The organism is Lentzea sp. NPDC059081, from assembly GCF_042738015.1.
In the GTDB taxonomy this organism is placed as follows: domain Bacteria; phylum Actinomycetota; class Actinomycetes; order Mycobacteriales; family Pseudonocardiaceae; genus Lentzea.
In genome coordinates, this window is the sequence record NZ_JBHYGW010000002.1 from 276303 (window position 1) to 500776 (window position 224474).

The 224474-nt window shown below is 70.9% G+C and carries 224 protein-coding genes and 1 pseudogene (2 of these 225 cut by a window edge); 123 read left to right on the forward strand and 102 right to left on the reverse strand.

The window, feature by feature from the left end; all coding sequences use genetic code 11:
- From ACFWV3_RS05840 to ACFWV3_RS05850, 3 genes are all read right to left on the reverse strand, one after another.
- Positions 1–250 carry the beginning of an ATP-binding protein gene (locus ACFWV3_RS05840; protein WP_382408717.1) on the reverse strand. 1067 nt of this gene lie to the left of the window's left edge, so 250 of the gene's 1317 nt are visible here — the first part of the coding sequence; the start codon lies at positions 248–250; its stop codon lies off the left edge, out of view.
- On the reverse strand, positions 247–918 hold the full coding sequence (locus ACFWV3_RS05845; protein ID WP_382408719.1) for a response regulator transcription factor: 672 nt from the start codon (positions 916–918) through the stop codon (positions 247–249). The genes ACFWV3_RS05840 and ACFWV3_RS05845 overlap by 4 nt, the downstream gene beginning before the upstream one ends.
- A gap of 82 nt (positions 919–1000) precedes the next feature.
- Entirely contained in the window at positions 1001–2167 is a 1167-nt protein-coding gene (locus ACFWV3_RS05850; RefSeq protein ID WP_382408721.1) for a beta-1,3-glucanase family protein, read from the reverse strand.
- Positions 2168–2252: 85 nt separating this feature from the next.
- On the opposite strand from ACFWV3_RS05850, the gene ACFWV3_RS05855 reads away from it, so the two are divergent.
- The gene (locus ACFWV3_RS05855; protein ID WP_382408723.1) at positions 2253–3224 is read left to right on the forward strand and encodes an alcohol dehydrogenase catalytic domain-containing protein; all 972 of its coding nucleotides are present in this window, start codon (positions 2253–2255) and stop codon (positions 3222–3224) included.
- A gap of 43 nt (positions 3225–3267) precedes the next feature.
- On the opposite strand, the gene ACFWV3_RS05860 is transcribed toward ACFWV3_RS05855, so the two are convergent.
- The 4 genes from ACFWV3_RS05860 to ACFWV3_RS05875 are packed head-to-tail and all read right to left on the reverse strand — an operon-like array spanning position 3268 to position 7236.
- Positions 3268–5604 (reverse strand): glycoside hydrolase family 65 protein, encoded by a 2337-nt coding sequence (locus ACFWV3_RS05860; protein ID WP_382408725.1) that lies wholly within the window; start codon positions 5602–5604, stop codon positions 3268–3270.
- Positions 5601–6278, reverse strand: coding sequence for an HAD family hydrolase (locus ACFWV3_RS05865; RefSeq protein WP_382408727.1), 678 nt, complete (start codon positions 6276–6278; stop codon positions 5601–5603). The genes ACFWV3_RS05860 and ACFWV3_RS05865 overlap by 4 nt, the downstream gene beginning before the upstream one ends.
- A 7-nt stretch (positions 6279–6285) precedes the next feature.
- Positions 6286–6510 (reverse strand): hypothetical protein, encoded by a 225-nt coding sequence (locus ACFWV3_RS05870; RefSeq protein ID WP_382408729.1) that lies wholly within the window; start codon positions 6508–6510, stop codon positions 6286–6288.
- A gap of 24 nt (positions 6511–6534) precedes the next feature.
- Entirely contained in the window at positions 6535–7236 is a 702-nt protein-coding gene (locus ACFWV3_RS05875; protein ID WP_382408731.1) for a VIT family protein, read from the reverse strand.
- A 162-nt stretch (positions 7237–7398) separates the two neighbouring features.
- Between ACFWV3_RS05875 and ACFWV3_RS05880 the strand changes: the two genes are divergently transcribed.
- Both ACFWV3_RS05880 and ACFWV3_RS05885 read left to right on the forward strand, forming a co-directional pair.
- Positions 7399–8043: a hypothetical protein gene (locus tag ACFWV3_RS05880; protein WP_382408733.1), complete on the forward strand. Its 645-nt coding sequence runs from the start codon at positions 7399–7401 to the stop codon at positions 8041–8043.
- A gap of 344 nt (positions 8044–8387) precedes the next feature.
- Positions 8388–8690 (forward strand): iron-sulfur cluster biosynthesis protein, encoded by a 303-nt coding sequence (locus ACFWV3_RS05885; protein WP_382408735.1) that lies wholly within the window; start codon positions 8388–8390, stop codon positions 8688–8690.
- A gap of 64 nt (positions 8691–8754) precedes the next feature.
- Here the strand turns inward: ACFWV3_RS05885 and ACFWV3_RS05890 are convergent, their stop codons facing one another.
- The 5 genes from ACFWV3_RS05890 to ACFWV3_RS05910 all read right to left on the reverse strand — a co-directional run bounded on the left by ACFWV3_RS05890 (position 8755) and on the right by ACFWV3_RS05910 (position 12400).
- Positions 8755–9321, reverse strand: coding sequence for a LysM peptidoglycan-binding domain-containing protein (locus ACFWV3_RS05890; protein WP_382408737.1), 567 nt, complete (start codon positions 9319–9321; stop codon positions 8755–8757).
- A 157-nt stretch (positions 9322–9478) separates the two neighbouring features.
- Positions 9479–10423: a C40 family peptidase gene (locus ACFWV3_RS05895; protein ID WP_382408739.1), complete on the reverse strand. Its 945-nt coding sequence runs from the start codon at positions 10421–10423 to the stop codon at positions 9479–9481.
- Positions 10424–10685: 262 nt separating this feature from the next.
- Positions 10686–11657, reverse strand: coding sequence for a C40 family peptidase (locus tag ACFWV3_RS05900; RefSeq protein ID WP_382408741.1), 972 nt, complete (start codon positions 11655–11657; stop codon positions 10686–10688).
- Between the two features lie 65 nt (positions 11658–11722).
- Complete coding sequence (locus tag ACFWV3_RS05905; protein WP_382408743.1) at positions 11723–11974, reverse strand: hypothetical protein; 252 nt, start codon at positions 11972–11974, stop codon at positions 11723–11725.
- A 108-nt stretch (positions 11975–12082) separates the two neighbouring features.
- Positions 12083–12400, reverse strand: a complete 318-nt coding sequence (locus ACFWV3_RS05910; RefSeq protein WP_382408745.1) for a hypothetical protein — start codon at positions 12398–12400, stop codon at positions 12083–12085.
- A gap of 197 nt (positions 12401–12597) precedes the next feature.
- Between ACFWV3_RS05910 and ACFWV3_RS05915 the strand changes: the two genes are divergently transcribed.
- Genes ACFWV3_RS05915 through ACFWV3_RS05935 form a run of 5 tightly spaced genes read left to right on the forward strand, consistent with a single transcriptional unit; the run spans position 12598 to position 16724 of the window.
- A complete protein-coding gene (locus ACFWV3_RS05915; RefSeq protein ID WP_382408747.1) occupies positions 12598–13593 on the forward strand; it encodes an ABC transporter substrate-binding protein in 996 nt (331 codons plus the stop codon).
- Between the two features lie 5 nt (positions 13594–13598).
- Complete coding sequence (locus ACFWV3_RS05920; RefSeq protein ID WP_382408749.1) at positions 13599–14798, forward strand: MFS transporter; 1200 nt, start codon at positions 13599–13601, stop codon at positions 14796–14798.
- Between the two features lie 12 nt (positions 14799–14810).
- The gene (locus ACFWV3_RS05925; RefSeq protein ID WP_382408751.1) at positions 14811–15368 is read left to right on the forward strand and encodes a hypothetical protein; all 558 of its coding nucleotides are present in this window, start codon (positions 14811–14813) and stop codon (positions 15366–15368) included.
- A gap of 37 nt (positions 15369–15405) precedes the next feature.
- Entirely contained in the window at positions 15406–16323 is a 918-nt protein-coding gene (pip, locus tag ACFWV3_RS05930; protein ID WP_382408753.1) for a prolyl aminopeptidase, read from the forward strand.
- Entirely contained in the window at positions 16320–16724 is a 405-nt protein-coding gene (locus tag ACFWV3_RS05935) for a DUF1992 domain-containing protein (protein WP_382408755.1), read from the forward strand. The genes pip and ACFWV3_RS05935 overlap by 4 nt, the downstream gene beginning before the upstream one ends.
- A gap of 6 nt (positions 16725–16730) precedes the next feature.
- On the opposite strand, the gene ACFWV3_RS05940 is transcribed toward ACFWV3_RS05935, so the two are convergent.
- Complete coding sequence (locus ACFWV3_RS05940; RefSeq protein WP_382408757.1) at positions 16731–17246, reverse strand: lytic polysaccharide monooxygenase auxiliary activity family 9 protein; 516 nt, start codon at positions 17244–17246, stop codon at positions 16731–16733.
- A gap of 932 nt (positions 17247–18178) precedes the next feature.
- A complete protein-coding gene (locus ACFWV3_RS05945) occupies positions 18179–18826 on the reverse strand; it encodes a DedA family protein (RefSeq protein ID WP_382408759.1) in 648 nt (215 codons plus the stop codon).
- A gap of 23 nt (positions 18827–18849) precedes the next feature.
- Between ACFWV3_RS05945 and ACFWV3_RS05950 the strand changes: the two genes are divergently transcribed.
- The 5 genes from ACFWV3_RS05950 to ACFWV3_RS05970 all read left to right on the forward strand — a co-directional run bounded on the left by ACFWV3_RS05950 (position 18850) and on the right by ACFWV3_RS05970 (position 22142).
- The gene (locus ACFWV3_RS05950) at positions 18850–19641 is read left to right on the forward strand and encodes a cytochrome c biogenesis CcdA family protein (protein WP_382408761.1); all 792 of its coding nucleotides are present in this window, start codon (positions 18850–18852) and stop codon (positions 19639–19641) included.
- A gap of 8 nt (positions 19642–19649) precedes the next feature.
- On the forward strand, positions 19650–20123 hold the full coding sequence (locus ACFWV3_RS05955) for a redoxin domain-containing protein (protein WP_382408763.1): 474 nt from the start codon (positions 19650–19652) through the stop codon (positions 20121–20123).
- Between the two features lie 130 nt (positions 20124–20253).
- Complete coding sequence (locus tag ACFWV3_RS05960) at positions 20254–20541, forward strand: HPF/RaiA family ribosome-associated protein (protein ID WP_382409369.1); 288 nt, start codon at positions 20254–20256, stop codon at positions 20539–20541.
- A 105-nt stretch (positions 20542–20646) separates the two neighbouring features.
- Positions 20647–20997 carry a YciI family protein gene (locus ACFWV3_RS05965; protein ID WP_382408765.1) on the forward strand — a complete coding sequence of 117 codons (351 nt, stop codon included), beginning with the start codon at positions 20647–20649 and terminating at the stop codon, positions 20995–20997.
- On the forward strand, positions 20994–22142 hold the full coding sequence (locus tag ACFWV3_RS05970; protein WP_382408767.1) for an RNA polymerase sigma factor: 1149 nt from the start codon (positions 20994–20996) through the stop codon (positions 22140–22142). Before ACFWV3_RS05965 ends, ACFWV3_RS05970 begins: the two co-directional genes overlap by 4 nt.
- On the opposite strand, the gene ACFWV3_RS05975 is transcribed toward ACFWV3_RS05970, so the two are convergent.
- Together ACFWV3_RS05975 and ACFWV3_RS05980 are read right to left on the reverse strand one after the other, a co-directional pair.
- On the reverse strand, positions 22139–22687 hold the full coding sequence (locus tag ACFWV3_RS05975) for a copper resistance protein CopC (protein ID WP_382408769.1): 549 nt from the start codon (positions 22685–22687) through the stop codon (positions 22139–22141). The two genes, ACFWV3_RS05970 and ACFWV3_RS05975, sit on opposite strands and share 4 nt — an antisense overlap.
- A 43-nt stretch (positions 22688–22730) precedes the next feature.
- Positions 22731–23900, reverse strand: a complete 1170-nt coding sequence (locus ACFWV3_RS05980) for an MFS transporter (protein ID WP_382408771.1) — start codon at positions 23898–23900, stop codon at positions 22731–22733.
- Between the two features lie 130 nt (positions 23901–24030).
- Here ACFWV3_RS05980 and ACFWV3_RS05985 point away from each other — a divergent pair, with 130 nt between their 5' ends.
- Together ACFWV3_RS05985 and ACFWV3_RS05990 are read left to right on the forward strand one after the other, a co-directional pair.
- Positions 24031–24426 (forward strand): ATP-binding protein, encoded by a 396-nt coding sequence (locus tag ACFWV3_RS05985; RefSeq protein WP_382408773.1) that lies wholly within the window; start codon positions 24031–24033, stop codon positions 24424–24426.
- Positions 24427–24508: 82 nt separating this feature from the next.
- Positions 24509–24910, forward strand: coding sequence for an ATP-binding protein (locus ACFWV3_RS05990; RefSeq protein WP_382408775.1), 402 nt, complete (start codon positions 24509–24511; stop codon positions 24908–24910).
- Here ACFWV3_RS05990 and bla read toward each other — a convergent pair.
- Positions 24903–25817: a class A beta-lactamase gene (bla, locus tag ACFWV3_RS05995; protein WP_382408777.1), complete on the reverse strand. Its 915-nt coding sequence runs from the start codon at positions 25815–25817 to the stop codon at positions 24903–24905. The genes ACFWV3_RS05990 and bla overlap by 8 nt on opposite strands.
- Before the next feature lie 89 nt (positions 25818–25906).
- On the opposite strand from bla, the gene ACFWV3_RS06000 reads away from it, so the two are divergent.
- The 10 genes from ACFWV3_RS06000 (at position 25907) to ACFWV3_RS06045 (ending at position 36482) form a co-directional block, all read left to right on the forward strand.
- Entirely contained in the window at positions 25907–27286 is a 1380-nt protein-coding gene (locus ACFWV3_RS06000) for an extracellular solute-binding protein (RefSeq protein WP_382408779.1), read from the forward strand.
- Complete coding sequence (locus ACFWV3_RS06005; protein WP_382408781.1) at positions 27279–28160, forward strand: carbohydrate ABC transporter permease; 882 nt, start codon at positions 27279–27281, stop codon at positions 28158–28160. Before ACFWV3_RS06000 ends, ACFWV3_RS06005 begins: the two co-directional genes overlap by 8 nt.
- On the forward strand, positions 28157–28978 hold the full coding sequence (locus ACFWV3_RS06010) for a carbohydrate ABC transporter permease (protein ID WP_382408783.1): 822 nt from the start codon (positions 28157–28159) through the stop codon (positions 28976–28978). Before ACFWV3_RS06005 ends, ACFWV3_RS06010 begins: the two co-directional genes overlap by 4 nt.
- A complete protein-coding gene (locus ACFWV3_RS06015) occupies positions 28978–29961 on the forward strand; it encodes an ABC transporter ATP-binding protein (protein WP_382408785.1) in 984 nt (327 codons plus the stop codon). The genes ACFWV3_RS06010 and ACFWV3_RS06015 overlap by 1 nt, the downstream gene beginning before the upstream one ends.
- A gap of 4 nt (positions 29962–29965) precedes the next feature.
- Entirely contained in the window at positions 29966–30652 is a 687-nt protein-coding gene (locus tag ACFWV3_RS06020) for a phytanoyl-CoA dioxygenase family protein (protein WP_382408787.1), read from the forward strand.
- Between the two features lie 135 nt (positions 30653–30787).
- Positions 30788–31609, forward strand: coding sequence for an ABC transporter permease (locus tag ACFWV3_RS06025; RefSeq protein ID WP_382408789.1), 822 nt, complete (start codon positions 30788–30790; stop codon positions 31607–31609).
- Positions 31606–32607, forward strand: a complete 1002-nt coding sequence (locus ACFWV3_RS06030) for an ABC transporter substrate-binding protein (protein ID WP_382408791.1) — start codon at positions 31606–31608, stop codon at positions 32605–32607. Before ACFWV3_RS06025 ends, ACFWV3_RS06030 begins: the two co-directional genes overlap by 4 nt.
- Before the next feature lie 23 nt (positions 32608–32630).
- Positions 32631–33410 carry an ABC transporter ATP-binding protein gene (locus ACFWV3_RS06035; protein WP_382408793.1) on the forward strand — a complete coding sequence of 260 codons (780 nt, stop codon included), beginning with the start codon at positions 32631–32633 and terminating at the stop codon, positions 33408–33410.
- Positions 33411–33519: 109 nt separating this feature from the next.
- A complete protein-coding gene (locus ACFWV3_RS06040; protein ID WP_382408795.1) occupies positions 33520–35568 on the forward strand; it encodes a PQQ-dependent sugar dehydrogenase in 2049 nt (682 codons plus the stop codon).
- Positions 35565–36482 (forward strand): hypothetical protein, encoded by a 918-nt coding sequence (locus ACFWV3_RS06045; protein WP_382408797.1) that lies wholly within the window; start codon positions 35565–35567, stop codon positions 36480–36482. The genes ACFWV3_RS06040 and ACFWV3_RS06045 overlap by 4 nt, the downstream gene beginning before the upstream one ends.
- Here the strand turns inward: ACFWV3_RS06045 and ACFWV3_RS06050 are convergent.
- Both ACFWV3_RS06050 and ACFWV3_RS06055 read right to left on the reverse strand, forming a co-directional pair.
- Positions 36476–37054 (reverse strand): DUF4232 domain-containing protein, encoded by a 579-nt coding sequence (locus ACFWV3_RS06050; RefSeq protein WP_382408799.1) that lies wholly within the window; start codon positions 37052–37054, stop codon positions 36476–36478. The genes ACFWV3_RS06045 and ACFWV3_RS06050 overlap by 7 nt on opposite strands.
- 97 nt (positions 37055–37151) lie before the next feature.
- On the reverse strand, positions 37152–38327 hold the full coding sequence (locus ACFWV3_RS06055; RefSeq protein ID WP_382408801.1) for an SGNH/GDSL hydrolase family protein: 1176 nt from the start codon (positions 38325–38327) through the stop codon (positions 37152–37154).
- A gap of 65 nt (positions 38328–38392) precedes the next feature.
- Between ACFWV3_RS06055 and ACFWV3_RS06060 the strand changes: the two genes are divergently transcribed.
- Both ACFWV3_RS06060 and ACFWV3_RS06065 read left to right on the forward strand, forming a co-directional pair.
- On the forward strand, positions 38393–38923 hold the full coding sequence (locus ACFWV3_RS06060) for a class I SAM-dependent methyltransferase (RefSeq protein WP_382408803.1): 531 nt from the start codon (positions 38393–38395) through the stop codon (positions 38921–38923).
- A gap of 70 nt (positions 38924–38993) precedes the next feature.
- On the forward strand, positions 38994–40688 hold the full coding sequence (locus tag ACFWV3_RS06065; protein ID WP_382408805.1) for a hypothetical protein: 1695 nt from the start codon (positions 38994–38996) through the stop codon (positions 40686–40688).
- On the opposite strand, the gene ACFWV3_RS06070 is transcribed toward ACFWV3_RS06065, so the two are convergent.
- Positions 40685–41503: a LysR substrate-binding domain-containing protein gene (locus ACFWV3_RS06070; protein WP_382408807.1), complete on the reverse strand. Its 819-nt coding sequence runs from the start codon at positions 41501–41503 to the stop codon at positions 40685–40687. The two genes, ACFWV3_RS06065 and ACFWV3_RS06070, sit on opposite strands and share 4 nt — an antisense overlap.
- An 82-nt stretch (positions 41504–41585) precedes the next feature.
- On the opposite strand from ACFWV3_RS06070, the gene ACFWV3_RS06075 reads away from it, so the two are divergent.
- Positions 41586–42476 (forward strand): MBL fold metallo-hydrolase, encoded by an 891-nt coding sequence (locus ACFWV3_RS06075; protein ID WP_382408809.1) that lies wholly within the window; start codon positions 41586–41588, stop codon positions 42474–42476.
- On the opposite strand, the gene ACFWV3_RS06080 is transcribed toward ACFWV3_RS06075, so the two are convergent.
- Genes ACFWV3_RS06080 through ACFWV3_RS06090 form a run of 3 tightly spaced genes read right to left on the reverse strand, consistent with a single transcriptional unit; the run spans position 42473 to position 43878 of the window.
- Positions 42473–42823 carry an MmcQ/YjbR family DNA-binding protein gene (locus ACFWV3_RS06080; protein ID WP_382408811.1) on the reverse strand — a complete coding sequence of 117 codons (351 nt, stop codon included), beginning with the start codon at positions 42821–42823 and terminating at the stop codon, positions 42473–42475. The two genes, ACFWV3_RS06075 and ACFWV3_RS06080, sit on opposite strands and share 4 nt — an antisense overlap.
- Positions 42823–43704: a serine hydrolase gene (locus tag ACFWV3_RS06085; RefSeq protein ID WP_382408813.1), complete on the reverse strand. Its 882-nt coding sequence runs from the start codon at positions 43702–43704 to the stop codon at positions 42823–42825. The genes ACFWV3_RS06080 and ACFWV3_RS06085 overlap by 1 nt, the downstream gene beginning before the upstream one ends.
- Positions 43705–43725: 21 nt before the next feature.
- On the reverse strand, positions 43726–43878 hold the full coding sequence (locus ACFWV3_RS06090; RefSeq protein ID WP_382408815.1) for a serine hydrolase: 153 nt from the start codon (positions 43876–43878) through the stop codon (positions 43726–43728).
- A gap of 255 nt (positions 43879–44133) precedes the next feature.
- On the opposite strand from ACFWV3_RS06090, the gene ACFWV3_RS06095 reads away from it, so the two are divergent.
- Together ACFWV3_RS06095 and ACFWV3_RS06100 are read left to right on the forward strand one after the other, a co-directional pair.
- Positions 44134–44868, forward strand: coding sequence for a carbonic anhydrase family protein (locus ACFWV3_RS06095; RefSeq protein WP_382408817.1), 735 nt, complete (start codon positions 44134–44136; stop codon positions 44866–44868).
- 208 nt (positions 44869–45076) lie between these two features.
- The gene (locus tag ACFWV3_RS06100; protein WP_382408819.1) at positions 45077–46303 is read left to right on the forward strand and encodes an MFS transporter; all 1227 of its coding nucleotides are present in this window, start codon (positions 45077–45079) and stop codon (positions 46301–46303) included.
- Here ACFWV3_RS06100 and ACFWV3_RS06105 read toward each other — a convergent pair.
- Both ACFWV3_RS06105 and ACFWV3_RS06110 read right to left on the reverse strand, forming a co-directional pair.
- Positions 46210–46803: a DedA family protein gene (locus ACFWV3_RS06105; RefSeq protein WP_382408821.1), complete on the reverse strand. Its 594-nt coding sequence runs from the start codon at positions 46801–46803 to the stop codon at positions 46210–46212. The genes ACFWV3_RS06100 and ACFWV3_RS06105 overlap by 94 nt on opposite strands.
- A gap of 47 nt (positions 46804–46850) precedes the next feature.
- Complete coding sequence (locus tag ACFWV3_RS06110; protein ID WP_382408823.1) at positions 46851–47459, reverse strand: NAD(P)-dependent oxidoreductase; 609 nt, start codon at positions 47457–47459, stop codon at positions 46851–46853.
- 107 nt (positions 47460–47566) lie between these two features.
- Here ACFWV3_RS06110 and ACFWV3_RS06115 point away from each other — a divergent pair, with 107 nt between their 5' ends.
- The 6 genes from ACFWV3_RS06115 to ACFWV3_RS06140 all read left to right on the forward strand — a co-directional run bounded on the left by ACFWV3_RS06115 (position 47567) and on the right by ACFWV3_RS06140 (position 53329).
- On the forward strand, positions 47567–48433 hold the full coding sequence (locus tag ACFWV3_RS06115) for a helix-turn-helix domain-containing protein (RefSeq protein WP_382408825.1): 867 nt from the start codon (positions 47567–47569) through the stop codon (positions 48431–48433).
- A 27-nt stretch (positions 48434–48460) separates the two neighbouring features.
- On the forward strand, positions 48461–49015 hold the full coding sequence (locus ACFWV3_RS06120) for a DUF1453 domain-containing protein (protein WP_382408827.1): 555 nt from the start codon (positions 48461–48463) through the stop codon (positions 49013–49015).
- Positions 49012–50049 (forward strand): sensor histidine kinase, encoded by a 1038-nt coding sequence (locus ACFWV3_RS06125; RefSeq protein WP_382408829.1) that lies wholly within the window; start codon positions 49012–49014, stop codon positions 50047–50049. Before ACFWV3_RS06120 ends, ACFWV3_RS06125 begins: the two co-directional genes overlap by 4 nt.
- Positions 50046–50669, forward strand: coding sequence for a response regulator (locus tag ACFWV3_RS06130; RefSeq protein ID WP_382408831.1), 624 nt, complete (start codon positions 50046–50048; stop codon positions 50667–50669). The genes ACFWV3_RS06125 and ACFWV3_RS06130 overlap by 4 nt, the downstream gene beginning before the upstream one ends.
- Positions 50670–50730: 61 nt before the next feature.
- The gene (locus tag ACFWV3_RS06135; RefSeq protein ID WP_382408833.1) at positions 50731–52083 is read left to right on the forward strand and encodes a gamma-glutamyltransferase; all 1353 of its coding nucleotides are present in this window, start codon (positions 50731–50733) and stop codon (positions 52081–52083) included.
- 64 nt (positions 52084–52147) lie between these two features.
- Entirely contained in the window at positions 52148–53329 is a 1182-nt protein-coding gene (locus ACFWV3_RS06140) for a sugar efflux transporter (RefSeq protein ID WP_382408835.1), read from the forward strand.
- Here ACFWV3_RS06140 and ACFWV3_RS06145 read toward each other — a convergent pair.
- Positions 53307–54476, reverse strand: a complete 1170-nt coding sequence (locus ACFWV3_RS06145; RefSeq protein ID WP_382408837.1) for a hypothetical protein — start codon at positions 54474–54476, stop codon at positions 53307–53309. The genes ACFWV3_RS06140 and ACFWV3_RS06145 overlap by 23 nt on opposite strands.
- Before the next feature lie 334 nt (positions 54477–54810).
- Between ACFWV3_RS06145 and ACFWV3_RS06150 the strand changes: the two genes are divergently transcribed.
- Entirely contained in the window at positions 54811–55704 is an 894-nt protein-coding gene (locus tag ACFWV3_RS06150; protein WP_382408839.1) for a hypothetical protein, read from the forward strand.
- Complete coding sequence (locus ACFWV3_RS06155) at positions 55701–56231, forward strand: histidine phosphatase family protein (protein WP_382408841.1); 531 nt, start codon at positions 55701–55703, stop codon at positions 56229–56231. Before ACFWV3_RS06150 ends, ACFWV3_RS06155 begins: the two co-directional genes overlap by 4 nt.
- Here ACFWV3_RS06155 and ACFWV3_RS06160 read toward each other — a convergent pair.
- Positions 56218–57372 (reverse strand): metallophosphoesterase, encoded by a 1155-nt coding sequence (locus ACFWV3_RS06160; protein WP_382408843.1) that lies wholly within the window; start codon positions 57370–57372, stop codon positions 56218–56220. The two genes, ACFWV3_RS06155 and ACFWV3_RS06160, sit on opposite strands and share 14 nt — an antisense overlap.
- A gap of 167 nt (positions 57373–57539) precedes the next feature.
- On the opposite strand from ACFWV3_RS06160, the gene ACFWV3_RS06165 reads away from it, so the two are divergent.
- From ACFWV3_RS06165 to ACFWV3_RS06175, 3 genes are all read left to right on the forward strand, one after another.
- Positions 57540–57929 (forward strand): hypothetical protein, encoded by a 390-nt coding sequence (locus ACFWV3_RS06165; RefSeq protein WP_382408845.1) that lies wholly within the window; start codon positions 57540–57542, stop codon positions 57927–57929.
- Between the two features lie 3 nt (positions 57930–57932).
- A complete protein-coding gene (locus tag ACFWV3_RS06170; RefSeq protein WP_382408847.1) occupies positions 57933–58835 on the forward strand; it encodes an AAA family ATPase in 903 nt (300 codons plus the stop codon).
- Between the two features lie 135 nt (positions 58836–58970).
- Positions 58971–61961 carry a DPP IV N-terminal domain-containing protein gene (locus tag ACFWV3_RS06175; RefSeq protein WP_382408849.1) on the forward strand — a complete coding sequence of 997 codons (2991 nt, stop codon included), beginning with the start codon at positions 58971–58973 and terminating at the stop codon, positions 61959–61961.
- Positions 61962–61968: 7 nt separating this feature from the next.
- Here ACFWV3_RS06175 and ACFWV3_RS06180 read toward each other — a convergent pair whose 3' ends face one another.
- Together ACFWV3_RS06180 and ACFWV3_RS06185 are read right to left on the reverse strand one after the other, a co-directional pair.
- Positions 61969–62406 carry an NUDIX domain-containing protein gene (locus ACFWV3_RS06180; protein ID WP_382408851.1) on the reverse strand — a complete coding sequence of 146 codons (438 nt, stop codon included), beginning with the start codon at positions 62404–62406 and terminating at the stop codon, positions 61969–61971.
- A 34-nt stretch (positions 62407–62440) separates the two neighbouring features.
- Positions 62441–62971 (reverse strand): TetR/AcrR family transcriptional regulator, encoded by a 531-nt coding sequence (locus tag ACFWV3_RS06185; protein WP_382408853.1) that lies wholly within the window; start codon positions 62969–62971, stop codon positions 62441–62443.
- A 54-nt stretch (positions 62972–63025) separates the two neighbouring features.
- Between ACFWV3_RS06185 and ACFWV3_RS06190 the strand changes: the two genes are divergently transcribed.
- Positions 63026–63460 (forward strand): nuclear transport factor 2 family protein, encoded by a 435-nt coding sequence (locus tag ACFWV3_RS06190; RefSeq protein ID WP_382408855.1) that lies wholly within the window; start codon positions 63026–63028, stop codon positions 63458–63460.
- Positions 63461–63472: 12 nt separating this feature from the next.
- Complete coding sequence (locus tag ACFWV3_RS06195; RefSeq protein ID WP_382408857.1) at positions 63473–64405, forward strand: phosphotransferase; 933 nt, start codon at positions 63473–63475, stop codon at positions 64403–64405.
- On the opposite strand, the gene ACFWV3_RS06200 is transcribed toward ACFWV3_RS06195, so the two are convergent.
- The 3 genes from ACFWV3_RS06200 to metH form a co-directional block, all read right to left on the reverse strand.
- The gene (locus ACFWV3_RS06200; protein WP_382408859.1) at positions 64396–66318 is read right to left on the reverse strand and encodes a putative bifunctional diguanylate cyclase/phosphodiesterase; all 1923 of its coding nucleotides are present in this window, start codon (positions 66316–66318) and stop codon (positions 64396–64398) included. The two genes, ACFWV3_RS06195 and ACFWV3_RS06200, sit on opposite strands and share 10 nt — an antisense overlap.
- Positions 66315–67349, reverse strand: coding sequence for a sugar ABC transporter substrate-binding protein (locus ACFWV3_RS06205; RefSeq protein ID WP_382408861.1), 1035 nt, complete (start codon positions 67347–67349; stop codon positions 66315–66317). The genes ACFWV3_RS06200 and ACFWV3_RS06205 overlap by 4 nt, the downstream gene beginning before the upstream one ends.
- A 121-nt stretch (positions 67350–67470) precedes the next feature.
- Entirely contained in the window at positions 67471–71043 is a 3573-nt protein-coding gene (gene metH / locus ACFWV3_RS06210) for a methionine synthase (RefSeq protein ID WP_382408863.1), read from the reverse strand.
- Between the two features lie 162 nt (positions 71044–71205).
- Between metH and ACFWV3_RS06215 the strand changes: the two genes are divergently transcribed.
- The gene (locus ACFWV3_RS06215; protein ID WP_382408865.1) at positions 71206–72036 is read left to right on the forward strand and encodes a patatin-like phospholipase family protein; all 831 of its coding nucleotides are present in this window, start codon (positions 71206–71208) and stop codon (positions 72034–72036) included.
- A gap of 105 nt (positions 72037–72141) precedes the next feature.
- Complete coding sequence (locus ACFWV3_RS06220; protein ID WP_382408867.1) at positions 72142–73764, forward strand: glycosyl hydrolase family 8; 1623 nt, start codon at positions 72142–72144, stop codon at positions 73762–73764.
- 6 nt (positions 73765–73770) lie between these two features.
- Here ACFWV3_RS06220 and ACFWV3_RS06225 read toward each other — a convergent pair whose 3' ends face one another.
- Entirely contained in the window at positions 73771–74079 is a 309-nt protein-coding gene (locus tag ACFWV3_RS06225; RefSeq protein WP_382408869.1) for a hypothetical protein, read from the reverse strand.
- A complete protein-coding gene (locus ACFWV3_RS06230; protein ID WP_382408871.1) occupies positions 74076–74657 on the reverse strand; it encodes a toll/interleukin-1 receptor domain-containing protein in 582 nt (193 codons plus the stop codon). Before ACFWV3_RS06230 ends, ACFWV3_RS06225 begins: the two co-directional genes overlap by 4 nt.
- A 105-nt stretch (positions 74658–74762) precedes the next feature.
- On the opposite strand from ACFWV3_RS06230, the gene ACFWV3_RS06235 reads away from it, so the two are divergent.
- Both ACFWV3_RS06235 and ACFWV3_RS06240 read left to right on the forward strand, forming a co-directional pair.
- A complete protein-coding gene (locus ACFWV3_RS06235; protein ID WP_382408873.1) occupies positions 74763–76055 on the forward strand; it encodes a serine hydrolase domain-containing protein in 1293 nt (430 codons plus the stop codon).
- A gap of 7 nt (positions 76056–76062) precedes the next feature.
- The gene (locus ACFWV3_RS06240) at positions 76063–76755 is read left to right on the forward strand and encodes a MerR family transcriptional regulator (RefSeq protein ID WP_382408875.1); all 693 of its coding nucleotides are present in this window, start codon (positions 76063–76065) and stop codon (positions 76753–76755) included.
- Here the strand turns inward: ACFWV3_RS06240 and ACFWV3_RS06245 are convergent.
- Entirely contained in the window at positions 76749–77807 is a 1059-nt protein-coding gene (locus tag ACFWV3_RS06245) for a class I SAM-dependent methyltransferase (protein WP_382408877.1), read from the reverse strand. The two genes, ACFWV3_RS06240 and ACFWV3_RS06245, sit on opposite strands and share 7 nt — an antisense overlap.
- A 58-nt stretch (positions 77808–77865) precedes the next feature.
- On the opposite strand from ACFWV3_RS06245, the gene ACFWV3_RS06250 reads away from it, so the two are divergent.
- Genes ACFWV3_RS06250 through ACFWV3_RS06260 form a run of 3 tightly spaced genes read left to right on the forward strand, consistent with a single transcriptional unit; the run spans position 77866 to position 82299 of the window.
- Positions 77866–78750 (forward strand): DUF5829 family protein, encoded by an 885-nt coding sequence (locus tag ACFWV3_RS06250; protein ID WP_382408879.1) that lies wholly within the window; start codon positions 77866–77868, stop codon positions 78748–78750.
- A gap of 14 nt (positions 78751–78764) precedes the next feature.
- The gene (locus ACFWV3_RS06255) at positions 78765–81281 is read left to right on the forward strand and encodes a LuxR C-terminal-related transcriptional regulator (protein WP_382408881.1); all 2517 of its coding nucleotides are present in this window, start codon (positions 78765–78767) and stop codon (positions 81279–81281) included.
- 40 nt (positions 81282–81321) lie between these two features.
- Entirely contained in the window at positions 81322–82299 is a 978-nt protein-coding gene (locus ACFWV3_RS06260) for an alpha/beta fold hydrolase (protein ID WP_382408883.1), read from the forward strand.
- Here ACFWV3_RS06260 and ACFWV3_RS06265 read toward each other — a convergent pair.
- Entirely contained in the window at positions 82296–83741 is a 1446-nt protein-coding gene (locus tag ACFWV3_RS06265; RefSeq protein WP_382408885.1) for an amidohydrolase family protein, read from the reverse strand. The two genes, ACFWV3_RS06260 and ACFWV3_RS06265, sit on opposite strands and share 4 nt — an antisense overlap.
- An 88-nt stretch (positions 83742–83829) precedes the next feature.
- Complete coding sequence (locus ACFWV3_RS06270; protein WP_382408887.1) at positions 83830–84831, reverse strand: sugar ABC transporter substrate-binding protein; 1002 nt, start codon at positions 84829–84831, stop codon at positions 83830–83832.
- A gap of 194 nt (positions 84832–85025) precedes the next feature.
- On the opposite strand from ACFWV3_RS06270, the gene ACFWV3_RS06275 reads away from it, so the two are divergent.
- Complete coding sequence (locus tag ACFWV3_RS06275; protein ID WP_382408889.1) at positions 85026–86987, forward strand: putative bifunctional diguanylate cyclase/phosphodiesterase; 1962 nt, start codon at positions 85026–85028, stop codon at positions 86985–86987.
- A 1-nt stretch (position 86988) separates the two neighbouring features.
- Here the strand turns inward: ACFWV3_RS06275 and ACFWV3_RS06280 are convergent, their stop codons facing one another.
- The 4 genes from ACFWV3_RS06280 to ACFWV3_RS06295 all read right to left on the reverse strand — a co-directional run bounded on the left by ACFWV3_RS06280 (position 86989) and on the right by ACFWV3_RS06295 (position 91414).
- Complete coding sequence (locus ACFWV3_RS06280) at positions 86989–88302, reverse strand: M28 family peptidase (RefSeq protein WP_382408891.1); 1314 nt, start codon at positions 88300–88302, stop codon at positions 86989–86991.
- A gap of 69 nt (positions 88303–88371) precedes the next feature.
- On the reverse strand, positions 88372–89382 hold the full coding sequence (locus ACFWV3_RS06285) for a YbaB/EbfC family nucleoid-associated protein (RefSeq protein WP_382408893.1): 1011 nt from the start codon (positions 89380–89382) through the stop codon (positions 88372–88374).
- Positions 89383–89550: 168 nt separating this feature from the next.
- On the reverse strand, positions 89551–90840 hold the full coding sequence (locus tag ACFWV3_RS06290) for a PepSY-associated TM helix domain-containing protein (RefSeq protein WP_382408895.1): 1290 nt from the start codon (positions 90838–90840) through the stop codon (positions 89551–89553).
- 64 nt (positions 90841–90904) lie between these two features.
- Positions 90905–91414 (reverse strand): hypothetical protein, encoded by a 510-nt coding sequence (locus tag ACFWV3_RS06295; protein ID WP_382408897.1) that lies wholly within the window; start codon positions 91412–91414, stop codon positions 90905–90907.
- A 72-nt stretch (positions 91415–91486) separates the two neighbouring features.
- Here ACFWV3_RS06295 and ACFWV3_RS06300 point away from each other — a divergent pair, with 72 nt between their 5' ends.
- Positions 91487–91885 carry a GNAT family N-acetyltransferase gene (locus tag ACFWV3_RS06300; protein ID WP_382408899.1) on the forward strand — a complete coding sequence of 133 codons (399 nt, stop codon included), beginning with the start codon at positions 91487–91489 and terminating at the stop codon, positions 91883–91885.
- On the opposite strand, the gene ACFWV3_RS06305 is transcribed toward ACFWV3_RS06300, so the two are convergent.
- Positions 91882–92190: a hypothetical protein gene (locus ACFWV3_RS06305; protein WP_319963899.1), complete on the reverse strand. Its 309-nt coding sequence runs from the start codon at positions 92188–92190 to the stop codon at positions 91882–91884. The two genes, ACFWV3_RS06300 and ACFWV3_RS06305, sit on opposite strands and share 4 nt — an antisense overlap.
- Before the next feature lie 15 nt (positions 92191–92205).
- Entirely contained in the window at positions 92206–92778 is a 573-nt protein-coding gene (locus ACFWV3_RS06310) for a PadR family transcriptional regulator (protein WP_382408902.1), read from the reverse strand.
- Positions 92779–92835: 57 nt separating this feature from the next.
- Here ACFWV3_RS06310 and ACFWV3_RS06315 point away from each other — a divergent pair, with 57 nt between their 5' ends.
- Positions 92836–93240: a nuclear transport factor 2 family protein gene (locus ACFWV3_RS06315; protein ID WP_382408904.1), complete on the forward strand. Its 405-nt coding sequence runs from the start codon at positions 92836–92838 to the stop codon at positions 93238–93240.
- Here the strand turns inward: ACFWV3_RS06315 and ACFWV3_RS06320 are convergent.
- Complete coding sequence (locus ACFWV3_RS06320; protein ID WP_382408906.1) at positions 93211–94950, reverse strand: hypothetical protein; 1740 nt, start codon at positions 94948–94950, stop codon at positions 93211–93213. The genes ACFWV3_RS06315 and ACFWV3_RS06320 overlap by 30 nt on opposite strands.
- 60 nt (positions 94951–95010) lie before the next feature.
- A complete protein-coding gene (locus ACFWV3_RS06325; RefSeq protein ID WP_382408908.1) occupies positions 95011–95733 on the reverse strand; it encodes a class I SAM-dependent DNA methyltransferase in 723 nt (240 codons plus the stop codon).
- Between the two features lie 40 nt (positions 95734–95773).
- On the opposite strand from ACFWV3_RS06325, the gene ACFWV3_RS06330 reads away from it, so the two are divergent.
- Positions 95774–96553: a DinB family protein gene (locus ACFWV3_RS06330; RefSeq protein WP_382408910.1), complete on the forward strand. Its 780-nt coding sequence runs from the start codon at positions 95774–95776 to the stop codon at positions 96551–96553.
- Here the strand turns inward: ACFWV3_RS06330 and ACFWV3_RS06335 are convergent.
- On the reverse strand, positions 96534–97112 hold the full coding sequence (locus ACFWV3_RS06335; RefSeq protein WP_382408912.1) for a nucleotidyltransferase domain-containing protein: 579 nt from the start codon (positions 97110–97112) through the stop codon (positions 96534–96536). The two genes, ACFWV3_RS06330 and ACFWV3_RS06335, sit on opposite strands and share 20 nt — an antisense overlap.
- 93 nt (positions 97113–97205) lie before the next feature.
- Between ACFWV3_RS06335 and ACFWV3_RS06340 the strand changes: the two genes are divergently transcribed.
- From ACFWV3_RS06340 to ACFWV3_RS06365, 6 genes are all read left to right on the forward strand, one after another.
- Positions 97206–97745: a hypothetical protein gene (locus ACFWV3_RS06340; protein ID WP_382409371.1), complete on the forward strand. Its 540-nt coding sequence runs from the start codon at positions 97206–97208 to the stop codon at positions 97743–97745.
- 147 nt (positions 97746–97892) lie between these two features.
- The gene (locus tag ACFWV3_RS06345; protein WP_382408914.1) at positions 97893–98762 is read left to right on the forward strand and encodes an SGNH/GDSL hydrolase family protein; all 870 of its coding nucleotides are present in this window, start codon (positions 97893–97895) and stop codon (positions 98760–98762) included.
- Positions 98763–98830: 68 nt separating this feature from the next.
- Positions 98831–99736, forward strand: a complete 906-nt coding sequence (locus tag ACFWV3_RS06350; RefSeq protein ID WP_382408916.1) for a helix-turn-helix transcriptional regulator — start codon at positions 98831–98833, stop codon at positions 99734–99736.
- Positions 99737–99835: 99 nt separating this feature from the next.
- Positions 99836–100204 carry an STAS domain-containing protein gene (locus ACFWV3_RS06355; RefSeq protein WP_382408918.1) on the forward strand — a complete coding sequence of 123 codons (369 nt, stop codon included), beginning with the start codon at positions 99836–99838 and terminating at the stop codon, positions 100202–100204.
- Between the two features lie 11 nt (positions 100205–100215).
- Positions 100216–101481: a tannase/feruloyl esterase family alpha/beta hydrolase gene (locus ACFWV3_RS06360; protein ID WP_382408920.1), complete on the forward strand. Its 1266-nt coding sequence runs from the start codon at positions 100216–100218 to the stop codon at positions 101479–101481.
- Positions 101482–102057: 576 nt separating this feature from the next.
- Positions 102058–102555: an O-acetyl-ADP-ribose deacetylase gene (locus ACFWV3_RS06365; protein WP_382408922.1), complete on the forward strand. Its 498-nt coding sequence runs from the start codon at positions 102058–102060 to the stop codon at positions 102553–102555.
- A gap of 16 nt (positions 102556–102571) precedes the next feature.
- On the opposite strand, the gene ACFWV3_RS06370 is transcribed toward ACFWV3_RS06365, so the two are convergent.
- Complete coding sequence (locus ACFWV3_RS06370) at positions 102572–103564, reverse strand: LacI family DNA-binding transcriptional regulator (protein ID WP_382409373.1); 993 nt, start codon at positions 103562–103564, stop codon at positions 102572–102574.
- Positions 103565–103686: 122 nt separating this feature from the next.
- Between ACFWV3_RS06370 and ACFWV3_RS06375 the strand changes: the two genes are divergently transcribed.
- The 6 genes from ACFWV3_RS06375 (at position 103687) to ACFWV3_RS06400 (ending at position 111483) form a co-directional block, all read left to right on the forward strand.
- Positions 103687–104727, forward strand: coding sequence for an ABC transporter substrate-binding protein (locus ACFWV3_RS06375; protein ID WP_382408924.1), 1041 nt, complete (start codon positions 103687–103689; stop codon positions 104725–104727).
- Positions 104717–106237: a sugar ABC transporter ATP-binding protein gene (locus ACFWV3_RS06380; RefSeq protein WP_382408926.1), complete on the forward strand. Its 1521-nt coding sequence runs from the start codon at positions 104717–104719 to the stop codon at positions 106235–106237. The genes ACFWV3_RS06375 and ACFWV3_RS06380 overlap by 11 nt, the downstream gene beginning before the upstream one ends.
- Positions 106194–107162 (forward strand): ABC transporter permease, encoded by a 969-nt coding sequence (locus ACFWV3_RS06385; RefSeq protein WP_382408928.1) that lies wholly within the window; start codon positions 106194–106196, stop codon positions 107160–107162. Before ACFWV3_RS06380 ends, ACFWV3_RS06385 begins: the two co-directional genes overlap by 44 nt.
- Positions 107159–108133 carry an ABC transporter permease gene (locus ACFWV3_RS06390; RefSeq protein ID WP_382408930.1) on the forward strand — a complete coding sequence of 325 codons (975 nt, stop codon included), beginning with the start codon at positions 107159–107161 and terminating at the stop codon, positions 108131–108133. Before ACFWV3_RS06385 ends, ACFWV3_RS06390 begins: the two co-directional genes overlap by 4 nt.
- Before the next feature lie 7 nt (positions 108134–108140).
- Entirely contained in the window at positions 108141–110864 is a 2724-nt protein-coding gene (locus ACFWV3_RS06395) for an AbfB domain-containing protein (RefSeq protein ID WP_382408932.1), read from the forward strand.
- 112 nt (positions 110865–110976) lie between these two features.
- Entirely contained in the window at positions 110977–111483 is a 507-nt protein-coding gene (locus tag ACFWV3_RS06400; protein WP_382408934.1) for an SRPBCC domain-containing protein, read from the forward strand.
- Here the strand turns inward: ACFWV3_RS06400 and ACFWV3_RS06405 are convergent.
- The gene (locus tag ACFWV3_RS06405) at positions 111480–112511 is read right to left on the reverse strand and encodes an FAD-dependent oxidoreductase (RefSeq protein ID WP_382408936.1); all 1032 of its coding nucleotides are present in this window, start codon (positions 112509–112511) and stop codon (positions 111480–111482) included. The genes ACFWV3_RS06400 and ACFWV3_RS06405 overlap by 4 nt on opposite strands.
- A gap of 52 nt (positions 112512–112563) precedes the next feature.
- The gene (locus tag ACFWV3_RS06410; RefSeq protein ID WP_382408938.1) at positions 112564–113205 is read right to left on the reverse strand and encodes a class I SAM-dependent DNA methyltransferase; all 642 of its coding nucleotides are present in this window, start codon (positions 113203–113205) and stop codon (positions 112564–112566) included.
- A gap of 76 nt (positions 113206–113281) precedes the next feature.
- Between ACFWV3_RS06410 and ACFWV3_RS06415 the strand changes: the two genes are divergently transcribed.
- Entirely contained in the window at positions 113282–113647 is a 366-nt protein-coding gene (locus ACFWV3_RS06415; RefSeq protein ID WP_382408940.1) for an SPW repeat protein, read from the forward strand.
- Positions 113648–113681: 34 nt separating this feature from the next.
- Here ACFWV3_RS06415 and ACFWV3_RS06420 read toward each other — a convergent pair whose 3' ends face one another.
- Positions 113682–114101: a hypothetical protein gene (locus ACFWV3_RS06420; RefSeq protein ID WP_382408942.1), complete on the reverse strand. Its 420-nt coding sequence runs from the start codon at positions 114099–114101 to the stop codon at positions 113682–113684.
- Between the two features lie 81 nt (positions 114102–114182).
- On the reverse strand, positions 114183–114572 hold the full coding sequence (locus ACFWV3_RS06425; RefSeq protein WP_382408944.1) for a RidA family protein: 390 nt from the start codon (positions 114570–114572) through the stop codon (positions 114183–114185).
- Between the two features lie 92 nt (positions 114573–114664).
- Here ACFWV3_RS06425 and ACFWV3_RS06430 point away from each other — a divergent pair, with 92 nt between their 5' ends.
- Positions 114665–115027 carry a winged helix-turn-helix transcriptional regulator gene (locus tag ACFWV3_RS06430; RefSeq protein WP_382408946.1) on the forward strand — a complete coding sequence of 121 codons (363 nt, stop codon included), beginning with the start codon at positions 114665–114667 and terminating at the stop codon, positions 115025–115027.
- 55 nt (positions 115028–115082) lie between these two features.
- On the forward strand, positions 115083–116018 hold the full coding sequence (locus tag ACFWV3_RS06435) for an NmrA/HSCARG family protein (RefSeq protein ID WP_382408948.1): 936 nt from the start codon (positions 115083–115085) through the stop codon (positions 116016–116018).
- Here ACFWV3_RS06435 and ACFWV3_RS06440 read toward each other — a convergent pair.
- The 11 genes from ACFWV3_RS06440 to ACFWV3_RS06490 all read right to left on the reverse strand — a co-directional run bounded on the left by ACFWV3_RS06440 (position 116002) and on the right by ACFWV3_RS06490 (position 125038).
- Complete coding sequence (locus ACFWV3_RS06440) at positions 116002–116415, reverse strand: MarR family winged helix-turn-helix transcriptional regulator (RefSeq protein WP_382408950.1); 414 nt, start codon at positions 116413–116415, stop codon at positions 116002–116004. The two genes, ACFWV3_RS06435 and ACFWV3_RS06440, sit on opposite strands and share 17 nt — an antisense overlap.
- 49 nt (positions 116416–116464) lie before the next feature.
- Complete coding sequence (locus tag ACFWV3_RS06445) at positions 116465–117115, reverse strand: DUF4328 domain-containing protein (RefSeq protein WP_382408952.1); 651 nt, start codon at positions 117113–117115, stop codon at positions 116465–116467.
- 98 nt (positions 117116–117213) lie between these two features.
- On the reverse strand, positions 117214–117549 hold the full coding sequence (locus ACFWV3_RS06450; protein ID WP_382408954.1) for a VOC family protein: 336 nt from the start codon (positions 117547–117549) through the stop codon (positions 117214–117216).
- A gap of 62 nt (positions 117550–117611) precedes the next feature.
- Positions 117612–118802, reverse strand: coding sequence for an RNA polymerase sigma factor (locus ACFWV3_RS06455; protein WP_382408956.1), 1191 nt, complete (start codon positions 118800–118802; stop codon positions 117612–117614).
- Entirely contained in the window at positions 118799–119170 is a 372-nt protein-coding gene (locus ACFWV3_RS06460; protein WP_382408958.1) for a YciI family protein, read from the reverse strand. The genes ACFWV3_RS06455 and ACFWV3_RS06460 overlap by 4 nt, the downstream gene beginning before the upstream one ends.
- Positions 119171–119243: 73 nt before the next feature.
- Complete coding sequence (locus tag ACFWV3_RS06465; protein WP_382408960.1) at positions 119244–120428, reverse strand: ABC transporter permease; 1185 nt, start codon at positions 120426–120428, stop codon at positions 119244–119246.
- On the reverse strand, positions 120425–121099 hold the full coding sequence (locus ACFWV3_RS06470) for an ABC transporter ATP-binding protein (protein ID WP_382408962.1): 675 nt from the start codon (positions 121097–121099) through the stop codon (positions 120425–120427). The genes ACFWV3_RS06465 and ACFWV3_RS06470 overlap by 4 nt, the downstream gene beginning before the upstream one ends.
- Positions 121096–122064 (reverse strand): peptidoglycan-binding protein, encoded by a 969-nt coding sequence (locus ACFWV3_RS06475; protein ID WP_382408965.1) that lies wholly within the window; start codon positions 122062–122064, stop codon positions 121096–121098. Before ACFWV3_RS06475 ends, ACFWV3_RS06470 begins: the two co-directional genes overlap by 4 nt.
- 50 nt (positions 122065–122114) lie before the next feature.
- A complete protein-coding gene (locus tag ACFWV3_RS06480; protein WP_382408967.1) occupies positions 122115–122645 on the reverse strand; it encodes a hypothetical protein in 531 nt (176 codons plus the stop codon).
- Positions 122646–122685: 40 nt separating this feature from the next.
- Positions 122686–124362, reverse strand: a complete 1677-nt coding sequence (locus ACFWV3_RS06485) for a sensor histidine kinase (protein ID WP_382408969.1) — start codon at positions 124360–124362, stop codon at positions 122686–122688.
- Positions 124355–125038 (reverse strand): response regulator transcription factor, encoded by a 684-nt coding sequence (locus tag ACFWV3_RS06490; protein ID WP_382409375.1) that lies wholly within the window; start codon positions 125036–125038, stop codon positions 124355–124357. Before ACFWV3_RS06490 ends, ACFWV3_RS06485 begins: the two co-directional genes overlap by 8 nt.
- A gap of 96 nt (positions 125039–125134) precedes the next feature.
- Between ACFWV3_RS06490 and ACFWV3_RS06495 the strand changes: the two genes are divergently transcribed.
- On the forward strand, positions 125135–126043 hold the full coding sequence (locus tag ACFWV3_RS06495) for a trypsin-like serine peptidase (RefSeq protein ID WP_382408971.1): 909 nt from the start codon (positions 125135–125137) through the stop codon (positions 126041–126043).
- Positions 126044–126106: 63 nt separating this feature from the next.
- On the opposite strand, the gene ACFWV3_RS06500 is transcribed toward ACFWV3_RS06495, so the two are convergent.
- Positions 126107–126400 (reverse strand): muconolactone Delta-isomerase, encoded by a 294-nt coding sequence (locus ACFWV3_RS06500; RefSeq protein WP_382408973.1) that lies wholly within the window; start codon positions 126398–126400, stop codon positions 126107–126109.
- A 98-nt stretch (positions 126401–126498) separates the two neighbouring features.
- Complete coding sequence (locus tag ACFWV3_RS06505; protein WP_382408975.1) at positions 126499–126999, reverse strand: DinB family protein; 501 nt, start codon at positions 126997–126999, stop codon at positions 126499–126501.
- Positions 127000–127067: 68 nt separating this feature from the next.
- Between ACFWV3_RS06505 and ACFWV3_RS06510 the strand changes: the two genes are divergently transcribed.
- A complete protein-coding gene (locus ACFWV3_RS06510; protein WP_382408977.1) occupies positions 127068–127931 on the forward strand; it encodes an RNA polymerase sigma-70 factor in 864 nt (287 codons plus the stop codon).
- Between the two features lie 80 nt (positions 127932–128011).
- Complete coding sequence (locus ACFWV3_RS06515; RefSeq protein ID WP_382408979.1) at positions 128012–128758, forward strand: SDR family oxidoreductase; 747 nt, start codon at positions 128012–128014, stop codon at positions 128756–128758.
- Here ACFWV3_RS06515 and ACFWV3_RS06520 read toward each other — a convergent pair.
- Positions 128755–131424 carry an AAA family ATPase gene (locus ACFWV3_RS06520; RefSeq protein ID WP_382408982.1) on the reverse strand — a complete coding sequence of 890 codons (2670 nt, stop codon included), beginning with the start codon at positions 131422–131424 and terminating at the stop codon, positions 128755–128757. The two genes, ACFWV3_RS06515 and ACFWV3_RS06520, sit on opposite strands and share 4 nt — an antisense overlap.
- 106 nt (positions 131425–131530) lie before the next feature.
- Between ACFWV3_RS06520 and ACFWV3_RS06525 the strand changes: the two genes are divergently transcribed.
- From ACFWV3_RS06525 to ACFWV3_RS06555, 7 genes are all read left to right on the forward strand, one after another.
- Positions 131531–131977, forward strand: a complete 447-nt coding sequence (locus ACFWV3_RS06525) for a VOC family protein (RefSeq protein WP_382408984.1) — start codon at positions 131531–131533, stop codon at positions 131975–131977.
- Positions 131977–132561, forward strand: coding sequence for a VOC family protein (locus ACFWV3_RS06530; RefSeq protein WP_382408986.1), 585 nt, complete (start codon positions 131977–131979; stop codon positions 132559–132561). Before ACFWV3_RS06525 ends, ACFWV3_RS06530 begins: the two co-directional genes overlap by 1 nt.
- 9 nt (positions 132562–132570) lie before the next feature.
- The gene (locus ACFWV3_RS06535; RefSeq protein ID WP_382408988.1) at positions 132571–134187 is read left to right on the forward strand and encodes a leucine-rich repeat domain-containing protein; all 1617 of its coding nucleotides are present in this window, start codon (positions 132571–132573) and stop codon (positions 134185–134187) included.
- A 52-nt stretch (positions 134188–134239) separates the two neighbouring features.
- A complete protein-coding gene (locus ACFWV3_RS06540; RefSeq protein ID WP_382408990.1) occupies positions 134240–135208 on the forward strand; it encodes an NAD(P)-dependent alcohol dehydrogenase in 969 nt (322 codons plus the stop codon).
- 48 nt (positions 135209–135256) lie between these two features.
- A complete protein-coding gene (locus tag ACFWV3_RS06545) occupies positions 135257–136705 on the forward strand; it encodes a carboxylesterase/lipase family protein (protein WP_382408992.1) in 1449 nt (482 codons plus the stop codon).
- A 42-nt stretch (positions 136706–136747) separates the two neighbouring features.
- Positions 136748–137164: a tetratricopeptide repeat protein gene (locus ACFWV3_RS06550; protein WP_382408994.1), complete on the forward strand. Its 417-nt coding sequence runs from the start codon at positions 136748–136750 to the stop codon at positions 137162–137164.
- Positions 137165–137310: 146 nt separating this feature from the next.
- On the forward strand, positions 137311–138552 hold the full coding sequence (locus ACFWV3_RS06555; RefSeq protein WP_382408996.1) for an acyltransferase family protein: 1242 nt from the start codon (positions 137311–137313) through the stop codon (positions 138550–138552).
- Here ACFWV3_RS06555 and ACFWV3_RS06560 read toward each other — a convergent pair.
- Genes ACFWV3_RS06560 through ACFWV3_RS06570 form a run of 3 tightly spaced genes read right to left on the reverse strand, consistent with a single transcriptional unit; the run spans position 138549 to position 141903 of the window.
- Positions 138549–140162: an SDR family oxidoreductase gene (locus ACFWV3_RS06560; protein WP_382408998.1), complete on the reverse strand. Its 1614-nt coding sequence runs from the start codon at positions 140160–140162 to the stop codon at positions 138549–138551. The genes ACFWV3_RS06555 and ACFWV3_RS06560 overlap by 4 nt on opposite strands.
- 2 nt (positions 140163–140164) lie before the next feature.
- Positions 140165–141046, reverse strand: a complete 882-nt coding sequence (locus ACFWV3_RS06565; protein ID WP_382409000.1) for a PDR/VanB family oxidoreductase — start codon at positions 141044–141046, stop codon at positions 140165–140167.
- The gene (locus tag ACFWV3_RS06570; RefSeq protein ID WP_382409002.1) at positions 141046–141903 is read right to left on the reverse strand and encodes a metal-dependent hydrolase; all 858 of its coding nucleotides are present in this window, start codon (positions 141901–141903) and stop codon (positions 141046–141048) included. The genes ACFWV3_RS06565 and ACFWV3_RS06570 overlap by 1 nt, the downstream gene beginning before the upstream one ends.
- 69 nt (positions 141904–141972) lie before the next feature.
- On the opposite strand from ACFWV3_RS06570, the gene ACFWV3_RS06575 reads away from it, so the two are divergent.
- Positions 141973–142611: a TetR/AcrR family transcriptional regulator gene (locus ACFWV3_RS06575; protein ID WP_382409004.1), complete on the forward strand. Its 639-nt coding sequence runs from the start codon at positions 141973–141975 to the stop codon at positions 142609–142611.
- Positions 142612–142635: 24 nt separating this feature from the next.
- On the opposite strand, the gene ACFWV3_RS06580 is transcribed toward ACFWV3_RS06575, so the two are convergent.
- The 5 genes from ACFWV3_RS06580 to ACFWV3_RS06600 form a co-directional block, all read right to left on the reverse strand.
- A complete protein-coding gene (locus ACFWV3_RS06580; RefSeq protein WP_382409006.1) occupies positions 142636–143586 on the reverse strand; it encodes a class I SAM-dependent methyltransferase in 951 nt (316 codons plus the stop codon).
- A 213-nt stretch (positions 143587–143799) separates the two neighbouring features.
- Positions 143800–144648 carry an SGNH/GDSL hydrolase family protein gene (locus ACFWV3_RS06585; RefSeq protein ID WP_382409008.1) on the reverse strand — a complete coding sequence of 283 codons (849 nt, stop codon included), beginning with the start codon at positions 144646–144648 and terminating at the stop codon, positions 143800–143802.
- Positions 144649–144719: 71 nt separating this feature from the next.
- Positions 144720–146906, reverse strand: coding sequence for a heavy metal translocating P-type ATPase (locus tag ACFWV3_RS06590; protein WP_382409010.1), 2187 nt, complete (start codon positions 146904–146906; stop codon positions 144720–144722).
- Positions 146896–147726, reverse strand: a complete 831-nt coding sequence (locus tag ACFWV3_RS06595; RefSeq protein ID WP_382409012.1) for a hypothetical protein — start codon at positions 147724–147726, stop codon at positions 146896–146898. The genes ACFWV3_RS06590 and ACFWV3_RS06595 overlap by 11 nt, the downstream gene beginning before the upstream one ends.
- 15 nt (positions 147727–147741) lie before the next feature.
- On the reverse strand, positions 147742–148023 hold the full coding sequence (locus ACFWV3_RS06600) for a metal-sensitive transcriptional regulator (protein ID WP_382409014.1): 282 nt from the start codon (positions 148021–148023) through the stop codon (positions 147742–147744).
- 241 nt (positions 148024–148264) lie between these two features.
- Between ACFWV3_RS06600 and ACFWV3_RS06605 the strand changes: the two genes are divergently transcribed.
- The 4 genes from ACFWV3_RS06605 (at position 148265) to ACFWV3_RS06620 (ending at position 153882) form a co-directional block, all read left to right on the forward strand.
- Complete coding sequence (locus tag ACFWV3_RS06605; RefSeq protein WP_382409016.1) at positions 148265–150199, forward strand: potassium transporter Kup; 1935 nt, start codon at positions 148265–148267, stop codon at positions 150197–150199.
- Positions 150200–150343: 144 nt separating this feature from the next.
- The gene (locus ACFWV3_RS06610; RefSeq protein ID WP_382409018.1) at positions 150344–151222 is read left to right on the forward strand and encodes an alpha/beta hydrolase family esterase; all 879 of its coding nucleotides are present in this window, start codon (positions 150344–150346) and stop codon (positions 151220–151222) included.
- 51 nt (positions 151223–151273) lie between these two features.
- Entirely contained in the window at positions 151274–152026 is a 753-nt protein-coding gene (locus ACFWV3_RS06615; protein WP_382409020.1) for a DinB family protein, read from the forward strand.
- 137 nt (positions 152027–152163) lie between these two features.
- Positions 152164–153882 carry a diguanylate cyclase domain-containing protein gene (locus ACFWV3_RS06620; RefSeq protein WP_382409022.1) on the forward strand — a complete coding sequence of 573 codons (1719 nt, stop codon included), beginning with the start codon at positions 152164–152166 and terminating at the stop codon, positions 153880–153882.
- Positions 153883–153909: 27 nt separating this feature from the next.
- On the opposite strand, the gene ACFWV3_RS06625 is transcribed toward ACFWV3_RS06620, so the two are convergent.
- Positions 153910–155574: a glycosyltransferase family 4 protein gene (locus tag ACFWV3_RS06625; protein WP_382409025.1), complete on the reverse strand. Its 1665-nt coding sequence runs from the start codon at positions 155572–155574 to the stop codon at positions 153910–153912.
- Positions 155575–155781: 207 nt separating this feature from the next.
- On the opposite strand from ACFWV3_RS06625, the gene ACFWV3_RS06630 reads away from it, so the two are divergent.
- Positions 155782–157032: a nucleotide disphospho-sugar-binding domain-containing protein gene (locus ACFWV3_RS06630; RefSeq protein WP_382409027.1), complete on the forward strand. Its 1251-nt coding sequence runs from the start codon at positions 155782–155784 to the stop codon at positions 157030–157032.
- A gap of 107 nt (positions 157033–157139) precedes the next feature.
- On the opposite strand, the gene mycP is transcribed toward ACFWV3_RS06630, so the two are convergent.
- Together mycP and ACFWV3_RS06640 are read right to left on the reverse strand one after the other, a co-directional pair.
- Entirely contained in the window at positions 157140–158576 is a 1437-nt protein-coding gene (gene mycP / locus ACFWV3_RS06635; RefSeq protein ID WP_382409029.1) for a type VII secretion-associated serine protease mycosin, read from the reverse strand.
- A 120-nt stretch (positions 158577–158696) separates the two neighbouring features.
- Positions 158697–159371, reverse strand: a complete 675-nt coding sequence (locus tag ACFWV3_RS06640) for a TetR/AcrR family transcriptional regulator (protein ID WP_382409031.1) — start codon at positions 159369–159371, stop codon at positions 158697–158699.
- A 92-nt stretch (positions 159372–159463) separates the two neighbouring features.
- Here ACFWV3_RS06640 and ACFWV3_RS06645 point away from each other — a divergent pair, with 92 nt between their 5' ends.
- A complete protein-coding gene (locus ACFWV3_RS06645) occupies positions 159464–159949 on the forward strand; it encodes a YybH family protein (protein WP_382409033.1) in 486 nt (161 codons plus the stop codon).
- Between the two features lie 58 nt (positions 159950–160007).
- On the opposite strand, the gene ACFWV3_RS06650 is transcribed toward ACFWV3_RS06645, so the two are convergent.
- Genes ACFWV3_RS06650 through ACFWV3_RS06660 form a run of 3 tightly spaced genes read right to left on the reverse strand, consistent with a single transcriptional unit; the run spans position 160008 to position 162977 of the window.
- Positions 160008–160661 carry a response regulator gene (locus tag ACFWV3_RS06650; RefSeq protein ID WP_382409035.1) on the reverse strand — a complete coding sequence of 218 codons (654 nt, stop codon included), beginning with the start codon at positions 160659–160661 and terminating at the stop codon, positions 160008–160010.
- Positions 160649–161770: a histidine kinase gene (locus ACFWV3_RS06655; protein WP_382409037.1), complete on the reverse strand. Its 1122-nt coding sequence runs from the start codon at positions 161768–161770 to the stop codon at positions 160649–160651. The genes ACFWV3_RS06650 and ACFWV3_RS06655 overlap by 13 nt, the downstream gene beginning before the upstream one ends.
- Before the next feature lie 25 nt (positions 161771–161795).
- A complete protein-coding gene (locus ACFWV3_RS06660) occupies positions 161796–162977 on the reverse strand; it encodes a serine hydrolase domain-containing protein (RefSeq protein WP_382409039.1) in 1182 nt (393 codons plus the stop codon).
- A 201-nt stretch (positions 162978–163178) separates the two neighbouring features.
- Here ACFWV3_RS06660 and ACFWV3_RS06665 point away from each other — a divergent pair, with 201 nt between their 5' ends.
- Complete coding sequence (locus ACFWV3_RS06665) at positions 163179–164333, forward strand: ATP-binding protein (RefSeq protein ID WP_382409041.1); 1155 nt, start codon at positions 163179–163181, stop codon at positions 164331–164333.
- Here the strand turns inward: ACFWV3_RS06665 and ACFWV3_RS06670 are convergent.
- From ACFWV3_RS06670 to ACFWV3_RS06690, 5 genes are read right to left on the reverse strand one after another with little or no spacing between them, the layout of a single operon-like run.
- Complete coding sequence (locus tag ACFWV3_RS06670; RefSeq protein WP_382409043.1) at positions 164296–164679, reverse strand: response regulator; 384 nt, start codon at positions 164677–164679, stop codon at positions 164296–164298. The genes ACFWV3_RS06665 and ACFWV3_RS06670 overlap by 38 nt on opposite strands.
- Positions 164676–165380 (reverse strand): response regulator transcription factor, encoded by a 705-nt coding sequence (locus ACFWV3_RS06675; RefSeq protein WP_382409045.1) that lies wholly within the window; start codon positions 165378–165380, stop codon positions 164676–164678. Before ACFWV3_RS06675 ends, ACFWV3_RS06670 begins: the two co-directional genes overlap by 4 nt.
- A gap of 44 nt (positions 165381–165424) precedes the next feature.
- A complete protein-coding gene (locus ACFWV3_RS06680; protein ID WP_382409047.1) occupies positions 165425–165940 on the reverse strand; it encodes a signal peptidase I in 516 nt (171 codons plus the stop codon).
- Between the two features lie 11 nt (positions 165941–165951).
- A complete protein-coding gene (locus ACFWV3_RS06685) occupies positions 165952–166473 on the reverse strand; it encodes a hypothetical protein (RefSeq protein WP_382409049.1) in 522 nt (173 codons plus the stop codon).
- Positions 166474–166497: 24 nt separating this feature from the next.
- Entirely contained in the window at positions 166498–167169 is a 672-nt protein-coding gene (locus ACFWV3_RS06690) for a TasA family protein (protein WP_382409051.1), read from the reverse strand.
- Positions 167170–167331: 162 nt separating this feature from the next.
- Here ACFWV3_RS06690 and ACFWV3_RS06695 point away from each other — a divergent pair, with 162 nt between their 5' ends.
- The gene (locus ACFWV3_RS06695) at positions 167332–168180 is read left to right on the forward strand and encodes a phosphatase PAP2 family protein (RefSeq protein WP_382409053.1); all 849 of its coding nucleotides are present in this window, start codon (positions 167332–167334) and stop codon (positions 168178–168180) included.
- Here ACFWV3_RS06695 and ACFWV3_RS06700 read toward each other — a convergent pair.
- Both ACFWV3_RS06700 and ACFWV3_RS06705 read right to left on the reverse strand, forming a co-directional pair.
- Positions 168170–169375, reverse strand: coding sequence for a cytochrome P450 (locus tag ACFWV3_RS06700; protein ID WP_382409055.1), 1206 nt, complete (start codon positions 169373–169375; stop codon positions 168170–168172). The genes ACFWV3_RS06695 and ACFWV3_RS06700 overlap by 11 nt on opposite strands.
- Before the next feature lie 23 nt (positions 169376–169398).
- Positions 169399–170352 carry a ketopantoate reductase family protein gene (locus tag ACFWV3_RS06705; RefSeq protein WP_382409057.1) on the reverse strand — a complete coding sequence of 318 codons (954 nt, stop codon included), beginning with the start codon at positions 170350–170352 and terminating at the stop codon, positions 169399–169401.
- An 89-nt stretch (positions 170353–170441) separates the two neighbouring features.
- Between ACFWV3_RS06705 and ACFWV3_RS06710 the strand changes: the two genes are divergently transcribed.
- Positions 170442–171044, forward strand: a complete 603-nt coding sequence (locus tag ACFWV3_RS06710; RefSeq protein ID WP_382409059.1) for a TetR/AcrR family transcriptional regulator — start codon at positions 170442–170444, stop codon at positions 171042–171044.
- On the opposite strand, the gene ACFWV3_RS06715 is transcribed toward ACFWV3_RS06710, so the two are convergent.
- Positions 171041–172813: an FAD-binding dehydrogenase gene (locus ACFWV3_RS06715; RefSeq protein WP_382409061.1), complete on the reverse strand. Its 1773-nt coding sequence runs from the start codon at positions 172811–172813 to the stop codon at positions 171041–171043. The two genes, ACFWV3_RS06710 and ACFWV3_RS06715, sit on opposite strands and share 4 nt — an antisense overlap.
- A 153-nt stretch (positions 172814–172966) precedes the next feature.
- Here ACFWV3_RS06715 and ACFWV3_RS06720 point away from each other — a divergent pair, with 153 nt between their 5' ends.
- Positions 172967–174103, forward strand: a complete 1137-nt coding sequence (locus ACFWV3_RS06720; RefSeq protein ID WP_382409063.1) for a PucR family transcriptional regulator — start codon at positions 172967–172969, stop codon at positions 174101–174103.
- An 8-nt stretch (positions 174104–174111) separates the two neighbouring features.
- Here ACFWV3_RS06720 and ACFWV3_RS06725 read toward each other — a convergent pair whose 3' ends face one another.
- Positions 174112–174522 carry a ribonuclease domain-containing protein gene (locus ACFWV3_RS06725; RefSeq protein WP_382409065.1) on the reverse strand — a complete coding sequence of 137 codons (411 nt, stop codon included), beginning with the start codon at positions 174520–174522 and terminating at the stop codon, positions 174112–174114.
- A 232-nt stretch (positions 174523–174754) separates the two neighbouring features.
- Between ACFWV3_RS06725 and ACFWV3_RS06730 the strand changes: the two genes are divergently transcribed.
- Positions 174755–175558 (forward strand): cellulose binding domain-containing protein, encoded by an 804-nt coding sequence (locus ACFWV3_RS06730; protein ID WP_382409067.1) that lies wholly within the window; start codon positions 174755–174757, stop codon positions 175556–175558.
- 1352 nt (positions 175559–176910) lie between these two features.
- On the opposite strand, the pseudogene ACFWV3_RS06735 reads toward ACFWV3_RS06730, so the two are convergent.
- Positions 176911–177261 (reverse strand): annotated as a pseudogene (locus ACFWV3_RS06735) (toll/interleukin-1 receptor domain-containing protein); the annotation flags it as partial.
- Positions 177262–177415: 154 nt separating this feature from the next.
- Between ACFWV3_RS06735 and pcaH the strand changes: the two are divergent.
- The 10 genes from pcaH to ACFWV3_RS06785 all read left to right on the forward strand — a co-directional run bounded on the left by pcaH (position 177416) and on the right by ACFWV3_RS06785 (position 185996).
- Positions 177416–178153, forward strand: a complete 738-nt coding sequence (gene pcaH, locus ACFWV3_RS06740) for a protocatechuate 3,4-dioxygenase subunit beta (RefSeq protein ID WP_382409069.1) — start codon at positions 177416–177418, stop codon at positions 178151–178153.
- The gene (gene pcaG, locus ACFWV3_RS06745) at positions 178146–178640 is read left to right on the forward strand and encodes a protocatechuate 3,4-dioxygenase subunit alpha (RefSeq protein ID WP_382409071.1); all 495 of its coding nucleotides are present in this window, start codon (positions 178146–178148) and stop codon (positions 178638–178640) included. Before pcaH ends, pcaG begins: the two co-directional genes overlap by 8 nt.
- Positions 178637–179740, forward strand: a complete 1104-nt coding sequence (locus ACFWV3_RS06750; protein WP_382409073.1) for a lyase family protein — start codon at positions 178637–178639, stop codon at positions 179738–179740. The genes pcaG and ACFWV3_RS06750 overlap by 4 nt, the downstream gene beginning before the upstream one ends.
- Before the next feature lie 353 nt (positions 179741–180093).
- Positions 180094–180843: an alpha/beta fold hydrolase gene (locus ACFWV3_RS06755; protein ID WP_382409075.1), complete on the forward strand. Its 750-nt coding sequence runs from the start codon at positions 180094–180096 to the stop codon at positions 180841–180843.
- On the forward strand, positions 180840–181181 hold the full coding sequence (locus tag ACFWV3_RS06760) for a carboxymuconolactone decarboxylase family protein (RefSeq protein ID WP_382409377.1): 342 nt from the start codon (positions 180840–180842) through the stop codon (positions 181179–181181). The genes ACFWV3_RS06755 and ACFWV3_RS06760 overlap by 4 nt, the downstream gene beginning before the upstream one ends.
- Positions 181178–181834: a 3-oxoacid CoA-transferase subunit A gene (locus tag ACFWV3_RS06765; RefSeq protein ID WP_382409077.1), complete on the forward strand. Its 657-nt coding sequence runs from the start codon at positions 181178–181180 to the stop codon at positions 181832–181834. The genes ACFWV3_RS06760 and ACFWV3_RS06765 overlap by 4 nt, the downstream gene beginning before the upstream one ends.
- A complete protein-coding gene (locus ACFWV3_RS06770; protein ID WP_382409079.1) occupies positions 181822–182466 on the forward strand; it encodes a 3-oxoacid CoA-transferase subunit B in 645 nt (214 codons plus the stop codon). Before ACFWV3_RS06765 ends, ACFWV3_RS06770 begins: the two co-directional genes overlap by 13 nt.
- The gene (locus ACFWV3_RS06775) at positions 182463–183632 is read left to right on the forward strand and encodes a 4-hydroxybenzoate 3-monooxygenase (RefSeq protein WP_382409081.1); all 1170 of its coding nucleotides are present in this window, start codon (positions 182463–182465) and stop codon (positions 183630–183632) included. Before ACFWV3_RS06770 ends, ACFWV3_RS06775 begins: the two co-directional genes overlap by 4 nt.
- A 34-nt stretch (positions 183633–183666) precedes the next feature.
- The gene (locus tag ACFWV3_RS06780; protein WP_382409083.1) at positions 183667–184755 is read left to right on the forward strand and encodes a winged helix DNA-binding domain-containing protein; all 1089 of its coding nucleotides are present in this window, start codon (positions 183667–183669) and stop codon (positions 184753–184755) included.
- Positions 184756–184799: 44 nt separating this feature from the next.
- Positions 184800–185996: a hypothetical protein gene (locus tag ACFWV3_RS06785; RefSeq protein WP_382409085.1), complete on the forward strand. Its 1197-nt coding sequence runs from the start codon at positions 184800–184802 to the stop codon at positions 185994–185996.
- 2 nt (positions 185997–185998) lie between these two features.
- On the opposite strand, the gene ACFWV3_RS06790 is transcribed toward ACFWV3_RS06785, so the two are convergent.
- Positions 185999–187144 carry a molybdopterin molybdotransferase MoeA gene (locus ACFWV3_RS06790; RefSeq protein ID WP_382409087.1) on the reverse strand — a complete coding sequence of 382 codons (1146 nt, stop codon included), beginning with the start codon at positions 187142–187144 and terminating at the stop codon, positions 185999–186001.
- Between the two features lie 62 nt (positions 187145–187206).
- On the opposite strand from ACFWV3_RS06790, the gene ACFWV3_RS06795 reads away from it, so the two are divergent.
- The 6 genes from ACFWV3_RS06795 (at position 187207) to ACFWV3_RS06820 (ending at position 192626) form a co-directional block, all read left to right on the forward strand.
- Complete coding sequence (locus tag ACFWV3_RS06795) at positions 187207–188448, forward strand: MFS transporter (RefSeq protein WP_382409089.1); 1242 nt, start codon at positions 187207–187209, stop codon at positions 188446–188448.
- Entirely contained in the window at positions 188445–188984 is a 540-nt protein-coding gene (locus tag ACFWV3_RS06800) for a hypothetical protein (protein ID WP_382409091.1), read from the forward strand. Before ACFWV3_RS06795 ends, ACFWV3_RS06800 begins: the two co-directional genes overlap by 4 nt.
- A complete protein-coding gene (gene fdhD, locus ACFWV3_RS06805; RefSeq protein WP_382409093.1) occupies positions 188878–189678 on the forward strand; it encodes a formate dehydrogenase accessory sulfurtransferase FdhD in 801 nt (266 codons plus the stop codon). Before ACFWV3_RS06800 ends, fdhD begins: the two co-directional genes overlap by 107 nt.
- Positions 189679–189771: 93 nt before the next feature.
- Positions 189772–190641 (forward strand): ABC transporter ATP-binding protein, encoded by an 870-nt coding sequence (locus tag ACFWV3_RS06810; RefSeq protein WP_382409095.1) that lies wholly within the window; start codon positions 189772–189774, stop codon positions 190639–190641.
- Position 190642: 1 nt separating this feature from the next.
- Positions 190643–191710 (forward strand): ABC transporter permease, encoded by a 1068-nt coding sequence (locus ACFWV3_RS06815; RefSeq protein WP_382409097.1) that lies wholly within the window; start codon positions 190643–190645, stop codon positions 191708–191710.
- 4 nt (positions 191711–191714) lie between these two features.
- Positions 191715–192626: a Gfo/Idh/MocA family protein gene (locus ACFWV3_RS06820; protein WP_382409099.1), complete on the forward strand. Its 912-nt coding sequence runs from the start codon at positions 191715–191717 to the stop codon at positions 192624–192626.
- Between the two features lie 21 nt (positions 192627–192647).
- Here ACFWV3_RS06820 and ACFWV3_RS06825 read toward each other — a convergent pair whose 3' ends face one another.
- Positions 192648–193487, reverse strand: a complete 840-nt coding sequence (locus ACFWV3_RS06825) for an alpha/beta fold hydrolase (protein WP_382409101.1) — start codon at positions 193485–193487, stop codon at positions 192648–192650.
- Between the two features lie 108 nt (positions 193488–193595).
- On the opposite strand from ACFWV3_RS06825, the gene ACFWV3_RS06830 reads away from it, so the two are divergent.
- The gene (locus ACFWV3_RS06830) at positions 193596–194315 is read left to right on the forward strand and encodes an SDR family NAD(P)-dependent oxidoreductase (RefSeq protein WP_382409103.1); all 720 of its coding nucleotides are present in this window, start codon (positions 193596–193598) and stop codon (positions 194313–194315) included.
- On the opposite strand, the gene ACFWV3_RS06835 is transcribed toward ACFWV3_RS06830, so the two are convergent.
- The 3 genes from ACFWV3_RS06835 to sucC all read right to left on the reverse strand — a co-directional run bounded on the left by ACFWV3_RS06835 (position 194278) and on the right by sucC (position 196956).
- Positions 194278–194877, reverse strand: a complete 600-nt coding sequence (locus ACFWV3_RS06835) for a DedA family protein (protein WP_382409105.1) — start codon at positions 194875–194877, stop codon at positions 194278–194280. The two genes, ACFWV3_RS06830 and ACFWV3_RS06835, sit on opposite strands and share 38 nt — an antisense overlap.
- A 91-nt stretch (positions 194878–194968) precedes the next feature.
- Positions 194969–195850, reverse strand: coding sequence for a succinate--CoA ligase subunit alpha (sucD, locus tag ACFWV3_RS06840; RefSeq protein ID WP_382409107.1), 882 nt, complete (start codon positions 195848–195850; stop codon positions 194969–194971).
- Entirely contained in the window at positions 195850–196956 is a 1107-nt protein-coding gene (gene sucC, locus ACFWV3_RS06845; RefSeq protein WP_382409109.1) for an ADP-forming succinate--CoA ligase subunit beta, read from the reverse strand. Before sucC ends, sucD begins: the two co-directional genes overlap by 1 nt.
- Before the next feature lie 147 nt (positions 196957–197103).
- Here sucC and ACFWV3_RS06850 point away from each other — a divergent pair, with 147 nt between their 5' ends.
- The 6 genes from ACFWV3_RS06850 to ACFWV3_RS06875 all read left to right on the forward strand — a co-directional run bounded on the left by ACFWV3_RS06850 (position 197104) and on the right by ACFWV3_RS06875 (position 205340).
- Positions 197104–198792 (forward strand): thiamine pyrophosphate-binding protein, encoded by a 1689-nt coding sequence (locus ACFWV3_RS06850; protein ID WP_382409111.1) that lies wholly within the window; start codon positions 197104–197106, stop codon positions 198790–198792.
- Between the two features lie 9 nt (positions 198793–198801).
- Positions 198802–200031 (forward strand): formyl-CoA transferase, encoded by a 1230-nt coding sequence (gene frc / locus ACFWV3_RS06855; RefSeq protein ID WP_382409113.1) that lies wholly within the window; start codon positions 198802–198804, stop codon positions 200029–200031.
- Between the two features lie 20 nt (positions 200032–200051).
- Positions 200052–202199 carry an acetate--CoA ligase family protein gene (locus ACFWV3_RS06860; RefSeq protein WP_382409115.1) on the forward strand — a complete coding sequence of 716 codons (2148 nt, stop codon included), beginning with the start codon at positions 200052–200054 and terminating at the stop codon, positions 202197–202199.
- A gap of 151 nt (positions 202200–202350) precedes the next feature.
- Positions 202351–203856 (forward strand): Nramp family divalent metal transporter, encoded by a 1506-nt coding sequence (locus ACFWV3_RS06865; protein ID WP_382409117.1) that lies wholly within the window; start codon positions 202351–202353, stop codon positions 203854–203856.
- A 2-nt stretch (positions 203857–203858) separates the two neighbouring features.
- Complete coding sequence (locus tag ACFWV3_RS06870) at positions 203859–204296, forward strand: hypothetical protein (RefSeq protein WP_382409119.1); 438 nt, start codon at positions 203859–203861, stop codon at positions 204294–204296.
- Between the two features lie 30 nt (positions 204297–204326).
- Positions 204327–205340: a TerC family protein gene (locus ACFWV3_RS06875; protein ID WP_382409379.1), complete on the forward strand. Its 1014-nt coding sequence runs from the start codon at positions 204327–204329 to the stop codon at positions 205338–205340.
- Here ACFWV3_RS06875 and ACFWV3_RS06880 read toward each other — a convergent pair.
- A complete protein-coding gene (locus ACFWV3_RS06880; protein WP_382409121.1) occupies positions 205331–205522 on the reverse strand; it encodes a hypothetical protein in 192 nt (63 codons plus the stop codon). The two genes, ACFWV3_RS06875 and ACFWV3_RS06880, sit on opposite strands and share 10 nt — an antisense overlap.
- 266 nt (positions 205523–205788) lie before the next feature.
- Positions 205789–206502, reverse strand: coding sequence for a GntR family transcriptional regulator (locus ACFWV3_RS06885; RefSeq protein ID WP_382409123.1), 714 nt, complete (start codon positions 206500–206502; stop codon positions 205789–205791).
- Between the two features lie 107 nt (positions 206503–206609).
- Here ACFWV3_RS06885 and ACFWV3_RS06890 point away from each other — a divergent pair, with 107 nt between their 5' ends.
- From ACFWV3_RS06890 to ACFWV3_RS06900, 3 genes are read left to right on the forward strand one after another with little or no spacing between them, the layout of a single operon-like run.
- A complete protein-coding gene (locus ACFWV3_RS06890; protein ID WP_382409125.1) occupies positions 206610–207587 on the forward strand; it encodes a 2-dehydropantoate 2-reductase in 978 nt (325 codons plus the stop codon).
- A complete protein-coding gene (locus ACFWV3_RS06895; RefSeq protein ID WP_382409127.1) occupies positions 207588–208505 on the forward strand; it encodes a LysR family transcriptional regulator in 918 nt (305 codons plus the stop codon).
- A gap of 55 nt (positions 208506–208560) precedes the next feature.
- Complete coding sequence (locus ACFWV3_RS06900) at positions 208561–209718, forward strand: NAD-dependent formate dehydrogenase (RefSeq protein WP_382409129.1); 1158 nt, start codon at positions 208561–208563, stop codon at positions 209716–209718.
- Between the two features lie 36 nt (positions 209719–209754).
- Here the strand turns inward: ACFWV3_RS06900 and ACFWV3_RS06905 are convergent, their stop codons facing one another.
- On the reverse strand, positions 209755–210582 hold the full coding sequence (locus ACFWV3_RS06905; protein WP_382409131.1) for an alpha/beta fold hydrolase: 828 nt from the start codon (positions 210580–210582) through the stop codon (positions 209755–209757).
- 87 nt (positions 210583–210669) lie between these two features.
- Between ACFWV3_RS06905 and ACFWV3_RS06910 the strand changes: the two genes are divergently transcribed.
- Positions 210670–211245: a TetR/AcrR family transcriptional regulator gene (locus ACFWV3_RS06910; RefSeq protein WP_382409133.1), complete on the forward strand. Its 576-nt coding sequence runs from the start codon at positions 210670–210672 to the stop codon at positions 211243–211245.
- Here the strand turns inward: ACFWV3_RS06910 and ACFWV3_RS06915 are convergent.
- A complete protein-coding gene (locus tag ACFWV3_RS06915; protein WP_382409135.1) occupies positions 211242–211814 on the reverse strand; it encodes a hypothetical protein in 573 nt (190 codons plus the stop codon). The genes ACFWV3_RS06910 and ACFWV3_RS06915 overlap by 4 nt on opposite strands.
- Before the next feature lie 434 nt (positions 211815–212248).
- Between ACFWV3_RS06915 and ACFWV3_RS06920 the strand changes: the two genes are divergently transcribed.
- The 5 genes from ACFWV3_RS06920 to ACFWV3_RS06940 are packed head-to-tail and all read left to right on the forward strand — an operon-like array spanning position 212249 to position 219341.
- On the forward strand, positions 212249–214174 hold the full coding sequence (locus ACFWV3_RS06920; RefSeq protein WP_382409137.1) for a molybdopterin oxidoreductase family protein: 1926 nt from the start codon (positions 212249–212251) through the stop codon (positions 214172–214174).
- Complete coding sequence (locus tag ACFWV3_RS06925; RefSeq protein ID WP_382409139.1) at positions 214175–215944, forward strand: NAD(P)H-dependent oxidoreductase subunit E; 1770 nt, start codon at positions 214175–214177, stop codon at positions 215942–215944.
- Positions 215941–216798: a 2Fe-2S iron-sulfur cluster-binding protein gene (locus tag ACFWV3_RS06930; protein WP_382409141.1), complete on the forward strand. Its 858-nt coding sequence runs from the start codon at positions 215941–215943 to the stop codon at positions 216796–216798. The genes ACFWV3_RS06925 and ACFWV3_RS06930 overlap by 4 nt, the downstream gene beginning before the upstream one ends.
- An 18-nt stretch (positions 216799–216816) precedes the next feature.
- Positions 216817–218358, forward strand: a complete 1542-nt coding sequence (locus ACFWV3_RS06935; protein ID WP_382409143.1) for an aldehyde dehydrogenase family protein — start codon at positions 216817–216819, stop codon at positions 218356–218358.
- Positions 218355–219341, forward strand: a complete 987-nt coding sequence (locus ACFWV3_RS06940) for an acyl-CoA dehydrogenase family protein (RefSeq protein ID WP_382409144.1) — start codon at positions 218355–218357, stop codon at positions 219339–219341. The genes ACFWV3_RS06935 and ACFWV3_RS06940 overlap by 4 nt, the downstream gene beginning before the upstream one ends.
- Here the strand turns inward: ACFWV3_RS06940 and ACFWV3_RS06945 are convergent.
- The 4 genes in view from ACFWV3_RS06945 to ACFWV3_RS06960 are tightly spaced (at most 16 nt apart) and all read right to left on the reverse strand, a layout consistent with a single transcriptional unit that may run on beyond the window.
- A complete protein-coding gene (locus ACFWV3_RS06945) occupies positions 219327–220835 on the reverse strand; it encodes a thiopeptide-type bacteriocin biosynthesis protein (RefSeq protein ID WP_382409146.1) in 1509 nt (502 codons plus the stop codon). The two genes, ACFWV3_RS06940 and ACFWV3_RS06945, sit on opposite strands and share 15 nt — an antisense overlap.
- Before the next feature lie 16 nt (positions 220836–220851).
- Entirely contained in the window at positions 220852–222333 is a 1482-nt protein-coding gene (locus ACFWV3_RS06950) for a YcaO-like family protein (protein ID WP_382409148.1), read from the reverse strand.
- Positions 222330–223733, reverse strand: coding sequence for a hypothetical protein (locus ACFWV3_RS06955; RefSeq protein ID WP_382409150.1), 1404 nt, complete (start codon positions 223731–223733; stop codon positions 222330–222332). Before ACFWV3_RS06955 ends, ACFWV3_RS06950 begins: the two co-directional genes overlap by 4 nt.
- On the reverse strand, positions 223730–224474 hold the 3' portion of the coding sequence (locus ACFWV3_RS06960; RefSeq protein ID WP_382409152.1) for a hypothetical protein. 332 nt of this gene lie beyond the right edge of the window; the window shows 745 of its 1077 coding nt (coding positions 333–1077); its start codon lies off the right edge, out of view; it ends in the stop codon at positions 223730–223732. Before ACFWV3_RS06960 ends, ACFWV3_RS06955 begins: the two co-directional genes overlap by 4 nt.

Consider the following 224474-nt stretch of genomic DNA (forward strand, 5'->3'; position numbering starts at 1 on the left):
CCGGACCGGACGCCGTCAGCACCACGATCGCCGAGTCGGGCCCGGCCATCAGGTCGCCGAGCGCGGCGGCCGACGGCGACGGCCCGGCCAGCCGCGCGTTGAGCTCGGCCTGGCGCGTCGCGCTCGCCTCCCGCTGCCGCAGCAGATAGCCGGTGGCGAGGTTCCACGTCGCGAACGCCAGCACGCTCGTCACGACGAGCAGGCCGAGGCCGAACGAGAGGGTGACGCGGCGGCGCAGCGTGAGTCTCACGAGCCCATCCGGTAGCCCGCACCGCGCACGGTGAGCACGAGCGCCGGGTCGTCCGGGTTCGCCTCGACCTTGCGGCGCAGCCTTCTTATGTGCACGTCCAGCAGGCGGGTGTCACCAAAGTAGTCATATCCCCACACTTTCTGCAGGAGCTGTTCCCTGGTGACGATCCGGCCACCCGCTCCGGCGAGTTCCAGCAACAGTCGGAATTCCGTTCTGGTGAGGTGAACGCGTTCACCCGCACGGTGCACGACGCCTTCCTGCGGACGGATTTCCAGCTCGCCGACCCGAACCGCTCCACGCGCCGGTCCGCGCCTGCGCAACAACGCGCGGACACGGGCCGCGAGAACGTCGCCCATCAAAGGTTTCGTGACGTAGTCGTCCGCTCCCGCCTCCAGCCCGGCGATCATGTCACGGGCGTCCGCCCGCGCCGTGACGACGATGATGGGCAGGTCACCGCGTGAACGGAGGGTCCGCACGACGTCCAGCCCGTCGAGGCCGGGCAGCGTCAGGTCGACCAGCACCACGTCGAACGACTCGGTCTCGAGCCGCCGCAAAGCCACTTCTCCGGAACTCGCCTCGTCGACGGTGAAACCCTCGTCGGACAAGGCGAGGCTCAAAGCCTGCCGGATTCGCTCGTCGTCCTCGACCAGCAGGACCCGTACGCACACGAAAGACTCCACTGTGTGAGAGCCGCGGCGACGGCTCTCACACAGTGGAGCGAAAGTCGATCAAAATCAAGAACGCTTCGGATTAAAATGAGGTCAGCGTGATTTTGGCCGAACCCGGGTTCGGTTCGTGGACAAGTGACTCGAACCCGCCGACGTCGTCGAAGGCGAACCCGTAGGCCCGGCCGTCGCTCATGTTGGCGTGCACGATCCTGGAGAAGTGGTTCGTCGTCGCGCGGGTGTAGAACTCGCTCGCGTTGTAGGTCGGCTGGGTGTGGAGGAAGCCGAGCGTCGACCGGTTGAGCGCCGCGCACAGCGACCGCGAGATCGCGCCCAGCTCGTTGTTCGGCGCCGCGAGCCGGCCGTCGCAGTTCAGCACGTCGCGGGTCGACGGCTGCTGGAACTCCGCGACCTGCTGGCCGGAGGTGTTGGTGAACCGCATGACCCCACCGCTGACTCGGCCGGTGAACTTGCGGTTCGGCTCCGCCTGGTAGGGCACGACGGTGAGCGGGGTGCTCTGGTAGGTGGACCAGACGCTGCTGACGTAGCTCGCGAAGTACGAGCTGGAGAACAGGCCCGCGTCGAGGCCCTTGCTCGGGTTGAGCACGCGCAGTCTGGTGCCGTCGGAGCGGGAGTAGGCGAGCTTCGCCCAGTCACCGCCGAGCTGCTGGTGCTGGTCGAAGATCCGGTTGCGCCCGCCGGAGACCAGCTGGCCGGCCTTCTTCGTGGCGCCGCCCTGCGAGGTCACCTCGACCGCGTGCGGGACCGCGAACATGTCCACCTGCGAGCTGTTGAGCCACAGGCCGCCGCCGTCGTAGCTGAACTCGCTCCAGTCGAACAGGATGTCGCGGTTCGGGTCGCCGCCCGCCCACGGTGCCGGCTGCACCAGGCCGTCCGGGACGAGGCTGAACTTCAGCTTGTCGCGGAAGGACATGTAGATGCGGCCGCCCGCCAGGTTCAGCGGGATCCGCACGGTCTTGCTGGCGCCGTTGGCCGGGCCGGGGATCGAGAAGTCCGGTGCGGGCACGGGCGGGATCGCGCCGCCGGACCACGGCGTGAACTGGCCGTTGCCGTTCACGTAGCCGAGGCGGCCGTTGTAGATGCCGGTGATGTACAGGTGGACCGCGTCGCCGCGGCCCGAGTTGTTGGTGACGGTGAGCGGCAGCTGGCTGGGCGGAGCTGCCTGGACGGGCGCGGACATCGTTGTCAGCCCTAGAAGGGCCGATGTCGCGAGCAGCAGGAGCTTGCGCATCGGACTATCTCCTCACTGAAGACAGGGTTCGTGAGAGCGCTCTCATAGTCAGCGCGATCGTGTTGATCTGTCAAGAATGGTTCTCATGCGCGCGCTGACGGTGGATCTCGCACAGGCCGGGTCGTTGTCGTTGTCCGAGCTGCCCGACCCGGTGCCGGGACCGGACGAGCTGCTCGTCGAGGGGGTGGCGGTCGGCATCTGCGGGACCGACCGCGAGATCGTCCGCGGGGAGTTCGGGACGGGCGGGCGGCTGGTGATCGGGCACGAGTCGCTCGGGCGGGTGATCAGCGGGCCGGGGTTCGCGCCGGGGTCGCTGGTGGCGGGAGTGGTCCGCAGACCTGATCCGGTGCCATGCGTGGCCTGTGCGCGCGGCGAGTTCGACATGTGCCGCAACAACCAGTACACCGAACGCGGGATCACCGGGCTGGACGGGTACGCGTCGACGCTGTGGACCGTGCCCGCGTCCTACGCCGTGCAGGTCAGCTCCGCGACGGGCGTGCTGGTCGAGCCGACGTCGGTGGTGGTCAAGGCGTGGGAGCGGCTGGACCGGCTGGCGCTGTTCCCGTTCGAGAGCGTGCTGGTGACCGGTGCCGGGCCGATCGGGCTGCTGGCGGCGCTGGTCGGGGTGCAGCGCGGGCTGGACGTCCACGTGTTCGACCTGGCAGCGGACGGCCCGAAGCCCGCGCTGGTCGAGTCGCTGGGCGCGACCTACCACCGCGAGCTGCCCGACTGCCCGGTGGTGATCGAGGCGACCGGGGCGCCCTCGCTGGTGACGCGGCTGTTCGGGCGCGACTTGGTGTGCCTGACCGGCGTGCCGTCCCCCGAGGTCGTGCCGGCCGACGTCGGGCAGGTCAACCGCGACCTGGTGCTGCGCAACGGGATCGTGTTCGGCACGGTCAACTCCAACGTGCGGCACTACCGCGAGGCGTCGGCGGTGCTGGACCGCGCGGACGACGCCTGGCTGTCGGCGATGATCACTCGCCGGGTGCCGCTGGAGTCGTTCGCCGAGGCGTTCGAGCAGCGGCCGGACGACGTGAAGGTGGTGCTGGAGCTGTGATGGCGCCGGGGGAGGCCTGGTCGCGCACGACCAGGCCCCCCGGCTAACGCCTCCGAGGAGCCCGGCCGAACGGCTGCTGCGGCCGTTCGAGCTCGGGAGCCTCAGGGATCGGCATCGTCACCGGGCTGTCCGCCGTGATCGTGATCGGCTCGCCGTGGTGCCGCGTCGTGAGCTCCGTGCCGTCCACGATCCGGTAGGTCGCCTCGTCGCTACGCACCTCGACCGCAATCCTGGTGCCCTGGAAGGCCATCCGGAACGAGTACCCGGTCAGCGCGTCCGGGCGCTTCGGGGCGAACGTGAGCTCGCCGCCGTGGTCGCGCATGCCGCCGAACCCGGCCACCAGCGCCGTCCACGCGCCCGCCAGCGAGGCCATGTGCAGGCCGTTGGTGACGTTGTCGTGCAGGTCGTGGAGGTCGGTGAACGCCGCCTCGACCAGGTAGTCGAACGCCAGGCCGAGGTGCCCGACCTCCGCGGCCAGCACCGCCTGCGTGCCCGCCGACAACGACGAGTCGCGCACGGTGCGTGCCTCGTAGTAGGCGAAGTTGCGGGCCTTCTCCTCGTCGGTGAACGCGTCACCACGCACGTGCATCGCGAGGACCAGGTCCGCCTGCTTCACGACCTGGCGCCGGTACAGGTCGAAGTACGGGAAGTTCAGCAGCAGCGGGTACTTGTCCTCCGGCGTGTGCTCGAAGTCCCACTCCGCGTGCTTGGTGAAGTTGTCCGCCTGCGGGTGCACTTCGAGCATGTCGTCGTAGGGCATCGCCATCGCGTCGGCGGCCTGGCGCCACGCCGCGATCTCCTCCTCGGTCGCGTTCGCCTTGTCCGGGTTGCGCTCGGCGGCGTCGGCGGCGGCCCACAGGTTCTGCTGCGCGACCAGGTTGGTGTAGACGTTGTTGTCGACGATCGCCGAGTACTCGTCCGGTCCCGTCACACCGTCGATGCGGAACCCGTCGTGCCGGTCGTGGTGGCCGAGCGACATCCACAACCGGGCGGTCTCCACCAGGATCTCGGTGGCCTCGTCGCGGTCGAAGTCGTCGTCGTTCGTGGCGTGCAGGTACTGCTGGACGGCGTAGGCGACGTCGCCGGAGACGTGGAACGCCGCCGTGCCCGCCGGCCAGTACGCGCTGCACTCGGCGCCGTTGATCGAACGCCACGGGAACGCGGCGCCCTCGAGCCCCAGCACCTTCGCGCGGTCGCGCGCCTTGTCCAAAGTGGAGTGACGCCATCTCAGCGCGTCGCGGGCGGCGTCCGGCAGCGTGTAGGTGAGCACCGGGAGGACGAACATCTCGGTGTCCCAGAACGCGTGGCCGTCGTAACCGGGCCCGGTGAGCCCCTTGCCGGGGATCGCGCGGGTCTCGCCGCGGGCCCCCGCCTGGATGATGTGGAACAGGGCGAACCTGATCGCCTGCTGCAGCTCGTCGTCGCCCTCGATCTCGACGTCGGCCACTTCCCAGAAGTTGTCGAGGAACGCCTTCTGCTCCCGCAGCAGCCCGTCCCAGCCGGTCTGGCAGGCACCGGCGAGCGCGGCCTCGACCTGGGCCCGCAGCGCGGGCGTCGAGCGTTGCCCCGACCAGCCGTAGGCGAGGTACTTGGTGAGCTTGAGGGTGTTGCCCGCCTTGACGTCGACGGCCGCGGTGAACCGGGCCAGGTCGTCCTCTGCGCGGATCTCCGTGCGCGGCTCCGTGCCGTCGGCGGCGAGGGCGGTCACCTCGATCTCGTGGTCCATCGCGGCGGCCATCCGCAGGCCCGACACCTTGGTGTGGTGGCACAGCACGGCCCGCGACTTCTCCGCCATCGTGAAGTCGTTGACCAGCGGGGCGTCCAGGGCGAGGGCGACGCGCGGGTCGCTGCTGCGGCTCTTGGTCGGCTCGTTGGCGAGCAGGTCGGACTGCACGACGAGCTGCAGGTCCTCCTCCGGCTCGACCTCGTAGCGGATCGCCGCCACGGCGCGTTGCGTGAACGACACGAGCCTTTCGCTGCGCACGGTCACACGGCGGCCCGTCGGCGACTCCCAGACCGTGCGCCGCCGCAGCGTGCCGGTGCGGAAGTCGAGCGTGCGTTCGTGCTCGACCGCCTCGCCGTAGCGCATGTCCAGCGGCTCGTCCTCGACCAGCAGGCGGATGATCTTGCCGTCGGTGACGTTCACGACCGTCTGGCCGGCCTCGGGGTAGCCGTAGCCCGCCTCGCCGTACGGCAGCTGGTGCTGCTCGTAGAACCCGTTGAGGTAGGTGCCCGGCAGGCCGCGCGGCTCGCCCTCGTCGAGCGTGCCGCGCATGCCGATGTGACCGTTGGACAGCGCGAACGTCGACTCGGTCTGGTGCAGGTGGTCCACGGAGAGGCCCTGCCAGCTCAGCTGCCAGGGCTCGACGGCGTAGCTCATGACAGGAGCTCGTCGAGCTCGTCGACGACCACGTCGGCGCCGTGGGTCCTGAGGGCCTCCGCCTGGTGGCCCCGGTCGACCCCGACGACGAACCCGAACCCGCCGGCGTGACCGGCCTGCACGCCCGCCAGCGCGTCCTCGTAGACGGCGGCGTGCTCCGGTGCCGTCTTGAGCCTCCTGGCGCCCTCGATGAACGAGTCCGGCGCCGGTTTGCCCTTCAGGTTCGACGCGGTGATGACGTTGCCGTCGACCAGCGCGTCGACGTAGTCGAGCAGGTTGCCCGCCCGCAGCACGCGCATGGCGTTGGCCGACGACGTGACCACGCCGATCGGCAGGCCGGCCTCGCGCGCCGCCTGGAGGTAGCGCACCGAACCGTCGTACGGCGTGATGCCCTGCTCGTCGATGATCTGGTTCACCAGGTCGTTCTTCTGGTCGCCGATGCGGCGGACCTCGTCCTCGGACGGCGTGAGGCCGCGCGAGGTCAGGAAGCTGCGAACCCCGTCGTAGCGCGGTTTTCCGTCCACGTGCGCGAGGTAGTCCTGCTCGCTGAACGGCTGTCCCATGGCTTCGAACGTCTGCCGCCACGCCTGGCGGTGCAGCACGGCGGTGCTGGTGAGCACGCCGTCGAGGTCGAACAGCAACGCCGTGATCTTCTCCGGGATGCCGAGGCTCATGTGACGATCATGCACCCGTCTCGCCGACATCGCTGCGCTCTTCCGCGAGACGTTCGTCGAGCGGACGGGGGTGGGCCTGCTCGTACTCGGTCATCCCGTACTTCGTGGACTCGGCCCAGCCCTCCGGCGGGTCCATCGCCTCCTCCAGCGGGTCCTGCTGGAGGTTGTCCTCGTCCAGGCCCTCGAAGCCGTCGGTGTCCTGGGGGACGTACGCGCCGCGATCTTCACTCATGGAGGAGCTGTACCCCGTTCGGCGCTATCCGATGCTTTGCCCGACCAACGAGCCGATGGCGTAGGTGACGCCCATCGCGACCAGGCCGCCCGCGATGTTGCGGACGACGGCGCGCCTCGTGCCCGCCCCGCTGAGCCGCGCGCTGACGAAGCCGGTGAGCGCGAGGGACAGGACGGCGGCGACCACGGTGACCGGCACGCGCAGGCTCGTGGGCGTGAACGCGACCGCCGCGAGGGGGAGCAGCGCGCCGATCGTGAACGCGATGAAGCTCGCGATGGCGGCGCCCCACGGGTTGGTGAGCTCGTCGGGGTCGATGTGCAGCTCGGCGTCCGCGTGGGCGGCGAGGGCGTCGTGCTTCGTGAGCTGCCGCGCGACCTCCTCGGCCGTCTCCGGGGTGAGGCCCTTGTCCTCGTAGATCTCCTTGAGCTCCGCGAGCTCCTCCTCTGGCATGTCCCTGAGCTCCTCGCGCTCCTTGGTGAGGAGGGCGCGTTCGGCGTCGCGCTGGCTGCTGACCGACACGTACTCGCCGCTCGCCATCGACATCGCGCCGGCGAAGAGCCCGGCGAGGCCGGCGACGAGGATCTGAGCCCGGTCCGTGGTGGCACCGGCGACGCCGACCACGAGGCTGGCGGTCGACACGATGCCGTCGTTCGCGCCGAGCACCCCCGCCCGCAGCCAGTTCATCCGGTCGCCGGTGACCTCGTCGTGGGGCTCCGCGTGCGTCATGGGCGCAGAGTAGTGCTCCGCTTGGCGGTCCCCGCGCCGCCCTCACTGTGCTGATCGGGTGAGTTTTGCCTGGTCAAGTGGTGCAGGTGCGTTTTTTGTCAGACCCCCGTGGCAGCATGTCGAACAGGTGTTCGTGTGCGTGCTAGAAGGAGGTCAGTCCCGATGCAGATCGAACCCAGTCGCTGGCCGGGCCGTGTGGTCCCTTCCACCGACGCCGACGTGGACATCGCCGTCGAGTCGCTGTGCGTGCGGGCCTCGTGGCCGGACGCCGACCGCCGCTGGGTCCGCCGCCTGCTGGAGCCGTGGTTCAAGGCCGGCTGGAGCGTCGACGCGCTGCTGGTGGCCATCGACAAGAAGCCCGACGGCACCCGCCAGGGCCGCCCGCGCTCGAGGGCCCAGGTGGCCCACGAGTTCCTGCGCGCCCGCCTGCGCACCTGGACGGCCGACGGAGCGGGCCTGGCCCGCCCGCCGCTGACGGGTACGTCGCTGGGCGAGTGGTACCGCGTGAACCGCCGCAACACGGCCCTGCACGCCCCGCGCCGCCGGTCCGGCCTGACCTCCGACGGCGAGCGGGCACGGGCGGAGTCACGCGCCCTGGCCCACCGCCGCGACCCGGTGGAGCGCAGCCGCGAGAAGGGCCGCCGCCGCCAGGAGGTGCTGGACAGCCTGCTGACGCCGGGCCAGGACGTGCCGTCGTTCGCCGACTCGTGGCGGCTGGTGGCGGAGATCGTGCCGGTGCCGCGGGTGTGCTCGGCGTGCGGGCACGTGCGCAACGAGGTGGCCAGGCCGGCGCACCGGGTGGCGTAGGCCGGGCCGGGCGCGGCCTGGAGGCGCACGTGGTTCGTTCCGGCGGACGCGTCGACGGCGCGCCTTCCCGGCGTGGGTCCGGCTGCTTCGCCACGGGTCCGGCCCCACCGGTCCCGCTGCGAAGCCCGCCTGCGGGGAAGTGAGGCCCGTGTGAGTTCGAGCGGCGGTGGTCCACCCGCCGCGATCACGCCCTCAGCCCACCGCATCGCTTCCAGCTGCGAAAACTTGCGAAACGCCACCTGTTGTCGCGCGCATTTCGACGCCAATTCGTCGAGAGGTGGTTGAACCAGGCCCAGGTCGGGAACACCGGACGAGTTTCTTGTTTCCTGATGTGAGGGGCCGACATGCTCGAAGTGACGCCGATGGCCGCTGAGGTCATCAACGAGCTGACGTCGCAGACAGAGGCCACCAACGACGACGTCGGCCTGCGTTTCGCTCTCGCGGCCGACCACGACAGCCAGGCCGCGCTGGAGCTCTCGCTGAGCGAGGCGGTCGACGGGGACGAGGTGGTGGCGGCACCGGCGGGGGCCAAGGTCATCATGGAGCCCGCCGCGGCCCAGTACCTCGACGACAAGGTCCTCGACGTGCGTCAGGACGACGAGGGGAACCCGGCGTTCGCCATCGCGCGCCAAGACCTCGAGTCCTGAGCCAGGACGTGAGAACGGGCCGGACCCCTGCATCGAGGGGTCCGGCCCGTTCGCGTCGTGCGGGTCAGGGGATGGTCAGGACCTGGCCGGGGTGGATGAGGTCCGGGTTCGCGATGCCGTTGGCCGAGGCGATCTCGCCGTAGCGGTTGCCGTCGCCGTAGAAGCTCTCGGCGATGGCCCACAGCGAGTCGCCGGGCTGCACCTCGTGGGTCCGCGCGGCCGGGGCCGGGGGAGCCTCCTCGACGGCCGGCGCCGGAGCGGCGGGGGCCTCGGGGGCGGCGGGAGCGGACTGCGGGGTGTCGGTGTTGGTGCCGCTGGCCCACTTCGCGCTGCCGTCGCCGGCGAGCACCACGAGGTTGCGGTCGTCCTGCAGGACCAGGCGCGAGCCCTCGTTGCCCTGGGTGCCGGTGGCCCACACGGCGCTGTCGTCGCCGGCGTAGAGCACGAAGTTGCCGTCGTCCTGCAGCGTGGCGCGGACAGCGCCCTTGCCGTCGGTGCCGCTGGCCCACACCGTGCCGGTGTTCTCCGACAGCACCAGGTTGCCGTCGGACTGCAGCGTCAGCATGTAGCCGTTGGCGGTGGTGAGCTGCTGGCCGCGGGTCAGTTCCTGCCCGGCTTGCAAGGTGTCCAATGAACGCTCCACTTCACACTGTGGCACCCGGTGGTGCCCGGAGCGGAACCTAGTCAGCTCGCACACGGCCCGCCGGGTCAGCGGGACACGTGCACCCGAGGGAGTGAAAGCGAAACGCCCCCCGCCGGCGAGGCAGGGGGCGTTCCACGAGCAGAACTCAGCCTTCGATGCGGCGGATCACCGAGATCGGGCCGATCGAGTCGATGTCGGCGATCTTCACCGGCACGCCCTCGGTCGACGCGTGCACGGCACGGATGCCGTCCACCGCCATCGCCACGTGGGACTGGCTCGAGTAGTAGACGATGATGTCGCCGGCCTGGACCTGGCTGCGGCTCACCGAACGACCCGCTGCCGCCTGCGCGTAGCTGGTGCGGCCGATGGACACGCCCGCCGAGCGGTAGGCGGCCTGGATCAGCGACGAGCAGTCCCACGAGTCCGGGCCGTTGGAGCCGTAGACGTAGGGCTTGCCGCGCTGGGCGAGGGCGAACTGCAGGGCCTTGCCGGCGGTGCCGGCCGGGACCGAGATGTTCGACATGTCGCCGGAGGCGGCCAGCTGGTTGCGCACCGACGCGCTGAGCGACCGGTACTGGGCCTGCGCCTCGCCGAGCTGCTTGTCGAGGTCGGCCTTCTTCTGGTCCATCTCGGACAGCAGCTTCTTGGACGCCTCGGTGGCCTCGTTCGCGGACTTCGTCGCGGCGTCCGCCGCGTCGACCGCGTCCGTGAGCTTCTTCAGCGCCTCCGCGTTGTCGGCCGCGAGGATGTTGATGGCCGACATGCGGTTGAGGAAGTCCTGCTGCGAGTCGCTCACCAGCAGTGCGGAGATCTGGTTGAAGCGCGCGCCCGAGTAGGTGGCCTCGGTGAGGAGGTCGACCTGACCGCGGAGCGACTCCTCCGCCTTCTGGGCGTTGGCCAGGTCGCCCTTGGCCTTGTCCAGTTCAGCCTGCTTGGCAGCGAGGTCGCCCTGCGCCTTCAGGTGGTCCTGGTTGAGCTTGGAAGCCTGCTCCGACAGCTCGTTGTACTTGTTGAGCGCGTCGGTCGGCGAAGGCTGTGCGGTGGCCGGGGTCGTGGGGAGTGCCGCCGCGACGACTGCTGCCGTCGCCACGAACGCTCCACGCACGGTACGGCGCGAGGGGTGCGACACCACGTCGCGGGTCCTCCTTTTTCCTGGCAGCTGCCCCGCGAGAACTACTGCGCGTGAGGCGGCAACCTTGGCGTGTGCCCCGAGTGGGTTAACTGCTGGGCCGAAGGTCTCGGACAGGTTACGGAACGACCTGATGTTCGTCCAGCACCGGGTCCTCACCAGTTATCCGCCAGCACGCTCTCACAGTCGGTCACGTGGGTTTATCGCGGGGTGGAGAGACACGTCACCCGACGACGCGGCGGATCACCGAAATGGGTCCGATGGAGTCGATGTCCGCGATCTTGACCGGCACGCCCTCGGTGGACGCGTGCACCGCGCGGGTGCCGTCCACGACCATCGCCACGTGCGACTGTCCCGAGTAGTAGATGACGAGGTCGCCGGGCGCGACCTCGCTGCGGCTCACCCCGCGGCCGATCTTCGCCTGGTCGTAGGTGACGCGCGGGATCGAGACGCCCGCCGCCCGGTAGGACGCCTGCATCAGCGACGAGCAGTCCCACGAGTCGGGCCCGTTCGAGCCGAAGACGTAGGGCTTGCCGCGCTGGCTCAGCGCGAAGTTCAGCGCCACGCCCGCCGCGCCGGCCGGCACGGCCACCGACGAGGTGTCGCCCGCCGACTTCAGCGTCTGCTTCTGCGGGGCGGACAGCGACTGGTACTTCGCCCGCGCCGCCGCGACCTGCTGGTCCATGGCGGCCTTGCGGGTGGACACGTCCGCCGCGAGCTTCTCCGCCGCACTGGCGGCCGCGGTGGCGTCGGCCCGCGCCTTCTTGGCCGCGCTCAGCGTGGCGTCGAGCCGGGCCACGGCCTCGTTCTGGTCGGCGGCGATGATCGTCATCGCCTGCATCCGCTCCAGGAAGTCCTGCTGCGACGACGAGGTGAGCAGCGCCGAGATGTTGTTGAACCGCGCGCCCTCGAAGGTCGCCTCGGTCAGCACGTCGACCTGGCCGCGGAACTGCTGCGACTCGGCCAGCGCCTTCTTCTCCGCCTCGGTGGCGGTGCCCACGGTCGCGTTCGCCTGCGCGAGGTCGCCCTGCGCCTTGAGGTGGTCCTGGCTGAGCTTCTCGGCCTGCTGCGTCAGGTCGTTGTACACGTTCAGCGCGTCCGCGGCGGGTTGCGCGTGCGCCGATGGCATCGACACGACCGTCGCGGCGATCACGGCGGCGAGAGCGGTGGTCCGTGCAGCACGATGGCCGGGCACGCGGCCTCCTCAGGAGTCGGGAATCGGACTTCTGAGGAGGCGTACGGCCGGACGGCCGTCAGGGTTCAGCGCTTCGAGTGGTCGATCACGTTGCCGTTGGAGCAGTTGTTGACGTGGTCGCTGACGTAGTCGCCGAGGACGGGCACCACGGCGACCTCCTGGAGGCACACCGCGGCCGCGGTGAAGTTCCAGTTGATCGCGGCGTTCACCCCGCCGCCGAAGTTCGAGTCGTTGTCGGCGAGCGCGGGGGAGGCGGCGACGAGCGTGGCGCCCGCGGCCGCGAGGATCGTGGTGGCGATGCGTGATGAAGTGAACACGCCAGGCAACCTAACGGTCCTCAGTGGACGGTGCAGGCGCGGTCACCTCATCAGGTCGCCGATGTCGCCGGAACGGCTGGTGTCGCGTTTGAGCGGGCCCCGTCCTGGTCAGGCCGCCCGCCGAGCCGCGATCGAGGCGCGGCATGCCGCGATCAGCCGGGCGGTGGCGGCACTTCCGCCGCGTCCGCACCGGGGGCAGCACATCGCGACGTCGCCGGAGACCTCGTCGACCACCACCCCGAGCGCGGAGTCGCAGCCGCGGCACCAGCGGTGCCGGGTGACCGGGTTGACGTGCACCGGGGACGCCACGCACTGGTGGATCCACCGGCCGTGCACGTGACAGGTCAGGCGGTCGTCGGGCGCCAGCGCGCCGTCGTCCTCCGCGTGGTCCTCCTCGACCAGTGTGGCGATGAGCGTGGCGATCATGGCGACCCTCCGATCCGGAACCTGCCTTCTGCCGGTACGTCGAACGAGCGGCCCGCGAATCGACACGGCCGCCGGCTTCCTCGCCGAGCCACGCCCTGTCACCAGGCGATTCCACGTCGTGACACACCCACCTGCGTGCGCGATCGCCCAGCACCACTTGATAGGTTAGGTAAGCCTAAACTCAGGAGGTGGACAGAGTGCGCAGGACAGTCGCCGCGGTTCTGCTGCTCGGCTTGGTCGCCGGGTGCGGTGGGAACGCTCCCGCGGAGCAGCAGGGAACCGGTCAGTGGTCGTTCAAGGACGACCGCGGCAAGGAGGTCACCGCACCGGAGCGGCCGAAGCGCGTCGTCGCGCAGGTGTCCGCCGCCGGTGCGCTCAAGGACTTCGGCGTCAACGTGGTCGGCACGTTCGGCCCGCTCAAGCGCGCCGACGGCACCACCGACCCCGAGGCGGGCAGCATCGACCCGAGCCAGGTCACCGACATCACCGGTCCCGGCTACGGCGAGATCGACTTCGAGAAGTTCGCGGCGCTCGACGCCGACCTCGTGGTCGCGGGCTACTACCCGGAGGTCTCCGGGCTGTGGCACCTCACGGCCGAGTTCGAGGAGAAGGTGCTCAAGGTCGCCCCGACCGTCGGCATCGGACAGTCGAAGATCAAGCTGCCGGAGGGGATCAAGCGCTTCCAGGAGCTCGCGAAGTCGCTGGGCGGTGACACCGAGTCGGCCAAGGTCAAGTCTGACGAGGAGGCGTTCACCAAGGCCGCCGACCGGCTGAAGGCCATCGGCGCCAAGATGACGGCCGCGAACCAGAAGATCCAGGTCGTCGGTGGCGACCCCAAGCTCTTCTACGTCGCGGTGCCCGCCCGCAACCCGGACCTCGACTGGTACGTCAGCGAGCTCGGCCTGCCGTTGCTCACGCCCGAGAAGCCCGACACCGAGGGCGGCGGCTACTTCCAGTCGCTGTCGTGGGAGAACTCCGGCACGTACAAGGAACACGTGATCATGTGGGACACCCGCCAGCACGTGCTGAACCCGGAGAAGATGAAGGAGGGCCACCCGGTCTTCCAGGCCCTGCCCGCTGTGCAGGCGAACCGGCTCGTCGAGTGGAACGCGGTCGCGCCGCTGAGCTACTCCTCCTACGCCGCGATCATGAACAAATTGGCTGACCAGCTGGACCAGGCCTTGGCAAAGTAAGCCATGTGCTGACGCTGCTGAAGACGAACGGCCCGTTGCGCGTGCTCAGCACCGCACGGGTCGTTTCCGTCGTGGGGGACGCGCTCAGCCTCGTCACCCTGATGGTCCACGTGCAGTCGCTGCTCGGCAAAGCCGTCGCGGTGGCGGCGTTGCTGCTGGTGGGCGACTTCGCGCCCTCGTTGCTCAGCCCGCTCACCGGGGTCGTCAGCGACCGGTTCGACCGGCGCACCGTCATGATCGCCTGCGAGGTCGCGCAGGGCGTGCTGCTCGCGGTCATCGCGTTCACCCTGCCGCCGTTGCCGGTCCTGCTGGTCCTCGTGGGGCTGCGGGCGGTGCTCGGGCAGATCTTCGTCCCCGCCGCGCGGGCCGCCGTGCCGAGCCTCGTGGCGGAGGAGGACCTCGCGCAGGCCAACACCGCGCTGGGGCTGGGCAGCAACAGCGCCGACGTGCTGGGTCCGTTCCTCGCCGCGGTCCTGCTGACGTTCATGGACACCAGGGGCGTGCTGCTCGTGGACGCCGTCTCGTTCGTGCTGTCCGCGTTGTTGTTGCTGCGCCTGCCGAAGCTGGTCGTGCCGTCGGTGTCGGAGGACGGCGTGTTCGCCGACGCCAGGGCCGGGCTGGGGGAGATCTGGCGCAACCGGGCGCTGCGGATCGTGTTCCTGGGCTTCTGCGGAGTCGTGGCGTGCACGGCGATCGACGACGTCGCGGTGCTGCAGCTGACGATGGTGTCGTTCGGGCGGTCGGAGAGCGCCGCCGGGATCGTGCTCGGCGCGGTCGGGATCGGCCTGCTGCTCGGGTACGCGCTGCTGGCCAGGGGATCGGCGCGGTGGAGCATGGTGGCGCTGCTCGTCACCGGGTTCGTGATCAGCAGTGCGGGCAACACGCTCACCGGTCTCGCGTGGGGCGTCGCGTCGGCGTTCGCGCTGCAGGCCGTGCGGGGACTGGGCATCGCGGCGATGGACGTCGCGCACAGCACGCTGATCCAGCGGCTCGTGCCCGGTGACCGGACGGGCAGGGTGTTCGGCAACTTCTACGGCGGAATCGGTGTGGCGGCAGCGATGTCGTACATCGGCGGAGGTCTGCTGCTCGACGCCGTCGGCCCGGAGCTGACCTTCCTGATCAGCGGTGGGGCGGGCGTTTTGGTGGCCCTTTGGGTTGTTGTCGCGTCTCGGGCGCGAGGTGTTGAGTGGGAGGCAGCCTCCTGAGGGGAGCAGGCGATGTGGGGGAAACGCCTTGCTGCGCTGTGCTTTTCGGTGCTGCTGACCGGTTTCGGGGTCTCCGTCGCGCACGCCGGGACCGGGGTGGTGCCCGCGTCGACGTCGTGGACCTCCGCTGACCGCGGCTGGGTGCTCGGCCTCGACACCCTGTGCCAGATTGCGACCTGCCCGCAGCTCGTCCGCACGGTCGACGGCGGCACGACCTGGGCGCGCGTGCGGACCCCGGCGCTGACGGTGCCGGAGACCGACCGGCTGCGGGTGGTCTTCGCGAGCGACGCCGCGGGGATGGTGACCGACGGCGGGCAGCTGTTCGTCACGAGCGACGGCGGCACGCGCTGGGAGCCGTCCGGCCTGAAGGGAACCGTGGGAGCACTGGGGTTTGACGACGCCGGCTTCCTCGCGGTGATCTACGACGGCACAAGTGGGCCACGCCGCTCACGCTCGGCGGGCCTCCGTTCGAGGACCCGGCCTTCGCCGACGCACGCCACGCGACGCTGGTGCGCGGCGGGCCCGGCCAGGAGTTCGCCGAGGTCCACCGCTCGGCCGACGCCGGTCTGACCTGGCAGGTGGTCGGCGTCTGGGTACGCTGAAGATCGTGGAGCCCAACGAACACGGCCTGCTCGACGTCGGCGACGGCAACCAGGTCTACTGGGAGACCGTCGGCAACCCGGACGGCAAGCCCGCCGTGTTCGTCCACGGCGGCCCCGGCTCGCCGTCCCAGGGCGCGCGCAGGGCGTTGGACGCGGAGAAGTTCCGGCTGGTGATCTTCCACCAGCGCGGCTGCGGCCTCAGCACGCCGCACGCGAGCGACCCGGCGGCGGACATGGGCGTGAACACGACCGACCACCTGATCGCGGACATGGAGCGGCTCCGCGAGCACCTCGGCATCGAGAAGTGGCTGGTGTACGGCGGTTCCTGGGGCTCGACGCTCGGCATCGCCTACGCGCAGCGCCATCCCGGACGCGTCTCGGAGATGATCCTCGCCGCGATCACCCTGTCGTCCCCGCGCGAGGTGGACTGGCTCTACCGGGGCGTTTCCCGGTTCTTCCCGGAGGCCTGGGCCCGGTTCAGCGCGCACGCCGGCGACGCGCCGGACGTGGTGCGCGCCTACGCGGACCTGATGGAGAACCCGGACCGGGCCGTGCGCGAGGCGGCGGCGCTGGAATGGGTGCGGTGGGAGGACACCGTGCTGTCACTGGAGGACTACGGCAAGCCGGCCCTGTTCGCCGACCGCGCGTCCGACGAGCTGATAGCCCTCGTCCGGATCATCGCGCACTACTACGCGAACGCCGGCTTCGTCGACGACCTGGTGGAGCACACCGAAAAACTCGCCGGCATCCCGGCGGCGCTGGTCCACGGCCGGCGCGACCTGAGCTGCCCCGCCGACACCGCCTACGCGCTGGCACGGGCATGGCCGGACGCCGAGCTGACCCTCGTGGACGACAGCGGCCACAAGGGCAGCCCCGCGTTCGCGGAGGCGATGCGTTCCGCGGTCAGGAGGTTCTCCCCGTGACACAACGGAAACCGCCCGGAACGGGCTTCGAGTCGTGGATCGACAGGCAGATCCGCGAAGCCCAAGAACGCGGCGAGTTCGACGACCTCCCGAGCGCGGGCAAACCGTTGCCCGGCGCGGGAGAGCAGCTGGACGAGGACTGGTGGATCAAGCGGAAGGTCAGGGAGGAAGAGGGCACAGCAGGGTTGTCCCCTTCCCTGGTCCTGCGCAAGGAGGCCGAGACCGCCAGAGCACGCGCCCTGGCGGCCGGGACCGACGACGAGGCGCGCGCGATCATCGGGCAGATGAACGCGAAGATCCTCGAAGCCCTGCGGAAACCGTTGTCCGGTCCGCCGTTGACCCTGATGCCGTTCGACGTCGACGCGCTGGTGCGTGAGAGGAAGGGGACCTCACGCGCCTAGGGGGTTTCAGCTCGCGTTGACGTCGACGCAGGAGTAGAACGCGTTGGTCGTGTCCGCGATGTTCCACACGGCGAGGACCTTCTGCTTCCCCGAACCGGGCAGCGTCACCTGGTGCTGCACGGTGGCCGGGGGCTGCTGGTCGTTGCCGCTGATCGACGCGATCTTGCGACCGTTGACGTAGTAGTCGTAGTTGGTCGTCCTGTGCCGCGCGGTGAACGTCCAGTTGAAGATCACCGTGCGACCCGTGACGGTGGCCTTCCAGCCCTTGTTGTCGTCGCTGAGCTCGGAGAACCGCCCCACGTTGGCGTGGCAGTTCTGCAGGCCCTTGGGTCCCTCGACCGACTGCGGCTCGTACTTGACGTCACCGCAGGCAACGGTCTTGGCGGCGCACTGCGCCTGACGGCTGGGAGGGGAGGAGATGTAACCGTGCGCGAACGCGGTGCCGCTGGGGAGAGCCACGACGAGCAGCGGTGCTGCGAGAACGCCGGCCATGGAGGCCGCAACCCTGCGTCCAATCTTCATGGGACTTCCTTTGCCTTGATGTGCGTGTGTTCCGTGACATCGCGGCGGCGATTGAAGGTCTAGACCATACCGCGCGTAATCGTGGCGCCACAAGACGTGTCTGGGAGGTTGGGGCGTCGGCGTCGGGTTCGTGCGGTTCGTACAGGGGCGAAACGGGATGTGCTGGTGGGGGAAGTCGTTGGGTTTTGCGGGTTTTTCGGCGGATTTCGGTGTGGTGGTGTGGGTGTGAGGGCGGGCTTGGTCCAGACCGGGAAGGGGACCGGAAATGGCGGGGATGGTAGACGGAGGGTGATGGCGGCGCTCGCGGCCGCTGGGGGAGCAGCTCGTGGGGTAGCAGCGCGAGGGGGAGGAGACCGCTGGGGGGAGGAGGCCGCTGGGGAGGAGACGCGGGGAGAGGACGCCTAGGGAAGGCGGCACGAGGGAAGGCGGCGCGAGGGAAGGCGGCGCGTAGAAAGAGATCGCGGGGACGGGATCGAGCGGCTGGGGCACGCGGAGTCTTGCGGGTCGCGCTGGTGTCGCGCTTATGTCGCCATTTCGGGGTTACGCCCCGCCGTGCGCGCATGCACGACCTCGCGCGCATGCACTGCCGTGCGCAGCATGCACTGCCTCGCGCGCACGCACTGCCTCGCGCGCACGCACTGCCTCGCGCGCACGCACTGCCTCGCGCGCACGGCGCGTCGTGCGCGCGCCGAAGGTCGCTGTGTGCGGTGGCCCTCCTGGGTCACGCCGAGCCGCGCTTGCTCCGCACAGCCACATCCGCCTCACGCCTGGACCGCCGCGCCCTGACTTCCGCTCAGCCCGGCGCGGTCATCTGCCCAGGCCCGCGCTCCGCCTGTTCAGCCCGCACGGCCGCCACTCGGCCCGCACAGCCACCTGCCCAGGTCCCCGCAGTCACCTGCTCAGCCCCGCGGCCGCCGCCCCAGCGCAGCCACCTACGCGGCCGTCACCTCTTCCTCGTCCTGCCCCTCCAGCCGCTCCGCCGCCCGCGCGAGCCGCCGCTTCACCACGAACACGCCCACCACCCCGGCGACCACGGCGAGGGCCAGGCCCGCGTACGAGAAGCCCTTAAGCCACTTCTCGGCCACCACGCCGAGGTAGTAGACGGCCGCCGTCGTGCCGCCTGCCCATGCCACGCCGCCCAGGGCGTTGGCCACCAGGAACTTGCCGTAGTTCATGTGCAGCGAGCCGGCCAGCGGGCCGGCGAGAATGCGGAGAAGAGCCACGAAACGGCCGAAGAAGACAGCCCAGGCCCCGCGTTTCTGGAAGACGCGGCGGGCGTGCTCGATCTGCGTCTCGCCGAAGTGCTTGGGGAATTTGCGGCCCATCCACGCGAACAGGCGCGGGCCGCCCCTGCGGCCGATGAGATAGCCGAAGTTGTCGCCGATGATGGCGCCGGCGGTGGCCCACACGCCGATCCACAGCGGGCTCAGGGTGTCGTGCTGCGAGGCCAGCAGTGAGGCCGTGACCAGCACGATCTCGCCGGGGAGGGGGATTCCGAGCGACTCGAAGCCGATCACCACGCCGACGATCGCGTACACGAGCAGGGGTGGGATGGCTTCGAGCCACTGTTCGATCGGCACGCCGCAACTCTAGCCTCGGTGTCGTGAACGAGCTCGCACTCGCCGTCGTCGCGGGAATGGTCGCCACGGTCAACCCGTGCGGATTCGCGATGCTGCCCGCGTATTTGGCGCTGGTGGCGCGGGACAACCTCGCGAGAGCCTTCATGTCCGGTTTGGCGATGACGGCCGGGTTCGTCACGTTCTTCGGGCTGTTCGGTCTGCTGGTCACGCCGGTGGCGGCGACGCTCAAGAGCTACCTGCCGGTCGTGACGGTCGTGATCGGGGCCGCGATGATCGTGATCGGCGTGCTCCTGTTGCTCGGCAAGGACCTCTACGTGAGGCTTCCGAAGCTGCAAGCGGCACCGAAGAGCCTCTGGTCGATGTACGGCTACGGCGTCGCGTTCGCGATCGCCTCTCTCTCGTGCGCTATCGGGCCGTTTCTCGCCGTGGTGGGCACGTCGTTGCAGACCGGTGGAGTGGCGTTCCTCGCCTATGCGCTCGGTATGGGACTTGTCGTCACGGCACTGGCCGTGGCGGGGTCGGTGCTGGCGCCGTGGATCAGGAAGCTCCTGCCGTATGTGGGACGGATCGGCGGTGCGGTGCTTGTCGTCGTCGGTGCGTACGTCACGTACTACGGCGTCTACGAGCTGAGGCTCTTCCTCGCCAACGGCAGCGCCGTGGACCCGGTCGTGCAGGCGGCTGGCCGGTTCCAGTCGACGCTCGTGCAGATCTTGTCGGCTATCGGGCCGTGGCCGTTCATCGTGGCGCTCGTCGTTGCTGGCGGATGGTGGCTGAACCGGAGGAGGCGCAAGGCCGTAGGCCCTGGCAGGAGGTGAGGAGCCGAATGCGCGTCCTCGGACTGCTGTTGGGAGTCCTGCTGCTCGCCGGGTGCGCCGAGAAGGCGCCGGCCCCGGAGAAGTTCCAGTTCACGGCCACGACCCTGGACGGGGCGGAGTTCCGCGGCGACAAGCTCGTCGGCCAGCCCGCGGTGCTGTGGTTCTGGGCGCCCTGGTGCCCGTCCTGCAACGCCGAGGCCCCGACGATCGCGAAGATGGCCAAGAAGCACGACAAGGTCCAGTTCGTCGGTGTCGCGGCACGGGACCAGCTCGACGCGATGAAGAAGTTCGTCTCCGACCACGACATGGACGGGTTCCCGAGCCTCGCCGACCTCGACGGGTCGGTGTGGAAGCGGTTCGGGGTGAGCGCCCAGCCGACGCTCGCGTTCGTGCGGCCGGACGGCTCGGTCGAGCTGCTGGTCGGCTCGCCCACCGAGGAGCAGCTCGACACGAAGGTTTCCTCTTTGACCGCACAGGTTTGATCTTCCCCGGCGCCGGGAAGAAGGACCCTGTGCCGTCGGGACCAACGCCTGGTTCGGCACTGCGATCGGAAACGTAGTGTGGAACGGGCCGCGCGGCGCTGTCGCGTGGCCTTGAGGAGGCTAGGTGTCGATGGACTACATCCAGGTCTCGCTGGCGGAAGCGATTCCGGAGCAGGCTCGGGACTACGCGTCGGAGCGCATCGCCTCACTGGACCGCTACGCCCCCGGCAGAGTCGACTTCGCCTGGGTCAACCTCACGGTGGACAAGGCCGTGATCCACGCGCACGCCCGGTTCGACCTGAAGTGGGTCGAAGTCCAGGCCTACGCGGAGGCCGCCACCGTCACCGAGGTCGTCGACCTGCTCTGCGAACGCATGCGGCGCCAGCTCGTCTCGATGCAGCTGACCCCGGCGGGCTGATCCCCGCACCCCGAACACCCGGATCGCGGCCTCGGACGTGATCCGGGTCTTCGTGTTGTCGAAACGCGCCGGCCGTGTTCGTACTAGGGGGTGAAGGGAGACACCATGACGCAGAAGTACCTGCTCAGCATCTACCAGCCCGACGGCGAGACCCCTCCGCCCGAGGTCCTCGACCCGATCATGGCGGACCTGACCGCCCTGAACGAGGAGATGCAGGCGAAGGGGGCGTGGGTGTTCGCCGTCGGCCTGCACCCGGCGTCGACCGCGACCGTGCTCCGGGCGGTGGACGACGACGTGCTGATGACCGACGGTCCGTTCGCCGAGGGCAAGGAGCACATCGGCGGCTTCACGATCATCCAGGCCGCCGACCTCGACGAGGCGCTGGAGTGGGGGCGCCGGCTCGCGACCGTGCTCGGCACGCTGTCGGTCGAGGTCAGGCCGATCGCGTACGGATGATCGACGAGATCTTCCGCGCGGAGTACGGCCGCGCGGTCTCCGTCCTGACCCGGGTCCTCGGCGACCTCGACCTCGCCGAGGACGCGGTGCAGGACGCCTTCGCGACGGCCGCGCGACGGTGGCCCGTCCACGGGGTTCCGCCCTCGCCCGCCGGCTGGATCATCACCACCGCCCGCAACCGCGCGGTCGACAGGCTGCGCCGCGAGACCAAGGGCCGCGAGAAGCTCGCGCAGGCCGCGCTGCTGCACCACGAACCGGAGGAGGAGGTGCAGGACGTGCCCGACGACCGGCTGCGCCTGATCTTCACCTGCTGCCACCCGTCACTCGCGCCGCAGGCCCAGGTCGCGCTGACGCTGAAACTGCTCGGCGGTCTGTCGACGGGGGAGATCGCCAGGGCGTTCCTCGTGCCGGAAACCACCATGGCGCAACGGATCGTGCGCGCGAAGGGCAAGATCCGCGCCGCTCGCGTCCCGTACCGGGTGCCGCGCGACGCCGACCTGCCCGACCGGCTGAGGGCCGTGCTCGCCGTCGTCTACCTGATCTTCAACGAGGGCTGGCTCGACCGGCGCGAGCTCGGCGCCGAGGCGATCCGGCTGGGACGCGTGCTCGCCCGGCTCATGCCCGACGAGCCGGAGGTGTGGGGCCTGCTCGCGCTGATGCTGCTCGTCGAGTCACGCCGCGACGCCCGGCTGCGCGACGGCGAGATCGTCCTGCTCGCCGACCAGGACCGGGCGCGGTGGGACGCGGACCTCGTGGCGGAGGGCCAGGACCTCGTGCGCCGCTGCCTGCGCTGGAACCGGCCCGGCCCGTACCAGGTCCAGGCCGCGATCAACGCCGTGCACAGCGACCCGCCCACCGACTGGCACCAGGTCGTGGCGCTCTACGACCAGCTGCTGGCGCTGACGCCGAGTCCCGTCGTCGCCCTGCACCGGGCCGTCGCGCTGGCCGAGACGGAAGGCCCGCGCCGGGCGCTGGACGTGGTGGACGCGCTGGACCTCGACCGCTACCACCTGTTCCACGCCGTGCGCGCGGATCTCCTGCGACGCCTGGGGGAGGACCCGCGCGCAGCACTGGAGGCCGCGCTCGACCGGGCGGAGCACCCGGCCGAACGTGACCTCCTCGAAAGACGCCTGGGGCGGAGCTAGGACCGGGGACGGCGGCGGACCAGCAGGATCGCGCCGACCAGCACCACCAGCCCGACCAGGATCCACACCCAGAGCGGCACGCCACCGGAGTCCTGCGACGTGGTCGAGGTGGGAGCGTTCGACACCGGCGCGCTCATCGTCACCGACGACGGGGCGGCGGCCGACGACGTCGGCGCGGCGACGTTCAACGTGAACGTGAAGGTGCCCTGGATGGTGTCGCCGTCGTCCGACTTCGCCTTCCACGCCAGCGTGTGCGCGCCGGCCTTCGCCGCCGCGGTGTCGAACTCGGCGGTGATCACCTTGTCGACGGCGGCGGACTGGGCGAGCGGCCACTTCGCACCGTCCGGGCCCGTGATGGTGATCGCGTCGCCGTCGGGCAGGCTGATGACGTCGCTGAACGTCAGCTCGACCTGCGGGGGCGGGGCGTCGAGGGTCGCGCCGGACGCCGGGGTGCTGCTCTTGAGCTCGGCGTGGGCCTGCGCGGGGACGGCCACGGCCGTCGCGGCGAGCAGTGCCAGCACGAGCGCGCTGAAGATACGCCTCACGTGCGCAGAGTAGTGGCACGGGTGCGCTGCGAAACAGACCGCGTCAGACCGGGATCCGAACCCGCGACGGTCCGATCGGCAGCAGCGCCAGTCCGGTGGCGAGCGCCGCGGCCACTCCGGCGGCGATCACCGGTGCGTTCGGTTCGACGTCGTGGAGCAGGCCGCTCGCCATCGGCGCCACCACCACGGCGATTCCGGCCGTGGCGTTGACCAGCCCGGCGACCAGGCCCTGGTGCCGCGGCCCTGCGGCGAGCGTGGCGGCCGCCGCGAACCCGGTGACCGCGAGGCCGACGCCCAAGCCGACCACCAGGAACCCCAGCGCCACCAGCAGCACCGACGGCGCGACCGCCAGCACGGCGTACCCGGCCAGCGCGACCGGCGCGCCGATCTTCATCAGCCTGCCCGCCGGCCACCTCAGCAGCGGGACCAGCACGGCTTGGGCGCCGAGGAGCCCGACCGCGGCGACGATCGGCACCAGCCAGGTGGTGCCCGCCGAGATGTCGGTCTGCATGCGGTCCTTGACGAGCAGGATGACGACCACCTCCGCCAGCCCGAACGACAGGTGCAGCAGGAACCCGGCCCCGAACGCGGGCAGCACCTCCCACGGCTGGAACCGCGGCGGCTGCTCGACGGGCGGCACGGGCCGGACGACGACGAGCACCACCACCGCGACCACCAGGGCGATCACCGGCGCGAGGTAGAGCGGCACCATCAACGACACGACCGCGAGACCACCGCCGACCAACGGACCGAGGACGGCGGCGAGCCCCGACGCCGCACCGACCAGACCCACGGCACCGGTGCGCTGCGCTTCGTACGACGTGCCCGCGACGGCGAGCGCGGCCACCGGCAGCGAGGCGAGGCCGCCCCCCAGCACCAGGCTGCGGAACACCAGCATCGCCACGAACGCGAGGTCGGGCGTCAGCGTCTCACCGGATGCCAGCGTCACCGCGGCGGCGAACCCGGCCAGACCGGCCACGCACAGCGCGAGACCGGCGATCAGCACCGCCCGCAGCCCGAGGAAGTCGAGCGCCAGGCCCCACAGGGGACTCGACAGCGCGAGCGCGGCGGCGGAGATCGACAGCACCAGCCCGTACTGGCTCGCGGTGAGGTCGAGGTCGTGGGTCAGGACCGGGAAGAGCGGGGTGAGCAACTGCTGCGCGGTGAAGATCGCCAGTACGGCGAGCAACAACGGCGTCAACGTTCTGGGCACGCGTTTTCCCCCTGGAGTTGCGGCGGCGCGCAGAGGGTAACTCGCGATCGGCGCTGGTCAACCCCGTGGTTTGGGAACGGGTACGGCCGGGTAACCCGCGCCCGAACTGATCATCCGACCGAGGAGCGGTTTGGCGCGCGACCAGGCAGCGGAGATGGGAGAGGCGGCGGACCTGCCACTGGGCAGGCAACGGCCGTCCCTCGCGGCCGTCCGGCGCTGGGTGCGGCTGGAGCTCGTGGGTGAGGACACCGACGCCGTGGCGGACGTGTTGCTGGTGGTGAACGAGCTGGTCAGCAACGCGTACCGGTACACGTCGGAACCGTCGTTCCTGCGGGTGGCCGTGGAGCGGACCAAGATCCGCATCGAGATCACCCACGACGCCCGCGCGCATCCTCCGCTGCGCAAGGTGTCCCGGCCGCAGCGCGGCTACGGCCTGGTCCTGGTGGCCAGGCTGTCCGACCGCTGGGGCGTGGACAGGGCGCACGGCGGCACCGTCGTGTGGGCCGACCTGCCGAGGGTGACGTGACAGAAGTTCGCTGGGTTTCGAACGACGTGTTCCTGGGTATGGAACCTCCTGCCTTGAACCACCAGGGCGCCGGGAGATGCTGATGGGTATTGCAGGACGGTCCGGCGAACGATTGGACCTCGTCCTACCGGAAGGGCTGCTGCCGCTCGCCGACGTGCGGGCGGAGGTGCGGCGCCTTCTCCGAGGGATGCACGAGAACGTGGTGGTCGACGTGATGGTCGTCGCCACGGAGCTCGTGAGCAACGCGTACCACCACGCGGCGCCACCTCGCGGCGCCCGCATCCTGCACCTCCCGGAACGGGAGGTCGTGCGGGTCGAGGTCGACGACGGCACGCCCGGCCGGTTCCCGCAGCTGGGGCGGATGGGGTTCCGCGGCCGCCGGCAGCGCGGGTTGCTGCTGGTGAACGGTCTGGCGCAGGTCTGGGGGCACAACCGGTTCCCCGACCTCAAGACGGTGTGGGCGGACGTGTCGTCGGTCAGGTGAGGGTCTTGAGGACGTAGGCGGCGGCCTCGGCCACCAGTGCCTCGTCGTACTCGGCGTCTTCGGCGGCCTTGCTCGACATGATCGCCACCAGGAGCGGTTCGCCGGCCGGGGGCCACACGACCGCGATGTCGTTGACCGTGCCGTAGCTGCCGGTGCCGGTCTTGCTCGCGACCCTGCTGCCCTGCGGCACGCCCGCCCGGACGCGCTGGGAGCCGGTCGTCGACCGTTCCAGCAGGTCCGTGAGGAAGCCGCGCTTTTCCTGCTCGAGCGCGTCCCCGAGGACGAGCCGCCGGTAGTCCGTGCCGAGTGACCGCGGCGTGGCGGTGTCGCGCGGATCTCCCGGCGTGGCCGAGGTGATGTCCGGCTCGACGCGATCCATCCTGGTCTCGGTGTCGCCCAGTTCGCGCAGGTACCTCGTGAGCTCCGCCGGGCCGCCGACGTCGCGCAGCAGCAGGTTTCCCGCCGTGCCGTCGCTGTACCGGACCGCCGCGTCGCACAGGTCGCGCAGGGTCATGCCCGTCCGCACGTGCTGCCTCGTGATCGCCGAGCTCTTCATCAGGTCGGCCTCGGTGTAGGTGACGACGGTGTCCAGGTGCGTCATCGGGTTGCGGTGCAGCACGGCCGCGGCGGCCAGGCCCTTGAACGTCGAGCAGAACGCGAACCGCTCGTCCGCCCGGTGCTCGACCGTCCCGTGCGCACCCGCCGCGAAGACGCCGAGGCGCGCGTCGAACTTCTTCTCCAGCTCGAACAGCGCGTCGTGCCGCACGGGTGCGGCGCTGGTCGCCGCTGTGGTTGTCGCCGTGGTGGTGGCCGGTGCGGTGGTCGCCGGAGCCGACGGTCGTGCCGCGCAGCCGGCGAGCGGGAGCAGGGCGGCGGCTTTGAGCACGGTGCGTCGATCGGTCACCACTCCACGTTATTCGACCTTGTGGTGGGCGTGGACCAGTGCCAGGTTGGAGGTTGACGTACCGGCTGGTCCTCTGGGTGGGGAGATCACGGATGCGGCGAACAACGACGTTCGGGCTGGTGGCGGTGTGCGGTCTGCTCGCCGGCTGTCTGGGACAGACGCAGCAGGGCGATCAGGCGAGGAACGCCGACGCCAAGGAGATCACGCTCACGATCGTCGCCAACGCGGTGGCGGGCGGGAAGAACGCGCGCGGCGCCAACTGGCTGCAGAACTGGGTGATTCCCAGGTTCACCGAGCAGCAGAAGGCCAAGGGCGTCACCGCCACGGTCAAGTTCGAGCAGAACGGCGCCGGCGACGAGGACTTCAAGACCAAGGTCGCGCTCGACCTCAAGACCGGCGGTGGCGGCGACATCATCGAGATCGACGGCATCTGGCTCGGCGAGTTCGCGCAGGCCGGCCAGATCAAGCCGCTCGCGGACGTCGTGGGGAACACCGACTGGGACGGCTGGGACAAGATCCCCAAGGCGGTGCAGGGGCTCGGCGAGTTCGACGGCAAGCGGTACGGCGTGCCGATGGGCACGGACGGGCGCGTGCTGTTCTTCAACAAGAAGCTGTTCGCGCAGGCCGGGCTGCCCTCGAACTGGCAACCCCGCAGCTGGCAGGACGTCCTCGACGCGGGCGCGAAGCTGAAGGCACTGCCGGGTGTCACGCCGATCCAGCTCAACGCCGGCACCGCGATGGGCGAGGCCACCTCGATGCAGGGGGTGCTGCCCGCGCTCGCCGGCACCGGCAAACCCATCTACGACAACGGGAAGTGGCAGGGCGACTCGGCCCAGCTCAAGGATGTTCTGGAGCTGTACCGGAAGATCTACGGCGGCGGGCTCGGCGATCCCGTGCTGCAACAGGAGGCCAAGGGCCGCGACCGGTCGTTCCAGCTCTTCGGCGAGAACAAGATCGGCATCCTGCTGGAGGGCGACTACTTCTGGCGGTCCGTCGTGGAACCGAAGAACGGCGTGGCGAAGATGGCCGACCGCGACACCGCCGTCGGCTGGGCGCTGGTGCCCGCCCGTCAGGCCGGTGCGGGGGTGGGCGGGCAGGACTTCGTCAGCATGTCCGGCGGCGGTGTGCGGGTGGTCAACCCGAACACGAAGTACCCGAGGCAGGCGTGGGAGTTCCTGCAGTTCCTCAACTCCGCCGAGGCCGTCAAGGAGTCGCTGGCGGGCACCGCACAGCTGACCCAACGCCAGGACGTCAACGACGAGGTGCTCAAGGGCGACCCGATGCTGACTTTCGTGGCGGAGAAGGTCCTGCCGATCACCCGCTACCGGCCGGGACTCGCCGACTACCCGAAGGTGTCGGCGGCGTTGCAGCAGGCGACCGCGGACGTGGTGGCGGGGAAGAGCCCGGACGACGCCGCTCGCGCTTACCGGGAAGCACTGGTGAAAGCCGTCGGTGAGGCCAACGTTGGCTAGCTCGGCGCTCGACAGCTCGGGGCTGGGGGTCCGTCGCGCGGTCGGGTTCGTCGCGCCCGCACTCCTGCTGATCGGGGTGTTCCTGGTCTTCCCCGCGCTGTGGACGCTCTACATCGGCATCACGAACTACCAGCTCACCGGACCCGCGGCGGCCAACCCGCGGGTCGTGGGGCTGGACAACGTCGTCGACGCCGTGCGCGACCCCTTGTTCACGAACTCCCTGTGGCTCACGGCGTTGTTCGTGCTCGGGTCGGCGGTGATCGGGCAGAACGCGCTCGGTTTCGGGCTGGCGTGGCTGCTGCGGACCGTGCGGCCGGGGCTGCGCCGGGCCGTCGAGGGACTGGTACTGCTGTCGTGGATCCTGCCGGGAACCGTGGTGGCGTACCTGTGGTTCGCGGTGCTGAGCCGCGACACCGGCACGCTCGGGATGCTGCTCGGCTCGCCGCAGACCGCGTGGCTGGTGCAGTACCCGATGACCAGCCTGATCGTGTTCAACATCTGGCGCGGCACGGCGTTCTCGATGCTGCTCTACACCTCCGCGCTGGCCGCCGTGCCGCCGTCGCAGCTGGAGACCGCGCGGCTGGCCGGCGCGTCCGGGTGGCAGACCGTGCGAGACGTGGTGTTCCCGCACATCCGCGGGCACGTGCTGACGAACACGCTGCTGATCAGCCTGTGGACCGCCAACGACTTCACGCCGTTCCTGCTCACCGCGGGAGGGCCGAACCACCGGTCCGAGGTGCTGCCCGTGCTGATCTACCGGCAGGCGCTGGAGAGCGGGCAGCTCGGGTACGCGTCGGCGATGTCGATGCTGCTGCTGGCCGGCAACCTGGTGATCGCACTGGTGTACCTGAGGTTGCTGCGGAGGCGCGCGTGAGTCCTCTGTGGATCGTCCGGCGGATCGGCTTTTACGTGCTGGTCTCGGTGGTGCTGGCGTTCTTCGCGGTGCCGATGCTGTGGCTGGCTTCCGCGCCGTTCGACGCGAAGCCGGGCCTCGGGCTGCGGTGGCCGGACTGGACGCTGCGCAACGTCGCGGCGACGTTCGACCACCCGTACGCGCTGACGTCACTCGTGAACTCGTTGGTGCTGTGCGTGATCGCGACCGTGGTGACGACGGTGTGCGCGGCGTTGGCGGCGTATGCGTTGTCACGCGTGCGGATTCCCGGCCGCGATCTGCTGCTGTACCTGCTGTTGCTGCTGTCGAGCGTGGTGACGGGCACGGCCGCGATGGTGCCGATCTTCGTGATGATGCTGCAGCTCGGCTTGATCAACTCGCAGTTCGGCACGGCGCTGGTGATCGCGGGCGGCATGCTGCCCGCGGCGATCTTCATCCTGAAGGACTTCGTGGACGCCGTGCCGCGCTCGTACGAGGAGTCCGCGCGGGTGTTCGGTGCCTCGCCGCGGCAGGTGCTGAGCCACGTCGTGCTGCCGGTCGCGCGGCCGGGCGTCGCGACGATCTTCGTGTGGGCGTTCGTCAACGCCTGGGGCAACTTCCTGCTGCCGTTCCTGCTGCTGCGCGACGTCGGGCAGCAACCGGCGGCGGTGCTGCTGCGGACCCTGTACGACGAGGGCGGCAGCGCCAACCTGGCGGTGATCCCGGTGTTCTCGCTGCTGTACTCGATCCCGGTGGTCGTGCTGTACCTGGTCGTGAACAAGCGGTACGGGTTCCGATTCCACGGAGGCATCAAGAGCTGATGGCGGGCATCACGGTGGAGGAGCTGTCGACCGTCTACCCGAACGGGGTGCGGGCGGTGGACTCGCTGGACCTCGAGGTCGCCGACGGCGAGCTGTTCGCGTTGCTCGGCCCGTCCGGCTGCGGCAAGACCACGCTGCTGCGCACGATCGCGGGCCTCGAAGGTGCCAGCGAGGGCGCGGTGTGGATCGGGTCGCGGGACGTGACGCGGCTGCAGCCCGGTGACCGCCGGGTGGCGATGGTGTTCCAGGACTACGCGTTGTTCCCGCACATGACCGTGGCGGAGAACATCGCCTATCCGTTGCGGGTGCGGGGAGCCTCGAAGTCCGAACAACGGGAGGCGGCCACACGAACGGCAGCCGGTCTGAGCCTGGACGGACTGCTGGAACGACGGCCCGGCCAGCTCTCGGGCGGCCAGCAGCAACGCGCCGCGCTGGCCCGTGCGGTCGCCGCGTCTGCCGAGGTGCTGCTGCTCGACGAGCCGCTGTCCAACCTGGACGCCCGGCTACGGCTGGAGGCCAGGACGTTCCTGAAGAAGCTGCAACGGGACCTGGCGCTGACGACGGTGTTCGTGACGCACGACCAGGCAGAGGCACTGGCGCTGGCCGACCGGATCGCCGTGATGGACTCCGGGCGGATCCGCCAGCTCGGCACACCGCGCGAGGTGTTCCAGCGGCCCGCGGACACCTTCGTCGCGAACTTCATCGGCTCGACGCCCATGAACCTCGTGCCGCGCGCGTCCGAGATCATCGGCGTCCGGCCCGAGTACCTCTCGCCGGCCGCCTCCGGCCTCTTCACCGGCGTGGTGTCCATTGTGGAGAACCTGGGCGTGACGTCGCTGGTGACGCTGGACTGCGGAGAGGACCAGATCGGGTACGTCGTGCCCGAGGACGCCGAACCCGCCGTCGGCGCGACGGTGACGGTGGACGCCCCGCCCGCGCGCGTTCTGCGGTACGACAGGGAGACCGGCCTACTCGTGAGGTGAGCTGATGTTCCAGACCGACGGCTACGAGACGCATCCGAGCGTGCTGACGTCCTCCCGGTTCGAGGCACTGTCGGCGCACTTCGAGGCCAAGCTGGCGGCGTTGCCGGCCGGGCAGCGCCCCGAGCACATGGACATGCCGCACCTGACCGATCCGGCGCTGTTCTCCTGGCTGCTGGACCCGGACGTGCTGGACCTCGTCGAGTCGCTGGTCGGCCCGGACATCGCGCTGTTCTCGTCGCACTTCATCTGCAAGCCCGCGGGCGACGGCAAACCCGTGCCGTGGCACCAGGACGCGCACTTCTGGCGCGACAGCATCACCCCCGCGGGTGACGCGGTCACGATCTGGCTGGCGATCGACCCGTCGACCCTGGACAACGGCTGTCTGCGGGTGATCCCCGGCAGCCACCTCGAAGCCGTCGAGCACACCGGCACCGCCGACGCGTTCTTCAACCAGGAGACGGCGGTCGACGAGTCGCGGGCCGTCGACGTGGAGTTGGAGCGCGGCGCGTGCAGCGTCCACTCGGCGATGCTCGTGCACGGCTCGCCGCCGAACCGCAGCACCGCACGCCGGTGCGGCTACACCATGCGGTACATGCCGACGACGGTCCGGTTCCACGGTCCTGGAGATCGCGGGATCTACCTGGCGCGGGGGAAGGACCGGGCGGGCAACGAGTACGCACCGGTGCCCTGAGCGCGCGCCGGGTGCCGACACGGCGCCGCCGGCCGGGGCGCTACGCCGAACGAGCTTCATCGATCCTCCACCTTGACCGGTCGCGGGATCGGACCTAGCGTGCTGGAAAGCGCTTTCCGACCCGAAGGGGGCTGGGTGAGCACGGTTTCGGGAGACCGCTGGCGGGGCCTCGTCGAGCGGACGTGGCGTCCGGTCGCGCTGCTGGCCGCGTGCCTCGCGCTGTGGCAGCTCGTGACGGTCACCGGCCTGGTCGAGGCCTACCTGGTGCCGTCACCGGGGAAGACGTTCGTCCTGCTGGCCGACAAGTGGTCGTACCTGTGGGGTCACACCTGGGTGACCACGTACGAGACGGTGCTCGGGTTCGTGATCGCGGGTGTGCTCGGTGTGCTGGTCGCCGTGGCGATGGTCTACTCCCGCACGGTCGAGAGCGCCGCCTACCCGTTGCTGCTGTTCGCGCAGGTCATCCCCAAGATCGCGATCGCGCCGCTGTTCGTGGTGTGGCTCGGCTTCGGCTTCGAGCCCAAGGTCGTCGTGGCCGTGCTGATGGCGTTCTTCCCGGTCGTGATCTCCACGGTCACCGGCCTGAAGTCGGTCGACACCGAGATGCTCGACCTGGCCGCGACGATGGGCGGCGGGCCGGTGAGGACGTTCGTGAAGATCCGCTTCCCGGCCGCGCTGCCGCACCTGTTCGCCGGTCTCAAGGTCGCCGTCACGCTGGCCGTCACCGGTGCGGTCGTGGGGGAGTTCGTCGGCTCCAACGAAGGTCTGGGATACGTGATCCTGCAGGCCAACGGCAACATGGACACCCCGATGCTCTTCGCAGGCCTGATCGTCACCTCGGTCGTCGGCGTGCTCCTCTTCCTGCTGCTCGACCTCGCCGAACAGCTGCTGCTGCCGTGGCACGCCAGTCGGCGCGGCGCCGCCGTCACCACCCTCCTCGCGAAAGGCGGATCATGAAGAGAGTGCTCGCAGGTCTTCTTCCCGCGGTGCTGCTGGTCGCCGCCTGCGGTGGCGGGGGCACGGCAGGGGAGAGCGGCGGGGCGGAGGACGTCACGCTCACCCTCAACTGGTACCCGTACGGCGAGCACGCGCCGTTCTACTACGGGGTCAGGCAGGGCATCTACGCCAAGCACGGCATCAACCTGAAGATCCAGGCCGGCCAGGGCTCCGGCAAGACCGTCACGGCGACGGGCGCCGGGCAGACCGACTTCGGGTGGGCCGACACGTCCGCGCTCGCCACGGCCGTCGAGCAGGGCGTGCCGGCCAAGAGCATCGGCGTGTTCCTGCAGACCACTCCCGCGTCGGTGCAGTTCTTCGCGGACAAGGACATCAAAAAGCCCGCCGACCTCAAGGGCAAGTCCGTCGCCACGACGGCCGGTGACGCGCTGACGAAGACGTTCCCCGCGTTCCTCAAGCAGAACGGCATGCAGGAGTCCGACGTCTCGATCCAGAACATCGACCCGGCGGGCAAGATGGCCGCGGTCATCTCGAACCGCACCGACGTGCTGCTCGGCTTCGCGTCCGACCAGGGACCGACGATCAAGGAGAAGGCCGGCAAGGACGTCGGGTACCTGCGGTTCTCGGAGTTCGGGCTCAACTACTTCAGCAACGGCCTGCTGACGTCGAAGTCGATGCTGCAGAAGGACCCCGGCCTCGTGCGGAAGATGGTCGAGGCGACGCAGGAGGCGTGGGCCGAGGCCGAGAAGGCTCCGGAGGCCGCGGCCGAGTCGATGAAGGGCGCCGCCGAGCAGCTGCCGTCACCGACAGTCGTGCTGGAGCAGTTCAAGACCACGCTGACGCTGCTGCACACCGATGCGACCAAGGGCAAGGCACCGGGTGTGAACACCGTCGACGACTGGAAGAAGACCATCGAGACCTTCCAGCGGACCGGGATCATCGAGGAAGCGTCCGAACCGTCGGCGTACTGGGAAGAAAGCGTTGCCCCCCAAGGATGAGCGCCCCAGGGATGAGCACTGACGTGACCACCACATCCGCGGTCTCGATCGACGACGTGTCCGTGCGCTTCCGGTCGAAGCGCGCGGAGGTGACCGCGATCGAGAAGGTCTCGCTCGCCGTCGCGCCGGGGGAGTTCGTGTCGATCGTCGGCCCGTCCGGCTGCGGCAAGTCCACGTTGCTGAAGCTGGTGTCCGGCCTGCTCACGCCGTCGTCCGGCGCGGTGACGCTGCTCGGGTCGCCGGTGCACGGGCCGCGGCACGACATCGGGTTCGTGTTCCAGCGGGCGGCGTTGCTGGAGTGGCGGTCGGCGCGCAGGAACATCCTGCTGCAGGCGGAGATGCGCGGGATGGGCGCGGTCGAGGCGGCGAGGCGGGCCGACGAGCTGATAGAGATGACGGGGCTCACGGGGTTCGAGAACGCCCTGCCGCACGAGCTTTCCGGTGGCATGCAGCAGCGCGTGGCGTTGTGCCGCGCGCTGCTGCACCAGCCGCGGGTGTTGCTGATGGACGAACCGTTCGGCGCGCTCGACGCGTTGACCCGCGAGCAGATGAACGTCGAGCTGCACCGCGTGTGGCGCGAGACCGGCACGACGGTTCTGCTCGTGACGCACTCGATCGCGGAGTCGGTCTACCTGGCGAACCGGGTGGTCGTGCTGACGCGCCGGCCCGCGGTGGTCCAGGAGGTCATCGACGTCGGCCTGCCCGCGGACCGCGACTACTCGGCGACGATGGCACGTCCGGAGTTCGCGGCGGCGACGGCGCACATCCGGGACCTGCTGGGAGCCGTGACAGGACACGACTGACGGGGTTGTGGCTGATTTATCACCCGCGTACGTTCGGAGTTCCGCCGCATGAGGAAAGCGCTTTCCAACGCCGTGTCCCGGCACGGCCTGGCCCACAGGGTGGTGGGGGATGTTCCGACGCTTGTCCTGGCTCGCTGTCGTCACGTTCGTGCTCTCGGCGTTGCTCGTGCCCGTCGCGTCAGCTCAAGAAGCCCCGATCGCCGATCCGCTGCCGACACCCGGTCCGTCCGGCCTCGGCCTGGAGCTGACCGAGGCCGCGCAGCTGCCCGCCTCCCAGCCGGTGCCGCCGCCGACAGATCCGAGACTGGTGCGCTACAACAGGATCAACTACCTGGGCGAGGTCCCCGACGGGTCCGGCAGGCAGTTCGTGCCGGACATGAACGGCAGGCTCTACCTGCTGGACGGCGGGACGCAGCACGTGTTCCTCGACCTGGGCGCGGCCGTGGGGCCGGACTTCCACACCCACCGCGGCCTCGGCAGCGGCTTCGGGTTCGCGGCGTTCCACCCGGACTTCCGGCGCAACGGCAAGTTCTACACCGTGCACACCGAGACCGGGTCCGCGCTCACCACGAAGAAGCCCGACCTGCCGTCACCGGCGAACGCCCAGGTGCACGGCGTGATCACCGAATGGACCGCAGCCGACCCGAGCGCGGACGTGTTCGCCGGAACGCACCGGGAGATCCTGCGCGTCGGCTTCGCGTCGTTCATCCACGGCTTCCAGGAGATCGGCTTCAACCCCACGGCTCCCTGGTGGGAAGGGGACCTGCTCCACATCGCGTCCGGCGACGGCGGCATCGGCTACAACACCACGGTGCCGCAGGACCTCTCCCTGCCGCAGGGCAAGATCCTGCGCATCGACCCGGCCGGAACCGACGGCGTCAACGGTCAGTACGGCATCCCGCGCTCGAACCCGTTCGTCGGACAGGCGGGCAAGCTCGGCGAGATCTACGCCTACGGCATGCGCGACCCGTACCGCTTCAGCTGGGACGCGGGCGGCTCGCACAAGATGTTCCTCGGGCACATCGGCGAGAAGGCCGTCGACTCCGTGTACGAGGTCCGCAAGGGCGCCAACCTGGGCTGGAGCGAACGCGAGGGCCTCTGGGAGTTCCGCCGCGGCGACCCGTCGTGCGGTGTGTTCCCGCTGCCCGCCGACGACGCCAAGTACGGCTACACCTACCCGGTCACGGCGTTCGACCACAACAGGCTCGCGACTCAGAGCCCGTGCGCCGACAGCGGGAACGCGGTGATGGGCGGCTTCGTCTACCGCGGTACGAAGATCCCTTCGTTGCGCGGCAAGTACATCTACGGCGAGGGCGTGAAGGGGCTGCTGTACTACGCCGAGGAACGCGAGATGCGCGCCGGCAGTCCGATGGCCGTGTCACGTGAGTTGATGGTCTACGTCAACGGGCAGCTCACCACGCTCAAGGCGCTGGTGAACGACCCCGACCGCGTCGACCTCCGGTTCGGCCGGGACGCCGCCGGTGAGCTCTACGTGCTGGCCAAGGCGAACGGCAAGATCTGGAAGGTGACGGGGGCGCGCGCGTTCGCGTCCTGCCGCCTCGGCCACGACGTCGTCGCCGGTACCGGGTCCGCTGACGCCTGGGCACCGGTCACGCCCGGACTCTGGCAGTTCCCCGGCCGTGAGGTCGTGCTGGCACAACCCGGTGCCGCCCGTCCCGGCCCGCGGCGGCCCTTCGAGTACGCGGTGCTCACGAAGGGCCCGGCGTTCGGCTCGGTGCAGGTCGACGCCTCGGTGCGGCTGGACACGCCGGTGGCGGAGTCCAACCGGGACGTGATCATCGTGTTCGGGTACCGGTCGGACACGGAGTTCTACTACGCGCACCTGTCGTCGGACAACACGATCTACCCGCACAACGGCATCTTCGTCGTCAACAACGCCGACCGCCTGCGCCTCGACCACCAGTGGGACGCGACGCGTTCCGTCGGTGCACCGCCCGCAGTGACGGACACGGCGTGGCACCGCGTCAGAGTGCGGCATTGCGCCGACACCGGCGAGATCGCGGTCTACCTGGACGGTTCGCGGTTCCCGCTGATGACGGCGGTGGACAGGACCTTCCTGTCCGGCCGGGTCGGCTTCGGCTCGTTCGACAACATCGGCAGGGCGCGGGACGTGCTGGTGCGGGGGAGCGGGTCGTGAGGCGGCTGCTCGTCCTCGGGGTGACGGCCGCCTTCCTCGCCGGTGTGGCCGCACCCGCTCAGGCCACGTCCGGTGTGCTGCCCACGCTCGCCCGCAACCTGGTGTCCTACTACGACTTCGAGCACCCGGTGCGCGGTGACGAGGCCCTGGAACGGGACCGCGGCCGTTCCGGCACGACGTTGTCGCTGATCAACGGCGGCGCGGCCATGCGGGTGCGGGACGGTGGGTCGCGCCGGACTTCGGTGCAGCTCAAGCAGGTCAACTCTCAGACGGCAGGCAACGACGACTGGAAGGCCGGTGTCCACAGCGAGTCCGGCGTGCCGTCGTTGAGGGCGTTCAGCGGTGCCCGCGAGGCGTCGATCCTGAGCTGGGTCAAGATGACGGGCCAGAACCCGGCCCCGAACTCGAACACCGCCGACCCGGCCGACCTGTACGGCGCGATCGGCCTCGCGGGCGTGCTGACCGGCAGCTCCGACGGGCACGCCGTGCGCGCGCTGCTGGAACTGATCCAGGTCGACGGCGAGCTGAAGCTGGTGGCGCTGGCCAGACGACTCGACGGCGGCGCGTCGCAGACGTTCGCCGCCGACCGGCCGTGGCAGGAGCTGCTGCCACCGGGCGAATGGGTGTTCCTGGCGGCGACGTTCGACTTCGACACCGGCACGATGGCGTTGTACCGCAACGGAAAGCCGCTCGACGGCAGGTACGTCACCGCCGGCGACCCGTGGCAGCTCGAAGGCGAACCGGAACCGGACGTGACCTCGTCGACCGACCCGCGCGGGATCAAGATCGGCGGGAGCTACCCGCAGAACACCCGCGAGCACAACACCTGCACCTGCCGGATGGACGACCTGATGTTCCTCGACCGGGCAGTCCGGCCGTGGGAGGTGCTGCTGCAGCACCGCCTCTCTCAGTAGTCGAAGGTGAGCACGCCCTGGGTGATGGGCTGCAGCGTGCCGACCTTGGCCGTGCTCACCTTGATCTTGGTGGTGTCGATCACCTCTTGACCGCTGGTGCCGATGATCTTCACCTTCGCCGGAGCGGAGCCCGACACCTCGACGGACAGGACGTTGAGCGCGCGGGAGTCGGCGTCGTTCGACTCGAGCAGCACCCCGGCCCACGCGCTCTGGCCGGGTTGCAGGGTGATCTCGGGGCCCTCGCCCGGCACGAGCTCGCGCTTCACCGGGATGGCCATGGGCGTGCCGGTGGGGTCGCTGAAGGAGAGCTTCGGCCAGCCCTGGACCTTGGTCGGCGCGGCGCCGGCGTTCTTCAGGGCGAGCAGGCCCAGCCCCGGTTTGCCCTGCATCGTCAGCTCGGCCGTGAGCACCGTCTGCGGTTGCCCCTTGTCGTCGGTGCCCGCGTTCGAGGTGCCCGGCGCGGACGTGCCCGGCGACGAGGGCGGCTTGCTCTGGTCGCCCGGGGTCGTGTTGATCGTGATGCACGCCGTCAGGCTGGCCATGAGAACGACGGCGAGGATCGTGACACGCATCGGCTAACCCCCTGGTGGGTGGAGATGATCTCGACCATCTAACCGCGCCAGGGGGTTCCGCGAACCTCGATCTCCGGTTTGTCCGTCTCAACAGGACTCAGAGGACGGCCAGGTCGACCGCCTTCGCCATGGCCGCGAAGCCCTGGTCACCGGGGTGGAGGTGGTCGCCCTCGTCGTAGGCGGGCCGGATGCGCTGCGGGTCGGCCGGGTCGCGGATCACCTGGTCGAAGTCCACGATCGCGTCGAAGTCGGAGCTGGTGCGGATGAACGAGTTCACGGCCTGCCGCACGCCCTCCAGCTCCTCGGTGTAGCTGTTCCAGCCCTTGAACGGCGTGATCGTCGCGCCGATGACGCGCAGGCCCCGGTCGTGCGAGCGCTGGGCGACCTGCTTCAGCGCCGCGATGATCTTGGCGGGATCGGTCTCGTGCGGGGTCTGCTGGATGTCGTTGATGCCCTCGAACACGATCACCGTGCGGACACCGGACTGCGTCAGCACGTCGCGGTCGAGACGGGCCAGCGCGTTGGGGCCGGCCGAACCGCCGTCGAGCAGCAGCCGGTTGCCGCTGATGCCCGCGTTCAGCACGCCGAGGCGGGTGTTCACGCGGTCGGCGAGTTGGTCGGGCCACCGCAGGTTGGCGCCCCACGTCGAGTTCGCGCCGTCGGTGATCGAGTCGCCGAGCGCCACCACGCTGCCCTTCAACGTCGACGTGCGGACGTCCACGCCGGACACGTAGTGCCAGTTGGTGGTGCGCTCGCGGTACGGGGCGGCGGACTCGTCGGCGGTGTGGTCGCCGTCGCGGGTGAAGTACGAGTTCTGCATGGTCAGCTGGTGGTGCGTGACCGGGCCGCCCGGCTCGGGCGTGAAGACGCTGACCAGCAGGTCGGAGTCGGCGGGAACGGTCAGGGTCACGCCGTCGCTGACGACGTCGGCGCCGGGCGGGGCGGTGATCGACCGGGAACCGCCGAACGTGAGGGTGCGCATCGTGCCGGGCAGCGCCGTGGGCGTGTCCGGACCGGCCGCGCGCGCCACCGTGACCTGGCCGAACAGCACCGGTGTGCGGCCGTAGGCGTTGGAGAGCCGGACTCTGATCTCCTTGCCGCCCGCGCTCACGTGCACGATGTTGCGGATCGAGAAGTTCGGATACCCGGTGTCCGTGCCGGGCACGGCGGACGAGGGCGCCGTGGCCCAGGTCCCGACCCACCGCAGAGGGGCGGCGTGCGCGGGAGAGGCCGCCGCCACGAGCAACGCCACTGCCAGCAGAAAGCGCGTCATGACTCGACCTTGGCAGCGCTCTCACCCGTCCGGTATCCGCCGATCTTCGGTTCTATGCTCACCGGGTGTGGAACGGAGCTGAGTACCAGCGCAGGTTCGACTCGCTCGCCGAGTCGGGGGTCGACGTGCACGGCGAGGCGTCGTTCGTGCGCGCCTTCGGACCGAAGACCGTGCTGGACGCGGGCTGCGGCACCGGGCGCGTCGCGATCGAGCTGGCCCGGCACGGCGTCGAGGCCGTCGGAGCCGACCTGGACGAGTCGATGCTGGCCCACGCGCGGGAGCTCGCGCCGGACATCACGTGGGTCCGGTCCGACCTGGCCGCGCTCGACCTCGGCCGGACGTTCGACGTGGTCGTGATGGCGGGCAACGTGCCGCTGTTCACCGCGCCCGGCACGCAGGACGCGCTGGTCGCCGGGGTCGCGCGGCACGTCGGCGGGGTGCTGGTCGCCGGGTTCGGCCTGAACCGGGGCTACACCGCCGAGCAGTACGACGAGCACTGCGCCGCTGCCGGGCTGAAGCTCGTCGAACGGTTCGCGACGTGGGACCGGAAACCGTTCGAGGGCGGCGACTACGCCGTCTCAATACACACCCTCTGATTCGGCCAAATCCGGGCGTGCGCACCCGTGGACGGTGTAGGTCTGGAAAGGCCTATCCACGGGGGGATACATGCGTTTGCAGGCAGCGATCGCCGCCACCGCACTGGTGCTGAGCGGTCAGACGGCAGTCCACGCGGCACCGGAACCGATCCAGCCCGACCCGGTGCTCGCCTACCTCGAAGACCCAGGCGGCGTCGACCTGGCGAAGGTCGTCCGGTCACGCGAGGCGAGGACGAGGGCCCGCGTCCTCACCACGCCGAGACCCGGCCACACCCACGGGGAACGGGAGCCGGCGTCGGTGCGCGGCCGCAACGACAGCCCGTGGACCGCCGAGCGCACGGACTTCGGCAGGCACCGGGCCGCGGTGTTCACCGGGTCGCTGCTCGCCGATCCGACGATGCCGGTGGTCGGCGAGTTCGCCGAACCCAACGACAGCGCGCAGACCGCGAGCGACACCGGCGTCGGCACGACTAGGCGGGCGATCCGCACGACGGGCGCGATCACCGCGCAGGACCAGGACTTCTACCGGCTGCGCGGTGCCGGACTCACGACGGTCGGCACCATCACTCCGGGCAGCGACCTCGACACCGCGCTGACGGTCTTCGACGCGGCCGGAGTGGAGGTCGCGACCGCGGACAACACCATCGCGTCCACCGACGCCCGCCTCGACGTCGAACTGACGGCGGGAGCCGACTACTTCGTGCGCGTCACCGGCGTGGCGGCCACCGAAGGCACGTACGAACTGACGCTCGCCGCCGGTGAGGGCCAGGGAGACCGGGACTTCTTCGCCGTCGACCTCAAGGCGGGCGACGTGCTCGGCGCGTCCGTCACGGGGGCCGCGCGCAAGCTCGTCGTGCACGACACAGCGGGACGCCTGGTGGTGGGGTCGCAGCAGGACCTGTCGTTCGCCCTGCCACCGCAGAGCCCGCTGCCGGGTGGGGGCAACGCGGTCGCGGACTACGTGGCACCGCGTGACGGCCGGTACTCCGTCGGCGTGGAGGACGGCACCGGGCGCTACGACCTGACGGTCCAGGCGTTCCGGCCCGGCAGCGAGAAAGCCGGTCCGCAGACGGTGTTCGTCGACTTCGACGGCGCCGTCGTGGACACGACCCCGTTCGGCGGCGACGGGAACCGGCGGCTGTCCCCGTTCTCGAGCTTCCTGCGGAACTGGGGTCTGTCCGAACAGGACGGTGACGCCGTGCTCTCCGCCACGCTCGCCACGATCAGGGAGAACCTGGCCGTGCCGGGGAACGTCCGGCTGCTGAACAGCCGCGACCACGCCGACCTGTGGGGGCGGAAGAACGTGAGCAGGCTCGTCGTGGGCGGCACGATCGCCGAGTCCGGCATCCAGACCGTCGGCATCGCGCAGACGATCGACCCCGGCAACTTCGGCCACGAGGAGACCGCGATGCTGCTCCTCGACCGGCTCAGCGGTCCCGCGGGCACGTCCGTCTCGCTCAACACCTACCTCGCGCCGCAGAGCGACAAGATCGCGTTCCTCGGCCGCGCGCTGGGCAACGTCGCCGCGCACGAGCTCGGGCACCTGTCCGGGTCGTGGCACCAGCACCAGTTCAACGCGCACGACACGCTGATGGACCAGGGCGGCAACGCGCGGGCGATGTTCGCGGTCGGCGCCGACGGCATCGGTGGCACGGCCGACGACACCGACATGGACTTCGGCGAGGACGAGTACGTCCCGAACGAGGGCTTCACGGGTGTCGAGGACACGGCGACTCGCACGAAGTGGGGCTACAGCCGCCGTTAGCGGGCCTTGACCGCCGCCTCGACGAAGTCCCTCGTCAGCGGGTCGTCGTCCACCCACGCGATCACGACGGGGCTCGGCGGCAGGTCGTCGAGCGGCACGACGACCACGCCGTCGCCGAGGTCGTGGCCGAGCGGTGCCAGGCCCACGGATCCGTTCCACAGCACGGACTGCACGCACTCCTGCACGGCGCGGACCGTGGGTCCCCCGCGCGACCGGCCGCCGTTCCAGTAGCTCCGCCAGAGCTCGTCGGTGCCGTCGGGGAACTGGAACCAGTCGCGGCCGGCGAGGTCGGCGGTGGTGATCCGCTCGTGGCGCGCGAGCGGGTCGTCCGCCCTGAGCACCGCGCCGACCGGGTCGCGGCGCAGCACCCGCGTGCGCAGACCGGTCTCGTCGAACGGGCCGCGCGTCAGGGCGACGTCGACCTGACGCGCGCGCAGGCCGCAGGTCGGGTCGGCCAGGTCGGCCTCCTTGACGACGACCTCCACGTCGGGGTGCTTCCGGCGGAACGCCGCGGCCACCTCCGCCGCGCCGTGGTCGCCGAGGATGCCGACGGTCAGGGTCCTCCTCGCGATCTTGGCGCGGATGCGGTCAGCCTGGTCCAGCAACGCCTTCGCCTCGTGCAGCAGCGTGCGACCGGCGTCGGTGAGCGCGACGCCGGCGGGGGAGCGCTGCAGCAGCGCGGTGCCGAGGTCGTGTTCGAGGAGCTTGATCGCCCGGCTCAGCGGCGGCTGGCTCATGTGCAGGCGCCGGGCGGCCCTGCCGAAGTGGAGCTCCTCGGCGACCGCGACGAAGTAGCGCAACGTCCGCAGCTCCATGAGCAGCCACGATACTCGCCCGGTATCGGGAGACCGGAACCGGTCTTGGACGGCCGCGGCGGTGCGGCGGTGGAGTGGGAGCATGAACCTCCCAGACCCCGCCGTCCAGGTCTCCGGCGCCGTCGACATCGCTCCCGGCGTGCTCGTGATCCCGAACAACCACGTCGGTCTCGTGCCGAACATCGGCGTCATCAGCGGCACCGAGGCCGTTCTCGTCGTCGACACCGGACTGGGCCTCGACAACGCCCGCTCGGTGTCCCGGTTCGCCGAGGAGGTGGCCCGCGGACGCCGGATCCACCTGACGACGACGCACTTCCACCCGGAGCACGCGTTCGGCGCCTCGGCATTCGACGGGTCCTATGTGGTCGGACGCGCGCAGGCGGACGACCTGGCGCGCAAGGGGTCCGGCTACCTGGAGATGTTCCGCGGCTTCGGCGGCGCGATCGCCACGCGGTTGTCCGATGTGGACGTCCCGGTGCCGGACGAGGTGTTCGACGGGGAGCGCGTGCTCGACCTCGGCGGGCGGACGGTCGTGCTGCGCCCCACCGGACGCGGGCACACGCTGGGCGACCAGGTGGTCGAGGTGCCGGACGCCGGCGTGCTGTTCACCGGCGACCTGGCCGAGACCGGGCAGTTCGCGATCTTCCCGTGGTTCCCGCCGCACGACACCGACGTGTCCGGGCTCGCGTGGATCGACGTGCTGGACCGGCTGATCGCCGGGGCGCCGCGGGTCGTCGTGCCGGGACACGGCTCGGTGGGCTCGATCGGCGTGCTCGAAGGCGTGCGCGACTACCTGCTCGAGCTGCGGGACGAGACCTGGCGGCGGCGCGACTCCGCGATGGCGCTGGACGACATCGTCGCCGAGGTGCGCGCCGTGCTGGTCGAGCGGCACCCCGAGTGGGCGGGGCAGGAGTGGATCGAGCCCGGTGTCAGTTGCCTCTGCGCTGAGTCCTATAGCTTCAGTGTTGACTAAAGATAGGCCTCGCCGAGGTGCTCGCGGATGACCTTCTTGGGCACGCACATGGTCCAAGCGCCGATGACGAGCTCGGTCATCTCCTCGACGTCCAGCTCGGCCATCGAGGCGTGCACCCACTGGAAGCGCATGTCCGACTGACCGGGGAACGCGAACTTGACCGGGTCGCTCGCGACCAGCGCCTCGCGTTCCTCGCGCGGGTAGCCGAAGCCGAGCACCGTCTCGTCGCGGGACAGGGCCGCGTAGACGATCCGGCCGACGCGGAACTTCACGCGGTCGCGGATGAGGTGCTCGGTGGTGCGGGGGAGCCGCAGTGCCACGGCGCGGATGTCGGCGACGGTGACCATCACGCAATCCTGCCCGCGGCGGCGCCGTTGTGCAGGAACTTCGCGGTGTTGCCCGACCGGATCAGGGACAGCACCTGGTATGGCGGTTCGGTGGTGATGATCGTGTCGTCACCGAGCCGCGTGACCTCGACGCGGCGCTCGGCGCTTCCGTTGTGCGGCCGGTGGGTCAGGAACGCGCGGCCGCCCTCGACGGCGAGGGTGGTGTCCTGGAAGTTGGTGCGGTAGGTGCCGCACATCCAGTCGTCGATCGGGCGCCGGCGGGTGGGCGGTGCGGGCAGCGGGTCGATGCCGCTGAGGGTGGCGCTGAAGATCTCGTGGGCGAGCGCGTCGGCGTTGGCGCTGTTGGTCAGCACGACGACGGCTCGCTCGCGGTCCAGGCGCAGGTAGGCCTTCTGACCCTTCGAGACGCCGGTGTGGCCGGCGCCGGTCGCGTAGAGCATCCAGCCGAGGCCCCAGTTCCGGACGCCGCCGCCGAAGTCCGGGACGGAGGCGAGCTGCGGCTCGCGCAGGGTGGCGTGGTCGCGCAGGTGGAGGCGGACGAACGGCATCAGGTCGCGGGCGCTCATGGCCAGGTAGGAGCCGCCGGGGCGGTGGAGTAGGAGACCGCCCACTTCGTCGTGGGAACGCCGTCCGCTGCGACGCTCGTGAGTTCCGGGAATGCGGCGCGATGAGGACCTCGGATGGTGGCCCGCGACGTTTCCGTCGGCCTGCCGAGTGCCGTTGAGCCGATGCGGGAGCAGGAAGGCGGTGCCGAGGCGCGAACGAAGGCGACGCCTCGGGACAGCGAATCCCGCGATGGCGCGCTGTCGGGTGACGTGGTCGGCGTCGAGGCCGCTCGCGCGAGCCGCGGGCGGGTGGCGGACGGTGATGCCCCGCGACACCGGACGGCTGCGCGTCGCGGGTCAGCCGATCTTGAACACCGAGTCCGGCGTGACCTCCACCCCGGTGCGCCGGCTCAGCACGCCCGCCGCCTGGTCGCGGACCTCGCCGTCGACGAGCACGGCGACCTGCGCGCCCGGAACGTCGTGCTTCGCGATGAGCTCGCTCAGGATCACCCACTGATCTTGCCTTGGAAGACAAATGAGAACTAATCGGACAATTGAGATCAAGAACGTTCTCGTTCACGAAAAGCGGTGCTGCCGGCGCAATTCGCGGTCCTGAGCACGGCAACCCGCCTTTCGGTTGCTTCAGATGCGCTGACCTGCGACGAGACCAGTATTCGTCGCCAATTGAGATGGCGGTTTCCGGAACTGTGAGAGCGCCGACACACTTCTCCTCCCTTTTCACTCGATCAGGTGAAAAGTGGGGCAATGAACTTGAAACGGTCCCTTCCGGCACTTCTTCCCCTCGTGCTCACCGCGTCGTTCTTCGCGAGTGGCGCGGCCGAGTCGGCGACGCCGACGCAGAGTCCGGTGAACGTCACGCCGCACGCGATCCGGTTCGACCCGCACGCGGCCAAGCTCGACATCGGCTACTCCAGCTCTGCGCTGGAGCTGAAGTACATCCGCAAGGACACCGACAAGGCGGACGGCTGTGCCACACGGGACCACGAGGAGACGGAGGAGGCCGAGGTAGAACCGGGTGCCGGTCACGTCACCGTCGCCGGCACGAGGTACGACCTGGTCCAGTTCCACTTCCACACGCCGTCGGAGCACACGTTCGGCGGCCGCCACACGCCGCTGGAGATGCACCTGGTGCACCGCAGCGCGGAGGGCAAGCTGCTCGTCGTCGGCGTGCCGCTGGTCGTCGGCGCGCACTCCGCCGTGGACGACGTGCTGGCCCACCTCGCGCCCGAGTGCGGTGCGCCGGTCGACGTCGCGCCGGTCAACCTCAACCGATTGCTGCCCGTCGGCCACCACACGCTGCACTACACGGGTTCGCTGACCACCGCGCCGTTCACCGAGGGCGTCGAGTGGTACCTGACCGCTGAGCAGCACGTGACCGCCGCGTCGATCGCGCGCTTCCAGGGGCTGTTCGGGAGTGGCAACGCACGGGCGACGCAGCCGCTCAACGGGCGGACGCTCGTCGAGGTGCCGCGGATCTGAGCTCATCGGGGGAGGCCGGTCTCGCGCTTGCGGGGCCGGCCTTGCGCGCACCGGCCCTCGTCGCTGACGGGAGTCGGGCCGGCGTGTGAGCAGTCGCACCTGCTCGGAGGCTTCTGAAGCGCGTCAGAAGGACCGTAGGATGGTTCCAGTCGCTAACTATTTCGTCCTGCGTCAGCGCCGACCGCGGACAACCCGACCAGGAGCGAATGTGAACACCACCCGCGCCATGACCGCTCTCGCGCTCGGCGGGTTCGGCATCGGCACCACCGAGTTCGCGACCATGGGACTGCTGCCGCAGATCGCGGAGACGTTCGGCATCCCCGACTACGAGGCCGGTCACGCGATCAGCCTCTACGCCGCCGGTGTCGTCGTCGGCGCGCCGTTGATCGCGGTGCTCGGCGCCAAGCTGCCGCGCAAGGGCATGCTCATCGGCCTGATGCTCGCGGTCGCCCTGGGCAACGGGCTGTCGGCGGCCGCCCAGGACAAGACCCTCCTGCTCGTGGCGCGGTTCGTGGCCGGACTGCCGCACGGCGCGTTCTTCGGCATCGCCGCGGTCGTCGCCGCCACGCTCGTGGCACCCGAACGGCGCGGCACGGCGGTCGCGCGCGTGATGGTCGGTCTGACCGTGGCGAACCTCGTGGGCGTGCCGCTCGCGACGGCGGCCGGGCAGCAGATCGGCTGGCGCACCGCCTACCTGTCGGTCGCGCTGATCGCCGTCGTCACGGCGGCGGCGATCGCGGCCTGGGTGCCGCGGGTGCCGAAGGTCGAGGGCGCGTCGATGCAGGGCGAGGTCCGCGCGTTCGGGCGGCCGACGGTGTGGTTCGCGATCTTCACCGGCATGATCGGCTTCGGCGGCATGTTCGCCGTCTACTCCTACGTCGCGCCGCTGACCACCGAGGTCGCCGGGCTGTCGGCGGGGGTCGTGCCGTGGATCCTCGCGGTGTTCGGGCTCGGCATGACGCTCGGCGCCACGTTCGGCGGGCGGTTCGTCGACCGGTCGGTGACGGGCTCGGTGTTCGGCGGGCTGGTCGCGGTCTGCGTGATCCTGGTGCTGTTCGGGCTCACCGCGACGATCCCGGTGTTCCTGTTCGCGTTCCTGTTCCTGCTGGGCTTCGTCGTGCAGATCCTGGCGGCGGCGCTGCAGGTCAGGCTGATGGACGCCTCGCCGGACGCGCCGTCGCTCGCCGCCTCGTCCAACCACTCGTCGCTCAACGTCGCGAACGGCGCGGGCGCGTGGCTCGGCGGTCTCGCCATCGCGGCGGGCTGGGGCTACACGTCCACGGCCTGGGTCGGCGTGGGGCTGTCGCTGGCCGGTCTCGCGATCGCGGTGGCGTCGGTGCTCTACGAACGCCGTGCCTTGGCGCGGGAGACCACGAACCACACGATGGCGATGGCCAGCGCGGCCAGCACGACCGTCGACACCCAGCCCAGGTAGCGGTCGACGAGCTCGTAGTTCTCGCCGAGCGCGTACCCGGCGAGGATCAGCGCGGAGTTCCACACGAGGCTGCCGGCCGCGGTGTAGAGGGTGAACTTCACGATCGGCATCCCCGACACCCCGGCCGGGATGGAGATCAGGCTGCGCACGACCGGCACCATGCGCCCGACGAACACGGCCTTGGTGCCGTGCTCGTCGAACCACCTGTCCGACTTGTCCACGTCGGACACGGTGACGAACGGGATCTTGTCGGCTATCTTGCGCAGTCGTTCGAGCCCGAGCCACGCGCCCAGCCCGTAGAGGACGAGGGCGCCGACGACCGAGCCCGCCGTGGTCCACAGGATCGCGGCGACCAGCGAGATCTTGCCCTGACCGGCGGTGAAGCCGGCCAGCGGCAGGATCACCTCGCTCGGCACCGGCGGGAACACGTTCTCCAGCGCGACCGCGAGCCCCGCGCCGGGCGAGCCGAGCGCCTCCATGAGCCGGGTGATCCACTCCATGGTCGTGATTACCCGTTTTGTCCGGCCTCTCAACCCGGAGCGGTCATTCAGCGCATGAGCGGAACCGCCACCCGGCCGGCGAAGCGCGGGTGCTCCGCCTCGTCGAGCATCGCGGCGGCCACGGTCTCGCGGCTCACCCGGAGCCGGAGCAGGCTCTTCGGGGACGTGTCCAGCCCGACCGCGCGGCGCGCGGGGCTGAGCGGCTGCCGCGACAGCGGACCGGCGTGGAAGACGGTGCCGCCCGCCGCGAGCACGGTCGCGTCCGACGCCTCCTTGTCGGCGATCTCGGCGCCGAGACCCTTGAGCACGAGGCGGTTCAGCACACTGGCGACGGCCGCCGACGGACCGGTGCCGTAGGCGCCCAGCCAGATCACCCTGGCGCCCGACGCGACGGCGGCACGGGCTCCTGCGGCGAGGACGCCCGGCTTCTGCCCCTTCGGCACGCCCAGCCCGGACAGGAGGATCTCGCTGCCGTCGAGGGCCGCGGTGATCGCCTCGGTGTCGAACACGTCCGCGGCGACCGCGGTCAGCAGGGAGGAACGGGGCAGCGGGTCCGGGGTGCGGGCGACGGCGGTGACGGTGTGCCCGCGGTCGAGGGCCTGCCGCGTCAGGGCGAGGCCCGTCGGACCGGTCGCGGCGAGGATGGTCAAGCGCATCGGAGCTCTCCTGGTGGTTCGGGTGTTCGCCCCCGATGCTCGGTGCCGGTGCCACCCGCGAACCTGGGCCAGGCAGGCCCCCGTCAAGATCGCGGGATACTGGGACCATGGCCGATCTCCACCTCCTCGGCGCCGCGGTCCGGGGCTTCCGGGAGAGGACCGCACCCGCTGACGTCGGCGTGCGCGACCTGGGCGGACGACGGCGGGCGCGTGGGCTGCGGCGGGAGGAGCTCGCCGGCCTGGCCGGTGTGTCCGAGGACTACCTGCGGCGCGTCGAGCAGGGCCGCCGCCACCCGTCCGCGGACGTGGTGAACGCGCTGGCCCGCGCGCTGCGGCTGCCCCAGCCCGACTACGAGCGCCTGTGCGCTCTCGCCGGGTTCGCGCCGACGGCCGGCACCGTCCCGCGTGAGGCAGGACCGGCCGCCGAACGGTTCCTGCGGCGGATGGCCGGCACCGCGGTGTGCGTCGTCGACGCGACCTGGACCGTCGTCGCCTGGACACCCGCCTGGCGGGCGATGTGCAGCACCGCCTCCGACAGCGATCCCGCCGGCCGCAACGTGGCCAGGCAGATCTTCACCGGGGAGCGGAGCTCGATCCGGCGCACGGCGGAGGAGGAGACCGAGTTCCGCCGCCTCCTCGTCGACGACCTGCGCAGGGCGTCGCTGCGCTACCCCCGCGACGACGCGTTGGCGGGGCTCGTCGCGGCATTGCGGGAGGCCAGCGAGGCGTTCGACGCGCTGTGGACGTCGCCCGCCGCCCCGGGACCCGTGAGCGGGCGGGTCCTGCTGGACGACCCGGAGTTCGGTTCCATCGCGATCGACAGCGACATCGTCGGGCTGCGGGACGACGACCTGCGCGCGGTCGTGTTCACCGCCGCCGCGGGCTCCGCCGACGCCGACCGCCTGGCCGCGCTCCTCGACCCTCGGGTGGAGACGGATCTCCACCCGTTCTACGGCGCCGGGTCCACGCGCTGAGCTGCGGGAATTCCTAGCGTTGCAGCCATGAACGGAACTGTCGAGATCGTCCTGATCGCCGCGGCGATCGTCTACGTGCTGGCGCGCAGGCTGATGGGGGAGCCCGCCGTGGGCAAGCGGCTGCTGTTGCTCCCGGTGGTCCTCGGGGTGATCGGGCTGTCGCAGATGTCGGCGCACTCGGTGGACGCGGTGGTGTTCCTCGTGGTCAGCGCCGTGCTCAGCGTGGTCTTCGGCGTGCTGCGCGGCCTGACCATCCGCACCTACGAGCAGAACGGCATCGTGATGCTGCGCTACACGGCCATGACGGTCGTGCTGTGGGTGGCGAGCATCGTCGCCAGGATCGCACTGGGGTTCGTGACGAACCTGGTCGACCCCGGCGCCGTGCAGACGGGCAACGGGCTGATGCTGGTGGTCGGCGCGGGCCTGCTCGCCGAGGGGCTGGTCGTGATGTCGAAGGCCGTGCGGGTGGGTGGCCAGGTCGTGTGGTCGAAGGGCCGCGGCGGCGCGCCGCACCGCACGTCCGCGTTCGTGGACTCCTGGCAGGAGAAGGCGCGCGGAACCGGGCATGATTCGTCCCGATGACGTTCGCCGACGAGATGTTCCGCCCGCTGGTCGTGCTGGTGATCACCGTGGTCACCGTGGTCCAGCTGGTCGACCGGCCGCCGCGGCTGCCCGAGCTGGCCTGGGCCCTGACCGCCGTGGCGGCCGCGACGGCGCTGGCGGCCGTGCCGGGACGGCTGCCGGACCGCGTGAAGACCCCGGTGGTGGCGGTGTCCGTGCTCGCCGCCGCGCCGCTGTTAGCGCTGGCACCGGCCACGGCGGGCGTGGCGTTCGTGTTCTTCGCGGCCGGCACGGCGGGGCGTGAGCTGGAGTCGAGGCAGGTGGCGATCGGGGTCGCCGCCGGCGGGTCGGTGCTCGCGATGGTCTCGACGTGGGTCGTGGACTCGCCGGACGCCCCGCCGTGGTGGCTGTGCCTGACCGCCGGACTGCCCGTGTTCCTCGGCATGATGCGCCGGGAACGCGTCGCCGCCGCGGCCGCTGCCGAGTACGCGGCGGCACTGGAGGAACGCGGCCGCATCGCCCGTGAGATCCACGACGTGGTCGGGCATTCGTTGTCCGGGATCGCCGTGCAGCTGGACATGGCCGACGCACTGCACGCCGCCGGGAAGTCCGAGGAGGCCAACGAAGCCGTGTTGCGCGCACGGGCGTTGGCGGTGTCGGGCCTGAAGGAGACGCGTCGGGCCGTGCACGCGTTGCGAGAGGACACGCCGTCGTTGCCGCAGGCGCTGGCCAAGCTCGCCGAGGACCACCGCGCGTCGTTCCGCGTCACCGGTGAGGGCGCGGTGAGCGTCGAGATCACCCAGGCCGTCATCCGCACGGCGCAGGAAGCCCTCACCAACGCCCACAAGCACGCGCCGGGAGCCGACGTGGACCTGATGCTGGAGTACGAGCCGGCGGTGGTGAGACTGACCGTGGCCGACAACGGACGAGAGCACCGGGCGGGGAGTGGGATGGGCCTGACGGGGATGCGGGAACGGGCGATGCTGCTGGGCGGCACGCTGGCCGCCGGTCCGGGAGGTCCGGGGTGGACGGTGCGGCTGGAGCTGCCGCGGTGATCAGGCTGCTGATCGTGGACGACCAGGCGGCGGTGCGCGACGGGCTCGCCGTCATGCTCGACCTCGACCCCGGGATCACCGTCGTCGGCACCGCGTCCGACGGACGTCAAGCCGTCGCGGCAGTGGAGGAACTGACGCCGGAGGTCGTGCTGATGGACCTCAACATGCCGGTGATGGGCGGAGCGGAGGCGACCGCCGCGCTGCGGGTCTCGCACCCGGACCTGCCGGTCGTCGTGCTGACCACGTTCGACGACGACGAGTCGATCCTGGCCGCGCTGCGGGCCGGAGCGCGCGGGTACCTGACCAAGGACGCCGACCGGGGCACGATCGTCGAGGCCGTCCGCGGAGCGCACGCGGGCAACGCGATCCTCGACCCCGCCGTGCAGTCGCGGCTGCTGGACCTCGCGAGCCGCGGACCGGCCAAGCCGCTCGGCGTCGACCTCACCGCCCGCGAGCGCGAGGTGCTCGACCTGATCGGCCAGGGCCTGCGCAACGGCGAGATCGCGCGGCGGCTGTTCATCAGCGAGGCCACCGTGAAGACGCACATCAACAACCTGTTCGCCAAGGCCGGCCTGCACTCGCGCGCCGACGCGGTCCGGCTGGCGCTCGAACTGCGCTGAACCGCGCACACGGCCGCGGGCTGGGCTACGGTGGTCTGCCTTCCGCCCGAGGAGGTCGACGGTGCGCGGAGCGATCGCGGCGGGCCACCCGCTCACCGCCCAGGCCGGTGCGGCGATGCTGCGCGCCGGCGGCAACGCCGTGGACGCGGCCGTCGCGGCGATGCTCACCTCGTGCGTCACCGAACCGCTGCTGACCGGGCTCGGCGCCGCCGGGTACATGATGATCGCCCCGGCCGGCGAAGCCCCCGTGCTGCTGGACTTCTCCGCCGAGGCACCGGGCCGCGGCCGCACGGGCGAGCGCGCGCCGCTCGACCCCATCACCGTCCACTTCGGAGACGCGGACCAGGAGTTCCACGTCGGCCCGTCGTCCGTCGCCGCCTACGGCCTGCCCGCCGGTGCCGCGCACGCCGCCACCTACGGCCGCGCGCCGCTCGAGGACCTGGTGGCCGCCGCCGCGAAGCACGCCCGCGAAGGCCACCTGGTCAACCGCTACCAGGCCTACGTCACCTCGCTGCTGCTGCCGCTCGCGCACAGCATCGGCCTCTCCGCGCTGGCGGAAGGCGAGCTCCTCGTGCAGTCCGAGGTCGCCGACGCCCTCGACCGGCTGGGCCACGACGGCGCGGCGCCGTTCTACACCGGCGACATCGCGGCCGCGATCGTCGAGCGGGTCAGCGCGCACGGCGGTGACCTCACGCAGGCGGACCTCGACGCGTACGAGGTGACCCGGCGCGAACCCCTGCACGCCCGGCACCGCGGCCGCGACATCCACACCAACCCGCCACCCGCGGCGGGCGGCGCGGTGCTCACGCAGATGCTCGAAGCCTTGCCGGACAACCCCTCGCCGCGGGACCTCGTCCGCGCGATGGCCACCCCGAAGACGTACGTGAACCGGCTCGGCTCCACGACGCACATCTCGGTGCTCGACGCCGACGGCACCGCGTGCTCCGTCACCACCACGAACGGCGCGGGCTCCGGGATCTCCATCTCGGGCGTGCACCTGAACAACATGATGGGCGAGGAGGACCTGTCGCCCGACGGGTTCTTCAGCCACGAGCCCGGCGACCGGCTGCCGTCGATGATGGCGCCGACCGTCGTCACCCGCGACGGCGGCGCGGAGCTCGTGCTCGGCAGCGCCGGTTCCAGCCGGATCTGCGGCGCGATCCTGCAGGTGCTCGTGAACGTCCTCGACCGCGGAATGGCCGCCCAGGACGCCGTCGACGCGCCCCGGATGCACCTCGGTTCCGACCGGGTGCACGCCGAACCGGGAATTCGACCGGAAATCACGTTGCCGGTCACGTTCTTCCGCGCGCCGAACATGTTCTTCGGCGGCTGCCAGCTGGTCGAGATGACCGGGTCCGGCCTGCTCAGGGGTGGTGCAGATCACCGTCGGGACGGCGCGGTCGTCGTCGTGTGAGATGTTGCCCGCATAATGGGATATCCGGTTTCCTGATTAACGGGTCAACCCGGACGATGACAGCGTGACGGCACTCAGCGAGAGAAGATCCTCGCCGCTCCTGTCCCGTACTTTCCTCCAACTCTCCGTCATCAGCGTCGTGTCCGGCATGTCGATGGCGTTCGCCCTGCCGTTCAACTCGCTCTTCCTCACCAGCGAGATCGGCGTGACGCCGTTCCAGCTCGGGTTCTTCCTGATCGTGAGCCCGCTCGCGTCGGTCGTGGCCAGCACGGTCATGGGCAAGCTGTCCGACGGCCGGGTGCAGCGCCGGTACATGCTCGCCGCCGGCGGTGTCGCGGGCGCGGTCGGCTACGGCCTGTTCGCCGTGCTGCGCGACTACTGGTTCCTGCTCGGCACGTCCGTCGTCTTCATCGCGGTCACCTCGGCGTTGCTGCCCCAGCTCTTCGCCTACGGCCGCCAGGTCTCCCGCGGCCCGTCGATGGTCGTCAGCGTCCTGCGCACGCTGCTGTCCGTCGCCTGGGTGGCCGGACCGCCGCTGGCCGCGCTGCTCGTCGCGAAGACCGGCTGGGTGGGCCTGTTCGGCTCGACCGCCGTCCTGAGCGCCGGTGTCGCGGTGCTCGCCCTGCTGCTTCCCGTGCCCACCGCCGAACCGGAGGAGGAGCACACCGAGGAAGCCGCCGCGGGACCGGTGCGCGGCACGATGGCCGTCGTCTCCGCCGCGTTCACGTTCATGCAGGGCTCGGTCGCGCTCGCGGTGAGCGGCCTGCCGTTGTTCATCACGACCAACCTCGGTGGCACCGCGGGGGACGCCGGCATCACGATGGGCCTGTGCGCGGCGCTGGAGATCCCGATGATGCTGTGGTTCGGGTCGCTGGCGAACCGGATGTCGCAGCACAAGCTCGTGCTCATCGGCGCGGCGATCTCGTTGAGCTACCACGGCCTGATGGTGTTCACCGACGCCGTGTGGCAGGTCATGGCTCTGCAGCTGCTGCACGCCACCGTCATCTCGTTGGTGATGGGCGTGGGCATCACGTACTTCCAGAGCCTCGACCCGTTGCGGCCCGGCCACGCCACGACGATGTTCAGCAACACCCAGATCGTCGGTGGCATGGTCGCGGGCGCCCTGCTCGGCGTGTCCCAGGGGCTGGGTTTCCGCTGGGTCTACGGCTTCAGCCTCACGATGTGCGTGTGCGGCCTCGTGCTGCTGCTGGTGGCGGGCAGGATCACTGGATCGTCGAGGCGGTGACCTTCGGCTTGCCGCCGGCACCGAGGTAGAAGATCCCCTTGATGGTCTCGAAGCCGAGGCTCGGGTTGCGGCGCAACGTGGAGCCCTCGACCGACATCGAGCCGGAGTTGTCGTTGCTGACGAAGAACACCGCGCCGCCGCCCTCGTTGGCCTGGTTGTCCTCGACCAGCGACCCGGCGATGCGCAGCGTGAACGTGTTGCCGTCGTTGTAGACGGCGCCACCGCTGCCGCCACCCGGCGTGCCGCCGCGCGCGGGGTTGGCGCCGCGGCCGATGGCCTTGTTGCCCTTCATCAGGCTGTTGAGCACGACCCACGACGTGCCGATGCTGCTCAGCGCGCCGCCGTTGGAGCAGACGCCGCCCTCGAACGTGCTGCCGGAGATGTAGACCGGGCCGTCCTTGAACTGGTCGAGCACGCGGATCGCGGCGCCGCCGAGGTCGGGACCGTTGGCGTCGCACCTGTTGTTCGCGAAGCGCGAGTTGACGACCTTGAGCCGGCCGCCGCGCACGAACAGCGCGCCGCCGCCACCGCCCTCGGTCGCGTCGCCGGTCGAGTTGCCGTCGGCGAGCGTGATGTTCTGGACGACGAGCTGGGGCGCGTCCTGGTCCTGGCAGTGCGAGGTCGTGATGCCCAGGCCCTTGTCGCAGGTGTTCTGGTAGAGCACACGGCGCTGGCCCTGGCCGCTCAACGTGATCCTGCCGCCGCCGTCGAGGACGACCTTCGCGCCGGAGTTCGTGCGGACCTTCGCGGTCGCGGCCATCGGGATGGTGAGCGGGTTCGGCCCGCAGCTGAACGTGATGACCCCGCCGGCGGCGACCGCGTCGACCACGGCCTGCGACGTGCAGGAGGCGGGCGTGCCGGTGCCGATGACGCGGGTGGGCTTGGAGGTGTCCTCCGCGGCGGCCTCGGCGGGCACGGCGGCGGAGCCGTTCGGGTTGCCGAACTTCGCGACGGGAGGCGGGGGAGGAGGCGGCGTGGTCGTCGGGGGAGCGGCACTGCTGGTGCTCGACGGTGGCGTCACCACGGTCACGGTCCGCAATGGCGACGCCGTGGGTAACGACGGGGCGGCGACGGGGGATCCCTGGATCGTCGTACCGCAGCCCGCCACGAGGACGGCCAGCAGCACGACTGCCTGTCTACCTGACATGGCGGGCACCCTAGACCGAATGCTCCAGCGGGCAAAGGGCCTGGTGAGAAGCCGCGAGATCAAGGTGTTCCCCAGGTGTTTCCCGACCGTGACCCCGCGTACCGGGGCGGTGCCGGGGTGTGCGCGCTCCCACGGACCGAGTCCGCTGGTGCGGGCGGTGAGCGGCTTGACTCGCGAGTCAGCTATCGGGTTGTCGCTGGTCCGGCCATCGTCACGGAACGTCGACGAAACGGCGGAACGGGGTGTGCGGGGCGTGGTGGGTTGAGCTCAAACGACCCGTTCGTGAAAGAGCCACGCGTTCGGGTGACCGTCTGCCCCTGGCACACTGCGCTCCGTGCCGACCGAGTTCGACGACGATCGCCCGACCGAGCGTCTCTTCGCGCCCGACCCAGCCCTGATGGAGGCTGCGCGGGCCCGCGGGCGTGCGCGCTGGGCGGCCGCCGGGGAGGCCAAGGCGCAGGAGCAGCAGCAGGCGGAGAACCCGCTCAAGCCGCGGGCGGCGGCCATCGCGGCCTTCGTAGCCCTGCTCGTGCTCGGCGGGATCGCCATCGCGACGTTCAACGGCGGCTCCGGCGGCGACAGCACGGACGTCGCGCAGCCGTCGCACAGCTACGTGCCCGGCCTCATCACCCCGCAGGAGGACCTGCCGGAGGAGCCGAGCAGCGAGAACCCGGCGACCACGTCGTCCACGCCGAACTCGACCCAGGCCGCGATCCCGCCCGCCGGCGACACCGGCAGGGCTCCCGGCGGCGCCAGGACGTTCACGACCGGACCCGGCTGCGGCGGCTACACCAACGTCGGCCTCTACCGCGACGGCAAGAAGGGCTGGGTCGACCACGGCGACGGCAAGTGCGGCTCGTCGTTCGTGTCGATCCCGATGTCCGGCGACGCGCGCAAGGACGACACCTCCGCCTATGCGCAGTGGACGTTCGCCGTCACCGGTTCGTGCGAGCTCTCGGTGTTCATCCCGAACGGCGGCGTCGAGGAGGTCGGGGGTAACCCGACCGTGTACTCCGTGTTCGACCGCAACGGCGTCGGCGGCACCCCGATGGCGTCGTTCGCGATCAAGCAGGTCGACAAGCGCGGCCAGTGGGTCGCCGCGGGGAAGTTCAAGGCCAGCGGAAACCTCACCGTGCAGCTCCTCACCCGAGGTCAGGACTGGGACGGCTCCGGACCGACCTACGCCCATCACGCCGCCGGTGCCGTCAAGGCAGACTGCACGGCGTGACGAGAGATCTTCATCTGGTCCGGCACGGCGAGGCGACGAAGGACGAGTCCCGGCTCACCGCGCGGGGCCGCAAGCAGGCAGAGGCACTGGCGGAACGGTTGCGGGGCACCGGTTTCGCGGCCGTGCACCACGGTCCGCTGCCCAGGGCGGCGGAGACGGCGTCGATCCTCGCGGACGTGCTGAAGGTGCCCTGCCGGGTCGAGGCCGCCGCCGGCGACTACGTGCCGCACTTCGTTCCCGACCACGACGGGTTCTTCGGGCAGTTCCCCGAGTCCGAACGCACCCGCGGCCCCGCGCTGGCGCACGAGGCCGAGACGCGGTTCGCGCGCCCCGGCGACGGCCCGGTGCTGGTGGTGACCCACTCGTTCCTGATCAGCTGGCTGGTGCGGGACGCGCTGGACGCCCCGCCGGAGCGGTGGCTGACGCTGAACCACGACACCGCGGCGCTGACGGTCATCCGCTACACGACCGGCGAGTCACCCCGTCTGGTGCGGTTCAACGACAGCGGGCACCTCAGCGGGATTTGAGCGTCAGCAACGTGATCTCGCTGGGCGCGAACACGCGCATCGGCGGGCCCCAGAAGCCGGAACCACGGCTCGTGTAGAGCTGCGTGCGGTCGCTGTGGCGGCTCAGTCCCGCGACGACGGGCTGCTGCAGCCGCACGAGGTAGTGGAACGGCCAGATCTGCCCGCCGTGCGTGTGCCCGGAGAGCTGCAGGTCCACGCCCGCCTCGACGGCCTTCTTGACCTCCGAGGGCTGGTGGGCGAGCAGCACGACGGGCGCCTCGCGGTCGGCGCCGTCGAGGGCGCGCCGCAGGTCGGCGGCGTGACCGGGCTCTCCGGAGTGGTCGGCGGTGATGTCGTCGATGCCCGCGAACACCAGGCGGGCGTCGCCGCGTTCGAGCGTCTCGTGCTCGTTGTGCAGCGCCTTCCAGCCCAGCCGGGTCATCAGGTCGATCCAGCCCTGCGCGTTCGAGTAGTACTCGTGGTTGCCGGTGATGTAGAAGCGGTGCTCGGTGTTCACGTCGCCGAGCGGCGTCGCCTGCTCCAGGCGCTGGTCGGCGGTGCCGTCCGCGATGTCACCGACGTGCACGGCGACGTCGGCGTTGAGCCCGTTGACGGCGTCGACCATGCCGCGCGACCACTTGGCGCGGTTGATGGCGCCGTAGTGCGTGTCGGTGATGACGGCGATCGTCAGCCCGTCGAACGCCGGGTCGAGCCGCGGGATGGCCACGTCCTGGCGCTTGATCCGCGGCACCCGCATGGCCTCGTGCACGCCGTACGCCGTGATGGCGACGATCAGCACGGCCAGCAGCACGGCGATGAGGCGCGAGCGCAGCGGGTTCTCGACACCGCCGAGCGCCAGGCCGAGGCGGACGAGGTCCGTGATCAGCGTCCAGACGAACGCGATCCACACGAACCCGAGCAGGAACTGGGAGATCCGCGCCGCCCGGTCGCTGCCGCGCTGCGTGAACAGCACGATCATCGCGATGGCGGCCGCGGCGAAGACGACCGCCGCGATCGGCCGCACCGGGTCCGGCCACTCGGCGCTCGCGGCGAACAGGCCCTCGAACGGCACCCAGAAGAGCAAGGTCGTCACGGTGAGCAGGACGAGCGTGAACACCACCCGCCGTACCGTGATGCGGGGCCGGGTAGCGGTGGTCGTCATGCGGTCATCCTCCTGCGGGGTCGGTTCAACCCATCTCAACGCTCCGAGGCCGTCATTTGTTCGCAGGACCTCCATCACACGGTGGTCACGCAACCGCGACGACCGCCGGGAGTCCTCATAGCGAGTACTTTCCGAACCGCTGGAACCGACGACCTAGAGTGGGCGACATGATCTTCTACACCGACGAGGAGAGCCGCACGCTGCGCACTGCCGTGTACGGCGCGATGCTGCTGGTCTCCCACGCGGACCCCGGCCCCGTGCTGGAGGAGCGGTTCGCCGGCCTGCGCGCTCTCTCCCACCTGTCGCACGACCTGCGCCAGGTGCTGGGCGGCGCCCGTCCGTCCGTGCCCGCGGGAACGGACGAGGAGATCGAGCCCGTCGTCCTCGAGGCGCTGCGGTCGTCGATGAAGACCCTCTCCGTGAAGGCACCGGAGGACGCCGCGGACTTCCCGCGCGCCGTGCTGGCGATCTGCCGCGAGGTGGCGGAGGCGGACGGCGTGGTCGTGGACTCCGAGGACGCGATGGTGGCCCGCATCGAGGGCGCTCTGGCGCTCTGACTCGTGCACCGGTTCGCGGCCAGTCCTGCCCTGACGCGGCTGGAGTGGATCCTCGACGGTCTGGACGGCACACCCGGCTGGGGAGCTGACGCTGCCGAGGCGTTCGTGGCCGCGTTCACGGCTTTCGTCACGCCCGAGCAGTACGTCGAGGTCACCCGCGATCGAGCCGCCCGGTACGCGCCGGTCGTCGTGGTCGGCCTCGACGTCGGCGAGACGACCGCGCGGGCGCGGATCCGTCGTCACGACGGCACCGTCGACGTCGTCACCTGCGTCGTCGAGGCAGCACCGCCGCACCGGATCGTCTCCACCTGGGTCGCCGGGCTGGTGCCGGCCGGCGTGACTCCAGGACTGCCGGCCGATTTCACCGGCTACGACCTGCCTTCCGCCGCGGACACCCGGCTGGTCGTGTTCTCCGGGATGCCCGGCAGCGGGAAGAGCACCCTGGCCGACGCCGCGGGCGCCGCGCTCGGGATCCCGGTCTTCGCCACCGACTGGCTGCTCGGCGCGCTGACCCCGTTCGGCGGCCGGTACTTCGACGACCCGCTGGAGATGGCGGAGGAGCTGCTGACCACGCTCGCCCTGCGCCAGCTCGCCGCCGGGCAGTCCGCCATCCTCGACCACCCCACCGAACGGGTCGAGACCAGACAACGCTGGCGCAGCCTGGCCGGCAGGGCCGGTGCGGGGTTCCGCGTGGTGGTGTGCCGGTGCTCCGACCAGGACGTCCACCGCGCCCGGCTCGAAGGCCGCAGCCGCGGCATCCCCGGCTGGCACGACGCCGGCGACTGGTCCGACGTGCGGGAACGGCTGGCGAACTTCCCCGCCTGGACCGGGGAAACGCTTTCCGTGGACACCGTCCAACCGCACGAGCAGTGCCTTGCCGCGGTCGTGCGGCACATCGTCGCCTGACTGCTCTCGCTCCGTGACCGCTCCGTCTCAGCCGGTGGGCGCTGGGCCGAACGGCGGCTGTGCGGCTCCCGCGCGGTGGCAGGGTGGTTCCCCTGGGGATCAACACCGGTAGACCAACACTGGGGGAGTGTCGCCGTGGAACTGTCTCGTCGCGAGCTGCTGACCCGCACCGGCCAGGCCGCCGCCGTCGCCACCGCCGCGTCCGCGCTGACCATCGGCACCGCGCAGGCGACGCCGGGTGAGGGCGTGCGGCTGACACAGGGCACCAACATCTCGGTGTCGCGGTCGCGGGACGGCAAGTGGCTCGCCATCGACCTCGTCACCGCGATCTGGGTCTTACCAGCCGCGGGTGGCGTGGCGCGCAAGCTGACCGACGAGCTGCAGGACGCCACGCTGCCGTCGTTCGGTCCCGGCGGCCAGATCGCGTTCCAGTCCTATCGGGACGGCAACTACCACCTGTACGTCATCGGGCTCGACGGGCGCGGGCTGAAGCAGCTCACGAGCGGGAAGTACGACCACCGCGAGCCCGCGTTCTCGCCGGACGGCACGAAGATCGCGTTCGTCAGCGACCGGGCCGGGAGCTACGGCGTGCACGTGCTCGACGTCGCCACCGGCCGGATCACGCAGCTCACGGGCGTGCCGGACGACGCCGCCGCGCCGCAGTGGTCGCGGGACGGCAAGCGGATCATCTTCGTCACGGGCACGGCGACGGTCGACGTGGTGTCGTTGGAGGGCACCAGAGAACGGCTGGTCACGGCTCCCGCAGGGGCCCAGCTGTTCGGCGCGGCGTTCGGGCCGGGGGAGCAGCCCAGCTACACGCTGATGCGTCCCGGGCAGGCCGATCTGATGCTCGGGACGACGGCGGTGGTGACCGGGCAGGACGTGTTCGGGTTCGCGCCGGTCTGGGACGGCGACAGCGTGCTGTACACGGCCGACGGCCGGATCCGCAGTCGTGCCAACGGGTCCACGAAGGACATCCCGTTCGAGGCGACGGTCCCGGTCAAGAAGGTCGAGCGGCACCGGACGAAGAACCTCAGCGGCGGACCCGTCAAGGGCATCGCGAGCCCGGTCGTGTCGAGCGACGGCACGATCGCGTTCCGGGCGCTCAACGCGATCCACCTGCTCAAGAACGGCAAGACCACCAAGCTCACGGACGGCGGGTACTTCGACTCCGACCCCGACTTCTCACCCGACGGCACCAAGCTCGTCTACGCCAGCGACCGGACGGGCGTCGCGCAGTTGTGGTTGAGGGACCTCAAGACCGGTGAGGAGAAGCTCTACGCACCGGCTCCCGGCGCGCAGACGACGCCCCGGTTCTCGCCGGACGGCACCAAGGTCGCCTACGTGGACCAGGACGGGCAGGTCTGGGTCGTGGACGCCGCCGGGCGCAGGCAGATCACGCCCACGTTGTTCCAGCCGGGGCGGCCGACCTGGTCGAAGGACGGGAACACGGTCGCGCTCGCCGCGGTGAAGCCGTTCTCGCGCCGGTTCCGCGAGGGCACGAGCCAGATCCTGTCGGTCGACCTCGCCAGCGGCGAGCTGCGGTACACCGAGCCGATGCCGTTCCGGTCGATCGCCACCCGCGGCGACGACGGGCCGGTGTGGTCGCCCGACGGCAAGCACATCGCGTTCGTCGTGGAAAGCGTCGCGTACGTGGTTCCCGTGGACGCCAAGGGCAACTTCACCGGCGAGCCGCGCCAGGTGACGCGTGAAGTCACCGACTCCCTGGCGTGGGACGGCACCGACCTGGTGTACCTGAACAACGGCCGTCTGCGGAAGTCCACACTGGACGGCAGGACCTCGACGATCCGGGTGAACCTCAACTGGCGCAAGCCTCAGGCTCCCGAACGCAAGATCGTGCACGTCGGCGCGTACTGGGACGGCGAAGCGGAATCGTTGCGGCACAACGTCGACATCGTCGTGCAGGACGGCAAGGTCGCCGAGGTCCGGCCGCACCGGGGACGTGCCGACGTCGACTTGTCCGGTGTCACCGCCATCCCGGGCCTGATCGACGCGCACAACCACTGGCACCTGCGCGGCCGGCAGTGGGGCGCGCGGCAGGGCAATGTGTGGCTCGCCTACGGCATCACGACGGTCCGCTCGCCCGGAGACCCGGTCTACCAGATGGTCGAGACCCGCGAGGCCCTCGCCGCCGGAACCCTGACGGGGCCGCGGTTCTACGCCACCGGCGAGGCCGTCGACGGCTCCCGCGTCTACTACAACTTCATGCGCCCCACGCTCAGCAAGGCCCAGCTCGACCTCGAGCTGCGCCGCGCCCACGAGCTCGGCTACGACATGATCAAGACCTACGTGCGCCTGCCCGTCGAACTGCAACGCGCCGCCGTGCAGCGGTCGAAGGTGCCGCTGTCGTCGCACTACCTCTACCCGGCCGCCAACCTCGGCATGGACGGCATGGAGCACGTCGGCGCCACCAACCGCCTCGGCTACTCCCACACCGTCACGCGGGTCGGCAAGGCCTACCAGGACGTCGTGTCGCTCTTCACCGCCTCCGGCATGTCGATGACGCCGACCCTGTTCCACAACCGCGCCCTGTTCGCCGAGGACAAGTCGCTGGTCACCGACGAACGCACGCGCGTCCTCTTCCCGCCGTGGGAGTACGAGCGCTACCTCGCCGACGCCACCAGCGGCGGCGGCACGTTCTCGGCCGCGATCCTGAAGAACTGGGTCGAGTTCGCCCTGGCCGTCCACCGCGGCGGCGGCCTGGTCATCTGCGGCACCGACGCCCCGCTCGACGCCCCGGCCACCGCCACGCACATGAACCTGCGCGCCATGGTGAAGTACGGCTTCACCCCGCGGGAGGCGCTCATCACCGCCACCCGCAACCCGGCCCGCTGGCTCGGCCTGCCGCTCGGCGCGATCAAGCAGGGCGCGCCGGCGGACATCGCGTTCGTGCGCGGCAACCCGTTGCAGGACATCAAGGCCGCGGCGGACGTGCAGCAGGTGATGGTCGGTGGCCGGCTGCACGCCGTGGACGAACTGCTGGCGCCGTATCGCGGTCAGCAGGTTTTGAGCGCGTCGGCCGCGCTGGAACCGTTGGCGTCAGCGGAGAACAAGCACTGGTGGCACGAACCGGAGTGGGCCGAACACGTGTGCTGCGACCACTGAACACGATCTAGTCCCACCCGACCACCGCGAACGGCGTCCCGGCCCGGTACGCCTCGATCCCGGCGACCGAGTACCCGATCGCGTCGCCGGGCAGCGCGTCGAGCCGGAACCACCGCAGCTCCGAGCACTTGTCCGGCTCGCGGTTCACCGGCTCGCCGCTCCAGCGCCGCACCTCGAAGAACAGGCCGAGGCGCGGCTCCACGCCGTACCCGTTGGCGTGCAGCGTGTGTACGTGCCGCAGGTCGGCGAGCTCGATGACCACGCCGATCTCCTCGCGGGCCTCGCGCGCGGCGGCGGCGAGCACCGACTCGCCCGCGTCGAGCTTGCCGGACGGCAGGTGCCAGAGGCCGTCGAACCGCGGGTCGCGGTCGCGTCGCCGGGAGAGCAGCACCTCGTCGTCGCGGACGAGCAGGAGGTGGGCGTCGATGAGGTGACGGTCGGCCATCGGGCCACCGTAGGTGATCAACCGCGGGAAATGATCAACTGCGGGGCGACAGGCCGTCCAGCACCACGTCGACCGCCCTGTCCACGGCGGTCTGCTCGCCCGTGGCGCGGGAGAGCGCGTTGATCAGCACGAAGACCTCGTCGAGGGTCGCGTCCGCGCGCACCTCGCCTGCCTGCTGGGCGCGGGTCAGCAGGTCCTGCACGGCCTCGCGCAGGCCGGAGGCGGCGGCCGCCACCTCGCCGGTGTGCTGCTCCAGCAGGGCGACGAGCGCCAGTTTGGCCGGGGCACCGGACACCATCTCGCGGAAGGCCTCCCGGAACGCCGGTCCAGCGTCCTCGGCCCGCGCCGGCTGAACGTGCAGGGTCTGGGCGAGCTGGGTCAGGTGGCGCACCACCGCGGCCTCGACCAGCGCCCGCTTGGTGGGGAAGTGCCGGAACACCGTGCCGATGCCGACGCCTGCCCGGCGCGCGACCTCCTCGGTCGACCCCGCGTCCCCCGACTCGGCGAAGACCTCCTCGGCCGCGGCCAGCACCCGGTCCCGGTTCGCCCGCGCGTCGCTCCGCATGCCGTCATCTTCGCCGTTGCCAACCGGAGTGGCGACTCCGTATTATCCGGAGTCATGACTCCGAACAAAGAAGTGACTCCGGAAGCCGTCTTCCGCGCCGTGCTCGACGGCGCCTGCAAGCTGCAGAACGGCGACCGCGCGCAGGTCGACCTGGTGGCCGGGTACTACGGCGAGGTGACCGACGTGCGGCACCCGATGCTCCCGTCCGACACCCCGCTGCTCAGCCGTGAGGAGGTCCGTCAGCGCTTCGCGGAGGCGGGGGCGAGCGGCCTGACGGGCTTCCGCGTCGAGGACCTGCGCATCCACCGGACGGCCGACCCCGAGGTGGTCGTCGGCGAGTTCGCCTACCGCGGCGACGGGGGCTGGACCGTGCCGGGCGTCATCGTCGTCCGGGTCCGCGACGGGCTGATCGTCGAGTCGCGCGACTACCTGGACCACGCCGGGTTCGGGCGGGCGACAAATGATCTGCGGGCCGACCGGGCGTCGTGACACGATCGTGCGATGACCGCCTTCGCGACCCCCGAGGACATCGCCCGCCGGACGACCGCCGCCCGAGACGCCGCGGTGGCCGCGGGTCGCGAGCTCGGCCTCACCATCGCCGAGGGCCGAGTGCTCTACGAGCTGTTCTCCGTCGTGGTCCACCTCGCGCCGGCGCCGGTGGTGGCCCGCGTCCCGACCGTCCTGCCGCACACCACGACGCTCGACAGCCTGAAGAAGCGCCAGCAACAGGAGCTCGACGTCGCGCAGTGGCTGCACGAGCAGGGCACGCCGGTGATCCCGCCGAGCACCCTGGTACCGCGTGAACCGGTCCAGCGCGACGGCTTCTCGATCACGTTCTGGCCGTTCACCGACGAGGACAAGAGCAGCGAACCCGACTACGTCAGGAACTCCGAGCTCTCCGCCGACCTGCACAAGGCGCTCCGGGACTACCCCGGCGAGCTGGAGTTCCTGTCGTCGGCGGAGCCGCGGTTCGTGCGGGAGGGCCTCGACCGGCTCGCCGACCTCGTCACGGCGGAGGACCTGGCCAGGGCCAAGCGGGAGTGGGAGGTCCTCGAACCGCTGGTCGCCGACGAGGCGGCGTTCCGCAAGCGCTTCCCCGGCATCGACCTGCAGCCGATCCACGGCGACTCACCGCCCGCGAACATCTTCGCGAGCACGACCGGCCCGTTGTTCTCCGACTTCGAACTGGTCACGTACGGGCCGGTCGAGTGGGACCTCGGCGGCCTCGGGCGCGAGCTCGAAGCCGCGTACGACCGGGGCGCGCGCCGCAACGGCCTGCGCGAGCTCGACCCGGAGGTGCTGCGGTTCGTCAACGCCGTCGGCGCCGTCCGGGTGCTCGCCTACCTGTCGTGCGCGGACCAGCTGCCCGCCATGGTCGACTTCATGAAGCCGTTCATCGACCAGTGGCGGGACACCGAGCCGTACTACGCGTGAGCCGCGGCGCGATCTCCCAGCCAGGACACGACTTCCTCGGCGGGCAACGGCTCGCTGAGGAAGTACCCCTGCACCACGTCGCACCCGGCCTCGGCCAGCGCCGTCCAGGTGTCCTGGTCCTCCACGCCCTCCGCCACGGCCTGCAACCCGAAGTTGCGGGCCAGTGCCACCAGCGCGTGCACGATCGCCGAGTCGCCCGCGTCCGTGCACATGTGCGTGACGAACGACCGGTCCAGTTTCATCTCGTGCACCCGCATGCTGCGCAGGTACGAGATCGACGAGTAGCCGGTGCCGAAGTCGTCTATCGACAACCGGACGCCGAGGTCGGTCAGGCCGCGCAGCACCTCCACGGCCCGTTCCGGGTCCGAGATGATCGCGGACTCGGTGATCTCCAGCGTCAGCAGCCGCGCGGGCAGCCCGTGGCGCTTGATCAGGTCGGCCACGTCGCCGGGGAACTCGGTGTGGTGCAGGCAGGCCGCGCCCACGTTCACCGACACCGGCACCTCCCAGCCCGCGTCGGACCACGCCCGGCACTGCCGCAGCGCCGCGTCGATCACGTACCGGGTCAGCGGCTCGATCAGGCCGTTCTCCTCGGCCACCGGGATGAACTCGTCGGGACGCACCAGGCCGCGCGTCGGGTGCTGCCAGCGGGCCAGTGCCTCGACCCCGCACACCGCGCCCGTGTTCGCCAGCGCCTTGGGCTGGTAGTGCAGGAACAGCTCGCCGCGGTCGATCGCGTGCCGCAGCTCCGTCACGGCCGTCAGGTGCGCCGCGCCGCGTTCGTGCAGGCGTGCGTCGTAGACGGCCACACCGGACTTCTCGCGCTTGGCCGCGTACATCGCGATGTCCGCGTGCCGCAGCAGCTCGTGGCCGTCGCCGGAGTCCGACGGGCACAGCGCCACGCCGACGCTGCCCGCGATCTCCAGCTCCAGCCCCTCCAGCGTCACCGGCAGCGCCAGCGCCTGGAGGATCTTCTCCGCGACCATGCCGGCGTTCTCGGCCGAGCCGACGCCGGGCAGCAGCACCGCGAACTCGTCGCCGCCCAGCCGTGCCACCAGGTCCGTGTCGCGCACGGCCCAGGACAGGCGGTTGGCGACCTGGCGCAGCAGCAGGTCACCGGTGTGGTGGCCCAGCGAGTCGTTGACCTCCTTGAAGCGGTCCAGGTCCACGATCAGCAACGCCAGCGGCTCGTCCTTCTTGCGCGCCTTCTCGACGGCCAGCTCCATCCGCCGCGCGAGCAGCGTCCGGTTCGCCAGACCCGTCAGCGCGTCGTGGTGCGCCTCGTGCTCGTTCTTGGCGGCCTGGCGCAGTATCTTGCGCCGGTAGCCGAGCAGCACCATCCCGAACAGCGCCACCAGGAACCCGTCCACGACGAACGCCACGATCTGGGCGATCCGCAGCTGCGCGTTGCGCTCGTCGGCCGCGCGCAGGTACTCGGTGGTGTCGAGCCAGTTGGCCCCTATGGTCGTGGAGATCTGGCGGCGCAGCGACGAGTGCGCGAGCGAGGCCTGGTCGGCCTGCAACGGGTCACCGGTGGCGATCACCCTGCGCAGCGTGTCGGTGGTCTGGTCGTAGAGAGGCAGCAGCCGGCCGGCCACGGCGGCGTCGGACGGCCGGGCGCTGGTGTTCAGCCACTCCAGCTCGTCGCGCGCCGCGCCGACGGAGTTCTCCAGCGGCTTGAGCGTCTGCTCGGTCCGCGCCACCTGGACGTCGTGCAACGCGTTGTCGGCGACGTTGATGTGCTCGAGCACCCGGCTCCACCGCTCGCCGGTCTCGTTGAGCTTTCTCACGTACGCGGTCGTGTTCTGCGCGCTGATGCTGCTCCACAGCGCCAGCCCGGCCAGGGCCAGCAGCCCGAGCGTCAGCCCTGCCGTGGCCACCCGTGCGGTGCCGCGGTTCTCCCCAAAGCTCACCGTGCCTGCTCCAACGGTCGCACCCAGCTCGCCGGATCCTCGACGAAGCTGTCGATCTGAGGCTGGAAGTACTCCTTGCGCGACTGCTCCGACGCCTGCCTGCGCAGCACCACGTCGAGGTTCGAGGTGGTCACCGTCAGGCCCGGCGTCTCGATCCAGCCCTGCGGCAGCGCCGCCCTGCCCGTCGCGTGCCGCGCGAGCAGCCAACCAGCCAGGGCGCCTTTCAGGTACTGCTCGGGCGAGATCGTTGCCACCATCACGCCGTCCCGCACCGCCTGCAACGTCCTCGGGTCGACCCCGAACCCGCCCACCAGCCATCTCGCCGACTTCTTCTCCGTCTTGAGCGCGGCGAGGCTGATCCCGTCGCAGTCACCTGTCCCCATGAACGCGAGCGCGTCGGGGTTCGCGGCGACCAGACGCCGCCACGAGTCCCGGTTGGCGTCGTCGTCGCGCTGCGTGTCGAACGGCCCCAGCACGAGCACTCCCGGTAGTTTCTCCGCGAACCGCTCCCGGATGCCGTCCACCCGGTCGTCGAACCCGGACAGCCCCGGTGCGGTGTTCCCCAGCACCACGGTCCCGGTCGCGTCCGGGGGCAGCCGGCGCACCACCTCGTCAGCCAGCTTTTCGCCGAGCTCGTGGTTGTCGTTACCGATGTGCAGCTTGACCCGCGAACCGGTGAGCCGCATGTCCACGCCGACCACCGGGATGTCCTCGCCCAGCGCCTCCGCGATGGACGGCGCCATCAGGGCGGGTTCGGACGTGGCCACGGCGATGCCGCTCTTCGCGGTCGTCATGAGCTCCCGGAACAGCGCGACCTCGCGGTGCCCGTCCTGCCCGGGAGGCCCCGTCACGGTCGCGGTGACGCCGCCGGCGCGGCCGACCCCCTCCTGGAACCCGCTGGTCATCTCCCGCGCGAACGACGTGCCGGTGCGCTTGACCACGAAACCGACGTGGGGCGACGCGTCCGACCTCGCGGTGGTGCCGCAGCCTGACAACAGCACCAGTCCCAGAACCAGCGCCGCAGCTCGCATGGATGACCTCGGGCTCGACCGTCGGTGATGTGATGTCCAGAGCGGCCGAGCCTACATCGGACGGTGCCAAATCGGAGTGACGGACCCTGGTGGGGGCAAGCGCTTTCACACAGCGGAGACGTCAGGCGGGCTCGTACCCCAGGTTGGGACGCAGCCACTGCTCGGCCTCCGCGAGCGGCTTGCCCGCCCGGCGCGCGTAGTCCTCGACCTGGTCGCGGCCCAGCCGCCCGACGGTGAAGTACTTCGCGTCCGGGTGCTGGAAGATCAGCCCGCTGACGCTCGCGGCCGGCGTCATCGCGAACGACTCGGTCAGCCCGACGCCGATCTCCTCCGCGCCGAGCAGGTCGAACAACTGGCGCTTCACGGTGTGGTCGGGACAGGCCGGGTAGCCCAGCGCGGGACGGATGCCGCGGAACTTCTCGGCGTGCAGGTCGGCGAGCGCGGGGTCGGCGTCCGGCTCGAACCAGTCGCGGCGGGCCCGCAGGTGGATCCACTCGGCGAACGCCTCGGCGAGCCGGTCCGCCAGCGCCTTCACCATGATGGCGCGGTAGTCGTCCTGGTTGGCCTCGTACTTCGCCGCGAGGTCGTCGGCGCCCAGGATCGTCACCGCGAAGCCGCCGAGGTGGTCGCCCTCGGGCGCGACGTAGTCCGACAGCGACCGGTTCGGGCGCGACACCTGCTTCTGCGTCTGCTGGCGCAGCATCGGGATCAGGACGCCGTTCTCCAGCCGGATGTCGTCGCCCTCGGCGTGCGCGGGCCAGAACCCGTAGACGCCCTTGGCCGTGAACAGGTCCTTCTCGACGATCTCGTCGAGCAGCGCGGTCGCGTCGTCGTAGAGCTCGCGGGCGACCGGCTGGTCGAGGATGGCGGGGAACTTGCCCTTCAGCTCCCACGCGAGGAACAGGAACGTCCAGTCGATGAACTCGCGCAGCTCCGCCAGCGGGGGCGACATCGTGCGGACGCCGGTGAACGCGGGCGTCGGCAGCTCGGTGAAGTCGACCTTCTCGGAGTTCGCGCGCGCTGCCGCCAAGTCCAGCAACGGCAGCTGCCTGCGGTTCTCGTGCTGGTGGCGCAGCCGGGCCTGCTCGGCCCGGTTCGTGAGGTTCAGCTCGTGGCCGCGCCGGTCGTCGAGCAGGTCGGACACGACGCCGACGACCCGCGACGCGTCGAGCACGTGGACGGTCGGCTCGTCGTAGACCGGGGCGATCTTCACGGCGGTGTGCTGGCGGGACGTGGTGGCGCCGCCGATCAGCAGCGGCAGCTTCATGCCGCGCCGCTGCATCTCCTCGGCGACGGAGACCATCTCGTCGAGCGACGGCGTGATCAGCCCGGACAGGCCGATGACGTCGGCGTGCTCCTTGATCGCGGTGTCGAGGATCTTCGCGGCGGGCACCATCACGCCGAGGTCGATCACCTCGTAGTTGTTGCAGCCCAGCACGACGCCGACGATGTTCTTGCCGATGTCGTGCACGTCGCCCTTGACCGTGGCGAGCACGACCTTGCCGTTGCCGCCGGTCGTGGCCTTGGGCTCGGCGTCCATGAACGGCTCCAGGTACGCGACCGCGCGCTTCATCACCCGAGCGCTCTTCACCACCTGGGGCAGGAACATCTTGCCGGCGCCGAACAGGTCGCCGACGACCTTCATGCCGTCCATCAGCGGGCCCTCGATCACGTCGAGCGGCCGCGGGAGGGCCTGGCGGGCCTCCTCGGTGTCGTCCTCGATGAAGTCGACGACACCGTGCAGGATCGCGTGCTCCAGCCGCTTCGCGACCGGGGCCTCGCGCCACGACAGGTCGACGACGCGCTTCTGACCGGGGCCCTTGACGGTCTCGGCGTGCGTGACGAGCCGGTCCGTCGCGTCCTCGCGCCGGTTGAAGATGACGTCCTCGACCAGCTCCAGCAGCTCGGGCGCGATGTCCTGGTAGACCACGAGCTGGCCCGCGTTGACGATGCCCATGTCCAGACCGGCCTTGACGGCGTGGAACAGGAACGCGGAGTGCATCGCCTCGCGCACGACGTCGTTGCCGCGGAAGGAGAACGACAGGTTCGAGATGCCACCGCTGGTGCGCGCGCCCGGACAGCGCTCCTTGATCAGCGGCAGCGCGTCGATGAACGCCTTGGCGTAGCCGTTGTGCTCCTCGATGCCGGTCGCGACCGCGAGCACGTTCGGGTCGAAGATGATGTCCTCGGCGGGGAAGCCGATCTGCTGCGTCAGCAGGTCGTACGCGCGGCCGCAGATCTCGACCTTGCGCTCGGTCGTGTCGGCCTGGCCCTGCTCGTCGAACGCCATCACGACGACACCGGCGCCGTAGTCGCGGATCGTGCGGGCCTGCTCCAGGAACGGGCCCTCGCCCTCCTTGAGGCTGATCGAGTTGACCACGCCCTTGCCCTGCGCGCAGCGCAGCCCGGCCTGCAGCACGCTCCAGCGCGAGCTGTCGATCATCACCGGGATGCGGGCGATCTCCGGCTCGGTCGCGATCAGGTTGAGGAACGTCGTCATCGCCTGCTCGCCGTCGAGCAGGTCGGCGTCCATGTTGACGTCGAGCAGGTTCGCGCCGCCCCGCACCTGGTCGAGCGCCACGGTGAGCGCGGCGTTGTGGTCGTCGGCCTCGATCAGCCTGCGGAACTTCGCGGAACCCGTGACGTTGGTGCGCTCGCCGATCATCACGAACCCGGTGTCCGCGCCGATCTCGAACGTCTCCAGACCGCTGTAGCGGGTCCGGTGGCGCGGCGGGACCAGCTCGCGCGCGGTCTCGTCCTTCACGGCCTCGGCGATGGCCTTGATGTGCGCGGGGGAGGTGCCGCAGCAGCCGCCGACGACGTTGACGATGCCCTTGCCCGCGAAGTCCTTCAGCAGGGCCGCGGTCTCGTCCGGGGTCTGGTCGTAGCCGCCGAACGCGTTGGGCAGCCCGGCGTTGGGGTGACAGGCGACGTAGGTGTCGGCCAGCCGCGCCAGGTCCGTGACGTGCGGGCGCATCTCCTCGGCGCCCAGCGAGCAGTTCACGCCGACGACCAGCGGCTCCGCGTGCGCGATCGAGTCCCAGAACGCCTCGACGGTCTGGCCGGACAGCGTGCGGCCGGACAGGTCGACGATCGTCACCGAGATCCACAGCGGCAGGTCCGGCGCCACCTCGCGGGCGGCGGCGATGGCGGCCTTGCAGTTCAGCGTGTCGAAGATCGTCTCGATCAGCAGCAGGTCGACGCCGCCCTCGTGCAGCGCCGAGATCTGCTCGGCGTAGGAGGCCTTCACCTGCTCGAACGTGACGGCCCGGTACGCGGGGTCCTCGACCTTGGGCGACAGGCTGAGCGTGACGTTGAGGGGACCGACCGAACCCGCGACGAACCGGCCGCCGAACTCGTCCGCGGCCTGCCGGGCGATCCGCGCGCCGGCGATGTTCATGTCGCGCACGCGGTGCTCGAGCCCGTAGTCGGCCTGGCCGATCGACGTGGCGGTGAACGTGTTCGTCGTGGTGATGTCCGCGCCCGCCGCGAGGTACTGCCGGTGCACGTCGAGCACCAGGTCGGGACGCGTGAGGTTGAGCAGGTCCGGGTCGCCGACGACGTCGGTGTGGTGGTCCGCGAACTCCGCGCCATGGTAGTCGGCCGGCGAGAGCTTCGCCTGCTGGAACATCGTGCCCCAGGCGCCGTCGAGCACGGCGATGCGCTGGTTCAGCAGGGACTTCAGACCGGCCACACGCGCTCCCGATGAACGTCGGAAGCGCCCTTTTCCGTGGTCGTGCGAAGACGAGCGTGGCAGACCTTCCCTGGCCCGTTGCAGCGCTTCTCGGCTTCGCCGCCCAGGTTACCAACGCCGACCATGGACCAGGAACTCGTCTCACTCCATAGGATGGCCCGCGTGACTGGAGAACGCGCATTGGTCCTGGGCGGCGGTGGTGTCACCGGAATCGCTTGGGAGACCGGGATTCTGCACGGACTGGCTGAGCAGGGCGCCGACCTCTCGGGCGCCGACCTGTTCGTGGGCACCTCGGCCGGGTCCGTCGTGGCCACGCAGCTCGCCGGTGGTGTTCCACTGGCTGACCTGTACGCGAGCCAGCTGCTGCCGCCGGACGGCGAGATCCCGGCGCGGCTGACGCCGTGGATGGTCGCCAGGTACGCGCTTACCTACGTGATGCCGGGGACGCCGGCGGCGAAGCGGGCGCGCCTCGGTCGTGCCGCGGTGAAGGCGCGCACGCCGTCGGAGGAGTCGCGGCTGGAGGTGTTCGAGCACCGGCTGTCCGTCAAGGAGTGGCCGTCGAGCGCGTTGAAGGTGACCGCGGTGGACGTGGCGGACGGAAAGTTCGTCGCCTTCGACCGGGACAGCGGCGTGCCACTGGTGAAGGCCGTGGCGTCGAGCTGCGCCGTGCCGCTGGTGTGGCCGCCCGTGACGATCGACGGCCACCGATACATGGACGGCGGCATGCGGTCCGTGGCGAACGTCGACCTCGCGGCCGGGTACTCGCGGGTCGTGGTCGTGGCGCCGCTGACCCGTGCGGCCAGTGCCGCCGCGACGCCCCGGGCCCAGGTCGCGAAGCTCGGGGTGCCGTCGATCGTGCTCAGCCCGGACGAGACGGCGCTGGCGGCGATCGGGAAGAACCTGCTCGACCCTGCGCGCCGGAAACCGGCCGCGGAAGCGGGGTTCGCCCAGGCCGCGTCGGTCCTGGAGGCCGTCAGGGAGGTCTGGAACTAGTTCCGGTCCCCGCCGCCTCTTGTCCGGACGTGACCGCCCCGCCTACTGTCGCGCGCATTCAGGCAGGTTTGTTAACTAATGGGGTGGTTCGTGGGCAGGAGATGGGTGTCAGGGGTGCTCGTGCTCGGGCTCCTCGCGGCAGGGACGACCAGTGCTTCGGCGGCGGATCCGCTGGTCTCCCAGGGCAGGGCCGTAACGGCCTCGTCGGTCGAGGGGTCCGGGTTCGAGGCGGGCAAGGCGGTCGACGGCAGCACGTCGACCCGGTGGGCCTCGGCCGAGGCGCACGATCCCGAGTGGATCCGGGTCGACCTCGGGTCGACGTACAAGGTCAGCCGGGTGCGGCTCAACTGGGAGGCCGCGTACGCGCGGGCCTACCAGGTGCAGACGTCTTCGGACGGGTCGTCGTGGACGGACGTGTACTCGACGAGCTCGGGTGATGGCGGTGTCGACGACCTGACCGTGTCCGGCACCGGCCGGTACGTGCGGGTCTACGGCACGGCGCGCGGCACGGAGTGGGGGTACTCGCTGTGGGAGCTGGAGGTCTACGGCGCCGGTGACGGCACTCCGCCGCCGTCCGGTGCGGGCTACGCGTTCGGCAGCAGGCTGCAGCCGTACGCGTCGGGCGTGCTGCGGCCGTCCGGCAGCACGTCCACTTTGGACGCCGCGGTGGTCGATTACTACCAGCGCTGGAAGTCCGCGTTCGTGCGGCAGAACTGCGGCAACGGCTGGTACCAGGTGATCTCGCCGGACGCGGACCACCCGTACGTGGCCGAGGCGCAGGGCTACGGCATGGTGATCGCCGCGACGATGGCCGGTGCCGACGCCGACGCGCGCAAGATCTTCGACGGCCTGGTGAAGTGGAAGATCGACCACCCGTCGTCGATCAACCCGGACCTGCTCGCGGCCGAGCAGGACGTGAGCTGCCGCAGCGTCAACGGCGGCGACGGCGCCACGGACGGCGACCTGGACGTGGCCTACGGGCTGCTGCTGGCCGACCGCCAGTGGGGCAGCACGGGAACCTACAACTACAAGCAGCTGGCGATCCGGCACATCAACGCGATCAAGGCCAGCGAGGTCAACCCTGCCACGAACCTGCTCAAGCTGGGCGACTGGACCAGCTCTGGCGACCAGTACTACTACCTCTCCCGGTCGTCGGACTGGATGGTCGACCACTTCCGGGCGTTCCGGAAGGCGACGGGCGACGGCGCGTGGGACACGATCCGCACCGCGCACCAGAACCTGATCTCGTCTCTGCAGGCCAACTTCGCCCCGTCGACGGGCTTGCTGCCGGACTTCGTGGAGAACACGAACTCCTCACCACGCCCGCCGGCCGGCGAGGTGCTGGAGAGCGAGAACGACGGCAAGTACTCGTGGAACGCCTGCCGCGACCCTTGGCGCATCGGCGCGGATGCGGTGACCAGCGGTGACGCTGCTTCTCTCGCGGCGGCCCGCAAGCTCAACACGTGGGTGAAGGCCAAGACCGGCGGCAACCCGAGCTCGATCGGTCAGGGCTACCAGCTCAACGGCACGCAGATCTCCGGTGGCAGCGCCGCCGCGTTCTTCGCGCCGTTCGCGGTGGCGGCCACGACCGACCCGGGCAGCCAGGCGTGGCTGGACGCGTTGTGGGCCAAGATGCTGGCGACTCCGATCGACTCGAGCAGCTACTTCTCGGCCAGCATCCAGCTGCAGGTGATGATCACGGTGACCGGCAACCACTGGGTGCCGTAGACCGGCCTACAGCCTCGTCCGGAACCACCGCCGGACGAGGCTGATGGTCACTGCCATCATGACCAGGTAGACGCCGGCCCGCACGAGGTCGCCGGAGTCGCCCTGCGTACCGGTGTAGGCCGAGGCGCCGTAGAAGAAGAACACGGTGTCGGCCGCGAGCATGACGAGCACCGCCCACCCGGTCCAGGCGTGCACCTTCGCCTTGATGTACGTGCGGTTGTCGACGCGCATCTTGCCGCCCTGGTTGGCGTAGACGGTGCCGCCGTTGTGCGCGGTGTTCTGCTGGCTCGGCCCTGATGTGTTGGGTTGCGTCATCGGCGGCCTCCGCGGTTCTGGTTGATCGTGAAGTTCCCGCCCTGGTTGGCGTAGACGGTCCCGCCGCCGGTCGCGGTGTTGTGCTGCTGTGGACCCGCCTGCGGAGCGGGTGGCGCGGCCGGCCGGTCGCCGTCCAAGGTCGCGATGAGGCCGTTGACGTCGGACTCGAACGTGCGGTGGCGCACCTGCCAGTACATCGAGTGGCTGATCAGCCGGAGGTCGCCCGGCAGCATCTCCGGGGCGGGCAGCGGGGTGCCGTCGAGCAGCACCGGCACCACCCGGATGCCGCGGTCGAACGCCATCCGCAGCTCTGTGCGCACCCAGTCCCGTTCGTCGTCCAGGCACCGCTCGCCGTTCTTGTTCCTGATGCTCAGCCACGACGGGCCGATGACGGCGAGCACGACGTCCGCGCGTTCCACCTCACGGCGAATCCGCCGCGGGTAGATCGAGCCCAGCGGCAGGGAGTCCCGGTCGCGGAACACGTTGTCCTGGCCGTAGTGCCGGGCCAGGTGGGTGGCGATCGCGGCGGTCGCGTGCACGCTGTCGTTGATGCGGTAACTCAGGAAGATGCGGCGCACGGGGACTACATCGAGGTGGTTCGCGGAGGCGTTAACGGCGTTTTGGGACAGTAAGTGGACACTTGCTTGACCTTGCCCTTGGGTCAGGGTTCGAGGCTGTGGCCCGTGGACAACGACTTCTTCGCCGAGACCGCCCGCCACTTCGCCGTCCCCGGTGCCGCCGCGGCCGTCCTCCACGACGGACGCGAGCACTTCTTCCGTCACGGCGTCACCAGCGTCGAGAACCCGCTGCCCGTCGACGAGAACACGCTGTTCCTGCTCGGTTCGGTCACCAAGACCTACACCGCGACCGCGGTCATGCGCCTGGCGGCCGCCGGGCGGGTGGACCTCGACGCGCCGGTGCGCGCGTACGTGCCGGAGCTGGAACTGGCCGATGGCCGCGAGATCACCGTGCGGCAGCTGCTCAACCACACGTCCGGCCTCGACTGGGGCACGCTCGTCGACACCGGCGAAGGCGACGACGCGCTCGCCCGGCACGTCGCCGCGCTGGCGACGCTGAAGCTCGTCGCGCCCGCCGGGGAACGGGCCTCCTACAGCCAGTCCGGGTTCACCCTCGCCGGCCGGATCATCGAGAACGTCACCGGGCAGACCTACGAGCAGGCGGTCACGACGTTGCTGCTGGAGCCGCTCGGGCTGCGCGACACGCACTTCGACCGGGACGCGGTGATGACGCGCCGGTTCGCCGTCGGGCACGAGAAGGGTGTGGTGGCAAGGCCGTGGCGGCACTGGCGGGCCAACAACCCCGGCGGCGGCATCGCGGCGTCGGTCGCCGATCTGCTGAAGTGGGCGCGGTTCCACCTCGAAGCCGCGGACCTGGCCGGGATGCGGCGGCCCACGGCGGTGTTGCGCGGCAGCAACCTCGGGGACGCGATCGGGGTCGGCTGGTTCCTGCGCGAGATCGACGGCGTGCGGACGATCGGGCACGGGGGTTCGTCCAACGGGCAGTTCGCGGAGCTGCTCATCGTTCCCGAGCGCGGCTTCGCGGTGGTGTCGGTCGCGAACCAGGGGCCGGACGGGATCCCGTTCAACCAGGCGGTGGTGCGCAAGGCGTTGGAGGACTTCGCCGGCGTCGCCGACCGCGACCCGGAACCCCTGCCGTACAACGCCGTCGACGCACGTCAGGTGGCCGGGCGTTACGACAACGACGCGATGGTGATGACCATCGACGACACGGGGACCGGACTGGTGCTGGAGGTGTTGCTCCGGCCGGAGATCCGTGACGCCGCCGAGGTGGAGCTGCCGGCCGACCACGCGCCGTTCCCGCTGGGGCTGCTGCGCGCGGACGAGTACGTGATCACGGGTGGCGCGTTCACCGGGCAGCGCGGGTTCTTCACGCGGGAGGACGGCGTGGTTGTCGGCGTCGATCTCGCCGGCCGGCTGTTCGGCCGGGTGGGATGATCGCCCGGTGATCACGATCGGCCAGCTCGCCCGGTACGCGGGGGTGACGGTGAAAGCGGTGCGGCACTACCACAAAATGGGGCTGCTGCCCGAGCCCGAGCGCGACCACTCGGGTTACCGCCGCTACGACGCGCAGGACGCGATCGACCTGGTCAAGATCCGCACGCTCGCCGAGGCCGGGGTGCCGCTCGCGCGGGTGAAGGAGCTGCTCGGGGCGTCGGAGCAGGAGTTCGGGGCGGCGGTCGCCGAGATCGGCGAGGCGTTGCGGCGGCGGGAGGAGGAGATCCGGCTGGCGCGCGAGCGGGTCACGCGGCTGCGAGCCGGCACCGCGCTGTTCCTGACCGACGACGCGGCGGCGTTGCTGGAACGCCTGCGGGAGCTGGGAGTCAGCGACCGCGGTGTGCGGATGGAGCGCGAGGTCTGGGTGCTCATGCAGGCCGTGGCGCCCGAGGAGGCCGCGGTGTGGCTCGCCGACAAGACCGACGCGCTCGCCGATCCGGAGTTCCAGCGGATCTACCTCGACTACGACGAGGCGTTCGGGCTGGCGCCGGACGACCCGCGGCTGCCCGCGTTGGCGCAGCGGGCGGCCGCGTGGCTGGGGAACCGTCCGGCGATGCCGGTGGCCGATCCGGAGATCACCGCGCTGGCGATGTCCGCGGCCGGGGCGTCCTCACCCGCGTGGGACGTGCTGAGTCAGTAGAACGTCCGCAGGAACTCCGGCCCGCCCTCCTCGGCGTTCAGTCCTTTCTCGACGAACGCGATGTTGTGGTGGAACGAGATCCCGCTGATGGTGCGTTGCAGGGACGTCCCGGTGCCACGCGGATCACCGACCTCCGCGTGGTTCAGGCCGTCCACGAAGGACTTCAGCATCCCGATCGACGTGCCGTCCGTCCCCTCCGGGTGACCGCCCCAGCCCGGCCAGTACGCCGTCTGCAGGTCCTCGACCACGTACAGCCCGCCGGGGCGCACGTGCGGGAACAGGGCGTGGAACGACGTCCGCACGTGGTCGTTGAAGTGGCTGCCGTCGTCGATCACGACGTCGAACGGCCCGAGCTCGCGGCCCAGCCGGTCGAGGAACTCCGCGTCGGACTGGTCGCCCCGCACGGTCATGATCCGCGGCCCGCTGACGTTCTTGCGCGCGATGTCCAGGCCGTGGACCAGCCCCCGCGGGAAGAACCGCTGCCACATCCGCAACGAGCCGCCGCCGCTGTCCGGGTCGTCCCAGCCGCCGATGCCGATCTCCAGCACCCGCACGGGTTCGGTGCGCAGCCGCGCGAAGTGGCGCTCGTAGTGCTGCGTGTACCAGTGCAGGTCGCCCCACTTGTCCGTGCCCAGCTCGACGGCGAGCTCGCCGAGGTCGCGCCGGACCGGCCGCAGTGCCGACAGCAGGCCCTGGACGGACGGCGCGAGGCCCTTGCGCGCGGCGAACCAGCCCTGGACGCCGCGTTCGTCGATCTCGGGGTCCGGCGTGCTCACGGCGAGGCTCGACCACGGCTGCCCGGCGTAGAGGCCGCGCACCGCGTCGGCGAGGTCGAGCGAGACCACGACGTCGGCGCCGGCCAGCAGGTGGCTGGTCGTCACGCCGTCGAAGGTGAGGTCGAGCCGGACGTCGTGCTCGCCGATCTCCTTCAGGACCTCCTCGGCGACGGCGCCCGGCGTGAGCCCGCGGATGGTGGCGTCGAGCAGGTCGGGTCCGGCGGTGGCGGCCTGCAGCAGTGGGGCGAGAACCGTCCAGCGGGCGGCGTCGAGCACAGAGTCCCCCTCGATGACTTGAGTCCGGCTTGAGCGGGTGCGACTTACCATCCCCGGCATGGGGATCCGACGAGTTTCATACACGATCTTGGTGGCGTTGCTGGTGCTGGTGACGGCGGTTCCGGCTCACGCGGGTGAGCGGCAGTTGCTCTTCTACAACCACGTGTGGGGAACCTTCGACCGCGCCACTGCAGACGCGGTGGAGCACTCCTCCTACCTGCGGGAGTTCGCCGACTTCGAGGTCCGCACCACGACCGGCGCCGACGGCAGCGTCTGGACGGGCCGGTACCTGCGCGGCCGCGAGACCTACATCGAGGTCTTCGGCGTCGGCGACGTCGGCGGTCAGGACGGCGAGCTCGGCGCCGCGGGACTCGGCCTCTCGACCGAACGCGACGGCGACATCGGGACGCTGGACGACCGGCTGCGCGCCGCGGGCCAGTCGCCCATCGACTTCCTGCAGACGCGCGACTTCGGCGACGGCAAGCCGGTGCCGTGGTTCGACGCGACGTTCCTGGTCGAGACCTACGACCGGTTCGGCGCCTGGGCCATGGAGTACCGCGACGAGTACCTCGCCGACCCGCGCAGCGAGGTCGGGCCGGCGAAGTTCCCCGGCGACGTCAGCCGCGAGCGCTACCTGCCGGACCTCTACCAGGACCGGCTGATGCGCGACATCACCTCGATCCGGCTCGCCGTCACCGCCGCGGACCTGGAGGCCACGGTGCCGCTGCTCCGCGCGGGCGGCTTCACCCCGCGCGCCGACGAGCACGGCGCCGTGGCGACGCGCGGCGGCACGACGATGCGGTTCGACGTGGTCCCGATGGGACAGACCGGCCTCAAGCGCGTCGAGTTCGAGCTCAACCACGGCGTCGCGCGGCACGTCGAGCGGCTGGGCACGTCGACGCTGGTCGTGGGTCCGGGCAAGCGGGCCGTCTGGACGTTCTGACACCCTGGGACCCGATGGATCGACGAAGCGGGCTCGTGGGACGCGAGCGGGAGCTGCGCCGGCTGACCGGCCTGGCGGACGCGGGCGGCGCGCTGCAGGTCGTCGGCGAGCCGGGGGCCGGCAAGTCGGCCCTGCTCGCGTCGCTGCCGGAGTCGCTGTCCGGGCACGTGGTCGTGGGAGTCGAGTCCGAACAGGACCTGCCGTACGCCGGGCTGCACCAGGTGTTGCACCCGTTCCTGGACCTGTCCGCACTGGCCGATGTGCGGCGGTCGGCTCTGGAGGTCGTGTTCGGACTGGCCGCGGGTGCCGTCCCGCCCGTGCACCTGGTGGGCCTCGCCGCGCTGGACGTGCTGAGCGCCGCCGGAGCCGTCGTGCTGGTGGACGACGCGCACTGGCTGGACTCGGCGAGCCTGGACGTCCTCGGGTTCGTGGCACGACGGCTGACCGGTGCCGTGCTCGTCGTGGCGTCGCGCTCGGTCGTGTTCGACGGCGTGCCGACGCTCGCGCTGGAACCTCTGGGCTCGTCCGATGCCGCCGCTCTGTTGTCGTCCGTCGCGCCTTCCCTGACTCCGGAACGTCGCTCGCGCGTGCTCGCCGAGGCCGCCGGCAACCCGTTGGCCCTGGTGGAGCTGCCGTTCGGCGGCCACTCGCTGGAGGAGACGTTCGCGGCTCGGCTCGCGGCGCTGCCGGGCGAGGTGCGGGCGGCGCTGCTCGACGCGGCACTCGGCGGTCCGCCGTGCGTGGAGCCGGCGGCGGTCGAGGCCAGGCTGGTCGACCGGGATGGCGCGTTCCGGCACCCGACGATCAGGTCGGCGGTCGAACGTACGGCGAGCGCTTCTGAACGCCGTGACGCCCATCTCCGGCTCGCTGCGTCTGCTTCGGAACCAGACCGGCGCGCATGGCACCTCGCCGGCGCCGTGGACGGTGTGGACGAGACAGTCGCGCTGTTGTTGGAGGAAACCGCAGACCGCGCGTTGCGTCGTGGCGGCGCCGCGGCCGCCGTGCGCGCGTTGGAACGTGCGGCGTCGCTGGGAGACACGGCCGAGCGCGCGCGTCGCCTGCTGCGCGCCGCCGAACTCGCGGCCGAGGCAGGCCGGCGCGACGACGTCGAACGCATCCTGCTGGACGCGCGCGCGTTGGACCTGACCACCCGCGACCAGGCGCTGGTGACGTGGCTGCCGAGCGCGTTCGACGACGGCGTGGGCGAGGGCGCGGCCGGTCCGGGCGAGCTGGTCGGCCTGGCCGAGGCCGTGGTGGCCGACGGCGACGTCGAGCTGGGCCTGCGGATCTTCTGGAGCGTCGCGATGCGCTGCTTCTGGGTCGAGCCGGGCGCCGAGGTCAGGAACCGGATCGCGGCGGTGGCCCGGCGCCTGCCGATCGACCCCGGCGACCCGCGGATGCTCGCCATGCTGGCGTACGTGTGCCCGGCCGAGCAGGGGGACGCGGTGGTGACGGGCCTGCGCGCCACGGGAACCGCCGACCCCGCCACCCTCCGCCTCCTCGGCAGCGCCGCCCTCCAGGCAGGCGCCTTCGAGGACTCCGTCCGCCTCTCCACCGCCGCCCAGCGCGGCTTCCGAGCCCAAGGCCGCTACGGCCTCCTGGCCAGGGCGCTGGCCGTCGAAGCATGGAGCCGCACCCGCCTCGGCGACCTCGCCGCCGCCGAGCCCGCCGCCCGTGAAGCCGCCGAACTCGCCACGGAGACGTCCCAGCCGTACATGCGCGGGCTGGCCGCCGCCGTCCTCGCCGAGATCGCCGCCCTGCGCGGTGACCACGACGACGCCGCCCACCACGCGGCCGAGGCCGAGCGGATCGGGCTCGCGGCGGGGGCGCGGCCGGTGCTGGCGACCGTGCAGCTGGCCCGGTGCCTGTCCGCGCTCGGCCAGGGGAAGTACGCCGACGCGTTCGCCGCCGTCCTCCGCGTCCACGACCCGGCCGATCCCGCCTACCAGCTGGCGTTGCGCCGGTACGTACTGCCGGAGCTGGTCGAGGCCGCCGTGCGCAGCGGCAACGCCGACGCGGCACGCAAGATCGTGGACGAGCTGGACGCCGCGACCAGCTCACCGGCGCTGGCGTCAGGACTGAGGTACGCGCGGGCGTTGCTGGCCGAGGACGAAGCGCTCTACGAGGCGGCGCTGCAAGCGAAGAGCTCGCCGTGGGAGCGTGCGCGGACGCAACTGGCGTTCGGCGCGTGGTTGCGTCGGCAGCGTCAAGCGGCGAAAGCACGGCCGCACCTCAAAGCGGCAGACGAGGCGTTCGAGGCGTTCGGTGCGAAGGACTGGGCGGAGCGCGCGAAGGACGAGCTGCGGGCGTCGGGCGAGTCGCGCATCGGCACGGGTGAGCTGACCGAGCACGAACTGACCATCGCGCGCATGGCGGCCGACGGGCTGACGAACAAGGAAATCGGCGAACGGCTGCACTTGTCTCATCGCACCGTGAGCACCCATCTGCACCGCATCTTCCCCAAGCTAGGCGTCACGGCCCGCACGGAGCTGGACGACGCACTCATGACGTACGCCGACACCGTCACCTGACGCTCGCGAGCGCCACGACACCCGCCCTAACGTCCCAGTCATGATCAGCAGGCGGCAGTTCTCCCAGGCACTGGCGGTGGCGGGCGTGGCGGCACCCCTCCTCACGCCGGCCGCGCACGCGTCCACCCCGTCGTGGGGCGAGATCAAGCAGGTCAGGGCCGGGCTGCTGACCATCGGGTACGCCGAGCTGGGCCCGAAGACCGGCCCGGTGACGATCCTGCTGCACGGCTGGCCGTACGACGTCCACAGCTACGTCGACGTCGCACCGGCGCTCGCGGCGCAGGGCCACCGCGTCCTCGTCCCGTACCTGCGCGGCTACGGCCCGACCCGGTTCCTGCACGCGCACACCCAGCGCAACGGCCAGCAGTCCGCGCTCGCGGCGGACGTCATCGCGTTCATGGACGCGCTGAACGTCCGCCAGGCGACGGTCGCGGGCTTCGACTGGGGCGCGCGGACCGCCTGCGTCACCGCGGCGCTGTGGCCGGACCGGGTCAAGGCGCTCGTGTCGGTCAGCGGCTACCTGGTCGTCAACCTCGCGCAGAACCAGGAACCGCTGACCCCGCAGGCCGAGCTGGGCTGGTGGTACCAGTACTACTTCGCGACCGAACGCGGCGTGCAGGGCTACACGCGGAACTCCTACGAGTTCAACAAACTCATCTGGAAGCTCGCCTCGCCGCGGTGGAACTTCGACGAGGCGACCTACGCCCGGAGCGCCACGGCCTGGAAGAACCCCGACCACGTCGCGATCGTCATCCACAACTACCGCTGGCGCCTGCAGCTCGCGGACGGCGAACGCCGCTACGACGGCCTCGAGAGCAAGCTCGCGCGGAAGCCCGTGATCTCCGTCCCGACGATCACGATCGGCAGCGACTTCGACGGGCCGAACAAGGACGGCGCCGCCTATCGCAAGCAGTTCGGCGGACGCTACGAGCACCGCGTCCTCGACGGGATCGGGCACAACGTCCCGCAGGAGGCCCCGGAGGCGTTCACCCGCGCGGTGCTCGACGCGACGCGCTAAACGGCGGGCGGCGTCAGGATCCCGCCCGCGGCCGTGCGGATGCGGAGGGAGGAAGCCCTCGCCTCCCGCGCGATCCGCTCGACGTCGTACCCGACCAGTCGGCCGCCCCGCTTCACGATCCGGCCGTCGGAGAACACGGTGTCAACGTTGGCAGGGGTCGCTGCCTGCACCAACGTCGTCTCGAACAGCCCGCCCGGCGCGAGGTTCACGTCGGTGGTGCGCACCAGCACGACGTCCGCCCGCTTCCCGACCGTGAGCGACCCCGTGACGTCGCCGAGGCCGAGCGCGCGGGCGCCGTTCAGCGTCGCCATCGTCAGCACGTCGCGGAACCCGACCTCCGGCAGCGTGGCCGAAGGTGTGCCCTGCCAGGGGATTCCGGTGGTCCAGGCGACGCGCATCGACTCGAACGAGTCCGACGGCGCGATCGACGTGGCGTCCGAGGACAGGGACACCGGCACGCCCGCCCGGCGGAAGCGCAGCAGGGTGTCCCGCGGGTCGCCGGCCGCGCCGAGCCGGAACTCCGAGTGGGGCGACCAGCTCAACGGCGTGCGGGTGCGCGCCATGATCTCCATGTCGCTGTCCAGCGCCGTGACGTAGTGCGTCAGCAGCGTCTTGGGTCCCAGCCAGCCGCGCCGCTCGTAGTCCGCCGCGTCGACGATCCGGGGCGGGGACTGGCCCGCGTGGATCGAGACCGGCAGGCCACGGCTCAGCGTCGCGTCCATGTCCGCGAAGAACGCAGGCTCGTCGCTCTGGGACAGCCCGCGCACGCAGACGCCCAGGTGCACCAAGCCGTCGAACGCGCTGCCGCGGGAGAAGTACCGCTGCCGCACGCTGTCCACGCCGGTGAAGTCCATCGGCACGTCACGCGGCATCTGGTCCACATGTCCGTACGAGAACCGTGCGCGCAGCAGGCCGTCGCGGTGCGCACGCAGCTCCGCCTCGGCGTGGGGGAGTGAGCGGGTGTTGTTGGACCAGTTGTGCACGGTCGTCACGCCCGCGTTCGCCAGTTCGGCGAGCCCGAGCAACACGCTCCGATAGACGTCTTGGGGTTCGTACAACGTGGATGTGGCGCGCTTCGCCGCGAAGTACGGGAACCCGTCGGCCACGAAGTTGCGGCCCAGCGCGCTCCACATGTGGAAGTGCGTGTTGACGAAACCGGGCATCACGATCATGTCGGTCGCGTCGACCACCCTGGCGCCACGCGCGTCCAGGCCGGGGCCGATGCCGACGATCGTGCCGTCGTCGATCAGGACGTCCGCGCGCGGCAGCGTCCCGAGGACCGGGTCGACCGTGACGACGGCGCCGCCCCGGATCAGGTAGCGGCGGCGGGAGGTGTCCGCGTCGGGAGCGGCGGTGGCGGGAACGGCGGCAGGAACGGCGGCTGTGGCCGAGACCGCGAGGGCGGCGCCGGCGGATTTCGCCAGCGTCCTACGGTTGATCATGCAAGTCCTCCAAACGGCGGGGTGCCTGCATGCTCGCTCACGGTCCGCGGCCTGTCACCGCGGTGGAAGGCCGGCTGCGCCGCTCGGCTCAGCGCGCCTGGTCGAGTGGGCGCAGGTACTTCATCGGATCCGCCGTCAGCGCGTCGATCTGCGACCTCAACGCCTGCAGGCGGGTCGACTCGCTGGCCTGGCGCCGGGTGATCTCGTCGACGTTGGCCGCCTGCACCACGAGGCCCGGCGCGACGAACCAGCCCTCCGGCAGCTTGCGGCCGCTCTTCGCGTGCTGGGCGAGCATCCACCCGGCCACGGCGCCCTTGAGGAAGTGCTCCGCGGAGATCGTCGCGAACAGGTGCCCCTCCTTGACGCCCTGCAACGCCTTCGGGTCGATGCTGAACGACGCCGCCAGCCACTTCCCGTTCTTCTCGGCGTGCACCGCGGCGAGGTTGACCGCGTCGACGTCGCCGGCGCCCAGCAACGCGAGCGCGTCGGTGTTCGCGTCGGCGATCCGCTGCCACGTCGCGAGGTTCGTGACGGCATCGCGTCCGGTGTCGAGCGGGCCGATCACCTGCAGCTTCGGCATCCGCTCCAGCAGCCGGGTCCGCATCCCGAGCACCCGCTGGTCGAGCGCGGGCATCGCGGGGGAGTTGCTGCCGATCACGATCTTGCCGGTGGCGTCCGGCGGCAGCTTGTCCGCGGTGACGTCCGCGAGCGTCCTGCCCAGGTCGAAGCCGTCGTTCTCGATCATGAACTTGACCTCGCTGCCCGGCGCGACCTGGCCGCCGGCCACCGCCATCACCGGGATGCCCTGCCCGACCACCTGCGCCATCGGCTCGGCCACGAGCTCCGGCGCGACCGCGGAGACCCCGATGCCGCCCTTGGCCCGCGTCGCGAGGTCGTGCAGCAGCTCGACCTGCTTGAGGCCGTCGTGCGTGTCCGGTCCGGTCAGCTCCACCTTCACGCCGCCCGCGATCTCCGCGCCGGCGCGGAAGCCGTCGCTCATCTCGCGCGAGAAGTCGCGGCTGTTGTTCTGCGCGAGGAACCCGATTGTGGGCGGGTCATCCGACGTCTTCTCGCCGCCGCATCCGCTCACCCCCGCCACCGCGAGCAAAACCGCTGGCAGGACGACACGGACTGCGCGAACCACGGAAAGCCCCATCAGTTGACCGCTCGAAAGCGGTCAAGGCTAGTGCACCGCGAACCGCTGTGTCGGCTTGCGTGCAATCCTTTGGCTGCGTACCAATAGCTACTTCGCCGGAAAGCGATGTCCACGTGAGGCGCCAATAGATGCTGTCCAACTGGGTCGAGGCCCGCACCACCGCGCACACGACCGTGATCAGCCTGACGATCGGTCTGGCCGCGCTGGCGGGTCTCGCGCTGTGGACGAGTCTCAGCATGCAGAGGGCCGCCGACCACCTGCACGAGCTCAACGAGATCAGCGACCGCTGGGGTCTCGTCGTCCAGAACGTCGACGTGGCCGACCACGCGCTCGTCGACTACCTCCGCTCCGGCACACCCGTCATGCGCAGACCCGTGTCGAACGCCGCGGGTGCCGCCGACGAGAGCCTGCGCTGGCTCAAGGCCCACGGCGGCACCGCCGACGTCCGCGCCGCCACGATCGTCAGCGACCTCTACGGCGACTACTCGACCCTGCTGCGCGACACGGTCACCGCGGGCGACCGCGGTGACGCCACCAGCGCGTGGCAGAAGGCGGACCAGGCCGAGCTGACGCTGGTCTCGTTGCGCAAGCAGCTCTCCACGGTCGTGCAGATCAAGCGCCTGGAGACCACCGACTACCTGCGGGAGGCCGAGGCGCAGAACGGCAGGCTGCGGCTCGCCGCCGTCATCGCGTTCGTCGTCGACCTCGGCCTGGTCGGGCTCTGCGCCGCGGTGCTGATCGGGCACCGCCGCAAGATCCTGCGCCAGGCGGCCAAGAGCGAGCACGAGGCGATGCACGACGCGCTGACGGGTCTCGCCAACCGCACCCTGCTCGTCCACCACGCCCAGGAGGCGATCGAGCGCTCGGACCGCACGGGCGACCCGCTCGGCCTGTTCCTGATCGACCTCAACCGCTTCAAGCCGATCAACGACACCCTCGGCCACGCGTTCGGCGACCGGCTGCTCCAGCACGTCGCGAACCGGCTGACCGCGGCCGTGCGCGACGTCGACACGGTGGCGCGCCTGGGCGGTGACGAGTTCGCCGTCCTGCTGCCGTCGGTGCTCTCGCCCGCGAACGCGCTCGTCGTCGCCGACCGCGTGCACCTCGCGCTGCAGGAGGCCGTCGACCTGGACGGCCTGTCCGTCGACGTCGGGTGCAGCATCGGCGTTGCCATGTACCCGGCCGACTCGGCGGACGTGCACGACCTGCTCAAGCACGCCGACATCGCCATGTACGCGGCCAAGCGCGCCCGCCTCGGCACGTCCGTCTTCGAGCCGGGCGACGACCACAGCGCCGCCCAGCTCACCGTGATCAGCGACCTGCGCCGCGCCCTGGACCACGAGGAGCTGGTGCTGCACTACCAGCCCAAGGCCGACGTGCGCACCGGTGCCGTCTGCGGCGCCGAGGTCCTGTGCCGCTGGCAGCACCCGCGTCTCGGCCTGCTCGGCCCCGACCGGTTCATCCCGGCGGCCGAGGAGACCGGCCTGATCGAGCCGCTCACCCGGTACGTGCTCGACCACTCGCTCGCGCAGTGCCGGACCTGGCACGCCGAGGGCTGGGACGTGCCGGTGTCGGTCAACGTCGGCGCCCAGTGCCTGCACGACCCGACGTTCCCCGAGCAGGTCGCCGACGCGCTGAAGCTGCACGGCCGCCCGCCGGACGTGCTGACGCTGGAGATCACCGAGAGCGCGATCATCGCCGACCCGATCCGCGCGAGCGACGTGCTGACCCGCCTGCGGGAGCTGGGCGTGCGGCTGTCGATCGACGACTTCGGCACCGGCTACTCGTCGATCGCCTACCTGCGGACGATGCCCGTGCACGAGATGAAGATCGACCGGTCGTTCACCACGAACATGCGCACGGACGCGTCCAGCGGCGCGATCACCCGCTCGTTGCTGGGACTCGCGCACAACCTCGAGCTGGAGGTCGTGGCCGAGGGCGTCGAGGACGAGGAGACGTGGGACGTCCTCGCCACCCTGGGCTGCGACATCGTGCAGGGGTACTGCCTGAGCAAACCGCTGCCGGCGGACGAGTTCGCCGCGTGGCTGCGGGACCGGACGGCGAAGGAGCTGACCGCGCCGGCGCCGTGACCTACCGCTGGGCCGCCAGCCGGTAGGCGGCGGCACCGATCAGCTCCAGCGACACCTGCAACCGTTCGAGGCTGACGTTGTCGCGGATCGTGTCCTCCGGCGTGTGGTAGATCGGCTCCAGCTCGGCCGGTCCGCCCTCGCCGCGCCAGCTGAAGTTCGCCGCCGCGATGCCCTTCTCGTGGAACGGCACGTGGTCGCTCGACCCGCGCACCACCGGTCCGTGCACCCGCGGGTCGTACCCGAGCCGTTGCGCGGCGGCGCGGACACCGGCGGTCGTCGTGTTGTCCGCGCCGTCGACCGAGAGCAGCCAGTAGGCCGTGGCGGGGTTGTGGCTGGTGGCGACCATGTCGTTCTGGAACACGCCCTTGATCCGCGCGATCTCCTCCGGCGGCAGCTGCGAGACGTAGTACCGCGAGCCCAGCAGGCCCTGCTCCTCCGAGCCCCACAGCGCGAACCGCACCGCCTTGTGCGTCGGCAGGTGCCGCAGCACGCGGGCGAGCTCCAGGCACAGCACCGTTCCGCTGCCGTCGTCGTTGGCGCCCGGCGAGCCCGGCACGCTGTCGTAGTGCGCGGTGACCATCACGACCCCGTTGTCGCGCCACGGGAACGTCGCCGGCCGGTCCGCGATCACGTTGTAGGACGTCAGGTTCGGGTGGTGCGTGGTGGTGATCGTGAGCTCGCCGGAGCCCTGGGCGCGCAGCTTCTCCGTGTGCACCTGCGCGAGGCCGATCACCGGCACGGCGACGTCCCGGTCGAGCGTGGGGGAGAAGGCGCTGGACTTGCTCGCCGTCGCGGAGATCCGGCCGAGGACGACGGCCACCGCGCCGCGGGCGATCGCGTCGTGCACGTGCGCGGACCCGGTGGGGGCGTTGACGAAGAACGCGATCTTGCCGGTCAGCTCGATGCCGTCCACCACCTCTGCGAACGGCGCCTTCACCGTCACGCCGAGCGAGCCGGACCGCGAGGCGCCGGCCTGCCACCGGCCGTCGATCTCGGCCAGGTACTTGTCCGGCACGGTGAACGGTTGCGTCGTCACCTGGTACCGCAACGCCTTCAGCTCCCGGACGAGGTAGTCGCGCGCCCGGTGCTCGGACTCGGTGCCGCCGATGCGCGGCCCGATCCGGTCGCTCAGGACCTTCAGGTGCTCCAGCGCGTGGCGGGCCCTGACCCGTGCCACGACGGGGAGGTCGCCGAGGTCGAGGTCGGGCAGGTGCGAGGCACCCGGCCGTTGCTCCTGGGCCGCGAGAGCACTGGCCGGGTTTGCCACGACGGCGGCGAGTCCCGCCGCCGCGGCGAAGAAGTCACGTCTGCGCATGTCGGTCCCCCATCGGAAGATGTGCAGGCGTTCCGAACGTAGGCAGGCGCGCACGGACCCGACAAGCGACTAGTGGATGGCTTTCGCGGCAGCGTGGTCGAGCACGAGGTCCTCGACCTGGCGGCGTGCGTCCGAACGGGCCTTGTGCACGCACGCCATGAGCCGTGCGGCGAGGACGTCCGGGTCGAGGTCGCGCACGTCCGGGCTCAGCGAGATGCCGGTCGTGACGCCGTTCGAGTCGACGGTCACGCTGACGCCGCCGCGCGTGGCCTCCCCGTTCACCGCGGCGAGCAGCCCGACCAGGTCGCGGTACCGGCGCTCCTCGCGTTCGGCGGTGGCGTTGCGGCGCTCCTCCCACCACTCGACCCGGCGGCGCAGCAACGCCGACGCGGTCGCGGGATCGGACACCGGGACGGTCCACGAGCCCGACGCGGTGTGCAGCACGATCGCGTTCGCCTGCGCCGTGACGCGGTCGATGCGCGCGAACGAGACCCCGGCGTCGACGCGCGAGCCGGTCCTGGTGGTCCAGTCGACGCGGTCGGTGCCGATCACCACGCGGGACCCACCGCCCGCGAGCACCAGCGGGAACGCCGTCGACCCGAGCTCCAGCACCGGAGTCGCGAGCAGCGAGCGGTGCGCCATCCTGGCGAGCGCGCTCGCCGAGCCCGCGCCGAGAACCCCGGCCGCGCACAACGCCTTCACCGCGATGGCCGCTCCCGGGCTGAGCCGCAGCGCGATCCCCGAACCCGGCAGCACGCCGAGCACGAGCTGTGCGCCGGTCATCAGCGTCGTCGCCGGCAGCCACGAGTGCGGGTCGCTCAACCCGTTGCGGCGCAACCACGACAGCAACGCCCACGCGCACGCCGCCGCCGCGACGGCCGGGATCGCGGTCCACCACGGCATGACCCGCTGGCCCGCCGACGTCATCCCGGCGAGCACGACGCAGACGATCCCGATCGCGACGGGCAGCACGCCGGCGGAGAGCAGCAGCAACGTCCTGGTGCGACGCCAGCGCGCGGCCAGCGCGTGCACGACGTGGGGGTCGTTGATCAGGGGGATGGACCGGGGAATGAGTGTCATCAGCGCACCCCTAGTCAGCTCTCCGCCGCCACCGCGTGTGACGTGCGGGCCGACCAGACTTCCCGGCTCACCTGCCCGTTAATATGCCGTAAATGTCCAGATCAGGCAAGCCCTGTCCACAGTGGACGGTGGTGGTCCGTGGCACCGGACCACCACCGTTCCGTTGTGTCAGGCCGTTTTCGCGCGCCTGCCCAGGACGAGATCCACCACGAGGAACACGACGAGGCTGATCCCGAGCAGCGGCACGAACCAGCCGACGACCAGGGTGGCGGCCCCGAGACCGGCCAGCGCCGCCGGCGGGGCCTTGCGCCACTGGCCGCGCGGCGTCGGACGGCCGAAGCCGCTCGTCGGCCTGCGCTTCCACCACATCCGGTAGCCCATCACGACCAGTGCGACGAGCCCGCCGCCGATGAGCAGCAGCAGGAGCTGGTTGGGCCAGCCGAACAGCACGCCCATGTGCGCGTCGATGCCCCACCGGGTCAGCTTCGCGGCGAGCGGGAAGTCGGCGAACCGCACCGAGCTCACCACCTCGCCGCCCTGCACCGCGACCTGGTCGCCCTGCGTCGGCAGGCCCTTCTCGATCTCGGCGACCTTCCAGACGCCGTCGGACGTGGTGGGCAGGCCGATCTCGACCAGCTTGGCGTCGACGCCCCACGACCGCGCGGCGCCCAGCACGCCGTCGATGTCGCCGGGACCGCCGGCGGCCGGGTCGTGCTCGCCGTGGTCCGCGTGGTCGCCGCCTCCGCCGGGCATCTCCAGCGACGGCGTGGTCCAGCCGAACGACTGGCGCAGCGACGCGATGTTCTCGCCCGCGTAGGCCGACCACGTGAGCCCGGTGGCGGACAGGAACAAGGCGCCCGCCAGCACCCACACGCCGACCAGGCCGTGCTTGCGGATGCGCTTGCTGTTGCGGGGCCTGCTGATCCACAGCACCAGCCCGCCGAGCGCCACGACCCACAGCCACGACGCGGCGAGCTCGCTGTAGAGGCGGCCGGGCTCGCCGAGCATCAGGTTGCGGTGCAACTGGTCCAGCGTCGTGCGCACCGGCAGCACGCCGCTCGTCCCGTAGGCGACGAGGTCACCGGTGACGCGTCCGGTGCCGGGGTCGACGAAGACCGCGCGGCGTTCGGACTCGCCCAGACCCTCCTCGGCGAACAGGACGCGCGTGGTGAGACCGGGTTCCGGGGCGGGGCGGACCGCCACGAGCGTGCCCTGCGGCGAGGTCGCGAGCGCGGCCTCGACCTGGGTCTTGAGCGGGAGCTGGTTCGCGGTCGCGGGCACGCGGAGCTGGTCCGAGTAGATCCACGACTCGAGCTGCGGGGTCAGGGCGTAGAGCACGCCGGTCAGTGCTGCGATGAGGACGAACGGGCCGACGAGCACACCTGCGTAGAAGTGCAGGCGCATGAAGAGCCCTCGCCACGCGAACGATGTGCGTGACGGAGCGGATGTGGTGGTCATGGCACTCCAAATGGGCGTGAACAGGTACCAGGACCGCGCGGATGCGGTCCTGTGAAAGGGGTTTTCAGACCTGTTCAGCCGGAGGACCGCGCCACGACAGCACGTCCGGGGAGACGGTCGCGGCCGGCCCGTGCGCGGGCGTGGCGACGACGAGGGGAGCGGAGGCGGGCAGGACGGCGGGCCTGCGGGGAAGAACCGCCGCGACGGCACGGGCGACCGTCAGCACCGTGCGTTCGGCGACGGCGAGGACGGCGATGGTGAGTGCGGTGGCCACGACGTGCGACACGACCATGCGTGACGGATCGGCGTGCTCGTGCCGCGACTCGGCGAGCGACAGCACGAAGTGCATCGCGAGCTGGCCTCCGCCGACCAGTGCGAGCAACCGCGCGGGCGTCAGCTCGTGCCGGGCGAACCCGGTCGTCGCCCACGTCAGCAGCGCCACGAGCGAGAAAACCAGTCCCGCGTCGGGCAGACGGCCGTCCGCACCCGTGTGCGCGAAGACCGCCAACGCTCCGGTGACCACGCCGACAGCAGCGCAGCGCACACGGCGCAACGGCACTGGTGGCGGGGTCATGAGCAGGAGCGTAGCCAGCGAACCGGGATAAACCACCCCACGCAATTTCGCCGGGAACGGTTCAATGTCGTCGTGATCACTTACGACACCGATGTCAGCGCTCTCACCGAGGAAGACCTGGTGGGCTTCTTCGTCGGCTGGCCGACCCCTCCGTCACCCGCGCAGCACCTCGCCGTGCTGCGCGGGAGCTACCGCGTGGTGGTCGCACGCTCGCAGGACACCGTCGCCGGGTTCGTGAACATGATCAGCGACGGCGTGCTGACGGCGTTCGTCCCGTGGCTGGAGGTGCGGCCGGAGTTCCAGGGGCGCGGCATCGGCTCCGAGCTGATGCGCCGGGTCTTCGCCGAGGCCGAGCACCTCTACTCCGTGGACCTGGTGTGTGACGACGCGCTGCGGCCGTACTACGAACGCCTCGGCATGGCGGCGCTGACCGGAATGGGCGTGCGCCACCGCGGCGTGCTGAACGGTTAGATCCCTTCGAGGTCGAGGGTCTGCTGGTGCGGCCCTCCGGTGAACGAGCTGGTGAGCAACCCGGCGCTGCGGCAGCGCCCGCACGTCACCGGGGACGTCGTCGCCTTGAACCGGGTGAAGTCCCAGCTGCCCGTGCCGACGTGGCAGCCGGGGCCGGGCACCTCGAGCCCCAGCCAGCCCTGCAGCCGCACGGCGTGGACGACGTCGGACCCCTCGAGGTAGCCGTTGAGCCGTCCCGCGAACCGGTTGCGCGCTTCCTCCGCGGGCGCGCTCAGTGCCTCCTGCAACAACGAGATGCCGTTCATGACAGCGATTCAACCTCACCCGGACGCGTCGAGCCGCGCACCACGCCGCTCCAGGACCGCGAGGCTGCGCGCACACCACCGCGCGTTGTCCCGTTCGAACGACAGGCCGCGCACCAGGGTCAGGTACGGCCCGACCCGGTCGGCCTCGTCCAGGAACTCCTCCTCGGTCCGCCCGTCGAGCAGCCGCGCCCTCAGCCGCTCGTAGCGCGCGATCTTGGCCTCCGCCCACTGCCGGCGTTCGCGGATCGACGCCTTCACGGCCTCGACGTCGCCCGCCTCCACCGCCATCACCGCGACCAGCAGCTCGTCGCGGATCGCGGTGGGCTTGTGCTGCTCGGCGGTGAACGCGGTCAGTGCCTCCACGCCCTGCGCGGTGAGCGAGAAGAGCCGCTTGGTCGGCCTGCGCTCCTGCTCGACCGTGCGCGCCTCGACCAGCCTGTCCGCCGTCATCCGGTCCAGCTCGCGGTAGAGCTGCTGCGGGGTGCACGTCCAGAAGTTCGCCACCGACGCGTCGAACGCCTTGGCCAGGTCGTAGCCGGACGCCGCCCCGTCGAGCAGCGCGGCCATCACGGCGTTGCGCAGAGACATAGTCGCAGGTTACGGTGCCCTGACCTAGTCAACAAGTTGAGTATTCGGGGTACTGACGTGGACGCATTCCGCAAGGCGGTCGAGGCACGCGACACCGACGCCATGGAGGCCTGCCTGGCCGACGACGTGGTGTTCACCAGCCCCGTCGCGTTCACGCCGTACCCCGGCAAGCCGATCACCGCGGCGATCCTGCGCGGCGTGCTGCGGGTGTTCGAGAACTTCCGCTACGAGCGCGTGATCCACGACGGGGACAACCACGCCCTGGTCTTCCGCACCGAGGTGAGTGGCAAGGAGATCCAGGGCTGCGACTTCCTGCACCTGAACGCCGACGGGTTGATCGACGAGTTCACCGTGATGGTGCGCCCGCTGTCCGGCGCCCAGGCGCTGTCGGAGGCCATGGCCGCGCAGTTCGACCAGATCAAGGCCGAGGCGCTAGAAGCGTTCCACGCCCAGCGCGACTAGCGCCAGGTCGAGGTTGCCCAGCCCCTGCAGCTCACGTCCTCGTCCGGTCTGCGCGTCCAGCTCCACGATCGCGGTGTTGCGCTGGTCGTCCGCGGACATCGTCTTGAGCGCGGCGTCGTCGCGGATACCGGTCTCCCGCAGGAACACCATGACCGCGCCGATGCCGGCGAGGTCGGCGTCGTTGTAGGCCTGGTAGTTCGTCTGGTTGCTGAGCGACGTCATCACGACGATCAACGTGTTGCGCATGTCGTCGTGGGACATGGCGTTGAGCTGGTGCTGGGTGCGGAACCGGCCCAGCAGCAGCACGCCGCGCACGAAGAAGCTGACCAGGCCGGGGCGTTGGCCGCGCCTCGCGAGGTCGCTGCCCAGCGCGATCTGGGCGAGTTGCAGGTTCGTGAAGCCCTGCAACGCCCTGCCCGCGCCGGTCTGCGCGTCGAGCTCGACGATCGCGGTGTTGCGCTGGTCGTCCGCGGACATCGTCTTGAGTGCCGCGTCGTCGCGCAAACCGTTGCGGCGCAGGAAGACCATCATCGCGCCCATGCCCGCCAGCGTGTCGTTGTCGTAGCGCTGGTAGTCGTCCTGGTTGCTGTGGTTGGTCATCTCGACGATCAACGTGTTGCGCATGTCGTCGTGGGACATGGCGTTCAGCTGGTGCTGCGTGCGGAACCCGCCTGCCAGCAGCACACCGCGGATCGGGAACGAGATCACCGACCCCGCGCGCACCTCGACGTCGGCGAAGTCGTGCCCGGACCCGGTGAGCCGCACCGTGAAGTCGCCGGCCGGGCACACCCAGTCGGTGACGCCGAGCCGCACCACGCCCACGTACACGATCCGGCCCTCGGGGCTGCGGTGGTGCACGACCAGGCCTTCCGGCGTGATCGCCGCGTCGTAGCCACGGCGCTGGCGCAGTTCGACGAAGAACGTGCGGCCATCACGTCGTTGGGACGGCACGGCGATCAGCACGGGTTTGCCGGAGCCCGGCGAGTCGTAGTTCAGCGCGAACAACCGCACGCTGACGGGCAAAGAGCGGACGTTCACCACCGACGAGCTGTCGCGGAACGCCTGCACGCCGTACAGGTGCGCGGCGGTCAGCAGCGGACCGACGATCAGGTTCGCCGGCTTGCCCAGGAACGGCGCCTCGTGGTTCGGCCCGCCGTCGGGCAGTCGCGGGTCCGTGGCGCGCACGAAACTGGGCTGGCCGGGGACTCCGTTGCCGTAGACGCGCGCGCTCATCACCGAGTAAGGCGAGCCGTACTCGCTCTTGCCGTCCGTGTCGAGCTCGTGGCTCAGGCCGAAGCCGTGCCCGAGCTCCTGGCAGGCCGCGTCGAACGGCGTCACCGAGTCGACCACGCTGACCGCGACCTGCTTGTCCCCGCCCGGCACCGGCACGGTGACGGATCCGCCGCCCCACCACCCGGTCGAGCGGGCCAGCCAGATCAGCAGGACGTCCGTGCTCGCCCAGTCGACCTGCGTGGCGGCCTTGACCACGGCCTCGTGCAGGGCGCCGCGCCGGTCGTTGGTGACCGTGCCGGGGTCGGGGATCTCCACCGGGTCGTACACCCGGCTGCTCACGTCGAAGTGCCCGCGCGAGGACCGCCACCAGAAGTCCCCCAGGCCGAGCTCCACGCCCGGCCGCATCCAGTTCTCGAACTGCTCGCGCGACCAGACCGGGTCCGCGGCCGCGTACCGCACCGGAACGACTGCGATCATCGTCGCCTCCTCCGTGCCGCCTGAGTGGACACAGAGGAACTCGGTTGCCGGCCAAGAACGTTACGCGGCTCTTTCGTACACGCTCACGTGCCGCGTGCTGGACGCCACGAACGGCTCAGCGCTCCAGCCGGCCCACCGGTCGCGCAGCCGCAGCCCCGCGATCCTGGCCATCAGGTCGAACTCGGACGGGTAGGTCAGGCGCTGCCGGATCGGGCCGAAGCGGATGCCGTCCGCGCTGATCACCACGTGGTTCTCGTCGAGCATCTGGGTGACGGGGTCGTAGCGGTTGACGTCGAGGCCGACGCGGTCGAGCTCCATCGACTCGACGTCGATGAACTGGTGCCGGTCGCGCGCGGCCCAGCTCGGCAGGCCGCACTCGATCACGAACACGCCGCCGGGGGCGAGGTGCCGTGCCGCGTTCTCGAAGCACCGCACCTGGTCGTCCTGGGTGAGGAGGTTGGTGATCGTGTTGAAGACCAGGTACACCAGCGAGTACGTCCGTCCGGTGCCCACAGTGGACATGTCACCCATCGTGACGTCGACGTCGGCGCCGCCGGGTTTCTCCCGCATCCGCGCGACCATGTCGGGGGAGAGCTCGATGCCGTCCACCGCCACGCCGGACTCCTTGAGCGGCAACGCGATGCGGCCGGTGCCAATGGCGAGCTCCAGCGCCGTGGCGCCGTGGCTCGCGAGGAACCGCACGCACTCGTCCTCGTCGCCGCGGGGTGAGTTGTCGTAGTTCTTCGCCGTTTCGGGCCCGAAACTCGGGTCGAATCCCTTCACCTGACCCACGCTAGCCAGCGTGCCAACTAGTTTTACGGGCATGGACTTCATCGGGCAGGACCTGAGCGGATCCTCTTTCGAGCGGGTGAAGCTGGGCGGGGCGACGTTTCGTGCGGTGTCCATGCAGGACACGGTGTTCCGCGGCGTGTGGATGAACCGCGTCGTGATGCGCGGCGTCGAGATGGCCGACGTCGACATCCACGGCGAGATCGGCAAGCTGACCGTCAACGGCGTGGACATCGGCCCGTACGTCGAGGCCGAGCTGAACCGCCGCCACCCCGAGCGCGCGAAGATGCGGCCCACGGACCCGGACGGGTTCCGCGAGGCGTGGGCGACGCTCGAACGGCTGTGGGACGGCACGGTCGCCCGCGCCCGCGGCCTGGACCCCGAGCTGCTGCACGAGTCGGTCGACGGCGAGTGGTCGTTCATCGAGACCTTGCGGCACCTGGTGTTCGCGACGGACGCGTGGATCCGCCGCGTCATCCAGGGCGACCTCGCGCCGTGGCACCCGCTCGACCTGCCGTGGGACGAGATGCGCGACACGCCGGGCATTCCCCGCGACCGCGCCGCCCGGCCGTCGCTCGACGAGGTGCTCGAGCTGCGGCACGACCGGATGGCGGGCGTCCGGGCGTTGCTGGCCGGCATCACCGAGGAGCAGCTGGCGTCGGACACCGTGCCGGTGGCGGACACCGGCGGCTGGCCGGAGGCGCAGGCGTACCCGCTCGGCGAGGTCGTGCTCGGGATCATCAACGAGGAGTGGGAGCACCGCCTCTACGCCGAACGCGACCTCGACGCGCTGGTCAAGCGGGCAGGTTCCTGAGCAGCGCCAGGTCGTGCAGGTCGCGCTCGCGCGGCTCGTACCCCTGGTGGAAGTGCAGCTGCTGCTCCTTCGACAGGCACGGCACGGTGCTGCCGAGGACCGTTCCGGTCACGAAGCACGAAGCGGGGTAGCGGAACGGCTCGCCGGGCGTCAGCGACGACTGCTCGGCGCTGCCGTCCGCCGCGAACCGCAACGGGTGCAGGTCGATCTCGCGTCCGGCGGGATCGGTGAGCACGAACCGCACCGGCCGCCACGACAGCGTCTCGGCGAAACCCAGGTCGTCGAGCGCCTTCAGGACTTCTGGTTCCTGGTCCTCGCGGTGCATGAGGTCGAGGTCGTCGTGCGGCCGGGTCTGCCTGCCCACCAGCGCGTCGACGCCCCAGCCGCCGCCGATCCAGACCTGGTTCCCGTCCAGCGCCGCCAAGATCTCCAGCACGTCTTCCGCTTCCACGTGGTGAGCAAAGCAGCCGAGCGGCGGTCCGGTCACCTCGGTTACTGCTGCGTCGGGGGTCGTGCCGGACTTCACGCTGCCGCTCCACGGCGCTGACACCGACTGCACGTCCACCTCGTCGGCTCGGCCAGCGTCGGCTCCGTCCTGTGGGCCGTCCAGTCGACACTGAGGGACCGGCGCGACATCCACACCTTCCGTCACCTGGCTGGCGGGGGACCTGGCGCACCAGAACGTCCGGTACGCCGAGGTCACCGTGACGCCGTACAACCACGTCACCGCCGGCGCGCCCGCGGACGAGGTCTTCGCCGGTCTGGAGTCCGGCCGAGCGGAAGCCGCCGCGCTGGTCTCGTTCGGGCGGCGGCCCGGAGGTCGGCCGGGCGGATCGGGCACGGCACGAGCTGCGTGCGGGACCCCGCCCTGCTGGAACACCTGGCGGTGAAGGGGATCCCGCTGGAGGTGTGCCCGACGTCCAACGTCCGCACGCGCCAGGTGCCGTCGATCGAGGCGCACCCCGTGCGGCAGATGCTCGACGCCGGGGTGGTGGTCACGCTGAACACCGTCGACCCGCCGTTCTTCGGCGCGACGCTGGAAGGCGAGTACCTGGCGGTGGCCGAGGTGGCGGGACTCGGGCACGCGGACGTCGCGCGGCTGGCCGAGAACGACGTGCTGGCGTCGTTTCTGCCGAACCCGCGCAAGACGGTGCTGCTGGAGGAGATCGCCGCCGTCCTCGCCGCGGTGTGAGACCGGGTCCATTCGCCGCCGAAGTTCGGCGTCTGTCGCACCTGGTGAGCGCGTTGTCAGCGCGCATGCATCTCGTTTGGTGGCAAGCGATGCGCGGGTTCGGGCACAGTGGAGTCAGGGCGCAACATCAACAAGGGGGACTTCTCCGTGAAGAGAACGATCGGTGTGCTGGCCGCTGTCGTGGCCGCACTGGGGATCACCACACCGGCCCAGGCCTCGTACTCGACGTCGCTGGTGGTGCTCGGCGACTCCTACGCGTCGGGCGTGGGAGCAGGGGACTACCAGGACGGTACCGCCGGGAACTGCTGGCGCAGCAACAACTCCTACGGCGAGCAGGTGGCAGCCCGTCTGCGCGCCGCGGGCCGGCTCGGCTCCGTGACGAACGTCAGCTGCAGCGGCGCCGCCACCGCAGACCTGTCCGTGCCGTTCAAGGAACGCCCGGCCCAGCTCGACGCGCTGAAGCCGGACACGAACCTGGTGCTGCTCACCATCGGCACCAACGACATCGACTACGCCTCGTACGGCACCACGTGCGTCCTGAGCGACTGCACGGGCGCACCGACCGAGGCGACCCTGGCCAAGCTGCCCCAGATGGGCAGCAACGTCACCGCGCTGCTGACCGAGATCGACCGCCGCAGCCCGCACGCGCGCATCGTCGTGGTGGGCTACGGCCGCCAGGTGTCCACTTCGGACAACCCGCCCGCCGCCACGCTCGACCCGATCTGCGGCGACGGCCTGCTGACCACCGCCGAACGCGTCGAGGGCAACGCCGTGGCCGACGGCCTCGACGCGACGCTGAAGTCCGCCGTGACCGCCGCCCGCCGCCAGGGCGCGTTCGCGACGTACGCCAGCCCGTTCTCCCGTCCCGAGACGTTCGAGGGCCACGCGCTGTGCGAGGCCGGGACGCCGTTCCTGCGCGGGTTCGACGCGCTGGCGCCCGGGCAGGAGGGCATCGAGGCGGTGTTCCACCCGAACGTGGCGGGCCAGACGGCCCTCGCGTCGCTCGTGAGGGTCTGACACCGACCGGCGGAATCGCCCGTCCTGGCGGTGGACAACCGCCAGGACGGGCGAGGATCGTGCAGCACGTGGAACAGGTCGTCGAGATGACGGACTTGGACGCGGCGCACGAGATCTTCAGCGCCGCCTACAGCAGGTTGCGCCTGAACGGCGGCAAGGAGCGCTCGCACAGCTGGATGGCCTCGCGGACGCTCGGCCCGATCCGCTTCGACCGGGTCCGCGGCAGCATCGGCCTGAACGCCACCGGCGATCCGCTGCGCAACTACGTGTTCGGGCACCTGGACGCCGGGCGCGTCGAGCACAGCACGGGCGGGGACGACAGGTTCCTCCTGCCCGGCGACGTCTTCCTCACCGCGCCGCCCGACCGGCCGTTCCGGGCGGCGATCGACGACCCTGACGTGTCGATGGTCGTGCTCGACCAGAAAGTGGTCAACGAGTTCGCGGACGACGTTCGCTTCGAGGGGTTCCGGCCTCTCTCGCGGTGTGCTGGTGCTGCGTGGCGGTCTACGTGCGTTCATCTGCGTGATGAGGTGCTTCCGGTGTTCGAGGAGCATCCGCTCGTGGTGGCGAATGCGACCCGTCTGCTAGTCGCGACGACGTTGGCCACGTTCCCGAACAACGCACTCGTCGAGTCGCCTGGCGAACGGCGCGATGCGCACCCTCGGAGCTTGCGGCGTGCCATGGCGTTCATCGAGAGCAACGCGGCCAAGGACATCACTGCTGCGGACATCGCCCGTGCTGCGCGTGTGTCGATTCGCGCGATCCAGCTTGCGTTTCGTCGTCACCTGGACATGACGCCGATGGCCTACCTTCGACGCGTGCGGTTGTCGTGCGCGCACGAGGATCTGCGTGCTGCGAACGGGTCAGTCACGGCGATCGCCGTGCGTTGGGGTTACGCCCGTTCGAGTGTCTTCGCTGCTCATTACCGTGCCGCGTACGGAGTCTCGCCGTCGCAGACCCTGCGGTCAGGCTGAGGCACTTCGCTTTCGCGGCACCGGCTTCGTTCGAGCTGGTATCGGCCGCCTGGCCGCTGCGGTGGAGTAGGTGGTCCGCTCCCCGATGTGAGGTCCCCGATGACCGCCTGCGAGACCAGCCCGTTCGACGTGCGGACGCACCGCACCGGCACCCGGTTCGTGGCCGTCTGCCGGGGCGAGATGGACGTGACGACCTGCGAGCTGTTCTTCGCCGCGGTGCTGCCCGGCGTCACCGACACCGCCACGAGCAGCGTGTCGGTCGACCTGGGCGAGGTGACGTTCCTGGCCGCGAGCGGCCTGCGCAGCCTCCTGCTCCTGTTGTGCGCCGCGCACCACAACGGCAAGACGTTCGACCTCCGCGACCCCCAGCCACAGGTGCGCAGGGTGCTGGACCTGTTCGGCTTCACCACCTTCAAAGCCGGGCTTGTGTGGGAGGCAACCATGTCGCCGCGAGGCGGCCGTCATTAGCTTGACCAGCTATGTTGCTCCCGCTGGTCCTCGTGCTCGCGCTGGCCCCGCCCGTCGCCGGGATGACGGTGCCCGGCGCCGAACATCAGCAGCTCGCCCGTCTCGCCGACCTCACCACGACCGGCACGACGGTCACCGGCCACACCGACCCCGCCGACTGGGCGGGCCTCACGAGCGCCCTGCTGCCCGTGCCGGACCCGGTCGCCGGCATCCAGGTCGACGGCTACTTCCCGGACGACTCCCGCACCAACACCAACCACGGCTGGCACGACTCGCAGTTCGTGCTCAGGCTCCCGGACCGCTGGAACGGCGGCCTGGTCGTCACCGGCGCGCCCGGCGTGCGCGAGCAGTACGCCAACGACCGCGCCATCTCCGACTGGGTGCTGTCGCGCGGCTACGCCTTCGCCTCCACCGACAAGGGCAACACCGGCGCGCAGTTCTACCGCGACGGCCGCGCGATGGAGGAGTGGAACCAGCGCTTCACACAGCTCACCATCGCCGCCAAGTCCGTTGTCCGGCAACGTTACGGCCGCGCCCCGAGCCGCACGATCGCCACCGGCATCTCCAACGGCGGCTACCTCGTCCGCTGGCAGCTGGAGAACCGTCCGCACCTCTACGACGGCGGCGTCGACTGGGAAGGGACACTGTGGACGGTCGGCGGCCCGAACCCGTTGACGTTCCTGCCTTCCGTGCTCCGCGCCTACCCGGCCTACCTCGCGAGTGACCCGGCCGCACACGCGCAGATGGTCGCGGCGGGCTTCCCGGCCGGCACGGAGTTCCTGTGGGACTACCACTACCGCTACTACTGGGACCTGACCCAGCGCATCTACCGCGAGGAGTTCGACCCGGACTTCGACGGCGCGCTGGAGGCGGGCATCCCGTTCTGCGCGCCGGGCACCGAACTCTGCGACGCCGACTACTCGTATGCCGCGCGACGTCGCATCGCCGGGCCGGCGGTGTCGCGGATCGCGTTGACGGGCAAGGTGAAACGGCCGTTGATCACCGTGCACGGCACCCACGACGTGCTGCTGCCGATCAGCCAGGACTCGGACGTGTACGCGGCGATGACACCGGACCGGCTGCACCGGTACTACCGGGTCGAGCAGGGCACGCACGTGGACGGGTTGGTCGACACCTATCCGGACCGGCTGCGGCCGCTCGCGCCTTGCCACCGGTCGGCGTTCTTGGCGCTGGAGCGGTGGTTGGACGGGGTCGCGCCACCGGCGTCGAAGACATTGGCGAGGCCCGACGACGTGCAGACCTGCCCGCTGGTTTGATCAACGCTGCGGGAGAGGCCTTGCCGCGGGAGAGGCCCTGCCGCGGGAGAGGCCCTGCCGCGGGAGAGGCCCCGCCCACCCAGGGGGCTGACCACCCGACCCACCGAACACGACTTTAGCGTCGCGCACCGCCTGTCAAGCCCCTGCCGTGACGATCTGTGGACAACCCGGCCACAACCGTCTGGGCGGACCAGCTTGTCCACAGATCGCCCAATGGTGGGTTGACAGCCGCGAGTCGCCGCTATGTTGAGTGGAGGTGGGCGGCCTGCCCCCAGGGTGGGCGGGGCCTCTGCCGCGCTCGTTGATCACGTGAACGCCGCGCTCGTTGATCACATGCACGTCGCGCTCGTTGATCACGCGCACCGCGGGCCCGGTCCGAACACCGAAGACCGGTCGGAGCCACCGCAAGGACTGCCACCTGCACTCGATCAAGCCCGTCGAGGATCCGGGGACGACCAGCATCGCGTTCGTGGGCGCTGGAACGGTGGCTGAACGGGGTGACGAAACCGCCGTCGCAGACGGTGCAGCGCCCAGCTGACGTGCAGACCTGCCCGCTGACGTGATCCAATCGGGCACGTGGCCACCATCGAGTACGTCCTCGGCGACATCACCGCGCAAGAGGTGGACGTGATCGTCAACGCCGCGAACTCCTCCCTGCTCGGCGGCGGGCGAGTGGACGGCGCGATCCACCGCAGGGGCGGTCCGGAGATTCTGGCCGAGTGCCGGAGACTGCGGGCGGGCCACTACGGCGGCGGCCTCAGGACGGGTCAGGCCGTCGCCACGACGGCGGGCAGGCTCAAGGCCCGCTGGGTCGTGCACACGGTGGGCCCGGTCTGGTCGGACGCGGAGGACCGGTCCCAGTTCCTGGAGGACTGCCACCGCAACTCGCTCGCGGTCGCCACCGGTCTCGGCGCGACCAGCATCGCGTTCCCGGCGATCTCCACGGGCATCTACCGCTGGCCGGTCGACAGCGCGGCCCGGATCGCTCGCAAGGCGGTGCGGGACGCCGAGATCGACCTGATCCGGTTCGTCCTGTTCGACCAGGCGACCTACGACGCGTTCGCGCGCCCTTAGCCGGCGAAGCGGACGCTCACCGCGCCACCGTGCTCTCCCTGACCAGCAAGGAGAACGGCGTCTCCACGTCCTCCAGCGCGTCGTCCGGCGAGTCCACCCGCCGGTGCAGCAGGTCGACGGCGGCGCGGGCGATCGCGGACTTGTCCGGTGCCACCGAAGTCAGTGACGGCGCGCTGTAAGCGCTCTCCTCGTTGTTGTCGAAGCCGACCACGGCCAGGTCGCCGGGCACCCGCACCGACCGCTCCGCCGCGGTGCGCATCGCGCCGATGGCCAGCAGGTCGTTGAAGCAGAACACCGCGTCCGGCGCGGTCGGCATGTCCAGCAACGACTTCATGGCCGCCGCGCCGTCCGCGCGGTGGTAGTTCAGCGCCGGGATGACCATGTCCTGGGAGAACGGCAGCGACGCCTCGGCCAGTGCGGCGCGGTAGCCCTCCAGGCGCAGTGCGGCCGTGCCGCGGTGCGGGTGTGCGCCGATCGCGGCGATTCGCGTGCGTCCCAACGAGATCAGGTGGCGGACGGCGGCCTGGGCCGCGGCCACGTTGTCGATGCCGACGCGGGAGATCGGCACGTCGACCGCGTGCTCGCCGAGCATGACGGCGGGGACGGACAGCTGGAAGTCGCCCGCCTGCAACGCCTCGGGGCTCAGGATGGCCGCGTCGACGAGGTGCGGGCCCAGGGACGCCAGTGCCGCCCGCTCGCCGGCCAGGGTGCCGAACGTCTGCTCGATCAGCACGTTCCACTCGTGCTCCTGGGCGGCGGCGATCACCAGGCCCGCGAGCTCCGCGAAGTACGGGATCGACAGCTCCGGCAGCACCAGGGCGATGAACCCGGTGCGGCCGCGGCGCAGGTTGCGGGCTCCCAGGTTGGGGCGGTAGCCGGTCGCCTCGAGGGCCTCCTCGACGCGGCGGCGGTTGTCCGGTTTCACGAACGAGTAGCCGTTGACCACGTTCGACACGGTTTTGACCGACACGCCCGCCAGCCGGGCGACGTCCTTGAGCGTGGCCAACAGAGCCTCCAGATGAGTACCGGGAATTATACCGGGACGGTCTCGGGTCTTTACATCGTTGGAACAACGATGCAAATCTAGCGCCTGAGAGCGCCACCACGTACAGCCCCGTGTAGGAGCCAAAGATGTCTCGCATCCTGCTCATCGCAGTTGCCGCCCTGCTCGTGACCGGTTGCACTGCGAGAGAGAGTCAAGAAACCGCGACGAGCGGCGGGCCGGCCGCGAGTGCCGCGCAGAACCAGAGCTCAGGGCCCGGCTGCGCCCGGAGCAAGACCGGATACCCCCAGGTCGACCTCAAGGGGGCGGTCGTGGGCTTCTCCCAGTCGGAGAAGGAGGCCAACCCGTTCCGCATCGCCGAGACGCAGTCCATCAAGGACGAGGCGGCCAAGCGCGGTGCCGAGCTGCTGGTCACCAACGCGCAGAGCGACCTGAACAAGCAGATCAGCGACATCAAGTCGCTGCTCGACCGCGGCGCGAAGCTGCTGGTCGTGGCGCCGCTGAACTCCGACGGCCTGCAGCCCGCGTTCGACGCGGCCAAGGCGAAGCAGGTGCCCGTCGTGACGATCGACCGCAAGGTCACGTCGCAGCCGTGCACGGACTACCTGACCTTCATCGGGTCGGACTTCGTCGAGCAGGGCAAGCGCGCCGCCCAGCAGATGATCAAGGCCACCGGCGGGACCGGCAAGGTCGCCATCCTGCTCGGCGCGTCGGGTAACAACGTCACCGTCGACCGCACCAAGGGCTTCAAGGACGGCATCGCCGGCACCCCCGGCCTGAGCGTCGTGGCCGAGCAGACCGGTGAGTTCGACAGGTCCAAGGGCCAGGCCGTGATGGAGCAGCTCATCCAGAGCAACCCCGACATCACCGCCGTCTACGCCGAGAACGACGAGATGGGCGTCGGTGCCGTCACCGCGCTGAAGGCCGCGAACAAGCAGCCGGGCAAGGACGTCAAGGTCGTCTCGATCGACGGCACGCGCAACGCCGTGCAGCTGATCGCGGACGGCAGCTACACCGCGGTCGTCGAGTCCAACCCGCGCTTCGGCCCGCTCGCGTTCGACACGCTGGAGAAGTTCGGCAAGGGCGACGAGATCCCGGCCACCATCGTGATCTCCGACGACGAGTACGACACGACGAACGCCGCGCAGAAGCTCGCCAATGCCTACTGATCCGGTGATCGAGGTCGCCGGCGTCACGAAGACCTTCGGCGCCGGCGTCCGCGCACTCAGCGACGTGGACTTCACCCTGCACCGGGGTGAGATCCACGCGCTGGTCGGGGAGAACGGCGCGGGCAAGTCGACGCTGATCAAGGTTCTGACCGGCATCCACACCCCGGATGCCGGTCAGATCCGGCGCGACGGCCACATCTCCACGATCTACCAGGAGGTCAACCTCGTCCCCCTGATGAGCGTGTCCGCGAACCTGTTCCTGGGCCGCGAACCGCGCACCAGGTTCGGGTTGATCGACCGCCCGCGCCGCGACGCCGAGGCCGCCGAGGTGCTCAAGGGCTACGGCATCACCGCCGACGTGCGCCGCCCGCTGGGCGAGCTCGCGGTCGGCGAGCAGCAGATGGTGGCGCTGGCCAGGGCCGTCGCGGCCGAGGCCGACGTCGTGATCATGGACGAACCCACGTCGTCGCTGGAACCGCGCGAGGTGGAGACGTTGCTCGGCGTCGTGGGCAAGCTCCACGAGGCCGGCATCGCGATCGTCTACGTGAGCCACCGGATGGACGAGCTGTACCGGATCTGCGACACCGTCACGGTGCTGCGGGACGGCCGCAACGTCCACAGCGGACCGTTGCAGGACCTCCCGCGCATCGAGCTGGTGTCGCTGATGCTGGGCCGGTCGGTCAACGAGATCCAGAAGCACGGCACCACGGCGTTCGGCGAGGGTCACCACGCCGACACCCAGCCCGTGCTCGAGGCGACCGGCCTGACCAGCAAGCCGCGCATCGACAACGTCAGCGTCTCGATCCGGCCGGGCGAGGTGGTGGGCCTCGCCGGCCTGCTCGGCTCCGGCCGCACGGAGACCGCGAAGGCGATCATCGGCGCGCTGCCGCTCAACGGCGGCACGGTGCTCGTCGCGGGCAAACCGGTGCCGCACAACGTGAAGGGGTCCACGAGGGCGGGCATCAGCATGCTGGCAGAGGACCGCAAGACGGAGGGGATCATCCCGAACCTCTCCGTGCGGGAGAACATCGTGCTGGCGGCGTTGCCGAGACTGAGCAGGTTCGGCATCACCAGCAGGTCCAAACAGGACCGGATCGTCGACACGTTCGTGCAACGCCTGCGCATCAAGGTGTCCAGCCCCGAGCAGAAGGTCTCGGAGCTGTCCGGCGGCAACCAGCAGAAGGTGCTGCTGGCCAGGTGGCTGTGCACCGAACCCAAGATCCTGCTCCTCGACGAACCGACGCGCGGCATCGACGTCGGCGCCAAGGCGGAGGTGCAGGCGCTGATCGACGAGCTCGCGCGGGAAGGCCTGGCGGTGCTGCTGATCAGTTCCGAACTGGACGAGCTGCTCGACGGCGCGGACCGGCTCGTCGTCCTGCGGGACGGCGCGGTGGCCGGCGAGCTGGAAGGCGACCAGCTGACCCGCGAGCACGTGCTCGCGGCGATCGCGGCCGAGGAGGTGGAGGATGACCACGACAGCCACACCGGCACCCCCGTCGACAGCCACTAGGGCGGCTGCCAGGACGCGCTGGTTGCAGGACAACGGTGTCTACGTCGCCGTCGTCGTCCTGCTGTTGTTCAACGCGGTGTTCACGACCAACTTCCTGACGCTGGGCAACTTCACGACCCAGCTCGTGCAGGCCGCGCCCGTCCTGATCGTCGCGCTCGGCATGGCGCTGGTGATCGGCACCGAGGGCGTCGACCTGAGCGTCGGTGCCGTCATGGCGCTGGCCGCGGCGGTCATCCCGCTCTACCTCGGCGCCGGTCCGCTCATGGCGATCGTGATGGCGCTCGTGGTCGGTGTGCTGGCGGGGGCGTTCAACGGCTTCCTGGTCGCCAAGGTCGGCATCCAGCCGATCGTCGCCACGCTGGCGCTGCTGGTCGGCGGCAGGGGACTGGCGCTGGTGATCGCGAACGGCCAGCTCGTCTCGCTGCGCGACCCGGCGTTCCTCGCGCTCGGCACCGACAGCGTGCTCGGCATCCCGATCAGCGTGCTCATCGCGGGCCTGCTCGCCCTGGTGATCGCCGCGCTGACCAACCGCACGACGTTCGGCCGCCAGGTCGTCGCCGTCGGCGGCAACCGCAGGGCCGCCACCCTCGCGGGCCTTCCGGTCAACCGGGTCCTGATCGGCGTCTACGCCATCAGCGGCGTGCTCGCGGCGGTCGCCGGCGTGCTCGCCACCTCCCGGCTCGCCGCCAGCGACCCCGCCGACATGGGCATGCTGATGGAGCTGTCCGCGATCACCGCGGTCGTCGTCGGCGGCACCCCGCTGACCGGCGGCAAGGTCCGGGTGCTCGGCACGGTGTTCGGCGTGGTCCTGATGCAGCTCGTCAGGGCGACGCTGATCAAGCACAACCTGCCCGACTCGATCGCGCAGATGATCCAGGCCGCGATCATCATCGCCGCCGTGTACGTGGCACGGGAGCGCCGATGACCACCACCCAAGCTGCTCCCGCCGTCGCGAAGTCGGCGGCGGCACGGACCAAGGTGCTGCAACGCCAGGGCGCCGCCGTCGCGCTGGTGCTCATGGTCGCGGTGTCGTGGCTGGTGTTCCCGCGCTTCGGCAGCCTCGACAACATCCGCGACCTCGCGCTGCAGGGCTCGTTCCTCGCGGTGATCGCGCTCGGCATGACCTTCGTGATCATCACGGGCGGCATCGACCTGTCCGTGGGCTCGGTCTACGCGCTGGGAGGCGTGCTCGCGGCCTGGGGCTCGCAGTACGGCTTCGTGGTGGCGTTGCTGCTGCCGCTGGTGGTCTGCGGCCTGATCGGCCTGATCAACGGACTGCTGATCGCCCGCACGAACATGGCGCCGTTCATCGTGACCCTGGCGTCGTTGCTGTTCGCCCGCGGCCTGCTCCTCGTCATCACCGACGAGGGCGCCACCACGTACCAGATCCCGCCGGACAGCGCGTTCGTGGAACTGGGCCGCGGCACGGTCTTCGGCTTCGGCTACCCGATCTTCATCGCGGCCGTGCTCTGCGTCCTCGGCGGTGCGGTCCTGAACCGCACCAGCTTCGGCCAGAACGTGTTCGCGACCGGTGGCGCCGAGCAGTCGGCCGTCCTCATGGGTGTTCCCATCGCGAAGACCAAGGTCCTCGTCTACACGATGAGCGGCACGCTGGCGGGTCTCGCCGGCGCCCTGACCGCCGCTTATCTGCAGTCGGGGGTCACGGTCATCGGCGTCGGCCTCGAGCTCGACGCCATCGCGGTCGTCGTCATCGGCGGCACCCTCCTGACCGGCGGCATGGGCACGGTGCTCGGCACCGTGATCGGTGTCGGCCTGATCAAGGTGATTCAGAACGTCATCAACCAGATCGGCACGCTCGACAGCAACTACCAATCTGTGGTGAGCGGGGTCTTCCTGCTCATCGTCGTTGTCCTGCAACGAATACTGCGCAGATAGGAGCATCATGACCAGACGCGTCCTGGGCGTATTGGTCTCCACCCTGATCACGTTGTCCTTCCTGACGCCGACAGCGGCGCACGCGGCGGAGTGGGTCCCCAAGACCCCTCCGCTGGCGACCCCCTGGACCTCCCAGGTGTCGCCGGCGAACGCGCTGCCCGAGTACCCCCGTCCCCAGCTGCAGCGACCCGAGTGGCAGAACCTCAACGGCGTCTGGGAGTTCGCGGGCGCGTCGAACCTGAACAACCCGCCGATCGGCAGGCCACTGGCCGAAGGCGTCCTCGTGCCGTACCCGATCGAGTCCGCCCTGTCGGGCATCAAGCGGCACGAGGACAACATGTTCTACCGCCGCACGTTCAGCATCTCGTCCGCGTGGAGCGGCCGGAACGTGAAGCTGAACTTCGGCGCGGTGACCTGGGAGACGAGGGTCTGGGTCAACGGCCGGCAGGTCGGCACGCACACCGGTGGCTACGACGCGTTCTCGTTCGACATCACGTCCGCTCTCATCGCGGGCACGAACGAGATCGTGGTCGGCGTGAGCTCGCCGATCGACGGCAGCCGGTACCCGATCGGCAAGCAACGCCGTGACCCGAGCGGGATCTGGTACACCGCCTCGTCCGGCATCTGGCAGACCGTGTGGCTGGAGCCGGTGCGCGCGGCCAGCATCACGCGCCTCGACACCACGCCGAACGTCGCCGCGGGCGCGCTCGACCTGGTCGTGCAGGGCACCTCCGGCCAGAGCGTCACGGCGCAGGTGCTCAGCGGTGGCGTGGTCGTCGGCACCCAGACGGGCACCACCGGCACGTCGCTGCGCGTCCCGGTCCCCAACGCCCGGCTCTGGTCGCCGGACGACCCGTTCCTCTACGACCTGCGCGTGACGCTGGGCAGCGGTGACTCCGTCGTCGGCTACTTCGGCATGCGCTCGCTCGGCAAGGCGATGGTCGGCGGCGTCATGCGGCCGTTGCTGAACGGGAAGTTCGTCTTCCAGCAGGGCACGCTCGACCAGGGCTACTGGCCGGACGGCATCTACACCGCGCCGACCGACGAGGCCCTGCGGTTCGACCTCGAACGCCAGAAGGCGCTGGGCTTCAACATGGTCCGCAAGCACATCAAGGTCGAGCCGGCGCGCTGGTTCTACCACGCCGACCGCCTGGGCCTGATGGTGTGGCAGGACATGCCGGCCGTCGACTCGGTCGACGAGGTGCCGAACTCGCACGCCAACTACGAGTCGGAGCTGCGCCGGATCATCGACCAGCTCAAGGGCATCACGTCGATCGTGCAGTGGGTGCCGTTCAACGAGGGCTGGGGCGAGTACGACGCCGGCCGGATCGTCAACCTGGTCCGGTCGATCGACAACACCCGCCTGATCAACCACAACTCGGGTTCCAACTGCTGCGTCTCGGATCCCGACCCCGGCAACGGCGACGTGATCGACGACCACCACTACCAGATCACGACGGCCACGCGCACGCCCGACTCGAACCGGGTCGCGATGCTCGGCGAGTTCGGCGGTCTCGGCCGCCGGGTCACCGGTCACGAGTACCAGCCGGGCGCCGGCTTCGCCTACGGGGCCCTGTACCCCGACGAGACGTCGTTGACCAAGCGGTACGAGGAGGTGGCGAAGCAGGTCGCGCGGATGATCCACACGCGCGGGCTGTCCGCGTCCGTCTACACCGAACCGTACGACGTCGAGAACGAGGTCAACGGGTTCTACACCTACGACCGGCAGGTCCTGAAGATGACCGAGTCGCGGGTGCGGGACATCAACAACAAGGTGCTCGCGATCGCGCGCGGCACGGCGGTGGGACCGGACGAGGTGGTCTCGTTGCGCGTCACCACCACCGGCTACACCGACCGCTACCTGCGGCACTCCGGTGGCGTGGCGCGCACCGACGTGATCACCGACGACACCGGCCGGCTGGACGCCACGTACCTCGTGCGTCCGGGTCTGGCCAGCTCGTCGTGCCTGTCGTTCGAGTCGCGGAACTTCCCCGGCCAGTTCCTGCGGCACGCGAACTCGGTGCTGCGCAAGGACACGAACGACGGCAGCGCGTTGTTCCGCGGTGACGCCACGTTCTGCGCCAGGGAAGGCTCCGGCGGAACCGCGCTGGAGTCGTACAACATCCCCGGTGCGTTCGTGCGGCACTACAACTCGAACGTCTACCTGGCACGGCAGGGCGGCTCGAACCCCTGGGACACGGCGAACTCCTTCGCCGCGGACACGACGTGGGCGATCAGCGTCGCGTTGTTCCGCAGCGGCGCGGAGCTGCCCCTGGACCAGGCCCGCTCGTTCCAGGTGACCAACTCCGGGCTCACGGACCGCTACCTGCGGCACCGCGACTCGCTGGCACGCACCGACGTCGTGAACTCCTCCAGCGACGCCACCACCAAGTCGGACGCGACGTTCGTCGTCCGGCGCGGGCTCGCCGAGCCGACCTGCTACTCGCTCGAGTCCCGCAACTTCCCCGGCCAGTTCCTGCGGCACGCGAACTACCGGGTCCAGCTCGGCACGAACGACAACACCGACCTCTTCCGGCGTGACGCAACGTTCTGCGCGCAGCAGGGCACGGGTGGCGTCCGGCTGGAGTCGTTCAACGAGTTCGGCACCGCCGTCCGGCACTACGCGGAGGAGGTGTGGGTCGCCTCGAACGGCGGCGCGCACGCGTACGACAACCCCGGTTCGTACAGCCAGGACACGAGCTGGGCCGTCAGCTCGCCCTGGGCGCCGTAGAAGGACCCGCCCCTGCTCGGGGAGGCGACTGAACGGCCGATGACCGCCGGGACGCAAACGTGTAGGTTTCTCACGTCTGCGTCCCGGCGTTCCCGTTGGTCGAGGTGGTCTCGTGCTGGCAGCTGGTCTGGTCCTAGCGATGGTGGCGACCGGTGCTCCGCTGGACCCTCGTGAGCCGGGCCCGCAGTCGGTGGTCTACCGGGTCGACACGGTCGTTTCCGCGCCCGCGGAACGGATCTACGGTCTCATCACCGACTTCTCCGGGTACGAGCGCTGGAACCCGTGGGTGGTGAAGGCCGCGGGCGGCACCTCGCCGGGCGACGAGGTGAAGGTCGACGTGATGCTCGGGTCCATCAAGATGGCCGCGAAGCACACGGTGCTCAACGGCGTGCCGGGGCAGCGGTTCTGCTGGAAGGACGCCGGGTGGAACGCCTGGTTCGTCTACGCGCAGCGGTGCCGGACGTTGACGTCGCAGCCTGACGGGACTGTGTTGCTGTCCAACGAGATCCTGGTCGACGGGGTGTTGTCCGGGGGAGCGGACCTGGTCATCGGCAGGGCGTTGAAGGACGGGATGCAGGCGGAGAACGCGGCGTTGAAGCGCGTCGCCGAGTCGGGCTAGGTGAACAGGATCCGTTTCGCCACAGCCTTTCCCGGTGGCGTGCGCAGCGCCGTGAACGCCAGCTCGGCGATGCTCCGATGCCGGACGGACGCCAGCCCGCGCCGCAACTGCGAGCGCAGCAGGTATCGGCGGCGCATGGCCCCGCCGTCGTAGTGCTCCAGCACATACCTGTTGCCACTGCGCAAATAGTCGAACGTCACGGACGCGGCCAGCTCGGACATCCGCATGCACGGGTCGAGCCCGCCGGCCGTCAGCGGGGAGACCGCGCCCGCCGCGTCGCCGACCAGCAGGCCCTGCGGCGACACGATCCGGCGCAGCAGGCCGCCGACCGGGATCGGGCCGCCGCGCCGCCGGACCGGGCCGGTGGGTTCTGGGGTGGGGAAGCTGTCGCGGAACCGCTGCAGCAGCTGGGGAAGCGGTGCGGTGAAGCGGTCGGCACGACCGGCCAGGCCCACGTGGGCGTGCTCGCCGTCGTCAACGACCCAGGCGATGTAGCCGGGCGCGAGGTGCGGGTCCACGACGCAGTGGAACGTCGGCGTGGAGCCGGTCTCGACCGGGTAGACCTCCTCGATGCCGGTGATGAGCCGCCGGTTCACGTCGAGGCCGAGCTTCCTGGCGACGGTCGAGCGGGCGCCGTCCGCGCCGATGGTGAAGCGCGCCCTGGTCGACCTCGCCGGGTAGCCGGCGTTCAGGTTCACCTGTGCTCCGGCGCGTTCGGCGTCGCGCACCGCCTGGGCGTAGATGCCGGCCATGTCGCCCACCCGGAACTCGTCGCGCGTGCTCACCAGCTCGACCGGGTTCCGGTGTGACGGCGGGTGGAGCAGCACCCGGCGGACCGCCGGGCCGAGGTGCGGCAGCTCGTAGTCGGTCAGCGTGCGCCGGACGAAGATGCCGGTGGTGCGGATGCCCGTCTCCAGGCTCGTCCTGCGTTCGCACACGGCCACGTCGAGGCCTGCCTCCGCGAGCAGGCGCGCGGTGGTGAGACCGGCCAGCCCGGCGCCGACGACGAGCACGTCCACGGTTTCCATGCCCGACGGTAGGACCGCCTGCCTGTGCGGCAGTTGCTTTCCCGCAACACCTTCACGGGATCTGCACGGTATCTCCACACCCCTTGCGCACCAGCAGGTGCACGTGCTGAAACGGCCGCTCGTCCTCGTGCGGCTCGCGCCGCATCCGCGCGATCTCGGTGAAACCCGCGTGGCGCAACAGGACCACGAGAGTGTCGGGCGACCAGCGGTACGCGAGGGTGACCTTGTGGTCGAACGGTTCGGGCTCGGGGTCGTCGCCCGCGAAGAAGCCGAGGACGAGGTGGCCGCCCTGCCGCAGGACCCGCTCGAACTCGGCGAACACGACCGGCAGGTCGTCGGGTGGCGTGTGGATGAGCGAGTACGACGAGAGAATGCCGCCCAGCGCGCCGTCCTCGATGTCGAGCGCGGTCATCGTGCCCACGTCGAACCGCAGGTCCGGGTGCGCTTTCCTGGCCAGCGCGACCATCTCGGGGGAGAGGTCCACCCCGAAGGCGTCCAGACCGAGCCCCGCCAGGTGCGCGGTGAGGTGCCCCGGACCGCAGCCGAGGTCGGCGACGGGACCGTCGGTCATCTCGGCGAACGCGGCCAGCACTCCTCGTTCCATCGGCAGGGTTTTCAGGACATCGCCGAAGAGCTCGGCGTAGAGGCCGGCGACGGCGTCGTACGCGGCCTTGGTGTCGGACTGCTCGATCACGTTCGAGACCCTAGACCGTGAGTTCCGGCACGAATGACTGTTCCCTTTGGCCCGGTTGGAGGTGAAAATTGCTCGCGTGCAAGATCTTCACGGACGAACCTTCGAGAGCCGGGCCGGCGTCGCCGCGTTCCTGGCCGGGGTGTGGCTGATCGCCGCTCCGCCGGTCCTGCACTTCGGTGCCTCGTCGCAGGCCTTCCGGCCGTACTGGGTGTCGATGGGGCTGGGCGTGGTCATCATGCTGCTCGGCATGGTGCGGGCGATGGCGCCGCTGGACGTGCCGCTCGTCCGGCACATCACGATCGCCCTGGCGCTGTGGCTCGTGGGCGCGGCACTGATCCGCTCGGACGGCGGCAACTCCGTCGTCTGGCTCAACCAGCTCGTCGTCGGCGGCGTGATCGCGTTGTCCGCGGGCCTGGCGTTGCTGATCACCATGCGGAGGTGAGCCCGGCGCGGTGCCGCCGGGCCCACTCGCGGGATCAGCAGCGTTCGCCGGTCTTGGCGGACAGGAAGTAGCTGCTCCCGTCCACCTCGCCGTGCGTACGCGTGCACTTGTCGAGGGTGTCCGCCGCACCGGACCACAGCTCGCGCTGGCCGCGTGCGCCGGTCTTGTAGCCGTGCGTCAGGTTCGGCGGCGTCTGGACGTACGTGCGAAGCGTGAAGTCCCTGCCGTGGCTGGAGATCCACGAGTCCCACACGTAGACGTAGGAGTAGTTCCGGCCACAACCGGCGTACTGCTTGACCGACGCGACGGTCGTGCCGCCGTTCTTCACGTACGCCGTCGACCCGATCTGCGACGCGCTCGGGCAGGCGGGGTTGGTCTCGGCGTGGGCGGTGCCGGTGCCCAGCAGGCCTGCCGCCGCGGCCGCGACGGCGCCCGCGGCCAGGATCTTGCGCATGGTGCTCCTCTCGTGTCGTGGAGGAGCGTGCGCGGTGCCGGTTAGCCGCCGGTAAATCGGTCCCGGGGATCAGTCCCGTGATCAGTCCAGGACGGCCACCGCCTCGATCTCGACCCGGTGCTCCGGCACGTCGAGCGCGGCGACGCCGATGAGCGAGGCCGGCGGCTTTGCGGTCCCGCCGAGCCTGGTCCTGGCGTTCTCGATGCCCTTCAGCAGCTCCGGCATCTGGTCGGGCGTCCAGTCCACGACGAACATCCGGACTCGCACGAGGTCGTCGAACGTGGCCCCGGCCGCCTTCAGGGCGGTGTGCACGTTCACGTACGCGTTCTCGACCTGGGACGCGAGGTCCGGCGCGCCGCTCCAGTCGACCTGGCCGGCGAGGTAGATCGTCCTCGACCCGGTGGCCACCGCCACGTGGTGGTAGACGTCGATCTCCGGGAGTCCCTCGGCGTTGAGGAGGGTGACGGCCATGGGTTCTTCCTCTCTTGTGGTTACTCGGTCACCGTAGGAGAGTGGGCGGCGACCTGGAAGAACGCACTTTTTCGTGAGTGAGGAACCACAAGGTGAGCAAGCAGCTCAGCGGGGATCTGGCGCGTGCGGACTCCTTGGCGCGCGAGATCTTCTCGGACGTCGCGAACAAGTGGGCGCTGCTGATCGTCGAGACCATCGGCGACTCCACCAAGCGCTTCACCGAGCTGAAGAACGAGGTCGACGGCATCAGCCACAAGATGCTGACGCAGAACCTGCGGCTGCTGGAGCGCAACGGCCTGGTGGAGCGCGTGGTGCACCCGACCGTGCCGCCGCGCGTCGACTACACGCTGACCGAGCCGGGGCAGGCGCTGCGGGTCACCGTGGACGCGATGTGCCAGTGGACGACCCGGTACCTGGGGGAGATAGAGGCGGCGCGCCGGCGCTTCGGCGGGTGATGCGGCATTGGTCACTCAACTTGATAGTCACTAATCATGACTATATGGTGGAGTCATGACCGAGAAGAAGATCATTGCCGTGGTGGGCTCGACCGGCGAACAGGGCGGCGCGGTGGCGCGGGCGCTGCTGGCGGACGGGGAGTTCGCGGTGCGGGCGCTCACCCGCGGCACGGAGTCGGAGGCGGCGAAGAAGCTCGCCGCGCTGGGCGCCGAGGTCGTCGCGGCGGACCTCTACGACGTGGAGAGCCTGCGCAAGGCGTTCGACGGGGCCTACGGTGCGTACCTGGTGACGCCGTTCTTCACGCACCTGTCGGCGGCCAAGGAGATGGAGGAGGTCCGCAACCTCGTCGCCGCCGCGGACGGGCTGCGGCACGTGGTGTGGTCGACGCTGGAGGACACCCGCGAGGCCATCTCGCTCGACGACGACCGCATGCCGACGCTCGACGAGAAGTACAAGGTGCCGCACTTCGACGTGAAGGGCGGCGAGGCCGACGCGGTGTTCGCGGAGGCCGGCCTGCCGACGACGTACGTCCGGATGTCGTTCTACTGGAACAACTTGCTGCACGGCCAGGTCCGGCGCTCGGCTGACGGCGCGCTGTCGCTGACGTTGCCGATGGGCTCGTCCAAGATCTCCGGCATCGGTTCCGAGGACATCGGCAAGGCCGTGCTCAGCGTCTTCCGGCGGCCGGAGACCATCGGGCGGACGATCGGCCTCGGCACCGAGCACCTCACCGGCGAGGAGGTCGCGGCGGCGTTCAGCGAGGTGCTGGGCGAGCCGGTGAAGTACGAACCCCTGTCGCACAACGACTTCCGCGCGCTCGGCTTCCCCGCGGCGGAAGAGCTCGGCAACATGTTTCAGTATTACGCGGAGTTCTCCCACCACATCCTCCCGCGCCGCGACACGGAGGAGACGCGCGCGATCGTGCCGACGTGGCTGACGCTGCAGGAGTTCCTCGCGGCGCACCGCGAGGAGATCACGATCGGCCGGTGATCTCCGCGAACACCGCCTTGAACGCGGCGAACCGCTCCGGTCCGACCTGACGGGCGAACCCGGCCTCGATGTCGTCGATGATCGCGCGCGCTTGGACCATCTGGTCGCGGCCGCGGTCGGTCGGGACGACGAGCTTCGCGCGCCGGTCGGCGGGATCCGGCTGCCGCGTCACGTAACCGAGGCGCTCCAGCTCGTCGATCAGCGTGCCGATGACCTGCTTGTGCTGCCCGGACCGCTCGGACAGCTCACTCGCACGGGAGCCGTCGCGGCCGAGGTAGGCCATGACGGCGCCGTGCCGCGGGCGCAGCTGCTCGTGGCCCGCCGCGGCGAGGCGGGTGAACAGGTCCTTCTGGAACACCGAGAGCAGGTGCGCGGAGAGCACGCCGACGTCCGACATGCGGCAGATGGTAACCCGTCGGCGTGCGAGTCCGAAGAGGACGGACGACTCAGGCGAGCGGCACCGGCGCGCTCTGGAACTCGGAGATCCGGCGCACCACCTGGGCCACGAGCACGGCGGCGGCGATCCCCGCGGCGGTGGAGATGGTGGACAGCACGGCCTCGTTGAGGAACGTCCCCGTGGTCCACGACCCGTCGCTGTTGTAGCTGCGCAGGTAGCTGTTGCTGAAGATCGACATCATCAGGAAGGCGAACCACCACCGGGTGACCAGCCGGTCCTGCACCCGCCGGCGCAACGGCACGTCCTGCTGGCGCGGGTCGCTGGCGCGCCAGACGTCGTCGACGACCTGCTTCGGGAACCAGAGGTTCACGACCGGCACGATCCAGCCCAGCCAGACCCAGACGCGGCTGCGGCGGTGCTCGGCGGCCGGGGTGACGAGCTCGGCGTTGACACGTGCGGCGTGCAGCCAGATGACGAACACGACGGCCGTGGCGAGCGTCAGCAGGAACGACCCGAAGCCGGCCACGACGCCGAACCTGTCGACGGCGACCCAGGCGACGTCCAAGCCGGCGCGGTAGTCGCGGACGGTGGTGTAGGTGAGCCAGTCGGCGGTGGTGACGACCACCTGGCCGGCGGCGGCGAGCCCGACGAGTGCGGTGGCAGCGCGGCCGAGCCGGCCCACGGGTCTGAAGTGTTCCATGTTTTCCCCCTGGCAAACGATCCTGGTGACATCAGGACGCTCCCTGGGGGTGATTCGGTTGAGCGGCCCGCCGTATTCCACGGCGGGCCGCCCACGCGTCAGCTCCGCGGCTCGTACAGGCTGAACGGCGTGCCCTGGTCGTCGGTGCAGTGCGCGATGCGGCCGACGTCGGGCACGGACTGCACGTCGTCGCTCTTGCCGCCCAGCTCGGCGATCCGGCGCACGGACGCGTCGATGTCCGTGGTGTGGAAGTAGATCCGGGGCTGGTTGAGCTGCGCGTCCCGCACGGCGATCGCACCCGCCGCGCCGTTGGTGACGAAGTGGTAGTCCTCGCCCATCCGGCTGGTCTCCCAGCCGAAGACGCCCGCGTAGAACGCACGTGCCTTCTCGGTGTCGTCGGCGGGCAGCTCGAACCAGTTGACGTGTCCGGACATGTCGATCGCTCCTTCGGTTGCCGTTGTGAGCGAAGGACGAACGAAGGCGGGCGAACTCGACATCAGCCGCCGAGGTTTTTCAGCCGTCCTGCGAGAAACCGGCGATCAGCGGAACTCACCGCAAGCTCGTGCGCGATCCGATACGCCACAACGGCTTCGTCGACCCGCCCCAGCCGCCGCAGAAGGTCGGCACGGGCGGAATGCCACAGGTGGTACGAGCCGAGCCCGCGGATCCCGTCGACCAACTCCAGGCCGACGGCAGGCCCCGACGACATCGCGACCGCCACCGCGCGGTTGAGCTCGACGACCGGAGTCGGTGCCACCGCGAGGAGTTCGGCGTACAGCGCGGCGATCCGGTCCCAGTCAACCGGGTCCTGCACGTGCAGCGCGGCGATCACGGCGTGCAGCACGTACGGGCCCGGCGAGCCGAACCGCAGCGCGCGGTCGAGCAGCGCCATGCCTTCGGAGATCTCGTCCACGTTCCAGAGCGTCCGGTCCTGGTCCTCCAGCAGCACGACGTCGCCGCCGGCCGAAAACCGCGCGGCGCTGCGGGAGTCGTGCAGCAGCATCAACGCGACCAGGCCGTGCGCCTCGGGTTCGTCGGGCATCAGTGCTGCCACGAGTTTGCCCAGTCGCAATGCTTCCGCCCGCAGCGGACCGGACGCGGTGGTGTAGCCGCGGGTGAAGATCAGGTAGAGCACCGCCAGCACGCCCCGCAGGCGTTCGGGCAGCAGGTGGTCCGCGGGCACCTCGAACGTGATGCCGGCGTCGCGGATCTTGCGCTTGGCCATGACCAGGCGCTGGGCCAGGGCGGGCTCGGCGACGAGGAACGTCCTGGCGATCTGCGCGGCCGTGAACCCCGCGACCGCCTGCAGGGTCAACGCGACGCGCGCGTCCTCGGCGAGCGCGGGGTGACAGCAGGTGAAGATCAGGCTCAGCCGTTCGTCGCCCAGCGAGACCAGCTGCTTCTCGCTCATCACCACCGGCGGGGGCGGTTCCGGCAGCTTCGCGCGGGCCATGCGCGCGTGCCGCAGCCGGTCCAGGGCGTGGTTGCGGGCGACGGTGAGCAGCCAGGCGAACGGGTCGTCGGGCACCTGCGCGCGCGGCCACCTCCGCAACGCCTGCGAGCACGCCTCCTGCAGCGCGTCCTCGGCCAGCTCGAAGTCACCGAGCGCCCGCACGAGCGCCGCGAGCATCCTCGTCCGGTGCTCGCGGTACACCCGTTCGACCGCGGCCGACGCGAGGTCGCTCATGCCACCCCGTGGTTCAGGCCGGGGATGTGGTCGAGCGGGCGCACCTCGATCGTGGCGCCGAAGTGGGCCTGCGGGCACATCTCCGCCAGCTCCAGCGCCTCGTCGAGGTCGCGGCAGTCGAGCAGGTAGTAGCCGCCGAGGTGCTCGTGCGTCTCGGCGAACGGCCCGTCGGTCAGCAGCGCCCTGCCCTCCCGCACCCGCACGGTCGTGGCCGTGCTGACGGGCTTGAGCGGGTCGCCCGCCACGAACACGCCCCGCCGCCGGCACTCGTCGGCGAACGCGTTCACCCTGCCGAGGACCTCCTCGAACGCCGGGTGGCCCGGCTTCGGGCGGTCCTCGCAGTTGTAGATGAGAAACATGTAGTGCACGGCGTGTCCTCCAGTCGTCGGTCCGAGGACGAACGAGGCCTCTGGAACTCGACATTCGAACACGCGCGGTTTTTCACGGCGCGGCGAGCGCCTCCGTCGGGGTCAGCCGCGAGGCCCTGACCGCCGGGTAGACGCCCGCGACCACCCCGGTGACCACGGCCGCGCCGAGCCCCGCCAGCACCGTCCCGGTGGGGACGACCGCGGGCCAGCCGTGCGCGACCGCGTAGCCGGCCGTCCCCAGCAGGCCGAGCAGCACCCCGGCCACGCCGCCGAGCAGGCACAGCACCACCGACTCGGTGAGGAACTGCGTCCTGATGTGCCCGCGGTTCGCGCCCAACGCCCGCCGCAGGCCGATCTCGCGCTTGCGTTCGAGCACGGAGATCACCATCGTGTTCGCCACGCCGATGCCGCCCACGATCAGCGCCACTCCGGCCAGACCGAGCATCAACGCCGAGAAGGTGTTCTCGGTCAGACGCTTGGCCGTGAGCGCGTCGGACGGCCTGCTCACCCGCACCTGCGACGGCTGCTGCGGGTGCACGGTCGGCGGCAGCACCGCGCGCACGTCGTCGATCGCCGCCTCCTGCACGCGCAGGTACAGCACGGTGGGTCGTTCATCGAAGCCGAGCTGGCGCGCGGCCTCCCAGCCGACCAGCGCCGACCGTTCGACCTCGGGCGCGAGGGGGAGCGGGTCCAGGACGCCGATCACCGTGAACCACGTGTCGTTGATCCGGACCTGGGTGTCAGGGGCGGTCACGCCGAGCCTGGTGGCGGCGACGTCGCCCAGCACGACGGCCGGGAACCGCTCGGTGGCCTCGGTGAGGAACGTGCCGGTGCGGACGTGGCCGTTGATGGTGCCGAGGAGGTTGAGCCGCGTGGCGAGCACCGTGAGGCCGGACGTCTCCGACTCCGCGACCCGGTCGGACCGGCGGACCACGGCGTGGGTGTTGGCGACCGCGCTGACCTGCTCGGCCGGGCCGATGCGCGCGGCCATGGCGACCGAGTCGGGTGGCAGCGACGCCGGTTCGTCGTGCGCGCCGGGGGCGGCCTCGGCGCGCAGGAGGTTGGTGCCGAGGGCGGCGAACTCCTCCATCAGGGCAGCCCGGCTGGAGGCGGGGATGCCGGTGACGACCACCAGGGTCGCGATGCCGATCGAGATGCCGAGCGCCGAGAGGACGGCCCGCAACGGACGGGTGCGCAGCGGCGACAGGCCGAGGAGCACCAGGTCGACGGGGCTCAGGCGGGTCGGGTTGGCGCTCACATCGCCACCTCCGCCCTGATCCGGCCGTCCCTGATCTCCACCTGCCGCGGCAGCCGCGCCGCCACGTCGCGGTCGTGCGTGATCACCGCGAGCGTCGTGCCCTCGGAGTTGAGGTCCAGCAACAGGTCCAGCACCGCGCGCCCGGTCGCCGTGTCCAGCGCGCCGGTCGGTTCGTCGGCCAGGACCAGTGCCGGACGGTTCACCACGGCCCGCGCGATGGCGACGCGTTGGCGTTCACCACCGGAGAGCTCGTGCGGCCGGTGCTTCACCCGGTGCGCCAACCCGACGCGGGTGAGCGCTTCCGCCGCCATCGCCGCGCGCCACTTGCGCGGGGTGCCCGCGTACAGCAGGCCCGTCGCCACGTTCTCCAGCGCGGTCAGGCCGTCGGCCAGGTGGAACTGCTGGAACACGAAACCGATCCGCCGTCCCCGCAACGCCGACAGCCGCCGGTCGGACAGCGCCGAGATGTCGTGGCCGTCCAGCACGACCGCACCGCTCGACGGCCGGTCCAGCGTGCCGAGCAGGTTGAGCAGCGTCGACTTCCCCGACCCAGACGGGCCGACGATCGCCACCGCCTCGCCCGCGTGCAAGGTCAGGGACACGCCGTCGAGCGCACGGACACCGCCCGCGTACTCCTTGACGGCGTCGACGATCCGCAGCACCGGGGTCATGACGTCGTCACCACCTGGAGGCCCTCGCCGAGCCCGCCGCCGCTGATCTCGACGAGCCCACCGGCGAAGAGACCCGTCTTGACTGCCACCAGTTGTCCGGCGGCGGTCTGCACCGCGTAGCCGCCCTCGCGCAACGCCAGCAGCGCCGTCACCGGCACGGCCAGCACGCCCTTGCGCGCCGTGCTGGTGAGCCGCACGCGCACCGGGCCGGAGTCGAAGCCCGCCTCGCCGTCGAGACCGATGTCGACGGCGATCGTCGGGACCTCCTCGCCGGTGCCGTTCTTCTCCTGCTCGGCGTCGGTGCTGACCGCGCGGACGGTGCCGGGCACCTCGGTGCCGTTGGGCAGCACGACGGTGACCTTCTGGTCCTTCGCGAACACCTCGGCCTGCCGGGCGTCGACGGACGCGGCGACGGCCTTGCCGGTGGCGGTCACCGTCATCAGCGGCCCCTCGCCGGACGCCGAGAGCTTCGCGGTGACCGCCTCGACACGGACCTTCGCGGGCAGCACGACCACGTCACCCGGCTCGATCACGCCGCTCTGGTCGACCTTCTCGGCCTTCTGCCAGCGTTTGACGGCGTCGATGGTCGCCGGTGTCAGCTCGTCGGCCGCACCGCCGAGCCGGTAGCCCAGCGCACCCAGGTTGTCCTTCAGGATCTTGACGTCCGGGCCCTTCAGACCGGCCGCGTCCAGCTTGCGCCACAACGGAGTGTCGCCGGAGAACAGCCACACCGGCCGGTTGTCCACTTTGTACAGAGCTTGGCCGCGGTCCACGGCGGTGCCGGGGGAGGGGAGCCATGTGAGCGTGCCCGCGCGGCGCCCGGTCACCTGCTGCGAGGCGCCGAAACCCAGCACCGCCTTGAACTCCCGCACATCGGTGAGGTCGGTCTTCACCACGGCGACGGTCTTGGGTGCCGGCGGCGCGGACGGCTGGGCGGGAGCGCTGCGCGTCCAGGTGAACGCCACCACCCCACCTACCGCGACGACGGCCACAGCTCCGGTGACGAGCCACCGCCTCACTTGCGGCCCCCGCCGAAGACCTCCTGCTCGCAGTCCTCCTCGATCTTGCGGCGCTGGTCCTCCGGCAGGGTCTGCTCGCCGTCGTAGGTCCAGCTGCCGGGCTCGGTCTCGATGACCTTCATGCCGCGGCTGTTGATGCACTGGACGTTCTTGTGCCAGTTGTCGGCGAACGTCGGGTTCCGCGAGTCCATCTCCCACGGCGGCAGCGGCCACGTCTTCGCGCACGCCTTCCACGCCTCGTCGCTGTACTGCTTGCGGCCGGCCGGTGCGGGGACGTTGCCGTAGGTGGTCGCGTTCGGGTCCTTCTCGGCGAGGCAGGCGGTGTGAGCGTCGTACAACCGCTGCTTCTCCTCCTCGGTCATGTCCATGCGCAGGCGCGGCTGCCCGTCGTCCGGCGGCGTCGCGGCGGACGACGGCGCGACGGCACCGGAGGACTGCAGGGACGCGACGTTCGACGCCGCGGGAGGTGCGGTCTGGCCGCACGCCGACAGCAGCAGCACGGCGCCGATCACCAGCTTGGTTTTCATGCCGGCGATGCTGCCGGGCAGTTGTGGGGAGGATGTGCGCTCAGCGTTCGGGCAACGTGATCGTGAACGTGGTGCCGCGGCCCACCGCGCTGTCCACGGTGACGGTGCCGTTGTGAGCGCTCACCAACGCGTGGACGATCGCGAGACCGAGCCCGCTGCCACCCGTGTCGCGGGTGCGGGAGCGGTCCGCGCGCCAGAACCGGTCGAACACGTGCGGCAGGTCCTCCGCCGAGATGCCGGACCCCGTGTCGCTGACCGTGATCGTGCCTTCCGCCGAGGCGAGGCGGACCGTCCCGCCGGAAGGCGTGTAGCGGAACGCGTTCGTCACGAGGTTGGTGAGGACCTGCCGCAGCCGCACCGGATCGGCGGTCACGACCCCGCCGCCCTCCGCGACCAGACCGGGATGCGCCGCGACGAGCTGGTCGAACAGCTCCCGCAGGTCGACGGGCTCCGGGTGCAGCCGCAGCTCGCCCGCGTCCGCCAGGGCGAGGTCCTGCAGGTCGTCGACCAGGTGCTGGAGCACCAGCGCCTCGTCGAGCAACGAGCTCAGCGTCGTGCGGTCGAGCTCGACCATCCCGTCCCGCGCGCCTTCCAGCCAGCTGCGGATCGTGCCGAGCGGGTTGCGCAGCTCGTGCGAGATGTCGCTGGTCATGGCCTTGCGCTGGGCGTCGATGCGGGCCCGGTGGGCGGCCATGTCGTTGAACGCCCGCGCGAGCTGGCCGATCTCGCTGCGGGAGGAGATGTCGACACGGGCGTCGGCGCCGTCCCGCAGCCGTTCGGCGGCGGCGGTGAGCGTGCGCAGCGGCCTGGTCAGGCGCAGCGCCACCGCCAGGCTCACCCCGGCGGTCAGGACCAGCACCACCGCGGCGACCAGCACGACCCTGCCGGCGTCGAACTTCACGACGGTCGCCTGGGTCGTCCTCCCGGCCGCGTCCGTGACGAACAGCAGCGCGGGCGGTGCCACGTACGGCCGCAGCTGCGAACGGCGGGCGTTCCCGAGGCATTCGATGTTGGCGGCGACCGGCTGCCAGGCGGTGTTCATCCTGAGCTGTTCGGCGGGCAGGCCGCGCTGGCTCAGGCAGGTCTCGAACAGCGCGGTGAGGTCGTTGAACGCGGCGGACTCGCCCAGTGTGAGCGTGCTCAACCGCTCCTGGGCCTCGGTGCAGGCGGCGGTAGTGGGCGCCGGTCCGGTCCTGTCCACGGTCACGATCGGGCGGCCCCAGGCCGTCGTCCGCACCTCCTCGGCCTGCGCGGCGCCTCGGCAGCGCGCGGTGTAGAGCTCCGCGTCCAGCGCCAGGCTGCCCCTCTCGCGGTCGGTGAGCACGAACGGGCCGGTGACCCGCGGGTCGATCCGGTCGGCGGGCGCGTCCTGGGCCTGGGCGAGGTCCAGCTCCAGCGGGTCGATCACCGCGGACGGCACGGCGGGCAGCTGGCCGGGGTCGAGGTTCGTGCCGGTGTCGGCGATGACCTTGCGGTCCGCCGTGGTGAGGATCAGCCGGCGGGTGCTCTGCGGCAGCGCCACGCCGTTCCAGTCGCGGTGCTCGACGGCGAACGCGACCAGCGCCCGGTAGGTAGCGGCGTCCCCCGCCAGCGCGGCGCCGAGCTCCTGCCGGATCGACGTGGACGTGCTCTGCGCGGCCAGCCAGGCCGTCGCGGTGATCGAGCAGAGCGCGACGAGCACGGACGCCGCCAGCAGCCGCGCCAGCACGCTATGCACCGGACCCGTCCACCAGCTTGTAGCCGACGCCGTGCACGGTCAGCAGGTACGCGGGCCTGCGCGGCTGCGCCTCGATCTTCTTGCGCAGGTTCATGACGTGCGCGTCGATCGTGCGGGCGGTGATGTACCCGTCGAGCCCGTGCACCGCGCTGAGCAGCTGCGCGCGGCTGAAGACGCGGCCGGGGCTCGCCGCCATGGTGTGCAGGATGCGGAACTCCGACGCGGTGCACTCGACGGCACTGCCGCGCATGTCCACCTCGTGCCGTTCGGCGTCGATCCGCAGCTCGCCGAGCACGATGCCGCCACCCGTGCCGGTGCGGTGGACGCGCCTGAGCAACGTGCGCACGCGCGCCATCAGCTCGCGCGGGCTGTAGGGCTTGGTGACGTAGTCGTCCGCACCGAGGTCGAGGCCGTGCAGCAGGTCGTCCTCTGTGGACCTCGCGGTGAGCATCAGCACCGGGACGTCCGACTCGTTGCGCAACGTGCGCACCACTTCCAGACCGTCCATCCCGGGCATCATCACGTCGAGGAGCAGCAGGTCGGGCGGGTCGCGGCGGACCTCGTCGAGCGCGGTGGTGCCGTCGTGGACGATCCGCACCCGGTAGCCCTCCTGGCGCAGGTACCTCCCGAGCATGTCGGCCTGCATGACGTTGTCCTCGGCCACCAGCACGCACATGCCCATGCGTCGCAACATAGTCACCGCTCCGGCCGCCGCACGGGATGAGGACCTCATCCGAACAAGATCCTCACAACTGGCTGCCACGGTCATGACATGCGAACACTCAGCGTGGTTGCGCTGCTGCTCCTCGGCGTTCCGGGCGTGGCAGCGGCCGCTCCCTCCGCCGTCGTCGTGCACGACCTGGACACCGCCGGCGTGGCGGACTACTGGACCCCGGACCGGATCGCGGCGATGCCGACCGGTCCGGCCGCCCCACCCGGAACACCCGCCGTGGACGACCCGACCGGCGCTCCGGGCCCGGTCAGCCGCACCATCGGACGGTTGTTCTTCGTCGACCGCGACGGCGAGGACTCGAGCTGCACGGCCACGATCGTCGTGAGCGCTAACAAGCGCACGGCGGTGACCGGCGGCCACTGCGTGCACACGGCGAACCTCATCGGCGAGGACCCGCGGTGGCACACCAAGCTGCTCTTCGTACCGGGCTTCCGCGACGGCGCCCGGCCGTTCGGGCAGTTCGTGGTGCGCAAGGCCCTGGTGAACCAGACCTGGATCTCCGACGACCAGCAGTCCGAGTACGACCAGGCGTTCCTCGTGCTGGACCGGCCAGCGGACGTGAGCGAGAACATCGCGTTCGGCAGGCCCGGTGACCGGCCGGCGCAGGAGTACGGCTACCCGCGCGCCGCCGGGCAGCCCGGCCACCAGGGCCGGCCGGAGTTCACCGGTCAGCGGCTCGCGCGGTGCTGGGGGACGCCGGCGCCCAACCCCGGCTTCCCCGAGTCGCCGCCGGAGGAGAACCAGTGGGGCGTGCCGTGCGACATGGGCGGCGGCGCCAGCGGCGGCCCGAGGATCAGCGGTGGCGCGGTGGTGGGCGTGAACACGCAGAGCTTCCACCTCGCCGACGGGCAGTGGGTGCCGCCGGGCGAGGGCGTGCGGCACCTCGGCGGGCCGCAGTTCACGTGGAAGATCACGGCTCCGCTGTACCAGCGGGCGTCGGTGGGCTGACGTGACCGCACGGCGCTCGCGGCCGGTCCGCGAGCGCCGGTCGCGGTCATCCGCCGCGGAGGGTCAGGGCTGGGCGTCCACGTCCGACGGGTGGGTCGCGAGCGGCGTCACCTCGACGCGCGTGAACTCCCACAGCGGTAACGACGACAGGAACGCGTGCAGCTCGTCGTTGGACGGCACGTCCAGGACCGCGATGGTGCTGTTGTGCCCGACCACGCGCCACAGGTGCGGCCACACCCCCAGGTTCTGCAGCTCCAGCATCCGGTCCTTCTCCGCCTGGACCAGTTCGGTGCGGCGGTGGGGATCGAGGTCGTGGGGCAGCGAAACGTCCATGCGGACATGGAAGAGCACGGTCACCTCCTGGTGTGGACCCGCCGCCTCGTCGCGGCGCTGTGCACGGGAATACCCGCCACACCGCGTTTGATGCGGAGTTCGTCGCAAGGTCCACTGTGGACTCAAGCGCCGGTGACGCCGTCGATCCCCTCGCGCAGGAAGTCCGCGTGGCCGTTGTGCCGCGCGTACTCGTGGCACAGGTGGTGCATCACCAGCCGCAGCGACACGTCGGCGTCCCAGCGCGGCTGGTAGGCCGTCACGTCGAGCGACTCGGCCTCGCGTTCGATCCGGCGGGCGTGCTCCACCTCGGTCTGCCACGCCTCGAACGCCTCCGACCTGCTCGAACCGGAGGCGTCGTAGGCGACCTGGTAGTCACCGGCGTCGGACCACACCAGCGGGATGTCCTCACCGTTGAGGACCTTGCGGAACCAGGTGCGCTCGACCTCCGCCATGTGCCGGACCAGGCCGAGCAACGTGAGCGTGGACGGCGGCATCGAGCGGCGGCGCAGGTCGTCGTCGGACAGGCCCTCGCACTTCATCGCGAGGGTGGCGCGGTGGAAGTCGAGGAACGCGCGGAGGGTCTCGCGCTCGCCGGCGGTCAGGGGCGGTTCTGGTCGGGTCACGCCGCCCAGTCTGAGCGTGCAGTTGATCTCGCGCACCCGGATTGTCCGCGCGGCGCTACGGTGGCGGCATGACCTCACTCGACCAGGCCCAGTCGGTGTTCGCGGCGGCCCGGCCGAGGCTGTTCGGCATCGCCTACCGCATGACCGGCAGCGTCGCCGACGCCGAGGACCTGGTGCAGGAGGTCTGGCTGCGCTGGCAGCTCGCCGACCGCGCCGCCGTGCACAACCCCGAGGCGTACCTCGCGACGGCGATCACCCGGCTGGCCATCAACGAGTCGCAGACGGCCCGTGCGCGCCGCGAGACCTATGTCGGGCCGTGGCTGCCCGAACCCGTCGACACGGCGGCGGACCCGCAGGTCGGTGCCGAGCAGGGTGCGGTGCTGGAGCTCGCGGTGCTGGTGCTGCTGGAGAAGCTGACGCCGACGGAACGGGCCGCGTACGTGCTGCGCGAGGCGTTCGACTACCCGTACCGGGAGATCGCCGAGATCGTCCAGACCAGCGAGGGCGCGACCCGGCAGCTGGTCAGCAGGGCCCGCAAACACCTCGCCGACGAGCGTCGCGCCCCGGTGGAACGCGCTGACCAGCGCAAACTGCTGGAGGCGTTCGTGGCGGCCGCGCAGGCGGGCGACCTGGCGGCGCTGGAGGAGCTGTTCGCGCAGGACGTCGTGAGCTACTCCGACAGCAACGGCGTGGTGCGGGCGGCGGGCCGTCCACTCGTCGGTGCGGCGACCGTGGCCAGGATCTTCGCGGCCTGGGCACCGGGCTTCTGGGCCGGCGCGGACGTGTCGTACGTCGAGGCCAACGGCCAGTGGGCGGTCCGGTTGCGCAACGGCTCCGGCACCTTCGCGGTGATCACCGTGACGGCGTCCGCCGAGGGCATCGACCAGGTGATGTGGCTGGTCAACCCGTCCAAGCTGGGCGCGTTCCGGTAGGGCTGTCACAACTCGGCGGGCTGTCCGGTCTTAGCTCGTGAACACCCGCGACGGGCGGGTAATCGAGAGGGACGGACCCCATGAGGATCGTTGTCATCGGCGGCACCGGGTTGATCGGCAGCCAGGTCGTGAAGCTGCTCGGCGAACACGGCCACGACGCCGTACCCGCGTCGCCGAACAGCGGCGTGAACACGGTGACCGGCGAGGGCGTGCGGGAGGTGCTGGCGGGCGCCGACGTGCTGGTCGACGTGTCGAACTCGCCGTCGTTCGCCGACGACGACGTCCTGGCCTTCTTCACCACCGCCACCACCAACCTGACCGAGGCCGCCGCGGAGGCCGGCGTCGGCCACTACGTCGCGCTGTCGATCGTCGGCACGGACGAGCTGCCCGAGTCCGGCTACCTGCGCGCGAAGGTGGCGCAGGAGAAGCTCATCCGCGAGTCCGGGCTCACGTACTCGATCGTCCGCGCCACGCAGTTCTTCGAGTTCGCGGGCGCGATCGCGAACTCGGCCACCGCGGACGGGGTGGTGCGCCTGCCGCACGGTGGCGTGCAGCCGATCGCGGCGTCCGACGTGGCCGCGGTGGTGGCGCGTGTTGCCGCCTCCGAGCCGGTCGGGGGTGTGCTGGAGATCGGTGGGCCGGAGGAGCTCACCATGGACGGGTGGGTCCGGGCCGTGCTGGCTCAGCGCAAGGACGAACGAGAGGTCGTCGGGGACCCGGAGGCGCAGTACTTCGGGACGTTGCTGACGGGCAAGCAGCTGGTGCCCAACGAGGGCGCGCAGTTGCAGCCGACCAGCCTGGAGGACTGGTTCGCCGCCGGGAACTAGAACTTCGCGTCGCGCAACTGCCGCCGCGACGTCACCCCGACCTTCCCGAACACCTTGCGCAGGTGCCATTCCACCGTGCGCGGGCTGATGAACAACCGCGTCCCGATCTCCGGGTTCGAGTACCCCTCCCGCGCCAGCCGCGCGATCTGGTACTCCTGCGCCGTCAGCTCGTCGGTCGGTTCGGCGGTGCGCTTGCGGGCCGTCTCGCCGGTCGCGTGCAGCTCCCGTGCCGCGCGGTCGGCGAAGGCGGTCATCCCGCACGACACCAGCATCTCGTGGGCCGTGCGGAGGTGGTCGCGGGCCTCGACGCGCTGACCCTCGCGGCGCAGCCACTCGCCGTGGAGCAGGTGGGCGCGGGCCAGTTCGGGCTTCAGCGGCGTCCGTTCGAAGCAGGAGATCGACTCGCGGAAGTCCTCGGGAGAGCCGTTCAACGCGCGCAGACGTGCCTTCAGCCCCAGCGACCAGTCGGTGTCGACCCACTCGGCAGACCGTTCCAGTGCCGCCGAAACCAAACCGGGGTCGCCGACTCGTGACGCGGCCTCCGCGAGCTCCGAGGCGACCAGGCAGCTGTACCCCAGGGAGTCCGACGAGAACACGCGCAGAGCCGCGTCACGGGCCAGGTCGTGCCGGCTCTGTCCGTTGTGGAGGATCGCGGCGGCCCAGTCGCAGATCACCGCCAGACGTCCTTGCCCGGCAGCCAAAGCCGTCTCACGGGCCTCGCCGAAGCGGTCCTCGCCGCGGTAGGCCGCCCGCAGCAGGACCGCGTACCCGACGGACGGTGCGCCGGTGACCTCCGAGATCCGGAGGTCCTCGTCGATCAACGCGTCCGCGGCGGCCGTCTCGCCGGCGAGGAGCTCGTTGTCCGCCAGGAAGTTCAGGGCGAACTGCAACTGCACCAGCGCACCGGCGTCGCGGGACAGGCGGACCTGCTGCTGGGCGAACGCCCGGCGCGCGTCGAAGTCCCACATCTCGCTCGCCACGATGCCGCCCGCGCGGTTGCCGAAGAGCCACGGCGCACGGCTGACGTCGTCCGTGCCCACCTTCACCGCGCGCACCGCGTCCAACGCCTCGCGCATCAGCGGGACGGCGGCGGTGTAGCCCGACGTGATGCGGGTGGTCAGCGCCTCCAGGACCAGGTCCAGCGCACACGGCGGGGTGCGCGGCGGGGGAGCGGTGCGGGCCGCGTCGGCCAGGGGCGCGCCGGCCCAGATCGCGGCGGACAGGCCCTCCAGGTGCGTCTCGCGGGCCAGGTCGGCGTCGAACGGGGCCAGCCTGCGGGCCGCGCTGAAGAGCAACGGCGCGGCGTCGGCCACCCGGCGCTGGTCGAACGCGATGTGGCCGCGCAGGTGCTCGACCTCGGCGCTGCGGCGTTCGTCGGGCGGACCGGCCTCGACCGCGCTGAGCAGCCTCAACGCCGCTTCCAACGCACCCGCGTCGCGCTTCGCCCGTGCGGCGGCCAGCTCGCGTGACGCGCGCAGGGCGGGGGACGGCGTGAGCACCGCGGCCTGTTCGAGGAACGCGGCGGAGGCCAGCAGTCCGCCACGGGCCTGAGCGCGCGACGCCGTGTTCTCCAGCGCCGCTGCCACTTCCTCGTCCGGTGCGGCGGTGCCCTGGGCGCGGTGCCAGGCGCGCCGGTCCGGGTCGATCGCCGCGTCCGTCACGTCGGCCAGCGCCCGGTGCACGCGCAGGCGGTCCGCGGTGGACGCCGAGCGGTAGGCGGCGGACCGCACCAGCGGGTGCCGGAACCGGACGCGCGCGCCGAGCTCGACCAGGCCCGTCTCCAGCGCGGCGGCCGCGGGGTCGGCGCCCAGCCCGAGCAGGCCCGCCGCCTGCCACAGCAGGGTGGCGTCGCCGAGCGGTTCGGCGGCGGCGGTGAGCATCAGCAGGCGCGTGTCGGCGGGCAGTGCCTCGATCTGCCGCACGAACCCGGCCTCGATGCGGCTGGTCAGCGGCTCGGCGTCGAGCCCGTCCGCCAGCTCGGCCGCGGTCCACGCGCGGGGCAGCTCCAGCAGGGCGAGCGGGTTGCCCCGCGACTCGGCGACGATCCGGTCGCGCACCCGGCCGTCCACCGGCCCCTGGATCACCGACCGCAGCAACGCGCGGGCGTCGGCGTCGTCCAGGCCGCGCACGACCAGCTCCGGCAGGCCGTCGAGGTAGTCGTTGCCCTCGCGCAGCACGAAGACCAGCGCGATCCGTTCGGCCAGCAGCCGCCGGGCGACGAACCCGAGCACCGCCGACGACATCGAGTCGAGCCACTGCGCGTCGTCGACCAGACACACCAGCGGGTGTTCGTCGGCGACCTCGGCGAGCAGCGTCAGCACCGCGAGGCCCACCATGAACCGCGTCGGCCGGGGCCCGGAGGCCAGCCCGAACGCCGTGCCGAGCGCCTCCCGCTGCGGTGCGGGCAGCCGGTCCAGCCGGTCGAGGAACGGCACGCACAGCTGGTGCAGCCCCGCGTACGGGAACGCGCTCTCGGACTCGACCCCCGCCGCCCGCGCGACCCGGAACCCCGCCGCCCGCGCCGACACCTGGTCGAGCAGCGCGGTCTTGCCGATCCCGGCCTCCCCGCGCAGCACCAGCACCTGCCCGGCGCCGGACCGCGCCCGCACGAGCAACCGGTCCAGCGTCTCGCCCTCGGTGCGCCTGCCCAGGAGATCGTCCGACACGGGCCCGAGCCTACGGGCCAGGGGGTGACCAGGGTGTTCCCCGGGTTCGAAGGAGGCACGGGCGGGAGCAACCTCGGGTCATCGAGAAAGAAGGAGATGAACCCCGATGGACTACAAGATCGAGGTGGCCGTCATCCCGGTGAGCGACGTCGACCGGGCCGTGCACTTCTACAAGGCGCTGGGCTGGCGCTTCGACGCCGAGTTCGCCGACGACGAGGGCTACCGCCTCGTGCAGCTCACCCCGCCCGGATCGCCCGCGTCGATCATCTTCGGCACCGGCGTGACGAACGCGGCGCCCGGCAGCACCGAGGGCCTGCACCTGGTCGTCGACGACGTCGTGGCCGCCAGGGAGGACCTCCTCGGCCGCGGTGTGCGGGTCAGCGAGATCTTCCACGACAAGACCGGCGTCTTCCACCACGCCGGAGACGAGGCCCGCGTCGCCGGCCCGGCACCGGACCGGTCCAGCTACGGCTCGTTCGCGACGTTCAGCGACCCGGACGGCAACGGCTGGGTGCTCCAGGAAGTCACGACGCGCCTGCCGGGACGGGTGTGATGAAGAACCTCGCGGAGATCGACATGAAGATCGAGGTCACCGTCCTCCCCGTGACCGACGTCGAGCGCGCCGTGGAGTTCTACCGCGGCCTCGGCTGGCGCCAGGACAAGACACCGTCGTCGGTCGTGCAGTTCACCCCGCACGGCTCGAGCGCGTCCATCCACTTCGGTGAGGGCGTCACCACCGCCGAACCCGGCTCGGGCAGGCACTTCCTGGTCGTCTCGGACATCGTCGCGACGCACGAGGCGTTGCTCGCCGCCGGGATCGAGGTCGGCCCCCTGTTCCACGGCGACGCCGACGGGCCCGATCCCGAGCGCCGCAGCTACGTGACCCGCGCCGAGCTGGCGGACCCGGACGGCAACACGTGGGTGCTGCAGGAGGTCACGACCCGGCTGCCCGGCCGGGTCGAGGCCGACGACACCTCCTACGCCTCGGTCACCGACCTGGCCGCGGCGTTGCGCAGGGCCGCGGTGGCCCACGGCGAGCACGAGAAGCGCAACGGCGGCGAGTACGACGTGAACTGGCCGGAGTGGTACGCGGAGTACCTGGTGAAGGAGCAGACGGGCGCACCGCTGCCCCAGTAGGTTGCCCCGGTGCACGAGGAGATCAGCAGAGCGCTGCGCGGAACGCCGAACCCCCTGGCGTTCCGCGCGCTGTGCGCCGCGGTGATGAGGGCCGGCGCCGACCCGGACCTGCTCGCGTGGTGCGACGGCCGGCTCGGCTCGTGGCCGGACGCGACGCGCCGGGCACCGTACTCGTGGGTCGCCGCGCTGGAAGCCGGTTTCACCAAACCGGTGTGGCGGCTGGTCCGGTCGCTCGACCTCACCGGACGCGCCGGCATGCGGGTGCTGGACCTGCCTGATCCGCGCGACACCCCTGAGGTGCGGGCGGTGACGGACCTGCGGCTCGCGCCGTTCGCGGTCCAGCAGACGATGCGGCTGCCCGAGATCGCCGAGCACTGGGAGGGACTGCGGTCGGTCGAGTTCGGCGGCCTGATGAAGTTCGAGGCCCCGCAGCTCGGCCGGTTCCTGGCGGGGGAGGTGGCCACCCGGCTCGAGGCGCTAGTGCTCGTGCGGGCGGAGGACGATCTGAGAGAGCTCCCGCCGGTGCGGATCGACCGGCCGACCCGGCTGCGGCACGCCGGCCTGCGCGCACCCGACCTCGTCCACCTGCTGCGCACCGGCCTGGCGCCCGGCCTGCGCTCGGCCGAGGTGCTGGTCGCGAGCGCCGGCGAGGCGCGGGACCTGGCCGGCTGTCCCGCGATCTCCTCGCTGGACCGGCTCGCCATCGGCTTCCACGACGACACCGCGGCGCAGGAGTTCTTCTCCCGCGCGGACATCACGAACCTGAGCGGCCTCGCCGTCCACGGCACCTCGCGCCCGGTCTCGTTCGACGGGATGGCACGGTTGCGGCACCTGGACCTCAGCGGCAGGACCGGACGTTCTCCGCACCACTGGCAGCCGGAGGTGCGGCCGATCGGTGACGTGACGGCACTCACCGGGCTCGTCCGCCTGAAGTCGCTGAACCTCGCCGCCACGGGGCTCACCCGGCAGGACCTGCGGGTGGTGGCGGAGCTTCCGCTGGAACACCTGGACGTGTCCTCGAACCCGGTGGGCGGCTTGCCTTCGGTGCCGTGGCCGACGCTGAGGTCGGTGCGGCTGGACAACTGCGGTCTCGGCGACGACGACCTCACCTCGCTGCCGCCGGAGGCACCGCTGCTCGAAAGCATCTCTCTCGCCCACAACGACATCCGCTCCGACGGCGCCCGCACGCTCGCCAGATGGCCTGTGCTGCCACAACTGTGGGAGATGTGCCTGCACGACAACGTGATCGGCGACGACGGCTTGGTCGACCTGGCGCGATCCCGTGCGGCACAACGGTTGCTCGAGCTCGACCTGGAGCAGGACGTCGGGACCGCGCACCACCGCCGCACCAGCGTGCCGTTGCCGCCGGAGGTCGTGGACGGGGAGTCGTTCCCGAACCTCGACTCGATGTACCTCGGTCTCGTCGACGGCTACCACCTGTCCCGGTGGTCCGCGGGCTTTCCCGCCGAGCTGCACGAGGAGCTCATCAGGACCGGACGGCCCGCGCTCGTCGCGTTCCTCACGCACGTGAAGCTCCTCGAGCTCCTGGACGACGAGGACCCCGACCCGGACCCGCCCGTCGAGGACTTCCGGACCTCGGGCGGTCACCCTAGGGGGCGTCCCTGATGTGCGGAGGCGTTGCCGCGCCTTAGCTTCCTCCTCGACGAGGGAGGACGCGATGAGGGCGATCGTCCAGGACAGGTACGGCTCCGCGGACGTGCTGGAGCTCCGCGAGGTCGACCGGCCGGTGCCCGCGCCGGGCGAGGTGCTGGTGCGGGTGCGGGCGGCGTCGGTGAACGCGGCGGACTGGCACATGATGCGCGGAGACCCGTACTTCGCGCGGCTGTTCCTGGGGCTGACGGGGCCGAGGTCGCGGATCAGGGGGATGGACTTCGCCGGCGTCATCGAGGCCGCCGGACCCGGTGTCGGCGGGCTGCTGCAGGTGGGGGACGAGGTGTTCGGGGAGGTCGAGGGGTCCTTCGCCGAGTACGTGCGCGTGCCCGCGCACCTGGTGCAGCACAAGCCGTCCAACCTGACGTTCGAGCAGGCGGCCGCGCTGCCGCTGGCGGGCAACACCGCGTGGACGGGTCTGCGGGAGCTGCGGGCGGGGCAGCGGGTGCTGATCAACGGCGCGTCCGGCGGGGTGGGGCTGCTGGCGGTGCAGATCGCCAAGGCGCGCAAGGCCTTCGTGACCGGGGTGTGCAGCACGCGCAACGTCGAGCAGGTCCGGTCGTCGGGCGCCGACGTGGTGGTCGACTACACGAGCGACGACTTCACCCGCGGCGGGGAACGGTACGACGTCGTCCTCGACCTGGTCGGCAACCGGACGATGGCCGAGCTGCGGAGCGTGCTCACCCCGGACGGCGTGCTGGTGCTCTCCGGCGGCGGCAGCTTCACCGGCGGGGTGCTGTTCGGCCCGTACCGGCTGATCATCCAGGGCAAGCTGCTCGGCTCGTTCACCCGGCAGCGGCTCGTCGTGCTGGAGGCCAAGCCCAGCAGGGAGAGCCTCACCGCGTTGCGCGACCTCGCCGAGTCCGGGCAGCTGGTCCCGGTGATCGAGCGCACCTACCCGCTGACCGACGCGCCGGACGCGATCCGGCACGTCGAGTCGGAGCACGCGCGGGCGAAGGTCGTCGTGACGACCTGAGCGGAAAATGCGTGGCGCCCGGTCGGCGCGGCACGCCACCATCCGCGCATGGTCGAAGTGCGGGTCGGCGCCGGAGCTGTGCGCGGCGGGGTGGAATCGGGCGTGGCGGTCTTCCGGGGGATCCCGTTCGCGGCACCGCCGGTGGGGGAGCACCGGTTCGCCGCGCCCCAGCCGGTGGTGCCGTGGGACGGAGTGCGGGAGGCGCTCGCGTTCGGCCCGCCGCCACCGCAGGCCGCGGTGTTCGGCATGGACGGGCGCGTGACCGAAGGGGACGACTGGCTGACCGTGAACGTCTGGTCGCCCGACCTCGCCGGCGACCTGCCCGTCATGGTGTGGATCCAGGGCGGCGCCTACACGATCGGCACGTCCGGACTGCCCGAGTACGACGGCACGCACCTCGCGCGGGACGGCGTCGTCGTGGTGACGTTCAACTACCGCGTGGGCGTGGAGGGGTTCGCCCTGATCGAGGGGGCGCCGGCGAACCGCGGCCTGCTCGACCAGGTCGCGGCACTGGAGTGGGTGCGGGCGGAGATCCACGCCTTCGGCGGCGATCCGGACCGGGTGACCGTGTTCGGGCAGTCGGCCGGTGGTGGCTCGGTGGCCGCGTTGCTGGTCATGCCGCGTGCCGCCGGGCTGTTCCACCGCGCGATCGCGAGCAGTGTGCCCGGGGTGTTCTTCACGCCGGAGCTGGCCGCGGACATCGCGTCGGTGTGCGCGGCGGAGCTGGGCCTGGGCCCGACGGTCGCGGATCTGTCCACTGTGGATCCCGCGCTGCTGCCGGCGGCCGGGGACGAGGTGATGGCCGGGATCGGCCGGTTCGCCGGCCGGTGGGGACGGGCGGCGTACAAGAAGGTCCCGTTCGCGCCGGTCGTCGACGGCGACGTGCTGCCGGTGGCGCCGTGGGAGGCGCTGGCGTCCGGTGTGGCGCGGGACGTCGAGCTGGTCGCCGGGCACACGCGGTCCGAGCAGCGGCTGCTGACCATCATCGAGGGCATGCTCGGGACGGTGACGGCCGCACAGGCCGCCGAGGCCGCGGAGGTGCTCGCGCCCGGCCTGGAGTACCCGGAGCTGGGACCCGGCGAGCTGTTCGAGGTCGTCTGCTCGGACTGGCTGTTCCGGATGCCGTCGCTGCACCTCGCGGAGGCGCAGGTGGCCGGCGGCGGCCGGGCGTTCGTCTACGAGGTGAGCTGGGTGCCGCCGGGGCCGTTCGGGGCGTGCCACGGGATGGACGTGCCGCTGGTGTTCGGCAACCCCGGCATCGGGCAGTCGTCCGCGGTGCTCGGCGAGATCACGGCGGACACGCACGACTTGGCGGCGCAGATGCGGACGGCGTGGTCGTCGTTCGCCCGCACCGGCGATCCCGGCTGGCCCGAGTACGGCTCGGACCGGCTGACGCGGCTCTTCGACGTCCCGCCGTCCGTCGTGCCGTACCCGGAGGAGACGTCGCGGGTGCTGTGGAGCGGTCACCGGTTCGAGCCGTTGCCGTTGCTGGAATAACTCCCGCTCCCGGACGTTGTACGCGTCCGGAAGGGAGGTTCGATGGACGACAACTTCAACGCCTACCAGCCGAACGGTGAGGTGGCGGCGGACCGCTGGGTGACCGTGCGGCACCTGTTCGACGCGGGGTACGTGGAGACCGCGGCCGACAGGTGGGAGCGGGCGAAGGCGCTGTTCGACACGAAGGACTACACCAAGGCCGCCGTGCTGCTGGCCGAGGTCGTGGAGGAGGTGCCGTTCCAGGCGGACCTCCACCTGTTGCTGGCCCGCGCCTACTACCACTCCGCGCAGCTGGGCAAGGCCGAGGCCGCGCTGCGCGTGATCGTGGACCGCTGCCCGGTCGACCACTACGCGCACCTGCTGCTCGGGCGGACGCTGGAGCGCCTCGGACGTGACGAGGAAGCGGCGCCGTGGCTGAAGCTGGCGGCGGCGTTCGGCGGGGAACCGGCCGAGGTCTAGGAACCGGCGCAGACAGCCGATGATCGGCCGGGTCGACGTGGAGCGCGACCCGGCCGAACTCGCAAAAAATGTGGTGTTCCCAGGCAACCTCGACGGATCGTGGTTGCGGTACAACCCCGCGTGAGAGCCGTGCGTTTAAGACCGGTATGGGACTCGCATCGCACTCTCCGCAGCAGGAACTGTTGTCCCCCAAGCGATTACCCAGGTCGGCGGGTGAGTCGCGGCTGGGCTGGCTGGACGCGTTGCGCGGCATCGCCGCACTGGTCGTGGTCTTCGAACATTCCTCGTTCTCCTTCATGGCGGAGCTCCGGCGGGACCTGGTGCCGGAGCTCACCATCGGCCGTTACGGCGTCCTGGTCTTCTTCCTCGTGAGCGGCTACGTCATCCCCGCCTCGCTCGAGCGGCGCGGATGCGTCCGGACCTTCTGGATCGGCCGGGTGTTCCGCGTCTACCCGCTGTTCGCGGTGGCCGTCGTCGCGGCCCTCATCGCCGTCGTGTCGGGATTCGCGGAGATTCGAGGTGGGGAGCAGAACATCGCCGTGACGGCGGTCGCCCACGTCACCTTGCTCCAAGAGCTGCTGGGGACGCCCAGCCTGTTGATCGTCCTGTGGACGCTGTCCTACGAGATGGCTTTCTACCTGCTGGTCGTCGGCCTTTTCACGGTTCGCCTGCACCGGCGGTCGGCAGCGATCGCCGTCGTCCTGGCCGTGGTCGCCGCCGCCAGCGTGCTGGCAGGGGTCGCACTGCCGATCTCCGCGCTCTCCGGCGCGGTCGGCACCGGCACGCTGGTTGCGCTGGTCTTGACCGCCATGGTGGTGGCCATTCGCTGTGCGAGCGCTGCTTCACCCGCGCTGCGCGTGTTCGGCGGCGTGCTGGGCGCGGTGCTGGCGCTCGCGTTGGTCGCTTTCAACGGCACGGTCCCGATGTGGGAGGGGCTGGTGATCCTCGCCGTGATGTTCCTCGGCACGGCCGTCTACCGGGCCGAGAACGGTCAGAGCACGTGGCGGTGCGCGGCCTGCGCGGCTCTGGTGGTGGCCGCCTGCGCCGTGGGGAGCGCCTACGTGCACGGCGACGGGTCCTACTTCACCCGGCGCGGCTGGATCATGGCGTTCCTGCTGGCCCTGCTCACGTTCGGGATCGGCTTGGCGGCCCGGCGCCGGCGGGTACCGCGCTGGCTGATCGGCCTGGGCACGATCAGCTACTCGATCTACCTGATGCACCCCGTGCTCCTGGCGGTGAGCGACGGCACGATCGGCCGGTGGCCGCGGAACGCCCCGGTGCTGGAGGCGGCGTTCTACGCCGTGCTGCTGCCCCTGTGCGTGCTGACCTACCGGTACGTCGAGTCGCCGAGCCGGGAATGGGGCCGAACACTGGTGCGCCGGGGCTAGCTCGGGTCGAACCGGGCGAAGGCGCGCAACAGGCCCGGCGCCACCCGTCCCGCCAGCCGCGCCGCCTTCGCCTCCACCGTCACCGGCACGACCGGCCGGTTGCCGCGCACCGCCCGCACGATCTCGGCGGCCACGCCCTCCGGCCCGAAGCCGCGCCGTGCGTAGATCTGGGTGGCACGGGTCTGCTTGCGGCGTTCCTCCTCCGCGCTGACACCGGAGAACGTCGCGGTCGCGGTGATGTTCGTGTGCACCAGACCGGGGCAGATGGCCGTCACGCCGATCGCGTGCGGTGCCAGCTCGGCGCGCAGGCACTCGGACAGCATGAACACCGCCGCCTTGCTGCTCGCGTACGCGGACAGGATCTTCGACGGCAGGTAGGCCGCCACCGACGACAGGTTCACGATGTGGCCGCCCTCGCCGCGGTCCACCATCAGCTCGCCGAACGCCCGGCAGCCGTGCACGACACCCCACAGGTTCACGTCCAGCACGCGCTTCCACTGCTCCGTGGACGTCGACAGGAACGAACCGGAGTGCGCGATACCGGCGTTGTTCACGACCACGTCGGGCACGCCGTGCTCGTCGGCGACCTGTCGTGCCCACGCGCGCATCGCCTCTTCGGAGCGCACGTCGACCTCGTAGGCGTGACCACCGGTCAGAGTCGCGGTCTCCTCAGCCGCCGCGAAGTCCACATCGGACACCACGACCCGCGCACCCTCGCGGGCGAACGCGACCGCCGTCGCCTTGCCGATGCCGCTGCCGCCACCGGTGATCACGACGAGCGGGCGCGGGGGAGTGGAGTCCGCGACGAACTCGCCGATCATGCGCGCGAGCGGTTCGGGGTGCGACAGCGGCGCCCAGTGCCCGGCGGCGATCCGGCGGCGGCTCAGCGACGGCACCCAGCGTTCGAGGTCGAGCGGTTCGGTGCGGATGTAGCGGTCGCGGGTCGGCTGGACCACCTGGACCGGCATGGGCGCGACGCGGTGCCTCGGCGCGCGCATGATCCGGCGGATGTTGGCCCGGTACAACGAGATCCCGCGCATCGCGTCCGACGCGATGGTCGGCGCGGGCGTCACGCGCACGCCCTCCGTCCGGCGCAGCACGGCACCCCAGCGGCGGGCCAGGTAGAGCCGCCAGAACAACGGCGCGACCACGGGCAGGTGGAACGCGGCGATGTACCAGGACCGGACGAACTGCCTGAGGTGGGCGATGGACAGGCCACGCTGCGACCAGTGCCCCATGTGGTCGAGCGACGGTCCGGAGATCGAGGTGAACGTCGCGATCCGCGCGCCCGGCGTGGTCACCGCCTCCCACGACTGGATCGAGCCCCAGTCGTGGCCGACGAGGTGCACGGGTTCGCCGGGACTGACCTCGTCGATCACCGCGAACAGGTCGGCGGCGAGGCGGTCGAGCCGGTAGCCGTCCTCAGTGGACGGTGCCGTGGACTCGCCCGCGCCGCGCACGTCGTAGGTGACGACCCGGAAGTCCTTCTCCAGCAACGCCGCCACGCGGTCCCACACCGCGTGCGTGTCCGGGTACCCGTGCACCAGCACCACGACGGGCCCGGACGTGCCGCGCACCTGCACGGCCAGCTCGACTTCCCCGGAACGCACCTTCACAGATCCTCCAACACGAGCCGGTCACCGGTGGGCCTGTCCACGCAGATCCGCACGCCGCCGACCTCACACGTGCCGCAGAACCCCTGCCGGCACGAGTAGGCGACCGACGGCCGGAAGTCCCTGATCACGTCCAGCGCCGACCGGTCGGCGGGCACGGCGAGGGATACCCCGCTGCGGCGCAGTTCCACCGTGAACGGGCTGCCGGAGACGGGCGGCGGGCTGAAGCGTTCGAAGTGCAGCCACCGCGACGAGAACTCGGACCTCACCTGGTCGAGCATGGCCGCAGGACCGCAGCAGTAGACAGCACCATCCGGAGCAGCACCGTCGAGCAGCGTCCCTCCTCGGTGAGGACGCACGTCGACGTCACCCGGCGGCAGTTCGTCCAGCAGTGCGCTTCGCCCGCGGTGGACGAGCCGCCAGTCCAGGCCGCGGCGCGCGGCCTCGTGGACCATCGGCAGGATCGGCGTGATCCCGATGCCGCCCGCCACGAACAGCACCGGACCGAGGCCGGCGAACGGGAACGCGTTGCGCGGCCCGCGGACCTGGACCCGGTCGCCCACCCGCAACGCCTGCACCTCCCGCGACCCGGCGCCGACCGCGCGCACGGCGATCCGGTAGGTGTCGTCGGACGGGTCGCCGCACAGCGAGTACTGCCGCCGCAGCCCCGACGGCAGGTGCAGGTCGACGTGACAGCCGGGTTGCCACGGCGGCAGCGCGGTTCCGCCGAACCGCAGGCTCACCACGTCGTCCGACACAGGTGAACGTTCGACAACGGTGAGCCACAACGCATCCCGCGCGGCACCGGGGCGCGCCCGGCCGCCGAACCGCGTGACCGCGGCGTCGTAGAGGGCACCGAACCGGGTGAGCCCGCCCGACATCAGTGCGCCTCGCGGGCCGCGGGGGAGGACGCCAGGTACGCGACGGCCTGCGACGTCGAGCCCTCCTGCTTCGGGTGGTACGCCGGGTGGAAGTACCGCAGGAACGCCCGGAGGATCTCCGACAGCCGCGGCAGCAGCCCGCGCCGTCCAGCCCGCATCGCCTCGCGCCAGGTCAGCCGCGCCGACGTGGTCCGGTCCGCGCGCACCAGGAACCGGGCGCCCCGCACCCACAGCCAGAACAGCACCGGCGCGACCAGCAGCATCGTCCGCGCCCGCCGCACGTACCGGCGGTCGAGGTGGCGCATCAGGTCGAACGCGACGCTGCGGTGCTCGACCTCCTCGGCCGCGTGCCAGCGCAGCAGGTCCAGCATCACCGGGTGGACGCCCGCGCGGTCCAGGGCGCCGGCGTTCAGCATCCAGTCGCCCAGGTACGCCGTGAAGTGTTCGACGGCGGCCACGATCGCGACCCGTTCGATCAGCTGCTCGCGCGCCTGCTCCTCCGTCAGCCCCGTCCGGGGACCGAGGATGCGCCGGAACACGTGCTCCATCTGCCGCGTGAACGGGCGCGGGTCGAGGCCGTTGGCCAGCAGGTGGTCCAGCACCTCGCTGTGCGCCTCGGCGTGCATCGCCTCCTGCCCGATGAACCCGAGCACGTCCTCGCGCAGCGTGTCGTCGCCGATCAGCGGCACCGCCTGCTGGAACGTGCGCACGAACCACCGCTCGCCCTCGGGCAGCAACAGGTGCAGGACGTTCATGACGTGCGTGGCGACCGGCTCGTCCGGCACCCAGTGCATCGGCAGCGCCGACCAGTCGAACCGCACGTCACGCGGTTGCAGAACGAGGTTGTCCGGCTCCATCCCGCAGACCTCCCATTACTACGCGTGCGTAGCTTTGTGAAAGCTACGCCACCGTAGCAATATGGACCGGTGAGCACAACGCGCCGGAAGTACGCCCGCCGCCTGCCGCCGGAGCAGCGCCGCGAGCAGCTGCTGGACGCCGCACTGGCCCTGATCCCGGCGGGCTTCGACACGGTGACGATGGAGTCGGTGGCCAAGCAGGCCCAGGTCACCAAGCCGGTGCTCTACGACCTCTTCGCGAACCGCGCGTCGCTGATCGGTGCCCTGCTCGAACGCGAGGCCGCCCGCGCCACCGAGCAGGTCCTGGCCGCCCTGCCCACCGACTTCGCCACGAGGTCACCGGACGACGCCTTCGCCGACGCCGTCCGCGTCTTCGTCCACGCCGTGGTCGAGGCCCCCGCACGCTGGCGCCTGGTGCTGCTCCCGCCCGAGGGCACGCCCCGCGAGTTCCGCGCCCAGGTCGAACTGGTGCGCGCGGGCGTCCTGGCCCAGATCGAGGACCTGGCCGCGCTGGGCCTGAAGGAGCTGCGCCGGAAGGGGACGGGGGGTCTGGACGACCTCGACTCCGAGCTTCTGGGCCACGCGATGCTCGCCCTGGCGGAGATGTCCGGCCGGCTGGTGCTGACCGGGCCGGACAAGTTCACGCCGGACCGCTTGGTGGCCTTCGTGTCGCGGGTAGCGCACGGCCTGAGCACCTCACGCAGGTAGCCCGGCCGCGCCGCTCCCGTGGCCTCAGTGCACCCGCACGTGCGTGAGCAGTGCGAGGCCGGTCTGGTCGTGGCCCACCGACACGTCGCAGCCGGGCAGCAACGCGCGCACGGCCTGCTCGTCGCGCTCGATGACCTGCCACTCCATCAGGAACTCCAGCGGCCAGCGGAACTCGTTGCCCGGCTCGGTCCCGGCGAAGTAGAACGTGCTGCCGGGACGGGTGAGCCTGGTCAGCACGGCCTCGGTCAGGCGCACGGCCGCGCGGTCGTTGAGGTAGCCGTAGATGCCGTTGGCCAGCACGAGGTCGTACGGGCCGAGGTCGGCGAGCTGGTTGACCGCGCGGAAGATGTTGCCGGGGACGGTGGTCGTGGACTCGTTCAGCGGGCCGAGGCGCTGCTGCGCCAGCTCCAGCGCGTCCGGGTCGACGTCGGTGAGCACGAACCGGTCGCCGGGCCGCACGATGCCCGGCGGGATGGCGCGCAGGTCGGGAGCGGCTCCGGCGTCGATCACGAGGATCGACCGCGGGCCGTTGCGCGGCGCGGTGAGGCAGTCGCCGATCAGCCGGGTCTGGTGCATCACCCGGTTGCGCAGCTGCTGCGCGATCGCCGATCCCTGCAGCTGCGCCTCGACGTGCCAGCCCAGCGTGCCGGGCGCGCCGCCGTTGGCCTGCGCCAGGACGTGCTCGACCAGCCGGAAGTCGCTGGGGTAGCCGCGCGTCCACTCGTTCTCGTCGCGCATCAGCGGTGACCGCGCGCAGGCCGACCGCGCCGGCTGGACGACCGCCGAGACGTCGTAGTCCGGCACGCCCGACTGCACCGCGGCGCCGATCTGCGTGCCGAGGGCGCGGAAACGTCCGCCGACGAGGCCGTTGGCGGAGGGATCGGCGAGGTTGAACTCCTTCTCACTGCGCAGGAACCCGTCCACGGCGTCGTTGAGCCGGTGCAGGGCATCGGTGCTGTGGGGGAGCACGGTCATCGTCACTTCCTCGCTGCGGCAACGGTTCCGAAGCCTGTCAGCTGCGGCGGTCGCAGGACAGGGTCTTTCGGGTTATACGGGGACAACCCTGCCACGGTTCGGCGGACGGCCTCGTAGCCGGGATCACCACGACGGCGAATTCCGGAGGTCACCCGGATCTTCCCGGCTTGCGCGGACGGGCGCGTCGCCGCCCGGCGGGGGAACGGCAGGGGCTCAGCGGCTCGCCGCGGTGACGGCGTCCGCGATCGCCTGGTGGCCGGCGGGCGTCGGGTGCACGTCGGTGCGGTCGCAGAAGTAGGTGAGCGCGCACACCTTGGCCACCGACCCGGGGATCTGGCCGTACTTCGGGTCCTGGGTCAGCTCGGTCAGCGCGCCGTAGCCGCCGGTCGCGCTCGTGACGTCGGCGAACTTCGCCCCGAACCGGCCGTACTGCTCGGCGATCCTGGTGTTGAAGTCCTGGAACATCGTCACCGACAGGCGGGCGAGGTTCTTGCCGTTGGGGAACGTCGGGTTCACCCACGCGCCGAGGAACACGTCCGGGTAGGTCAGGCCGACGATCTTCACGTCCGGCGCGGCCTCCCGCAGCTCGGTGAGCGCGCCCGCGACGTTGGTCTGGATGCCGGCGACGGTCCTGGTGGCGCACTCCACCGGGTCCTGGACGATCGCGCACGGCGTCAGGTCGTTGCCGCCGACCACGATCGTGACCAGGTCGACCTTCCCGCCCTTCACCGTCTCCACGGCGGCGTCGAGCTGGGTCTTGCCGCCGGCGTTCGCACCGCAGGCGGGCCGGCCGGCGAGGTCGGCGGACGTGGCGCCGTCGCAGGCCAGGTTGACGAGCTCCAGACCGGAGGCGTCGGCCATGATCTGGGCGAAGCTCGTGTTCTTGGCGCCCGGCGCGAAACCGGTAGCGTAGGAGTCGCCGATCGACAGGTGGATCCGCTTCTCCTGCTTCGCCGGTGCGGAGCTGCCCGGTGAGGAGCTGCCCGGTGCGGGGGGTGGCGGGGTCGAGGTGCACGCCGCCAGCGCTGCCAGCAACGCCACGACCAGGGCGAACCTCGGCACAACCGCTCCTTCTCATCGGGAACTGATGTGCCGAGGCTACGAAACCGCCCGTGAGGGTCGCGTCAGTCGGGTCAGCGGAAGGCCCGCAGACGCAGGCTGTTGCTCACCACGAACACCGACGAGAACGCCATGGCGAAGCCCGCGATCATCGGGTTGAGCAGGCCGAGCGCGGCGAGCGGCAGCGCGGCGACGTTGTAGGCGAACGCCCAGAACAGGTTGCCCCTGATCGTGGTGAGCGTGCGCCGCGCCAGCCGGATCGCGTCCACGGCGGCCCGCAGGTCACCGCGGACCAGCGTGAGGTCGCTCGCCTCGATCGCGGCGTCCGTGCCGGTGCCCATCGCGAGGCCCAGGTCGGCCTGGGCGAGCGCGGCCGCGTCGTTCACGCCGTCACCGACCATGGCGACCACGCATCCCTCGTCCTGCAGGCGCTTGACGACGTCGACCTTGTCCGCGGGCAGCACCTCGGCGACGACCTCCTCGATGCCGACCTCGGCCGCGACCGCCCGCGCCGCCGCCTCGTTGTCGCCGGTCAGCAGCACCGGACGCAGCCCGAGCGCCCGCAGGCCCTCGACCGCCTCCTTCGACGTGGGCTTCACGGTGTCGGCGACGACGAGCACGGCGCGCGCCTTGCCGTCCCACGCGACCAGGACCGCCGTGCGGCCCTGCCGTTCCGCGTCCCGCCTGGCCTCTGCCAGGTCGTCGCCGAGGGTGATGCTCCAGTCGGTCAGCAGGCGTTCGCGGCCCACCAGCACCGCGTGGCCGTCGACCACGCCCCGCACGCCGAGCCCCTCGACGTTGCGGAAGTCCTCCACCTCCGGCACGGCGCCCGCCGCCCGCGCGACGGCCTGGGCGATCGGGTGCTCCGACGCGTTCTCCAGCGCTCCGGCCAGCCGCAGGACCTCGGTCTCGTCCTCGGCGGTGTGCACGCTCACCAGGCTCATCCGCCCGGTCGTCACCGTGCCCGTCTTGTCCAGCACCACCGTGTCGACGCGGCGGGTGGACTCCAGCACCTCCGGACCCCTGATCAGGATGCCGAGCTGGGCGCCCCGGCCGGTGCCGACCAGCAACGCGGTCGGCGTGGCCAGGCCCAGCGCGCACGGGCAGGCGATGATCAGCACCGCCACGGCCGCCGTGAACGCCGCACCGGCACCTCCGCCCGTGCCGAGCCAGAAGCCCAGCGTGCCGACCGCGAGAGCGATCACGATCGGCACGAACACCGCCGAGATCCGGTCCGCGAGGCGCTGGACCTCGGCCTTGCCGTTCTGCGCCTGCTCGACGAGCTCCGCCATCCGCGCGAGCTGCGTGTCCGAGCCGATCCGGGTGGCCCGCACGACGAGCCGCCCGCCCGCGTTGACGGTCGCGCCGGCCACGGCGTCACCGGGCCGCACCTCGACCGGCACGGACTCGCCGGTGAGCATGCTCGCGTCGACCGCCGAGCTGCCCTCCTCGACGACGCCGTCGGTCGCGATCTTCTCGCCCGGCCGCACGACGAACCGGTCGCCCTCCCGCAGCTCACCGGTCGGGACGCGCACCTCGCCGCCGTCCCTGACGACCGCCACGTCCTTGGCGCCCAGTTCGAGCAGGGCGTGCAGCGCCGCCCCCGCGCGCCGCTTGGACCGCGCCTCGAAGTAGCGGCCGGCCAGCAGGAACGTCGTGACGCCCGCCGCGACCTCCAGGTAGATGTTGCCGGTCCCGGCCGTCCGCTCGATGGTGAACGTGAACCCGTGCGTCATGCCGGGAGTACCCGCGGTGCCCAGGAACAGCGCGTAGAGCGACCACAGGAACGCCGCGCCGACGCCGAGCGAGATCAGCGTGTCCATGGTGGCGGCGCCGTGCTTCGCGTTGGTCCACGCGGCCTTGTGGAACGGCCACGCGGCGTAGGTGACGACCGGTCCGGCGAGCGCCAGCGACAACCACTGCCAGTACGTGAACTGCAGCGCCGGGACCATCGCCAGGACGACGACCGGCACGGCCAGCACCGCCGACGTGACCAGCCGCTGCCGCAACGGCGCAGCCGGGTCGCTCTCGGCCGCCTGCTCGGGAGCCTCGGGCAGTGCGGCGGTGTAGCCGGTGTCCTCGACGACCTTCACCAGGTCGGCGGGCGTGAGGTCGCCCGCGTAGCTGATGCGGGCCTTCTCGGTGGCGTAGTTGACCGAGGCCTGGACGCCGTCCACCTTGTTCAGCTTGCGCTCGATCCGCGCGGCGCAGGAGGCGCACGTCATGCCGCCGATCGAGAGCTCGACCGTGTCAGTGGCCATGACCGTCCTCCTCGTGGGTGGTGAGGGTGAACTCGGCCGTCCGCACGACGTTCTCGTGCTGGAAGTCGAGGAACAGCCGGTACTGACCGGCCGTCGGCACCTCGACCGCGAACTTCACGTCGGCGCTGTCCTCGGGGTGCACGTGCAGGTAGGCCAGGTCGGCCGCCCGAAGTGCGACGAGGTGTCCCTTCGCACCCAGGTAGTCCTGCAGGTCAGTCACCGGTTTGCCGTTCTTCGAGATCGCGATGGTGACCGGCGACGCCTTCCCGCTGTTCAGCTCACCGCTGAGGGACACCTCGTAGCCGTCGACGGCGAACGTGCGGCTGGTCTCGTGCCGGTCCGGCCGGTAGTCGCCCGCTCGCTCGACGTCGGCGCCGAGCGTGGTCCTGGGGCCGTCCTCTGGCCGGAAGTCGGCGAAGACGCGATAGCTGCCGGCGTCGGGCAGGCTCAGCGGCACCGACCACGTGCCGTCCGGCGCCATCGCGGGGTGCACGTGCCGGAAGTGCGAGCCGTCGCGGCGGACCACGACCAGGTGCAGGCGCTTCTCGTGCTCCACGGCGAACCTCGTGACGGGCTGCCCGTCCGGTCCGGCGATGTCGAAGCTCAGCGAGGTGTCCCGCTTGAGCCGCAACGTGTAGCCGTTGTCCGACACGGACAGTCCCGGCGGCACCCTCGACGGCGCGGTCTCGTGCCCGCCGTGGGCCGCCTCTTCGCCGATGGTCGTCGATGGTGGTCCCGCTGCCGCGCCCGCGGCCCACGTGCCACCGAAGATGACGGTCAGTGCCACGCCGTACAGCGCGACCTTGTGCCCGGTCTTCACAGGTCTCTCCTCGAGTCAGGAGCGGACCAGGCGCGCGATGGCGTCACTCGCTTCCGTGATCTTCGCGTCCGCGGTGGACCCGCCCTCGGTGATGGCCTGGCTCACGCAGTGCTTGAGGTGCTCGTCGAGCAACCCCAGTGAGACCGCCTGCAACGCCCTGGTGGCCGCGGAGATCTGGGTGAGCACGTCGATGCAGTACTCGTCTTCCTCGATCATCCGCTGCAGACCGCGGACCTGGCCTTCGATCCTCCGCAGGCGGCGCAGGTGGGCGGTCTTGTTCTCGGCGTAGCCGTGCACGTCTCGCTCCGTCTCCCGCCACCGCGCGGCCGGCCGTGACGCCGGGGGAGCGGTGGGCTCCCCGCCTTTATACCCTATGGGGGTATGGGTATGTCAAAGGCCGGTGACCAGTGGTGACGCCGCTTGCGGTGGACGGGGTGTGGCTCAGGCATCAGGAACGCGTAAAGATCACCCGCTCGCACTCAGCACGGGGCCCTGCTCGCGGTTATCTTGCGGGCACGCGTGGTCGAGGGGGTTGTTCGTGGCTGAGCAGCAGGTTTCCGAGGTGTCGCCTCGCGCCAGGGTGGCGCACGACACCGTCCGGCTGGCCGTGGTGGTCGGAGCGCTCGGTGTCGTGTTCGGCGACATCGGCACGAGCCCGATCTACACGATCCAGACGGTGTTCAACCCCGCCGACCCGCACCCGGTCCCGGTGAGCGTGGACAACGTGTACGGGGTCGTGTCGCTGATCTTCTGGTCGGTGATGATCGTCGTGACCGTCACCTACGTGCTGCTCGCGATGCGCGTCCACAACGACGGCGAGGGCGGCATCATGGCCCTCATCACCCTGCTGCGGCGGTGGAAGGCGAAGCAGGGGCGCAAGGCCGCGGCGACGCTGGCGGCGCTGGGGATCTTCGGCGCGGCGCTGTTCTTCGGCGACAGCATGATCACGCCCGCGATCTCCGTGCTGTCCGCCGTCGAGGGGCTCAAGGTCGTCGAGCCGGAGCTCGAACGGTTCGTCGTGCCGATCACCGCGGTGATCATCATCGGCCTGTTCCTGGTGCAGCGCCGGGGAAGCGCCGCGGTCGGCCGGTTCTTCGGACCGGTGATGATCCTGTGGTTCACCGCCATCGGCGCGGCCGGGATCCGCGGCATCGCCGGGCACCCGGAGATCCTCAGGGCGCTGTCGCCGACGTACGCGCTCGGGTTCCTGTTCGGACACTTCGACATCGCGTTCTTCGCCCTCGCCGCCGTGGTGCTGGCGGTGACCGGCGCCGAGGCGCTGTACGCGGACATGGGCCACTTCGGCCGCCCCGCCATCGCGCGCGGCTGGCTGTTCCTGGTGCTGCCCGCCTGCGTGCTCAGCTACCTGGGGCAGGGTGCGCTGGTCCTCGCCGACCAGGCGAACGTCAGCGGCCCGTTCTTCCTGCTCGTCCCGGAGTGGGCCCGGTGGCCGATGGTGGTGCTGGCCACCGCCGCCACCGTGATCGCGTCGCAGGCGGTGATCACCGGCGCCTACTCGGTCGCGTCGCAGGCCGCGCAACTCGGCTACCTGCCGCGGTTGCGGATCGCGCACACGTCGGAGTCGACGATCGGGCAGATCTACGTGCCGTGGATCAACTGGGTGCTGATGGTGTCGGTGCTGACGCTGGTGTTCGCGTTCCGCACGTCGGCTGCGCTCGCGTTCGCGTTCGGCATGGCGGTCACCGGCACGATCACGATCACCACGTCGCTCTTCCTCTTCCTGGCCCGCTGGAAGTTCGGCGCGCCGGCGTGGGCGATCGGGCTCGGCTGCGTCGTGCTGCTGGGCGTCGACCTGCTGTTCCTGGCGGCGAACCTGACCAAGCTGCTGCACGGCGCCTGGCTCCCGCTGCTGATCGGCCTGACCGCGTTCACCGTCATGACGACCTGGCAACGCGGCCGCGCGATCGTCACGAAGGCCCGCCGCGACGCCGAGGGGTCGTTGCGGGAGTTCATCGACGAACTGCACTCGCGGGAGCTGACCCGTGTGCCGGGCTGCGCCGTGTTCCTCAACCGCGGCAAGGAGACCGCGCCGCTGGCCATGCGCGCGAACGTGGAGCACAACCACGTGCTGCACGAGCGGGTGGTGATCGTGTCCATCGAGACCGAACCCGTGCCGCGCGTGGCACCGGACCGCCGCGTCGAGGTCGACGACCTCGGCTACACCGACGACGGCATCATCCACGTGAACGCCCGCTTCGGTTACATGGAGACGCCGGACGTGCCGGCCGCCCTCGCGCTGGTCGACCCCTCGCAGACCGAGGGCGCGCTGGACCTGGGCAGGGCGCGGTACTTCCTGTCGAAGATCGAGCTGCAGCGCGGCAGGTCGCGGACGATGGCGGGGTGGCGCAAGCGGTTGTTCGTGGCCACGTCGTACATCACGGCCGACGCCGCCGAGCACTTCGGGCTGCCGCGGGACCGAACGGTGATCATGGGCGCGCACATCGAGGTGTAGTCCACGTCCTGGGACGTCGTCCGGTCGCGGGCCGAACCTCGACGCGGTCAACTGGATAGTTCATCCGCTTGGTGTACGGTGAAGCGGATAGCTCATCCATTTGTGGTGGTCGGGGCGCCACCGCGGATCGAACGGAGACGTCTCATGTCCACCACCACCGCGCCGGTGCTGCGCGACAGCGTCGAGGTCGACGGGAGACTCCGCACCTTCACCGTCGTCAAGCCCGCGCACGCCACCGCGCCCCACCCGCTCGTCCTGGTGTTCCACGGCTCCCGCCAGAGCGCCGACAAGCACCGCGCGTTCACCGGGGGCATGTACGACGAGCTCGCGTCCGACGCCGTGGTCGCCTACCTCGACGGCTACCGCGGCAACTGGAACGACGCCCGCCGCGGCAGCCGGTTCCCCGCCCGCCGGGACGGCGTCGACGACATCGGCTTCACCCGCGCGGTGATCGCGAAGCTCGCGGCCGAGCACGGCGCCGACCCGGACCGGGTGGTCGCCGTCGGCTACTCCAACGGCGGGCAGATGGTGATGCGCCTGGTCCACGAGGCACCCGAGCTGCTCGCCGGTGCCGTCGTGATCGCCGCGACGATGCCCGCGCCGGAGAACTTCCTCTCCACCGGCGCACCGGTCGTGCCGATGCCCCTGCTCGCGATCCACGGCACCAAAGACCCGATCACCTCCTACGACGGAGGCAGCTTCACCTGGTGGCAGCGGCTCGTGTTCAAGGTCGGCGGCGAGAGCTGGTCGGCGCCGCAGACCGCACGGTACTTCGCCTCCCGCAACGGCATCACCGCCGACCCGGTCACCACCCGGCTGCCCGCCGCGGGCTCCGGCGATCCCACCGAGGTCGAGCGCACCGACTACCGCCAGGACGGCCGGCCGCCCGTCACCCTGCTGACCGTCCACAACGGAGGCCACACCATCCCCGGCCCCGCGGACGCCCCGGCCGTCATCGGCAGGACCAGCCACCACGTCACCACCGCGCGGGTGCTCGCCGACTTCTTCGGCCTGCGCCGCTGACACCGGGCACAACGCTGCGAGCCACGAGGTCCGATGTGAGAATGTCCTGCCATGGCGAGCTTCCAGCACCCGGATGACCTGCGCGGGGCCGCGTTCGTCGACGTCAGCCTCCGCGGCGCCCGCTTCACCCGCGCGGACCTGTCCGGTGTGGTCATGCGGGCGGTGGACGTCGCGGGCGCCGACATCGACGCGCCGTGGCTGCTCGACGGCGAGAGCACGCTGCGGGTCAACGGGGTCGACGTCGCCCCTCTCGTCGAGGCCGAGCTGAACCGGCGCTTCCCCGGCAGGGCCGAGCGGCGCGCCGCGGGGCCGGGCGAGCTGCGACGGGCGTGGGCGAAGGTGGAAGCCGCCTGGAGTGCGGCCGTCGACCGCGTGGCGACGATGCCGCCGGGCACCGCGGACGTGTCGGTGGACGGCGAATGGTCGTTCGCGCAGACGGTCCGCCATCTCGTGATGGCGACGGACACCTGGCTCCGCGGAGCGGTCATGGGCGTGGAGCGGCCCTATCACCCGCTCGGCCTGCCGAACGCCGAGTACGAGACGGATGGTCACGACCTGTCCGTCTTCGTCTCGGAGACTCCCGCGTACGCGGACGTCCTGGAAGCCAGGGCGGACAGGACGGCGGTGGTCCGCGACTTCCTCGCCGCGGTGACGGCGGCCGAGCTGTCGGCCCCGCGCCCGAACCCGTGGGACGCGACGTACCAGGAGACGGTCTTGTCCTGTCTGCACACCGTTCTGGAAGAGGAGTGGGAGCACCTGCGTTTCGCCACCCGCGATCTCGACGTGATCGCCGAACGCGAGTAGCCGACTGCCGGTTTTAGTCGCTGTCGCAAGGAATTCCGCGCACGTTCGAGGCCACGCCGAACCCGATCACTGCTCCGATCGTGTCGCTGCGCCGCGTTTTGCTTTGCAATCGCAGTGATCTGGTGTGGGGTGCTGGCGTGACGGAGTCTGACAGTTCGCCGGACAGAGCCGAGCAGGCGTGTTTCGAGGTGTTCTTCCACGCCTGCCCGGCCGCGGCTGTGATCACCGACTCCGAGGGGGTCGTCGTCGCGGCCAACCTCGCCTTCCGCGGTCTCGTCGGCGCGGTCGGCGGTTCCGTCACGGGCCTGCGGATCCGGGAGGCCGCGGCCGCGGAGTCGGGCAGGCAGGCGATCGACGACGCGTTGCACGAGGTGCTCGTCAAGCCGGAGGAGCTCGTGCAGTTCGAGGTGGAGATCGCCTCCGCGGAGGCACCGGGCCGTCCTGTCCGCGCGTCCGTCACGGCCCCGCCGGGGATCGCGGCACGGCGGCTGTTCCTGTTCGAGGACGTCCAGGAACTGAGGCAGCTGCAGGAGACCTTCCGCCACCAGACGCTGCACGACTCGCTGACCGGCCTGCCCAACGCCGCCTACTTCCGCTCGAACCTCGAGGGCCTCGTCGCGACCGCCGCCGGCCAGGAGCGGATCGCCGTGCTGTTCCTGGACGTCGACGGGTTCGGCGTGATCAACGACGGGCTGGGCAGGGAGGTCGCGAACGAGGTGCTGCGCGGGATCGCCGGCACCCTGCGCGAGGTCTTCGCCGGTCACGACGCCTTCATCGCGCGGTTGTTCCGCGACGAGTTCGCGGTGGCGCTGCACGGAACCCTCACCCGGCACGAGGTGGTGGCGCTGGTCGAGGAGATGATCGAGCGGCTCGCGATTCCGGTCTACCACGGTGAGGCGGGCATCGGCGTGAGCGCGAGCGTCGGCATCGTGGTGGCCGGGGCGTCCGCCGGCGGGCACGACGAGCTGGCGCGGTGCGCCGAGGTGGCGCTGCACCGGGCGAAGGACCTGGGGAAGTCGCAGTGGGTCCTGTTCGACCCGGACGCCGACCGCGTGGCGCGCGACCGCTACCGCCTGGCGGCGTCCCTGGGGGGAGCGATGGAGACGGGCGAGGTCGGCGTGGTCTACCAGCCGCACGTCGTCCTGCCGGACGCGCCCGTCGTCACCTCCCTCAACGCGAGCCTGCGGTGGCGGCACCCGGAGCTGGGCCAGCTGCGCGCGGCCGAGGTCTACGCGCTCGCCGAGCTGACCGGGATGACGGTGCCGGTCGGCAAGCACCTGCTGCACGAGGCGATGAGCACCGCCGCGGACTGGGCGGCCCGGTTCGGCGACGGCGCGCCCATGGTGTGCCTGACCCTGCCGCAACGCATGGCCATCGACGCCGATCTCGTCGGCATCGTCCGCACCGAGCTCGACCGCCACGGCCTGGAACCGCGACGCCTGATGCTCTGCACGGACGGCCCGTCGCTGCTGGACGCGCGCGGCGACCTGGTGGAGTCGCTCAGCGTGCTCGGCAGGCTGGGGGTGGTCTTCGTCGTGTACGTGACCGGGTTGCCCGAGCTGGAGCTCGTGTCCGCGCTGGCGCTGCCGGTGCCCGCGGTGATGCTCACCGGGCCGATCGTCGCGGGGCTCGCCGCCGAGAACCCGCCGGAGTGGGCCCGGCGCCAGGTCCGGTACCTGGTCGACCGGGCCGACGAGCTGACCATGAAGGTCGGCGCGCACGACGTGGTCTCGCAGGCCCACGCCGAGCTGCTGCACTCGCTCGGCGTCGTGGTCGCCGGCGGACCGTACCTGCCCGAGTACGCGAGCAGGGAAGAAGCCGAGGTGTGGGCGGGCCGCGTCTTCGCCATGGGATGACCGTTGCGGCGGGACGCGGCCCGTGCCTCAGCCGGAAAGCCTGGTGTAGAGCGCCGCGAACGGTTCCGCGACGGCATCGATCCGGAACCGCGCCCGGACCGTGCGCTGCCCGGCGGCGGCGATCGGTGCGGCCGCCGGGCCGAGATCGACGACGTGCCGCAGTCCTTCCGCCAGGGACCGGGTGTCCGACGTGTCGGCCAGGAACCCGTTGCGTCCCTGGTCGACGTAGTTCGGCAGACCGCCGCGCTGCGGACCGAGGGCGAGCAGACCCGCTTCCATGGCTTCGAGCACCGCGATGCCGAACTCCTCCTTCGCGCTGGCGCAGGCGTAGACGTGGGGAGCGCCGGAGGAGACCGGAGCCGCGGCCAGCTCGTGTTGCAGCCGCCGGACGTCCTGGTTGGACCAGGCCGGCAGCACCGCGAGCCGTCCGCGTGCCTCGGGCGCGGAACGGGACAGCGCGAGCACCTCGTCGAGCACCGCCTGCTCGTCCGGCGTCCGCGCGGTCGTGGAACCACCGATGAGCACCAGCGCCGTCGTGCGGTGCAGGCCCGCGTCCAGCCACGCCCTCACCAGCCGGGGCTGCTGCTTCATCGGGTGCAACCGCCCGACGTTGAGCAACACGGGCAGTCCCCGAGCAGACGGGTCGAGACGGGGCAGAGCCGACTCCGCGTACAGCGACGGCACCAGCGACCGGCCGGAGGGCGGGGGAGCCGGGGCGATGCCCTCCTCGAGCGCGAGCAGCTCGGCGGGGTCGAGCCGCGGGAAGTGCGTCAGCACCTCGTCCTGCCTGCCGCCGATGGTGATCACCTGGTCCGCGCGCTCGACGAGGTGGTCGGCGACCCGCACGCGGTGCAGGTCGAACCGCATCGCCGTCAGGTCCTCCGCGTCCTCGGGATGGCGTTCGGCGAGGTGCCGGTGAGGGTCCGGGGTCACGGTGAACACGAGCTTCGCGCCGAGGACCCTCGCTGCGTCCGCCACGGCGAGCGAGCCGTCGTCGGAGTAGCGGACGTGCACCACGTCCGGGGTCAGTCCGCAGCGCGGCAGGAGTTTCGTCAGCCACCAGGTGATCCCCGCCCGGTGCGACGCCATCTCGGTCTGGGTCAACGCGACCGGCGAGTCCACCGGCACGTGCACCGTCCAGTGGTCGAGCGCGGCGTCCTTCCGCACGGTCACGGTGGTCGGTTCGGGCGCGAGAACCACCGTCACCACCCGGCCGATGTCCTCCCTCCTCACCAACGCGGCCGCCAGTGAGGACAGGAACACGGTGAGCCCGCCACTCGCGCCCTCACCCGGTTGCGCGGTTCCGCCGATGAGCATCGACTGCGCGACCGTCGGTCCCTTCGCGGGCGGTGCCACCGGCAGGGCGATGTCGTCGTGCAGCAGGTCGAGCATCAGCTTCTCGCACGGCGTGCGGGGAACGGCGTCCACCGGCTCGCCGAGCGAGTCCAGGTAACGCCACTGCGCCGGCCCCGCGACGACCGCACGCGCCTCGGCCGGGCTCAGCGGTGCCAGGCGGTGTGCTGTCGCGATGTCGAGCAACGCGGCGGCGAGCTCGCGGTCCTGTGTGAACAGAACGGCTCTTCGCAGTTCCTCGGTCACCGTGTCCGCACCGTGTTCTCGCACGGCCCGGCCGATCTCCTCGCACGTCAGGGAGAAGGCCTCCGGGCTCGGTGCGTCGAGGAAGGCGCTCACCAGGACGTGGGGGCTTCTGGCCGCGAGGGCGCCTTCGGATCGACGGGACTCCAACGCTTGCTGTACCTCGGGATGTGTCCGCACACCCGACGTTCGAACCGGAGGACGTGTTCGGATCGAACAAGAACCCAGATGCAGCAACGAGGAGGAGAGCCCGTGTCGCGGTTTGTCGTTGTCAGTCCGCCTTTTCGGTCGCATGCGCAGCCCATGTCCGTGTTCGCGTCCGCGCTGAACAGCGCGGGCGCTCGGGAGGTGACCTTCGTCAGCGGTGCCGAGCTCGCCGACCTGGCTCGCGACATCCCTTTCCTGCCACTGAAAACCACGCAGGACTCGAACAGCGGCATCGCGGAGCGGACCGAGCAGGACGACCGGTCGGCCCGCAACCTGACCGACTTCCTCCAGGCCACGCGAGGAGGCGCGGCCGCAGCACTGCTCGCGCAGACGCGCCGACGCCGCGCTGAACCACTCGCGGCACCCGCGCGCGTGGTGCGCGAGCTTCGCGCTGTGCACGACCAAGTTCGTCCGGACTGGTACGTCGTCGACCAGATCGACTACGCCACAACGCTTGCCCTGCACGCACTCGGGCTGCCGTTCGTGTCCTATGTCACCGGTCACCCGACGTACCTGGTCACGCGGGACGACCAGTTCTTCGGTCTGCCCCAGGCGTGGCCGTCCGCCGTGCGTCCGTCGGCCGCCGAGCTCGCTGTGCTGTCCACTGAGGTCCGTCTGACGGATCTGGCGCTCACCGCCGCGTTCACCCGGTTCCTGCGCGACTTCGCGCCCGCCAGGCCGGTTCCGCGCCGCGCCTTCGCTCTCACCTCTCCTCACGCCGCCGTGGTGAACTACCCGGAACTGCCGTGGCTACCGCCGTTGCCCGAGCACCAGCGGCAGATCTTCCTCGGTCACTGCACCAGTCCCGAACCGCTGGACGACACGTGGCGCGCTCGGACGCACGGCCGTCGCGTGGTTCTCGTCGCCCTGGGCACCTTCCTGTCCGCGCGGCACGACGTGCTGCGCACAGTGGTGCAGGGCGTACTGCGAGTTCCCGAAGTCACGGTGGTGGTCGCCGCGGGTGGGCGAGTCGCGGAGCTGGCCGACCTGGCCGAGGACCCACGCGTCTTCGTGGAGTCCGTGGTCCCGCAGCGCGCGTTGCTGCCGCATGTCGCCGCGATGGTCCACCACGGCGGCAACAACTCCTTCACGGAGTGCCTCGAGGCCGGTGTTCCCGCGGTGGTGCTGCCGTTCTCCAGCGACCAGTTCTGCATCGCCCACGACGCGGAGCGAGCCGGTGCCGGCGTGTGCCTGGATCCCAACGCCGCACGACCCGAGGACGTGGCGACGGTGCTCCGGTCGGTGCTCAGCGAGCCGGCACCGTTCGCGGGCCTGCGCGACGCCGTCCGCGCGGCAGGTCCCGAGCGGGGTGCCGCGCGGCTCCTGGAGGAGCTGGACCGCGCCTGAGCTCCTCGCGCGGTCCTCGGCTTCTGTTCGGCCATGCGTCCATGGTTGCCCGGAGGAGGCGGGCGTGCATGACGAGTCGCCGCATGCCGTGCCGGAGCGTTCTCAGCTCACCGGCGGACGCCACCCCGCCGGGGCCTGTCCTCGGAGCCGCGGCTGAGCGAGTTGCGGACGATCAGCGTCAGCGCCAGCAGCGCACCGCCGATGCCGATGCCGCTCAGCGCGACGACGATCGGCGGCCAGTCGAGTCCCGGCGGCGGGGAGACGGCGGTGTCCAGCTCCTTCGGCTGCGCCTTCTGGAAACCGGGTGACTCGGCCGGCAGCACCGCGGTGAGCGCCGCCACCGGGTTGATCATGCCGAAGCCGGTCTTGTTGTCCTTGCCGGAGACGTTGCCGGGGTGCAGGGCGGTGGCCTTGAGGCGGTCCATCACCTGGCGCGCCTTGAGGTCCGGGAACCGTTCGCGCACCAGTGCGGTGATGCCGGCGACGTAGGGGGAGGCGAAGCTGGTGCCCTTGATGTCCTGCACGCCGTTGGCCGTGACGTTGGCGTTGGTCAGGCCGGTGCCCTTGGGGTCGACGGAGATGATCTCCTCGCCCGGCGCCGCGATGCTGACCCACGGGCCCCAGATGCTGAAGTCCGACACCGCGCCGGACCGGGCGATCGACGCGACCGACAGCACGTCGTTGGCGAACCACGCCGGCGAGGAGATCGAGTTGACGACGGCCGGGTCCAGGTTGTCGTTCTGCCGCGGACAGCCGGCGCCCTGGTCGCCGAGGTTGCCGGCGGCCGTCACGACGACGACGTCCTTCACGTCCACGGCGTAGCGGATCGCGGCCTGCAGCTTCCGGTCGTCGTCGCTGAAGAGCTTGGGAGCGCCGCAGTTGGTCAGCGAGATGTTGATGACCCTGGCGCCCTTGTTCGCCGCGCGGACGATCGCCATGGCCAGCGTGCCGACCTTGCCCGCGGTGGCGCGCTTCTCGTTGTTCGCGTCACCGTCGAACTTGAACCGGTCGCTGGTCTGCCGGATCGCGAGGATCGTCGCCCCCGGCGCGGCGCCGACGAAGTCGCCCTCGGTCTTGGCCGCCGCGGCGACGCCCGCCACCTCGGTGCCGTGGCCGTCGCAGTCGTCCGTGCCCTCGGCGTTGCCGTTGACGTACTCGCCGCCGCGCTCGACCCTGCCGGTGAAGCGGGGGTTGCGGGGGTCGACGCCGGTGTCGATGATCGCGATCCTGACGCCCTTGCCGGTCGCGAACCGGTGGGCCTGCTCCAGGTTCAGCTGCACCTGGCCCCAGGGCTTGTACTGGATCAGCTCGCTCTTGGTGTCCGACTCCACGCAGCCCTTGTCGTTGCGCTTGTAGGGCACGTCGGACGTGCCGGAGTCGGTGGGCGGCTGGGTGCCGGGAGGGAGGTCGGGCGGTACCGAGTTGGGACGGGCGGAGGCGGGGGCGGAGGACGGCTGGGCGGACGCCTCTGGAAGCGCTCCCATCACCAGCAGCAGTCCGGCGGCCGCCGCCGCGCAGACGCGCGAATGGGTACTGCGTGGCATTCGCACATCCTTCTGCATGATCGAGAAGCCGGTCTCGCGGCCCTCCCGTTCAGGAGGCGAGCCGGGTGGGCGCGGAGACCTCGGAGTTCCGCTGCACCGTCGCGCCGGACTCGTGCGCCGTCAGCCGGGTTCGCCGGACGGCCTGTCCCGGACGACGTGCAGGCCCGCGGCGGTCGCGGCGATGAAGTGCCGCAACGCCGGCCGGAACGGGGGGAACACCGCCGCGATGCCGGGTTCGCGGGCGTACAGCTCGGCCAGCGCCGCCGGTGGCCGGGTGATCGGGTGGAGCCTGCCGACGAACGCTCCGGCGGCGAAGACCACGGACGAGCCCTCGTGCTCGGCCAGTTCGGGGCACGAAGCGGCTATTCGCGCGCCGACCCGCGCGTACATGCTGATCGCCCACAGCTTGTAGGTGTGCAGCACGTCGATCGAGACGTTGTGCTCCAGCATCGTCTCCGCGTGGCTGACCAGGTCGCAGTAGAGCGGCCGCTCGGCGAAGGAGTCCGCGAGCACGGCCGCCATCGCGTCGATGCCGGAGGAGTCCGCGAGCCGGGTGCTCACCTCGTCGGCCCACTCGGTGCCGAGGCGCATGGCGAGCTGCAGGTAGATCTCCTCGCGGGTGCCGAAGTAGCGCAGCACGTTGGACTTCACCAGGCCGACGGCCGTCGCGATGTCACCGAGGCTGACCCCGGCCACGCCGGCGGCGAGCGCGAGGTCTCGGGCGGCGGCGAGGATCGTCTCCCGCCGCTGCTCCTTCTGCTCCGGATGCCGTGCCCGGCGGAACGACGCGTCCATGTGAGATGCACCGTACCAGGCATCGTTGTTAAAAGAACGGTGTTCCTTTACGGTGCCACCACCACCGCAGCCCCTCGGAAAGGTCGCGCTCCATGACGTCGAATCCCCGTTCCCTGTCCGCGACGGTCGACGAGTTCGTCGAAGCCTTCAACGACAACGACCTCGACCGCGTCATGGGGTTCTTCGCCGACGACGCCGAGTACGAGCCCGGTGACGGCGCGAAGCACCGGGGCAGGGCGGCGATCCGGGCGGAGTTCGCGCCGCAGTTCGCCGGCCGCTACGGCGCGATGCGGTTCGACGTGCACGACAAGCTGGTCGACGAGCAGGGGCGGCGCGCGGCCATCCGCTGGGCGTGCCGGATCGACACCTCCGGACCGCGCGCCCGTGCCGTCACTCCCGCCCTGCGGCTGTGGGGCCTGCTGCGCTACGGCTCGCGCATGGTGTGGCAGGGCATGGACGTCTTCCACTTCGACGCCGACGGCCTCATCGTCGGCAAGTACTCGTACGCGAACTTCAAGATCCCGCCGATGAAGCGCGATCGCGAGGCGGCGTGGGTCCGGGAGGAAGTCGCGTCGTAGTCGAACCAGTCGGAGTTGAACCAGTCGGAGTTGAACCAGTCGGCGGCCGGTCGAGCCGTCAGGCGGAGACGTCGTCCAGGTACTGCAGGACGGCCAGCACCCGGCGGTGCACGGTGTCGCCGGGCGGCAGGTTGCGCTTGGCGAAGATCCGGTTGATGTACTTGCTGACGGCGCGTTCGGTGATGCCCAGCTCGTCGGCGATCGTCGAGTTCGACGAGCCGCGCGCCATCGAGGCGAGCACCTCGCGTTCGCGGGGTGTCAGCTGCGTTTCGGGGCTGCTCCTGGCCAGCCGGTCGAAGACGGCCCTGACCACCTGGGGGTCGAGCACCGTCCCGCCGGCCGCGACCGAACGCAGGTCGGCCAGGAACTGGCGGACGTCGCCGACCCGGTCCTTGAGCAGGTAGCCGACGCCGCCGCGGCCGTCGGCCAGGAGCTCGCGGACGTACGTGCGCTCGATGTACTGCGACAGGATGAGGATCGGCGTGCCGGGGCGGCGCTTGCGCGCCTCGATCGCCGCGCGCAGGCCCTCGTCGCGGAACGTCGGGGGCAGCCTGATGTCGACGACGGCCACGTCGGGCCGTTCCCGGTCGAGGGCGTCGAGCAGGGCGTCCGGGTCGGCCACCGCGGCGACCACGGTGCAGTCCAGTTCGGTGAGCAGGCGGACCAGGCCCTCGCGGAGCAGCAGCAGGTCCTCGGCGATCACGACGCGCACGGCAGCTCCACGCGCACGAGGGTGGGGCCGCCGGGCGGGCTGGAGATCGACAGGGCGCCGTCGAACGCCGCCGCCCGCCGGCGCAGCCCTGCCAGGCCGGTGCCGCGCAGCTCCTCCGCACCGCCGTCGCCGTCGTCCCGCACGTCGACGCGCACGCGTTCTCCTTCCACCCGCACGAAGACCTCTGCTCTCTTGGCGTTGCTGTGCTTGACGACGTTCGTGAGCGCCTCGGCGACCACGAAGTACACAGTGGACTCCAGTGCCGCCGGAAGCCGTTCCGCGAGGCCGACTCTGGCCGTTACCGACCCGATCAGCGGCGCCGTGCGCTCCACCAGCGAGTCGATCCCGCCGGCCAGGCCGCGGTCCACCAGGATCGGCGGGTACACGCCGTGCACCAGGTCCCGCAGGTCCCGCAGCGCCTCGCCGACCTCCGAGCGCGCCTCGAGGAGCAACGCCCGGTGGCCCGCCGGCAGGTCGTCCAGCTTGACGTCCAGCAGGCCCAGCAGCATGCCCGCGGACACCAGGCGGGCCTGCGCGCCGTCGTGCAGGTCGCGTTCGATCCGGCGCAGCTCGGCGGCCTGCACCTCCAGCGCACCGGCGCGCGACGCGGTCAGCACCTCGACGCGGCGGGTGAGCCGGTCCGCGCGCCTGCCCTCGAGCACCGCGCGGTTGACCGCGGCGTGCCAGCGCGGCAGCCCGTAGCCGCAGGCCACGGCGAGCAGGACCAGCGGAATTCCGCACACGGCCCCGAGGACCGAGCTGGCGACGCCCGTGATCGGCACGAACACCACCGCCGGCGGGGCCACCCACCACCACAGGGGCGTGCTGACCACGACCAGGGCGACGACCCACGTGAACGCCGTCAGCACGAAGATCGCGGGCCCCAGCGCGGCCTGCACGACGAGCCAGCGCGCCCGTCGCCGCTTGCTCACCCCTGGGGGAGGGGAGGCGTTCCCCTCGACGCGGCCCTGGTGCTCGACCAGCGCGTCGACAGCCGGCCACGGGTCCTGCCCGCGGGCCGTGCGCCACGGCCACCGGACCAGCTGACCCGCGGCCCGCAGACCGGTCACCGCGTTGTGCAGGACGAGACGCTGCCCTTGCCGGTTCACCGGTCCGCCCCCTTCCCCGGTCGCCTCAGCGGCCGTGCTCGTCCACCGTGCGGTGGACGGTATCGGCCAGCCCGGTCAGCGTGTCGCTGTCCGCCGTGCTGTTCACGGCGAGGGTGATGACGACGCCGCTGTCCTGGACGTAGGTGTGCGCCACCTGGAACCCGAAGGTCTGGCCGCGGTAGGACCAGACGGGCCGGTTCGTGCCGGAGTCGAGGCGCTCGGCGACGCCGAGGCCGAACCCGACCGGGTCCTGCGGCGTGACGACCGGGATCGGCGTGCTGGTGGCCGTCGAGATCAACGACGTGAGCTCGCGCTGCTGGGCGGGCGGCAGCAGGCACCCGCTGTACAGGGCCCTGGTCCACGTCGTGAGGTCCTCCAGGGAGCTGACCAGGCCACCGGCGCCCTGTGCCCACGTCAGGGCGAGCGGGGGAACCGGCTTGCCCAGCCAGGTGGGCACGTCCGACGCTCCGTAGTACCCGGTGGGCATGCGCTGCGCGGTGCCGGGACGGCACGCCGGCGCCAGGCACGTGTCGCGCATCCCGAGCGGCCGGAAGAGGCGGCGCTGGAGCTGCGAGCCGTAACTGTCCTTCGTGACCCGCTCGATGATCAGCTGCGCGAGGATGTAGTTGGTGTTGGAGTAGCTGTAGGTCTTGGGCCCCGCCTGCCCGCGGACGAACGACACCAGCCGCTCGGCCGTGAACTCCGTGCTCTGGTCGGCGATCACCGCCTCGGCGAACGCGCCCTGCTGGCCGTAGTCGGGGATGCCGCTGGTCATCGACAGCAGCTGCGCGATGGTCACGTCACGCCACTCGTCGTACTCCGGCAGCCACCTGCCCAGCCCGTCCTGGATGGACAGCCGGCCCTCGGCCTCCAGCTGCAACAGCAGCACGGCGGTGAACGCCTTGGTGTTGCTGCCGATCTGCCACAGGGCGTCGTCCGCCACCGGCCGGTCGGAGCTCACCCCGACGGAGACGGCCTGCCGCCGGTCCGGGTAGCTCACCCGCAGGGAGACCGCGGACATCCGGTCCTGCGAGCGGTGCGCGTCCAGGTACTGCTGCAGGTCGGCGCGCAACGCGTCGGTCAGCCCGCGCGAGGGGTGCTGCGCCGCCGTCGCCGAGTGCGCCGTGACGCTGCAGGCGACCGCCCCGGCCACCGCGACCGCCGCCGAAACCCTTTTCCAGCCGTGGTTCTTCATCGTCGTCCTCATCGTTGTGCCTCGGTCTTGCCCGGTGACGAGAACGGTAGGGAGGACGTGATCATCGGGAAATCACGCCAGCTCCCCGAACCGATGACATGCCTGCATGTCACCCGGCCTCGCCGAGACGGGCGGCCGGCGGCACGTCGGGCGATGTCGCCCGATGGTGTCGACGAGATGCGTTGCCGTCCACACCGTGCCAATACTCGGACCGTGGCCAGTGACGCGTGGGATGCCGAGATCGGCAGAGTGGCGGCGTTGCGCGGGACCGGTGTGCTGGACACTCCTCCCGAGGAGCGGTTCGACCGGATCACCCGCACCGCCCGGCGGCTGTTGGACGCACCGATCGCGTTGGTGTCCCTCGTGGACCTCGATCGGCAGTGGTTCAAGTCGTGCTCGGGGCTGGACGCCACCGAGACGCCGCGGAGCGTGTCCTTCTGCGCGCACGCCATCGAGCAGCCCGAGCTCATGGAGGTGCCCGACGCGCTCGACGACCCGCGGTTCGCGGACAACCCGATGGTGCTGGGGCCGCCCCATGTGCGCTTCTACGCGGGACGGCCGCTCGCCGCGTCGTCCGGGCATCTCATCGGCACGTTGTGCGTGATAGACGAACGGCCGCGCAGGCTCAACGCGGAGGAACGGGAGCTGCTGAACGACCTCGGGGCGTGGGCGGAGCTCGAGTGCCAGGCGGGGGCGAACGGTGACCTGGTCGCGGTCGCCAGCCACGAGCTGCGGACGCCGCTCACGTCGGTGCACGGGTCGCTGGAGCTGCTGGAGTCGGGCCGGTTCGGGTCGTTGCCGCCGCAGGCGGGCAAGCTCGTCGAGATCGCGGTGCGCAACACCGACCGGCTGGTGCGGTTGACGAACGACCTGATGGACCTCACGCTCAGCCGCCGCGGCACGTTGCCGTTGCGGATCGGGGAGGTGGGCCTGGCCGCGGTGACGGAGCAGGCGTTCTCCTCGGTCGCGGAGACCGCGCGGCGTGCCGGGGTCCTGCTCGCCGACGACGGGCCGGACGTGCTCGTGCGCGGTGACTCGGACCGGCTCGTGCAGGTGCTGACGAACCTGCTCGCGAACGCGGTGAAGGTGTCCACCCCGGACACGACGATCGAGGTCGTGCGCGAGGCCGGCCCGGTGATGGCGCGGGTGCACGTGCGCGACGAAGGCCCAGGCATCGCCCAGGATCAGCTCGACCGCATCTTCGAACCGTTCGTGCGGCTGAAGGCCACCCCGGGCGGTGCGGGCCTCGGGCTGGCCATCACCCGCGGGATCGTGGCCGCGCACGGCGGCAGCGTGACCGTGTCGGACACCTCGCCCGCGGGCACGACCTTCACCGTGGAGCTGCCGCCGGCGGAGCCTCGGGGCTGACCAGCAGCTCCTCCACCTGGGTGGCGAGGCGGGTCGGGTCGAACGGCTTGCGCAGGACCCCGCCGAAGGGCCGCAGGTCCTGGACGTCGATCGTGGCGGTCAGGAACACGACGTCGATCTTCGCCGTGCGGGGGTCGGCCCGCAGCGCCCGGGACGTCTGCCTGCCGTCCATGCCGGGCATGTCCACGTCGAGGAGCACGACGTCGACCCCTCCCCGCTCGCAGACCCGCAGCGCCTCGGCACCGCTCGCCGCGTCGGTGACGTCCCAGCCCGTGCCGAGCAGCGACAGCAGGACCAGCTCGCGGATGTCCGGGTCGTCGTCGACGACCAGCACCCGGCGCGTCACAGGTTCTTCCAGTTCATCCGGTAGCCGACGCCGCGGACCGTGCTGATCAGGTTCGGCGCCCCGGCGGTGGCGAGCTTGCGGCGCAGGTTCGACAGGTGCACGTCGACGGCGTGGTCGTCGGCGCGCCAGGCCTCTCCCCACGCGCGTGCGCGCAGCTGGTCGCGGGTGCGGATCTGCCGCGGGTTCTCGCTGAGGGCGGCGAGCAGCTCGAACTCGATGCGGGTCATCGACACCGGTTCGCCGCGCACCGTCACCTCGCGGGTGTCCAGGTCGACCTCGACGGAACCCAGCGTGCGCCGCTGGTGCGGCACCGCGGGCGCCGCCGGGCCACCGCCGCGCGGGCGCCGGAGCATGACCTGCACCCGTGCGGTCAGCTCGCGCGGTGAGAAGGGCTTGGTCATGTAGTCGTCGGCGCCGCTGGTCAGCCCGACCAGCTTGTCGACCTCGTCCGCGCGGCCGGTCAGCATCACCACGTAGGCCGTGGTGAACTCCCGCAGCCGACGGCACACCTCGAACCCGTCGAGGTCGGGGAGGTTCAGGTCGAGGATGACGACGTCCGGTGCCCACTGCCGGGCTGCGCGCAGGCCCTCCTGCCCGCAGGCGGCGACGCGCACCTCGAACCGCGCGTCGGCGAGCGCCAGCTCGATCACGTAGCTGATCTCCGGGGTGTCCTCGACGACGAGGATCTTCGCGGTGGCCATCCCGTCCATTGTGGAACGGGTGGCCACTCCCGGCAGGCCGGCCGTCACCGCCGGCCCCGGTAGAGGAGCCGGCGCGTCGCGACCAGCACCGCGCCGCCGATCAGCACGATCAACGCGATCCGCACGCCCGTGTCCCTGCCGAGCAGGGCGATCCGGCCCACCACCGGCACGTCCGCGACCGCCACCGGCACGGTCGGCGAGGTGATGCGCAGCGCCTGCGGGTCCGCCGACTCGTTCGCGTCGCCCTTCGTCCGCACCACAGGTTCACCCGATCGGGTCGTCAGCTCGATGACGCGGTGGGCGTACCGCTCGCCGGGCGCGTCCGGGCGGGGCAGCACCACGACGTCGCCGACCGCGAGCTCCGCCACCGGCACGGCGCGGGTGACGAGCAGGTCGCCCGGCGCGAAGCCGGGTTCCATGCTCGGGGAGAGCACGGGGGAGAAGCCGATCCTGGCCAGCACCACCACCGCGGCGCCCGCGACCGCCGCCACGGCGAGCGCGGCGAGCAGCACACCGGACACGACCCGGCGCACCGGCTTCTTGTTCGTGGTCAGCGTCATGGGGTTTCCGTTCACGGTGTGGTGCGGGCTTGGGAGCGGGAGACCGACACGGACAGCGAGGCCGTGCCGCCCAGGAGGGCGGGTTGCAGGGTGAGCCGCACGGAGACGCCGGCTCCCACCGCGATGGGCAGCGCGGTCGCCCCGGCCAGCGCGACCTGGGTGCCGGTGCAGGTGCCGGTGGTCGCCTGCCAGGCGCCGTTCACGCACGCCGTGGCGGTGGGCGGGTTCACCAGGAAACCGGAGGCCGACAGCGTGTAGGTCTGGGCGGTCAGGGCGAGGGTGCCGGTGTTGCGGACGTTCCCGTACACGTAGCTCGTGCCCAGACCGGAGTAGGTGGTGCTCCACGCGGTGCCGGTCGAGAGCGTCCCGTCCGGACGGACGAGCGTCGCCGCCCACCGCGCCGTCCCCGCCTGGAGGTCCGCGACGGCGTCCGCGTCCACGCTCGCCCGCGCGGTACCGGTCTGGACGAGGGCCGCGAGGACGACGCCGAGCACCGCGCACAGGCGGGAGGAGAAGCGGGTCGAGGTCGTCATCGCGGTCAGGTGCTCCTAACCTGCTCAGGAGTTGGTCGTGGTGGCGGAGCGCTGGGTCTCGCCGAAGGTGTAGGTGAGCGACACCGACTGGCCCTGCACGGTGCCCGCGGGAGCCACGCCGTTCACCGTCGTCTCGGACTGGTCGGGCAGCTGGACCGACACCTGCAGGCGGGTCACGCCGCCGCTCGCCAGGCTGCCCGGCGCCAGCGTGACGGCGGAGCCCAGCCCGGACAGCGGCGTGGCCGCGAGGAGACTGCTGGAGGTGCCGCCCGTGCAGGCGCCGGTGGTGGGGTTCCAGGTGCCGCCGGTGCACTGGAAGACCGAGACCCGCAGCGCCTTCGAGGTCGCGCCGTCCGTCACGAGCGGGGAGGACCCGGTCGCGGCGACCTGGAGGGTCAAGGCCTGGCCGTCGAGCGTGCCGCTGTTGGTCAGGTCGACGTAGCGGTTGACCACGTCGCCGGGGGCCATGTTCGTGATGTTCTGCGAGAACCCGGTGCCGTTGTTGGCCATCGCCAGCTTCAGCGTGCCGGAGGTGACCTGCTCGGGCGTCGTGTTGGTCGCGGTGGCGGACAACGTCGCCCACACCCCGGTGCCCATCGCCACCAGCGTCGCGGTGCCGACGGCGGCGAAGGCGAGCGGGCGCCAGGCAGAACGGCGGCGGTCGGCGGTGTCGGCGGCGGCGCGGTGCTTGGTCATGTGCGGTGCTCCCGGTGGTGTCTCGCCCGCCCTGTGCGGTGGCGATGGGACAAGAGTGCGGGAGCTTTCTCAGCGCACCCTCCGCGTTTCCTCTGGACAACCTCAAGCTTTCGCGGGCCCGCTCGTCCTGCGGGGCACCAAGATCGCGACTTAGGGTGGGCCATGGGCCTTGTCGGCATCGGCGTCCTCGTGGCGCTCGCGCTGTTCGTGCTGGTCGCGGTCGTCGTCGCCCGGCACCCCCACCGGATGCGCGCGGCGCTGACCAGGGTCGACGGCGTGCCCGCGGTCCGCAGGACGCGGACGTGGGCGGCCGGGCACCTCACGACCGGCTGGCGGTGGCTGGTCCGCCGGTTCCCCGTGGCCGAGGCCGTGGGCGTGGCGTTGCTCGTCGGGCTGGGCGTGGTCGTCGTGCTGGCCGTCGGGTTCACGTCGTTGCTGGAGGACGTGCTGGAGGGCGAGGGGATCGCGGCGTTCGACCAGCCCGCCTCGCAGTGGCTGGCCGACCACCGCGAACCCTGGCTCACCACCGCGTTGTACGTCTTCACCCAGCTCGGCAGCCCCGTCGCGCTGGGCCTGCTCGCGACCGGGGTCGGCGTCTACGTGTCGCGCCACCGCCGGTCGCGGCTGCCGGTGGTGCTCAGCCTGGTGGGGGCGGCCGGCATCGGCCTGGTGATCACCCTGGCGAAGGCCCTGGTCGGCAGGGACCGCCCGCCACCGCCGGTCGCGGCGATCACCGAGTCGGGGTACTCGTTCCCCTCCGGCCACGCCACCGGCACCTCGGCGATCGTGCTGCTGTGCGCGTGGCTGGTCACCCGGCACCTGGTCACCTCGTGGGCGGGGCGGGTGGCCGTGTACGCGACCGCGCTCGGGTTCATCGGCCTGATCGGCTTCTCCCGCGTCTACCTGGGGGTGCACTACGTCAGCGACGTGCTCGCCGGCTGGTTGCTGGGCACCGCCTGGGCCTGCGCGGTCGCGGTGGTGGGGTCGAGGTGGGACACCACTACCAGGTGACGGGCAGCTCGTAGAGGCCGTAGATGAACGCGTCGGACTTGAACGGCAGGTCGTCGACGTCCGCTGCCAGCCGCAGCGTCGGGATCCGCCGGAACAGCGTGTCGAGGACGATCCGGAGCTCCGTCCTGGCGAGGTTCTGGCCCAGGCACTGGTGCGGCCCGAACCCGAACGCGAGGTGGTGGCGGGCGCCGCGGCCGATGTCGAGGTCGTCCGGGTTCTCGAACGCCCGCGGGTCGCGGTTGGCCGAGTGGGTCAGCGCCAGCACGCCGTCGCCCGCCCTGATGAGCTGCCCGCCGATCTCGGCGTCCTCGACGCACAGCCGCGCCGTCGCCGTGTCGAGGATCGTGAAGTAGCGCAGCAACTCCTCGACGGCGCCGGGCGTCCTGCCGGGGTCCGCCCTGATCGCCGCCAGCTGGTCCGGGTCGCGCAGCAGGGCCATCGTCGACAACGAGATCATGTTCGCCGTCGTCTCGTGTCCCGCCACCAGCAGCAGGAAACCCATGGTCGCCAACGACGTCCGCCGGTAGGTGCCCTCCTCGGTGAGCTTGCGGATCTGCCGGCCGAGCAGGTCGTCCGGCGGGTCGTCCTCCTTGGCCGCGACGAGGTCGACGAGGTAACGCTGCACGGCGATGAACGCCGCCTGGCGTTCGGGCTGGGGCGTCGCGCGGCCGACGATCTTCGCGGTGTTGTCCTGGAAGAGGGCGTGGTCGTCGTAGGGGACGCCGAGCATCTCGCAGATCACCAGCGACGGCACCGGCAACGACAGCGCCGCCACCAGGTCCACGGGTTTCGGGCCGGCCAGCATCGCGTCGACCCGGTCGTCGACGATCTGCTGGATCCGCGGCGTCAACGCCTCGAGCCGGCGCACGGTGAACTCGCCGAGCACGGTCCGGCGCGCGGGTCCGTGCTCGGGCGCGTCCATGTCGATCAGGGTGCGTTCGTCGTCGGGGCGCCGGGCGGCGGCCTCGCCCGCGGTCAGCTTCGGGAAGTCCGGGTGCTGCCGGTCGGAGCTGAACCGCCGGTCGCCGAGCACCTTCCGCACGTCCTCGTGGCGGCTGACCGCCCAGGCGAACCCGCCTTCCGGCAGTCGTACCCGCGACACGGGTTCTTCCTCACGGATCTCGCGGTAGGCGGGCGGTGGGGAGAACGGGCAGGTGCGGGTCATGGGGAACTCGTGCTGCGCGGTGCCGGTCATGGCTTCCTCTCGAAACGGTGGGCTCAGGGCGATGCCGGGGCGGCGAAGAGCGGTTCCGCCGCTTCCAGGCGTGGGACCGGGACACCCCGCCGCCTGGCCTCGGCCAAGGTGTCGCGGCAGATCTCGCGCGGTTCGGCGGCGCCGGGATCGGAGTGGGCCGCGAAGTTCACCCGTGCCGGCGCGTAGTGCGTGATGAGCCAGGAGAACGCGGGCGCCAGCAGCCGGGCGGGCAGGCGGAACGGCAGCACGGCCATCCGGTGGCGGCGCAGGTCGACGCCGCGCTTCTCCACCAGGGGCAGGAGCTCCCGTCCGGTCAGCAGCGCCTCCCGCAGGGCGGCCGGCTTCCCGATCAGGTCCGCCAACGCCCCGAGTCGCAGCGCCTGCGAGTGCAGGGCGGTGTCGGACAGGAAGTGGAGCCACAGCGCACCGGTGAGATCCGGTTGCTCGCGCACCCGGAACCCGGCTTGCCGGAACACCTGGCGCACAACACGTTCACGCTCCGTCGGAGGCCTGCCGACCGTGCCGAACGCGACCGCCGGCAGCACCGACCCGCGGAGCACGCCGTCCTCGCCGAAACCACCGCCGGCCATCGGAAGGCCCCAGGCGACCCGGTCGCGGGGCAGGGGACCGATGGCGTCCAACGGGTCGGCCCAGATGTTGCCGAACACCAGCACGGTCGCGTCGCCGATGCGCGGTGCCAGGAAGCGTGCCGCCTCCGGCAACCGGTGGTGCGGCAGGCTCAGCACGACCAGGTCGTAGCCGGGCCGAAGCTCCTCCCGCAGGCGCACCGGCCACGTTCGCGTGACGCGCCGGTCCCGCTTGCGCCGCCGCAGGTCCAGCAGGTCGAGTTCCACCGCGTCCCCGTACGTCGCCGCACGTCCCGGCCGCACGTAGAACTCGACGTCGTGCCCGGCCTCGTGCAAGGCCCAGCCGTAAAAAGTCGCGATCACGCCACGGCCGAACATCAGGATCTTCACGCTGCACCTCGTCGGGTACGATTGAAGTGGAGATTATCTCCAGTTCGAAGATATGGAGATAATCTCCACTTGTCAACGAGAGGTGTCACGTGGACCCGGTCAAGCCGCTGCGCGCCGATGCCCGGCGCAAGAGGGACGCCTTGCTCGCCAAGGCCAGGGAGATGTTCGACGCGGGCAGCTTCTTCGACCTGCGCTTCGACGACTTCGCGGGCCTGGCGGGGGTGGGTGTCGGGACCTTGTACCGCCACTTCCCGACGCGCGAGGAGCTGGCGGAGGCGGTCTTCCGCGAGGAGGTCACCGCGCTGTGCGACCGGGTCCGGCAGCTCAAGGAGGACCTGCCCGCGGTGGACGCCCTGGCGTCGTTCCTGCGCGGCTTCGTCGACTACCTGGACGACCACCGGGGGCTCGCGCAGACGCTGGCCACGCTGATGGGCTCACGGGCGAGCGCGCTCGCGGAGGGCAGCCAGGCGCTGGAACGGGCCGTGCTCGACCTGCTGGACACAGCGGTGAGCGAGGGGTCCGTCCGCGCGGACGTGGACGGTGGCGCCGTCATGATGGCGCTGCACGGCATCGGCGCGGCCCACGACCGGCCGAACTGGCGGTCCGAGGCGGACGGCCTCGTCACCGTGGTGCTCGCGGGCCTGCGGTCGGCAGGGGAGGAGACCGCAGGCCCCGCGACGCCCCGGCGTTAGGCGCTCTCGGCGGCTGCCGCCCGGCCCGCCGCGCGTCCCGAGAACAGGCAGCCGCCGAGGAAGGTGCCTTCCAGGGCGCGGTACCCGTGCACGCCGCCACCGCCGAACCCGGCGACCTCGCCCGCCGCGTACAGGCCGGGGATCGGTTGCGCGGTCGAGCCGAGCACGCGGCCCTGCAGGTCGGTCTGCAGGCCGCCCAGCGTCTTGCGCGTCAGGATGTTCATCCTGATCGCGATCAGCGGGCCGGAGCCGGAGTCGAGGATCTTGTGCAACGGCGCGGTGCGGGCGAGGCTGTCGCCGCTGTAGGCCAGCGAGTTGCGGATGCCCATCACCTGGAGGTCCTTGGTGAACGGGTTGTCGACCTGCTGGTCGCGCACCACGATCTGGCGGCGCAGCTCGTCCAGGTCGACCAGGTTCTGGCCGGTCAGCGCGTTCATGCCCGCCACCAGGTCGGGCAGGTTGTTCTTGACGACGAAGTCGACGCCCTTGTCCATGAACGCCTTCACCGGCGGCGGCGTGCTGGTCAGCAGGCGCATCGCGAGGTAGGCGATCAGGTTCTTGGCCGTGATCTCGGGGTTCTGCTCGGAGCCGGAGAGCACGAACTCCTTGTCGATGATCTTCTTGTTGAGGATGAACCACGAGTAGTCGTAGCCGGACTTGCCGATCAGCTCGAGCGTGCCGAGGGTGTCGAGCGACGGGATGCCGGGGTTGGCGAAGCGCTTGCCGCGGGCGTCGAACCACATCGACGACGGCGCGGCCAGCACGCGGATGCCGTGACCGGGCCAGATCGGCGTGTGGTTGATCATGCCCTCGGTGTAGTGCCACATGCGGTCGCGGTTGACGATCCGGCCGCCGGCGAGCTCGGTGATCGCCAGCATCCTGCCGTCGACGTGGGCGGGCACGCCGGTGACCAGGCGTTGCGGCGCGGGGCCGAGGCGGGCCGGCCAGTTGCGGCGCACCAGGTCGTGGTTGGCGCCGATGCCGCCGGAGGTGACGACGACCATCGGCGCGTGCAGCTCGAAGTCGCCGATCTTGGTGCGGGAGCTTGCGACGCCGCGGGCCGCGCTGCTGGGTTCGAGGACGCTGCCGCGCACGCCCGTGACGGCGCCGTTGGTGACGATCAGGCCGTCGACCTGGTGCCGGAACCTGAAGGTGACCTTGCCGTCGCGCACGGCGTCGCGGACCTTCTTCTCGAACGGCTCCATGACGCCGGGACCGGTGCCGAGCGTCATGTGGAAGCGCGGCACCGAGTTGCCGGGGCCGTCGGCGAGCTGGCCGCCGCGTTCCGCCCAGCCGACGATCGGCACCCAGCGCACGCCCAGGCCGTAGAGCCACGAGCGCTTCTCGCCCGCGGCGAAGTTCAGGTAGGCCTCCGCCCACTTGGCCGCCCAGTAGTCCTCGCCCAGCGGGTTGCCCACGCCGCGGTCGAACCCGGCGGTGTTGAACCAGTCGGCGCGGGCGAGGTCCAGCGAGTCCTTGATGCCCGCGGTCCGCTGCTCGGCGGAGTCGACGAAGAAGAGGCCGCCGAGCGACCAGAACGCCTGTCCGCCCAGGCTGGCCTCGGGTTCCTGGTCGAGCAGCAGGACCTTGCGGCCGGCCGCGGCGAGCTCGGAGGTGGCGACGAGACCGGCCAGGCCGTGCCCGACCACGATCACGTCCGCGTCGACTCTCGGGGCCGCTCCCGCGATGGTCTGCCCCAGCGTCGCGGTCGCGGCGATCGCACCGGTCGCGGCCAGGAGGTTGCGGCGGCTGATGTTCCGGTCTGACATCCCAGGGCCTTCCTCGTTGAAGGGTGGTGCCAACGCGAATTACTCTCGCGTAAAGCAACTAACCAGTAACCGCGGAGCGGGGCATAGGGTCCCGCCGCCAAACGGCGACGGCTGTGTTGTGGCCGTCGCACAACGCGATGTCTGCGAGGCGACGTGCCGGGTTTGTCCGCGATGGTCCGCCAGGTGCTCGAAGCCGTCGCCGCGGACGACAAGGTGGTCGACCGGGTCGTCGGCGCCGCCAGGGGCAGCTCGCCGGAGGTCGCCCGGCTGCCCAGCGAGGAGAACCGGCGCCACATCGCGTTCCTGCTGTCCGAGGGGATCGCGCACCTCGAACGCGGTGGCTCACCCGACGACGGCGACTTCTCCGCCGCGCTCGCGCTGGGGGCCGACCGTGCCGCTCAGGGCGTGTCCATGGCGGGTCTGCTGCGCGGGGTGCACGCCGGACGCACCGAGCTGATCCGCGCGGCCGTGGAGCTGGCGCGGTCGATGGGCGTCGACGACGGCACGATCCTGGACTTCATGATCGGCCTGGACCACTACGTCGGCGCGGTCGAACGGCACATCGTCAGCGGGTACCACACCGCCGAGCTGCAACTGTCCCGCACGGCGCGTGATCTGAACGCCCAGGTGCTGCGCCGGCTGCTCGTGTCCGGCGAGTTCCCCGACACGTCGGAACTGGCCCGTGCGGGTCTTAGGCCCGATGGTCGGTATCACTGCGTGGTGTCCGGGGTGACCGATCCCAGCCACGCGCGGACGTTGGAACAACGCCTGCACACGGCCGGCGGTGTCTTCGGACTGGTCGAGGGACGGCTGGCGGGACTCACGCACGTGCCGCCCGCGGCGTCGGACGACCTGCTCGTGGTGTCCCCGGCGACGACGCTGAAGTCGTTGCGCGCCATGTACTCGCTGTGCGCGAAGGCGTTGCCGGTCGCGTCGTCGGGAGGCGTGCGGATGCTCACCGACCTCGCCGGTGAGACCGCTCTCGCGGCGTTCCCCGCGCTGGCGGGCGTGCTCGCGGACGCGGTGCTGGGCCCGCTCGACCAGAAGAGCTCGTTCCACCACGAGATGGTGGCGACGGCGTTGTGCTACCTGGACCACGGCGGCCGGCTCAGCGCGACGGCCGCGGCGCTGCACATCCACGCCAACACCGTGCGGTACCGGCTCGACCGGCTGGTGGAGCTGACCGGTGCCGACCTCGGCGACACCCCGTGCGGAGAGCGCTCCCACGTGCTGACGACGCTGCACACCTGGTGGGCGCTGCGGTCGTGGGCCGACCGCAGCGCCAGGTGAGGCCGCTTCTAGAGGCGGTAGAAGTTCGCGTAGTGGTCCGGCGAGAAGTACACCGAGCCGTTCGTGCGGTCGACGACGATCCGGTACGCGTCGCGGGAGGCGTTGCAGGCACGCGGGTAGACGTCGAACTCCTGGTAGCTGTGCCCGGACGGCAGCTGGCCCTCGCGGTTCTGGAAGGTGCCGCCGGCGTAGTTGCACTGCCCGGTCGGCCAGCTGTACCACCCGCGCGAGGCCGGGTAGCCCTTCGACGACCAGGTCGAGTTCGCCGAACGGGCCGCGGAGCAGCGCGACTGCGTGCAGGAGCTGTACACGGCGGCGTCGGCCGAGGGCGCGACGGCCGTGGTCAGGCCGAGAACGGACGCGACGACGGCGAAGGCGGCGAGCAGGCGACGTGTCCGGTGCGGTGGCAGGGTGTGCACTTCAGACCTCCATCGGCAGGGTGTGTTGCAGGGGTGATCATTTCGGCTGGGCACCACGAGCCGGTGAACGGCAGGCGACCTCCCGCGCAACGGTTCGTGCTCAGGGGACGGAACCGGGGGCCGTCGCGGTTGGGCGGAGGCGCGCGTTCACCGTTCACGGACTCCGAAAGCCCGAGTTGATCAACTCCGAACAGCCGATTGCGGAGGCTGCCACCGCCGATAGAGTTGATCTATGGCAGCACGGAAGCACTTCTTGGTGCTGTTGACCCTGCTCACCGCCGCGTGCACGGCCGAGCAGGACGGAAGGCCCGTCGCCGCCCCGCGCGGCTCCTCCGACGCGAAGGCTCAGTCCACAAAGGTGAGTGGCGTCGTGGACGGCCGCACCGTCGACCTCGCCGACGGCACACGGGTTCGCGTCTCGTTCCTCGCCGAACCGCCGCCGTGCGCTGCTGCCGCGGCCCGCGAGTTCGCCGTGAAGACGTTGCAGGGCAAGGATCTCACCGCCACCAGCGTGCGTTCCGGCGAGATCTCGCTGGCGCTGCCGGACGGCACCGACTACGCGCTCGCGGCGGTCCGGGCCGGCATGCTGCGCGTCGCGGGTGTCGACGGCGGACCGTTGACCGAGGCGGAAACCAAGGCGTCCCAGGCGAAAGCAGGCCTGTGGGGACCGAGCTGCGCGGCGCCGTCCACGCCGCCGACCGTTGCGCCGCCGCCTTCGCCGTGCGTGGTCGTCTACCGGGTCGGCAGCCAGTGGCCCGGCGCGTTCCAGGCCGACGTGACCGTGCGGAACGTGAGCGACGTGCTGATCAACGGGTGGACGCTGCGCTGGCGGTTCGCCGACGGCCAGACCGTGACGCAGATGTGGAACGCCACCGCGTCCCAGTCGGGCGCGGAGGTGAGCGTGACCAACGCCGACTACGCGGCGCTGATCGTCGCCAACGGGTCGGTGTCGATCGGCTTCAACGGCGCGGTGTCCGGGCCGAACTCGGCGCCGGAGTCGTTCACGCTGAACGACGCGCCCTGCACGACCGGCTGATCACCGGACGACCCGCGTGCCGTCGCCCGACACGACGACCTCCTCGACCAGGTCCCGGTCGCGGTGGAAGCCGAAGCGCCAGGCCGCTGCCGGAGGAGTGCGCGCGAGGGCGACCGACAGCGCGGTGAACCCGGTGCCGAACTGCCGGATCGCGAGTTCCCTGGCGCGGTCCAGTGCTTCCACCAGCGGGTCGAGTCCTGGCACGGGGTGTCGGCCAAGGCGGCGGTCAGCGCGAGCGTGTCGTGGTCGGAGACGTCGACCGCGCCGGACGCGACCGTGCACAGGATCTTCCGGTACTCGTAGGCGAAACCGCTCCTGTCGCCCTCGCTGACCGGTGTCGCGTCCCCGCCGCACACCTCCACCACCCACTGTCCCGCCCAGCCGGCACTGGTCGTGAGCGCGTCGGCCGGGTCGGCGACACCTCGCGCGGACCCGGCGACGCCCGTGTTCGACAGGAACGCGAGCTGCCAGGTCCGGTCGCCCCACCGGTCCGTCAGCAGTTCGGTCGCCATCAGCAGCGCCTGCCGCGCGGTGAGCCTGCGGGGGATGTCCCAGACGTGGTTGCCGGCGGCGCGGAACTGGTTGGCCATCGAGAGCGTGTACCCGCCGTCGCCGTTGCTCCGCACGGAGAGGAAGTCGGCGTTGATCAGCTCGGTGCGCGCCGCCGCGGTCAGCACCTCGCCGGTGTCCGCGTCGACCGCGACGGCGCGCACGCTCTCGGTCAGCGTCGGGTCGAAGAACGCCACGGTCCAGGTCGGGCGCAGGTCGTTGCGCTTGTCGCGTTCGAGCCTGGTCATGACCATCAGGTCGTCGCCGCGCGGGATCTCCGGTCCCGCCGCGAGCGCGGCGGCCACCGCGACGTCCGAGTCGACGAACCGGCGCGTCAACGGCACCGGCCGGAACAGCACGTACCTCCTGCTGACCTCGGTGGTCTGGTCCGCGTGCCGGGCCATGTGCTCGCGCGCCTGCTCCTCCGTCATCCGGTTGTCGAGGTGGTTCACAGCGCAGGACATGGTGATCATCGACCCGTCGAGCGGTGCGGGGTCGGCGTCGTAGCGGTAGAGGTCGGTGAACTCGTGCACCACGCCGTCGATCACCGAGAAGGCCCGGATCCGGCCCGTGCCCGCCTCGTGGAACTCCACGACCCAGAACCGGCTCGTGCCGTCCATGGCGTCGGCGAACTCCCAGTCCCGCATGTTCGCGAGCGAGTACAGCTGCGCCACGCCCTGCTGGGAGATCCCGAACAGGTCGCCCGCCGGGGCGAACTCGGAGCGGACGAGCGCGGCGGCCTCCTTGGCGCGCAGGAAGCTGCCGCGGACGGGCACACCGCGGAGCCCGCAGATCAGCCGGCGGACGGCGCGCCGGTACTCGGCGGGGCGCCGGAAGTCGGCGTGCGCCAACTCCGACAGCCGCGGCGCCCACGCCGGCGGGACGTCCTCCACGAGGACCGGCAGCACCGGAACTCCGGACTCCGCCGCGAGGTCGAGCTCCTGCTGCACCCAGAACGAGTTCGCCGCGGACGCCGACACCACCACGACGAGGAAGGCGGCGTCCGCGATGGCGGTGCCGATCGCCGCCAGGCTCTCCCCGATCCGCAGCTCGCGTTCGTCCACCCACACCTCGACCGAGGCCCTGCGGAGATCCGCCGCCAGGCGCCGGACGAACGCCCGGTCCTTGCTGCTGTAGGACAGGAACACGGCCATTCGCGTCCTCCGCGTCGTGTCGGCCACCGCACGTGCGGTATCGGCCGAGGCGGGAGATCGGTTACCTGACCGGTCGCGCCGAGTCCGATGCGTTTCCGTTCAGCGGAAAGGTCCGGTCGACGCCGAGCCGTTCGCGAGCCTAACGTCCGGTCCCGTGACGAGCAGCCAGCACGAGATCAGCGACGAGATCGCGACGATCCACGCGGACTCGCCGGGCGGGGCGCCGCTGCTGGACTTCGCCCCCTACCGCAGCACGCAGCTGCGCCACCCCACCAAGGAGCTCCAGCTCGTCGACCCCGAGGGCGCCGAGCTGGTGGCGCCGGTCTTCGGCCACTCCGACGTGGCCGCCGTCGAGTCCGACCTGACCGTCCAGCGGGGCGGCGACCCGATCGGCGAGCGCATCCGCGTGCAGGGCCGCGTCCTCGACGGTGACGGACGGCCGGTGCGCCGCCAGCTCGTGGAGATCTGGCAGGCCAACGCCGCCGGCCGCTACGCGCACCAGGGCGACCAGCACCCGGCACCGCTCGACCCCCACTTCACCGGCGTCGGCCGGTGCCTCACCGACGACGACGGCTGGTACTCGTTCACCTCGATCAAGCCCGGCCCCTACCCGTGGCGCAACCACCAGAACGCCTGGCGGCCGGCGCACATCCACTTCTCGCTGTTCGGCACGGACTTCACCCAGCGGCTGATCACCCAGATGTACTTCCCCGGCGACCAGCTGCTGGCGCTGGACCCGATCGCCCAGTCGATCACCGATCCCGCGGCGCTGGCGCGGCTGGTCGCGTCCTACGACCACTCCCGGTCCGAGCACGAGTGGCTGCTCGGCTACCGGTGGGACATCGTGTTGACCGGCAGCCACGCGACCTACCTGGAGCCTTCCGATGACTGAGGCCACCCCCGGCCAGACCGTCGGCCCGTTCTTCCACCACGCGCTCGCGTTCCCCGGCGACTCCGAGCTGGTGCCGCTGGGCTCGGCCGGATCCGTGGTGCTGCACGGCCACGTCCTCGACGGCGCCGGGGCACCGGTGCCCGACGCGATGATCGAGATCCGCCAGGCCGACGCGTCCGGCGTCGTGCCGAAGGCGGGCGGGTCGCTGCGGCGGCGCGGCGCCGGGTTCACCGGCTGGGGACGCAGCTGCACCGACGGCGCCGGGCACTACTGGTTCAGCACGGTCGAGCCGGGCCTGCCGTTCTTCGCGGTGACGGTGTTCGCGCGCGGCCTGCTGGACCGGTTGTTCACGCGCATCTACCTGCCCGGTGCGGCCGACGCGATCGACGGGCTGGTGGCCACGCGCGAGGACGACGGCCGGCTGCGGTTCGACATCCACCTGCAGGGCCCGTCCGAGACCGTGTTCTTCAAGTACCCGCGGACGTGACCGTGCTCCCCGGCTCTCATCGCGCCGCCGGCCTGGCCGACGACGCGGCCCTGGTGCGCGCGATGGTCGACGTCGAGGTGGCGTGGGCGCGCGTGCTCGGTTCGACGATCTCCGTCTCGGTGCCGGTGCTGGACCCCGTCGAGATCGAGGCCGCCGGCAACCCGGTGCTGCCGCTGGTGTCCGCGTTGCGCTCCCAGGTCTCCGTCCCGGTCCACACAGGACTGACGAGCCAGGACGTGCTCGACACGGCGTTCATGCTGCTGGCCCGCGGGGTGCTCGACCGCGTCACGGCGGACCTGGACCGCGTGGCGGCCGCACTGGCCGCGCTGGCCTCGGAGCACCGTTCGTCGGTGATGGCGGGCCGGACGCTGACGCAGTTCGCCGTGCCGATCACGTTCGGGCTCAAGGCGGCGCGCTGGCTCGTGGGCGTGCTGGACTCGCTGGACGAGCTTGCGGCGGTGGTGCTGCCGGTGCAATGCGGGGGCGCGGCGGGAACGTTGTCGCGCGCTTCCTCGCCTGTGGAGTCGGCTGCCTTGTTCGCGCGGTACTTGGGTTTGGCGTCTTCGGACCTGCCCTGGCACACCTACCGGGCGCCGGTGACCCGTCTCGGTGACGCGCTGGTGCGGGTGTGCGACGTGCTCGGCGTGCTGGCGGCGGACGTGCTGACGCTGGGCCGTCCTGAGATCGGCGAGGTGTCCGAGGGCGCGGTGGCCGGTCGGGGCGGGTCGTCGACCATGCCGCACAAGCGGAACCCGGTGCTCGCCGTGCTGGTGAACTCCGCGGCTTTGCAGGCCCCGCAGCTGGGGGCGCAGCTGCACCTGTGCGCGGCGCGTGCGGTGGACGAGCGTCCGGACGGGGCTTGGCACGCGGAGTGGCCGGCGCTGCGGTCGTTGCTGGAGTTGGCGGTGGTGGCGTCGTCGCAGGCCGCGGAGTTGGTGGAGGGGCTCGAGGTGCATGCGGACGTGATGGCTCGGCGGGCTGGGGAGGCGGCGGGGGAGTTGCTGGCGGAGCGGGGTGGAGGGGCGGATCCGGCGGAGTATCTCGGGGCGGCCGGGGTGTTCGTGGACGCGGCGGTGGGCAGGTGGCGTGATGGGCGTTGAGCTGAGCCTGGAACGGCCTGTGGCGCGTGCTGCCGGAATGCCGTGGCCTGTCTGGGAGTCACCAGTTGGGCGGCGACTGCGGTGGCACGCGGTGGGATCCGGCTTGCCTGCCACGCGCGCTTTGCCTGCCACGCATGCCCTGCTTTCCGCGCGCGGCTGTCGTGCTGAGGCGACTTTCAGACCTGTCGCGGAGTGGTCGGCGGAGCGAGGCGATCGGCTTGATCCGGCGGCCCGTTTCGGGACCACTGACGCGTTCATCGACGCCGCACTCCTTCGGAATCGATCCCGCCTCGGCCCCCTCCGGGGGGCGCGTGAGGTCCCCACTCCTATCGTCTCAAAGGGGTCTGACAGAAATGGGCGTTGAGCTGAGCCTGACCCGGCTCGCCGGCTCCGACTCCTCCGACCGGCTGCTCGTGGTCGGCCCCTCCCTCGGCACGTCGGTAGCGATGCTGTGGCGGACGTGCGCACAAACGATCGGCGGCGAAGTCATCGGCTGGGACCTGCCGGGCCACGGTGCCGGAAGCTCCACCACCGAACCCTTCACGGTGCAGGACATCGCCGACGAGCTGACAAACCGCACCAATGCGTTGGCCAACGGCAGACCGGTCGCCTACGCAGGGGTGTCGTTCGGCGGCGCGGTCGGGTTCGAGCTGGCGAGCCGGCACGGCGGCCCGTTCGACGTGATCGTGTGCATCGGTGCGGCGAAAAGGATCGGAACGCCCGAGATGTGGCACGAGCGGGCCGCGGTGGTGCGTCGGCTCGGGACGCCGGTCATGGTCGAGGGGTCGGCGCAGCGGTGGTTCGCGCCGGGGTTCGTCGCCCGTGAGCCGCAGACGGCCGGTGGGTTGCTCAGGGCGTTGGCGGACACGGAAAGGGAGTCGTACGCACTCGTGTGCGAGGCGTTGGCCGGGTTCGAGGCGGGCGTGAGTGTGAAGCCCACCAAGGTGTTGGTCGGTGAGCACGACGTCGTGGTGTCGCCCGAGAGCGCGGATCGGGTGTTGCGCGGGTGCGGGCACCTGCCGCCCGTCGAGGATCCCGTGGCGGTGGCGGGTGTGCTGGCCGAGGTGCTGGAGGAGATGCGGTGTCCTACGACGACGGCATGAAGGTGCGGCGGGAGGTGCTCGGGGACGCGCACGTGGACCGGGCGGCGCCGGACGAGTTCACGCGCGACTTCCAGGAGTTCATCACCAAGTACGCGTGGGGTGAGGTGTGGACGCGGCCCGGTCTTGACCGGCGGATGCGCAGCGCCGTCACGCTCACGGCGTTGATCGCGCGCGGGCACTGGGACGAGCTGAGGTTGCACGTGGCCGCGGCGGTGCGCAACGGGCTGACCGAGGACGAGATCGGCGAGGTGATCCTGCAGAGCGCGATCTACTGCGGGGTGCCGTCGGCCAACCACGCGTTCTCGGTGGCGCGGCAGGTCCTGAAGGAGGGCGTGTGAACGTTCACGACACGGCGCAGGACGCCTTGGCCGACATCGCCGACGGCGCGACCGTCCTCATCGGCGGGTTCGGGCCCGCGGGGGAGCCGGTGCAGCTGATCGAGGCGTTGCTCGACAGCGGCGCGAAGGGGCTCACGGTGGTCAGCAACAACGCCGGGGCGGGGGAGAACGGGATCGCGGCCCTCATCCGCGAGGAGCGGGTCGCGAAGATCGTGTGCTCCTACCCGCGGCAGGCCGACTCGCGGCACTTCGACGCCGCCTACCGGGAGGGCCGGGTCGAGCTCGACCTGGTGCCGCAGGGCAACCTCGCGGAACGGATCCGGGCCGGCGGAGCGGGGATCGGGGCGTTCTTCACGCCCACCGGGTTCGGCACGGTGCTGGCCGAGGGCAAGGAAACGCGCGTGATCGACGGCAGGGGCTACGTGCTGGAGTACCCGATCAAGGGTGACGTCGCGCTGGTGAAGGCGCACCGGTCCGACGAGGCCGGCAACCTCGTCTACCGCAAGACCGGCCGCAACTTCGGGCCGATCATGGCCGCGGCCGCCACGACCACGGTCGTGCAGGTGGAGGAGCTCGGTGACATCGACCCCGAACACGTGGTGACGCCGGGCATCTACGTCAACCGCGTCGTCCACATCGGATGGTCGGCATGATCGACCGGAAGGCACTGGCGAAGCTCGTCGCGGCCGACATCCCGGCCGGGTCGTTCGTGAACCTCGGCATCGGCCAGCCCACCGAGGTGGCCGACCACCTCGCGCCGGGCAGCGGGGTCGTGCTGCACACCGAGAACGGCATGCTCGGGATGGGGCCGCAGGCGCACGGCGACGACGTCGACCTCGACCTGATCAACGCGGGCAAGATCCCCGTCACGGAACTGCCGGGCGCGTCGTACTTCCACCACGCCGACTCGTTCGCGATGATGCGCGGCGGGCACCTCGACGTGTGCGTTCTCGGCGCGTACCAGGTGTCGGCCAGCGGCGACCTCGCGAACTGGCACAGCGGCGCACCGGACGCCATCCCGGCCGTCGGCGGCGCGATGGACCTCGCGGTGGGCGCGAAGCAGGTGTTCGTGATGATGAACCTGCTGACCCGCGACGGAAAACCCAAGCTGCTCAGCGAATGCACGTACCCCCTCACCGGGCTGCGGTGCGTCAGCCGCGTCTACACCGACCTCGCGACGTTCCTGATCACCGAGAACGGCGTGGTGGTGCGCGACCTGCACGGCATCGAGCTCACCGATCTCCAGGCACTGCTGGACGTCCCGCTCGTGGAGGAGCACTCATGACGCGCACCAGAGTCGGCATCGTCGGAGGCGGACCGGCAGGGCTGATGCTCTCGCACCTGTTGTCGCTCAACGGCATCGACAGCGTGGTCGTCGACAACAGGTCACGGCGGGAGATCGAGAACACGATCCGCGCCGGCATCCTGGAGGCGGACAGCGCGCGGCTGCTCGTCGACACCGGCGTGTCCGACCGGGTGCGGCGCGACGGGCACCCGCACGAGGGCATCGACCTGCGGTTCGGCGGCGAGAGCCACCGCGTCGACTTCCGGGCGCTGGTCGGCGAGTCGGTCTGGCTCTACCCGCAGACCGACGTGTTCGTCGACCTCGCGAACGCCAGGGAACGCGACCACGGCGACGTGCGGTTCGGCGTGAGCGACACGTCCGTCGACGTCGGCGAGCAGACGATCCGGTTCGCCGACAGCGACGGGAAGCAGCAGGAGGTGCGCTGCGACCTGCTCGTCGGCGCCGACGGGTCGCGGTCGATCTGCCGCGCCGAGGTGCCGGAAGCCGTGCGCAAGCACAGCTCTCGCGAGTACCCGTTCGCCTGGTTCGGCATCATCACCCAGGCACCGCGCAGCGCTCCCGAACTGGTCTACGCGCACTCGCCGCGCGGGTTCGCGCTGATCAGCCAGCGCACCGAGACCCACCAGCGGATGTACTTCCAGTGCGACCCGGAGACCAACCCCGACGACTGGTCCGACGACCGCATCTGGGAGGAGCTGCAGGCGCGCGTCGCCGGACCGGACGGCTTCTCCCTCAAGGAGGGGCCCATCACCGAGAAGACGGTGCTGCGCTTCCGGTCGTTCGTCGCGGAACCCATGCGCCACGGCAGTCTGCTGCTCGCCGGCGACGCCGCCCACACCGTGCCGCCGACCGGCGCCAAGGGCCTCAACCTGGCGCTGGCCGATGTGAGCGTGCTCAGCGAGCTGATCGAGCGCGCGCTGCTGAAGAACGACTCCGAGGCGCTGGACGAGTACGGGCCCCGCGCGCTGGACCGCGTCTGGAAGGCACAGCACTTCTCGTACTGGATGACGACGATGCTGCACGCGCTGCCCGGCGCGTCCGACTTCGACGTGCGGCGGCAGCTCGGCGAGCTGCGATCCGTGGTCGGCTCTGAGGCGGGCTCGAAGTTCCTGGCCGAGGGGTACACGGGCCGCTGGCCTGCTTGAGCGCCGCTCGAGCGGGACCGCCGACACTGGCCCGATGGACATCGCGGCGCTGCGCCTCGGCAACATCGGGCAGCTCGACTCGCCGGAGGACGTCGTCCGGTCGCTGGGCGCCGTCCAGGGGCAGGACTACGGCCAGTCGTTGTGGGCGATCGGCCTGCGCACGGACTCCGGGCGGATCCAGGACGTCGAGGAGGCGCTGCGCACGGGCCGCATCGTCCGCACCTGGCTGCTGCGCGGCACCGTGCACTACGTCCTCGCCGAGGACGTCCGGTGGATGCTGAGCCTGTTCAGCCAGCGCTACCTCGCGCGCCAGACCCCCAAGGTGTGGCAGTACCACAACATGACGCCCGAGCTGATGACGTTGGCGCGCAAGACGTTCGTGGAGGCGCTGACCGGCGGCGGCTGTCTCACCCGGCGCGAGATGATCGACCTGATGGCCGACATCGGCATCCCGGACGACCGGCAGCAGAGCTACTTCACGTTCCTCAACCTCGCCCAGGAGGGCGTGGTCGTGCCGGGCCCGCCGCGCGGCAAGGAGCAGACCTTCGTGCTGCTCGACGAGTGGGCACCCCACCAGCGGACGCTGGAGGGCGACGAGGTGCTGGCCGAGCTCGCGGGCCGGTTCTTCGGCTCGCACTCCCCGGCGACCCTGGCGGACTTCGCGAACTGGTGCGGCATCGGCGTGCGGGAGGCCGCGCGCGGGTTCGAGGCCGTCAAGCCCTCGCTGGTGCGCGAGGAGTTCGACGGCAAGGAGTACTGGCTGCGGCCGGACCTCACGCCGGGCTCCGGCACCTACCTCCTGCCCGCCTACGACGAGCTGGTGATCGGCTACAAGGACCGCGGCGCGTTCTTCACCCGCTACGACGAGATCCCGATCTCCACCTACAACGGCATGTTCTACGCGACGATCATCGAGGACGGCCAGATCGCCGGACTGTGGCGGCGGGTGATGAAGAAGACCTCGGTGGACGTGGAGCTGCAACCGCTGCCGGGCTTCGACGTCGAGCGGCTGTCCGAGCACGTGGCGCGGTTCAGCGCGTTCCTCGGGCTGCCCGTGCGCGTGGTCGTGAAGGACCCGCCCGCGGCCGGGTCGTCGAAGGTCAGCTGGCGCTCCCGCAAGTAACGCCATCGATGACCGCTGACGACAAACGTCGAGCGGGAGGCGACATGACTCTGCAGGACTACCTGGCTGCTGGGGCGCTCGCGGCGGGCGTTCTGGCGTTGCCAGCGGCATGGGCGGCGTGGTCGAGCTGGCGAACTACGAGACAGGCGGGGGGAAAGGATCGGTTCCTCGACCACCTGCGCTCGCTCCGCGACAACCAGGGGACGCTGACACGCCGAGTGCTGGAGGCGAGCCCGGAGCGCCTACGCCAACCTGGCCTGCCGTTGCTCACCAAGCCGGAATGGTCGCTCGTAGTTCCCTTCGACCTTGCCGACATCAAGGTCGAGTGGCTTGACGGGCAGCTCGATGATGTCACCAAGTTGCGTCGTGCATCCTCCAAGGTTCTGGCCAAGCTGCGGATCGCACCCATTACTCGGTACAGCACTGCTCTGGTTGAGATCGCGGGACTGACGAGGTTGTTCGACGGAGTGATCTACCGGCTGATCGAGGCCGAGTTCACCGCGGACGTCAAGCGAATGGTCTTCTGCAGGGCCACTTACTTCGCAGACCTCGACACCAGCGAGGTGCTCGCGTTCGAAGCCCAGACGTCACGTCGCAGGCCGTATCGCAGACGCTTGCAGGATCCATTCGACTTCCGCAGGCGGGTGGCCGGCCTTGGTATCGACACGCTGACGATCCGGCGCGACGGTGAACGGGCAGGGTTCTTCTTGCATCGACGTGATCCGAAGAACGTCGTGAACAACGCGTCCATGATCGGCCTGATACCAGCGGGAGAGTTCACACCCTCCGATGTGTCGAGCGAGGCGATGTCGCGCGATCTCGACCTTTGGAAGAACATCATGCGTGAGTATGCCGAGGAGATGCTCGGAGTACCAGACGCGCAAGGGCAGGGCGGTAGGTGGATCGACTACGCCTCGGAGTCGCCCTTCTGGGAACTCGAAATGGCAAGGGCTACAGGGCAATTGCAAGTCAAGGTTCTGGGGCTCGGGATCGACCCGCTCCCGTGGAAGACCGAGCTTCTCACCGTGTGCGTCATAGACGCGGAGGTATTCGACCGCATCTTCGCTCCGGTTCCGGTGCGCAACGAGGAGGGAATCATCATCGCCGGTGATCGCAAGAACGGGCTGCTGTTCGACGCGACTACCGTTGACCGCTATTGCCGCGAGCCGGACGTTTCCCCGAACACGCAAGCATGTCTCAGGTTGGCTTGGCGGTACCGAGATCAGCTTGGACTCAGCTGACCTCATAAGATCAGCAGCTCGACCGCACCTCCCGCGTGACCGGGCGGCACCACCGCGAGAGCGTCCGCGAGCGCCGCACCCCACAACGAACCGGGCCGGTCGTGGCCGACGGGCACGGCTTCGGCCCCGGTCAGGACCACCGGAACCAGCCGGGTGTCGCGCGGGTGAGCGTTCACACCCGTCAGGTGCGCGGTGGTGGCCGGGCGTCCGGCGTGGCCGCCGAGTGCGTCGAGCAGCGGGTGGAGCAACGTCAGGACCGCGGCCAGCGCGGCGAACGGGTTGCCCGGCAGGCCCACGACGCAGCGGCCGTCGGGCAGCACGGCCAGCAGCATCGGGTGACCGGGGCGGCAGGCGACGCCGCTGACCAGGACCTCGGCACCCAGGCCCGCGAGGACGTGGCGCAGGTGGTCGGCCGGGCCCTTCGACGTCGCGCCGCAGGTGACGAGGACGTCGGCGTGGTCCTGGCCGAGCGCGCCGGCGAGAGCGGCCGGGTCGTCGGGCAGGTGCGTGGTGCCGAGCAGGTCCGCCCCGGTGAGGAGGCCGGGGAGCATCGGGCCGATGGCGTCGCGGACGCGTCCAGGCCGCGGCGGGCCCGCGTGCAGGAGTTCGTCGCCGGTGACGACCACGGCGACGCGGGGGCGGCGGTGGACGAGCAGGGTGTCGTGGCCGGCGCCCGCGGCCAGGCCCAGGACCGCGGGGGAGACGGTGGTGCCCGCCGGGACGAGCTCGTCACCGGCTGACCAGTCCTCGCCGCGACGGCGGACGTGCTTGCCTGCCAAAGAAGTGCCGGTCACCGCCAGGCCGGTCAAGGGCAGGCCGTCGACCGTGCACAGCTCCACCGGGACCACCGCGTCCGACCCGTCCGGCACCGGCGCGCCCGTCGCCACCACGAACGCCTCACCCGGCCCCAGCCGCACAGAAGGCACCGGGTCGCCGGCCGCCACGCGACCGCGGACCGTCCACGGACCGGGACCGGCCACCGCGTAGCCGTCCATGGCGGACGTGTCGCAGGTCGGCTGGCTGGTCAGCGCACGCACGCCCGAGGCGAGCGCGAAACCGAGCGCGTCGCCCAGCGCCAGTTCGACGGCCTCCAGCGGCTTCGCGGCGGCGCGAGCTGTCTGGCGGGCCAGCGTCCAGGGCGTGGTCATCCTGCCTCCCGTGGTATAGCCTACCGAATACTGTATGCAATCCTCGGGACGGGGTGAAGTGCATGCCAGTCGCGACTTACGTGCGGGACCACGTCGGCAGGCTCTACCGGGTGGGGGAGACCGACGTCGAGGTGGCGGGCCGGTCGCGCCGCACGGTGCTGTGGGCGGCCTGGGCGGCGATGCTCGCGGCCGGGATCGGGCAGTACGGGTTCGGCGCGCTGATCCCGCGGCTGCAGGACCGGTGGAGCGTGCCGGAGCTGTTCTGGGCCTTGGCGTTGTGGACCGTCTGCCAGGCCGGCACGGCGTTCCCCGCTGCCTGGCTGAGACAGCGGAACAGACTCACCCCGACCGGCGCGCTGTGGGTCGGCGCGCTGCTGTGCGGCACGGGCCTGCTCACGCTCGGGCAGGGGCAGCTGGCCGGGTACTCGGTGCTCGGCGGCATCGGCGCCGGGCTGGTCTACTCGACGTGCCTGGGCACGGTGGTGCGGTGGTACCCGGAACGGGTCACGCGCAAGGTCGCGTTCGTCAGCGCCGCGTTCCCGTACGGGTCGGTGCCGTTCGTCGTGCCGGCCGGGATGTTCTTCGGCGACGGGTTCCTGCTGCAGGCTGCGGTCGTGGTCACCGCGGTCGTCGCGGTGGCCGGCGTGGTGGTGAAGGACCCGCCCGACCACTGGTGGCCGCCGCACGTCCCGCCGCGCGAGTGGGCGCTCGACCGCGCGCGGGTGCCGAACCGGGCCGCGCTCAAGGAGTTCAGCACGCGCGAAGCGGTGCGGTGCGGCACTTTCTGGTGGCTCTACGGCGGGGTGGCGTTCGCGGCGGCGGTGTCGCTCTACGACCTCGCGTACCTGCCGTTGTTCGTGCAGGACCGGACTTCGGGGGTGATCGCCCTGGCGACCCTCGCCGCGGCGACGGGAACCGGACGGGTGCTGGTCGGCTGGATCTCGGACCGGGTCGGCCGGCGCAGGGCGCTCGTCTGGACGCTGGTGACCGGCGGGCTGGCGCAGTTCGTGGTGCTGTACTCCCACAACGTCGCGGGGCTCGTCATCGGCGCCACGCTGGCCGGCTTCGGCACGGGCTGCTGCTACTCGTTGCTCGTCGGCGTCACCAGGGAGTACTTCGGCGAGACCAACGGCGCGCAGAACTTCGGCGTGCTCTACACCGCCAAGGCGGCCGGTGCGGTCATCGCCGCGATCGTGCTCGCCTCGCAGGGCCCGGCGTTCGCGTTCGTCGGGGCGGGCGTGCTGGGGCTCGCGGGCGCCGTGCTCACGGCACACCTGTCGCAGCCGGGAAGGCCGCGGCTGTGAGCCGCGTGCCCAGGCTCACCAAGGGCTGGCACCGCACGCCCGCGAACGGGTGCTGCCTGATGGAACTGACGTCGGTGCTCGCGGGCGAGGTGTGGTCGGACCGGCCCGCCTGCGTGCACCCGGTGCTGGCGTGCGTGGCCAGGTGCGTGAACGACCGGTCCACAGAGGACGGACGGCGCAGGCTGCTTCCGTTCGCCACCAGGGTGATCGGGACGGAGCACGCCCCGGCGCACCGGCTGGTCGCGCACTGCGCGCGCCGGGCGGGGATCGAGGCACCGCGGTGGTGGCCCGGCACCTGGGTCGTGGCGCGGGCCGTGCGGACGATGACCGGGGACGAGGTGTTGCGGCGCCTGCTCGACGAGTGCGTCGCGATCTGCGGGGAGGCGGGCCATGGGACGGGTGACGAGCAGGCGGCGCGTGGTGCGGCTGGTGGACGACGCGGTCACCGCGCGACCGGACACGCTGGCGGTCGAGGAGCCGCTGGAGATCCGCGTGCGCGGCAAGTCCCTCGCCGTCACCATGCGCACGCCGGGTGACGACTTCGACCTGGCAGCCGGGTTCCTCGTCAGCGAGGGCGTCGTGCGGGCCCCGTCCGACATCGCCTCCATCCGCTACTGCGCGGGCGCGACGGCCGACGGGAGCAACACCTACAACGTGCTCGACGTCGGCCTCGGCGACGGCGTCGCGCCGCCAGATCCGTCGATCGAGCGCAACTTCTACACCACGTCGTCGTGCGGCCTGTGCGGCAAGGCGAGCCTCGACGCCGTGCGCACCACCGCGACCTGGCAGGTGGCGGCCGACCCGATCCGGCTCGACCCGCGGGCGGTCACCGAGTTCCCGACGAGACTCCGTGCCGCGCAACGGGTCTTCGACCGCACGGGCGGCCTGCACGCGGCGGGGTTGTTCGACGCGGACGGCGCCCTGCTCTGCCTGCGGGAGGACGTGGGCCGGCACAACGCCGTCGACAAGGTCGTCGGCTGGGCCACCCGCGGCGGACGGCTGCCGCTGACCGGCACCGTGCTGATGGTGAGCGGCCGGGCGTCGTTCGAGCTGGTGCAGAAGGCGGTCATGGCGGGGATCCCGGTGCTCACGGCGGTGTCCGCGCCGTCGTCGCTGGCCGCCGACCTCGCGGAGGAGATGGGCGTGACGCTGGTCGGGTTCCTGCGCGGCAACTCGATGAACGTCTACACGGGAGCGCACCGGCTCGGCGTCACCGCCGGAGCCCGTTAGCCCGTCCACGCGCATTGGGCCGATCAGCGTCCTCCGCGAGGAGGAGGTCCCGCGACGGACGCGATCTTGGGCGCGCCCGCATACCGTTCTCCCATGTTGACTGTGAGGGGGATCAGCCGGAGCTTCGGCGACCACCGGGTGCTCGACGACGTCAGCTTCGACGTCAAGCCCGGCCGCATGACGGGGTTCCTGGGTGCCAACGGGTCCGGCAAGACGACCACGATGCGCATCGTGCTGGGGGTGCTCGCCGCGCACGGGGGCACGGTGAGCTGGCAGGGGGACGAGGTCCGGCCGTCGAACCGGCCGGACTTCGGCTACATGCCGGAGGAACGCGGGCTCTACCCGAAGATGAAGGTGCGCGACCAGATCACCTGGCTCGGCCGCCTGCACGGGATGGACAGGGTGAAGGCGCAGGCCAACACCGAGGCGCTGCTCGAGGACCTGGAGCTCACCGGCCGCGCGGGGGACCGGCTGGAGGAGCTGTCGCTCGGCAACCAGCAGCGCGTGCAGATCGCCGCCGCGCTGGTGCACGACCCGGACGTGCTGATCCTCGACGAGCCGTTCTCCGGCCTCGACCCGATCGCCGTCGAGACCGTGCTGGACGTGCTGCGCAAGCGGGCCGCGAACGGGGTGCCCGTGCTGTTCTCCAGCCACCAGCTCGCGATCGTGGAACGGCTCTGCGACGACGTCGTGATCATCTCGAAAGGACGGATCGCGGCGAAGGGGTCGCGCGAGGAGCTGCGCCGCACGCACGCGGGCGAGCGCTACGAGATCGTCGTCGCGGAGGACGCGGGCTGGGTCCGCGACGTGCCCGGTGTGGCGATCCTGGAGCTCGACGGGCCGCGCGCCGTGTTCGAGTCCGTGCCGCAGCAGGTGCTCAAGGCCGCGCTGGACCGCGGTGAGGTCCGTTCGTTCACCCCGGTCGTGCCCACGCTCGACGAGATCTTCAAGGAAGTGATCTGACATGGCACGCGCCTCGTTCTCCCAGGCGACCTGGCTCGTCGCCGAACGGGAGATGAAGACCCTCGTCTCGTCCAAGGGCTTCTGGGTCGGGTTCGCCTTCACGATCGTCGGGCTGTTCGCGCTCACGGTGCTGCCCACGGTCTTCGGCGGGGACGACCCGAAGGTCGCCGCGGTCGGCTCGGCCGTGCAGGCGGTGCAGGGCAAACCGCTGGACGTGCGCGAGGTCGGCAGCGTCCAGGAAGCCGCCGACCTGGTCAGGTCCGACGACGTCGAGGCCGCGGTCGTGCCGGACGGCGGCGGGATCAAGGTCCTCGCCCTGAACGACCCGCCCAACGACGTGATCCGCCAGCTCGTCGAGGCACCGCCGGTCGAGCTGCTCGACCCGTCCGCGGTGACCTCCGCCCAGCGCTCGGTGACCGTGGTCGTGTTCGGGCTGGTGTTCCTGATGTTCGGCATGGGCGGCGCGGCGATCGCGCAGAGCACCGTGACCGAGAAGCAGACGCGGATCGTGGAGATCCTGGTGTCGACGGTGCCGGTGCGGGCGCTGCTCGCGGGCAAGATCCTCGGGCACACGATCCTGACGTTGTGCCAGGTGGTGGTGCTGGCGCTCGCCGCACCGATCGCGCTGCGCGTCGCCGGGCTGTCCGAGCTGCTGGCGGTGGTCGTGCCGGCGCTGGGGTGGTTCGTGCCGTTCCTGATGCTCGGGTTCGTGCTCATCTCGTCGCTGTGGGCGGTCGCGGGCGCGCTGGTCAGCCGCCAGGAGGACCTCGGCTCGACGATGGGCCTCGTCATGCTCGCGGTGATGGGCCCGTACTTCGCCGTGCAGTTCCTGTTCGAGAACTCCGGTGCGCTCGCGGTGCTGTCGTACGTGCCGTTCTCGGCGGGCGTCGCCATGCCGGTGCGGATGTTCGCGCAGCAGGCGCAGCCGTGGGAGGCGCTCGTCTCGATGGGCGTCCTCGCCGCCACGGTCGTGGTGATCCTGCTCGTCGCGTCGAGGCTCTACACCGGATCGCTGCTGCAGACCGGCGGCCGGGTGAAGCTGGCGAAGGCCTGGGCACCGGCAGAATAGGCGCATGACCGCTGACCCGATCCGCCTCGCCGTCGTCGGCCTGGGAGCCATGGGCACCCGGATGCTGACGGCGGCGCTGGCACATCCCGGCTACACCGTGGTCGCGGGCGTCGACCTCGCCCCGCGCACGCTCGACGTCCCCGTCGTCACCTCGCTCGACGAGGTGCTGTCCGATGTGGACGCCGTGTACGTCTCGACACCACCAGCGTCGCACGCCGCGCTGGTGCTGCAGGCGTTCGACGCGGGCAAGGCGGTGTTCTGCGAGAAACCGCTCGCCGTCGACCTCGGCGAGGCCCGCAAGATGGCCGAAGCGGCACGGGGACGGCCCAACGCGGTCAACTTCGCGCTGTCGGACATGGTCGCGACGATCGAGATCGAACGGCGGCTGCCCGAGCTCGGCTCGCTGCGCGGTGCGGAGGTCCGGCTGCAGTTCCCGCGCTGGCCCAGGGCGTTCCAGGCGGACGCGACCTGGCTCGCGCGGTCGGAGCAGGGCGGGTTCGTGCGCGAGGTGCTGTCGCATTTCGTCTACCTCACCGACCGGGTGCTCGGGCCGCTCACCGTCGAGTCGGTGTCGTCGGACTTCCCCTCGGCGGGCGCCGCCGAGGTGGCCTCGCGCGGTCTGCTGCGCGGCGGCGGGGTGCCGGTGCACGTGTCGGCGTTCTCGGAGCTGGCCGGGCCCGAGGTCTACGAGTGGACCCTGTGGGGGACCGAACGGTCGCTGCGGCTCGACCAGTGGGCCAGGCTGTCCGTTTCGGACGGTGGCGCGTGGGAGCCGGTGGAGCTGGAGCAGACCGGGTCCGACTACTCGCGGCTCACGTTGTTCGCGGAGGCGGTGCGCGGTGAGCACCCGCGGCACCTGGCGGACTTCGAGAGCGGGCTGCGGGTCGCCGAGGTGGTCGAGGCCTTCCTGCGGTAGGCCCCGACCACCGGAGCCGTCTCAGCCGAGCACCTCGCGCAGCTTGACGCCGAACTCCTCCGGCTTGCCGGCCCAGCCGAACTCGCCGCCGATGAACCCGCCGTGGTGGCTCGGGAACACGACGGCCTCCTGGCCCAGCAACCGTGCCGTGTGGACGGCCGTGCGCGCGGTGAACGCGTCGCCCGTCTCCTCGCCGACCGCGATCACCACGCGGGTGGACGCGGCCTTCAGCGCGTCGACCCGCGGGTGGTAGTCGGTGATCGCCAGCGAGGAGGTGCCGAGCAACGGGTCGTCGCGCCTGCCGTCGTCCGCGGCCGGCATGTCGAACTGGGCCGGGTCCGGCGCGGGCAGCGCGGCGTACTCGTCGGTGTACTCGCCCTGCCAGGAGCTCATCTGCAGGAACGCCGCCATGCCCGAGCCCCAGCCCTTGGCCTGGTAGACGTCCATGAACCCGTCGCGCGCACGGCGGGCGGCGGCCGCGTCGGGCAGCACGTCGATGATCGGCGGCTCGTGCGCGACGAGCGTGACGACGTCGTCCGGGTAGGCGGCGACGAGCTCGAGGGCCGTCACGGCACCGCCGCTGGACGCGAACAGGTCGACCGGGCCGCCGACGGCCTGGATCACCGCGTGCACGTCGGCCGCCTGCACCTCGGGCGTGTTGTCCGTGCGGCCGTCGGAGCGGGTGCTCCTGCCGAGGCCGCGCGGGTCGTAGGTGATCACCATGCGGTCGGGGAACTGGTCGCGCAGCGCCGCGAAGCCGCTCGCGTCCATGGGCTGGCCGATCATCATCAACGGGCGGCCCTCGCCGCTCACGTCGTAGGTGATGGCCGCGTCGCCGGTCTCGAGAACGTGGGTTTCCATCGATTTCTCCGCAGTCGGTCGGGTCTGAACAGCGTAGTCACAGACGTGAACCCCGCTGGGCTGACAGGCCGATCGACCTGCGCCGATTCCGCTGTTATCAACGATCGCATGACACGAACAGCAGTGGTGACCGGCGGCGGCACGGGCATCGGCAGGGCGGTGGCGGCCCGGCTCGTCGAGCAGGGCCTGGACGTGGTGGTGACGGGACGCCGGGAGGACGTCCTGAAGGCGGCGGCGCAGGAGATCGGGGCACGGGCGGTGGTGTTCGACGCGTCCGACCCGGAGGCGGTCGAGGCGGCGCTGAGCGACCTGCCGTCGTCGGTGGACGTCCTGGTGAACAACGCGGGCGGCAACATGGGCCGCCGGCTGCCCGCGCCGCAGAACCTGACCGACGTGCGGAACCTGTGGCTCGCCAACTACGAGTCCAACGTGGTCAGCGCCGTGCTCGTCACGACCGCGCTGGAACCGCGCCTCGCCGACAACGCCCGCGTGGTCACGATCGGCTCGATCGCGGGCCGGCGCGGCTCGGGCGCTTACGGCGCGGCGAAGGCGGCCGTCGAGGCGTGGACCGCCGACCTCGCGTTCGCGGTGGGGGCGCGGGGGATCACGGTCAACGTGGTGTCGCCGGGCGTCACCGCGGACACCGAGTTCTTCGGCGGCACGCTGTCGGAGGAGCGCCGCAAGAAGCTCGTCGGCACCCCTGCCAACGGCCGCGCGGGCACCCCGGCGGACGTGGCGGCGGCGGTCACGTTCCTGACCTCACCGGAGGCAGGGCACGTCACCGCCCAGGTCATCGGTGTGAACGGCGGAGCCGGGCTCGGACGCTGAACGCGACCACCGCCACCAGCACGACGAGCAGCGCCACCCACGAGAACTCGGCGAGGTAGTGCTCGGCGGCCTCTCCGACGAAGTAGACGGCCGCCGTCGTGCCCCCGGCCCACGCGATGCCGCCCGCCGCGTTGGCCAGCAGGAACTTCCCGTAGTGCATGCCCATCGTGGCCGCGAGCGGACCGGACAGGATGCGCAGCAACGCCACGAACCGCCCGAAGAACACCGCCCAGGCGCCGAAGCGCTCGAACACGCCGCGGGCGCGGTCGACCTTGTCCTGACTGAAGTGGCGGGGGAACTTCTCTCCCGCCCACCCGAAGACGCGCGGCCCGAACCGCTTGCCCAGCGCGTACCCGACGCTGTCGCCGATGATCGCCCCGGCCGACGCCGAGATGCCGACGACGAGAGGCGAGACGCCGTCGTGGTGCGAGGCCATCAACGCCGCCGTGACGAGCACGATCTCGCCGGGCAACGGGATGCCGACGCTCTCGATGCCCACGACCAGGCCCACGACGAGGTAGACCGCGAGCGGGGGAACGGTGTGGAGCCACTGCGCGAGCACGTCCGCGATCTTCCCCCACGTGGCGGAGTTCGGCCACGGGAGACGCGGGGGCGGCGGTTCGGGACCGCCGCCCCGGCCGGACGGTCCAGGGTCAGCCGGCCGTGAGGATCGCCCTGGCCAGTGCCGCCGTCTCCGACGGCGTCCTGCCGACCCTGATCCCCACCGCCTCCATCGCCCGCTTCTTGGCCTCCGCCGTGCCCGAGGACCCCGAGACGATCGCGCCCGCGTGGCCCATCGTCCTGCCCTCGGGCGCGGTGAAGCCGGCGACGTAGCCGACGACGGGCTTGGTCACGTTGTCCCGCACGAACTCCGCCGCGCGTTCCTCCGCGTCGCCGCCGATCTCGCCGATCATCACGATCAGCTCGGTCTCGGGGTCGGCCTCGAACGCCTCGATCGCGTCGATGTGCGTGGTGCCGACGATCGGGTCGCCGCCGATGCCGACGCACGTGGTGAAGCCGAAGTCCTTCAGCTCGTGCATCAGCTGGTAGGTCAGCGTTCCCGACTTCGACACCAGGCCGATCGACCCCGGTTTGGTGATGTCCGCGGGGATGATGCCCGCGTTGGACTTGCCGGGGCTGATGACGCCGGGGCAGTTCGGGCCGATGATCCGGGTCGGCGAACCGGAGGCGTGCGCCCAGAAGCGTGCCGTGTCGTGGACCGGGACGCCCTCGGTGATCACGACGGCCAGGCCGATGCCCGCGTCGACCGCCTCGGTCACGGCGTCGCCGGTGAACGCGGGCGGCACGAAGAGCACCGACACGGTCGCGTCCGTCTCGGCCATCGCCTCGGCCACCGTGCCGAACACCGGCAGCGTCACGTCGTCGAACGCGACGGACGTGCCCGCCTTGCGTGCGTTCACACCGCCGACGACCCGCGTGCCGGCCGCGAGCATCCGGCGGGTGTGCTTGGCACCCTCCGAGCCCGTCATGCCCTGCACGATCACGCGGCTGGTCTCGTCGAGGAAGATCGCCATCAGGACTCCTCGGTGGTCGAGGCGAGGGCGGCGGCACGGCTCGCCGCGTCGTCCATCGTCTGCGCCACGGTGATCAGCGGGTGCCGTGCCTCGTCGAGGATCCGGTGGCCCGCGGCGGCGTTGTTGCCGTCCAGCCGGACGACCAGCGGTTTGCCGGCGCGGTCGCCCAGGATCCCGAGCGCCTGCACGATCCCGTCGGCCACCGCGTCGCACGCCGTGATGCCGCCGAACACGTTCACGAACACGCTGCGCACGGACGGGTCGGACAGCACCACGTCGAGACCGTCCGCCATCACCCGGGCCGACGCGCCGCCGCCGATGTCGAGGAAGTTCGCGGGCGCGGCACCCGCCAGCGCCACGACGTCCAAAGTGGACATGACGAGGCCCGCGCCGTTGCCGATGACACCCACGGTGCCGTCGAGCTTGACGTAGTTCAGGCCCTTCGCGGCTGCCCGCACCTCGAGCGGGTCGCCCTCGAAGCCTCCAGCGGGACGGGAGTGCCGGAACGACGCGTTGTCGTCCAGCGTCACCTTGCCGTCGAGGGCGACGACGCGGCCGTCCTTGGTGCGTGCCAACGGGTTCACCTCGACCAGGGTGGCGTCCTCGGCGACGAAGACCTTCCACAGGGCGGAAGCGACGGCGTTCACCTCCGCCGCGACCTCGGGCGGGAACACCGCGGCCGCGTCGAAGGACGAGGCGGGCATCCGGGTGATGGAGTCCGCCATCTCCTCGATCTCCACGCCGCCCGTCGCCGACGCCATCGCCATGAACGTCCTGCCGGCACGGTCCAGCAGGAACGACAGGTAGTACTCCTCGGCTATCTCGCTCGCCTCGGTCACCAGGACCTCGCGCACGGTGTGGCCCTTGATGTCCATCCCCAGGATGGCGGAGGCGCGGGCGAAGGCCTCGTCGGGTGTGGAAGCGAGCTTGACGCCGCCGGCCTTGCCGCGCCCGCCGGTCTTCACCTGGGCCTTCACCACGACCGTGCCGCCGAGCACGGAGGCGGCCTCGCGCGCGGACTCAGGAGTGGCCGCCACGACACCGCGTGGAACGGGCACCCCGTGGCGCTCGAAGAGGTCTCGCGCCTCGTGTTCCAGAAGATCCACCGTCTACGTCCTCTCGCCGAAAACTTGCGGCCGTCTATGGACATCCGGTTGGTAGCGGAGTAACGATATGCCTACCTCATACGGTATGCAATCTACAGTCGAAGCGCCAAGGGGAGCTGATCGCCGATGACGAGTTCCGCGGAGCCAGTGTCCGATTCCAGTGCGGTGGCCGAGACGATCTCCGGTGGTCACCTGGTCGCCAAGGCGCTCAAGGCCGAGGGTGTCGACACGATCTTCACGCTGTGCGGCGGGCACATCATCGACATCTACGACGGCTGCGTGGACGAGGGCATCGCCGTCGTCGACGTGCGGCACGAGCAGGTCGCGGCGCACGCGGCCGACGGCTACGCGCGCATCACCGGCACACCGGGATGTGCCGTCGTCACCGCCGGGCCGGGGACCACCGACGCCGTCACGGGCGTCGCCAACGCCTTCCGCGCGGAGAGCCCGATGCTGCTGATCGGCGGCCAGGGCGCGCTGAGCCAGCACAAGATGGGCTCGCTGCAGGACCTCCCGCACGTCGACATGATGACGCCGATCACCAAGTTCGCCGCGAACGTCCCGCACACCGCCCGCATCGCGGACATGGTGTCGATGGCGTTCCGGGAGGCGAACGCCGGCGCGCCCGGCCCGTCGTTCCTGGAGATCCCGCGCGACGTCCTCGACGCCAAGGTGCCGCTGAGCACGGCGCGCATCCCGGAGGCGGGTCACTACCGCGCCTCCACGCGCAGCGGCGGCGACCCGCGTGACGTCGAGAAGCTCGCGGACCTGCTGGTGCACGCCAAGAAACCGGCCATCCTGCTGGGCAGCCAGGTGTGGACGACGCGGGCCACGGACTCGGCGATCGAGCTCGTCCGCACGCTCAACATCCCGGCCTACATGAACGGCGCCGGCCGCGGCACGCTGCCTCCCGGCGACGCGCACCACTTCCAGCTGTCGCGCCGGTACGCCTTCGACAACGCCGACGTGATCGTCATCGTCGGCACCCCGTTCGACTTCCGGATGGGCTACGGCCGCAGGCTCTCGCGGAACGCGACGGTCGTGCAGATCGACCTCGACTACCGCACGGTCGGCAAGAACCGCGACGTCGACCTCGGCATCGTCGGCGACGCCGACCTGGTGCTGTCCAGCGCCACGCAGGCCGCGTCGGGCCGTGAGGACAACGGCGCCATGGGGCGCAAGGTGTGGCTGGAGGAGCTGCAGGCCGTCGAGGAGAAGGCCCGGCAGAAGCGCGCCGAGCACCTGCTCTCCGACGACATGCCGATCCACCCGTACCGGCTCGTCAGCGAGATCAACGACTTCCTCACCGAGGACTCCATCTACATCGGCGACGGCGGCGACGTCGTCACGTTCTCCGGGCAGGTGATCCAGCCCAGGTCGCCAGGCCACTGGATGGACCCCGGTCCACTCGGGACACTCGGCGTCGGCGTTCCCTTCGTGCTGGCGGCGAAACTGGCCAGGCCCGACAAGGAGGTCGTCGCGCTCTTCGGCGACGGCGCGTTCAGCCTCACCGGCTGGGACTTCGAGACGCTGGTCCGCTACGACCTGCCGTTCGTCGGGATCGTCGGCAACAACTCGTCGATGAACCAGATCCGCTACGGCCAGGCCGCCAAGTACGGCCTGGAACGCGAGCGGGTCGGCAACACGCTCGGCGACGTGAAGTACGACCAGTTCGCCAAGATGCTCGGCGGCTACGGCGAGGAGGTGCGCGACCCCAAGGACATCGGGCCGGCGCTGCGGCGCGCCCGCGAGTCCGGCAAGCCCTCGCTGATCAACGTGTGGATCGACCCCGACGTGTACGCGCCGGGAACCATGAACCAGACGATGTACAAGTAGGTGAGCCGGATGACCAAGGCCTTGGAGAGCGTCAAAGTCCTCGACATGACGCACGTGCAGTCCGGACCGTCGTCGACCCAGCTGCTCGCCTGGCTGGGTGCCGACGTGGTCAAGCTGGAGACGCCGGGCAAGGGCGACATCACCCGCGGCCAGCTGCGCGACCTGCCCGACGTGGACAGCCTCTACTTCACGATGCTCAACTGCAACAAGCGGAGCATCACGCTCAACATGAAGTCCCCCGAGGGCAAGGAGGTCTTCGAGAAGCTGATCGCCGACGTCGACGTCCTCGTCGAGAACTTCGGCCCCGGCGTCGTCGAACGCTTCGGCTACCCGTGGGAGAAGCTGCACGAGCTCAACCCCCGGCTCGTCTACGCGTCGATCAAGGGCTTCGGCCCCGGCCGCTACGCCGACTTCAAGGCGTACGAGGTGATCGCGCAGGCGATGGGCGGCTCGATGAGCACCACCGGGTTCGAGGACGGGCCGCCGCTCGCCACCGGCGCGCAGATCGGCGACTCCGGGACCGGGATCCACCTGGTGGCCGCGATCCTGGCCGCCCTGTACCAGCGGACGAACACCGGACGCGGGCAGCGCGTCCAGGTCGCGATGCAGGACGCCGTCCTGAACCTGTGCCGGGTGAAGCTGCGCGACCAGCAGCGCCTCACCCACGGACCCCTGGGGGAGTACCCGAACGAGCAGTTCTCCGACGAGGTGCCCCGCTCCGGCAACGCCTCCGGTGGCGGCCAGCCCGGCTGGGCGGTGCGCTGCGCCCCCGGCGGCCCCAACGACTACATCTACGTGATCATCCAGCCGGTCGGCTGGAAGCCGCTGACCGAGCTGATCGGCAAGCCCGAGCTCGCGGAGGACCCGGCCTGGGCCACGCCGGAGGTTCGCCTGTCCAAACTGGACAAGGCGTTCGCGCTGATCGAGGAGTGGACGGAGAAGCACACCAAGTGGGAGGTGATGGACCAGCTCAACGCCCACAACATCCCGTGCGGACCCATCCTGTCCACCAAGGAGATCATCGAGGACGAGACCCTGGCGCAGCTCGGCACCGTGGTCGAGGTGGAGCACCCCGAGCGCGGCACGTTCAAGACGGTCGGCAACCCGCTGAAGCTGTCCGACAGCACGGTCGAGGTCCAGCGCCCGCCGCTGCTCGGTGAGCACAACGACGAGGTCCTCGGAGCACTCGGCTACAGCGCGGACCGCCTCGCGGGACTGCGCGCCGCCGGCGTCATCTAATCCTCTAGGGAGAAGAACCCATGCCGGACAACGGCTACGACCGCGCCGCGGTCGAGAACGTGCTCGCGAAGGTGCGGGCGGAGGGACGTTCCTCGCTCACCGCGCCGGAGGGCAAGCGGGTCTGCGACGCCTACGGGATCGCGACCCCCGCCGAGGCGCTGGCGACGTCGCCGGAGGGCGCCGTGGCGTTCGCCGAGGAGATCGGTTACCCGGTCGTGCTCAAGGTCGTCTCACCGGACATCCTGCACAAGACCGAGGCCGGCGGTGTGCTGGTGGGCCTGAGGAACCCGGCCGAGGTCGCCGAGGGCTACCGCACGATCATCCACAACGCCGGGAACCACAAAGCGGACGCCGACATCACCGGAGTCCAGGTGCAGCAGCAGCTGCCGACCGGCACCGACGTCCACGAGGTGATCGTGGGTGCCGTCACCGACGAGACGTTCGGCAAGATCGTCGCGTTCGGGCTCGGCGGTGTGCTGGTCGAGGTGCTCAAGGACGTCACCTTCCGGCTCGCGCCCACCAGCACCGCCGAGGCGCTGTCGATGGTCGACGGCATCGCGGCCGCGGAGATCCTGCGCGGTGTCCGCGGCGCGCGGGGCGTCGACGCCGGCAGCGTCGCCGACCTCATCCACCGCGTCTCCGACCTCGTCACGGACTTCCCGCAGCTCGCCGAGGTCGACCTCAACCCCGTGCTGGCCACGCCGTCCGGGGCCACCGCGGTCGACGTGCGCATCCTCGTGGACGAGGACGCCGCGCGGGAGCCGGTGAGGTTCACGCGGGACCAGATCCTCGCCTCGATGAACCGGATCATGAAGCCCGCCGCGATCGCCGTGATCGGTGCCTCGAACGAAGAGGGCAAGATCGGCAACTCGGTGATGAGGAACCTCGTCAACGGCGGCTTCGCGGGGGAGATCCACCCGATCAACCCGAAGGCGGACGAGATCCTCGACCGCAAAGCGTTCGCGAGCATCTCCGACGTGCCGGGCGACATCGACGTGGCGGTGTTCGCCATTCCCGCGAAGTTCGTCCCCGCGGCCCTGGAAGAGGTCGGCAAGAAGGGGGTCGCCGGCGCGATCATGATCCCGTCCGGCTTCGGCGAGACGGGCAACGTCGAGCTGCAGAACGAGATCGTGGAGATCGCGCGCAAACACGGCGTGCGCATCCTCGGTCCCAACATCTACGGCTACTACTACACACCGCAGAACCTGAGCGCGACCTTCTGCACCCCGTACGACGTCAAGGGCGGCGTCGCCCTGTCGTCGCAGAGCGGCGGGATCGGCATGGCGATCCTCGGGTTCAGCCGGTCCGCGGGCATGGGTGTCTCCGCGATCGTCGGCGTGGGCAACAAGGCCGACATCGACGAGGACGACCTGCTCACGTTCTTCGAGCAGGATCCGAACACCCAGCTCGTCGCCATGCACCTGGAGGACCTGAAGGACGGCCGGTCTTTCGCGGAAACGGCGAAACGCGTCTCGGAAAAGAAACCGGTCGTCGTGCTCAAGGCCGGTCGCACGGACCAGGGCGCGAAAGCCGCCAGCTCGCACACCGGTGCGTTGGCGGGCAACGACCGCGTCTACGACGACATCCTCAAGCAGAGCGGCGTGATCCGCGCACCCGGACTCAACGACCTGCTGGAGTACGCGCGCGGCATCCCGTTGCTGGCCACGCCGAAGGGCGAGAACGTCGTCATCATCACCGGCGCCGGCGGCTCGGGAGTGCTGCTCTCGGACGCCTGCGTGGACAACGGGTTGTCGTTGATGAGCATCCCGGCCGACCTCGACGAGGCGTTCCGGAAGTTCATCCCGCCGTTCGGCGCGGCGGGCAACCCCGTCGACATCACCGGCGGGGAACCGCCTTCGACGTACCGGAACACCATCGCGCTCGGACTCGCGGACGACCGCATCCACTCGTTGGTCCTGGGCTACTGGCACACCATCGTCACGCCGCCGATGGTGTTCGCGAAGCTCGTGGTCGACGTCGTGGAGGAGTACCGGGCCCACGGCATCCACAAGCCCGTCGTCGCCTCGCTCGCCGGGGACGTGGAGGTCGAGGAGGCCAGCGAGCACCTGTACCGCAACGGTGTGGTTGCGTATCCGTACACGACGGAGAAGCCTGTCGCGGTACTGGGTGCCAAGTACCGGTGGGCTCGTGCCGCCGGCCTGCTGTAGTGGGGCGTGAGCGGTTTTCGGTGCGGTGGCAGCGAAAACCGCTCATGAGTTGCAAGGGAGTGATGGCCCGTCCGCGACCCTGACACGCCCATGGTCGCGAACCCGCCAGAGAGGTCAACGAAGACAGCCGGTCCTCTGGAGGTCGTTAACCGTGGATGATCCCAATCTGGTCGCCCGTGCGGAAACCGCCACGCCACCCCCGACAGCGGGGGAGGAGGAGCGGGTGTGGCCCGCGGGCAGGCTGGAAGCGATGCCCATCAGGAAGCTCCCCGACGCACCACCGTCGATCCACCTGCTCGGTCCCACGGTGTTCCTGGTGGCTCTCGGCGTGGGCATGGGCGAGTCCTACATGTGGCCCCGCCTGGTGCTGGTCTTCGGGCCGGACATCAGGTGGCTCTTCCTGATCGGCGTGTCGTTGCAGGCCGTCGTCATGCTCGAGATGGCGCGGTACGCGATGGCGACCGGGGAGAGCATCTTCTTCGGCGCCGCACGCGTGTTCAAACCGATCATGTGGTTCTTCTTCGTCGTCGCGATCCTCGTCTACATCTGGCCCGGCCACCTCTCCGCCGGGGCCGCGGCCCTGGAGAAGATCACCGGCATACCGTGGACGGTGTCGGCGTGCGTCGGCCTGATCCTGGTCGGGGTGCTGTTCAGCCTCGCCAAGGTCATCTACAACCTGCTCGAGAACCTGCTGTCCATCCTCATCGGACTGCTCGTCGTCAGCACCGCGGTGGTGGCGGCCATGGTCGGCACCTGGGGCGACCTGGTCAGCACGGTGACCGGCATGTTCCAGTTCGGGTACTTCCCGGCGCAGGCCATGTCGCCGGAGTGGTTCCCGATCATCGTCGGCTCGATCGCGTTCGCCGGCCCGTCCGGCATGCAGCAGATGTGGTACACGCTGCACCTGCGCGACAGCGGCGCCGGCATGGGCTCCCACATCCCGAAGCTGCGCGGGTTGCGGCACGCGGGCGAGGAGGAGCAGATGCCCAGCCGCGGCTTCATGTTCGACACCGGCGACAAGGCCGAGCTCGCCAAGTGGAAGGGCTGGCGGCGCTGGGTCACGTTCGACGCCCTGCTGCTCTTCTGGGGCATCACCATGCTCGTCACGATCTCGTTCACGGTCCTCGCGCAGTCGGCGTCGCGGACCTCACCGGACGTCAAGGCGCTCATCGAGTCCGGCGAACGGGAAGCGGCCCTGAACGCGATGTCGGACGCGTTCGCCTCGGCCGGCGGACCGGTGCTGGGCGCGGTGTTCCTCGGGTTCATCGCGCTGATCGGCCTGAACGCCACGCTGGGCCTGTTCGACTCGTTCTCCCGCGGCCAGGCGGACATGACCTACCACTTCGTGCCCGGCGCGAAGCGGTTCCGCATGTCCCACCTCTACGCCGGTTTCCTCTGGGGCGTCATCACCTTCGGCATCCTGATCCTGCTCTTCGGACCGGCCGACGGACCGGGCGCGATCCTCGACGTGCTCGCGTTCCTGTCGACGTTCGCCATGGGCGCCTACTGCGTGGTGCTCCTGCTGGTGAACAACCGGATGCTGCCCAAACCCATCAGGCCCAGGCTGGTCACGAACCTGATCATCGGCTTCGGCGCGGTGTTCTACCTGGGCATGCTGTTCTTCAGCCTCGTCAAGTTCGGCGTCGTGGTGGGCTGACGATGCCGAACCGCGCAGGCTTGCTGAAAGACGCGGTGCCCGGCGCTTTCGTCGGTCTCGCCGCCGGGCTCGTCGCGGGAGGGCTGGCCGCGCTCGTCGGCCAGCCGCTCGGGTGGGCCCTGGTCACGACGGTCGCGCTCGGCCTGCCGCTGGGCGCGTTCGGTGGCGGCTTCGGCCTGCTGGTGGCGGCGGGTGTGCTGCCGGCCGGCCGGTTCGCGCCCGTGGCGCTCTACTGGCTGGTGGCGTTCCCACTGGCCCGACTGGTGCACGAGATCACCGTGGGCCTCGTGCTCACCGGTCAGTTCCGGACGCCACCGGACCTCGCCGGTTTCCTCGCCTACCAGGGGATCGTCAGTCTCGGCTGGGCCATCGGTTTCCTGTGGCTGCACGAGCGCGTCGCGATGCGGCTGCGCGACCGTGCCGCCACGGCCTCCCGCTGACCTCCCCTTCCGACGAAGGAGCCAAGCATGCTGGATCTTCCCGTCTGGGTGTGGATCGCGACCATGGGCGGCATCGCCGCCGTGATCGCGTTCGACTTCTACCTCGTGGCGCGCAAGCCGCACGAACCGTCGTTCCGCGAGTCGTTGTCCTGGGTGGTGTTCTACGTCGGCCTGGCCGTCCTCTTCGGACTCGGCGTCACGCTGGTCGCCGGGCCCGGCCACGGCGGCGAGTTCTTCGCCGGCTGGATCACCGAGTACTCGCTGAGCGTCGACAACCTGTTCGTGTTCGTGCTGATCATGGCTCGCTTCGCGGTGCCGCGGGAGTACCGGCAGAAGGTGCTCGTCGTCGGCATAATCCTGGCGTTGCTGCTGCGCGCCGTGTTCATCGCACTCGGCGCGCAGGCCATCTCGCGGTTCGACTGGCTGTTCTACCTCTTCGGCGCCTTCCTGATCTTCACCGCGTGGAAGCTGCTGCGGCAGGAGGAGACCGAGGAAGCCGAGTTCTCCGAGAACGCCGCGTTGCGCGCCGTGAAGAAGGTCGTGCCGGCGACCACGACCTACCACGGCGCGGCTCTCACGACGCGCGTCGGCGGCAAGCGCGTGGTCACGCCCATGCTGATCGTCATGGTCGCGGTCGGCACCACGGACCTGCTGTTCGCGGTCGACTCGATCCCGGCGATCTTCGGCCTCACCCAGGAGCCCTACCTGGTGCTGACCGCCAACGCGTTCGCGCTGATGGGCCTGCGCCAGCTGTTCTTCCTGGTGGGCGGCCTGCTCGACCGCCTGGTGCACCTGAGCAGGGGACTCGCGGTGGTGCTCGCGTTCATCGGGGTCAAGCTCATCTTCGAGGCGATGCACCACCACGGCGTGTCGTGGGCCCCGGAGATCCCGATCCTGGTGTCCCTCGGGGTGATCGTGGTGACGCTCGCGGTCACCACGGTGTGGAGCCTGCACACCTCGCGGCGGGCCGCCCGGTCCGCGGTCGAGGGTGCCGAGAGCGCCCAGCGGAGCGGGGACGCCCCGGTGAAGGACTCTCAGCCGTGAATCGAGTGGCCTTCGGAGTCGCGGCCGGACCGGAGCGTCCTGGCCACGGCGGCGACGGCCTCGGCGTCCTTGCGCTGCTCGTCCAGCGCGGTGGACAGCCCGAGGCCGATCGCGCGGCCGTCGGCGGAGGCGCCCGGCCTGGGCCGGGTGAGCGAACGGGCGAAGTCCTTGAAGCGGGACATGGTTTTCCTTCCTGCGACGTCGATGGCGGTGTCCGGGGCGCGCGGCAGCCGGGAAGGCGCTGCGGCGCGGGACCGCCAGGGCTGTGGCCGTGTCCTCCGGGTACCCACTTCGCGGGCACTCGGCGGGTGAGCTCTCGCGGGTCTCCGTCGACCCCGGCCCTGACGCGATTCAGCATACTGCGTTTTGTATGCAATCCGCCGCCATCGTGTCGCGGATCACCCGTGCGGTACCAAATGACCGAATTGGGTGATCCGAGCGTGATGACTCAGTCGCTCTCCGGAGTCTTCCGGTCGTGGTAAGTCTGGCGGGTCTGCTCCGCGTGGCGGTGCATGACCTCGCCGGCCCGGTCCCCGTCCCCGTCCGCGATCGCCGCGATCAGCTCGGCGTGCTCGTTCCACGAGTCGCGGCTGCGCGGGCGGGCGATCGGGGTGTAGTACCACCGGACCCGGCGGTCGACCAGGCCGATCATCTCGGTGAGGACCTTGTTGCGGCCGATCGCCGCGACGGCCGCGTGCAGGTTGGCGTTCGCCTCGACCAGGCGGTCCACGTCGGCGGTGGCCAGTGCGTCCTCGCCCGCCTTCTGCAGCTTCCTGAGCTGCTTCACGTCCTGGGCGGTCGCGTGCTCGGCCGCGAGCTTGGCGGAGTAGGTTTCCAGCACGCTGCGCACGGCGAGCAGCTGGTCGGCCTCCTCCTCGGTCGGGGTGTGCACGAAGGCGCCCTGGGCGGGGCGCAGGTCGACCCAGCCGTCGGTCTGCAGGCGCTGCAACGCCTCGCGCACGGGCTGCCTGCTCACGCCCAGGTACTCGGCGAGCTCGGCCTCGACCAGGTGCTGGCCGGGGGCGAGGGTGCGGTTGACGATGAGCTCGAGCAGGGCGTCGTAGACGGCCTGGCGCAGCGGTGCCGGCCGTTCGACCCGGCGGCTCGCCGCGGCGCTGAGCGACCCTCTGGGTGCTCGGCGGCCACTGGGCAAAGAGGTCATGTCGTCAGAATACAGCTTTTGGTATGCAAAAAGCACTTCTGGTTGAACATCCGGGGTTGTCCGTATACTGTATGCAATCTTGCCACTGTGGCGGAGCGGGGCGTGACATGAAGATCGCTGTTCTCGGAGCCGGGGCGATCGGTGCCTACGTCGGTGCGGCGTTGCATCGTGCGGGTGTGGAGGTCCACCTGATCGCCCGCGGGGCTCACCTGGAGGCCATGCGGGAGCACGGCGTCCGGGTGCTGAGCCCGCGCGGTGACTTCACCGCGCATCCCCGCGCGACCTCCGATCCCGCCGAGGTGGGCGAGGTCGACTACGTGTTCCTCGGCCTGAAGGCGTACTCGTACGCGTCGTCGGGAGAGCTGCTGGCGCCGTTGATGGGCCAGGACACCGCCGTGATCGCGGCGCAGAACGGGATCCCGTGGTGGTACTTCCACGGCATGACCGGGCATCCGCTGGAGGGACAGCGGATCGAGGCCGTGGACCCCGGCGGGTCGGTCACCGCCGTGCTGCCGATGGAACGGGCGATCGGCTGCGTCGTCTACTGCTCGACCGAGATCGAGTCGCCGGGCGTGATCCGGCACCTGGAGGGCACCCGGTTCTCGATCGGCGAGCCGGACCGCAGCATCTCCCCGCGCTGCGTCGCGTTGAGCGAGGCGATGGTGGCGGGCGGGCTGAAGTGCCCGGTGGAGAAGGACGTCCGCGAGGACATCTGGATCAAGCTGATGGGCAACGTGGCGTTCAACCCGCTGAGCGCGCTGACCCGCGCGACGATGGTGGAGATCTGCGACCACCACGACAGCCGCGACCTCGTGGCGCAGATGATGGCGGAGACCCTGACCATCGCGCGGGCCGCCGGGTGCGACCCGCGGATCTCCATCGACAAGCGCATCGACGGCGCCCGCCGCGTCGGGCACCACAAGACGTCGATGCTGCAGGACCTGGAGGCGGGCAAGCGGCTGGAGATCGACGCGATCATCGGCGCGGTCGTGGAGATCGCCGGGCTGACCCGCGTGCCGGCCCCGACGCTGCGGCACGTCTACGCGGCGATCGACCTGCTGTCGCGCACGTCGCTGGTGTCGTAGTTGTTGCTGCGACAGCTGGAGTACCTCGTCGCGCTGGCCAGGGAACGCCACTTCGCCCGCGCGGCGCAGGCCTGCCACGTCTCCCAGCCGTCGTTGTCGGCGGCGATCAGCAAGCTCGAACGCGAGCTCGGGGTGCCGATCGTGGCCAGGGGCCGCCGGTTCGAGTCGCTGACGCCGGAGGGCGAACGGGTCCTGCTGTGGGCGCACCGCATGCTGGCGGACCGCGACGCGCTGCGGCAGGACCTGTCGCGGATGCGCGAGTCGTTGTCCGGGGTGCTGCGGATCGGCGCGATCCCGACCGCGCTGCCGGCGGCCCCGCTGCTGACGACCCCGTTCTGCGAGCGGTACCCGCACGTCCGGGTGACGCTGGAGTCGTTGTCGTCGCAGGAGATCACGCGAGGCCTGGACGAGTTCGAGCTCGACATCGCGATGACCTACGTCGACAGCTCGGCCCGCGCCCTGCCGTTGTACGAGGAGCGGTACGTGCTGCTCACCCCGGCCGACGAGGAGATCGCCTCCCGGCCGGTCGCGCGGTGGGCGGACGTGGCGGCGCTGCCGTTGTGCCTGCTGACCTCGAAGATGCGCAACCGCCGGATCCTCGACGGCGTCTTCGCCGACGCCGGGGTGCAGCCGGTGCCGGTGATCGAGGCCGACACCGTGGCCACGCTGTGGGCGCACGTGGCGACCAGGAAGTGGTCGAGCGTGATCGCCCATGCGTGGCTGCAGATGTTCGGCGCGCCGGAGGGGATGCGCGTCGTGCGGATCGAGGACCCCCGGCGGGTGCCGCAGATCGGGCTGGTGGCGGGGGAGCAGGTCTCGATGCTGGCACGCGCGATGCTGGGCCTGACCCGCGGCCTGGACGTGCGCGGAGAGCTGGACCGGTTGCTGCACAAGCACCTCGATAGGCGCGACCTATGACGGGATAGGCAGTTTCGCTTGGACGGCAAGGGCTTCCGGCTCCGATGCTGGAGGCATGAAGATTCTCTGCGTCCTCTATGACGACCCGGTGAGCGGCTACCCGCACTCCTACGCCCGTGACGACCTGCCCGCGCTGTCCGGCTACCCCGGCGGCCAGACGCTGCCCACGCCGTCCGCGGTGGACTTCACGCCCGGCCACCTGCTCGGCAGCGTGTCCGGTGAGCTCGGCCTGCGCCCGTTCCTCGAAGGACTGGGCCACGAGCTGGTCGTCACCTCGGACAAGGACGGCGACGACTCGGTGTTCGACCGCGAGCTGGCCGACGCGGACGTCGTGATCTCCCAACCCTTCTGGCCCGCCTACCTCACCGCCGGACGCCTGGCCCGCGCGCCGAGGCTCAAGCTCGCCCTGACCGCCGGCATCGGGTCGGACCACGTCGACCTGGACGCCGCCATCGCGCACGGCGTCACGGTCGCCGAGGTGACCTGCTGCAACAGCATCAGCGTCGCCGAGCACGTGGTGATGTCGATCCTCGCCCTGGTCCGCGACTTCGTGCCGGCGCACCGGATCGTGCTCGACGGCGGCTGGAACATCGCCGACGCCGTGGCTCGTTCCTACGACGTCGAGGGCATGCACGTCGGCACGGTCGCGGCCGGCCGCATCGGCCTGGCGGTCCTCAGGCGCCTGAAGCCGTTCGACGTGCACCTGCACTACACCGACCGGCACCGGCTGCCCCGGGAGGTGGAGGAGGAGCTGGGGCTGACGTTCCACGCGTCGGCCGCGGACATGGTGCCGCACTGCGACGTCGTGACGATCAACGCGCCGCTGCACCCCGAGACCGAGGGCCTGTTCGACGACGAGCTGATCGGGTCCATGAAGCGCGGCGCGTACCTGGTCAACACCGCCCGCGCCCGGATCGCCGACCGGGACGCGGTGGTGCGCGCGCTGCGGAGCGGCCGCCTGGCCGGGTACGCCGGGGACGTGTGGTTCCCGCAGCCCGCGCCGGCCGACCACCCGTGGCGCGCGATGCCGCACCACGGCATGACGCCGCACATCTCGGGCAGCTCGCTGTCGGCGCAGGCCCGCTACGCAGCCGGCACCAGGGAGATCCTGGAGTCGTTCTTCGCCGGCACGCCGATCCGCGACGAGTACCTGATCGTCGACGACGGCAAGCTCGCCGGTGCGGGGGCGCACTCGTACGCCGTCCGGAGCTGACCGGGGAGAGCCGGCGGCCCTCCCCGTTGCGACTCGTCAGCCGAGGAACTCCAGCGCCTGCCGGACGAACAGCTCGGGGTGCTGGAAGAGCGCGGCGTGCCCGGCGCCGGGGTAGATGCTCAGCCGGGCGTCGGGGAGCCGCTGCGCGAGGGTGAACGAGCTGAGCGTCGGCAGCATGAAGTCGTTGTCCCCGTTGACGACGAGCACCGGCTGGCGCACCTCGGCGAGCCCGGCGGGTGAGCCCTGCTCCCACTTCGCCAGCGCGGCGGCCTGGGCACCGACCGTCTCGTTCGTGGCGGCCGGAACCCGGTCGTTCACCCGTTCGCCCAGCCGTGCGGCGAACGCGTCCGCCGCGTCCTGACCGGCCGGGCTCTGCGGGAAGAAGAGCAGGTGCTTGGGGTGCTTGCCCTCGGCCGCCGACCACTCGAGCGCCTGGTGCAGCAACGCCAGCGCGTTCGCCGGTCCCGCGTCACCGGCCGGGGACGTCCCGACGAGGACCACCCGGCGCACGAGAACGGGCTCCCGCTGGGCGACCACCTGCGCGACCATCCCGCCGAGCGACAGCCCGAGCAGGTCGACCCGCTCGAACCCCATCGCGCGCACGAACGCGGCGACGTCGGCCGCCATCTCCTCGACGCTGTCCGGCGTCGTGCCACCCGACCCGCCCACGCCCCGCAGGTCCACCAGCACCACCCGGCGCTGCGCGGCCAGTCCGTCCACGACCGCGGGGTCCCAGTCGTCCACCACGGCGGTGAAGTGGTGCAGGAACACGAGCGGAACCCCTTGGGCGACACCGATCTCGCGGTAGGCGAACGGGGTGCCGCCGACGTCGACGGTGCGCGTGACGGCTGTGGTTGCTGACATGGATGCCTCACTCATGGAATAACGATCGTTATGTAACGGGCGCTATCCTAAGATCATGACCCCGGAGGAAGTCAAGGAGGGGTGGGCGTGCGCTACGCGAAGGACCACAAGGTGCAGGCCAGGGCGGCGATCCTGGCCGCGGCGTCGCGCACGTTGAAGGAGAAGGGCTTCCACGGCGTCGGCGTGGACGGCCTCGCTTCGGCCGCCGAGGTCACCTCCGGCGCGATCTACTCCCACTTCGGGAGCAAGGAGGGCTTCCTGGAGCAGGTGATCCGCAGCTACGTCAGCCCCGAGTTCGAGGCGTTGAAGGTCGACGACGTCGGCGAACGGCGCGGCAGGCTCATCGCGCTCGTGCGCAGCTACCTCAGCGAGGAGCACTGCGAGGGCGTCGCCGACGGGTGCGTGCTGGCGGCCCTCACTGTGGACGTGAGCAGGGCCGGCGAGTCGGTGCGCGCCGCCTACCAGCTGCAGATCTCCCGGATGGTCGCCCTGGTGGTGCCCGCCATGCCCGGCGACGAGGAGGAGCGTCGGCGGCGCGGGTGGGCGCTCGTGGCGGCGCTCATCGGGGCGGTGTCCGTCGCGCGGGCGCTGCCTTCCGGGGTGCATCGTGACGCTGTGCTGCAAGCGGCGCTGCGGTCGATCGAGGACTCGATCAACGGCTAGGCCTTCGGCCACACCCGGACGGCGAGGACGATCGCGGCGCTCGGGCTTTGCGAGCCCACGTTCGAGCTCTTGAGGCGGAACCAGCCGTACTGGCCGCCCGAGGTGACGAAGCAGTACTGGGATCCAGGCGTGGCCGGGAAAACCGAGTCGGCGGTGTTCTTCCTGGTGCGAATGGCTTCCGTGCACCGCTGCTCAGCCAGTTGCTCGTGACCTTGGTCAGCGGCGAAGCCTCCTCCGTTGGCGTAAACGGAGAACTCGGTGAAGTGCAGATCCAGGTTGCCGTTGGCGCCCTCGGAGACCTCGGCCTCGGTGTCGGCGGCGTCGAGGTCGATGCCAGTGCCGCGGACCAGCCGGACCTCCCTGGTCGGCGAACCGCTCACCTGGGAACTCGTCCGGGCGGACGGGGTCGCCACATCGCTCTGAGGCGCCGCCGGTGACTCGCCCGCCGAACCGCGCGGCACGGCGTTCCACACCGTGATGCCGACGATCATGGCCAGTGCGATGCCCACGACCACGCCGATTCCACCCGTGCTGATCTTCGTGGACCGCGAGTTGTCGGTGTTGCCCATGGAGGCGTTTCCATGGATGTCGGCCGCCTGAAAGGCAGTTCCGGAACCCCGCACCCGTGCGTGGTTGCCGAACTGCGTGCCATCTGGTCCGGTCATGGCCTGCTCTCGTCGTCATCTCCGGTCGAACAGAGAGGCGATCGGAGTTCGCTCGCGCAACGTTTCACCACCCGGAGGCACCGATCGCCGCACAGGTGCCTGGCCTGCGGAGGCGCTGGAAAATTCCGGCTGGCAACGATTTCGTGGCCGATGCGTCCGGCGGGCCCGATTCGATAGACGCCGTCTATGGCCTGATAGGTGACGTCACTTGGACACGGGAGCGGTCGCGTACGGATCCTGGAACCACTTCTGCCGCGCCGGCGGTGACTCACCCGAAACTGCGACAGGGGCTAGCGCGTACAGAAGATTGCATACAGTATGTAGGCAGGAGGTGCGTCATGAGCAGGCGGAAGAAGACCGAGCCCTACGTGCGACTGACCCGGCCGTTGGTGCGCGACGCCGGCGTCCTGCGTCCGGCCACCTGGGACGAGGCGCTGGACAAGGCAGCAGAGGGCTTCCGCAGGAACGTGGCCGCCGGGGGACCGGACGCGTTCGGCATGTTCTCCTGCGCGCGGGCCACCAACGAGATGAACTACATGGCCCAGAAGTTCACCAGGGCGGTGATCGGCACGAACAACGTCGACTCGTGCAACCGCACGTGTCACGCGCCGAGCGTCGCCGGGCTGGCCAAGGTGTTCGGCAGTGGCGGCGGGACCTCCTCCTACCAGGAGATCGAGGACGCCGACCTGATCGTCCTGTGGGGCTCGAACGCGCGGGAGGCCCACCCGATCTTCTTCCAGCACGTGCTGAAGGCGGTCAACAAGGGCGCGAAGCTCTACGTCGTCGACCCGCGGCTCACCAGCACCGGCAAGTGGGCGGACAGGTGGTTGCGGCTCAACGTCGGCACGGACATCCCGCTCGCGCACGCCATCGCGCGCGAGATCATCGTGTCCGGGCTGGTGAACCAGTCGTTCATCGACCGCGCGACCGAGGGCTACCGGGAGTTCGCCAAGGCCGTCGAGCCGTGGACGCTGCCGGTCGCGGAGCTGGAGACCGGGGTGCCGGCGGAGCTGATCCGCGAGCTGGCGCACGCCTACGCCAAGGCGGACCGCGGTCAGCTCAGCTGGACGCTCGGCATCACCGAGCACCACAACGGCACGAACAACGTGCTGAGCCTCATCAACCTGGCGCTGCTGACCGGGCAGGTCGGGCGGTACGGGGCGGGGCTCAACCCGTTGCGCGGCCAGAACAACGTCCAGGGCGGCGGCGACATGGGCGCCATCCCGGACCGGCTGCCGGGGTTCCAGGACATCACGAACCCCGAGGTGGCCAAGAAGTTCAACGACGCGTGGGGCTCGAACTTCAAGGCAGCCAAGGGCTGGAACCTCACGCAGATGCTCGAGGCGATGGAACGCGGCGACATGACCACCGTGTACATCATCGGCGAGAACCCCGTGCAGTCCGAGGCCGACTGCGAGCACACGATCAAGCGACTGTCCAACTTGGACCACGTCGTGGTGCAGGACATCTTCCTCACCAAGACCGCGCAGCTCGCGCACGTGGTGCTGCCCGCGGCCGCCGCGTGGTGCGAGACGGACGGCACGTTCACGAACAGCGAGCGCCGGGTGCAACGGGTCAGGAAAGCCCTCACCCCACCGGAAGGCGCCCGCGACGACATCGAGATCATGGGTGAGATCGCTCAAAGGCTCGGTGCGAACTGGGAGCACAAGACCGGCCAGGACGTCTGGGACGAGCTGCGCAGCCTGTCGCCCATCCACACCGGCATGACCTACCAGCGGCTCGAGGAACTGGGCGGCATCCAGTGGCCGTGCCCCAGCGAGGACTCGCTCGAACCGAGCTTCCTGCACGGCCGGTTGTGGGAGGACGACCCGGTGAAGCGCGGCATGCCCGCGTCGTTCTCGCCGGTGCCGCACAGCCCGCCCGTCGACGAGCTGACGAGTGAGTTCCCCTTCCGCCTCACCACCGGCCGCAGGCTCGACTCCTACAACACCGGCGTGCAGTCCCACGGGTTCGAGTCGCCGCTGCGCGTCGGCGAGACGCTCGACCTGTGCCCGCAGGACGCGGCGGCGCTCGGGGTCGTCGCGGGCGAGGAAGTGCAGATCACGTCCCGGCGCGGGCAGATCCAGGCACCGGTGCGGATCGACGACGGGCTCACCCCGGGGTTGGTGTTCATGACCTTCCACTTCCCGGACGAGATCGACGTCAACGTGCTCACCATCGAGGCGACCTGCCCGATCGCGGGCACCGCCGAGTACAAGGCCGCGGCCGTCCGCGTCGACAAGCTTCCGGTGAAGGTGGGCTGAGTGGACCTCAAGCTGCTCGACATCGAGCCATCGGTTGCCGAACGCGTCGTCGTCGACCTGTTCGCCGGTCTGGGCCGGGACCAGCTGCTGCCCGCCCTGCACGCCGTGAACGACCGGGTCGGCTGGATCAGCCAGGGCGCGCTGAACCACCTCTGCCGCGTCCTGCACGTGCCGCCGGCCGAGGCGTACGGCGTGGCGAGCTTCTACTCGTTGTTCTCGCTGACCGAACGGCCGGCGAGGGTCGTGCACGTCTGCGTCGACCTCGCCTGCCAGGTCAACGGCGCGAACGCGTTGTGCGACAGGCTGACCGACGAGCTCGGTCCCGCGGGCGCGCGGAGCGGCTGGCTGCGCAGCCCCTGTCTCGGGGTGTGCGAGGAGGCTCCCGCGGCACTGGCGTTCGAGGCGGGAGAGGTGGCGACGGAACAGCTCCTGGCGCCTGCCCACGCCGGTGAGGTGATCGCGGTGGCGGCTGCCGGTCCCTCCCACGCCGGTGGTGCCCGCGCGGAGGTGCCGCAGGCCGGTGACCCCGGCCTGCGGCTGCTCAAGCGGGTCGGCGTCGTCGACCCGGAGTCGCTCGACGACTACCGGGCGACGGGCGGCTACCGGGCGTTGCGCACGGCCCTCGCGCTCGGACCGGCCGGGGTGATCCGCGAGGTCTCCGATGCCAAGCTGATGGGCCGCGGCGGCGCGGCGTTCCCCACGGGGCGCAAGTGGGACGCGACGGCACGCCAGCCCGTGCGCCCGCATTACCTGGTGTGCAACGCGGACGAGAGCGAGCCGGGCACGTTCAAGGACCGGCTGCTGATGGAGGGCGACCCGTTCGCGGTGGTCGAGTCGATGACCATCGCGGCGTTCGCGGCCGGCTGCTCGCGCGGCTACCTGTACCTGCGCGGCGAGTACCCGCGGGCGTTGCACCTGCTGCGCAACGCGATCGCGAAGGCACGCGAGCGGAACTTCCTCGGCGAGAACATCATGGGCGTCGAGGGGTTCTCGTTCGACATCGAGATCCGCCGCGGCGCCGGCGCGTACATCTGCGGCGAGGAGACGGCGATCTTCAACTCCATCGAGGGCTTCCGCGGCGAGCCGCGGTCGAAGCCGCCCTTCCCGGTGGAGCAGGGGCTCTTCGGCAAACCGACCGTCGTCAACAACGTGGAGACGCTGGTCAACGTGCCGGTGATCCTCACGGAGGGGTGCGAGGCCTACCAGAGCCTCGGCACCGAGGGCTCGACGGGGCCGAAGCTCTTCTGCCTGTCGGGCAACGTGAGTCGTCCGGGCGTGTACGAGGTGCCGTTCGGCACCACGCTCGGGGAACTCCTCGACCTGGCGGGTGGCGTGCCGCCAGGCCGGGAGCTGCGAGCGGTACTGCTCGGCGGGGCGGCAGGCGGGTTCGTCCGCCCGGACGAGCTCGACCTGCCGCTCACCCTGGAGGACGCGCGGGCCGCGGGCACCACGCTCGGCTCCGGTGTCGTGCTGGTGCTCGACGACACGGCCGACCTCGGCAGCTTCCTGCTGCGCATCGCCGCCTTCTTCCGCGACGAGTCGTGCGGGCAGTGCGTGCCGTGCCGGATCGGGACCGTGCGACAGGAGGAAGCGCTGCACCGGTTGGTGGGCAAGCGCCCGCTGAGCACGTCGGCCGCCGATCTCCAGCTGCTGCGGGAAGTCGGGCAGGTCATGCGCGACTCGTCGATCTGCGGTCTCGGGCAGACGGCCTGGAACGCCATCGAGTCAGCGCTCGACAGGCTGGGGTACGCCAGGGAGGCAGCATCATGACGATCGTCGAGATAGGACTGCCGAAGCGGCTCGTCGAGCTGACGCTGGACGGCGAAAGCGTGCGCGTGCCGGAAGGTGCGACGATCCTGGACGCGTGCACGGCGGCGGGGAAGTCGATCCCCACCCTCTGCTACGGCGACACCCTGAAGCCCGCAAACGCTTGCCGCGTCTGCATGGTCGAGGTCGAGGGCTCGCGGACACTCGTGCCGTCGTGCTCCCGCAAGGCCGAGGCGGGCATGGTCGTGCACACCGACTCCGAACGCACGAGGCACAGCCGCAAGCTCGTGCTCGAACTCCTCGGGTCCGCCACGGACCTCTCCACCACACCGCACGTGGACGAGTGGATGTCGGCGTGCGGTGCCGACGCCTCCCGGTTCGGTCCCGACGCCGAGACCACACTGCAGCCGACCATTGTGGACAACCCGTTGTACGTCCGCGACTACGGCAAGTGCATCCTGTGCTACAAGTGCGTGGACGCGTGCGGCGACCAGTGGCAGAACAGCTTCGCCATCTCGGTGGCGGGGCGCGGGTTCGACTCGCGGATCTCCACCGAGTTCTCGGCCCCGCTGCCCGAAAGCGCTTGCGTCTACTGCGGCAACTGCATCGAGGTCTGCCCGACCGGGGCGCTGAGCTTCAAACGCGAGCACGACAAGCGCGAGGACGGCACCTGGGACGAGGAAGCCCAGACGCAGACCACGACCATCTGCACGTTCTGCGGTGTCGGCTGCAACCTCACGCTGCATGTGCAGGACAACGAGATCGTCAAGGTCACCTCACCGCACGACAGCACCGTCACGCACGGAAACCTGTGCATCAAGGGCCGGTTCGGCTGGCAGCACGTGCAGAACCGCTGACTTCGGAGGGCGCGTGAGATGTCATTGATCCTCAAGCCCGGGGCGTCCTGGGACGACGTGTACTCGCAGTGCGTCTCCGCCGCACCGGAAGCGTTCCACGAAGACCGGCTGCTCAACTACCTCGGTGGTGAGTGGAGCCGCGCCGGTGAACCCATGCCCGCCACCACCCCGGTCGACGGCTCCACGATCGCGGGCCCGCCGTTCCTCGACTTCGACGTCGCGGGCCGCGCGGTCGTCGCCTCCGTCGAGCAGCACATGCGATGGCGGGAAGTGCCTCTCGCGGAACGCAAGCGGCGTGTGTCCGATGCACTGGACGCGTTGACCGAGCACCGCGACCTGCTGTCGTTGCTGCTGGTGTGGGAGATCGGCAAGCCGTGGCGGCTCGCGACGGCCGACGTCGACCGCTGCATCGAGGGCGTGCGCTGGTACGTCGAGGAGATCGACGCGATGCTGGCCGGGCGGACGCCGCTGACCGGCCCGGTGAGCAACATCGCGTCGTGGAACTACCCGATGAGCGTGCTGATGCACGCGATGCTGGTGCAGGCGCTGGCGGGCAACGCCGTGATCGCCAAGGCGCCGACCGACGGCGGCGTCAGCTGCCTGACCCTGGCGACGGCGCTGGCCGTGCGGTCGGGGCTGCCGTTGACGCTCGTGTCGGGCAGCGGGGCCGAGCTCGCCCCGGTGCTGGTGGGGTCGTCGTTCCTGGGCTGCGTGTCCTTCGTGGGCGGCCGGGACGTCGGCAGCGCGATCGCGGCGCGGCTGGTCGACTCGCAGCGGCGGCATGTCCTGGAGCAGGAGGGCCTGAACTGCTGGGGTGTCTGGGAGACCGACTCGTGGGACGTGCTCGGCACCCAGATCCGCAAGGCGTTCGACTACGGCAAGCAGCGCTGCACCGCCTATCCGCGTTATGTCGTGCAGCGGTCGCTGTTCGACAAGTTCCTCTCGGTGTACTTGCCGGCGGTGCGCGAGGTGACGTTCGGGCACCCGCTGGCCGTCGCTTCTGCGGACGACGAGCTGCCGTCGCTGGACTTCGGGCCGTTGATCAACGACGCGAAGGCCAAAGAACTGGGCGACGTCGTGGACGAGGCCGTCCGGGCCGGTGGGGTGCCGCTGTACCGGGGAACGCTCGGCTCCGGCCGGTTCCTGCCGGGCCAGCAGACCGCCGCCTACCTGGCGCCCGTCGCGATCCTCGACCCGCCGCGGTCGTCCGTGCTGCACCACGCGGAACCGTTCGGGCCGGTCGACACGATCGTGCTGGTGGACACCGAGGCCGAGCTGCTGGCGGCGATGAACGCCTCCAACGGCGCTCTCGTCGCTTCGCTGGCCTGCGACGACGAGGCGACCGCGCGGCGGTTGAGCGCGGACGTCCAGGCGTTCAAGGTCGGCATCAACAAGCCGCGGTCGCGAGGTGACCGGGACGAGGTCTTCGGCGGACGTGGGGCTTCGTGGCGCGGTGCGTTCGTCGGTGGCTCGTTGCTGGTGCACGCCGTGACCGAAGGGCCGCCCGACGAACGGCCGTACGGCAACTTCCCGTCCTACTCGCTCTACCCGCCCACGTGACGTACCGGGCGGACCTGCTCCGCATCATCCAGACCGTGGTGGCACCCTCCGCCGCGGACGTCGACCAGCAGGCCAGGTTTCCCCGCGCCGCACTGAACGCACTGGGCGCGCGGGGCCTGCTGGGCATGACGATCTCGCGCACGGTCGGCGGCGGAGGCCAGGACCTGCGGTCGGCGGGCCGCGTGGTCGAGCACGTCGCCCGTGTCTGCGGCGCAACGGCTTCGGTGCTCCGCTCGCACTACTCGGCCGCCGCCGTGCTGGACCGCTCGGGTCCGCACCGGGTGCGCGCGGAGATCGCGGCCGGGCGGCACCTGGCCACGTTGGCGGCCTTCGGTTCCGGCGGCGAGGTGTCCACGCACGGCGACGTCGTGCAGGTGCGGGGGCGCAAGAGCTGGGTGATCGCGGCGGGCGAGGCGGACAGCTACGTCTGGTCGTGCGGCGCCGAGCTGTGGCTGGTCCCGGCCCAGGCGCCGGGCCTGCTGGTGCCCGCCGACCACGCCGGGATGGGCCTGCGCGGCACCGTCGCCACCTGCGTGGAGGCCGACCCGGTGCGGGTGCCGGCGTCGAACCGGCTGTGGTCGGAGGAGCTCGCGTTGCCGTGGTTCCTGGTGCTGGGCGCCGCCGTGTCGCTGGGGTTGATGGAGGGCGCACTGGCGGCGGCGCTGGGACATCTCGGCGGCGGCGATCCGCGCACACGGGCCGATCTGGCGCGGATGCGGTTGCGGACCGACTCCGTGCGGGTGCTGTACGACGACACGCTCTCGGCGGTGACGTGGCACCCGGAACGGTCGCTCGACCGCGTGCGGCTGCTGGCGGTCACCGCCACCGAGGCGGCGGTCGCGGTGACGGACCTGGCGATGAAGGTGTGCGGGGACGCGGCTTTCCGCCGTGACCTGGGGATCGAGCGCCGGTTCCGCGACGCGCGCGCCGCGGCGGCGATCGAGCCGACGGTGGACGTGCTGCTGGACTCAGTGGCGATCTGAGGCGAGCGGCAGGAAGTAGACGAGCGCGTCGTCCACGCCGTCGAGCCCGATGACGTCGTGGGCGAGGTCGTCGTAGAACCCGCCGACCAGCCCGGTGCGGACGCGGTGGTGGGCGGCGGTCACCGTGAGGTTCTGGGCGAGGTGACCGGCCTCGGTGAACGCGAACCGCAGGGCGCGCAGGCCGTAGGTCTCGCGCAGCATGCCCAGCCGGACGTAGAGCGCGAGCACGGCGGGGGTCTCGGCCAGCTCGGTCGTGCCCGCGCCGAACCACATCGACGTGGCTTCGAGGTCCTCGACCGACGGGGCGTCGCCGAGGCGGACCAGGGTCTGGTTCGTCTCGTCCACCTCGTACCGGCCCGGCGCGAGTCCGTTGACGTCCAACGCGATCAGCCGGATACGAGCGCAGTAGCGGGCGCCGGCGCTCGGGTACGGCCTTCTGCCGTCGGTGGGGGACATCGCGGTCCACAGCAGGGTGCCGAGCTGGGTCGCGGTGAGCGTGCCCGACAGTTCCCGGCTGGTGCGGCGGGCGCGGAAGGCCGCGGCGAGCATCTCGTCCACTGTGGACTGCAACGGTGTCGCCGGCAGCCAGGGCGCGACCTGCGCCACCGGCAGCGGCTTGCGCGGCAGCTGTTCGGTGAAGCCCGGCAGGAACTTGCTCGCCTCCAGGTAGCGGCGGTCGGGGGCGGTGGCGCCGTCGTCGTGGAAGCCGGTCAGGCCGGTGGGGGACAGGGCGGCGGCCGCGGTGGTCCAGCAGATCATGCGTTCCTCGTTGGGGCTGATGCCCAGCCGGTTGAGGAGCATGTGCAGCTGCGAGGCCCAGACGTGGGGGAGCCAGGTCCCGAGCTTCTCCCGCGCCGCGCGGATCTCGTCCACCCAGTGGGCGGTGGCGCCGGTGGGCTCGCGGTGCCACCGGTCGGCCAGGTCCTGGCCGCGCTGGGAGAGGAGCTGGTGGGCCGCGATGTGCGAGCCGATGGTGGGCGCGGGTGCCCACTCGCTGACGGTGCGCCAGCCCGTGCCGAGGGTGCGCAGCCAGGACGCGGCCTGGGGCAGGTCCAGGTCGAGCGCGGTGGCGGTGGCCATCGTGAGCTGGAGGGCGGCGGACAGGCGGGCGCTGTCCGTGCGGGCTGCCTGGAGGACGGCGACGGCCACCTCCGTGCTGCGGCAGAAGAGTTCCTCGGCGACGGGAAGTGCTTCGGGGCCGCCGTAGCGCGCGGTCTCCGGGACGTACTCGACCTCGCGGACGTCGCCGTGCGGGAGCCAGCCCGGTTCGTCGTCGGTGGTGGCGAAGTCCTGGGCGGCGATGAGCTTCGTCAGCTCGGCCCGCAGGTCTCTCGGGTCGCCCTTGATCCGGACGCGCAGGTGCGGGCCGGACTCCCAGTAGCGCAGGAAGAACCACTCGTGCCCGGCCATGGCGGGAGCGAGGGCGTCGGCGACGAACGTGTCTACGTCGCCTCGTTTCCAGTTGACCCTGCAGTGCAGGCCGGTCCAGGTCACAGCTGCTCCAACGAGGTCAGGGGAACGGGTGGGGGTGCGGGTTGCGCAGCTCGGCCAGCCGGGGCAGGCCGTGCGTGCGGCGCTGGAGGTGGCCGAACGTCATGGGCAACGTTCCCGGCACGAGGACCTTCGCCGAGTACAGCCCCAGCCGGTTCGCCGTCACCGGGTCGGTCTGGTCGACGGCGATGATCTCCAGCTCGCCGGCGTAGCGGTCCAGGAGTTCTTCGAGGCTGGTGTGGTCGCGCTCGTCGGCGAGTTCGGTGGTCTCGTCGCCCACCAGGAAGGCGTGGCGTGCGGCGGCTTCCGGGAGCGTGTTGACCGCGACGTGGTCGTTCATGGTTCTGACCAGGGCCGGGTCGTCGAGGAGACGGCGGAGACGGTCCTCGCTGTGGTCGGCGGGGTGCGCGCGGACCCGGTCGGCGAACGACTCCACGTCCACGGCCACCTCGACGGCGGCCGACCGCAGTGCCTGGAGCGGGTCCGGGCTCGCTCCCGCGGCGAAGAACGCCCTGGGCAGGTCGTCGTCCGTCCTCGCCAGGCTGATCACGGCCGGGATGCCGAGATCGGTGGTGGCGTCGAGGAACAGCAGCTCGTAGCCGCGTTCCTCGAGCCGGTCGGTGAGGTGGTGCAGCAGCGGGTCGTCCGGGATCTTGATGCGCTTCAACGGCGAACCGGAGTACCAGGCCAGGAGGAACGCGTCGCGTTCGGCGACCTCGAACAGGCCGTGCAGGACGGCCTCGGTCAGGCTGTTGCCCAGGCCGCAGCCATTGGACGTCTCGTACAGGAACCGTTGCTCCGGCAGGGTTTCCGCGCCGTAGTACGCCACCTGCTCGGGAATCAGGACCGGTTTTCCAGCGCTGTAGGACCACGCCTCCGTCCAGCGGAAGCGGAGATCCGGGGTGTAGCGTTGCTCGAAGTCGCACAGTCCCAGGCGGCGTGGGTCCAGCGCTCGGTCGCCGAGTTCGGTGCAGGACGCTTCGACGCCCGCACGACGTGGGCGCAGGCCGTTGCGGCGCTCGATCGCCTCGAAGATCGCCACTCGTTCGGCCTGGTCGAAGGTGCTCGTGCGGCCGTACCCGGCGAGGTGGTGGTCCAGCTCGGCGGTGACCGTCGCGAGCGGCAGGTGGCCCGTGCGGAAGAGCCCGCTGACCGGGCCGTAGCGGTGGTCCACGAACGACCGCAGGGTGCCGAGCGTCGCGAGGTCGTTGGCCGACCGCAGGGCGTTCGGCTCGATCGTCGTGTCCGGTGGTGCTGCGGCGGGTGCGCAGCAGGTGAGCTCGTGGGTGGAGACGAGCCCCAGGTCGGTGCGGATGGCGATCACGGTGTGCGGCTCTGGCTGCAGGAGGTCTGTCAGTGGCGTGAACGCCGGCGCGATCAGGCCGCCGACGACGGCCTGGGGTGGGGCGCCGTTCACCGCCAGCCGTGCTCGTTCCGCGTGCTCGGCGCACGCCTCGTCGGTCGGCCCGATGAGGACGAGGGAACCGTCGGTCGTGGTCATCGACCGTCCACTGTGTACGCGACGAGTCCGGCGGCGGTGAGCTCGGGGTCGAGCGCGAGCGGGGTGATCCGGATCCCGGGCAGTCCTTCCAGGGCGCGGTGGAGCTTCTCGTCCTCGGGGCCGGCGACGTGCGCCGTGCCCTCGCGGCCCGCCTGGGCGTGACCCGTGGCGGCGAGCGCGGCGAACGCCACCGCATCGGCAGCCGTCGCCTCGACCGACCAGGCCAGGACCCGTTGTCCCTGGCGGACTTCGGCCCGGTAGGCGTCCGGTGCGAGCTTGCGGACGTCGACCACGGCCGGCTGCCGGAAGCGCCGGGTGAGCGCCTTCCACCACCGGCGGGCGGTGCGGTCGGTGGTCCACTCGTCGGGGTCGGCGGGCTCTCCGCCGAGGTGGCGGGCGGCGAGCCGGAGGGCGGCGCCGCGGGCGTGGTGGTCGTCGACGCCGATCACACCTTCGCACTTGAGGGCGTGCAGGGCCGCGTCGAGCCGGGCGGCGTCGGCGGTGGTGCCGATGCCGAGGGTGTCGCCCGACAGCGCGAGGCTGACCGGGGTCTGCGGGAGTGCGCCGAGCCGCGGGGTGTCGACCGGGCCGAGCTCTTCGTCGGTGAGGGCGTCGAAGGCTTTCCTCGGGTCGTCGAGGGGCGTGCCGGTGAGCAACGGGTGGTAGGTCGATCTAAGGGGATCGGTGCGGGCGACCAGAACCAGGTCCGAGTCGTCCAGGCCGATGAGGGCGCAGGTCAGGCGGTGCACCGCGGCCGCGCCGACCAGGGCGGCGATCACCTCGCCCGGTTCGCCGATCAGTCCCAGTCTGGCGACGATGCGGCTGGTGACTTCAGTGTCGAACGAAAGTGACGTCTCCGTGGTGGGGAGGACATAACCCACCTCGGTTCCACAGCCCGCCTGGACGGTGAAGTCCCCGGCCTGCACCCGGACCTCGTCGGCGCTGGTGACGTTCGCCCTGACGAGCAGTCCCGCCACGACCGCCGAACGCACGATCGCTTCCGCCAGCGGTCCGCTCCCGGTCACCGTCGTCACCCCGGCGCGCAGTCGTCGCCACGCCTCGACCGGGTCCGGCGCCACCGACTCGAGCCAGGCCGCGACGTCCGGCCCGGGACCGTCGGCACCCCACGGTTCCGACAGCGAGACCAGCATGTCGTGCTCCCGCAACTGGTCCAGGAGCAGCTCGACCGCCGCCCGCACCGCCGGAGCCGTGTCGTCGGGGACCGCCAGCGCGTCCGGGTGGAGCCCGGCGGAGAGCTGCGGGGCCAGACGTTGCCAGACCTTCCACAGGCCCGCACCGCCCGTGATCGTGCAGGACGACGTCCAGCCGCGCAGGTGCAGGCCGTCGGCGGTCCGGGTGGCGCGCACGACCGGGCGCAACCGCACCAGCACGGGCCTCACCCGGCCTTCGGCAACGCGGCGAACTGCTCCTGCCAGGTGGTGCCGCACACCTGCTGAGCGGCGCGGCTCAGCAGGTGCGCGGCGGCATAGCGCTCCATCGGCGTCACGTCGCAGATGGCCAGCAGTTGGTAGAGGACGTTGGTGCCCAGGCGGTAGACGGTCATGTTGCGCTTGATCGCGGGGTCGGTGAGGTCGGCGTTCCACAGGGCCGTGTGGTACTCGCTGAACGTCGTGCGCTCGCCGTAGTTGTAGCGGCGGACGGTGTCGGGGTCGCCGATCTCCCACGCGCGTTCCCCGTGCCGTGGGTTGACCTCGTCGAGCTCGCCGGCGTCGTAGGAGGCCTCGGAGGCGAGGCGCAGGGAGATGGTCCAGGTCTGCCAGGCGGCTTCGAGGCGCGACGTGGGGTGACCGAGCGCGACGCCCGAGACCAGGGCGCAGGCGGCTTCGGAGTGCGTGTCCCACATGGCGTCGAGCTTCGCGCGCACGGACCCGGTGGGGTCGCCGGCCAGCAGGAAGTCCTCGACGTGGGAGAGGAACGAGTGGTAGCCGTACCGCAGGCCGCCGGGGTAGCGGCTGGCGTGGACGGCCATCGCGGTCAACGCCAGCGTCGCGCGCGGCACGTCGAGCGACTCGCGCAGTGCGGGCAGGCCGAGCCGGAGTCCTGCGAACCGCAGGGAGATCTGCGCGTCGGGGAGCAGTTCTCTCAGCCGGTCCACCGACGTGGGTTCGACGCGCACGGAG

Coding starts and splice junctions, on each gene's coding strand:
- ACFWV3_RS05850 (WP_382408721.1), bottom strand. CDS start 2,167: ATGCGCAAGCTCCTGCTGCTCGCGACATCGGCCCTTCTAGGGCTGACA.
- ACFWV3_RS05855 (WP_382408723.1), top strand. CDS start 2,253: ATGCGCGCGCTGACGGTGGATCTCGCACAGGCCGGGTCGTTGTCGTTG.
- ACFWV3_RS05860 (WP_382408725.1), bottom strand. CDS start 5,604: ATGAGCTACGCCGTCGAGCCCTGGCAGCTGAGCTGGCAGGGCCTCTCC.
- ACFWV3_RS05865 (WP_382408727.1), bottom strand. CDS start 6,278: ATGAGCCTCGGCATCCCGGAGAAGATCACGGCGTTGCTGTTCGACCTC.
- ACFWV3_RS05870 (WP_382408729.1), bottom strand. CDS start 6,510: ATGAGTGAAGATCGCGGCGCGTACGTCCCCCAGGACACCGACGGCTTC.
- ACFWV3_RS05875 (WP_382408731.1), bottom strand. CDS start 7,236: ATGACGCACGCGGAGCCCCACGACGAGGTCACCGGCGACCGGATGAAC.
- ACFWV3_RS05880 (WP_382408733.1), top strand. CDS start 7,399: ATGCAGATCGAACCCAGTCGCTGGCCGGGCCGTGTGGTCCCTTCCACC.
- ACFWV3_RS05885 (WP_382408735.1), top strand. CDS start 8,388: ATGCTCGAAGTGACGCCGATGGCCGCTGAGGTCATCAACGAGCTGACG.
- ACFWV3_RS05910 (WP_382408745.1), bottom strand. CDS start 12,400: ATGATCGCCACGCTCATCGCCACACTGGTCGAGGAGGACCACGCGGAG.
- ACFWV3_RS05925 (WP_382408751.1), top strand. CDS start 14,811: ATGTGGGGGAAACGCCTTGCTGCGCTGTGCTTTTCGGTGCTGCTGACC.
- ACFWV3_RS05940 (WP_382408757.1), bottom strand. CDS start 17,246: ATGAAGATTGGACGCAGGGTTGCGGCCTCCATGGCCGGCGTTCTCGCA.
- ACFWV3_RS05955 (WP_382408763.1), top strand. CDS start 19,650: ATGCGCGTCCTCGGACTGCTGTTGGGAGTCCTGCTGCTCGCCGGGTGC.
- ACFWV3_RS05960 (WP_382409369.1), top strand. CDS start 20,254: ATGGACTACATCCAGGTCTCGCTGGCGGAAGCGATTCCGGAGCAGGCT.
- ACFWV3_RS05965 (WP_382408765.1), top strand. CDS start 20,647: ATGACGCAGAAGTACCTGCTCAGCATCTACCAGCCCGACGGCGAGACC.
- ACFWV3_RS05970 (WP_382408767.1), top strand. CDS start 20,994: ATGATCGACGAGATCTTCCGCGCGGAGTACGGCCGCGCGGTCTCCGTC.
- ACFWV3_RS05990 (WP_382408775.1), top strand. CDS start 24,509: ATGGGTATTGCAGGACGGTCCGGCGAACGATTGGACCTCGTCCTACCG.
- ACFWV3_RS06000 (WP_382408779.1), top strand. CDS start 25,907: ATGCGGCGAACAACGACGTTCGGGCTGGTGGCGGTGTGCGGTCTGCTC.
- ACFWV3_RS06015 (WP_382408785.1), top strand. CDS start 28,978: ATGGCGGGCATCACGGTGGAGGAGCTGTCGACCGTCTACCCGAACGGG.
- ACFWV3_RS06020 (WP_382408787.1), top strand. CDS start 29,966: ATGTTCCAGACCGACGGCTACGAGACGCATCCGAGCGTGCTGACGTCC.
- ACFWV3_RS06030 (WP_382408791.1), top strand. CDS start 31,606: ATGAAGAGAGTGCTCGCAGGTCTTCTTCCCGCGGTGCTGCTGGTCGCC.
- ACFWV3_RS06040 (WP_382408795.1), top strand. CDS start 33,520: ATGTTCCGACGCTTGTCCTGGCTCGCTGTCGTCACGTTCGTGCTCTCG.
- ACFWV3_RS06050 (WP_382408799.1), bottom strand. CDS start 37,054: ATGCGTGTCACGATCCTCGCCGTCGTTCTCATGGCCAGCCTGACGGCG.
- ACFWV3_RS06055 (WP_382408801.1), bottom strand. CDS start 38,327: ATGACGCGCTTTCTGCTGGCAGTGGCGTTGCTCGTGGCGGCGGCCTCT.
- ACFWV3_RS06065 (WP_382408805.1), top strand. CDS start 38,994: ATGCGTTTGCAGGCAGCGATCGCCGCCACCGCACTGGTGCTGAGCGGT.
- ACFWV3_RS06070 (WP_382408807.1), bottom strand. CDS start 41,503: ATGGAGCTGCGGACGTTGCGCTACTTCGTCGCGGTCGCCGAGGAGCTC.
- ACFWV3_RS06075 (WP_382408809.1), top strand. CDS start 41,586: ATGAACCTCCCAGACCCCGCCGTCCAGGTCTCCGGCGCCGTCGACATC.
- ACFWV3_RS06080 (WP_382408811.1), bottom strand. CDS start 42,823: ATGGTCACCGTCGCCGACATCCGCGCCGTGGCACTGCGGCTCCCCCGC.
- ACFWV3_RS06095 (WP_382408817.1), top strand. CDS start 44,134: ATGAACTTGAAACGGTCCCTTCCGGCACTTCTTCCCCTCGTGCTCACC.
- ACFWV3_RS06105 (WP_382408821.1), bottom strand. CDS start 46,803: ATGGAGTGGATCACCCGGCTCATGGAGGCGCTCGGCTCGCCCGGCGCG.
- ACFWV3_RS06110 (WP_382408823.1), bottom strand. CDS start 47,459: ATGCGCTTGACCATCCTCGCCGCGACCGGTCCGACGGGCCTCGCCCTG.
- ACFWV3_RS06115 (WP_382408825.1), top strand. CDS start 47,567: ATGGCCGATCTCCACCTCCTCGGCGCCGCGGTCCGGGGCTTCCGGGAG.
- ACFWV3_RS06120 (WP_382408827.1), top strand. CDS start 48,461: ATGAACGGAACTGTCGAGATCGTCCTGATCGCCGCGGCGATCGTCTAC.
- ACFWV3_RS06125 (WP_382408829.1), top strand. CDS start 49,012: ATGACGTTCGCCGACGAGATGTTCCGCCCGCTGGTCGTGCTGGTGATC.
- ACFWV3_RS06145 (WP_382408837.1), bottom strand. CDS start 54,476: ATGTCAGGTAGACAGGCAGTCGTGCTGCTGGCCGTCCTCGTGGCGGGC.
- ACFWV3_RS06160 (WP_382408843.1), bottom strand. CDS start 57,372: ATGACGACCACCGCTACCCGGCCCCGCATCACGGTACGGCGGGTGGTG.
- ACFWV3_RS06165 (WP_382408845.1), top strand. CDS start 57,540: ATGATCTTCTACACCGACGAGGAGAGCCGCACGCTGCGCACTGCCGTG.
- ACFWV3_RS06180 (WP_382408851.1), bottom strand. CDS start 62,406: ATGGCCGACCGTCACCTCATCGACGCCCACCTCCTGCTCGTCCGCGAC.
- ACFWV3_RS06185 (WP_382408853.1), bottom strand. CDS start 62,971: ATGCGGAGCGACGCGCGGGCGAACCGGGACCGGGTGCTGGCCGCGGCC.
- ACFWV3_RS06190 (WP_382408855.1), top strand. CDS start 63,026: ATGACTCCGAACAAAGAAGTGACTCCGGAAGCCGTCTTCCGCGCCGTG.
- ACFWV3_RS06195 (WP_382408857.1), top strand. CDS start 63,473: ATGACCGCCTTCGCGACCCCCGAGGACATCGCCCGCCGGACGACCGCC.
- ACFWV3_RS06205 (WP_382408861.1), bottom strand. CDS start 67,349: ATGCGAGCTGCGGCGCTGGTTCTGGGACTGGTGCTGTTGTCAGGCTGC.
- ACFWV3_RS06225 (WP_382408869.1), bottom strand. CDS start 74,079: ATGACGCAACCCAACACATCAGGGCCGAGCCAGCAGAACACCGCGCAC.
- ACFWV3_RS06250 (WP_382408879.1), top strand. CDS start 77,866: ATGGGGATCCGACGAGTTTCATACACGATCTTGGTGGCGTTGCTGGTG.
- ACFWV3_RS06255 (WP_382408881.1), top strand. CDS start 78,765: ATGGATCGACGAAGCGGGCTCGTGGGACGCGAGCGGGAGCTGCGCCGG.
- ACFWV3_RS06260 (WP_382408883.1), top strand. CDS start 81,322: ATGATCAGCAGGCGGCAGTTCTCCCAGGCACTGGCGGTGGCGGGCGTG.
- ACFWV3_RS06265 (WP_382408885.1), bottom strand. CDS start 83,741: ATGATCAACCGTAGGACGCTGGCGAAATCCGCCGGCGCCGCCCTCGCG.
- ACFWV3_RS06275 (WP_382408889.1), top strand. CDS start 85,026: ATGCTGTCCAACTGGGTCGAGGCCCGCACCACCGCGCACACGACCGTG.
- ACFWV3_RS06280 (WP_382408891.1), bottom strand. CDS start 88,302: ATGCGCAGACGTGACTTCTTCGCCGCGGCGGCGGGACTCGCCGCCGTC.
- ACFWV3_RS06285 (WP_382408893.1), bottom strand. CDS start 89,382: ATGACACTCATTCCCCGGTCCATCCCCCTGATCAACGACCCCCACGTC.
- ACFWV3_RS06290 (WP_382408895.1), bottom strand. CDS start 90,840: ATGACCACCACATCCGCTCCGTCACGCACATCGTTCGCGTGGCGAGGG.
- ACFWV3_RS06295 (WP_382408897.1), bottom strand. CDS start 91,414: ATGACCCCGCCACCAGTGCCGTTGCGCCGTGTGCGCTGCGCTGCTGTC.
- ACFWV3_RS06305 (WP_319963899.1), bottom strand. CDS start 92,190: ATGAACGGCATCTCGTTGTTGCAGGAGGCACTGAGCGCGCCCGCGGAG.
- ACFWV3_RS06310 (WP_382408902.1), bottom strand. CDS start 92,778: ATGTCTCTGCGCAACGCCGTGATGGCCGCGCTGCTCGACGGGGCGGCG.
- ACFWV3_RS06320 (WP_382408906.1), bottom strand. CDS start 94,950: ATGATCGCAGTCGTTCCGGTGCGGTACGCGGCCGCGGACCCGGTCTGG.
- ACFWV3_RS06330 (WP_382408910.1), top strand. CDS start 95,774: ATGGACTTCATCGGGCAGGACCTGAGCGGATCCTCTTTCGAGCGGGTG.
- ACFWV3_RS06355 (WP_382408918.1), top strand. CDS start 99,836: ATGACCGCCTGCGAGACCAGCCCGTTCGACGTGCGGACGCACCGCACC.
- ACFWV3_RS06360 (WP_382408920.1), top strand. CDS start 100,216: ATGTTGCTCCCGCTGGTCCTCGTGCTCGCGCTGGCCCCGCCCGTCGCC.
- ACFWV3_RS06375 (WP_382408924.1), top strand. CDS start 103,687: ATGTCTCGCATCCTGCTCATCGCAGTTGCCGCCCTGCTCGTGACCGGT.
- ACFWV3_RS06380 (WP_382408926.1), top strand. CDS start 104,717: ATGCCTACTGATCCGGTGATCGAGGTCGCCGGCGTCACGAAGACCTTC.
- ACFWV3_RS06385 (WP_382408928.1), top strand. CDS start 106,194: ATGACCACGACAGCCACACCGGCACCCCCGTCGACAGCCACTAGGGCG.
- ACFWV3_RS06390 (WP_382408930.1), top strand. CDS start 107,159: ATGACCACCACCCAAGCTGCTCCCGCCGTCGCGAAGTCGGCGGCGGCA.
- ACFWV3_RS06395 (WP_382408932.1), top strand. CDS start 108,141: ATGACCAGACGCGTCCTGGGCGTATTGGTCTCCACCCTGATCACGTTG.
- ACFWV3_RS06405 (WP_382408936.1), bottom strand. CDS start 112,511: ATGGAAACCGTGGACGTGCTCGTCGTCGGCGCCGGGCTGGCCGGTCTC.
- ACFWV3_RS06420 (WP_382408942.1), bottom strand. CDS start 114,101: ATGCGCAAGATCCTGGCCGCGGGCGCCGTCGCGGCCGCGGCGGCAGGC.
- ACFWV3_RS06425 (WP_382408944.1), bottom strand. CDS start 114,572: ATGGCCGTCACCCTCCTCAACGCCGAGGGACTCCCGGAGATCGACGTC.
- ACFWV3_RS06435 (WP_382408948.1), top strand. CDS start 115,083: ATGACCGAGAAGAAGATCATTGCCGTGGTGGGCTCGACCGGCGAACAG.
- ACFWV3_RS06440 (WP_382408950.1), bottom strand. CDS start 116,415: ATGTCGGACGTCGGCGTGCTCTCCGCGCACCTGCTCTCGGTGTTCCAG.
- ACFWV3_RS06445 (WP_382408952.1), bottom strand. CDS start 117,115: ATGGAACACTTCAGACCCGTGGGCCGGCTCGGCCGCGCTGCCACCGCA.
- ACFWV3_RS06450 (WP_382408954.1), bottom strand. CDS start 117,549: ATGTCCGGACACGTCAACTGGTTCGAGCTGCCCGCCGACGACACCGAG.
- ACFWV3_RS06455 (WP_382408956.1), bottom strand. CDS start 118,802: ATGAGCGACCTCGCGTCGGCCGCGGTCGAACGGGTGTACCGCGAGCAC.
- ACFWV3_RS06470 (WP_382408962.1), bottom strand. CDS start 121,099: ATGACCCCGGTGCTGCGGATCGTCGACGCCGTCAAGGAGTACGCGGGC.
- ACFWV3_RS06480 (WP_382408967.1), bottom strand. CDS start 122,645: ATGAAAACCAAGCTGGTGATCGGCGCCGTGCTGCTGCTGTCGGCGTGC.
- ACFWV3_RS06490 (WP_382409375.1), bottom strand. CDS start 125,038: ATGTGCGTGCTGGTGGCCGAGGACAACGTCATGCAGGCCGACATGCTC.
- ACFWV3_RS06495 (WP_382408971.1), top strand. CDS start 125,135: ATGCGAACACTCAGCGTGGTTGCGCTGCTGCTCCTCGGCGTTCCGGGC.
- ACFWV3_RS06510 (WP_382408977.1), top strand. CDS start 127,068: ATGACCTCACTCGACCAGGCCCAGTCGGTGTTCGCGGCGGCCCGGCCG.
- ACFWV3_RS06515 (WP_382408979.1), top strand. CDS start 128,012: ATGAGGATCGTTGTCATCGGCGGCACCGGGTTGATCGGCAGCCAGGTC.
- ACFWV3_RS06525 (WP_382408984.1), top strand. CDS start 131,531: ATGGACTACAAGATCGAGGTGGCCGTCATCCCGGTGAGCGACGTCGAC.
- ACFWV3_RS06530 (WP_382408986.1), top strand. CDS start 131,977: ATGAAGAACCTCGCGGAGATCGACATGAAGATCGAGGTCACCGTCCTC.
- ACFWV3_RS06540 (WP_382408990.1), top strand. CDS start 134,240: ATGAGGGCGATCGTCCAGGACAGGTACGGCTCCGCGGACGTGCTGGAG.
- ACFWV3_RS06545 (WP_382408992.1), top strand. CDS start 135,257: ATGGTCGAAGTGCGGGTCGGCGCCGGAGCTGTGCGCGGCGGGGTGGAA.
- ACFWV3_RS06550 (WP_382408994.1), top strand. CDS start 136,748: ATGGACGACAACTTCAACGCCTACCAGCCGAACGGTGAGGTGGCGGCG.
- ACFWV3_RS06555 (WP_382408996.1), top strand. CDS start 137,311: ATGGGACTCGCATCGCACTCTCCGCAGCAGGAACTGTTGTCCCCCAAG.
- ACFWV3_RS06565 (WP_382409000.1), bottom strand. CDS start 141,046: ATGTCGGGCGGGCTCACCCGGTTCGGTGCCCTCTACGACGCCGCGGTC.
- ACFWV3_RS06570 (WP_382409002.1), bottom strand. CDS start 141,903: ATGGAGCCGGACAACCTCGTTCTGCAACCGCGTGACGTGCGGTTCGAC.
- ACFWV3_RS06580 (WP_382409006.1), bottom strand. CDS start 143,586: ATGACCGTGCTCCCCCACAGCACCGATGCCCTGCACCGGCTCAACGAC.
- ACFWV3_RS06590 (WP_382409010.1), bottom strand. CDS start 146,906: ATGGCCACTGACACGGTCGAGCTCTCGATCGGCGGCATGACGTGCGCC.
- ACFWV3_RS06610 (WP_382409018.1), top strand. CDS start 150,344: ATGTCCACCACCACCGCGCCGGTGCTGCGCGACAGCGTCGAGGTCGAC.
- ACFWV3_RS06615 (WP_382409020.1), top strand. CDS start 151,274: ATGGCGAGCTTCCAGCACCCGGATGACCTGCGCGGGGCCGCGTTCGTC.
- ACFWV3_RS06630 (WP_382409027.1), top strand. CDS start 155,782: ATGTCCGTGTTCGCGTCCGCGCTGAACAGCGCGGGCGCTCGGGAGGTG.
- mycP (WP_382409029.1), bottom strand. CDS start 158,576: ATGCCACGCAGTACCCATTCGCGCGTCTGCGCGGCGGCGGCCGCCGGA.
- ACFWV3_RS06640 (WP_382409031.1), bottom strand. CDS start 159,371: ATGGACGCGTCGTTCCGCCGGGCACGGCATCCGGAGCAGAAGGAGCAG.
- ACFWV3_RS06645 (WP_382409033.1), top strand. CDS start 159,464: ATGACGTCGAATCCCCGTTCCCTGTCCGCGACGGTCGACGAGTTCGTC.
- ACFWV3_RS06660 (WP_382409039.1), bottom strand. CDS start 162,977: ATGAGGACGACGATGAAGAACCACGGCTGGAAAAGGGTTTCGGCGGCG.
- ACFWV3_RS06675 (WP_382409045.1), bottom strand. CDS start 165,380: ATGGCCACCGCGAAGATCCTCGTCGTCGAGGACACCCCGGAGATCAGC.
- ACFWV3_RS06680 (WP_382409047.1), bottom strand. CDS start 165,940: ATGACGCTGACCACGAACAAGAAGCCGGTGCGCCGGGTCGTGTCCGGT.
- ACFWV3_RS06685 (WP_382409049.1), bottom strand. CDS start 166,473: ATGACGACCTCGACCCGCTTCTCCTCCCGCCTGTGCGCGGTGCTCGGC.
- ACFWV3_RS06690 (WP_382409051.1), bottom strand. CDS start 167,169: ATGACCAAGCACCGCGCCGCCGCCGACACCGCCGACCGCCGCCGTTCT.
- ACFWV3_RS06695 (WP_382409053.1), top strand. CDS start 167,332: ATGGGCCTTGTCGGCATCGGCGTCCTCGTGGCGCTCGCGCTGTTCGTG.
- ACFWV3_RS06700 (WP_382409055.1), bottom strand. CDS start 169,375: ATGACCGGCACCGCGCAGCACGAGTTCCCCATGACCCGCACCTGCCCG.
- ACFWV3_RS06715 (WP_382409061.1), bottom strand. CDS start 172,813: ATGTCAGACCGGAACATCAGCCGCCGCAACCTCCTGGCCGCGACCGGT.
- ACFWV3_RS06730 (WP_382409067.1), top strand. CDS start 174,755: ATGGCAGCACGGAAGCACTTCTTGGTGCTGTTGACCCTGCTCACCGCC.
- pcaG (WP_382409071.1), top strand. CDS start 178,146: ATGACTGAGGCCACCCCCGGCCAGACCGTCGGCCCGTTCTTCCACCAC.
- ACFWV3_RS06755 (WP_382409075.1), top strand. CDS start 180,094: ATGGGCGTTGAGCTGAGCCTGACCCGGCTCGCCGGCTCCGACTCCTCC.
- ACFWV3_RS06760 (WP_382409377.1), top strand. CDS start 180,840: ATGAAGGTGCGGCGGGAGGTGCTCGGGGACGCGCACGTGGACCGGGCG.
- ACFWV3_RS06770 (WP_382409079.1), top strand. CDS start 181,822: ATGGTCGGCATGATCGACCGGAAGGCACTGGCGAAGCTCGTCGCGGCC.
- ACFWV3_RS06775 (WP_382409081.1), top strand. CDS start 182,463: ATGACGCGCACCAGAGTCGGCATCGTCGGAGGCGGACCGGCAGGGCTG.
- ACFWV3_RS06780 (WP_382409083.1), top strand. CDS start 183,667: ATGGACATCGCGGCGCTGCGCCTCGGCAACATCGGGCAGCTCGACTCG.
- ACFWV3_RS06785 (WP_382409085.1), top strand. CDS start 184,800: ATGACTCTGCAGGACTACCTGGCTGCTGGGGCGCTCGCGGCGGGCGTT.
- ACFWV3_RS06790 (WP_382409087.1), bottom strand. CDS start 187,144: ATGACCACGCCCTGGACGCTGGCCCGCCAGACAGCTCGCGCCGCCGCG.
- ACFWV3_RS06795 (WP_382409089.1), top strand. CDS start 187,207: ATGCCAGTCGCGACTTACGTGCGGGACCACGTCGGCAGGCTCTACCGG.
- ACFWV3_RS06810 (WP_382409095.1), top strand. CDS start 189,772: ATGTTGACTGTGAGGGGGATCAGCCGGAGCTTCGGCGACCACCGGGTG.
- ACFWV3_RS06815 (WP_382409097.1), top strand. CDS start 190,643: ATGGCACGCGCCTCGTTCTCCCAGGCGACCTGGCTCGTCGCCGAACGG.
- ACFWV3_RS06820 (WP_382409099.1), top strand. CDS start 191,715: ATGACCGCTGACCCGATCCGCCTCGCCGTCGTCGGCCTGGGAGCCATG.
- ACFWV3_RS06825 (WP_382409101.1), bottom strand. CDS start 193,487: ATGGAAACCCACGTTCTCGAGACCGGCGACGCGGCCATCACCTACGAC.
- ACFWV3_RS06830 (WP_382409103.1), top strand. CDS start 193,596: ATGACACGAACAGCAGTGGTGACCGGCGGCGGCACGGGCATCGGCAGG.
- sucD (WP_382409107.1), bottom strand. CDS start 195,850: ATGGCGATCTTCCTCGACGAGACCAGCCGCGTGATCGTGCAGGGCATG.
- frc (WP_382409113.1), top strand. CDS start 198,802: ATGACCAAGGCCTTGGAGAGCGTCAAAGTCCTCGACATGACGCACGTG.
- ACFWV3_RS06860 (WP_382409115.1), top strand. CDS start 200,052: ATGCCGGACAACGGCTACGACCGCGCCGCGGTCGAGAACGTGCTCGCG.
- ACFWV3_RS06870 (WP_382409119.1), top strand. CDS start 203,859: ATGCCGAACCGCGCAGGCTTGCTGAAAGACGCGGTGCCCGGCGCTTTC.
- ACFWV3_RS06880 (WP_382409121.1), bottom strand. CDS start 205,522: ATGTCCCGCTTCAAGGACTTCGCCCGTTCGCTCACCCGGCCCAGGCCG.
- ACFWV3_RS06885 (WP_382409123.1), bottom strand. CDS start 206,502: ATGACCTCTTTGCCCAGTGGCCGCCGAGCACCCAGAGGGTCGCTCAGC.
- ACFWV3_RS06890 (WP_382409125.1), top strand. CDS start 206,610: ATGAAGATCGCTGTTCTCGGAGCCGGGGCGATCGGTGCCTACGTCGGT.
- ACFWV3_RS06900 (WP_382409129.1), top strand. CDS start 208,561: ATGAAGATTCTCTGCGTCCTCTATGACGACCCGGTGAGCGGCTACCCG.
- ACFWV3_RS06905 (WP_382409131.1), bottom strand. CDS start 210,582: ATGTCAGCAACCACAGCCGTCACGCGCACCGTCGACGTCGGCGGCACC.
- ACFWV3_RS06915 (WP_382409135.1), bottom strand. CDS start 211,814: ATGGGCAACACCGACAACTCGCGGTCCACGAAGATCAGCACGGGTGGA.
- ACFWV3_RS06920 (WP_382409137.1), top strand. CDS start 212,249: ATGAGCAGGCGGAAGAAGACCGAGCCCTACGTGCGACTGACCCGGCCG.
- ACFWV3_RS06930 (WP_382409141.1), top strand. CDS start 215,941: ATGACGATCGTCGAGATAGGACTGCCGAAGCGGCTCGTCGAGCTGACG.
- ACFWV3_RS06935 (WP_382409143.1), top strand. CDS start 216,817: ATGTCATTGATCCTCAAGCCCGGGGCGTCCTGGGACGACGTGTACTCG.
- ACFWV3_RS06950 (WP_382409148.1), bottom strand. CDS start 222,333: ATGACCACGACCGACGGTTCCCTCGTCCTCATCGGGCCGACCGACGAG.